This window comes from Corynebacterium nasorum (genome assembly GCF_022347325.1).
In the GTDB taxonomy this organism is placed as follows: Bacteria; Actinomycetota; Actinomycetes; order Mycobacteriales; family Mycobacteriaceae; genus Corynebacterium; species Corynebacterium kefirresidentii.
Genome location: NZ_JAKRDU010000004.1, coordinates 1 through 198,193, shown reverse-complemented (window position 1 = coordinate 198,193; position 198,193 = coordinate 1). Strand labels below are relative to the sequence as shown.

Sequence of the window (198,193 nt, the reverse complement as noted above, 5' to 3'; positions counted from 1 at the left end):
CATGCAACTCAACCGCCGACCCCGCAAAACCCTGGGCTTTCAAACACCAGCCGAGAAAATGGCCGCACTGATAAACTCAACCGAAACATAGGAAGTGTTTCCACGACCACTAGAATCTGCCCCGTGAGCGCGACGGGAGGTACTGTCCCCTTCGCGCTCACTGGGAGAAAGAAAATCCCCGCCAACCTGCGCTGGTGAGCGCGAAGGGCGGCGGGGATGAAAATGAACACGGGACCTAGCTAGGCCGGTTCGGTTTCCTCGACAAGTTGAGGCGTCTTCGGCTGCGAGCGGAAGGTCCACAGCTTGTTAATAACGAAGTTGATAGGCATCGCCACGATGATAGAAATCGCATTTGCCCAGTAATACATAGTGCGCAGGCCGCTGGAGTCATCCAGAATATCGGCCGGCAGGTGCAGCGGCGAGGTGGGATTCATTAAAAAGTGCTGGATAGCAAGGGAAACGAGGAATGCCCCGAGTCCGGTAAGTAGGAACGGGAAGAAACCGCGCAGCCAAGAGACCTTAGTTACGGATTTGAAGGTCCACATGCGGTTGAGCTGGTAATTCCACGTATTCGCTACGAGGAAAGCGATGGTGGAATACAGCATGAACCAACGCAGGTGGAATTGGGTACCAAAGAGATTCAGAAAGGGGTCGTTGGGCATCGCTTCGAAGAACGCCCAGCCGCACTTTTTGGCGATGACTGAGGCAACCAAGTTCACAAGGGTTCCCGAACCGCCAACGATGCCGAATTTGAGAAACTGCCCAAAATTGGACACAAAGCGCGCGACGCTGAGGTCTGCCATGGGCCGCCTTTCTAGCCAGTGATTAAATAACTACTCGATTGTAGTTCTTAAGGCTTGGGAACTAAAAAATTGACGCTCGGAATGTGATAGAGGATCTATAAAAGTTATAGCCTCATGGAGTAGGGCGAGCGGGGCGCGAAAATCATAGAGGTCGAGCTTGCGCGGGGCGGGGTACGTGTCGTCCCCGAGAAGCGGGTGCCCCAGATAATTGAGTAGCACGCGCAGTTGGTGGGTATGGCCGGTGCGCGGCCACATGGTCACCTCTCGGCCGGCGGCGCGCACATACGTAGAGGTGGGCGTGCCATCGGAAGCAACGAGCACCTGGCGTGAGTCGCGGAGCTTGTGCATGTGCAGGGTGATTTCCCGGTCCACATAAAGCGGCCGCTTGACGACGCCCCGATACCTCTTCACCGCACTCCCCTTGCCAAAGATACCCTGGTAAGCGGCGCGAGTGGCGGGATTGCGAGAACAAAGCACAAGGCCGGCGGTCAGACGGTCTAGACGATGGAGGGGCACAATATCGTCTTCACCGAAATCCACGCGCAGCCGGGTTTGCAAAGTTTCGCGTTGTAATCGGCCATTGGTGGTCGTGGGCAGAAAGTGCGGCTTATCGGCCACGATGAGGTCGCGGTCGGCGTAGATGACTGAGTAGTCGAAAGGAATGGGGCGCTCGGCAGGCACAGCCGGGTGATACCAGGCGGGCACGGGACGCGGCAGCTCGGCCCCAGCCGGCAGCAAAGCCCCAGGCGGATAAGGGGAATCGCCGGCGCGAGCGGCGAAGTACTCCCCTTTTTCGGGCACGTAGCCGCGCAGGACCGTCTTGCGCGGGGATATGCCCTCGCGTGCGGGAGGCCTGCCGGAATTAGGCACCGGCGAGGCGGTCTACTGCAGCATCGATGCGCTCATCGGTGCCGTTGAGACCAATGCGCACGTGCTTCTCGCCAGCTGGGCCATAGAAGTCACCAGGGGCGGCGAGGATACCTCGCTCGGCAAGCCAGTCGATGGTCTCGCGGCAATTCTCGCCGCGGGTGGCCCAGAGGTACATGCCGGCATCGGAGTGGTCGATGGTAAAGCCGGCGTCGATAAGCGCGTGCATGAGCACCGCGCGACGGGAGGCGTAGCGGTTGCGCTGAAGCGTCTCGGTGTCGTCGTCGTTAAGCGCGGCGACCATGGCGGCCTGAATGGGCCCTGGAACGATGAGGCCGGCGTGCTTGCGCAGCAGTAGCAGCTCGTCGATGAGGTCGTTATCGCCCGCGAAGAAGCCGGCGCGGTAGGAAGCCATATTCGCGGTCTTGGATAGCGAATGCATGGCAATGAGCCCGGTATTATCGCCATCGGTCACGCGCGGATCGAGGATGGACACCGGCGGATTATCGTCATTCCACCCCAAACTCATATAGCACTCATCGGAGGCGATGATGGCGCCGGTCTCGCGCGCCCACGCCACGATGCGACGCAGCTCCTCCACCCCGAGCACACGGCCCGTGGGATTGGAAGGCGAATTCAAAAAGACTAAAGAGGCGTCTTGGAAATCGGAATCCGCACGCAGCGGAGTGGCTCCGGCGAGTAGTGCGCCTACCTCGTAGGTGGGATAGGCCACCGAGGGGAAGGCGACGGTCTCGCCGCGCATGCCCAAAAGTGTGGGCAGCCAGGCGATGGCTTCCTTGGTACCAACCACCGGCAGTACGCGATCGACCTGCATATTGTAGCGGCGGGTCAGCGCGGCGGCGATGGCCTCGCGCAGCTCCGGGGTGCCGGCGGTCTGCGGGTAGCCGGAGGCCTGCGCGGCTGCGGTCAACGCAAGCTGCACGCCTGGGGCTACTGGGTCAACGGGGTTGCCCACCGAGAGGTCAACGATTCCACCTGGATGGGCCTGGGCCTTCTTCTTGGCGCCGGCCAGCGAATCCCAGGGGAAGTCTGGAAGCGTCTTTCCTAGCGGTGTGCGTGCCATGTCTTACTCCTGATTCTGTGGTGGAAGCGCGGCAATCATCGGGACGTCAAAGTCCTGTGGCCCAAGGGCCGCCGCTCCGCCTGGGGAGCCCAAGTCATCGAAGAAGGCTGCGTTGGCGTCGTTGTAGTCCAGCCACTCATCGGGAACGTCATCCTCGTAGAAGATGGCCTCGACCGGGCAAGCCGGCTCGCAGGCGCCGCAGTCCACGCACTCATCCGGGTGGATGTAGAGCATGCGCTTGCCCTCGTAGATGCAATCAACAGGGCATTCCTCAACGCAGCCGCGGTCCATTACGTCAACGCAAGGCTGTGCGATCGTATAAGTCATGGAGATTCCTTGAAACTTCCTGATGTCTAGGATTTGGGGTGATTAATAGTATGTCACTTCTGCTTGAAAAATGGCCAAACGCCGCCGCCTATTCCCGCCAAAAGAAGGAGCAGACTGAGAATATTATTGGCCAAGAGCATGTCTCCAGTCATTGGCACCATCAGCATGAAGGCGAAAAAGCCCAAGCACCATACGATGAGCGGGATGGCGCTGACTACCGGCGTGCGGCTCCACAAGCGGGCGGTGCGGGTAAGCACGGAGTTGAACCACCACGCGATCACAATCGTAATGGGAAAGGCTACGCTCGCCCCATTGGATAGCGGGATGCGGGCGGTGAGATAAATGACCTCGAGAAATACCGAAAGCAACGCGCCAATAGCCAACCACACCAGGCCGGTTACCTGCTCGCCGCGGCTAAAATCCGTGCGCATCACAGCCCACCGAGCAAATCATCGGCCGGCTCGCCTTGACCCAGTTGGAAGTATTCGGCAGGCAGCAGCGGCATAACTAGCAGATTGGACAGGCCAAAGGCGCCGGGCACGCGCTCAGGTTCATGGAGCGCGGCCACAGCGGACGCGGGATTGGTGCGGGTGGTGGAGCCATCGGCCAACCAAATTTGGGAGGCGTGAGCGCGCATGGCGCGGCCTTTGGCGTCCAAGGCGGCGTCAGAAAGAGCGACAGTGACATCAGCACCCTCGTTGGTGAAATTGTCCAAGTACTCCTGGCTGGGCTTGGTCCATCCAGCTGGGGCATCGAGGGTTTCCAGGCCGCCGTAGTTAGCGGCGCGTTCAAAAATGCCGTACCAAATGCGTGTGCTTGGCGACGCCGCCTTCATTACCGCCTTATGCACCGCAATGTGGTCCGGGTGGCCGTAACCGCCATCAGGCCCGTAGGTCAAGATGACGTGGGGCTTAATCGTCTCGAGCTCGTCGCTCAGGAAATCGGCCGCCTCCTCGATGCGATTGACCAGCGCGCGCGAATCTTCGTGGGAGGGTGAGCCCGCCATGCCGGAGTCACGGAAGTGACCGAAGCCGCCGAGCTGGATTCCCTTTACTCCAAGAGCCTCCAGTGCGTTAGCCAATTCGCGAGCGCGAAAGCCGCCGAGCTGATCATGGTCGGCCAGGCCCTGGTAGGGCTCACCAATAACCTCGCCGTCCTCGCCCAAGGTGAGCGTAATAACGGTGACCTCGGCGCCGCGTGCGGCGAGGCTCGCCAGGGTACCGCCCATAAAAAGGGTTTCATCATCCGGGTGGGCATGGACTGCCACCACGCGATAGCCGGTTAAATCCTTAGTCTTCATCTATCCTCCAGCGGGGCGCGGTGATAAGACCCCCGTCCCAATCATCAATGCTTTGGCCGGGGCCTACAATACCCTTCCCGAGCGCGTGGATACGCGTCTCATCCATCAACGGCACGTAGAGCGCTTCTTTAGAGTTCACTTCTCGAATGCGGCCGAGCGCCTCCTTCGGGCTCATGGTCCCGGACAAGATTTCCTCGCGAATCTCGTCCGCATTCTCCGGACAGATTCCGGACAAATCGCCTGCCAGTGGTTGTTTATTATCGCAGCTAAAGATATTTGCCGCCGCCAACGAGCTCAAGGAGATATCTTCCCAAGTAACCACGGCATCCACATCGCCTTCTGGCAAAAGCTTGGAGGTTATTGTGGTCAGGCGCTCGGAAACCACCTCGGCATCTATCCCGTGGGCTTCCAGAACATCGTAGAGGGTATTTGCCGCGGCCAAGGCAGTGGGGCTAGTAGGATCTACCGCAAAGCGAATCGGTTTTTTGCTGGCGCGTGCGCGCAACGCAGTAAGATCCGTGTCTTTGCTTATAGGGTTATGTCCGGGCTCCAGATTGGAAGCGCGGCCGGTGGCCAAGCGGGCGACCTGATCCGTATCAATCAGTGAGGCCAATCCGCGGCGCTCTGCCCTTTCTTCCAATGCGCCTTCTGCAGTAGACATATGCAGGCGCAATTGGCGTGGGCGAGTAAGTGCTTTTTCAGAGACATGTCCTAAAAGACCCAACGCCTCCTCTGAGGTTTGGTCCGGAGTAAAGTCCGCGAATCCGATCTGTCCGGAGCGCAGCATATTCAGCGCTTGGGTGCTATCGCGCACCTCACTGAGCTGGATGACATCCACTTGGGCCGGATTAGCGCCCCAGAACCGATCATTTCGGTTCAAGGTAATGACTCCGCGGCCGCGGTCCACGCTATCAACAAGGAAGCGTCCGGCCGATGCTGGAATCTTATCCGCTAATGCAGAGCCGAAATTATCATCTTGCAGCAAGTGCGAAGGCAGTAGGTTATGGAAGAGCAGGTGCCAGTCCTTAACTTTCTGGGAAAAATCCACCGTGACTACGCGACCACCATCAGAGGTATTCACGGCCGAGATGGCGTGGTAGCCAGCGGGATCTCGTACACCGGCGGTCGTGGTCATCTGCTTCCACAAGTAGCTAAAGTCCGCGCCAGAGATGGGCGTACCATCTGACCACTGCGCAGGTGAAGCAATAACATAGCGCACCCGCTGCGCCACCCCCTTGGGGGCGTTGACCTCGGCGGCGGACTCCAAGATATCGGCGTCCCTCTGACCGCCGTGGAAGGTTGAAGGCAACACCAGTTCCGCAATCTGGTCCACCAGCTCGGAGTTATTGGCCACCAGGTGAGGGTTTAAGCCCGCGCGCAAGGGATCTACGCCCACTGAGATAGTAGGACGCTTGGCGGAATCGGCGTCTTGGGGTAGCTCTTCTTGCTGTTTTGCAGTGGTGGTGGCCTGATCCTCTTGCAGCGCGGAGGCATTATCCTCCACCACCGGTGGAGGGCCAGGGTTAGCCGCGCAAGCGCTTAAGAAAACAAGGCTAGCGGCGCTCAGCACCGCCGCCATTGCCGACGCCGCGCGCCTTGTTGAAGCCGGATTCTTTTTCATCGCGGACTACTTTAGTCCCTCTACCCCGCCGGAACGAAGATATTCGGCGCTAGACTCAGGCTCAGACCGCAACTTTGAGGGAGGCACCATGCTGATTTGCCAAGAAATGTTCCTGCTATTAACTAAAGACAATGGCAAGAAAGAAGACTGGGTGTCCAATAATGAGGCCGCCCTACGCGCTACCGTCCTCGCGGACCTACTGCTGGGCGGGCACGTCGAACTTGCGGAAAAGAAAAAGGTAGTAACTACCACCCAGCGCCCGAAGAACCCAGTTTTGGCCTGGGCATGGGAGGAGTTACAGCAGCGCGAGACCGCCAGTACGAAGGAGCTCTTGGCAGCTTCTTGGTTTACCCCACGGGAAATCATCGCCTTGGATTTCCACGCGAATGGCCAGCTCGACATAGAAAAAGCCAAGTGGTGGCAATGGGGCGGCGACCGCTACATCATGACGGACTTGGAATTAGAGCACCAACTGCGCGAGCGGCTGGTCGCGGTGCTGGAAGCACAACGTCCAGCCGAGGTCAATGACGTCATCATCCTCGATATCCTCCGCGAAGTCTCCGGTGCCTATACTCTGCTCAAAAATGATGCGGAGGGCATGAAGCGACGGGAAATGCGGGCACGCATTCAGGAGATCAAAAAGGAGGTGACATATGACAAAACCGCCTCCTCAGCGGTTAAGGCCGTAGTAGAGGAGGCGGCAGCAGTAGCGGCGGTGGTTGCCACTTCAGCGGCAATCACTACCACCTAAGGTGGTGCTCACTACTTATTCATCTGCTTCGCGCGGGCGGCGGCACGCTTGCGGTCGGTAGCGGAAAGCTCTACCTTGCGCACGCGCAGGACGTCCGGGGCGACCTCGACGCACTCGTCGTTGCCACAGAATTCCAGTGCTTCTTCCAAGGAAAGGGTGTGTGCCTTGGCCAGGGTGACCGTGGCCTCCGCAGTAGCGGAGCGCATATTGGTCAGCTTCTTTTCCTTGGTGATGTTGATGTCAATATCCTCATCACGGTTATTGGCGCCAACGACCATGCCCTCATAAGCCTCGGCGCCCGGCTCGACGAAGAAGTTGCCGCGGTCAGCCAACTGCGTCAGCGCGTACTGGGTGATCTGGCCGGTGCGGTCAGCCACCAGGGAACCGGTCGGGCGGGACTTGATATCGCCGGCCCAGACATCCAGGCCGTCAGAGATGGAGTTAGCGATACCGGCACCGCGGGTCTCGGTCATGAACTGGGTGCGGAAGCCGATGAGGCCACGGGCAGGAACGCGGAAGATCATGCGTACCCAGTCGCCCTCGCGCACATCCATGGCCTGCATCTGGCCCTTGCGGGCGGCCAGCAGCTGGGTGATAGCACCTTGGTGCTCGGACGGGGAGTCAATGGTGAGGATCTCGTATGGCTCGTAGGTCTTGCCGTCGATTTCCTTGGTCACAACCTGCGGCTTGCCAATCGTCAGCTCGAAGCCTTCGCGGCGCATGGACTCAATAAGCACGGACAGCGCCATCTCGCCACGGCCCTGGACCTCCCAAGCGTCGGGGCGCTCGGTGGGCAGCACGCGCAGGGAAACGTTACCGATGAGCTCTTGCTCCAAGCGGGCCTTGACCATACGCGCGGTGAGCTTATCGCCGCCGCCCTGGCCTGCCATCGGGGAGGTGTTCACGCCGATGGTCATGGAGATGGCCGGCTCGTCTACGGTGATGCGCGGCAAAGCCTCAGGGTGCTCCGGATCGGCGATGGTGTCACCAATCATGACGTCAGAAATGCCGGAGATAGCCACGATGTCACCGGCGATGGCTTCCTCGGCCGGCTGACGCTCGAAGCCGACGGTGCGCAGCAGCTCGGCGACCTTCACGGTCTTGGTGTGCTGGTTGCCATCCTCGTCGTAGTGGATCCAGGCCACCTGCTGGCCCTTCTTAATGCGGCCGGCGTAGATACGCAGCAGCGCGATACGGCCCAGGAAGTCGGAGGCGTCCAGGTTGGTCACGTGCGCCTGCAGTGGGGCGTCGACGGTAGCGGAAGGCTCTGGCAGAACGTTATAGATGACGTCGAAAAGCGGCTGCAGATCCTCGCCCTCAGGGACGTTGCCATCGCCCGGGTTCTCGGTGGAGGCAACGCCGGCGCGGCCGGAAGCGTAGAGAACCGGCAGGTCCAGCAGCTCCTCGGCGGCGGCTGCGGCTTCTTCATCTTCCAGGCCGGCGGCGATTTCCAGCAGCAGGTCCTGGGACTCGGAGACAACCTCGTCAATGCGGGCATCCGGGCGGTCAGTCTTGTTCACGCAGATGATAACCGGCAGCTTGGCTTCCAGCGCCTTGGTGAGCACGAAGCGGGTCTGCGGCAGCGGTCCCTCGGAGGCATCGACGAGCAAGACGACGCCATCCACCATAGAAATACCGCGCTCGACCTCGCCACCGAAGTCGGCGTGGCCTGGGGTGTCGATGACGTTAATAATCAGGTCCTGGCCGTCCTTGCCCAGGCCCTTGCGATGAATGGCCGTGTTCTTGGCCAGAATGGTAATGCCGCGCTCGCGCTCCTGATCATTGGAGTCCATGACGCGGTCCGTGTGTTCACCGTGGTCACCAAAGGCGCCGGACTGCTCCAGCATGCCGTTGACCAGGGTGGTCTTGCCATGGTCAACGTGCGCGACGATGGCAACATTACGGAACTCGGTATTACTCACTAGTGGGGTTCTCCTTCGGAGGATCTACAGCGCTTACGCGCGCGAAATTGATCTTGAACGAGCTCCCACGATACCCCCTTAAAGGGCCAAGTGCAGCATTGGGGTTGGCTTTACCCGGTAACGCGCCGTATAGGGCGAGCGAAGATTCTTATAGATCGCAAACACACTTGACACCTCCCTAGCTATCACTATCGTTACTTTAGGTACTATTGTTACGATTGTGACTAATGGGGTTTGAATGCCCTGACCGAGACCGCACCCAAGGAATTGATAACGTGAGCAACGCCCGCACCACCTGGCGCCTATCCGGCCGCATCGGTTATATTTCCGCCGCCACGGCCGCGCTCATCGGCCTCGCCTCCCCACTCGTCGCCCCAGCGCAAGCATCTGCACCAGACCTTTCTTCCCTGGTGCAGCAGGCTTCTTCCCATAGCCCGCTGGACGAGCTAGGCCGCCCCAATCAGGAAACCCAAGATCGCATCCGCGCCTTCGCGGCTCAACCGTGGATTCCCGAGGATGTTCGCAACGCTATTCTCTCGGGCCTCGCGTTCTTCGCCGGCGGCGGCGATGGCAAGGGCGGCGTGGCTATGCCGGAGGGCAATAACCCGAATTTCCGCCAGTTTTATTGGCCCACGGTCTCCGCGCATTGCATCGGCGGCACCAGCGATGCCATGGGCTCGGCCATTGCCGTACCTGGCCCCACGGAAATGCCGGCACCCGGCGCAAAACCGGGCGAAACCGTCTTCCTCTTTACTGCTCTTGGTACCCCTCCGGCCGCACGCGAGCAGGGCGGAATGAATGTGCAGTGGTTCAACCTGGATACCCTGCGCAGCGGCATCACCCCGCTGAATAACAATGGCATCAACCAGGATGGCCCCACTACCTTGTCCGGCACCGCCCAGACCGGCAAGGGTACCGTCATCGCGCTGCTAACCGGCGGCGTTAATACTCAAGAATCCCACTGCAAATTCGCCCCCACTGCCGCTTTCCTTGAGGTGAAGTAAATGGCGGCGGACCTCCATCCGGTCAAGCGCGAGACCTTTAATACCGCCGATTACACCAATACCGACCCCAAAGGTTTCCTGCGCGAGGTCGATACCTACACCGAAACCGAGTTTGGTCTGTACATGGCCCGCGGCGCCGATCACCCACGCTTTGGTTACCTAGAATCGTGGCTGCTACCCGGCCTTAACCTGCGTGCCAATATCTTTCACTTCCGTCCGGGCGTAGACGTCCACCAGGATTTTTATATCGACGTTGCCGAAATCCAGCGCGATGGTGCGGTCTGGACCACCCGCGATCTTTATGTGGACCTGGTCGCAACGAGCGGCGAGCCCATTTCCGTGCTCGATATTGATGAGCTCTCTGCCGCCACCTCCGCTGGCTTGATTACTGCCGAGGAGGCAGAAAGAGCGATCGACACCACCCTAACCGCCGTAGAAGGCATTACTCGCAGTGGTGACGATGCGATGGCTTGGCTAGCACATCAAGGGATAAACTTGACGTGGTCCGATGACATTACCCTAGCCCCAGAAGGATAATTTATGGCCGGTGGCCTATTTGCACTGCTTGACGACGTCGCCTTGATCGCCCGCTCCGCTGCTTCCAGCGTTGACGATGTGGCCGCCCTCGCGGGCAAAACCTCGGTAAAGGCCGCAGGTGTAGTGGTCGACGATGCTGCCGTAACCCCGCAATACGTGGAAGGTATTAAGCCGCAGCGCGAGCTGCCGATGATTTGGCGCATCACCAAGGGCTCGCTTATCAATAAGCTCGTTATCATCTTGCCCATCGCGATGATCCTCTCCTGGATCGCCCCGTGGGCACTCACGCCTATCTTGATGTGCGGCGGTACCTACCTTTGTTTCGAGGGTGCCGAGAAAATCTTGCACCACCTTCTTCCCCACCGAGAGAAAGAAACCGAGTCGGTGCAAGAAAAGGGTGCCGACGCCGAAGACAGCTTGGTCAAGTCCGCGATTACCACTGACCTCATCTTATCCTCTGAAATCATGGTCATTTCCTTGAACGAGGTCATCGACCAGCCGTTCTGGATGCGCCTCGGGGCCCTCATTTTTGTCGGCATCATATTGACCTTGGGTGTCTACGGCGCCGTGGGCCTATTGGTCAAGATGGACGATATTGGCATGGCTTTAAATGAGCGCCACAACGGCAAGTCCACGGTGGGCAACGCGCTTGTCAAAGGCATGCCCATTGTGCTCGATATTATCGGCATCATCGGCACCGCCGCGATGCTATGGGTCGGCGGCCATATCGTGGTCAAGGGCTTGCACGAATTCGGCATGAATCAGCCGCACGAATTCATCGCTTCCGTGACCGAAAAGATTTCTAATGGCGCCCTGGCTTGGCTGGCAGAGACCGGCATGTCTATGGTTTGCGGCCTGGTTCTCGGCACGGTCATCGCCACCATCGTCATGGCAGTCAAAGCTTCCTTTGGCAAGTCCTCGAGCACCTCTTCCACGCCGGCAGAGGCTTAGGCTTCAAGCACAGTAGGCCTGCTACATAAATAGCATCAGCGAAACCGCCATTACGGCCATGCCGGCGATCAGGCCATAAATGGCGTGGTGATGCTCGCCGGTTTCTTCGGCGGTGGGCAAAAGCTCATCCAGTGAGATAAAGACCATGATGCCGGCGATGGCGGCGAAGCTGATTCCCATCGTGGCCGGCCCAATCACCGGCATGAGAATGCCGAAACCAATGAGTGCGCCAATCGGCTCCGCCAGCCCAGACAAGGTGGCCCACCAAAAGGCCTTCGTGCGTGATCCGGTTGCCTCCCGCAGCGGGACGGCCACCGCGATGCCTTCCGGGATATTGTGAATGGCGATTGCCACCGCCACCGGCACCGCGATTTCCTTAGACTCTAGGCCGGATAAGAAGGTGGCGAATCCTTCCGGAAAATTGTGCAGCCCCAGCGCGCAGGCGGTAAATACGCCAGTTTTCATCAGCTTTTTGCGGCGGGCCTCTTCGGCCGTCGTAGCCGGCTCATGGGGATTGATCTCTTCCGGCACGAGCCGGTCAATGATGGCGATAACGGCAATGCCAGCAAAGAAGGCACCGACGGCGGCCCAGGTGCCAGCGGTTTCTCCCCCGAGGGCGTCGGAAAGCTGGGACATGCCTTCGGGGAGAATCTCCATGAAGGAGACGTAGAGCATCACACCGGCCGAAAGACCTAGAGCTGCAGCCATGAAAGCCGAGCCCGGCTGGCGCTTTCCCACCGCCAAGGCTCCGCCAATCGAGGTCGATAGCCCCGAAAGCAGCACCAAGGCGAAGGCGAAAACAAAGGTACTAAGAGTCATAGCTGGCACCATACCTGATAATAATTATCAGGTATTAACCCTCATCTTTGTCCTCAGGCACAGGAGAGATAAATTCGCCATTCTTGATAGAAGGATCATTATCCACGTACTCGCCTGTCTCGTAGTCATAGCCCACAGCGTGGCCTTCCTCGTCCGTGCGCGCGTACCAATCGGTCACCTCTGCTGCAGTGGAGTTAAAGTGCGCGCCCGTTGCATAGTCCCCCTCCGTCGGTTCAATGGACAAGGCAAAATTATCGCCATAATCGCCCACGCCACGCACAATCGCATTAGAAACCGCCTCATCCTCGTAGAAGTGACGGATAGAGATTGGATCATGGCGCAGCTCGCGCACCAGCGCGATACACATAAGCACAATGATGACCGCAAATGGCAGAGAGGTAATCGTAATAAGATTCTGCAGGCCCTGCAGCGCATTGCGTCCGCCAGCGAGCAAAATGACCACGGCGATGCCGGCCATGCACACCACCCAAAAGACGGTAACAATAGGGTTTGGCTTGGGGTTACCCCGCTGCGTGAGCTGCGAGTTCACAATGGATGCGGAGTCCGCCGTGGTAATGAAGAAGACAACCAGCATGAGAATGACAATGGGTGCCATCCACTCTGCACCTGGGAAATGGTCCAGGACCTTAAAGAAGATATCTTCTGCCGCCGGCATAGAGTCAATAGTGCCGTCCGGGGCGATATCGCCATCGCGGCGCTGCAGCCAAATGGTGGTGCCACCAAGAATGGTAAAGGCAGCAACAATGATGGCCGATGGAATAAGCAGCACGCCAAGCACGAATTGGCGGATGGTACGCCCGCGCGAAATCTTGGCTACGAAAACACCCACAAACGGTGACCACGATACCCACCAAGCCCAGTAGAAGGTGGTCCATGAGGAGAGGAATGCCACCATATCTTCGCCTTCGCCCATATTGGCAGAGAGCATCTGCGGCATCTCATCAAGATACTCAATCACCACTGCCGGCAACATGTTGATCAAGAAAGCGGTGGGACCTACCACGAAGAAGAACAGCGCCAGCGCAAGCGCTAGCACCAGGTTGATATTTGAGAGCCAACGAATGCCCTTAGCCACGCCCGAAACGGCCGAAAAAATCGTGCCGATAGACAGCACCACGATAATGACCAGCGCCGCAGTATTGCCGGTGGTGGACCAGCCGCTAACCAATTCCACGCCGCGGCCGATCTGCAGCGCACCAATGCCCAAGGTCGCGGCGGTACCAAAGAGCGTGGCAATAATGGCCAGGCCGTCGATGATGCGCGCCGGCAGGGAATCCGTAGAACGATTGCCAAAAAGCGGCATCAAAATGGAACTCATCAGGGGAACGCGGCCGCGGCGGAAAGACACATAGGCCACGCACAAGCCCACGATGGCATAGATTGCCCAAGCATTAAATCCCCAGTGCATTGCGGCCTGAGCCATTGCCCCAAGCACGGCTTCATCGCTAGCCGCCTCGTACGCGCCCGGGCGCGGCGAAAGGTAGTAGCTCAGCGGTTCGAAGGGGCCGAAGAAAATAATGCCGATACCAATGCCAGCACCAAAGAGCATCGCAGCCCAGCTCACCGTGGAAAACTCTGGCTTCTCCCCATCGAGCCCCAGTGGAATCTTGCCGTACTTGGAAAAGGCCAAGATGAGGAGCAAAAACATCAGGAACGTAGCCAAGGCAGTAAAACTCCAACCCAAGTTGCGCATTACCCAATCCAGCGCGGCCGAAGAGGCATCAAAGACTTGCTCGGGCGCAACCACACCCCAAATGACGAAGGCCATGACCAGGCCGCCGACCGCCACAAGGATCGGCTTATCCACTCCATATTTAACCTTCTGATCCTCAATGGAAACGCCCGGCACCAGCGCAGGGTGGATATTATGCGGGTACATAATGTCTTTGAGAATGCGCTTGGCGTTACGGGTGCGTTTTTTACTTTCTTCCGAGCTATTTACCCCGCGCACAGGGCGGGATGAAGAAGACGGTGAAGAAGAGATGGTTCTACTCCTATTCTATTTTCAGGCGTCACTTTGAAAGAGCTGTCTACACATTAATAAAAACTCGCTGGATATAAAGCTGGCATCAGCCTTACCCCCATATGCGTAAAATGGGCTCAGCATTGTTTACCGGCCTTTAACCTTGGGAGTGACTTTCTATGGCGCTTTACCCGCTCGCGACTAGTTACTTCGGCGTGGAGCATGTCGCAGTCCTTGAGCACCCCGTGCTGGGCACCGCGTTGAGTATCCCCGGCGTGTCCGAGCACGCAGCGCTTGTCGATGTCTCCCTAGAACCCGATACCTACACCAACGGCTGGCGCATCCGCTCAGACTTCGGCTTCCTAGGTTTTTTGGACGAGGTCGAAGCCGCGGAATATCCCGCCCTAGAGCGTTTGAAAAACTCGTTTGCCCAGCCACAGACTATTGCCACAGTGGAAGTAGTTGACGGCGAGGTGGAGGTTGCCGTGTCCCTTGGCTTGTGGCCTTGGATGGTTCCGGTCAATGACCAGCCCCAAGGAACCGCGCTGCTAGCCGGTGGACGAGGCGTGCTTATCGACGTCGCCGCTGGCGACCTTTCCTCCCCCCAGCTGCAACGCATGGGTACGCAACAATTCTTCGTTACCCTGGAAGACCTTTCCGGTACGGCTGTGGCTACCTGCGACGATATGGTTCTCGGCCCCTGCGGCGATATCGCCTCGCTGCCTGGTCTGCGTGCCGCATTCGAGGCTGCTAGTGCCTCCGGAGCGGGGCTGTCCGCCCGTGCCTACACGAGCCACGGCATGCTTGCAGTCGATATCCCCGCTGATACGGCCACCACCGAGGAAATCTTCTCCCCCGCCGTCCCACCATTGCGCGTGCCTGCTCCCCAACCTGCAATTCCTGCCGCCGCACCTGCATCCATGCCCACACAGCCCGAAGTCTGGGATCACACAGTATCCGGCGAGACCATCGTCACTGCACTTCCCACGGGCTCGCGTCGTCCGCAAGGACCGCACGCGCAGCCAGCCGCACCCGCTGCGCCTTCCCAGACGGCTTCGCCACAACAAACTGCTCACTCGGCCACGCCGCCTAAAGCCAGCGCCAAGCTTGCAGAATTGGTCTCCTCTGTCCCAGGCGAGCAGAGTTTTAGTTGGCGCGTGCTCCCGGTAGCCGAGGAACCAGGCCGTTATTCTTCCGAATCCGCGCGCGTGCGGGCTCGGCGCGTAGCACGCGAGACTTCCCACCACCGCGGAGGAAACCACCGCAAATAGCTACCGGCCCCGCCAAAGTGTCCTTGCTAGCGCAAGGTTCTGCAGCCTCCCTCCCCGCGGCGAGTAATCCGCTGGGCATCTAAATATTCCAGGAGCGGAATGGCTACCCGTCGCGTCGTCCCCAAGGCCCGGCGGGCAGCAGAAAGCGTGAAGGGCTGTTCCAGCTCGGCCAAGTACCGACGCGCTTCCTCTGGTGCCGAGGGCAAAAGCACGATGCTGTGCTGAAGACGCAACAGGCGCCCGGCGCGCTCAGCGGCAGCAAGCTCCTTGGTACCCAGACCCAGCTCCGCTAAATCATCTGCCTCTGGTGCCGCAAAGGGTGACGCTTTAAGTCTCTTCTCGATAACAGCAATGCCCTGCTCAGCCGCGCCGAGATCCACCCGTTGCCCAGGCAGACGAAGCACTCCCTCACTGCTTTCTGCCTTCGCAGCGGCGATCGCAAGCCCTAGCAATCCTTCGTCGCGCATGCCGAGGGCATCCATGGCCGCCTTGCGAGGCATTCCCGGCGCCAAGGGATGTGCGGCAGCGTGGGCATGCAGAGCATCGTTGAGTGCTTCCTTCCACCGTGTTACCTGGGAAGCGGCTATCCACCACTCGCGGAAGGCGATGATGCCTGCGGGTGGCGCGGCAGTATCGAAGCCATCGCGGGCGAGGTCATCCAAGCGGGCGTAGCCGACGCGCCACAGATAGGATGCAGGATCCCTAAATGACTCCTGCGCGCTGAGTTCTTCTGCGCGACGGCGAGCGGCACCGCGACGGTTAAGCTCCGGCGGGCGGAGATCTACTGCTTCTACCCCGGCGACGACGTGGCGACCGCCGGGGCTGCGGACGACGAAGCGGTCGAGGAGCTGAAGGGGCAGCGGATGAGCCAAGCTAAGGCGCGCGAAATCGGGCGAAAGGGGCCGCAAGTGGCCCTCTACCCCGGCGGTACCGGTGTGGACGACGAGGTTATCTGGCAGCCCATCGAGCTCGGCGCCAAAGGTGCGGCGAATATCGAGGTGCTCCACCAGTCGCCATGCGCCTGGGCTCAGCACTACGTCGCCGCGGTGTATCTCGGCGGCATCTACTCCCCGCAGGTTGACGGCAGCGCGGGTGACAGGGCCAAGGGATTCCTGTGCGCTATTTTCGCTGTGCAGTCCCCGAATTTCCACCGTCTTTTCGCCCTCAGCTGTCACCACCTGCAGGCTATCGCCTACGCGCAAGCTGCCCGCGGCGAGTGTTCCGGTGACCACGGTGCCCGCTCCCTTCACGCTAAACGCCCGGTCGACCCACAGGCGCACTGGGGCTGTCGGATCGGGAGCAGGTACTTCAGCAAGCACATCATCCAGCGCCCGCCGCAGCTCTGCGATGCCTTCGCCGGTGGGGGCGGAGACGGGGATAATGGGGGCGTCGGCAAGCGGGGTATCTGCCAGCTCCGCACGGATCTCGGCGGTTCGATCTACGGTGGCGCGGTCGCTGCGGGTAAGTGCGATAATTCCATGCTCTACGCCCAGGGCGCGCAAGGCATCGCGATGATCGGTGGACTGGGCTTGCCACCCCTCATCAGCTGCCACAACGAAAAGGACCACTGGGGCTGGGCCCACGCCGGCAAGCATATTGCCCAAGAATTTTTCATGGCCGGGCACGTCCACGAAAGCCACATCTGCACCAGAGGGCAAGGTGGTCCAGGCAAATCCTAGGTCAATGGTGAGCCCGCGGCGCTTCTCTTCTTCCCACCGGTCCGGGTCCATCTCCGTAAGTGCGCGCACCAAGGTGGACTTGCCATGGTCTACATGGCCGGCGGTAGCAACGACGTACACCTAGCCCACCGCCTTAATCGCGGCAATGACCACGGCGTCTTGGTCTGCGGGAACGCAGCGTATATCCACTAAGCAGTTGCCCTGATGCACCCGGGCTACCACCGGTGGTTCGTGGTGGCGAAGCGCGTCCGCAAAGTGTTCTGGCAGGCTAACCGCATAACCGGGTAGCGGGTATTCGGGCGCCCCGCCACCGCCTACGCGGCCATCGTGGGGCACTACGCGCGCACCGACTGCCTCCGCTATCGCTTCCGTGCGCGCGCGATGGGTCTCCCTGTCCAGATGCAGTGCATCTTGCACCGCATTCGAAGGCGTGGAAATGGCAGCCTCCAAGGCGTTGAGGCGCAGCTTGTCTATACGCACGGCGCGCGCAAGTGGGTGCTTTTTCACCGCAGCAATCGCCTCCTTGGTACCGAGCAAAATTCCTGCCTGCGGGCCGCCGAGTAGCTTATCGCCGGAGGCAATGACGATATCGGCGCCGGCGCGCAGCTGGGCCTGAATATCTGGTTCCTCTGGCAGCGCGGGATCATGATTTAGTAAACCAGAACCCAGGTCCACAATGAGCCGCGCATGGTGCTGCGCTGCTAGGCGGTGCAGCTCATCCACGCCGACTGCGGAGGTAAAGCCCTCAATGCGGAAGTTAGAAGGGTGCACCTTCAAAATGGCGCCGGTATTTTCCCCCAGCGCGCGCTCATAATCGGCCAGATGCGTGCGATTAGTCGCGCCGACTTCCTTGAGGCGCGTGGCCGTAGACTCGATGAGCTCCGGCAAACGAAAGCCCGCACCGATCTCAATAAGTTCGCCGCGCGAAATGATGACGTCTTTGCCCGGGGCGAGTGCGGCAGTGGCCAAGAGCAAGGCACTGGCGCCGTTATTGACCACGAGGGCATCTTCTGCACCGGGACAGGCCGCAAGCAGCGCAGCCGTGGCGCCAGCTCCGCGGTTTTTCGAGCGCTTGCCAGAATCAAGGTCCATTTCCACGTCGGTATAAGAGGCGGCGTCATGAAGGGCCTCTACTGCGGCTCCCGGAAGAGGGGCGCGCCCTAAGTTGGTATGGATGATGACGCCGGTGGCGTTGATGACCGGCCGCAGGGAATGCACCCTCTGCTGCCCCAGGCGTTGCGCAATTTCTGTGGGGATATCGTTGATAGGCAGCTCGCCGCGGCGTGCTTGGGCAACTGTGCGCTGAACAATTGCACGAATGGGGTGCTCGGCAAGGCGCTGTCGCGCGGTTTCTACTTCTGGCAGCTGGAGCAGCTCATCCATGCGGGGAATATTCCGACGGGGATCGGGGCTGGCTGCAGGGGTGGGCGTGGGCACTGTGGCATTCCTCCTTGCGCGCGAATGGCGGAGACGGACAGGAATCGAACCTGCCAGACCGAGATGCTCGGCCTCACCGGTTTTGAAGACCGGGGCGCCCACCAGGACACGTACGCCTCCGTGTGCTCACCTTACACGCGCATTCGCCGGCGCCAATACACCTGTCATCCCTACGTCCACCAAGCCCCTCGAAGGCGAAACCTCGGCGCCCTCTGTCCTATCGCCACACGCCGCCGCAAGCGGGTTCCCGCCCTAGCTTTGCAGCCAGATACTCTCTGGAGATGAGTAAAATGGCGCTATGACCGAAGAAATTAAGCTCACCTCTTTCGCCGCAGGCGGCGGTTGCGCCTGCAAGATTCCCGCTGGCCAGCTTGAGTCTGCCGTCGAGGGCCTGATAGGCAAGGCCGACCCTAATGTACTGGTGGGCCTAGATGATGGCGATGATGCTGCGGCAGTCAAAATCCAGGATGGTCTAGCAGTTATTTCCACCGCGGATTTTTTCACCCCGATGCTCAATGACCCCTACGATTGGGGGCGAGTGGCTGCGGCCAACGCGCTTTCTGATGTCTATGCCATGGGCGGCACCCCCGTTACCGCCATCAACCTCGTAGGCTGGCCCAATGAAAAGCTCGGACTCGACGTGCTGCGCGAGGTCTTGCACGGCGGCATGGACGTAGCCACTGAAGCGGGCATCTCTGTTACCGGCGGCCATTCCATTACCGCCCCTGAACCGATCTATGGCATGGCCGCCACCGGTATCGTCGCGCCCGAAAAGCTCATGCGTAACGACGCCGCCGAGCCCGGCCTGCCCATTACCCTCACCAAGCCCATCGGCGTAGGCATCCTTAACAATAAACACAAGGCCACCGGCGAGGTATCCCAAGCCGCAGTCGATTCCATGACCACCTTGAACCGCGAGGCCGCCCGTGCCGCGGTGGAGGCGGGCGTGCGTGCGGCCACCGATGTCACCGGCTTCGGCCTGCTCGGCCACCTTTATAAGATGTGCCGCGCCTCTGGCATCGCCGCGGAGCTCGACTTTTCCGCTGTGCCCACCATCGACGGCGCGAAAGAGGCCTTGGCGGAAGGATTCATCCCCGGTGGCTCCCGCCGCAACCTCGACTGGGTACGCCCGCACCTAGAAACCTCCTTGAGCGAGGAAGAGCTGGTGCTGCTTGCCGACGCCCAAACTTCCGGCGGCCTCCTCCTTATCGGCGAGGTACCCGGCTACCCCGTCATCGGCCACACCACCGAGCGCTCCGGCGATGCTTATATCAAGGCCTAAAATTTCTCCTTCCCCGGCGCCCCTAGCCGCGCTGGGGTTGATGGGGTGTGCAACCGAGGGGCATCGCCAAGCGCATGTTCCCCTTCCCTTCGGGTCCACCGACCGGCACTTTTATTGCTCCGCAGCCGAGCAACAACGCAGGGAAGATATCGGCGCGGAACTCGCTCCCGGCCTACGGGAGGTGGACTAGTCCGGGCTCACTACATCGTGGTCGAGACCCTGCTCGCGCCGGCGCTTTTCCGCCCGGCGCTTTTGCGGCCCGATGGTAGTCTCCGGATTCTTCACTGCTTCTAGGCCGGCGTTGAGCACACCAAAGCGGGTGCACGCCGATCCCGCCAATAGCGATAGCCCCGCGGCCACCGATACCGCGCGGGACTTTGTGGCCGCAGCCAGCATGCTCCCCACGCCACCGGCCGCAATGAGGTATTCCGAAGCCTTCATCAGCGTGCCCGGCTTTCCCTCGTGCAGTGCTTGGCGCGGTTCAGGCTCCATGCCTTCTTCCAAGACCTTGGTCGCCGCTAGATCGCTGGCCGCAGCGGCCATGCCCAACACGCGGGCAGGACCTGCGTGCTCGACCGGAGTCGTCACCATAGCCATTCCCGATGACGCCGCCGCTGCCGAGGAAACAAAGACATACGGCAGGTGCTTTTTCATGTCATTCCACACCGGGTTCGAGGTATTCGACAGCAATACCGCGGTATACCCCGCCAGCGGACCACCGAGCATTCCCGCGACTGCGCCAGCTGGTCCAGCCGCTTTCTGCAGCGCCGTGCGCACGAACTTAGGCAGGGGCAGCTTATGCACAGTCGCTGCATCCACTTCCGCTGCGGCCGGCAGCGCGGCCGCGCTCGCAAAACCCGACAGGATCCACGATCCCAGAGACATCGGCGAGGTCACCTTGAAGACGCGGAACATATTCAGCGCGCGCTCCGGGCGGCCCAAATCTAGAATCAAAAAGACTGATCCCGCGGCCGCCGCGCCAAAGGCAGAAAGGCGGGTGGTACGACGCAGCGGTGCATTGCCCACGGCCTGTGCGCCGGCGGCCAAAAGCCCCGATCCGCCACTGACGCCGCCCAAGAAGAGATACGCACCGATTGGCCATTCCCACGGCGGCGCCTTAACCACTGGCCGGCCGTAGTAGGACGAGAACTCGAAATCCTGCGCCATGCGCTCTTCTTTGGAACCATCCTGCGCGCCCGCGCCTGGGCGCTTGCGCTTCTTTTTAGGCTTGGTGCCATCAAATTTCCGGTAGCGATTACGACGCTCCGGCTGCGGCGGGCGGTACTCATCAAAGTTGCTCATTTACGTCCCCCAATCAGGAAGGAACCGGCCACGGCCAGCGCCATACCGCCGATAGCCTTCACTGCGGTCTTATACATCTGCGGCAAATCCGCCGTCGGCACGCGTGGATCTGGCGGAAGCCCATAGACCTCTGGCGAATCCAAAAGCAAGAAGATGGAACCGGTTCCGCCGACACCATCGTCTTGGTTAGCGCCATAAAGCCGGGCCTCGGTAATCCCCTGCTCGTGCAGTACCCGCACGCGTTCCTTGGCGGCTGCCACCATCTCCTCATAAGGGCCAAACTGGATGGAATCGGTCGGGCAGGTCTTAGAACACGCTGGCTGCTCGCCCTGCTTCAAGCGGTCATAGCACATAGTGCACTTCTGGGCCACGCCCAAGTTCTTGATCGGCATCGCCTCGCCCGGTGTATGGTCCGGGCCTTGCGGGGCAAGCTGCTTGAGCTTTTTCAACACGTTGACGCCAGCATGGGAATTATCGACGTAATCCACCGTGGCGGTCTTGTCATATTTCAGCGCCACACCGCCATCATCGCGGCGTTCAATGACACCGAACGGGCAACCGGCTACGCATGTCCCGCAGCCATTGCACACGTCATCTTGCACTACCACAGTGCCAAATTCGGTGCGAAACAGTGCGCCGGTAGGACAGACATCAAGGCAACCTGCATGCGTGCAGTGCTTGCAGACATCCGAGGACATCAGCCACCGGAAGGTATCGGTATCTGGCGGAGTGGTATCAACTTCTTGCGGCTGCGCCCCGACCGAAGGCATGCCCAAAGAAATGAGCTTCTTTCCCTCCTCGCGGGCGTGCTCGATACGGTCATTATTTTGTTCCACGAAGGCCACGTGCCGCCAAGTATTAGCTCCCAGCGCACCGGTGTTGTCATAGGAATCGCCGGTGACGTCATAGCCTTCTACCGGATTGCGGTTCCACTCCTTGCACGCCACCTCGCAGGCCTTACAACCAATACAAATGGAGGTATCGGTAAAAAAGGCCATGCGGCGGTACTTATCGTAGCCGTGCCGGCTCGCGTTCTCGGTCAGTAGATTTGTCATTTACTTACCTTCTTCGCTTTCCTCGCCCTTCTCGCCTGGCGTGTCCGCATCCACGGGCTGCTGCGGCTCTGGGTTATAAGTGAAGGAATCATCCACAGTGAGCAGATCATTACCGGAATCCAGATTCAGGTGCGCACGCTTCTGGTACTCCTTGAGCATCTCCACACGGGCCTCACCACGAGGACGACGCCCCGGCTGGATATCGCAGGCGCCAATCTTGGAATTCTGAATGAATACGTTCGGCTCCAGCGTGAGGCCCAGCAAATCATTGGCACCATCGCCAGCTACGGCTGTGGAATCGGACTCGCCATAGTGATACGGCAAACCGATTTGGTGGAACTCCTCACCATTGATCTTCATCATCTGCATGCGGTCAGTGACCAAGACCTGCGCCTCAATCACGCCGCGAGGCGAGACGATCGTGGCCCACTGACCATTTTCTAGCCCACGCTTTTCTGCCAAGGCCTTATCAACCTCGCAGAATAGGCCTGGCTGCAGTTCCGCCAGATACGGCAAACGGCGTGACATCGCACCCGAGGTATACATCTCCGTGAGGCGATACGTAGAAAAGACGAACGGGAAAACCTCCGCGCCCGGCTCGCCCGGTTCTGGACGCGACAGGTTATCTGGACGCTTAATAGTCAGACGCGTCGGCGACTGCTGCTGCTTGTACAGCACATTGTGTACCGGGGACTCGTGCGGCTCATAGTGGGTGGGCAAAGGGCCGTCGGAAAGCCCGGTCGGCGCAAAGAGCCAACCGCGGCCATCAGCCTGCATGATGAAGGCATCGGTACCATCGAGGGCGTCCGGCCCCACGGCGTCGACCGGAGCCTTGTAGTCAGGGGCCTTAGTAACCGGGAAGTCCGGCACGTCATCGCCAACCCACTTTCCTTTGTCAGCATCCCACCACACATACTTCTTGCGCTCCGACCACGGAGTGCCATCCGGCTTCGCCGAAGCGCGGTTGTAGAGCAGGCGGCGGTTTGCCGGCCACACCCAACCCCACTCCGGGGCTACTTCATTCTGTTCCGACCCAGGAACCTTGCGCGCGGACTGATTAATACCGTCCTTGAACACGCCAGTGTAGATCCAGCAGCCACCCGAGGTGCTGCCATCATTTTTCATCTCCACGAAGGCAGGCAAAAGCTCGCCCTTCTTCGGGCCCTCAAGGTAATAACCGTTGATCTCCTTGAGGACGTCCTCAGAATTCGGCTCACCTTCCTCGGTTTCCACATAATCCCACGTGACCTTCTGCAAAGGCAGATCTCGCGGATCAGTGGAATCGCGCAGACGCTCCTTAATCTTCTTGCCCAACTGGTAGAAGAACCACAGGTCACTCTTGGCATCACCTGGCGGCGGTGCCGCCTGGAAACGCCATTGCAACATGCGCTGGGTTTGGGTGAAGGTACCGGCCTTTTCCACGTGGGTTGCCGCCGGCATCAAGAAAACCTCGGTACCGATATCTTCGGTCTTGAGCTCGCCGTTTTTAATCTCCGGCGAATCCTTCCAGAACGAGGCAGTCTCAATCTCCTGGAAATCGCGCACAACCAGCCACTTTAGCGCCGCCAAACCACGGCGCTGCATGCCGCCATTAGACTGCGCCACTGCCGGATTCTGGCCGAAGACAAAATAGCCTTCCACCTGCTCATCCAGCATTGCCATGAGCGTTTCATAGGTCGAATGCGCACCAGAAATACGCGGCATGAGGTCATAACCCCACCCGTTTTCCTTGGTCGCTGCATCGCCCCAGTAGGACTTCATCAGCGAGACCGCATAGTTCTCTCCGATCTGCCAGAAGCCCTTCTGCGACTCATTGCGGATGCCATCTACATACTCAGGCCAGCTTTGCTTGTCGACGCCCGGCATAGGCAAATACCCCGGCAGCGAATGGAACAGCGTCGGAATATCGGTAGACCCCTGAATAGACGCGTGTCCACGCAACGCCATAATGCCCGAGCCGGGTCGGCCCACATTACCGGTCAGCAGCTGCAAAATTGCCGCGGTACGAATGAACTGCGCACCCAGAGTGTGCTGAGTAAAGCCCAAAGCATAAGCAAAGCACGTGGTGCGATCCGGCGTGGAATTTTGCGCAATCGACTCCGCAAGGTAGTAAAAGTCCTCTTGCGCAATACCGCAGGTCTCCTCCACTATCTCAGGCGTATAGCGTGCGTAATGGCGCTTGAGAATCTGGAAAACCGAATTGGGATGCTCCAGCGATTCATCGCGTTCCACATTCCACGACGCACCCTCGAGCTTCTGCACGTACTGCCACGAATCCGTGACGTATTTTCCGGTCTCTGGGTCATAGCCAGAGAACAAACCATCTAGATCCTCGGTGTCTTGGTAGTCCTCCGAGATAATCATCGGCGCATTGGTATACGCCACCACATAGTCATGGAAGTACAGCTCATTTTCCAGCAGATAATTAATCACTGCACCCAATAGCACTACATCCGTGCCACCGCGAATACCAATGTGGCGATTCGCAAACGCGGACGTACGCGTATAGCGCGGATCCACGTGAATGATGCGTGCCCCACGCTTCTTGGCTTCCACCACCCACTGGAATCCCACTGGGTGGCACTCGGCCATATTAGAACCCTCAATGACGATGCAGTCCGCATTCGCCATATCCTGCAGCGGTTGGGTTGCGCCGCCGCGGCCAAACGAAGTTCCTAGACTAGGAACGGTGGCAGAGTGTCATATGCGCGCCTGGTTCTCAAGCTGTATCGCACCAGCGGCGGTAAATAGCTTCTTGATGAGGTAATTTTCCTCATTATCCAAGGTCGCACCGCCCAAACCGGCGATGCCCATCGTGCGATTGAGGGTGCGGCCCTCATCGTCGACATCCTGCCAACCGTTGCGACGCGCCTCCAAGAAACGATCCGCAATCATCTCCATCGCGGTATCTTCATCAAGGTCCTGCCACTGCGAAGAGTAAGGCGCGCGATATTTAATCTTGGTCAGGCGCGTAGCGGAGTTAATTAGCTGCTCCGACGCAGATCCCTTCGGGCACAAGCGCCCACGAGAAATGGGCGAATCCGGATCACCCTCTACCTGGATGACACGGTCATCTTTGACATACACGCGCTGCGAGCAACCGACCGCGCAGTACGGGCACACTGACTGCACCACGCGGTCCGCTTCCACGGTGCGTCCATGTTTATCCTTGCTCTTTTGAGACTGCGTATTGACGTCCCTGCCAAAGGGATCGCCGCTGCGCAGCTGGCGCACAACCGGCCAGTTGAGAGGGCTAAAGCGAGACATATCCATAAATCTATATTTCGCTGGTTCAAAAAGCCACAAAGGCTACCCTAACTAGCCTGCACCGCCCAGAGTGCCCGCTTTATCCCCTCGACTACCTCAGCTAGCGCCATCATGGGCTTATCCGCTTTGTTCTGCTCCTCAATATAGGGAACATGTACAAATCCCGCGCGCACCTCCATCCCTGCGAAGTGATGCAGGAGACCATACAGGAGCTGATTGCACACGAAAGTCCCCGCCGTATTCGACACCCGCGCCGGACAATCATCCATCGCCGCGACCATTTCCTTTACTGGTAGCGTGGAAAAATACGCCGCTGGGCCACCCTCCACGACCGGTACATCCACTGGCTGATAACCCGCGTTATCAGGAATCTCGGCATCCATCACATTAATGGCGACTCGCTCCGGGGTGATATGTTTCCGGCCGCCTGCCTGTCCCAAGCACACAATTGCATCGACTGATGATTCCTCTGCGAGTGCAATTACTCGGCGCAGGGATTCCCCAAACTTGGTCGGAATCACCGTCTTGACAAGCTCCGCTCCCCCAACCTCCTCTGGTAATAGCTCCAGCGCTTGTTCTGTAGGGTTAATGCTTTCTCCGCCGAAGGCGTCAAATGCAGTCACGAGGATTTTCATGCCGCCAGTATTCCAGAAATCGCAGCCCCTCCTCGCTCTGCACCTCGCGCTCCGCCCTTCCCCCCCTCCGCCCTTCGCGCTCACCAGCAGCGTAAAGGTGATGCTTCCACCCCGCTCTGGTGAGCGCCGAGGGCGCACACCGCAATTCCTCCTCCCCCTCGCGCTCAGTGGGAAAAGAACCCCAGGTATTAAGAAGCCACCCGGTGAGCGCGAAGGATGAGGTCGCAGCCACGGGAGAATCCCCACGTCTTGTGCCTAAAGACGTCGAAGGAATAAACTGAGCGAAGTTGAAGTTGAACAGGACAGTATCTGAAAACTAGTCCGATCTGTCCATTTTTATTTTCAAAGGAACCTTTATGTCTCAACAGGAATCTTCGCGCTCTAGGCTCCCAGGCTGGGCCACAGGATTCGGCGCGCAAGTTATTGCCGGCCTTATCATCGGCCTCATCTTGGGTTTCATCGCCTCCGGCATGGATACCGACCCAGACAATCCCGGTTGGTTGACCACCCTGCTCACGGGAGTCGGTAGCGCCTACGTCCAGCTGCTCAAGGTGATGATCCCGCCGCTGATCTTCGCCGCTGTTGTTACCTCTGTCGCCAATTTGCGCAAGGTGGCTAACGCGGCTTCCCTGGCGATTTCCACACTGGTGTGGTTCGCCATTACCGCATTCTTCTCTGTCTTGATGGGCATTTTCGTTGCCGTCATTATGAAGCCGGGCGTCGGCACGAGCGTCGATGCCGCCACTGCGCAGGATCCTTCCCACGTCGGCTCGTGGACCGCGTTCTTTGAGCAGCTTCTGCCACAGAACTTCGTAGGACTTTCTGCCTCGCTTTCCGACGGCGAAGTATCCCTCAGCTTCGGCGCGTTACAACTGCTTGTCATTTCCCTGGCCATTGGTATCGCCGCAGTCAAGACCGGAAAGTCCGCCGAGCCGTTCCTGCGCTTTACCGAGTCCTTCCTCAAGGTCATCCAGGTCATCTTGTGGTGGATCATCCGCCTTGCACCGATTGGCACCGCCGCCCTTATCGGTAAGGCAGTAGCAACCTACGGCTGGGACGCCTTGGGCTCGCTGGGCAAGTTTGTTCTGGCTATGTACGTGGGCCTTGGTCTGGTTTTTGTCGTGGTCTACCCCGCCGTACTGAAGTTCAACAAGATTCCAGTCATGGGCTTTTATAAGCGCGTTTGGCCGGTCACCTCGCTGGGCTTTGTTACCCGTTCTTCCATGGGTGTCATGCCAGCTACCGAGCGCTTTAGCGAAAAGGCCATGGGTGTTCCCTCTGAATACGCTTCCTTTGCCGTTCCGCTAGGAGCAACCACCAAGATGGACGGCTGCGCATCCGTTTACCCGGCCGTTGCAGCCATCTTTGTTGCCCAGTTCTACGACATTAACCTCGACTTCACCCAATACCTGCTCATCATCTTTGTTTCCGTCATTGGTTCCGCTGCTACCGCAGGCACCACGGGCGCAACGGTTATGCTCACGCTGACGCTATCTACACTTGGCCTTCCGCTGGCTGGTGTCGGTCTCCTGCTGGCCATTGAGCCGATTATTGACATGGGACGCACTGCACTCAACGTCACCGGACAGGTACTGTGCGCCACCGTCGTTGCTAAACGTGCCGCCATCCAAGACAGGGCAACCTGGGACGCAGCAGAAAGCGGCGTCAAAGACATTATGGATTCTGACTCGGCCGCAGCCATCGGTGCCAAGGCTTAAATAAGCCCTCAAACATAATAAACGCCCGCAAGGAAAACCTTGCGGGCGTTTAGCTATGCGCTTTTACTTCTTGAGGCCATCAACACCATCGGTGTCGATCTGCTCCTTGCGCAGCTCCTCGGTGTGAGTCTCGGTGTCGCGAACGGTGTCCTTCTTCAGGTTGATCTTCTCAACCGGAACGGTTTCCTTGTTCACGTTAACCTGCTCCTCGTGCAGGGTGACGGAAGCTTCCTCAGCGTCACCGGAGATGGTGCCGTTGTAGTTCTTGGCATCTTCAGCGCTGATCGGAGTGCGCTCAACGCTGACCTCTTCGCGCTCAACCGGGACCTCAACGGTCTCGGTGTCGGTCACAACGTACTTGCGCAGGCGAGCCTCGCCGGTAGCCACGCGCTCCTTGTTGACGTTCAGCTGCTCCTCAGAACGGATGAGCTCACCGTCATTGTTGGTGTGCTCTGCTGCGGTGTTCTTGGTAGCAGCGTTATCAGCAACGCCAGCCTTACGCTCAGCAGCAGCCGCATCAGTGGTGTGGGCAGCTTCCTTCTTCTCGTTAGCGTGTGCACCAGCAACGCCTGCACCAGCGCCAGCAACGCCGGCACCTGCGGCCAAGTTGTGGTCCTTGTCAGCGCCAGCCTGAACGTCGCGCTTGGAGTCCAGGTTGGAGTCCTTGTAATCGGTAACGTCCTGTGCATTATCCAGGCCGTAGTGCTTGAAGATATCGGACTGTGCCTCTGGGGTCAGCGGCTTATCGGAATCGAAGTCTGGGGCGTCCTTGATGCGGTCCTTGGAGAAGCCCAGCTTCAGGTCATCGCCGGAGAAGTCGTGGCCGCGCAGCGGAACGAGGCTGGAGTTCATACCGAACAGGCCGTGGTTAACCTCAACGAAGGTAGGCTGGCCGGACTGGTCATCAACGAATACCTCGTTAACGTTGCCCAGCTTCTCGCCGTCCTTGTCATATGCGGTTGCGTTAAACAGATCCTTAATGTTCTTACCCATTGTCAGTAAATCCTTTCTGCTATTGGTATAGCTCTCTTCAGCCAATCAAAAGGACATATTCTTGCCCCCACATGTGGAATGCGGGGGTGAGAATCGCTATTTGCTTGGTGTGACAACCACCATACGGAGAATTCAAAATTTTTCGACCGCCAGCAAGAAATTTTTGCCGTTTTACTCACCCAGAGAAGACTTCATGCAGCTCAGAGCAATCAATAACATTTTCATAACGTTAAGAATTCTGCACCATAAATGGCCCGAATCTAAAAAATAGATGTCGTTTCACGACCCCGCAGCGCCGTAGTCAACACCCTCGACTTTCTCCAAATCATTCAAGACTTACCCCACCCCCAAAAGGCGGTGCCACTAAACCCACAGAGTCCTTTCAGAAGGGTGTATGCTTTCTGCGAAAAAGCACAGGCTATGTACAGGCCCTATTCACTCGAACGGGTCTACACACATGTCGGTCTAAAAAATCAGCCACAGTGACCGCCCGAAAACTTAGAAAATTAAGGCCTAGCGAAATAGGTACGGGCGGCGGTTTTCCACGCCCGCCGGCTCCACGTGAATGAACGCACTGCAGCTTGGATACAGCTCATCTAGGGCGATTTCCACGACGTCAGCAACCTCGTGGGAATGCATAACGCTCCACTCTCCTGGCACCTCCATGGTCAGGTAGACCAAGCGCTGACGGCCGGAAGCGACAGTACGCCGGTCCGTGAAGGTAACCGATTGCTCCTTTTCCAACCGGGCCAGCAGCTGGCGAATCTGCTGGCGCTCATCCGCGGGAAGTGCTTCAGAAAGCAAACTGCTCACGGAATCGCGCAGGAGGGTGTAACCAGTCCACAAGATATTGATACCCACAGCGAGGGCTACTACAGGGTCTAGCCACATCCAGCCAGTTAAATAAACGGCGGCGATACCGACAAGGACGCCGACGGAAGTCCAGACGTCGGTAAGCAGGTGATGCCCATCCGCATCCAAGGTGGCAGAACGGTAGCGCTTGCCGGCGCGGATGAGCGCGATACCCACCGCCAGGTTAAGCACAGACGAGAGCGTAGATAATGCCAAGCCCCAGCCTGCCTCAACAATCGGCTGCGGAATAAAGAAGCGCTGGATGGCCGTATAGATGATCATGCCGGCCGCAATGAAAATCATCGCGCCCTCCACCAAGGCGGAGACGTACTCCGCTTTGCCATGGCCAAACTGGTGGTTATCATCGGCCGGCTTGGCAGCAATCCGGAGGGCATAAAAACCGGCGACGGCCGCCACGAGGTTCACTACGGATTCGAGAGCATCAGATAGGAAGCCCACCGAGCCGGTAAGCCACGCGGCCAAGGCCTTAAGGATGATGGTAGCCACAGCGGCGGCGATGGATAGCTGCATGAAGCGCTCAAGAATGCGCTGCTCTGAGCCCATGGAGGACATAGTCACTTCTCCCTTCGGTTCGGTTGCGGACCGAAGGTCTCGTTCACGGCCGCGGGCACTGCGGGCGCTGGCTGGCCGGGCTAAACGCCAGTATGTCGACCAGTCATCTCGGAATTAACCGAGGGAACTACTCCCCTTCAAGAAATCCTAACTTTATAGGGCATGTGACACCGGCGCAAGATCGAAAAAAGCCACGGGAAACTCCCGTGGCTTAAATTGTGGAGCCTTAGTGCTGGCCCTCTGCAAACTCTTCTACCAGCTTGGCGTTAAAGGCTGGCAGGTCATCTGGAGTGCGGGAGGAGACCAAGCCCTGGTCACAGTGAACTTCCTCATCTACCCACGTGGCGCCCGCATTGCGCAGGTCGGTCTGCAAGGAGGGGAAGGACGTCAAGGTACGACCCTTAAGAGCTTCAGCATCGGCCAAGATCCATGCACCGTGGCAGATAGCACCAAGCGGGAGATCCTTGCTCATGTGGTTGCGCACGATTTCTACTGCGGCCTTGTCCAAGCGCAACAGGTCGGCATTGTCGGTACCGCCAGGCAAGATAATGCCATCGAAAGACTCGCCGGTTGAGTCAGCGGTAACGGCGTCAACGGAAATCTCCGTGCCCTTCTTGCCGGTGATAGTACCGGCCTTAGGGGCGATGACGCGCACGGTAGCACCAGCGTTCTTCACGGCCTCCAACGGGGAAGTCAGCTCAGAGTCTTCGAAACCATCGGTAGCGATGATTGCAATGGTCTTGTTGTCTAGTTCAGCCATAATGTGACCTCCTATTGTTTGGGTACCTTGCCCACAGTAACGCGGAAGATTCTCAATCGCTACAATTTCTCCGCCTGCGCGGGCAGTGCCTTCTCCGTTAGGAGGCCCAAGACTTAGAAGACGCGGAATTAACCGCCGATCTTAAAGTCGCACACGTCGCCGTCTTGCATGATGTAGTCCTTGCCTTCTTGGCGGACCTTGCCGTGCGCGCGAGCTTCGGCCATAGAGCCAGCGGCTAGTAGGTCATCGTAGGAAACGATTTCGGCCTTGATGAACTTCTTTTCAAAGTCAGTGTGGATAACGCCGGCGGCTTGCGGGGCGGCAGAGCCCTGCTTGATGGTCCACGCGCGGGCTTCCTTCTCACCGGCGGTGAGATAGGTCTGCAGCCCCAGCGTGGCAAAACCCGCCTTGGCCAAAGTAGCCAACCCCGGCTCATCTTGGCCCACGGACTCAAGCAATTCGCGCGCTTCGTCTACTTCCAGCTCAAGCAGCTCAGTTTCTGTCTGGGCGTCAAGGAACACGGCCTCGGCCGGGGCGACGAGCTGGCGAAGCTCTTCCTTCTTTGCGTCGTCGGTAAGCACGGCCTCGTCCGAGTTAAAGACATAGAGGAAAGGCTTTGCCGTCATCAAGTGCAGATCGCGCACGAGCGAGAGGTCAATCTCGCCCTCCTTAGCTGCTGCGAAGAGGGTGCGGTCATCTTCTAGAATCTCCTGCGCCTTCTTGGTGGCTTCCACCTCAGCAGCCAGGTCCTTATTCTTGCGCGCATCTTTTTCAAGGCGCGGCAGAGCCTTTTCGATGGTTTGGAGGTCCGCGAGGATGAGCTCGGTATTAATAACGGAGATGTCATTGCGCGGGTCAACTTTGCCATCAACGTGGATGACATTGTCATCGGAAAAAGCGCGCACCACCTGGCAGATGGCATCTGCCTCACGGATATTGGCTAGGAAGGCGTTACCCATGCCTTCACCCTGCGAAGCGCCAGAGACGATACCGGCAATATCCACGAAGGACACGGTAGCGGGCAGGATACGCTCCGAGTTAAACATTTCCGCCAGGTGGGTCAGGCGGGAGTCCGGCAGCTCCACTAGGCCCACGTTGGGCTCGATGGTGGCAAACGGGTAGTTCGCCGCCAGGATCTCGGAACGGGTCAGGGCATTAAACAATGTGGACTTGCCCACGTTGGGCAGGCCGACGATTCCTAGTGTAAGACTCACGGGGCCAATCCTAACTCACCCACCTTCTTTTAAGGCAAGATGGTGGGGTGAGTTCTGATAACCAACCGCTGCCCGAGGCTCCCAAGACGGGCCTGGGCGATAAGTTTGATGAAAGCTTCGATACCAGCAAGCTGGAGGATGTATCGCCACATCCGCCGGGCGATCAGGTAGATCGCTCTGTCATTGCCGGCGAGGTAGTTAAGTCTGCGTCCCTATGGGCGGTCCGCCTGCTCATCATCTGCGTTTTCCTCTACGCCCTCTACCGCCTGCTCGGCAATTTCTGGCAGGGCATCTTGCCAGTGCTTTTGGCCCTCATCATCTGCACCGTCCTAGCCCCAGTGGCTAAGAAGTTGCGCAGCATTGGCCTCCCCGCCGCGTTGGCGGCTGCCGTAACCATTTTGGTTTCTTTCACGGCAGTGGGTGGACTCATTTCCTTCGTTGCCCCGGACTTCATGCGCCAATCCCGCTCTTTGTACTTGCAGACGGTCTCCGGCATCCAAAGCCTGCAGCTCTGGGCACAGGGCCCACCCCTTAACCTCGATAGCGAGGATATGAGCAGCTACATCGATGAAGCGGCTTCCTGGCTGCAGCAGCGCGCTGGCGCCATCGCGGGTTCCGTCTTTACCGGTATCGGCACCGCTACCTCCATCTTGGTCACCCTCTTCATTGTGTTGGTGCTGACCTTCTTCTTCCTCAAGGACGGCGCCAAGTTCCTCCCCTGGCTGCGCGATGCCACCGGCAAACGCGCCGGCTGGCACCTTACTGAGCTACTCACCCGCGCATGGACCACGCTTGGAGGCTTTATTCGTGCGCAGGCAGTTGTCTCGCTTGTCGACGCCGTCTTTATCGGCATCGGCCTCGCCCTCATCGGCGTCCCCCTGGCCATGGCTTTGGCAATCATCACCTTCATCGCCGGCTTTATCCCCTTCGTCGGTGCAATTGTGGCCGGTGCCCTTTCCGTCACCATCGCACTGGTGTCCCTTGGTATTACCAAGGCCTTGCTCGTTCTTGGACTGGTCTTGCTGGTCCAACAGCTGGAGGGAAATGTCCTTTCCCCTTGGCTGCAGTCCAAGGCCATGGACCTGCACCCCGTCATCGTCTTGGTTTCTGTGACCGTAGGCTCTGCGCTATTTGGCCTGGTGGGAGGTTTCCTCGCGGTTCCGGCAGCCGCGATGTTCGCGGTGGCCTATCGCTACAGCCAAGATATGATGAAGCTCCAGTCGGGCGAAAAGACCGCCGCGGAGCTGGACTTTTCCACCGTAGCTGGCTACCTCATCGGCCGTTATACGGAGGAACAAGGGCGCTATAAGCGCGAGGCGTGGCTTAAAATGCCGGACTACGCAGCCCCAGAAGGCGCAGTGGCGGACGTAGCCGCGGACGGCAACTCCAATTCCCTCGACGCTGCCCTCAACGTGGAATCCACCCCGAAAGAGCATGAGAAGCCCGGCGTGCGCTCCAACCTGCGCCGTGCCCGCGATGCCTTCGAGGGCCTTTTGAACGGAGATTCGAAAAAATAGTGGGCTGTGTCGGCTGTACGTGCCATGCTGGGTTCCATGACTTCCACATTGCCCGTGCTGCTACTTTTTATCGGCCTCACCCTCGGCGCGGTAATGGGTTGGTTGGCCCATTCCTACTCCGCTGCTCGTTCGGCGCCAAGTGCCGAACACCGCGCGCTGCAAGAATCGCAGCGTCGCCAAGCTGAGCTCCAGCCGCTGGAAAAGGCCATGGACCGCTTGGGGTTTCAGCTCCAAGAAATTGAGGAAGACCGCACCGCGCTGCTCGCTTCCCTTTCTAGCCAGGTCCAGGCGGTAACCCTTACCTCCTCTCGTCTGACTGAACGCACTGACAAACTTGTTAGTGCCTTGCGCTCGCCCAATACCCGCGGTCGTTGGGGCGAGGTGCAATTGGAGCGGGTGGTTGAAATAGGCGGCATGACCAAACATGTGGACTTTGACTGCCAGGTTTCTGCTCCGCTGGGTGGTCGCATCGTTCGCCCAGACATGGTTATCAAGTTGGCTGGTGGCCGCCATATCATTGTCGATGCCAAGGTGCCTTTTACTTCTTACCTCGACGCGCTGGAGACCGATGACCCAGAAGAACACGCCGGCTTCTTGCGCCGCCACGCACACTTGATGCGTGGCCACGTCCAAGCACTATCGCACAAAGACTATATTGAAGCGTTTCAACCTACACCCGAATTCGTCATCCTGTTTGTCCCTGCAGATCCTTTCCTCGATGCTGCATTGTCAGTGGACCCAGAACTCATCGAGTATGCCTTTGAACGCAATGTAGTAATTGCCACCCCCAGCTCGCTTTTTGCCCTCCTGCGCACGGTGGCTATGGGGTGGCACCAAGAAGACATCTCAGCCAAGGCAAAGGAGGTTCAGCGCCTAGGGCGCGAACTGTACACGCGCCTGAATACACTTTCTGATCACTATGGCAGGGTGGGCCACAACTTGGAAAAGGCAGTCGAAGCCTACAATGCCACACTGTCCTCGCTAGATTCCCGTGTCGGCGTCACCGCCCGCAAATTGCACGAGATGGATATCCCAGGCCGCACGGACCGCACGCCACGGGAGCCCATAGCCATCGATACGTGGCCGCGCGGGCATTCGCCACTATAAATCCGGCGACTTAGTGCGTGGAAATAGCCATGGGCAGGCACGAACCGGTAGGATCTTCCGACGTGTCACAAGCCAAGCAAAGAAAGTCTTCCGCCGCCCAAAGCTCTGGACTCCCCAGCATCACGCTGGGCACGGGCCTTGGGCTGCTCGCGGCAATTTTGCTCACCGGCGCGTTGATTTCCATCCTGATGGGTACCATCGGGTGGGCTTACCTCGCCTTCCTCGTCATCGGCTCGCTGCTGGTGGCGCTCATCGTAGAAGAACGCGGCCTCTTCCTCACGGTGGCTTCCATCCCCATCTTGTATGCCATCACGGTGGTACTGGCCGGATTCTTTATTACCAAGGCCAACTTGCCAGAGGGAGCATCACCGTTTTCCAAGACGGCTACCGTAACCGCAGCTTTCCCCCTTGTCCAAAGCTTTCTCTGGCTCCTCATCGCTTTAGTAGGCGCAGGAATCATCGGCTGGTTGCGATGGGTCCGCTACCGTAAGACGGCACGTCGCACCGCTAAAATGGAAACTTCCTCCCGCCGTTCCGATGCTGAGCAAGACCGCCGCAATCGCGCTGAGCGTTTATCGGTCGCTGACTTGATGGCGCGCGATAGGCTGGCAAAGGAACCTACTAAAACTCCAGCCACTCCGCAGCGCGCCCGCGCTTCTCACACGTTAAGGAAGTCCCGCCCCACGCCCAAAGATCGCCTGCGTGGGCGCGACCGAGAGGAACGCCGCCGCCTCCAGCAAGAGGAACGCGCAAATCCAATGCGCCCGGATCCAACCCGGCGCGCCGGCGATTCGGTACCGGCGTCTAAGGAGCACAAGCAAGCGCCCAAGCAAGGTTGGGACGATAACCTCTATGACGAGGACTAAAACAAAAGAAAGGCCCGGAAACGGGCCTTTCTTTTTTTAGATGTAGTTTAAGCGCGCGCCTGTTTAAGTGCGTGCTGGGCGCAGGTCGCGCGGCAGGGCGAAGGTAATCGTCTCCGTAGAGGTAGTTACCTGTTCTACGTCGCTATAGCCACGCGCATCGAGAAATTCCAATACCTCGCGTACCAGCAATTCTGGTACAGATGCACCACAGGTGACTCCGACGGTGCGCACGCCTTCCAGCCAGGCATCGTCGATCTCCTTGGCAAAATCTACGAGGTGTGAAGCCTTAGCACCAGCCTCGAGCGCGACTTCGACCAGGCGCACCGAGTTAGAGGAGTTTTTAGACCCCACCACAATCATCAGGTCGCACTTGGGGGCAATGGCTTTGACGGATTCTTGGCGGTTTTGGGTGGCGTAGCAAATATCGTCTGAAGGCGGATTTTCCAGATGCGGGAAACGCTCGCGCAGTTTATTGACGATGGTGATCGTCTCATCCACCGAGAGCGTGGTTTGGGACAGCCAAATAAGCTTCTCGTCCTGCAGGAAATCCGGCAGCTTAGCAACGCCCTCGACGCCATCCACAAGGTGGGTAACCTCCGGTGCTTCGCCGGCGGTTCCTTCCACTTCCTCATGTCCTTCGTGGCCAACCAAGAGGATGTGATAGCCATCGCGCTGGAAGCGCTGGGCTTCCTTATGCACCTTGGTTACCAATGGGCACGTGGCGTCCAACGTTAGTTGCTTGCGCTGCGTTGCCTCTGCCCGAACGGCCGGGGAAATACCATGGGCGGAAAAGACTAGGTGGGCACCTTCTGGGGCTTCAGAGGCCTCGTCAACAAAGATGACGCCGCGTTCTGCCAAAGACTCTACGACGTAGCGGTTGTGCACGATTTGCTTGCGTACATAAATGGGCGCGCCGTACTTTTCCAGCGCCTTTTCTACGGTTTCAACCGCGCGATCTACGCCTGCGCAGTATCCGCGCGGCGCCGCGAGGAGAACATTTTTACCTTCAGTCATGGCTCCCAGAGTATCGAAACAGCACCCAAAACAATAGTGGGGCCCACCGCCACCATTCCGGCTACCCCGAGCGGGGCAATCATCTGCGCTGGCCCCTAAACTAGGCGGAAGAATACGGCAGACTGAAGAAAGGGAGGCTGTGTGAATCAACCGGCAAATACTCCGGATACTCCCTGGCCCGTTGGTAAAGTCAACGACCAAGTCAAGGGCTGGATCGAGCGCCTGGGCTACCTGTGGGTAGAGGGTCAATTAACCCAAATTAATTTCAAACCCACCTGGAAGCTGTCCTATCTCACGCTGCGTGATGTACAGCAGGAAAAGTCCGTGCAGCTGACCTGCCCATCATCAATGTTGCAGTCATTGTCAGCACCGCTAAAAGACGGCGACCGCGTCATTGTCCATGGCAAGCCGGCTTTTTATGCCGGCCGCGGTTCTTTTTCACTGTGGACCACGGAGATTCGTCATGTGGGCATAGGTGATCTACTCGCGCGCATTGAGAAATTGCGCCAGCAGCTTTCGGCAGAGGGACTTTTTGATCCTGCTCGCAAGCGGCCACTGCCTTACCTACCGCACAAAATCGGGCTGATTACCGGCCGCGGTTCGGCCGCGGAGCGAGATGTGATGGCGGTAGCTCATGATCGCTGGCCAGCGGTACAATTCCGAGTTCTCAATACCGCGGTTCAAGGTGCGAATACCGTTCCAGAGGTTATCGATGCCCTCCAGCAGCTAGATGCGGATCCAGAGGTAGACGTCATCATCATCGCCCGCGGTGGTGGCTCTGTAGAAGACCTGCTTCCCTTCTCAGAAGAAGCGCTGCAACGCGCGGTCGCGGCTGCTGGCACTCCGGTGGTCTCCGCCATCGGCCATGAGCCGGATAGCCCGGTGCTCGATAACGTCGCGGATCTGCGCGCTGCCACGCCTACCGACGCCGCAAAGCGCGTCGTCCCCTCCGTGGCCGAGGAGCGTGCCGTTATCGCAGAGGCACGCTCCCGGATGGCTGCCGCCTTGCGCGGCTGGGTGGAAAGGGAGCGACGCGGCCTGGACAATATTCGTTCCCGGCCCGTCATGGCAGACCCCATGACCCCCATTCGTACGCGCCGCGAGGAAATAGAGCGGACTCGTGCCACCATGCGCCGGGAAATTGAGGTCATGGTAGAACGCGAGACCCGCCACGTGGAGTCGCTGCGTGCTCGCGTTTCAGCTTTGGGACCTTCAGCTACTCTCGCCCGCGGGTATTCCATCGTCCAAGTGGTACCCAAAGATGGCTCCGGCCCCGAAGTTGTCACCTCTTATGAGCAATCCCCTCCCGGCGCGCAACTGCGCATCCGCGTGGGCGATGGGTCTATTACCGCTGTTTCTATGGCCTCCCAGGCCGCCGATTAATCACCGAACGAGGAGAAAACAATGTCAGAGGACACCATTGGCACCGGTCAACCAGGCCAGGATGCTTTTACCCCAGTAGAAAAATTGAGTTATGAGCAAGCCCGAGACGAGCTCATTGAAACCGTAAAGATCTTAGAGCTCGGGCAGATGGGCTTGGATGAGTCATTGAAGTATTGGGAGCGCGGCGAGGCCCTTGCCCGAACGTGCGAGGCACATCTCGACGGCGCAGCAAAGCGCGTTGAAGCAGCGCTCGAGAGGGCCAAAAAAGCAGACGCAGAAGGAGACGAGTAGTGCAGATTTATGGGTATCCAGGTGAGCGGGTGGATTTTGTGTCGAGGTCTGCGGCCGCCGGTTCCATCATGGCGGGAGACTCCCGGGAATTCGTAGAGGAATTCTTTGGCCCAGCACATACCCGCGATGATGACGAGGTGAGCTATTTCTCCCAATCCGTGGTGCTGCGCTTTACAGGCGATAAGGTACGCGAAATCGCTATTTATCCGCAGCGTTCCCAGCGTGAGCGCATCGATGTTTTTGTAGGAAAGACGCGCCTTAGCGGCTTAGATGAGGAATCCCTCGCAGAGGTCATTGCCCAGGCCGGCGACGGTCTTAGCGCCACCGCTGCGGCAGAAGGATTGGGCGAGGTTATTTTTCGGCTATAGGTGCGGCGTCGATAAACGCAGCGGTAGCAGCCTCAAAATCGCTATCGTCTGCGGCACCGGAGATAATGAGGCGGGCGTCGCCCAAATCTGTCACCCACAGGCGGCGCACGGAGTCGTCATCACTTTCTAGTACCCGCACTTGGTGCCCTTTGACCTCACGGGCAGATTCGATGCCGCGGTAGTTGGCGTCGTATTCCTTACCCGCATCATCGGCCGCCACCTGTGTCTGAGTAGACTCCACAAACCCTTGGTCAGCGGTCACCCAGCTGACCACGGTGGCGTTTTCTCCTCCCATATCAACGCGGCGGGCAGCATTAGCCTCCCAGCCCTCTGGCATATCAGGATTGCGAATAGCGCCAATTCCTGCGCGAGCTTGGGTTTCAAGGAAGGTTTGTTCATCCACTTCCTGCACCGCTCCCTGTTGAGTTTCGGAATTGATCGAGCATAGGCCGGTCGCTCCTACGGCCAGCAGCATCATGATCACCACGACGGCGAGGGACAGGGAGATATCCTTCGCGCCTTCAAAAATCTTTGGTCTTTCTTCTGCAGCCACGCGCCTTAGTATCGCACGGTGTGCTTCCAAAAAGCCACACGGCCCCTTCTCCCCCGAAAGTTTGATGAATCCCCCACAAATGGGGCGCAAAATCGGACCCATTAGAGCAAAAAAGTGCGAGAATGGAAAGGTAGAGCATCAAGGGGAACACCCCTCGATGAGAAAACTATGGAAGGCAACCACTACACATGTCCGAAAATACGTCTTATCTTCCTGACCGCAACCTGGCGATGGAACTGGTTCGTGTCACCGAGGCAGCAGCGCTCGCTTCCGGCCGTTGGGTAGGCCGCGGCCAGAAGAATGAGGGCGATGGCGCGGCGGTCGACGCCATGCGCAAGCTCATCAATTCCGTAGCCATGAACGGCGTCGTTGTCATTGGTGAGGGCGAAAAGGATGAGGCCCCTATGCTATTTAACGGCGAAGAGGTAGGCACCGGCGAGGGCGCCGCCATGGATATCGCCGTGGACCCCGTTGACGGAACTCGTTTGATGGCAGAAGGCCGCCCCAACGCTATCTCCGTCATCGCGGCCGCAGAGCGCGGAACCATGTATGACCCTTCCGCAGTCTTCTACATGGAAAAGATTGCTGTTGGCCCAGAAGCAGTCGGCGCTATCGACATCAACGAGTCAGTGGAGTGGAACATCAACTCCGTGGCCAAGGCGAAGAATATCCGCCCGGAAGATCTGACCGTCGTGGTCCTTGACCGCCCGCGCCACGAGCAGCTCATCTCTGAAATTCGCGCCGCCGGCGCAAAGGTGCGCCTCATTATGGATGGCGACGTTGCAGGCGCCATCGCCACCTGCCAGGATTCCAATTCCATCGACATGATGATGGGCATCGGCGGCACCCCAGAAGGCATCATCACCGCCTGCGCTATGCGCTGCATGGGCGGCGAAATCCAGGGCAAGCTGTGGCCAAAGGATGAAGAGGAAGCAGAAAAGGCCCGCGCAGCCGGCCACGATTTGGACCGCGTCCTTAAGACCACTGACTTGGTCTCCTCCGAAAACTGCTACTTCGCTGCCACCGGCGTGACCAATGGTGACATGCTGCGCGGTGTTTCCTACCGCAATTCCGGCGCTACTACCCGCTCACTGGTTATGCGTTCCAAGTCCGGCACCATCCGCTACATCGACTCCATCCATAAGCTATCCAAGCTGCAGGAATATTCCGTAGTGGATTACACCACCCCGACCAAAAACTAGGGGGCACCCCCGAAGGCGGCCCTCCTGGTAGATCTCCGCCATACTGGAAAGCACACACTACCCAATTAACTGAGGTGATCTTCACATGACTGAATACCGCATCGAACATGACACCATGGGCGAAGTAAAGGTTCCTGCAGATGCCCTGTGGCGAGCACAGACCCAGCGCGCAGTGGACAACTTCCCTATCTCCGGCCGTGGCCTCGAAAATGCGCAGATTCGCGCACTTGGCCTCCTTAAGGCAGCTTGTGCTCAGGTAAATAAGGATTCCGGCAAGTTGGACGCGGACAAGGCCGATGCCATTATCGCCGCCGCTACTGAAATCGCCGAGGGCAAGCACAATGATGCTTTCCCTATCGACGTTTTCCAGACTGGTTCGGGCACCTCGTCCAATATGAATACCAATGAGGTTATCGCCTCCTTGGCACACCAGAATGGCGTGGAGATTCACCCGAATGACCACGTGAATATGGGCCAGTCCTCTAATGACACTTTCCCCACCGCCACCCACGTTGCCGCTACTGAGGCCGCCGTTAATGACCTCATTCCGGGCTTGAAGGTTCTGCACGAGTCCCTGAGCAAGAAGGCCAAAGAATTCGCCGACGTGGTCAAGGCGGGCCGTACCCACTTGATGGACGCCACCCCGGTTACCCTCGGTCAAGAATTCGGTGGCTACGCCCGCCAGATTGAGCTGGGCATCGAGCGGATCGAGGCCACCCTGCCACGCTTGGGCGAGCTGGCCATCGGCGGTACCGCCACCGGCACCGGCCTGAATACCTCTGCGGACTTTGGCGCTAAGGTCACCGAAGAGCTCAAGAAGCTCACCGGTGTTGCGGAACTAAAGGAAGCAGAGAACCACTTTGAGGCACAGGCCGCACGCGATGGCTTGGTGGAGTTCTCCGGCGCCATGCGCGCGGTTGCTGTGTCCCTTAATAAGATTGCTAATGACCTCCGCATGATGGGCTCTGGCCCACTGACCGGCCTGGCAGAGATTCACCTGAAGGACCTGCAGCCAGGTTCCTCCATCATGCCGGGTAAGGTCAACCCGGTCATTCCGGAGGCCGTCACCATGGTTGCCGGCCAGGTGGTGGGCAATGACGCCGCAGTCGCCTTCGGCGGTGCCCAGGGCCACTTCGAGCTCAATGTCTTCATCCCGATGATGGCACGCAACGTGCTCGAGTCTGCTCGCCTGCTATCCAATGCCTCCCGCGTCTTCGCCGATAAGTGCATCGATCACATCGAGGCCAACGAGGAGCGCATGAAGCACTTTGCGGAGTCTTCCACTTCCATCGTGACCCCGCTCAACTCTGCTATTGGTTACGAGAACGCGGCCAAGGCCGCCAAGCATGCCTTGCATGAGAAGATCACTGTTCGCCAGGCCGTCATTGATTTGGGCTTTGTCGATGGCGAAAACCTCACCGAGGAAGAGCTGGATAAGCGCCTCGATGTGCTGAGCATGACTAACCGCGACCGCGATAACTTCTAAGTATCCGCCGCACCGCTACCCCGCCCGGGCAGGACCCGGGCGGGGTTTCGCATGCCTGGGGTAAGGGGGACGTCGGCAAGAGCAATGGCACATCTCACATAAAGAAGGATGCACCTCTAAAATCACCCTTTTTGCACTTGGTGCAAGTTTGCACCGAGTGTAACGTTACATGACGTGCAAGAAGAACTATCACTACGCGAGCAGAAACGTCTCGAGACGCGCCTGCGCATAGAGGATGCCGCCACAAAACTGGTGGATGAACAGTCCTTTAGCGCAGTCACCATTGAGCGGATCTGCGAAGTAGCCGGTATTTCTCGGCGCACCTTCTTCAATTACTTCGATTCCAAGGAATCCGCCGTTTTGGGCGCTCCAAGCACCGAGTTTACGGAAGAGATGCGGGAACTCTTCCTTAATGAGCCAACGACCAGCATGGTAGACCTCGTCCTTCAGTTGGTCAGACGGCATATGGAAGGCCACCACATCAACCCGACTATCCGGGATCGCCGCAAACGCATCTCCAATGATCCAGATGCAGCTGCGGCGGCAATAAGCCGGAAGCGAGCAAAATCCATTGAGCTCATCGATCTCATTGAAGAGCGCCTTAACAAAGAACCGGAGCTTCGCGTCCTTGACAGCTGCTCTTCTAGCACCGAGGCGATGCTCATCGTCGGCCTCGTCCGTGAGGCACTTTGGTTGGCGATGGCATCCCCGGATGCAGATTGCAGCCTAGACCTCGGCGCGCGTCTCGATACTTCCCTCACGCTAATAACAGACTTTATGAAAGGAATGCGATGGTAGATACGGCTGCTAAGGCCCCCTCACAGGGCCAGTCCCGCGCCGATAACCTCGGGCTTATTTTCTCGGCCCTAATGCTCACCATGCTGATGAGCTCCTTGGGCCAAATGATCTTCTCTTCTGCTCTTCCAACCATCGTTGGTGAGCTCGGCGGCGTCGACCACATGAGTTGGGTCATCTCCGCCTTCCTTGTCACCATGACCATCGCCATGCCTATCTCCGGCAAGCTGGGTGACATGTTGGGCCGCAAGTGGCTCTACATTGGGGGTATCGCCACCTTCGTCGTGGGATCCACCCTCGGTGGCTTTGCCAACTCCATGTCGCTGCTGATTATCGCCCGCGCCGTGCAAGGCTTTGGCGCTGGATTCATGATGATCTCTTCGCAATCCATCATCGCCGAGGTCACCTCCTCCCGTGAGCGCGGCAAGTTCATGGGCATCATGGGCGGCGTCTTTGGCCTGTCTTCCGTCCTCGGCCCCGTCCTCGGCGGCTGGTTCACCGACGGTCCGGGGTGGCGCTGGGGCATGTGGATGAACATCCCGCTTGGCATCCTCGCCATCATCGTGTGCACCTTGGTGCTGCACCTGCGCGTCGGTGAAGCCGACATGAAGCGCTTCGACTGGCTCGGCGCAACCTTCATCGCTATTACCACCGCGTCCCTTATCCTCATGACCACCTGGGGCGGCACCGAGTACGAGTGGGGCTCGTCCATGATCCTCACCTTAGGTGCCATCACCATCATTGGCGCCATCATCACCATCCTGGTGGAGCTGCGCGCCAAGGAACCGCTCATTCCAGTTCGCCTATTCAAAAACCGCAACATGGCCCTTACTACCCTGTCCGGCGTGGTACTGGGCCTGGCAATGTTCGGTGTTCTGGGCTACATGCCTACTTACTTGCAGATGGTGCACACCCTGACCCCAACCAAGGCGGGTCTGATGATGATCCCGATGATGGTGGGCCTTATCGGCACCTCCACTGGCGTGGGCTTCATCATTGCCCGCACCGGCCACTACAAGGTCTACCCCATCATCGGCCTAGCCATTACCGCTGGTGCATTGTTCTGGATGTCTCACCTGACCGTAGAGACTTCCCTGAAGCAGCTGGGCTGCGAGTTCTTGGTCTTCGGCATCGGCCTGGGCATGGTTATCCAGGTCCTCGTGCTCATCGTCCAGAACTCCTTCCCACTGTCCCAGGTGGGTACCGCTACCGCGGCGAATAACTTCTTCCGCCAAATCGGTTCCGCACTGGGTGCTTCCCTGGTTGGCTCCATGTTCATCCACAATATGAAGGATGAGATGGCCACCCGCATGCCAGAAGCCTTCCAAAAGATGGGCCCTGAGGGCGCCGCCTATGCAGAAAAGTTTGGCAATGCCGACGGCGGTGCCAATAGCCTCACCCCAGATTTGGTCGCGTCCTTCCCCAAGCCAATCGAGGAAGCAATCCTCAATTCCTATAATGACGGCCTGACCCCGGTTATCGCTCTGATGGTTCCGTTGGTCATCGTCGCGCTCCTTCTCCTCCTGCCTCTGCGCGAGGAGCGACTGAAGGAAACCATTGACTAATGTCGCTCACACCTGCAGAAACTGTGGCTACAAGCCAAGAGCTGCATGCCTTGCGCGATGCACTCCCGCTTGCCGACGCCCCCATTGAATCCGCCCTCGGCTATGCTCCTGGCGGCCTGCAGGCGGCATTGGATGTTCATGCCAACCCCATCGAGGTATGGCGCACTAGGGACTATCTAGTTTCCTTAGCCCGCGCACACGGTATCCCAATCCCGCGCTTTAGCCGCTTGAGCGATAACATGCGCTCATCGGCGCAGCGCTGGTTCGGCCCCTGGGACGTTCCTACGATGTAGCGCCCCACACGCCCCGCTCTCGGCGGGGTATTTTTTATTGCCAGAAACCCATCTGCCGCAGAACTTGGGACCCAATTCCCAAAATGGCAACGATGGCGGCAATGATGCCGATTGCCGCGCCGGCGCTCGATCCTCCACCAATGCCGCTACCGTCTGGTTCAGTGCTTCTCCAGCCGGGCGAGTTTCCCCGTTGCGCAGCAGGTATGGAGTAATACGCACCTCGGCCGTGCCTTCCTGCAAAGCCTCATATGTGCCGTCAGAATGCACCGCAAGAACCTCCGGATCGGACGAGGTTAGCGATGACCCCGGCACCCCTAACCGGGCACCGTCCCATCCCGCAATGCTTACGCCAATGCTGCCGGAATCGCCCACATGGGTACCGCCGCTAAAACGTAGCCGCGCTTGCCAGAGCGGCTTCCGGTACCGCAATGGGAAATGCGTGCCGTCCTTCGAGGCGCTCTGAGGCGCCCGACGCCGCGTGCTCGGAATAATGGCCGGCCGTCGTGCTTCCAACCTGTGCCTGGGCAAATTAGTGGTTGGCTGGGTTAAGCAAGCTGTAAATATGCCCCGCACCGCCAGAATAGGAACCGTTAGAGCGAATGAGCTGATTCCACTCGCTGCCAGAACCGCCATCAGTAGACCAGTTAGCAATGGCGCGTTCCATCGGTGAAGAAGTGAGGTTTTCTGCGAAAAAGGCGCCGGACTTTACCGTTCACGGCTCCTCCCCGTCTCCACGGCGATGATCAAAATCGTAGTTTTCCTCCGCAGCGCGCTGCATCGCGGAGTGTTCCAATCCCCTGCTCCAGGATATGCCGTTGATATATGCGGTGCGGTCCGGTGCGACGTCGCGAAGCCTAGCACCAGCAAACGGAAGATTGGCATCCCAGGCCTTGGCGCGCAACTCATGCAACTGGCGGGTCACCGTCTCGATATGGGACTGTAGCTCAGGAGTGGCAAACACATAGGCCACACCACCATCAACCTGGGTGATGTCCAACTGGGCAACAGGCACCGAGCCTGCGGAGGGATAGGACAGCTCCCGCTGTAGGAACAGAAAGCGCCCCTGCCGTCATAGCCGCAACGGTGGACAAAGCAAGGGCACGAGTACGCACAGACATTTAAAAGCCTTAGAGAGATAGCGTACGAATACTCTCTTAACTTTATTCCTGTGCGCTGGGAAAAGCTAACGCTTCTTTTCCTCCGGCTTGGGCAAAAGCAGCTCGTATACATCAGTATCGCGCCACTGGCCCGCAAGCTCGCCGTAGGTCATCTTCGCCATGTGAGAGTAAGTGCCCACCTTCACGAATCCACGGGACTTATGCAGCCCCGCAGAACCGGCGTTTTCAGGGAAGATCCACGAGTGGATAGCCCACTTGTGCAGGTCCTTACATACCTCAATCAAGCGATCCAAAAGCGCGCCGCCGATGCCGCGGCCCTGCGCCTCGGAGCCCAAGTAAATAGAATCCTCCACTACTCCGTGGAAGACGGTGCGGGTAGATACCGGCGCCGCAGACACCCATCCCAAGACCTTCGAATCATCATCGGCTTCAACAGCCACATGCACCGAGGGCATGATTTTGCCGGCTTTGAATTCTTCAAAGGTCAGGGAACGGGTCTCGTAGGTGGCGTGCCCAGTATTGAGTCCCTGTTCATAGATCTCTCGCATCTGGGGATAGTCCGCCGCGGTAAAGGGGCGGATGCGGAAATCTTTCTTCTTTTCGTCCGAAGACGTCTGCTTGGCGTTCTCGCTCATATGCAACATTATTACTGGGCAATGCCCAACTTCGCCACGCTGTACACATCACGATCGCCATACGCGAACATGCCTGGCCTAATCGCCGCCTTCCAGCAGGTCGGTGACGAGCTCTGCAATGGCGGAACGCTCAGAGCGCTGCAGCGTAATATGCGCAAAAAGCTCGTGCCCCTTGAGCTTTTCAATCACTGCCTGGACGCCATCGTGACGGCCCACGCGCAGGTTATCGCGCTGCGCTACGTCATGGGTGAGCACCACCCGCGAGCCCTTGCCCAGCCGAGAGAGCACGGTGAGCAAGACATTGCGCTCCAAGGACTGTGCCTCGTCCACAATGACGAAGGCATCATGCAGGGAGCGGCCGCGAATATGCGTCAAGGGCAAGACCTCAATCAGGCCGCGCTCATGGATTTCTTCCATGACGTTTTCAGACACCAAGCCTTCCAAGGTGTCATAGACTGCCTGCGCCCATGGGTTCATCTTGTCCGATTCGGTGCCCGGAAGGTATCCCAACGACTGCCCACCTACCGCATACATCGGGCGGAAGACTACGATACGGCGGTGTTCGCCGCGCTCGAGTACAGCTTCCAATCCGGCGCACAGGGCGAGTGCCGATTTACCAGTGCCGGCGCGTCCGCCAATGGAGACGATTCCGATATTTGGATCCATCAGCAAGTCCAAAGCTATGCGCTGCTCCGCGGAGCGTCCTTGCAGGCCGAAGGCATTGCTATCGCCGCGCACGAGCTCCACCACACCTTCCGCGGTGATGCGCCCCAGCGCGGACTGCGCTCCCGCTACTAGGGTAAGTCCGCAATGGACTGGTAGCTCCTCCACGGCAGTGCCCTTTTCAGTGTGAATGCCGTCTAGCATGACTTCCCCATCACGGTAGAGGGCGTCGATGACATCCGAGCTGGTTTGCACGGTTGCCATTCCGGTATAGCCGGTCAGAACCACATCCTGGGCGTGGTACTCATCCGCCTGTACACCCACTGCGCCGGCTTTCACGCGCAGTGGCACGTCCTTGGTGACTAGCACGGTATCTTTACCTTCGTGTGCAAGGTTGAGGGCGCAGGCCAGGATACGGTGGTCCCCCTCTGGGCCACGGAAGGCAGAGGGCAACAAGGATTGGTCTTGATGGTTCAATTCCACGCGCAGGGTGCCGCCATCTACGTTCACGGGGACAGGCTGGTCTAGCGCCTCATAGGTAGCGCGCAGTTCCTCCAAAAAGCGAAGAGCTTGGCGGGCGAACCAGCCAAGCTCTGGGTGATGACGTTTTCCTTCCAGTTCAGAGATAACCACAACGGGAAGGACCACATCGTGCTCTGCGAATTTGCGCAGAGCCCAAGGGTCAGAAAGCAAGACCGAGGTATCCACTACATAAGTCTTGGTAGCGACGGTGTTATCGGTTGTGGCAAGCGGAGTAGAAAGTACAGAGGGACGAGTCATGGTGGCAGGGTTCTCCCTTGAAATGCGGTAGATCAAACTTCTTCCGTATAGCCCCAAATTCCGGGGTTGCCACCCAACGTAGGCACCGAAGGTTGAAATTACATGGGTGCAAGATGAACTTTAAGAAAACGAAAAATCCCTCCGCAGCAGATGCTGCGAAGGGATTACCTCAAAAAGAGCTTTTTACTTCTCTACGGAAGAGGTGAACTTGCCGCTCTCATCCTGGAGCCAGGAGATAACGCCATTGTCGAACTGCTGGGTCCAGCCCTTGCCCTCAGTAGCCTTCTCCTCGGCAGCCTTAGGCAGGCCTACCTCTGCGTCCAGACCGCCCTGCTCCTTCCAGGTTTCAGCGATCTTGCCGACGATTGGCTGAGCCTCATCGCCATCCTTGGCCATAGCCAGCAGGTTGCCGCCGTCGAAGGTTGCCAAAGAACCCTTATCGGAGGACTCTACGCTCTGTACGTCGCCCCACTCAGCCTTCTTCTCCTCAATGGCAGACGCCAGAGCTGCCGGAACCTCCTGGTCGCCATTGGCGGTGGAGACGGTCTTGGTGTCGCCGTCCTTGGAATCAGCATCCTCAGACTCGGAACCATCAGCATCCTCAGACTCGGAGGATTCCGCGTCCTTATCCTTTTCGGAGGTAGCTTCATCAACGGCGGAGCCAGCAGCGTCGGAAGCATCAGCTGCTACGGAACCGGCGGTGTCCTTAGCGTCGTTAGCTGCATCCTCGGCATCGGAGCAAGCTACGAGAGCAACGGACAGGGTTGCGGCAGCAAAGCCACCTACGATACGACGAGTCATCTTCTGCATTTCTGCATCATCCTTTCATCAAGAAAGTAAGTTAATTCTAATTTTTATTAAATCGCCCTTCATGACGAACGAAGCCCACCATAATGACACCACCCAGCGGGCGCCACCCACACGGACAGGAAGCAGACAGCAAATACTAAAGTACTACCTCCGTTTGCGCTGCTTAAAAGCCTTCTTTTTATTTTGTAACGAATTGTTAACGTTTCTTCGCGCTTGCTTAGCCCTCACCTTTTCCCTGGCGCTTCGCTTCGGTTTCTCCTGCCGTGAGGACCGTGCGGTGCGGCCCTTGGCGACGCCCACGAAGTCCTGAATTGCCTCTCCGTCATCCTCCTTGCGCCATACCAGCGCAATCTCCGTCACCGGCACGGACTCATCCTTTAGCCCGAGTGGCACCACCTGTTTCTTGCTGAGCACCTTGAGCAGGGGGCGCGGTGCAATCGCGATTCCCACATTGGCTGCCACCACTTGGAGGGCATCGCGGACCGCGGGGACATCAACGAGCCCGGAATCGGCGAGGCGGTAGTTGAGGTGTTCATCTGCGACGTCGGCAAGCGTGAGTTCCTCGCCTACTTCGGCATAGACCGAGTCCTTCGGAACCGCAATTCCTGGAGCCTCTTTATAAAGGCGCACCACATGAAAGGACTCATCCACGCGGGCATCCGGCAGACGCGCGAGGGCCACATCCACCTCTCCACCTAGCAGCGGAGCTAGCGCATCGTCTGCATCAACGGTGTATAAACCACCATGAGCAGTATTTTCTTCGAATCGGCGGAACCACTTTCCAGGCTCCGTACCGGTGGCAAAAGCTAAGCGCAGCATAGAGGACAGTCTACTGAAAGTGCTACGGTAATTACGTGACTGAAGAACATAAGCAACCATCCGGCACCGCCATGCGTGCCCAGACCGCAGCGAAGAAGCTTGGCATCTACCTGCCCGCTGCGCCGGACGAGTTTCAAAATAGTGCCATTAGCCACGAAGAGCTGCGCGAATTGCAGCATAACCCGCCCGAGTGGCTGCAGACCTTGCGTCGCGAGGGTCCTCACCCCCGCCCGGAAGTCGCCCATAAGCTGGGCATCTCCGTTACCGCGCTCAAGAAAAACGATATGGATAAGCCGCTAACCACAGCGGAAATCAATCAGCTCCTCCAAGAGCAACCAAAATGGCTCCAGCAGGCCCGCGCCACCATGGCGCAGGCCCGTGGGCATGAGGTAAAGGACTAGACCAGCTTCCAGTCCTCGAGGCCCTCATATAGTGGGTAGTGCTGGGCAATCTTATCCACGCGTGCGCGGAGGGCCTCCACATCGGCGTTCTTGCCCTGTACCAAGGCGGTGCCGATGATATCTGCGACCTCGGTAAAGGCCTCAGCATCCAGACCGCGGGTTGCCAGCGCAGAGGTACCAATGCGCAGGCCAGAGGTGACCATCGGCGGACGAGGGTCATTCGGGACGGCATTGCGGTTAACTGTGATGCCTACTTCATGCAGCAGATCCTCTGCCTGCTGGCCGTCCAACTCGGAATTTCGCAGGTCAGCCAAGACCAAGTGCACGTCGGTGCCGCCGGTGAGCACGTCCACGCCAGCCGCCTTAGCATCCTCCGCGGTAAGGCGCTCCGCCAGAATGCGAGCACCCTCCAAGGTGCGCTCTTGGCGCTCCTTAAACTCCTCGGTCGCGGCAATCTTCATGGCAATGGCCTTTGCAGCGACTACGTGCATCAGCGGTCCGCCCTGCTGCCCTGGGAAGACGTTGGAATTGATCTTCTTGGCATACTCCTGCTTGGCCAAAATCATGCCGGAGCGTGGGCCACCCAGGGTTTTGTGCACGGTGGTGGACACGATATCAGCGTGCGGCACCGGGCTCGGGTGCAGGCCGGCGGCCACGAGGCCAGCGAAGTGAGCCATATCTACCCATAGGTAAGCGCCGACCTCATCAGCAATTTCACGGAAGGCCGCAAAATCCATGGTGCGCGGGTAAGCAGACCAGCCACCAATAATAACCTTTGGCTTCTCTTTCAGCGCTTGCTCCCGCAGCTTATCCATGTCCACGCGCATGGTCTCTGGGTCCACCTCGTAGGCGGCAACATCATAAAGCTTGCCGGAGAAGTTCAACTTCATGCCGTGAGTCAGGTGACCGCCGTGAGCGAGGGACAAGCCCAAAATCTTGTCTCCTGGCTCAGCAATGGTGGACAGCACCGCAGCGTTCGCCTGCGCACCGGAGTGTGGCTGAACATTGGCGAATTCCGCGCCAAAAAGCTCCTTCGCGCGGTTACGAGCCAGGTCCTCCACGACGTCGACATGCTCGCAGCCTCCGTAGTAGCGGCGGCCTGGGTAGCCTTCAGCGTACTTATTGGTGAGCACGGAGCCCTGCGCCTGGAGCACGGCGCGAGGCACAAAGTTCTCAGAAGCGATCATTTCCAGAGTTTCGCGCTGGCGGGAAATCTCTCCCTGGATAGCGCCGAATACGTCCGGGTCAAGGTCGCGGAGGTCAGAGGTAAAAGAAGCCATAAAGTGTGGTCCCCTTCTCAATATCAAGCGGTATGGGCTGCTGCATATCTTATCGTGCCCAGCACCCGAAGGGGGCATACTTTTACCCATGGATTAGGCAAGTGCGACAATAGAGCCATGGCGCGCACATTGGATTCGAGTCCCTACCTAGATTTTGACCGCGAGACCTGGCGTGGTTTGCGTAAATCCATGCCCCAGGTGCTCACGGAGACCGAGGTTGAAAAACTTCGCGGCCTAGGAGACCGCATTGACCTAGATGAGGTGGCTGATGTCTACCTCCCTCTCTCCCGCCTTATCCACATGCAGGTCACAGCGCGCCAGCAGCTCACCTCAGCTACTGAATCCTTCTTAGGAAATCCTCCAACGCACGTTCCGTTTGTCATCGGCGTGGCAGGTTCGGTAGCGGTAGGAAAATCCACCACTGCCCGTCTCCTACAGGTGCTTCTGCAGCGTTGGGATTCTCACCCCGAGGTCGCGCTCGTTACTACCGACGGCTTCCTCTTCCCCACCAAGACCTTAAAAGAACGCGGTCTCATGCAGCGCAAGGGATTTCCGGAATCCTATGACCGGCGCGCATTGCTCCGCTTTGTCACCGACGTAAAATCAGGAAAGCCACTGGTCAAGGCTCCACTGTATTCGCATATCAGCTATGACATCGTGGACGGAAAATACCAGGAAGTCCATCAACCTGACATCCTGATCCTAGAGGGTCTCAATGTGTTGCAAACAAGCCCTACGCTCACCGTGGCGGATCTCTTTGACTTTTCAGTCTACGTTGATGCCCGCACCGATGATATCGAGCAGTGGTATATTAATCGCTTCCTCACCCTGCGCCACACCGCTTTCCGCGAACCTAATGCCCACTTCTCTGCCTTTGCAGATATGGACGATGAGGAAGCGCGCGCCCAAGCCCGTGAAATTTGGCAGTCCATCAACCTGCCCAACCTCGTAGAAAATATCCTGCCCACCCGCATACGAGCCTCCCTCGTACTCAAAAAGGGCTCGCATCACTTGGTGGAACAAGTGCGGATGCGCAAGCTCTAGCGCTTATTTACCAAAGCGGCGCGAACGTTGGGAATAGTCCCGCAGGGCACGGAGAAAATCCACCTTGCGGAATGCCGGCCAGTAGGTATCTGTAAACCAGATCTCCGAGTACGCGGCCTGCCATAGGAGAAAGCCCGAAAGTCGTTGTTCACCAGAGGTACGGATAACCAGGTCTGGGTCCGGAAGCCCCTTAGTGTACAGGTGCTCACCAATAGATTCTGCGGTGACGCGATCCGCCATCTCCGCAGCAGAGGTTCCTTTCTCGGCTTCCGCGCGCACCAAGTTCTGCACTGCGTCTACGATTTCTTGGCGTCCGCCATATCCCACTGCCACATTGACGATGACCCCGGTATTGTCCTTAGTTTCCGCTGCCGCCGCCACCATGCGCTGGCGAATATCATCCGGGAGCAGATCAAGGTGGCCGACAAGGCGGACTTGGCAACCGACATCGCTGTGGGATAGGTGCATAACCACATCCGAGATGATGTCAAAGAGTAGTTCTACTTCTTGTTCGCTGCGCTTTAGATTCTCCGTGGACAGCAAATAGATGGTGACTACTTCGATATCGGTATCGCTGCACCATGAGATCATCTCTCCAATTTTCTTCGCGCCTTGGCGGTGACCGTGGCTGATATCGGTAAAACCAGCCTCGCGCGCCCACCGGCGATTGCCATCGGCCATGATGGCAATGTGTTTGGGCTGCGGCTTGCCTTTAATAAGGCGCGCCAGACGCGCTTCATAAGCCGGGTAAGCCAGCTGTTTGAGAGAACTCACGCTCATTAGTCTATCCGCCTAGAAAATGGACTTTTTGCGGTTATCGTAAATGCCAGCTTCTTTCATCGCCTCATCCACGGCTTCCTCATCAAATGGATCGATACCGTGGTCTTCCGCAAACATCATGCGGCGGCGGAAGCGTGAGTAACGGCGGTGAAAATTCCATCCCGCGATTAACACTGCAACTCCCATTAGGGCCAAGATCAGCAAGCCGATGGGCGAAGCTTTGCCAAATTCAGGACCCATTGGACCGCCTTCGGCGCCCTGGGTGCCTTGAGCAAGTACAAATGCATCATTTGCGGCTAGAACGAAAGAGCCATACACGCTCATGTCTTAAGCCTCCTCTTTTTCTTCGATGCCTGCAAAAAGGTTGTTTTCTGGCAAGGAGGTAGAAACGCGGGTTTTCGCCAGCTCAAACTCCTCGGTGGGCCACAGGCGTTGCTGTACCTCCACCGACGTCGCCAAGAAAGCACCAGCCGGATCAATCTGCGTGGCATGCGCACGCAGAGCCTCCTCACGATTGCTGAAATAGTCTGCGCATTCCACCTGGGTCGTTACACGCGCCATGATATCTCCAAACGCGGTGTCCCAGCGCGCCAGCATCGGCCCATAGGGGCTAGTTTTGCCCTCCTCCAAGAGCAAATCATGGAATATCTTCATGCGCTGATAGACGAAGCCATGCGAGTAGTACAGCTTTAGCGGCGTCCACGCCTCACCTAACTCTGGGTGATACTCGGCATCGCCAGCCTTTTCCCACGCAATCATCGAGGCCCGATGCACCATCAAATGATCTGGGTGCGGATACCCGCCATTTTCGTCATAGGTGATGATGACGTGTGGGCGAAACTCGCGGATCACCTGGACAAATTCCTGCGCAACGGTGTCGTCTCCCTGCAACGCAAAGCAGCCCTCCGGTAGCAGCTCTTCCATAGACTTGCCTTCAACCGGATCCGGCAAACCGGAGTCGACGTAGCCCAGCCAGCGATGGTGCACGCCTAGCGCACGCGCAGCTTTAGCCATTTCTTCCCGACGAACCTCGCCCATATGTTCCTTGATCCCAGGGCGGTCCATGGCGGGGTTAATCACATCGCCGCGCTCGCCGCCGGTACAGGTCAGCACCAAAACCTCGTTGCCTTCTGCGGCATAGCGCGCGGTGGTTGCAGCCCCCTTGGAAGACTCATCGTCCGGGTGCGCGTGGATAGCTAGTAGGCGAAAATCGCTCACTGAAAATCCATCCCCTTATAAATCTAGGTTCTTTGAACAGATGATTATCCTAGTAGATAATTGGAAAACAGTGGTCCTCGGCTAGAGTGGGAAGCATGACTTCCGCCGGAAAATCTCGCTCAGCCGCCCGCTATGGCTCTCGGGGGCCTTCTGAAAAGAACTCAGGTAGCTGGACTAATAAGGCGCTGGTGCTGATCTTTATCGCCATTTTTATCGCGCTCATCTTCTTTGGCTTCCGGTACTTTCAACAAAAGGAGCGCGTGAACGCGCAGGTTTCCATCGTGACCCAAGAGGTTTTGAGCGATGACACCACCCGCGTCTGGGTCGACGTCACCCGTAACCACACCGATGAAGAGGCTTATTGCATTGTCCAAGCCTTTGATTATTCCAAGTCCGAAGTAGGCCGACGCGAGTTTCCTGTTCCCGCTGGCGGAAATGAAACCCAGCGTATCGCTGTTGACGTCCCGACCAACGCCCGCGCCGTCGCTGGCGGCGCTTATGGTTGCTCTGGCAATATCCCCGAATACTTGGATATGGATAACCCTGACTACGCGGAAAGCCGCTAGCCGCGTGTGCTAGGATTTGTAGCGCCTAGAACTGGGCATTTGCCTAGTTCCACTTTTACTTATGGCCCCAGGGACAACTAGGGGCTTTGACCACAATTCCTATCTACGGAAGGTTGCAGAATGGCTGAGCAGCAAAAGCAGTACATCACCCCAGAAACCAAGGCGAAGCTCGAGGCCGAGCTGCAGGAGCTTATCGATCATCGCCCAGTAGTCGCGGCTGAGATCAACGAGCGCCGTGAGGAAGGCGACCTCAAGGAGAACGCCGGTTACGATGCTGCTCGTGAAATGCAGGACCAGGAAGAGGCCCGCATCAAGCAGATCTCTGAGGTCCTCGCGAATGCCACCACCGAGCGCGGTGCTGTTCAGGAGGGTGTAGCCCACACTGGTTCCGTAGTTCACGTTTACTACAACGGTGACAAGGACGATAAGGAGACCTTCCTCATCGGTACCCGCGCCGCTGCTTCTGACAACAAGGATTTGGAAACCTATTCGGAGCAGTCGCCACTGGGCGCTGCCATCCTCGGCGCGCAGGAAGGTGAGACCCGCGAGTACACCGCTCCGAATGGCAAGACCATTTCGGTCACCATCGAATCCGCTGCGCCGTATGATTCTGCTAAGGCCGCTACTCCGCGCGAGTCCTAAACTTTAAGCCAATTACCACTTTGGAGAAAGAGCATATCCCCATGAAGAAGTTCTCCCGTTACGCTGCCGCTGGTCTCGTCTTCACCGCCGGCCTCTCCCTCGCTGCTTGCCACCCACCCAACCAGCAGGACTCTGATTCCAAGGTAGAAAATGCTTCTACCTTCACTGGTGAGGCCCCAATGCAAAAGGACGCTGACACCAGCTCTTCCGCACCTGAGTCCGTTGTTCAAGAGCAGCAGCCTGTAGTTGAGTCCGGTGTCCCTGAGGAGCCAGCACAGCCGCACCTGAATGGTACCGCCACCGAGCTGCCGCAGCAGTAAAAAGACGGAAGGGCCGAGGGTTTCCTCGGCCCTTTTTTCATGTTATTTTTCCACGTTTACTTCCCGCACCCAGTCCCCGATTACGCCGGGCACTACAGCGGGCGGCTCGCCTAATAGGTCGCGTTTATTGGGGTCCCTTTCGACCTGCGTAGTCACGGACTTTACGCGCTTTTTCTCACTATCCTTACCGCGCATCCCCATCATCGGGCCATAAGCCCGCGCCCCGCCAGTAGAACGACCGGCATTGCCCCCGCGCGTTGCCGCGCTGTTTTCGCCGCTTCCGGTTCCAATACCAAGGCTGCCGCCCGCACCGGCACGCATACCGGGTCCTCCTACGGTTCCTGTACTGGCGCCAAGACCTGCGCGCGAACCAACTCCAGCGTAGGGAATTGCCGCGCCAGTTCCGCGTCCAAGGCTTTGGCCCAGTTGCGCACCTCTTCCGGCATGCCTTATATCGGCGCTACTGCTGAAGATTCCCGGGCCGGCTCCGAACCCACCACGCAGTGGCTGTTGCTTACCAAGAGCACCGCGACCGGCATCTGCAGGCCTTCCGGATGCCATCATCGGTGCCATACTCCCGCTCGCGGAATGCGCATTAGCTGGTGGCGCAACCGGGCCGCTACCGTTGAGCGCCCCCGTACTCACTCCAGCACCAACGGGATGTGCTGTGCCACTAGGAACCTGCCCCATCACCCCATTCGCTGCGACAGCCCCCGGCATCGATGCCCCTTGGGTGGATACTTCGTTGCCCCCAATGGTTACTTGTTCTCCCAGCCCCAGCCCTTCCAGCGCATTTCTGCCACTAGTATGCATCTGCTGGTGAAAATCGCTGATTTCCTGCGGGCTCATCCCCACAGCATCCAACCCGTTCACGTTTCCATTGACAACGTCAAAGTTTCCGGGCCCCAAATCGCCTCGCGCAATCGCCTCAGCAATCTTTTTCGGCCACACCACTGCTTCGGTAGTGTAGCGCTGACCATCACCTTCTACTCCGACGAGTCCCGCATCGACGCCTCCGCCTCCCGACGCCGGCGATTGCTCCATCAATGCATGCTGGTAAGGCATGGCCTCTATGGCGAATCGCTGCAGGTCTGGTTGCAGCATGGCCAATGCGGCCTTTTCCGCAACTTCGCGCTCCACTGGTTCTGGGATTGCCATCACTTCCATAGCCATAGCCATCGCCGCCGGCTGCATCCCCATGAGCTTGGCATGGAATCCGGTTAGCTTCTCCCCCATGACCTTTGCATTTGCCACAAAATGGCTTCCCGACGCCGCCACCTCCCGAATCTTCGCCGCAGCCCGCGACGTAGCCTCGCTGTCATTCTCACTTTCCAAAGACCCGGCTGCTTCCTCTAACCCGCTGACAATATCGTCGACTTCCGACGCCAATGAGCTCCACCGCGCATTTGCCTCCGACACATTCCAAATCTGTGTCGACATCAGGTCCGTCGCGAGCTTCACGATGTCGGTGCCAACATTCACCACCGGCATAGAAAACCCGAAGGGACTGTACCCTGGCTCCGGCTGGTTCATAATCGGCATAGTCTCAATGCCTATGTCCCCACCCGCATCCGCAATCTCCATTCCCCTGCTATTCGCGTCCTCCTGCGCCTGAAAGCCACGTGCTTCCCTCCCCAAAGAATCAGAAAGCCAATCAAGCTGTTTAACAAAGCTGGAAATGGAATTCCGAGCAGATCCAGGATCCGAACTCAAAACTCGCTCATGAATTGCACCAACATGATCGATTCCAGTCACCGAAGAAAAGCTGCCGGTTAGAGGGCTTTCAGCAGCAATATTGTTGCCAGCAATGCCTTGATTCAACCGCTCAATTTGATTTATATTTCTGCTTACATTAGCAACATTAATTTTCATTTATTCCCCCGAATTTCAGTTAAATTAAATCTTTCGTCACTTTTCCAGCTTTTTCGCAAGCGCTACTTTCGGTGTTTCCAAAGCTATTCGCTGAAACCGTAACCACTCCTCGCACAGTAGATAGCGTTGCACTGCACGCGAGCTCCGGGAAAATTTCTCCCCGCTGAATTACAACTCCAGACAATTCGCTATCTGTAGTTTCTACCACCAAATTTGGATTTACTTTCGAATCATCAAATGGTTCGTAAGTAGAACTGATGGAAAGAACTGTCTCCTCAGAAATTGCTTTGTAGCTACACCCCTTATAACCAGACTCCGCAATATCCGGGTCCTCATAGCGTTCCAGCCCAAGCTCTTGCAATTTGGTTTCCGAAATCTCTACACATGGATCGAACACTTGGAACCCTGGCTGAGTCGGGTCGAATTCCCCCAGTGGCGGTAGGACACCGGATGATTCTCCCGGCCCCGTGGCGCCGGCCTCCCCCGGTTGGCCGGCGCCTTGCACATTTTCCTCGCCGTCGGTGCGTGCCGATTCCCCCCGATTGCTGTCCGCGTCATCCCCCAGGTCCCCGTTGGTTCCCCCTGCACCGTCGGCCGAACTAATGCCGCCAGTTTCGTCCACATTCGTGGTTTCCTCTGACGCGCTCCTCGTACCGATGTCCGCAACGCAGCTACCCAGCACAACGGAGCTACTGACCATCAACGTTGCTACGGTTACCTGACGCTTCACAACAATCCTTCGCGCACTCACTTTCTGACGAGAGGAACAAGATAGTGAAGAAGAGAACTCTTCACTTCGTTTTCCTGTTCCGGTACACAGCATGCACGGAACTCCACGAATTTTCTACGCAACCAAGAAGGTTAACGGCGATTTAACAAAATTATTCGCCCCATATGTCGCATCCATAACGCCTAAAAGGCGAAGTTTCCTGCTTATTAGCTGTACTACTCCTGAGACCACCCTTCTAGACCAAATAAAGCCTAAACCCTCACTTTATCCCCCGAACTACCCCACTAATTACACGCTTGTAAGCGTTTTATGGCAGCAAAAAGGCCCGCAACACAGTGCGGGCCTACGTGAAAAGCTGATTAGTCTCGCTGGAAATAGCTCAAGAAACGAAGAATCTCAGTGTAGAGCCAGACCAAGGTCACAGCGAGGCCGAGAGCTACGCCCCAAGCATTGCTAGCGGGAGCGCCGGCACGGATCATACGGTCAGCCTGATCAAAGTCAGTCAGGAAGGACAGCGCACCAAGAACGATGCAAACAAGCGAGAAGATGATGGCAATCGGGCCGCCATCACGCAAAGGGTTGAAGTCGAAGAAGATTGCACCCAGGAAGTTAACCAACGCCATGACAGCAACTCCGGCGACCAAGCCGAAGAGGATCTTGGTGAATTTCGGGGTCACCTTAACTGCACCGGTCTTGTACACGATCAACATGCCGATGAATACACCAATGGTTCCAACGATTGCCTGGCCGATGATTGCCATTCCGCCTTCACCTTGGAAGTTCACATTGGCAAACATGAAGGAGAAGCCACCAACGAATAGTCCCTCAAATACGGCGTAAATCAGTGTGACCGCAGCAGAACCCCACTTCTTGCCAAAAGAAGCAACCAGCACAGTAATGAAGCCACCGATGCCACCGACCAGAGTCAAAGCCATGGCAATACCTGGATTTACCATTCCCAGCCCAAAATTGATGGCTGCGGCGACGATAATGACGCCGAGGGTGATGCCTGTCTTGGTGACGACGTCATCCACGGTCATTGGACGAGCAGCTTCGTCCCCGTATCCAGAATTTTGGCGGGTACTATTTTCGGTCAGAGAACTCATTACCGGATTGCTTGAACGCACGGTTGTCCTTTCTAAGAGAGGTGCAATTTAGCTATCTCATCCTGTTCAACGAGACACCGCCCTATAAAGTTCCGCAGTCTTTCCATGTAGCTAAAAGTTTTGCGAACAGTTTCCGCATAAAGGCTGTGGAGACTTACCAAAACAAAATCTCGAGACACCATAGGAACGATGTCTCGAGACTTCACACGGTGCCCCCAGTGGGACTCGAACCCACACTGAATCGATTTTAAGTCGACTGCCTCTGCCGATTGGGCTATGGGGGCAAGGCAAGGAATATTTTAGGCTACCTTACCCCGCAAGAGTTAACGAGGGGTACCCTCTGCAGCGAGACCTGCAATAATGCCGTCGAGAATGTCCTTTTCACTAATGAAGAAACTACGCGCAGCGCAATTTCGCTCGATTAGTTGCATGATACCTTCCACGGCTACTGCCCCACCGCCGATGACATCGGCACGGCCGGGGTGAATGACGGGGTTGAGGGCGCGGACGTCGGAAGGCAGGGCAATAAGCTGCTGCAAGAGCACGCGCAGGGCACCGAAACGGAGCTCAGAGCCGTGAATGGCATCGGCATCGTAACGCTCGAGGCCTTGCGCCAGTGCGGACAGTGTGGTGAAAGTGCCCGCACAGCCGACGATGGTACGAGCCTTAGAAATAGGTACTATGTCCTCGACCTCGGCTGTTCGCTCACCGACGTACTCCGAAGCGATCTCGATCTCCGATTCGGTAGGTGGATCGGTGCGCATGATGCGCTCGGTCAGCCTGACGCACCCCATGCGCGCCGAATGAGTGCCCAAGATTTCGCCATCCGCCGTTCCTACAACGAACTCAGTCGAGCCGCCGCCCAGATCAATCACGCAAAATGGACCGCGGTCCGGCTCTAAATCGGCCACAGCGCCATTAAAGGACAACAGGGCCTCTTCCTCACCCGAAACAACTTCTGCCTGAGCACCTGGCTGGATTTGGCCGAGCAGATCAGCGGTCATATCGAAGAATTCCTGCTGATTCTTGGCATCGCGAGTAGCAGAGGTAGCGACCATCCGCACCCGGGAGACCTTTTCAAACTTCATTTGGCGAACATAGCCCTCCAGGGCCACGCGTGCACGGTCAAGAGCCGCAGGGGCGATTTCACCTGTGGCGTCCACGCCCTCTCCCAGACGGATGATTTCCATCGTACGAGTAATATCGCGGACCTTGCCATCATCTTGAACTTCAGAGATGAGCAGGCGAATCGAATTTGTTCCGCAATCAATCGCAGCAACGCGAGTCATAGCATTCCTCCTATTCCGCGTTAGAAAAATCGAACTGCGCTAGGTCAATTCCCAAATCTTCTACCGTGGGCCAATCCTGGGGGATAGCGCTTCCTCGAAGCTTGCCATGGTCGGCGGCCATAGCTACCGCTTCAGTTCCCAACCGGAAATGCTGCGGCCCCTCAGCCAGGGCGTAGGCAATGAGCACGTGCAGGCACTTCACGCGATCCGGCATACCTCCACCGGAGAAATCGGTGCCGAGATCTTCGATGTCATTGCGCTTGGACAAAAAGTATTCATGTGCACGCTGGTAATCAGCAGCCAAGTCCTCATCCTCACGCAGTCGGGATTCCATCCACTTCATGACGTGGGCAACTTCCAAGCGTGAAGCTTCGGCCGTAAGCCGTGGGTCAGTGAGGTAATAGAGGGTGGGGAATGGAGTGCCGTCGGCAAGCTTGGGCGCTGTCTTAATCACCGCAGGCTGGCCATCTGGCGTGCGATAAGAAATCGCCAGCACTCCGCGCGGAGTGCGGCCCAATTGCTCAGTTACTACAACGATGTCTGCATCAGTGACGGTCATGCGGACAATTATCGCACATCCGCTTTCTCTTCCGGTGCCGGCTCAATCGGAAGATGATTTACCTGCTCGGATGGCGCTTCTTCTTTAGGGGGTTCAGCCACGGAATCCCACAAGACCTCATACCAGTCGCGGGAATCTTCTTCCTTCTGTCCGTCTGTGGTGAGCTGGTCTTCCGGCTTAATCTGCGGGTCAATGATGCGATAGGCAGTTTCGCCCTCATCAACAACCCCGAATCGGCGCCGCGCCTCCTGCTTGATGTACTCATCGGATTTATATTTATCAATCTTTTCCAGCAAAGCAGCTTTTTCATCTTGCTTGGCAGCGATTGACTCATTCAAGCGGGCAATTTCGGACCGGCCATGATAGTAATTGCGCAGGGGAACAGCGATAACCAGCAATACAACCAGCACGATAGCCATGATCACGCCTACTCCGGCGATACTCATCCGGTCTGGCTTTTGCTTCTGCTTTAGTTGTGCGCGCTGAGCTTTACGGACATCTGCAGCACGCGAGGCTACCGGAACCCTAGTGCGGCTCCGGTTTCGCTGCATCTTTCTTTCGCGTGCCATAGGTTTCCAATCCTAGCGTCGTCACTCCTGTAACAGAGACTTGGCACGCGCATTTTGGGTACACTAAAAGAAATTCTCCCTCCCAGTAAGGAATTTTTATGTCCCTCAAGCGCCTCCTACCCGTACTTACCGCAAGCCTATTTCTCGCCAGCTGCAGTCCCTCTGCCCAAGACGGTGAGTATCCCGTCTACGGCGACGATTACGATCTAAGCACCCAAGACGGCATGGCCGACTACCTCAAGGAATATAAGACCCTGCCAGATGATTACATCGACCACGATGCTAAGGAGCTAGACGGGAACGATAAGCCGGAGAGCTTTGAAGCCAACGCAGCGTCCGTCAAGAAGGCCGGCGAAGTTACCTGTAAGAATGACGAACTGCTGCAAATCGCAAAGGACTTCTTCCAAGGCGATACGGACAAGCTAGGTAAAGCTGTAACGTCAGCAGGCGGACCCGATGAAAAATATGGTGACGTTTTTGAGGCCCTCGACATCCCCGATGACGCACCTGATAATGACAAGTATATGGCCGCAGCGATGACCCCGCTGGGGGCTGTTATGTCCTGTGGCGATGAGTTCAGCGATGAAGAACTGGAAAAGGTCGCGGCGTCCATGCACACGAGCTAAAGGCTCGAATCATATTCCCCTCACTTAAGGAATAGTCATGCCCCTCAAGCGCCTTCTTCTACTAGTAGCCGTCGGCACTCTACTGAGCGCCTGCAGCATTTCCGACCAAGAGGAAGAATCTACCGCCCAGACTAAATCCTCCACACCCAACAGCACTACCAGCAGCGAGGTTCCCACCACCACAAGCAGAAGCTACGATCTCAATACCAAGAGCGGCTTCATCTACCACATCAAAGAGCATGGGACGATTCCGGACTACTATTTGAATGTGTTCGCCTCCGGAGCTTCCGAGGCCGAAGAAGGCCCCACCAGCTACGAGGTCAATGCCACGACCCTGAAAAAGGCGGGTGCTGTTGCTTGCAACAATGATCAGATCCTGGACGACGCCAAGTATTTGCTAACCCGTGGCGAAGGTGCACTTGCGGAGCTCGCCGCCAAGCCCGAAGAGTTTGATCAGAAATACGCCCCCGTCTACGAAGCGCTTGATATATCAGCCGATGCCCCTCCTGAAGACAGGCTATTCAGCCTATACATGGCCAGTGTTGGCTCTCTGGCAACATGCGGTGATAAATACACCGATAAAGAACTCGAAGCAGTCACTGACGCTATCTTCAGCCTCTAGCCCTCCCCTGCAATTTCGCACACAATTTCGCTTTTGGCCTTGCAGGACTCGAATGAGTGTTTTAGACTAAGGGACGTAAATTCGATTAGGTGTGCGATTTATTTCAGGGGGACTATTTTGTGACAGCTACCGACACACCGTCAAAGAAGGCCTATTTTTCCACCAATAACCTCGACGACACCGTCTGCCTCCTGGCCTTGCTCCAGCGCATTCAATCTTGGCAGTTGCACCAATCTGTGCTTCCACGATTAGAGGACGATGTCGAATGCACCACCGCTGCTCTATCTAAGCGTGTGGGTCTGAGTTACTGGCGAGTTCTATCCGCGCTCCGCTCCCACCTACGCATGCAGGAATTGCCATTGACCACAGCGGTGCAAACCGAACATTGGATCCTAGACCTCCCGCGGCTGCACGTAATTGATGCCGAACTTGCCCCGCTTGGCGACGACGCAGAAAGCATCCAACTAGTCGATGCCGCCCTCGCGGACTTCCTTACCCCAAAGGAACCTGCTCAGCATGTCCCCACAGAATCCGAAATCCGGAGGTTCTTGCGTGACTATATCGACGGGATACTCATGCCAGATATTGAAAAGGAAATCGAGCGATCCGTTTCCATCTCCTATTCCAAAGGCCAAGCCACCATCACATTAAAAACGGATAAAGCCACCGCCAGCGCTATATCCCGCCATATCGACAAAGCAGCGCGAAAGAAAAACATCACCAAACCAGAGGCTTTGGAGGCGTTAATCTTTAACCGAACCCAGACAAAGGTAGTAATTAATACTTATGCATCTGGCGATGATGCATCTCGGGTGTATATCCCTTCGGCGGGGTGGTGCGTACTTACGGAGCAATTAAATAGTTACTCCATGACTCGTGAGCTGTGCCCGCAAGAAACTTCTTCTTACGTTCCCACCGATCAAATCAGAACATGGGTCCACGGTCGCGATGCCACATGTCGCTGGCCAGGGTGCTCAATGCCAGCGCATTATTGCCAGCTCGATCATCGAGTGGAGTATGCCGACGGTGGACCGACGAGCGTCGATAATTTGGTAACGCTGTGTCAGCACCACCACAACGTGAAGACCGATGGAAGAGCGCAGTACATCATGGATCCGATCACTGGGGACGTCGTCTGGCTCTTTTCGGACGGCACCTTCGAGATTGATCGCGCCCAAGGACCTTTGGCACCGCGCACCGTGAATTGGAAGCAAACTTGGCAACAATATCTGGACATGCGAAAGCGCCCCCGCAGTAATACGAGGGCGCTACACAAGGAGGCGATTAAGCCTTAAAGCGTGGGAATGCGGAGCGGCCAGCATAGACTGCGCCGTCGCCCAGCTCCTGCTCGATGCGCAGCAGCTGGTTGTACTTAGCTACGCGCTCGGAGCGGGCTGGAGCACCGGTCTTGATCTGACCACAATTCAGTGCGACAGCCAGATCAGCGATGGTGGTGTCCTCGGTTTCACCGGAGCGGTGGGACATCATGGTGCGGTAGCCATTGCGGTGAGCCAGCTCGACGGCATCGAAGGTCTCGGTCAGGGTACCGATTTGGTTTACCTTCACCAGCAGTGCGTTGGCAGCCTTCTTCTCAATACCTTCCTGCAGACGGGCAGGGTTGGTAACGAAGAAGTCATCGCCAACAATCTGTACCTTTTCGCCAATGGCGGTGGTAAGGGCGGTGTAGCCGTCCCAATCGTCTTCTTGCAGAGGATCCTCGATGGAGACAATCGGGTACTCATCGATGAGTTCCTCATAAACCTTGGACATTTCTTCAGCGGTATGCTCGCCGCCTTCGAAGTGGTACTTACCGTCCTTGAAGAACTCGGAGGAAGCAACATCGAGCGCGAGGGCTACGTCCTTGCCCGGCTCGTAGCCAGCCTTCTTAATGGCGTCAACGATGACGTCCAGAGCAGCCTTGGTGGAATCAACGGAAGGAGCGAAGCCACCCTCGTCACCCAGACCAGTAGACAGGCCCTTGTCCTTCAGCACTGCCTTCAGTGCGTGGTAGACCTCGGCACCCATGCGCAGAGCTTCAGCGAAGGACTCAGCACCAATCGGGGCAATCATGAATTCCTGGACGTCAACGCCGGAGTCAGCGTGTGCGCCACCGTTGAGGATATTCATCATCGGCACTGGCAGTACGTGAGCATTGGGGCCACCGATGTAGCGGTACAGCGGCAGTGCAGCGGACTCTGCGGCGGCCTTGGCTACGGCGATGGAAACGCCCAGGATAGCGTTAGCGCCCAGCTCAGACTTGTTATCGGTACCGTCCAGCCTAATCAATGCTTGGTCAATGAGGCGCTGATCGTCAGCTTCGAAGCCAGCAATCTCATCGGAAATCTTCTCATTGATATTCTCAACAGCCTTCAAAACACCCTTGCCCAGGTAGCGCTCGCCGCCGTCGCGCAGCTCGTGGGCCTCGTGCACGCCGGTAGAGGCACCGGAAGGAACGCCTGCTACGCCGCGGGCGCCATCGTCAAGGAATACCTCTGCCTCAACGGTTGGGTTGCCACGGGAATCGAGAATCTCGCGGGCGAAAGTGTGGATGATATCAGCCATGCTGTTCTTCACTCCTCATCAAAATGTTCGCTCTGGACCAGCCGGCCCAGCCACGTTCTCAATTGTTGCAGAAAACGTAGCCGTGTGACACTACTTGGCACTTTGTGGAACTGAGTAAGCATTGGCGGCGTGCGCAACCTTATGCAAATAGTCGCTGGACTGATTGTAATTTAGGATTGCTTCCTTCCACTGATCTGGGTTAGAGAGATCTCTGTCACCGAAGCACAAAAGTCCGGCCGCCCCAACAGCGGCGTCATCGATTTGGTTGGGATCAGCCTTCCCATCACCATTGGCATCAGCGCCCACCGCTTCCCACGTGGTGGGGATAAATTGCATTGGGCCTACGGCGCGATCGTATTCGGAATCTCCATCGATTTCGCCGTTATCGGTGTCTGGGGTGTGGGCCGTGTTGTTCAGGCCATCGAGGGCGATGCCGTTGATGGGGGGTTGGGGGTAGCCGGCGTCGTCAAGCTTGGAGTGCTTAAACCAATTGCCGTTATAGGTACCGTGGCGTGTTTCTATGTAGCCCAAGCCGGCAAGGGTATTCCAACGCAGGTGGCAATTGGGCCACTTTTGCTGAGCAATGAGCTCAGCATTGCCATAGGCGCGCAGGGCGGCCGGCGGGATACCAGTGCGATCAGCTAAGTCAGAGGCCCAGTAGGTGAGTTTATCTGCGGTGCGTCCGGGCGCATTGACGTCAATGTGCGCGACCTCTTTGCCTTCAACGGGCGGGATGTTTTCAGGTACGGGCTGCTGAGAAGTACCGTGCCCAGTCAATAGCCATGCTACTAGCGCGATGATCACGACTACGGCTACCCCGCAGCCCCCGAATATCTGCAGCAGCCTCTTCATGGGAAGCTATCCTACATCTCCTTTGCCTGCGCGCCACAGCCGCTCTTGCGTGTCAACATCGACTATCTCAGTGGTGCCATCAAAAAGGTAAGGGGCGCGGGCGCGCATTTTGGTGACGAAGCTCTGGGCGACGTCGTCAAGCGAAAAGGCAGAGATTTCCGCATGGAAAAGGACCTGCAGGAAGATATCGCCCAGTTCCTTGAGAATCTCGCTTTCCGGCTCACGGTTGCGTACGGCCGCGGCGAATTCGGCGGACTCTTCCTCAAGGTAGGGCAAAAGGGAGGCATGGGTTTGTTCACGCTCCCATTCACCAATGCGCCGCGCAGTGGCCATAGTCTGGCGCGCCTGCATGACAGGATCCGCGAGGGATTCGGCCCGAATGACCGACTCCCCAGTAGCTATGCGAGCGCGGGTTTCAGGATCACATTCGTCGGTGCTGACTAAGGTTCCGATGGAATCTTCCCCTACGAGGAGATCGGAAAAGTTCCACCGCACGGAAACCGGAACTTCACCGGTGAAGTAAACGGGGCCGCGTAGCTTCCCGTGTGCTTGCATGGGGATCATCGTGGGCCAACGTTCATCGAGCAACAGCACAGTCATGTGCACAAAGTCTAGCCCGAGTTCCCATTATGGGGCTATTCAAGGTATTTTAGGCCAATGACCTCCAGCCAGAATAAATCCCACTCCGTGACGTTGTGGACCCTCGTCGCGCTCATTATCGGTTCCACCGTTGGCGCGGGTATTTTCTCGCTGCCGCAAAACATTGCCTCCGTTGCCGGCCCAGGCGCGATGCTCATTGGCTGGCTGGTAGCGGGCGTCGGCATGCTCTCTGTGGCTTTTGTGTTCCAGATTTTGGCCCGCCGCAAGCCGCACCTTGATTCTGGTGTCTATTCCTATGTACGCGCCGGCCTCGGCGATTTTATTGGTTTTACCTCAGGCTGGGGTTACTGGCTGGGCTCCGTTATGGCGCAGGTGGGATATGCCACCCTCTTTTTCAATACGCTGGGCCATTACCTGCCGCTTTTCGACGCCGACCATTACTGGTCCTCCGCCATCGCCGTCTCCCTTTTGTCGTGGGGAATTTTCGCGGTACTCGCCCGCGGCATCAAGCAGGCCGCCTTCATGAACCTCATCACCACGATTGCCAAGATCGTGCCCATCTTGGCTTTCGTGGTGCTCATTGCTTTCCTCGGGTTCAGCTGGGATAAATTCACCGTGGATTTCTGGGGACGCGCTTCTGAGGCCAGCGTCTTCGAGCAAGTCCAAGGAATCATGCTCTTTACCGTGTGGGTCTTCATTGGCGTGGAGGGAGCATCCGTGTATTCCAAGCAAGCCTCCAAGCGCACCGATGTCGGCCGCGCGACCGTGATCGGCTTCTTTTCCGTGTTGGCACTGTTGGTCTCTGTGTCCACCTTGAGCTTTGGCGTCATGACCAAGGAAGAATTGGCCGCGCTGCCAGATAATTCTATGGCGTCCGTGCTGACCGAAGTCACCGGCCCCTGGGGCGGCGCCCTCATCTCCATCGGACTGTGCTTGTCCGTTCTGGGCGCCTACGTGTCCTGGCAAATGTTGTGCGCCGAGCCCATCGTGATGATGGCCATCGACGGCCTCATTCCCCGGCGCATCGGCACCATCAACGTAGCCGGTGCGCCGTGGGTAGCGCAGCTGATTTCCACGATGTCTATCCAGCTGTTCATCATCGTCTTCTACCTCAACGAGGCGTCCTATAACGCCATGGTGCAGCTAGCGACCATCATGTATCTGCTGCCGTATATCTTTTCTTCCCTGTACCTATTGCTTCTGACGTTGCGTGGCAAGGGGCTGTCTCACCCGCAGGCGGGCATCAAGTTCGATCTTTCCGGACCAGAGGTAAGCCGCAAGGAAAATCGCAAGCATTTGATGATCTCTTTGCTCGCGTTCATCTATTCCCTGTGGCTGATTTACGCGGCCGACCCCGTCTACGTCCTGCTCGGCGCGCTGGCCGTGGTACCCGGCCTTATCCCCTATGTCGGTACCCGTTTGTGGAAGAAGGAACGCATTTTTAACACGTTCGAGTGGTGCGTGGTGGCCATTGTCTTGGCCGGTGCCGCCGCCGCCATTTGGGGCTTGAGCACCGGCTGGCTCACGCTCTAGCTACTCCCCTACGCTCACCACGTTCGAGGAGCTGGGCTGGGCGCCGCTGACGTTGACGGGAGCGACGTCGAAAAGCGCGCTTAGGAAATCCGCCGCCCACTGAATGAGCTCGGTATCGCGCAGCTTCGGCGAGGTAACATTGCGCCCCGCCTTGGGGAATGGCACGTTGATGGCCTTCGCCGCCGCGCGGAAGCTGGATCCTGGATACAAACGCTTGAGGCGCACCTGCTTGGAATCCGGCAGCTCCACTGGGTGGAACTTGATGCGAGTACCCTGCACAGTAATATCCGATACCCCGGCGCGGCGCGCTTGGTGACGCAGGCGAGCGACGGACAGTAAGCGTAAGACCTCCTGTGGCAGCGGGCCAAAGCGGTCTTCCATTTCCTCAATGACGGCCTTGAGGTCATCGTTATCTTGCGAGGCTGCAAGCTTGCGGTAGACCTCCAGGCGCAGGCGCTCGGAATCGATATAAGCCTCCGGGATATGCGCGTCCACGGGGAGATCGATACGGATTTCTTTCGGCCCCTCATCCGTCACGGTAGGAGCTTCGCCGCGAGCGAGAGATTTGAAGGTTTCTACCGCCTCGCCAACAAGGCGGACGTAAAGGTCGAAGCCAACGCCGGCAATGTGGCCGGACTGCTGGGCACCGAGCACGTTACCGGCACCACGCATCTCCAAATCCTTCATGGCTACTGCCATGCCTGCACCAAGGTCATTATTCTGAGCGATGGTGGCAAGGCGGTCATAAGAGGTTTCCGTAAGCGTAGCGCCCTTCGGATACAGGAAGTAGGCATAGCCGCGCTCACGGGAACGACCCACGCGCCCACGCAACTGGTGTAGCTGGGACAGGCCCATATGGTGGGCGTTTTCCACAATGAGGGTATTGGCATTAGCAATGTCCAGGCCGGTTTCCACGATGGTGGTACACACAAGGACATCATATTCGCGGTCCCAGAAGCCTTGGACGGTCTGCTCCAGCACTTCCTCGTTCATCTGGCCGTGCGCGACGACGACGCGAGCCTCAGGTACCAAGTCACGCAGCTCGCGGGCCTTCTTTTCAATATCAGAGACCTTATTGTGGATGAAGAAGGTTTGACCATCGCGCAGCAGCTCGCGGCGGATGGCCGCGGCGACCTGCTTGTCTTCATAGGCACCGACGTAGGTCAGCACGGGGTGGCGGTCTTCCGGCGGGGTAAGGATGGTAGACATCTCGCGAATGCCCGCCATGGACATCTCCAAGGTGCGCGGAATAGGTGTAGCGGACATGGTGAGCACGTCCACACTGGCTTTAAGAGCCTTGATATGTTCCTTGTGCTCCACACCAAAGCGCTGCTCCTCGTCTACGACGATGAGACCAAGGTTCTTCCAGTGCACACCGGTCTGCAGGAGGCGATGCGTGCCAACGACGATATCGACGCTGCCATCGGCCAAGCCCTTAAAGATGTCTTTGGCTTCTTTCTTCGAGGTAAAGCGCGAGAGCACCTCGATCTTGACAGGGAAGCCGGTCATGCGCTCGCTGAAAGTATCAAAGTGCTGCTGCGCCAACAGCGTGGTAGGCACCAAAACGGCCACCTGCATGCCGTCTTGTACGGCCTTGAAAGCAGCGCGGATGGCCACCTCGGTCTTGCCATAGCCCACATCGCCGACGACGACGCGGTCCATCGGCACCGTAGATTCCATGTCTTGTTTGACGGCGTCGATTGCAAGCATCTGGTCTTCGGTTTCGACGAAGGGGAAATTATCCTCCATCTCCGCCTGCCACGGATTGTCAGGGGCGAATTGGTGGCCGGGTGCTGCTTGTCGCTTGGCATAAAGCTCAACGAGTTCGCCCGCAATTTCGCGTACTGCGGCGCGCGCCTTCTTCTTGGTGTTCTTCCAATCGGAGCCGCCCATCTTAGACAGGTGGGGCGATTCGCCGCCGGTGTACTTGCTCAGCAAATCCAGAGAGTCCATGGGGACCCAGAGCTGGTCGGCGGGCTGGCCACGTTTCGAGGGTGCGTATTCGAGCACGATATATTCGCGGCGGCTGGTCTCATCGCCGGACTGGATGGTGCGTTCGGCCATCTTTAAGAATTTGCCAATGCCGTGGGTTTCGTGCACCACAAAATCGCCCTGTTTTAGGGCAAGCGGATCGACCTTATTGCGGCGCTTGGCGGGGCGCCGCTTCGCTTCGGCGATATCGCCTACGCGGTTGCCGGTCAGATCGGTTTCGGTGACGACAACCAGCGGGAGGGCCTCGGCGTCCTTAGGCTTTTTCACCTTGGGGAACACCAATCCAGCATGGCTTAGCGCCTGATAGAGGGTGACTTCTCCGGCGGTGGGCTCCCAGCCAGGGGTAGCAACCTTAGTGCGGATGCCCTTTTCCGCGAAGCGATCCACCATGCGCTTGATAGCGCCCTGTGCCGGAGCGATGAAGGCCGCACGGCCCCCGGCGTTGGTATGCGCGAGGAGTTGGGCCATCATGGCATCGATTTCTTCGATATTGCCGCGCGGGGTGGGCCCTGGCTCGAATTCGAGTGGGAGGGTCTCTTCTTCTGGGGCGGCAAGCATTCCCGGTGGGGAAAAAGTCCACAGCGGCAGGTCGGACTCGCCGATGGAAACCTCGAGCGATTCATAGGAGCGGTAGCTCGCGGCCTCGGTATCGAGTCCTTCGGTGGCCAATGGGCCATCAGCACCCATGGCCGCGGCTTCCCAGCCAGCGGCGAGGAACTCAGCATCGGTCTTTTCTAAATCCGCGACGCGGCGACGAATCTTTTCCGGGCCGACCATCACCACGTGAGTGGTGGGGCGGAGGAATTCGGGGAGGGTGATCATGGGGGCGTCGGAAAGCACGGGCAAAAGCGCCTCCATGCCTTCGGCCGGAATGTGCTCGCTCACCTTGGTCAAAAGCTCCACCAAGGCGGGATTACCGGGGTGCTTGACGGCAAGGTCGGCCGCGCGTTCAGCGATGGCATCCGTAATAGGAAGCTCGCGGGCCGGGAAAACATCTACACGGCCGACCTCGATTTCCGGGATGGTGCGCTGGTCAGCTACGGAAAATTGGCGAATATCGGTAATCTCATCGCCCCAAAACTCAACGCGGACCGGATAATCCAGCGTGGTGGGGAAAATATCGATAATGCCACCTCGAGTGGCGTACTCGCCGCGCTTGGCCACCATGTCTACGTGTTTATAGGCGCGGAACTCAAGCTCACGGACCACCTCATCGAAGTCATACTCATGGTCTTCTTCGAGGTGAATGGGAGCACGACCTTCCACTTCCTTGAGGATAGGCTGGGACAGCCCGCGGGCAGCGGTGACGATGACCTGCACATTGTCCAAGTTGTGCAAAACCTGGGCGCGGCGGCCGATGATGTCTACGCCAGGGCTCAACCGCTCGTGCGGCAAGGTCTCCCACGCGGGAAACATGGCCACCTTCTCCCCCAGCATCGCCGTAAGCTCTGCGCTAAGGTCTTCCGCCTCGCGGCTGGTGGCGGTCACCACCAGCACCGGGGCGTGATGGGCCAAAGTTCCCAAGGCCCACGGCCGAGACTGATCCAAACCTGTGATGTGGAGGTCTTCCCCCACATGAGAAATCATGCCCTTAAGCTTGGGGTCCGAGGCTGCTACCTTGAGCAAGCCGGCCAGCATTGGGGTCGCCATCTATTTGCCTCCTAGCTTGGGCTTTATTTCCATACCGGACAAACCATTCCAGCATAGATTGACAATATGCGTGGCGACGACTTCCTTGTCCGGGTTGCGCTCATCTAACCACCATTGCGCCGTGGTAGATACCATTCCTACCAGCGCTTGGCCATAAATATCCGCCAAATCCGGCTGGATACCACGGTGTTCAAACGCTTCTCGCAAAATATAAGACACCTGGCCTACCGCGGAATTTAACAGCGTAGAGAAACTGCGTTCATCGCCTGGCTTGGCATCGCGCACCAGAATGAGAAATCCATCGGTTTCTTCCTCAACATAGGTCAAGATGGCCATCACGGCCTGCTCGATGCGCTCGCGCCAGCTGCCGTTTTCCAAAGAATCAGTAATGACCTTTTCCAGTGCCAACATCTCGCGGTCAACAACGACCGCATAGAGGCCTTCCTTACCCCCAAAGTGCTCATAGACAACGGGCTTGGATACCCCGGCGCGAGCCGCGATCTCTTCGACACTGGCCCCTTCAACCCCTAGTTCCGCAAATGCGGTGCGTCCGATGGAAATGAGTTGTTCGCGCCGTTCTCGGCCGGTCATCCTTTGTCGAGCCATACCTTCTACCCTATCCCTCGCCCCGCAATTTGTGATTTACCCGGGTGCGTCAGGTACGCTATGTCTACAGCAATTTGCTGTGTTTCCCCATGGTGTAATCGGCAACACTGCGGTTTTTGGTACCGTCATTCTAGGTTCGAGTCCTGGTGGGGAAGCTTTTTTAGTTTTTCTTCCTGCCGCGTCGAAAGCCTTTGAGCTCGGCTTTCTTCGCAATCGCAGCCACCTGGGCCGCGGTGTAATTAACGGGGGCTACACCAGCGCGGGGCAACACCCAGCCGCGCCAATAAGACAAGATGGCCATGCCGCTTCCGACGATGGGGGAAATGATCATGCCGAGGGCAAAATGCCCGTTGTGGGCGAAGGTCACCATAACGATGCCGGTCAGGATGGACGGCACGGCATAAAGAGGGCTGCCGCCGAAGATAGAGGGGATTTGCCCAGAAGCTACGTCGCGAACCATTCCGCCGCCCACCGCGGTAAGCACGCCAAGGAAAACGCAGGGAATAAGTGGCATGCCGTGCGTGAGTGCTTTGACGCAACCGGTAGTGGACCACACGCCGAGGATGATGGCATCACCATGTTCGCGGAAAAGCTCCCATGCCTTGCCCTTAAGATCGATAAGAAACGCAACGAGGGCTCCTCCACAGGCGAGTCCGAGGTACCACGGATCTGAAATCGCAGCCGCTGCCCCATCTGCGATGAGCATGTCACGAATCATGCCACCGGCCAGCCCAGAAAAGAGGGCGAGGAATACAAAACCCACGATGTCGAATTCGCGTCGGCGGGCAATGGTGCCACCAATGATGCCGTTCAGCACCACGCCAAGGAGGTCAAAGGCTTGATAGAGGGAATTGATGAGGGGATCAACATCATGCATGATTCTTAGGCCTCCTGCCGCGCGGGTAGAATTTCGGCGTGACTGCGGCCGTGTTTTAGTCTCCGGCGTGTCAGCATGGCTTTAATTTAACCAACTCATTTCTCTGAAAGATCGAATTTCTCATGTCTCAATCCAATGCCCGGTATTTCATCTGGTCCAATGGCCTGCAAAATTTGGGCGATCAGATTGTGGCGGCCAAGACGGTGCTGCCAGCGCTTTTTAGTGCAGCCGGCGTGCCTGCCTTCTTCGCCGGTTTGCTCACCCCTATTCGCGAATCTGGTTCGATGCTGCCGCAGGCGGCACTGACCCCGTGGGTGACCACGCATAGGGCCCGTAAGCGCCTGTGGATTATCGGTTCGCTGGGCCAAGCGATATCCGCCGCGGTCATCGCGCTAGCAGCATTCTTCCTTCGTGGGACAGCACTGGGAGTAGTAACACTGGTGGCCCTAGCGGCGCTTTCGCTTTTCCGCGCACTGTGCTCGATTGCGGGCAAGGACGTACAGGCGCGCACGATTTCCAAGGGTGCGCGTGGCCGAGTAACCGGCAGCGCGGCAGCGCTCGGAGGCGGCGCTACCCTGCTGACCGGCGTTATCCTTTACTTTTTGGGCGAGCTCAGTATCCCCATGATGGGCACGGTCCTCGGCGTTGGCGCGGCCACGTGGGCCATCGCCGCGTGGGTATTTTCGGGCGTGGATGAGCCGGTGCCAGAGGAAACCGAAGGGGGCATCGATAAGCAGTGGTGGAAAGATACCTGGCAGCTTTTTACTAGCGACGGACAATTTCGCAACTTTGTCATCGTCCGCGCGCTGCTGTTGGTATCGGCGCTTTCAACTTCTTTTATCGTGCTGCTTAGCACCAACCTGTCCGGGCTCTACGGATTCGTGCTTGCCTCGGGGCTAGCCTCGCTGGTGGGCGGGCGAATCTCCGGGGTGTATTCCGATAAGTCCTCCAAAAACACCATGGCGGTGGGAGCGGCCGTGGCTTCCATCGTGCTGGTGCTCTTGGTCGCCAGCTCACATTGGGCCCCAGATGGGGTCAATGCCTGGGTCATGCCCATTGGCTTTTTCGCCGTGAATCTGGCGCACACGGCCATTCGAGTGGCGCGAAAGACCTACGTGGTGGATATGGCCGGTGGCGATAAGCGCACCCAGTACGTAGGTGCGGCTAATACGATGATGGGCATCATCTTGCTCGTCGTCGGTGGCATTTCCTCCGTGGTGGCGCTGGCCGGGCCAGAGGCGGCCCTGCTATTCCTCGCCCTCATCGGCTTTCTCGGGGTGTGGCGCGCCCGCAGCCTGAAAGAGGTTTCTCACACATAAATCGCACTCGGGCTATAGGATGTAGTCCGAATAAGAATTAGACTCGACCCCCAGGAGCTCAAAAACCCGTGGTAGCAACAACCCCGTGTGCCGTAGTCGTCCTTGCGGCTGGTGCCGGCACCCGCATGAAATCCACCAAGCAAAAGACCTTGCACGAGATTGGCGGGCGCAGCTTGCTCGGCCACGCTCTGCATGCCGCGGCCGGGATTAATCCGGAACGCATTGTCACGGTGGTAGGCCACCAACGCGACCAGGTCTCCCCCGCTGTGGATGCCATCTCCCAGGAGCTGGACTGCGAGGTGCTGCAGGCAGTACAGGAAGAACAGCTGGGCACCGGCCACGCAGTGGCCTGCGGCTTGGAGCCGATTCCGGAGTTTGAGGGCACCATCATCGTCACTAATGGCGACGTACCGCTACTTACCCCAGAGACCATCGAGGGCCTGCGCGCTACCCACACCGAGCAGGGCAATGCGGTAACGGTGCTATCCATGCGCTTAGAGGATCCCACCGGCTACGGCCGTATCATCCGCGCTGAGGACGGCAGCGTGTCCGCCATTGTCGAGCAAAAGGACGCCTCCGAAGAGCAGCGCCGAGTCGATGAGGTCAACTCCGGCGTCTTCGCTTTTGACGGCCGCGTGCTTGCCGACGCCCTCCAGAAGCTCGACTCCAATAACGCCCAAGGCGAGCTATACATCACCGATGTGCTCGAGATCGCCCGCACCGCTGGACACGGCGTCGGCGCGCATGTGGCAGCGGATCCGGCCGAACTGGCGGGCGTCAATGACCGCGTGCAGCTCGCCGCTGCCGGCCGCGAGCTCAACCGACGCATGGTGGAAAAGGCGATGCGCGGCGGAGCCACCATCGTAGATCCGGAGACCACCTGGATTGGTGTCAATGTCACCGTGGGCTCCGATGTCATCATTCACCCCGGCACCCAGCTGTGGGAAGCGACCAGCATCGCCGATAATGCCGAGATTGGCCCCGATACCACCCTGACCAATATGCAAGTGGGCGAAGGTGCTTCCGTCGTGCGCACTCATGGCAGCGATTCTGTCATCGGCACCAACGCTCAGGTCGGCCCGTTTACCTATATCCGCCCGAAGACCGTGGTGGGCGAGGACGGAAAGCTCGGCGGCTTCGTAGAGGCAAAGAATGCGCAAATTGGTCGCGGCTCCAAGGTGCCGCACCTGACCTATATCGGCGATGCCACCGTGGGCGAGCAGTCCAATATTGGCGCCTCTTCCGTCTTTGTAAACTACGACGGAGTAAACAAGCACCACACCACCATCGGCAGCCACGTGCGCACCGGTTCTGACACAATGTTTATCGCTCCGGTCAATGTCGGTGATGGCGCGTACTCCGGTGCGGGTACAGTAATTAAGGACGATGTTCCTGCGGGAGCACTCGCAGTCTCCGGTGGCAAACAGCGCAACATCGAGGGCTGGGTTCAAAAGAAGCGTCCGGGTACTCCCGCGGCTGAGGCCGCAGCCCGTGCGCAGGACAACGAAAAGTAAGGGGCATATTCTCCCATGACTGGCAAGGTAACTGGTAGCAGCAAAAACATGAAGCTCTTCTCTGGGCGTGCACACCCAGAGCTGGCGGAGGCTGTGGCTAAGGAGCTGAAGACGGATCTGGTTCCTACTACCGCCCGCGATTTCGCTAACGGCGAAATCTTCATCCGCTTTGAAGAGTCCGTGCGTGGTGCAGACTGTTTCGTAATGCAGTCGCACACTCAGCCGCTCAATAAGTGGCTGGTGGAGCAGCTCATCATGATTGACGCTCTCAAGCGCGGCTCCGCGAAGCGCATCACTGCCATCCTGCCCTTCTACCCATATGCACGCCAGGATAAGAAGCACTTGGGCCGCGAGCCGATTTCCGCTCGCCTAGTGGCAGACCTACTGCAGGCAGCCGGCGCGGACCGCATCGTCTCCGTGGACCTGCACACCGATCAGATTCAGGGCTTCTTCGATGGCCCGGTTGATCACATGCATGCTCAGCCCATCCTGACCGATTACATCAAGTCCAAGTACGCCACCGATAACATCACGGTTGTCTCCCCGGATGCCGGCCGCGTAAAGGTTGCGGAAAAGTGGGCCCATGACTTGGGCGATGCCCCGCTGGCCTTCGTACACAAGACCCGCTCCAATACCGAGGCCAATAAGACGGTATCCAACCGCGTAGTAGGCGATGTTGAGGGCAAGGATTGCGTGCTTCTCGACGACATGATTGACACCGGCGGCACCATTGCCGGCGCCGTGCGCGTGCTGAAGGACGCCGGTGCCAAGAAGGTCATCATTGCCTGCACCCACGGCGTCTTTTCCGATCCCGCCCGCGAGCGCCTGTCTGAGTGCGGTGCAGAGGAAGTTATCACCACCGATACTCTGCCGCAGTCCACCGAGGGCTGGTCCAACCTCACGGTGCTGTCCATTGCACCGCTTTTGGCACAGACCATCCACGAGATCTTCGAGAATGGTTCTGTAACCACCCTGTTTGACCGCGCCTAAACATGATCTACTATCACTAGCCGCCGAGAATTTACTTCGGCGGCTTTTGATTTGCTAACGGTACGCGTGCTAATCTAACCCAGTCTCGGCGAGGGCGACCTCAGGATGAGGAAGCCGTTATCGACGCGATTGAAGTTAGAGCACGTTGCTTTTATATACGCCTGCGATGACTCGTCCAAGACGTCCATCGGCAGGCTTTCGTCGTTTTATCGCGTTGGCCGCGCCGCACTACTTTGACTAAGGAGAATGAAGCATGGCACAGCGCCCAGTAATCAAGGCTGAAGCACGTACCGAGTTTGGCAAGGGTGTCGCACGCCGCCTGCGCCGCGACTGGAAGGTCCCAGGCGTCATCTACGGTGCCCACCAGGAGCCGGTTCACTTCGCAGTTCCGCTGCTGGACATTCAGTCCCTCGTCCGCAACAACGGTGTCAACGCCGTTTTGGAGCTGGAGATCGACGGTGAGCAGTACCTGACCATGGTTAAGCACGTTGATCAGAACGTCCTGACCTTCGATATCGACCACGTTGACCTGCTTGCTATTAAGCGTGGCGAGAAGGTTGAGGTTGAGGTTCCGGTTACCTTGACCGGCGAGCCAGCCCCAGGCACTATGCACATCCAGGATGCTGACGTACTGCTGGTTGAGGCAGACGTACTGAACATTCCGGAGGAGCTCGAGGTTTCCATCGAGGGCCTCGAGGAGGGCGCGGTTATCACCGCCGCCGATGTCACCATGCCGGAAGACACCACCCTGGTGGCAGAGGAAGACACCGTTATCGTCTCCATCTCCCTGCCTGAGGTTGATGAGGAGCTCGAGGAAGCAGCCGAGGCTGCTGAGGAAGGCGGCGCTGACGCTGGTGCCGAGTCCGCAGATGAGGACGAAAAGTCCTCTGACTCTGAAGAGGAGTAGTCCCTTCCCCTTCCTGTACGTAAACCGCCGTGAGAAATACACCTCGCGGCGGTTTCGCCGTTTTCCTTTCGCTGTATGAGACAATTGAGCGCGTGACTCCACTTCTCGTAGTAGGCCTTGGTAACCCTGGCCCCAGGTACGCAGGAACCCGCCACAATATCGGCTTCGATGTAGCTGTAGAACTCGCTGGCGAGCTCAAGAGCAGCTTTTCGGTGCACAAGAAGACCAATACCGAGGTCGCCGAGGGCATGACAGGTGGCCGCAAGATTATCTGTGCTAAGCCACGGTCTTTCATGAACCTCTCCGGCGGGCCGATCAAAGCCCTAAGCCAATATTTTCATCTCTCCGCCGCCGATATCATCGTCGTCCACGATGAACTGGAGCTCGATTTCGGCACCATTAAACTCCGCGACGGCGGCGGCGACCACGGCCATAATGGTTTGCGCTCCACCACCAAGTCCCTGGGGACAAAGGACTATAAGCGCCTTTCGATTGGCATTGGGCGCCCACCAGGCCGTATGGATCCAGCGTCGTTTGTGCTCAAGCCGTGGACAAAGCAGGAAAAGGTGGAGATCCCCATTATCTGCGCGAACTCGGTGGATGAGATCCTGCGCGTAGGATAGTCGCCATGAAACTGGCTACCCTCCGCACCGGCTTTGGCACTTCCGCTATCCGCATCGACGGCGATAACGTGGGTGTCGAATTGGATTATGAGGATGTGGGCCAGCTGCTACGCAGCGAGGACTGGCGAAAAGCCGCACAGCTTTCCGGCGAACCCGTGGTCTTCGACCACGCCGACTTGGAGGCCGTAGTCCCGAATCCCGGCAAGATTATCTGCGTCGGGCTTAATTACGCCAAACACATCCGCGAAATGGGCCGCGAATTCCCCGAACACCCCACCTTGTTCATCAAGTTCGCCGATGCCCTCACCGGCCCCTATGATGATGTCTTCATTCCAGAATATGCCACACAGAAGCTGGATTATGAAGGAGAATTGGCGGTCATCATCGGCGAGCGCGCCCACCGCGTGAACCGGAATGAGGCGCTCGACTATGTCGCCGGCTATGCCATCATGAATGACTACACGCTGCGCGATTTCCAGCGTCAGACGAGCCAGTTCCATGCCGGTAAGTCCTTCTATCGCACCGCAGGCTTCGGCCCGTGGCTCACCACCGCGGAGGAATGGGCACCTGGTTCTGGTGCTTTACTTACTACTACCGTGGGCGGCGAAGAAAGGCAGCGCGATAACACCGATGACCTTATCTTTTCAGTTGCTGAGCTGATCGAGTTTTGCTCGCAGCTTTACCCGCTCAATCCGGGAGACGTCATCGTTACCGGTACCCCAGAGGGCGTTGGATTTGCACGGGAGCCGCAGCAGTTTATTCAAGATGGTCAAAATGTCACCATTGCTATTGAGGGCTTGGGGCATATTTCCAATACAACTTTTTTCGGCGAACCAGGCTGCGGTCCAGGCTGTACCTGCTCTTAGACTGTGCCCAGATTCTCACTCCAACGAGGGCGGTGCAGTTTTCTCCCCTGCTATCAACGGCGGTTAAGCTGAGACAATGAGCACAAAGAGCAGTAAAGCCCCTAAGAAACTCAACAAGAAGGCCTACGAGAAGGAACTCGAGCGCCTTCAGGCAGAACTCGTGGACATGCAGCAGTGGGTCGTTGAAACCGGGGCCCGCGTCGTCATCATCATGGAAGGCCGCGACGCCGCCGGCAAAGGCTCTGCTATCAAGCGCATCACCCAGTACCTCAACCCACGTACGTGCCGCGTCGAGGCGCTGCCCGCCCCGAACTCCCGTGAGCAGGGCCAGTGGTACTTCCAGCGCTATGTGGAAAAGCTGCCAACGAAGGGCGAAATTGTCATCTTTGACCGCTCCTGGTACAACCGCGCCGGCGTCGAACGCGTCATGGGCTTTTGCACCGATCAGGAATACGTCCGCTTCCTGCACCAAGCACCTACCTTTGAGCAGATGCTGGTAGAAGACGGCATCATGCTGCGCAAATACTGGTTCTCTGTCTCCGATGAGGAGCAGATTAAGCGCTTTGAGTCCCGCCGCAATGATCCGCTACGCCGCTGGAAGCTCTCCCCTATGGACCTGCAATCCATTACCCGCTGGGAGGACTATTCCCGCGCGAAGGATGCCATGTTCATTCACACCGATACCCCAACCGCCCCGTGGTACACCGTGGAATCGGAAGACAAGAAGCGCTCGCGTATCAATGTCATCTCGCACCTTCTCAGCACCATTCCCTACGAGAAGATCGAGCGCAAGATGCCTGAAATCCCGCAGCGCCCTGAATCTGATGGCGAGACCTACGAGCGCCCCGCCCGCGAAGAGTTCCGCTATGTGCCTGATGTAGCAGCCAAGCTGGAGCGCAAGTCCGAGCAGAAGACGGCGAAGAAAACCTCAAAGAAGGGCAAGAAGAAGGATAAGAAGAAGTAGCAGCACCGGCCGTATTACTATCTTCAATCATGAGCACTGACACCGTCGCGGAAGCGCGTTTAGGAGATAAAATCCTCACTGCGGTGGCGGTGCTCATTGCGCTATTTTATGTCATTTCTGCCGCGAAGAATCCCAGCATAATTGAGATTATTCAGGCAGGTCTATCGTTGCTATTCCTGCCATTTATGTGGGTCTGGCGGAGCCGTCCCGTGCTCAGCGCCACGGGCTTTATCGTGCTTCTCGCAGCTTGGGCGATGGCTTGGATGAGCCAGCTTCCCACTAACCTGGGAATTACCCCGTGGGCCCTGACTGCACCCATGGCGGTGTATGCCACCTCCCGCTATGTCACACGCCGCGCCATTCCCCGCACGGTACTGGCTCTAACTATTCTTGGCTCCTTCATTTCGCCATTCATGTGGCGCATAGATCCGGAGTCTTTCTTTTTGCATTACCAACTGGACCGCCGCTACTTGGCCATGTTGGTCGTGCACTGGGCGGTTCTAGGCAGCACATATTTTATAGCTGCGCGCTACTTCGATTTAGCACGCCAGCGCGAGCAGCTAGCGCAAGAGCGATTTCGCCAAGCCCAAGAAGAAGAACGCCTGCTCATCGCACGGGAGCTGCATGATGTACTCGCTCATTCCCTCACGTTGATCAAGGTTCAGGCAAACGCCGGGATCATTGCCGCTCGTGCAAACACTGAGGCTGCCCACGATGCGCTGGCCAGTATTCGTGATGGCGCGGATTCTGCTTTGGAAGAGGTCCGCGGCATCGTCACTGCACTGCGAAGCACCGGACCTACCTCACTGGAGCCCACCACGCAGCTAGAGCACATCGAGGGCATTATCGATGGCTTCCGGGCGGCGGGCTTGGACATTAACGCGCATATACCTGAGGCCTACGAGGCTCCAGCACTTACGCAATTGGCGTTGGTGCGCATCATTTCTGAGGGTTTGACCAACGCGTTGCGCCACCAGGGCCCAGGAACCCAGGTGGATGTGGAGCTTGCGCTTGCCGACGTCGCCCGACTCACCCTAATTTCTTCCACGCCCTCCCCGACTCCCAGCGAAGTCCCAGGTAGCGGCGTGGGCCTGATCGGTGTGGAAGAACGTGCCAACGCATTGGGTGGAAAGCTAGAGAGCTGGGGCGATGCCACAAAATTCACCCTGCTCGCCGAACTTCCGTTGCAGAAGGAAAACCGTGTCTAAGATTCGTGTACTGCTTGCCGATGACCAAGCGCTGCTCGTCGCGGCTTTGTCCACGATCCTCAATGCTCAGGAGGATATTGAGGTCGTTACCACCGCGCACACCGGCAACGAAGCCGTTACCGCGGCGATAAGCCACCGCATTGACGTCGCGATTCTAGATATCCGAATGCCCGGAATGGACGGCATTGCCGCGACTCAAGCCATCCTTTCTCGGGTGCCTGACTGCCGAATCATCATGCTCACTACATTTAATGAAGATGATTTGGTGGCTCAATCTATCGCCGCTGGCGCGCATGGGTTTCTCCTCAAAGACGCCGACCCAGATGTACTGGTGGGGGCTGTGCAGGACGTCGCCAAGGGCGAATCGGTCCTAGCTGCTAAGGTAACCGGCCCAGTCTTGCAGACCTACCGCGCCGCAATTGCGCGCGGACAGCTGAGCGCGCGAGAGCGCCAAGGCTTAAGCCTTGTCACCCGTCGCGAACGAGAAGTCTTAGCCCTCATCGCCCGCGGTGCCACCAACGCGGAAATTGCCCGTGAAATGGTCATCGCGGATACGACTGTCAAGACACATATTTCCTCTCTGCTTTCCAAACTGGCTGCACGCGACCGCGTAGCTCTAGTGCTCTTGGCGCAAAAGGCTGGCATCGCCTAAGCCTCCTACCGTGGTAGGAGAACTTCGCGCTAAGGTCCATAGCCTAGGCGGAGGTTATTGCGGCGCTCTGCCGCGAGACTGGGCGGTATGAGTTTTGAGATCTCCTTTGAACACGTCACCAAATCCTTTGGTTCCCACGTGGTGCTGCGGGATGTGGACTTTCGCATTGCCCCTGGCCGCGTCCACGCCTTGCTTGGACGCAACGGGGCCGGAAAATCCACTCTCTTTTCCATCTTCCTTGGCCTGCTGCCGGCAGATTCCGGAATAGTACGCGCGGCTGGTGCCCCGTGGTCACGTGAAGTACTCGACCATGTGGGGGCATCCGTGAATGGCCCCGCCTTCTACGGGCATCTTTCCGCCGCTGCCAACCTGCGCGTACATACCCGCTTGCTAGGTCTGCCGGAGTCTGAGGTAGAGCGTGTTTTAGCCATTGCGGGGCTCACCGAGGTCGGTTCCAAGAAGGCCAAGTCCTTTTCCACTGGTATGAAGGCCCGCTTGGCATTGGCGCAGGCTTTGCTAGGTGATCCGGAAATCTTGTTACTGGATGAACCTCAAAATGGTCTTGATCCACAGGGCATAGTGGAGCTGCGTACTTTGCTGCGAGACTTGGCAGCAGCCGGCCACACTGTTGTGGTCAGCTCTCATCAGCTTGGCGAGGTCCTTCATTTGGCCGACGACATCACCATTTTGTCTCAGGGCACCATTCGCTACTCCGGGTCCTTGCAGGAGCTTGCCCCCAGCGGACAATTGGAGTCCGAGTTCTTCCGCCTCACCTCTCCGGGTGGTGAGGCCGATGTTTAAGCGCTACCTTTCGGCAGAGCTGATACGCAGCCGCGGCAGCGCTGTGCAGTGGCTACCTCTTCTCGCCTTACCGCTTGCGCTAATGACCATAGTCTTTTCTGCTTTCGCTTCCCCGGCTAAGGATGCTACCGGTGTTCTCGGCTGGCAATCTATGTTTGTCACCGGCATGTACGCGCCGCTCATTGCGGTATTTGCCGCAGTTACAGAGCGCCGAGAGGTTCTCGCCCGTGGCGGCGGCACCTGGTGGCGCCGCCTCACTACTCGCTACGAACACACTGCACGCTTGGTGGTAGTGCTCGCCAGCTTGGCCGCGTTCCATCTCCTCAACTTTGGGGTGTCCTGGGCAGTAGTGTTCGCACAAGGCCGCGAACAGCACCACCTTGTGGCACTCGCCGGGCTCTATTCTTTCCTCGGTGCTGTTGGCATTGCTGGCCTTGCCTCTGCCTGCTCGCGGCGCTATGGCCTTGGCGCGACACTAATACTCAGCGTTATCTGGCAGGTTTTAAGCGTGACTTCCAAGGTCGTCGAAGGCCCTACGTGGTGGGTTTTTCCACCAGCTTGGCCCATGCGACTCTTGCTTCATTCACTGCGCATTCATCAAAATTCCGTGCCCTTGGATCCAGGCGATCCGCTCCTGCAAGAAAATCCGCTGCCGGCCCTCGCTCTGACGCTACTTCTCGCAGTAATGGGCATCTATGCGGCCATCGTCACTCCGCGCCGCCTGCGCCGCCTCGCCTTACCTCGCCGCGGCCAGACGACCCCTGCCTTTAGCGGCGCCACTGCCACGTGGCGCCCGGCCACAGCACCGCGTGCCACCGCCCGCCCCCGCTTTGCAGGCGCGCTAGTTGGTCTCCACCGGGCGGCGTGCAGCCCAGCGGTTATCGCCTGCTTGGCGTTAAGTGCCTTGGCATTGCTATTTCTTGCCCTTTTCTATCCTCCGACTTACGTCCAGGGCTTCTTTGTTTTTCTGCTTCTCCCCGTAGGGGCAGGTGTGCTGCCGGTTGTGGTGTGGCCATTACTCGCGCCGGTATGGCCGCTCAGTCACATTGAATCCCGCCATTGTTCCAGCGCCCTCCTCTGGTGGTTTTTCGGGATAGTATCCACAGTATGCATGGGCGCTTCGCTCGCGCTTAGTGCTTCTGGCAGCCCGGCTTCGGCGACCGCCATCCAACTCCCCCTAGCCATTGGGGTGGGGTATGTGATTTCGGTATTCTCTCTTCTCATCGTGATTCGTCTGGGCATCATGAGTGGCCTGGCACTGTGCATCGTCTGCACTATCGTCTCCGTGACCCTGGGCGGAGACATCCTCGCTAGAACCCCGCTGTGGTTGATCGCCTTCCCCGCATGGCCCATGAACGCGGATTCCCCTGCCCGCTATTTTCTTGCGGTGGTGCTGACAGGAATCTTCGCCACGGCTGGTACGTGGATGGTCATCCGGCTGCTTAAGACTAAAGCGCTGCGACCGGCAAACTAAGCCGAGTGGTGCTCGGTGCTCAAACCTTTTACGCTTTGCTGAAAATGCCCCGGAAAACGACTAAAGCCCGCGGGTAACCGCGGGCTATAGTTCATTGAGCTTTATAGCTCAGCAGGAGATACGCGCTTCGGCAGAACTACCGGGCGGGTACCCGCCAGCTCTTCTACGATGCGTACTACCTGGTTGGAGTAACCGAACTCGTTGTCGTACCACACATAAAGCACGAGGTGCTTGCCGGAGGCGATGGTGGCAACACCGTCGACAATGCCAGCGTGGGTATTGCCGATGAAGTCAGAGGAAACAACCTCTGGGGAGGCGATATAGGAAATCTGCTGACGCAAGTCAGAGTGCAGCGAAACGTTGCGCAGGAAGTCGTTGACCTCTTCGCGGTCTACTTCCTTTTCCAGTTCAAGGTTAAGCACGGCCATAGACACGTCCGGGGTAGGAACGCGGATGGCGTTGCCGGTGAGCTTGCCTTCGAACTCCGGCAGGGCCTTAGACACAGCCTTAGCTGCACCGGTGGCGGTAAGCACCATGTTCAGGCCCGCGGCGCGGCCACGGCGATCACCCTTGTGGTAGTTATCGATGAGGTTCTGGTCATTGGTAAACGAGTGCGCCGTTTCCACGTGGCCGTGGGTTACGCCGTAGCGGTCATTGATGACCTTGAGTACTGGGGTGATGCCGTTGGTGGTGCAGGACGCGGCGGAGAGGATCTGATCCTCATCGGTGATCTTTTCGTTATTGATGCCGTAGACGATGTTCTTGATATCGCCCTTGCCCGGTGCAGTCAAAAGCACACGAGAGATGCCCTTGGCCTTGAGGTGCTGGGACAAGCCCTCGCGGTCGCGCCACGCGCCAGTGTTATCTACCAAGATGGCGTTGTTGATGCCATAAGAGGTGTAGTCAATCTCGGAGGGATCGTTAGCGTAGATCATCTGGATCTTGGTGCCATTGGCCCAGATGACCTCGTTTTCCTCATCCACGGAGATGGTGCCGTTGAAGGCGCCGTGGACGGAATCGCGGCGCAGCAAGGAGGCGCGCTTGAGGATGTCCCCATCGCCCTTCTTGCGCAGGACGATGCCGCGCAGGCGGACTCCACCATAGGCTGCCTCGCGGGCGACGAGCAGGCGGGCAAGCAGTCGGCCAATGCGACCAAAGCCATAGAGGACGACGTCGGTGGTTTCCAAATCCACGCCTGCACCGACGATCTCGCATAGCTCGCCTTCCAGGTACATGCGGAGGTTTTCCTCGTTGGACTCCTCCCAGCCCAGTACCAAGCGGCCGAGGTCAACGCTGGCGGCGCCTAGGTTCATGTCCGCCAATTCCACCAGGATTGGCAGGGTCTCCGCCGTGGACAGGTGGCGCTGCGCAATGCGGCGGCCGTAGCGGTGGGACTTGATGATGTCGATATCCGTCTGGCCCACCAGCGGGCGGCCGAAGATGGTGGTGACAACGTTATTGTTGCGGTGCAGCTGGTGGATGAGTGGAATCATCTGCTGCGCCAGCTCGAGGCGCTCGTTCCAATCATCATGGCCAACATGTGCGTTCGCAGTCACGAAATTCATTCCTTTTCTGTCACGGGGGTGGCATTAAATCTTCAAACCTAAATATTAGCGCCTACTAGTGTGGGTTTTGGCATAGTCGGTTAAGGATGTCGGCCACAGTACCCCCGTTTATTTTGCCTACCTCTGTACCTACGAGGCAGTAGGATACGGCATCATCGTGCTGCGCACGGCGTTTCTTTAGGACCGGATTCAAAAGTGGGTAGACCGGGGGCAAGTCAGGGTGTCTCTGGGTGTACTCGGTCTCCAAACCGCGGGCGAAGCGGCCTGAGAATGCACGGGTGGACACGGTTTTCCCACCACGGCGAAGAAGCTGCCGGTTATAGTCGCTCGTGCCAGCCTCGGCAGCGAGCAAAAAGGCGGACCCGCAAGAGCAGGCGGCAACTCCGCTCCAGGACATAGCGTTGGCTACATCAGCCGCGGTGCGCAGGCCACCGGCTGCGATAAGGGGAAGTTCTGGAGAAGCGGCGCGCACATCGGCTACTAGCTCTTCTAAGTCCCGGGAATCCGGGGTTGCGGAAAGCTCCCAGGTTCCACGGTGTCCACCAGCCGCCGGACCTTGGACGCAGAGCACGTCGACGCCGCCACGTGCGGCCGCAATTGCCTCCGTAGGGGTGGTAACGGTGGTCCACGCCTCTGCGCCCGCAGCGTGGATTCGCTCTATCTGTTCGGGTGTGAAGGTTCCAAACATGGACCACACCACCCGGGCGCCGCCGCGCAGGGCTAGCTCCAGCTTTTCTTCATAGCCAAAGGAATAGTCGGGCTCGGATAGCGGCTGGTTTTCTGCTTGAGCCAGCTCGCGTGCGGCTGCCAAGTACGGCTCGGTAAGTGGTTCCTGTGGGCAAAAGAGATTCACCCCGAACGGAATTCCGGCGCACTGTTCTATCTGTGTGCGAGCAGAGTCGATGCTGGCAGAGCCCAAACCTAGGGTGCCGAAAGACCCAGCCGCATAAGCTGCGTGCACCAGTTCCGGGGTGGTGGGGCCACCGGCCATTGGCGCGGGAATTACGCTACGGGAAAGGGAGCTAATAACCTGACTCATACCACCCCACCCTACCGAGAGAGGAAGCTAGCGCAGTGGCAGCTTTAGGAGATTTTTTCGCGCGGATCTTTGGCTCGAAGGATAAGCCGCAACTAGGACTCACACCGTCCGAGCTTGAGGCGGAGTGGCTTGTCGTAGGCTTGGGCAACCCCGGCGCGAAGTATGCCGCTACCCGCCACAATGTGGGCTATATGGCCATCGATGATCTCCTCGCAGCCGGTGGAGATGTCCTCGAACCGGTGCGCGGGATGGATGTCCAGGTAGCTTCACTTAATTGGGAGGGCCACAAAGTACTTGCCGTGCGTTCGGGCACCTTTATGAACCTGTCGGGGGATCCTGTGGCACCGCTAGCGCAGCAATTAGGAATCGCTCCAGACCATGTGATTGTCCTCCACGATGAGCTCGATCTGCCGGCCAATAAGGTCCGGCTCAAGCAGGGTGGCAATGAAAACGGGCACAACGGACTCAAGTACCTCACCGAGCGCTTAGGCACGCGCGACTACTTGCGTGTACGAATTGGCATTGCACGGCCGCCCAAGGGCTCGTCGATTCCAGACTATGTATTAGGCCCGGTGGATACCGGCGCGGACTTTGACGACGCCATTGCCACTGCAGCTAAGGCGGCTCGGCTCATCGTGACCGAAGGGCTAAGCAAAGCCCAAAACCAGATCCACTCGCGTTAACCACTCGCGCTAGCACTGGGAGAATTTCTCTAGGGCCTGCGGGCTGCCGGCGGCGACGATGAAATCGGTGGGGGCAAGTTCGGTGGCGTCGGCAAGCGGGGCCCACTGCCCTTCCGCACAACGCACCGAAACCAATTGCACGCGGTGGGTGCGCCAGATGGCGGAAAGGTCGAGCGGTCGGCCCACCAATGAGCTAGGAACGGCCATTTGGGTCACGCCATAGTCGGTGGCAATCTCCGCAAAATCCCGGAAACGCCCGCCCAAAAGGTAGGCCACGCGGCGGCCCGTATCTCGCTCTGGACGGATGACATGGTGGGTGCCAATCTGGCTCAAAATGCGCGCATGCGCCTCCGAATCTGCCTTGGCCCAGATATCTTTCACCCCCAGCTCCACCAGGTTAGATGCGGTAAGAATGGAGTCTTCTAGGTGGGAGCCGATAGCGACGATGACGCGCTCGACTTCCTCCACGCCCAGCTGACGTAAGGCTTCCGGGTCAGTAGTATCTGCCGCAATGGTCTCAGTGAGGTAAGGCGCTTCCTCGCGCACGCGCTTTTCGCTGGAATCGATGCCAAGGACCTCAACGCCATTGGCCATCAACTCATGGGCTAGCGAGGAGCCAAAGCGCCCCAGTCCGATGACGACGACGGGTGGAATATCGATGCCGGCGCGGGTGCGGCCCAGCGCCTTGAGAATATTAGCCAAGGAACGGCCTTTCTTCGGGATAGCTAAAACGTCGACTTACGGTTTTTGCAGCCAGCGCCGCTACCAAGGTGGTTGGGCCAACACGGCCCAGGTACATGATGAGGCACAGCACTATCTGCGAGGGTGCAGATAGGCTGGCGGTAATTCCGGTGGACAAACCCACCGTAGCGAATGCGGAGAGTACTTCGAAAGAGACTTGGTCACCACTGAATTCCGGATCAAAAAAGCGCAGGGCCGCCACGCCGAGTGTGACCACCATGACTCCGGCAAAGCTCAAAGCCAGGGCCTGGCGGGTTACCGAGCGCGGAAGGCTGCGGTGCCCGATGGTCGTGGTTTCGCGCCCAGTGAACTCAGCCGCCATCGCCGCCAAGAGCACGCACGCGGTGGTGACCTTGATGCCGCCGGCGGTACCGGCAGACCCGCCGCCGATAAACATCAAAATATCGGTGCCCATCAGGGTAATGGGGTGAGCCTGCCCGTAATCGATGGCATTAAAGCCGGCCGTGCGCGGAGATGCACTGGCAAAGAAAGAGTTGAGCAGTTTTTCTCCCAGCGACATGGACGACATCAGCCCGGTCCATTCCATGCAGGCGAAAAAGACCGCACCAGCGACCAAGAGCACGGCCGTAGCAACCAAAGTCATGCGCGCGGTAATGGAGATGCGGTGGACCACGTAACGGTTGCGGCGCACGAGGCGCACCAGCTCCGCCCATACCGGAAATCCCAAGCCGCCACCGATCAGCGCGGCGGCTAAGGGCAGCAGAATCCAGGCATCGGCAACAAAGGGCACTAGATTATCGCTATTGGTGCTAAATCCCGCGTTATTGAATGCAGAAATGGCGTGAAAGATGCCTTCCCATACCGCGCGCGGAAAGGAATGACCATAGCCAATCATCAACCGCGCAGCCACGATGAGAGCGATGATGATCTCTGCCACGGCGGTAAAGGCAAAGGTAAAAATCAGCGTCTTGCGAATTCCGCCAGAAGCAATGGGGCGCCCCTCATAGGCGCCCGTTTTGCGTGCTTTGAAGCTAATCCGGCCGGTAAAAAGCAGACCGGATAGCGAGGCCAGGGACATGATGCCCAAACCACCCAGTTGGATGAGTGCCAAGATGATCACTTGGCCGGCCGGGCTCCAAAAACTACCGGTATCCACCACGATAAGTCCGGTTAGCGATACCGCAGACGTAGCGGTAAAAAGCGCAGACAGAAAAGAAGCGCGGGCGGTGCCGGCCTCGGCGAACGGTAGCATGAGCAAAACCGTTCCCAGCAAAATGAGCAAAAGAAAGCCGGCGGCGGTTAAGCGCGCCGGTCCCCACTGCCGTATGGAAAGCAGATGTTTCACGAGCGGAAGTATAGACCTGCTTGGGGTGCAAGGAAACTGCTAGCAGGCACCACCCCCGCCGCGAAGTTAAGATTGGGGCTATGACTTCGCCACATAGCACTGCCAAGACGATTGTGATTACGGGCGCATCGGGCGGGCTGGGCGCCGCGGCCGCACGCCAGTTGCACCGCACCCGCCCGCAAGACAACCTGGTTATTATTGGCCGCAACCCGGAAAAGACTCGCGCGGTGGCACAGGAAGTGGGCGGCCAGTACTTCCTTGCCGATTTCGAGTCTTTGGGGCAGGTGCGCCGCCTGGCTGGAGAGTTGAGCGAGCTGGAGCATATCCATGCGCTAGGCAATAATGCTGGCGGCATTTTCGATGGCCCCTCCACCACTGCTGATGGATTTGAGCGCACCTGGCAAGTCAACGTGGTTGCGCCCTTTCTGCTGACTTCCCTGCTTCGGGACAAACTGCGCGAGGATAACGCGAACGTGGTCCAGACCGCTTCGCTGGCCAATTTTCTCATGTCCAACTTTGTCCCAGACAATCCCAATACCGTGGAGCACTTTAGCCCCGAGCGTGCTTATGGCAACGCCAAGTTGGGAGATATCCTGCTTACCCGCTATTTCGATGCCCACGGGCTTAATGCAGTCTCTTTCCACCCGGGCGTGCTGGCCACGGACTTTTCCAAGTCCTCGACGGGCATGATGTCCAAGATTTATTCAGGGGTTCTAGGCAAAACCTTTGGCAAGCCTGCCGAAGGCGGCGATAACCTCGCCTACTACCTGACCGGCACTGAGGGAGTCCATTTTGAGTCCGGCGAATACTACAACGACAAGCGCAAACCCGGGCTGCAGCGCCCCATTGCGAAGAAGCTATCGGTGGCCCGCCGCGTCTTTGATGATTTGGGGCGCCGCCTCAATGTGGAGTGGTAGCGCAAACCCACTAGACTATGCCGCATGAGTTCTGTCGTTTCTGAGGCCTCACGCCGCCGCACGTTTGCCGTCATCGCCCACCCGGATGCTGGTAAGTCCACGCTGACGGAGGCGCTGGCGCTACACGCACACGTTATTAATGAGGCCGGCGCGGTCCACGGCAAGGGCAACCGCAAGTCCACCGTGTCTGACTGGATGGACATGGAGAAGGACCGCGGTATCTCCGTGGCTTCCTCAGCGCTGCAGTTCGAGTATGCGCCCGAGGGACACGAGGGCGAGCCCTACATGATCAACCTGGTTGATACCCCAGGCCACGCGGATTTTTCTGAAGATACCTACCGCGTACTCACCGCGGTAGATGCGGCAGTCATGCTTATCGACGCCGCCAAGGGCCTCGAGCCCCAGACCCTCAAGCTCTTCCGCGTCTGCAAGGCCCGCGGCTTGCCCATCGTCACCGTGATCAATAAGTGGGACCGCGTGGGCCGCGAGCCCTTGGAGCTCGTTGATGAGATCGTCAACGAAATCCAGCTGCAGCCCACCCCGCTGTACTGGCCGGTGGGCATCGCCGGTGACTTCCGCGGTCTGGCGCATATCAATGATGACGGCGAGGCGGATGAGTATATTCACTTCATCCGCACCGCAGGTGGTTCCACCATCGCACCGGAGGAACACTTCGACCCGGATTCCGCCGGTGAGAAGGAAGAAGATGTGTGGGAAACCGCGGTCGAAGAGGCCGAGCTCCTCGCCGCCGATGGTGCCCTGCATGATCGGGAGCTTTTTGAGCAATGCGTGACCTCCCCACTCATTTTTGCCTCTGCGATGCTGAACTTTGGTGTGCACCAAATCCTGGATACGCTGTGTGCCATTGCCCCGGCCCCGCACTCGCGCGAATCTGATCCTAAGGCGGTTGAGGCTGCCACCAGTGCTATCGACGAGGTCCGCGAAGTAAGCGATGAATTCTCCGGCGTCGTCTTTAAGGTTCAGGCAGGCATGGACCAAAAGCATCGCGATAACTTGGCCTTCATGCGCGTGGTCTCCGGCGAATTTGAGCGCGGCATGCAGGTGCACCACGCCCAGTCTGGCCGCAGCTTTTCCACCAAGTATGCGCTGACCGTCTTCGGCCGCACGCGCGATACCGTGGATACCGCCTATCCGGGCGATATCGTAGGTTTGGTCAACGCCGGCTCACTCGCGCCTGGTGACACCATCTACTCCGGCAAAAAGGTCCAATTCAAGCCGATGCCTCAGTTCGCCCCTGAGGCTTTCCAGATTCTGCGCGCGAAGTCGCTGGGCAAGTACAAGGCCTTCCGCAAGGGCCTGGATCAGCTAGCAGCCGAGGGCGTGGTTCAGATTCTCAAGAACGAGGCCCGTGGCGATGCCTCGCCGGTCATGGCGGCGGTTGGCCCCATGCAGTTCGAGGTCATGCAGGCCCGCATGGAATTCGAATACAACGTAGAAACCGCCACCGAACCCATCCCCTATTCCGTGGCCCGGCGCACCGATGCTGAATCCGCCCCGGAACTAGGCCGTCAGCGCGGAGTGGAGATCTTTACTCGCCAAGATGGCGAGCTCATCGCGCTCTTTGGTGATAAGTGGAAGCTCGCCTTCATTGAGAAAGAACACCCAGAGCTGACCATGGAAACGCTGGTGGCGGATTAAAGCAGCACTGCTTTCTTTTCTCTACAAGACAAGCAAAAGGCCGCTTCCCATTCTTGGGAAGCAGCCTTTTTCGGTTGCCCGGTTAAAGCATCAACATCACTGGGACAACGGCGATTTTGACCACCTGTGCCACCACAATCGTGGCGGCGTAGCCGATCATAATACGCGAGTCGGAGCTAAGCCCCGTGGCGTAATTGACTACGGCTGGCTGGGCAAAAATGCCGGAGAGTCCGCCGACGGTGCGAGTTTCAGATTGCCCCATGAAGCGATTCGCCACGGCGAACAACACAGCAGCCACCGAGGTAACAATGGCAGCAAGGATCATGCACTTCAGCCCCATCCAGGAGAATGCGGTGGACAGGAATGCCTCACCAGAAGATAGGCCCACGGATGCCAAGAAGATGACGAGGCCCCACTGCTGGAAGGCGGTATTAATGGAGGCCGGAACCTGCCACGGGATGCGGCGGGTGCGGTGCAGCGCGCCGAGGATCAGGCCGGTAATCAGCGGTCCGAGTGCAAAGCCCAGTTCGAAGGAAGCGCCTCCCGGCATCGGTACTACGACCTGGCCGAGCAGGTAGCCCAAGAAAAGACCGCCGCCTAGTGCCACCCAGTTCAACTCGGAGTAGGACTTAACGGAGTCACCGAAGTAATCCCGGATATCGCCCAAACGGTCAAACTTCACGATGAGCTCCAGCGTATCGCCAGAGGCCAAGTGGGTTTCATTATTGGCTAGGAACTCCTCGTCGCCACGCTGTACGCGCACGATGCGGCCGCCATAGCGAGAAAACAGGTTCAACTCCTCTACGGTGCGACCGGCAATATCCTGGTTAGATACAGCCACGGTTTCGATGACCAGGCGCTTATCCACGAACGGAGTCTGCGGCTGGCGCTTGCCCAGCATTTGGGTGAGCTCACGGGCCTTAGCCTTGGTGACCATCACGCGCAGGATATCGCCCTTGTGCAATTCGGGGCGATCGCCGGCAACCCGGACCTTATTACCGCGGCGAATGGTAGCGATAACAAAGTGATCCTTGAACTGTTCTTCCAAATCATCGTAGTTCACGTCTTTGGTAACGCGAATGGTGCGGGAACGGAAGATCTTGGAGGCAGAATTGTCCTTATCGTGCTTGGCGGGCCAATTCTGCTTGAGCAGGAATGCCACGACCAAAATGGCCACCGCCACGCCCACGGGATAGCCCAGCGAGTAGCCCACGGCGGGTAGCTCTTCACCGGTTTGTTGCTGGGCAACTGCCAGCGACGGCGTCGAGGTCGTGGCGCCGGCAAATACACCAACGGAAGCCAAGGTATCCAGCCCCAGCATGCCACCAAAGAGGAGGGCTGCGCCCGCAGCCACCACAATCGCAATGGCCGCCGTGAGCATGTGCTTCATCTGCTTGGAAAAGCCCTTGAAGAAGCGCTCACCAGCGGAGAGCCCCTGCATATAAATAAAGAGTCCCAAGCCCAGCTCTTGCAGGGAGCTTAGGATGTCTTTGTCCAGGTCAATAAACGAGCCGAAGGCCAAACCCACAAAAAGCGTGCCGGCCGCGCCAAAGCGCAGCGGCCCGAAAGGAATCATGCCAAATAACGTGCCGAGCAGCACTATGAAAAAGATGCTCAGCCATATATTTCCATCAAAAATTGCTAACACGCTGGAATAGTTTAGGCATTTTCCAGCAAAGTGCCACGTGAAAGACACTTTCTTCAAAGCCTGCACTCGGCATCGCTACTGCTTAGACCAGTTTCACCGTCGACCGACCACCCCCAGCAGCGGTACATCTCACAGCAACTATCCAAAGTAAACTAGTCGAGGAGGAATTCCTTCCACCGCGGCCACTCCGTATAGGTCTGGGCTTTACCCGCTTGATAATTCGCGCTCAGCTTGTGCACATTGCGCTCGGTAGAGGCCACTTGCATGTCCTCCGGAAAAAATAGTTGGGCTTTACCTTGGCGTTCCAATTCCACAAGGCGGTCCTTGGCGGCATTGTAGATAGCGGGGCGGGATATAAGGGCGTCGGCAATAGCGGGGTACCTGCGGAAGATGCGGCGGATTAAGGCCGGGCGCGCCACCTCAGGACGTACATACCCACGCGGCTTAGTACCGATGAAAAGGAACTTCTCGTAGCCGGCCTCCTCCGCTTGCGCGATGGTGATGCCGCCGGAAGAGCCCAATGCGCCATCTACATATGGTGCACCGTCGATAAAGCGCATCGGCATAATCAGTGGCAATGTGGACGAGGCTCGCACCCGCACAAAAAGATCCTCCGGGGTGTGAACATCCTCGCGCGTCCAATAAACGGACTCGCCGGTATCCGCACGCGCTGCCGCCAGCACCATATCGGCTGGGTGCTCGCGGTAAGCCTTCCAATCAAAGGGCAAATCCTTATCCGCAGCGCGCTCGTAGATATATTCCGCATTAAAATAGCCGGATCCACGCACCAGCGAGCCCACGCCGCCAAAGCTGGGATTCTTGGCAAAGTCCGTAAACGACTCTTCCGCACGCCGGGCATCGCGCGATAAATAATTAACGGTGTGAGATGCCCCGGCTGAAACACCGCCTACCCAACCAAAGTCCACGCCTTCTTCGATGAGCTTAACCATGCAGGCGGCGGTATAGGAATTGCGCATGCCGCCGCCTTCGATAACGAGTGCGGTGTTCTTAGCGTCAATCATGATGCCCCATACTACGCTGGACCCAATGAAGCGCATTTTCCGGCAATTACTCGCGGACGAGGAAGGCACCTTCGATATCGAAACCGGCCAGCAACCCCGCACCGGGTTTGCCTACGCCCCTACCGCAACGGCGCTACTGAAAGCAGATGAGCCCACTCCGGACGCGATACGCACAGCCCTCGCACGAGCCAGGCGAGAGGGCGCACGCTATTTCAGTACCTGGCGCCACCCAGGCGGCCCTTTAGTATTTTTTGCTACGTCGGTTACCCAAGACGAATCTCTCGCTCGCGAGCACGTTGCCGCCACGGGACAACGCACCTACTTCGATCTAGAGCGCGGCCACACCGTTACCGTGCGCGCTCACTAGGCTAGAGGCTTATGGGATTAAAAGATGCACTTGCTCGGCTCACCGGCACGCAGTCCCCGCGCTTAGCGCACCCCGATTCCACTGCCCCCACTGCCCAGGTGGAAAGGCTGGAAATCCACACCGCCGGCTCATTGATCATAGTGGTCACCAATCAGCCCGGCGCGGAGGTTCTGCGCGAGGTAGCCCGCTCCCGCGAGTCGGCCACCCTGGTTTCTCCCACCGCAACGGTTCATTTCCCGGCTGCGAAGAAGGATGCCCTGCCCATCAAGGATCCCCGGCGCGGCTGGGTTATTCCGCTTACGCCCGCGCTTGCCGACGCCCTCTTAGACCACCTTCCCCGCCCCGGCGAATATGAGCTCTCCTCCGCCTTGGCTTTAGTAGTCGAATAACTTTTGAAAGGAATCCGCACATGCTCCTGTTGCCCTTTGCTGGAAAGAAGCCACGCATCCATCGCAGCGCGTGGATTGCCCCTAATGCCACCATCATTGGAGACGTTGAAATCGGCCCGGAATCCTCCGTGTTTTATGGCAGCGTGCTGCGCGGTGATGTTGGGGAAATTCGGATCGGTGCGCGGTGCAATATTCAGGACAACTGTGTCTTCCACGTGGAAGAAGATACCCCCTGCGTACTGGAAGATGATGTCACGGTGGGGCACATGGCAATGGTCCACGCCGCACACGTGGAGGTAGGTTCTTTAGTTGGGATGTCCTCCTCGCTACTTTCGCGCTGCACTATAGGTGCGGGCTCGCTTATCGCCGCCGGTGCCGTGGTACTGGAGGGCACAGAAATCCCGCCGCGCAGCCTCGCCGTCGGCGTGCCGGCCAAGGTCCGCCGCGAACTCAGCCCAGAGGAGTCGGAAGCTTTCATCCCACATGCGGCGCGCTACGTGGAGTGCGCCCAGCGCCAATCTAATGAGGCATTAAGCCTGGATGAAGTCCTCTTCGATTAGAGCGACAATACGCCCATGAGGATAAGAAAGATCGCCACGAGGTAACCACCAAAGAGCGCCACTTGGGTGCTATTGGCACGGGCAGCGGCAAAAAGCCTGCCCGCCGCCGAATCGGGATGTGCGCGCACCACAGCGATAAATAGGCCGCAGATGGTAGGCAAGGATAGAGCTAGGCTGGCATACCACACTAGGCCTCCATATTGTGCTGCTGGAGAGATATCTTCTGTGGCCAAGTGCATGAGCCCGTAATAAAAAGGCACCGAGGTCAGTGATTGCACCACACCCATCACAAAGCCGATGAGTGCCGTAATCAGCGACGGCGTGCGCAACGGCTCTAATAGCCGGTTGACCAGGGCATTGGGTTGCCCTTTGGAACGCCACGAGCCGATAGCCACTGCAATACCAACTGCGACCAGCACCCAGCCGGCAATGGGCGAGCTCAAAATGGCCTCAATTTGATCTTTTACCCCAAGCAGCAAAAACATGACCACGGCCGCTGCAACGAGCACCCCGACCCAATCTCCTACCACCACCAATGCGGCGATGCGCCGGTACTTACCGCGGGGCAAAATGATGCCGACGGCCACAAGGATGCCAATAAGCAAGGCATTAACGGAATCCAAAAGGGCGAAACTAACGGCATGGAGCATGCCGGATAGTCTACCGCTCCACGCCGAAATCTCCGACGCTGCAGAGATTGAATGTTTTATCTCTCGAGAGCGTCAATTTATGATGCACCACACGTACCTTTGCGTACACTCAGTAATTTTGCATAGACTGTGCAATGTTTCTTATGAAATGCAATCTTTGCTCGCGGATCGCATATCCGCGCTTATCCGCGCGCATAACATTGCCCGTTCACTCGACTAGAAAGCACGCATATGTCTAAATTTCTCTACCGACTAGGAAGTTGGTCATACCGCAAGGTATGGCCCTTCCTGGCCTTTTGGCTTATCGTCTTGGTGGCCATGGTGGGCCTAACCGCCGGCTTTGCCAAGTCGCCGAACCCCAACTTCTCCATGCCGGAGATGGATTCGACCACCACCCAAGACAAGATGATGGAACGCTTTGGCCAAGACACCGATGCCATGAGCGCTCCCGAGGGCACAGTGGTTATCCAAGCACCGGAGGGCAAAGACCTCACCGATAAGCAGGTGGCCGGCGAGGTGGATAACCTCCTCGGTGACCTCAAGGACACCGGTGCGCTCAAGGACCAAGACAAGCTGGTCAGCCCGGTTATGGCCGCCGCTGGCATGGAAAAGCAAATGGGCGAAAAAATGAAGGCCCAGCACATGCCGGAGGAGCAGGTGAAGAAGAACCTGCAACAGCTCTCCCCTCTCAGCGAGGATAAAACTACCGGTACCGTCACTATTACCTTCAACGCCGACAATGTCATGGACATCCCGGAAGAGGATATGACTGCGGTAACGGATGCGTTGAACAAGTACGACGAGGGCGAGCTCACGGTCAAGTACCAGGGCAATGCTTTTAACTCCGCTGGTCAAGAGATGGGTGGCAGCGCCGAAGTTATCGGCATTATCGTTGCCGCAATCGTGCTGCTGATTACCTTCGGTTCCTTCGTCGCCGCCGGCATGCCGCTTATTTCCGCCATCATTGGTGTGGGCATCGGCATCCTTGGCGTGCAGGTTTCCACCGTATTCACGGATACCATTTCCGATATGACCCCGACCTTGGCCTCCATGATCGGCCTGGCGGTCGGCATCGATTACGCACTATTTATTGTTAATCGTTTCCGCAATGAGCTCATTACCTCTTCTGGCCTCAATGATCTTTCGTCTAAGGAACTAGCCGCAGAGCTCAAGAAGATGGATAAGGCCACCCGTTCTCACGCCATGGGCATGGCGCTGGGTACCGCGGGCGGTTCCGTCGTCTTCGCCGGCACCACCGTGGTCATTGCCTTGGCCGCTCTGACCATCATCGGCATCCCGTTCCTGGGCACCATGGCGATCGCCGCGGCAGCAACGGTCATCATCGCAGTGCTCGTTGCCAATACCTTTATCCCTGCCCTCCTGGGACTTTTGGGCACCAAGATTTTTGCCGGCCGCGTCCCCGGCCCCAAGGTGCCGGACCCAGAGGACGAAAAGCCCACCATGGGTCTGCGTTGGGTGCGCCGTGTGCGCGCCCATCCGTGGCTGCATCTTATCGCCGGCGTCATCTTGCTGGGCATCCTGGCTGTACCATTCGCCCAGCTGCGCTTGGCCATGCCCACCGATGGCACCGCGAAGCCGGGTACCCCGCAGCGCGAGGCCTATGAGATTACGGCAGATGCCTTTGGCCCAGGCCGCAATGCGCCAATGATCGCCTTCGTTGACGTAGCTAACGTGTCCGAACAGGATCGCATGCCGGCGTTCCAGGACCTGCTGCAGGAATTCAATGGCACTTCGGGTGTAGAAAACGCCCAGATCGTGCAGACCACTGACAACGGTGATGCTGCACAGATCATGATCACGCCAACCACTGGCGCCACCGATGAAGAAACCACCGAGACCCTCAACCACCTGCGCGATTACCAGGGTGAGTTTGAAAAGACCGGTGGCTCCTACGGCATCACCGGCATCACCCCCATCTTCGATGACATTTCTGAGCGCCTCAATAACGTACTCATTCCTTATGTAGCCATCGTGCTGGGCTTGGCCTTTATCGTCTTGATGCTGGTCTTCCGCTCCATCTGGGTGCCGCTTATCGCCGCAGCCGGCTTCGCGCTCTCCATGGCCGCCACCTTCGGCATCACCGTAGCCATTTGGCAGGAGGGTATGTTCGGCATCGTCGATGACCCGCAGCCGCTTCTTTCCTTCCTACCCATCATGCTCATCGGCCTTACCTTCGGCCTGGCCATGGACTATCAGGTTTTCTTGGTCACCCGCATGCGCGAGGGATTTGTCAATGGCAAGACGGCTGGCAACGCTACCTCCAATGGCTTTAAGCATGGCGCCCGCGTGGTAACCGCTGCGGCCCTAATCATGATTTCGGTCTTCGCCGCCTTCATTTTGATGGATGAGCCGTTTATTAAGACCATGGGCTTTGCCCTGGCTGCTGGCGTGCTTATCGACGCCTTCGTGGTCCGCATGATGATCATCCCGGCCACCATGTTCGTGCTGGATAAGAAGGCATGGTGGTTCCCACGTTGGTTGGATAAGATCACCCCAAACATGGATATTGAGGGAGAGGCTTTGCACTCTGAGCGCGAGGAGCTCTTGCGCACCCAACGGGAGAAGGTAGGCGAAACACACCGTGACTAGTCTGCGCGAAGAAAAGAAGCGAGCTACTCGTCAGGCCATGGCCGATGCGGCAGCGCGCCTCGTCCTCGACGGTGGCGCTGAAGCTGCCACGGTTTCAGGCATAACTGCCGCCGTCGGGGTTTCCCCGCGCACCTTCCATAACTACTTCTCCTCGGTTTCTGATGCGCTACTGTCCTTTGGCACCAATGTGCTTGCCGAGTTTTCTAAGGAAGTGCCCACTGTCTTTCCTAACTCATCTATTTCTGAATTCTTCGAACAGGTAACGCTCGATGCCACCGAAAATGAGGGAAAAGAGCTGCATTCCATCACCTCTCTTTTCACTATCGGCGAGGCTTTAGAAAACTTGAGCCATACCACAGAAGAGCGCCAACAATTCCAGGTCGTATCCGAGCAAGTTTTGGAAGCTTTCCACCAACGCGTTCCGGATAAATCGCGCTTTGAGGTCGCGGTCATCCTCCAGGCCTGTGCGGGCGCCGCCGCGGTGAGCATGAAAGAAATCCACCGCCGCTCCCAGGCCGAAGAATCACTGAGTGCTCACGCCAAGCATGAGATAGTACGCACGGCCTTTGCTACCGTGCGCGCCATCGACTAGCTAGCCTAATGGGCGCTTTAATCCGTATGCTCGGCAGTAGTTATGGATAAGAAAGCCCCTATATCGAGCACCGCGCATAATGCCCGCTTCATTCAGGCGGGCGTTAATGCCGCATTTCAAGACCGCATTGGGAAGGCGACCGACGTGGAATTTAATTTCCTCGGCCCCTCCACGGACGATAAAGGCAACTTTGTCACCGATCAGCTAGTGGAGGCGAGAATAAGTTCCACGCGGCAGGTTTCTGATTTCCGTGGCGTGCGGCTAGCCGTCATTTCTGCCGGCACCTGGCACTGGACCACCACGGCCACCGAGAATTATGCTGATTTGCCACAGAGTATCTCGATGACGAGAGACCCTGAAAGCATGATTGCTTTAGCTTCCCTCATCGTGGGCAATATGCCGATACTTCGCGCCCAGCAGGGTGAGCACGTGGCTATCGTTGCGGTAGATTTTCACCCTCGCCTGGAGTTTCGCCAGGCCCTGCTGCACGGCCTGCGGCACAGCAGAGCGGACGAGGATGAAAAGGTCCCTACCCTCACCCTTGCTCGTTACTTGGACATGGACTCCACCGAGGAAGAGCCGTACGTGCATTTTTCCGATGGCACCACGGTGTGTTTCGAACCAGCCGACCACGGCGTGCACAAGATTTCCAGCATCACCCCGGGTTTTAGCGCCACCAGCATCCTCGAGGATGCCTTTTATCTCGGTGTGGAGAACCAACTCTATTTCCAGGGCCGTTTCCCCGCCGCCACAATTGACCTCGATGTAGACAAGGCCACCGCTACCGTGTCCTATCGCGGTGGGCAGTTTGCGGCGAAGGCGGTGCTTATAGCCACCATATCCGCTGAGGAATTCACCTGGGCTTGGGCCGATCCTTCGCTTAAGGACTCTGCGGCCGCCCGGTGGGCAGGCAGTTTGGCACGCTTTGGCATGAACGAGGTCGTCCCCGAGTTGGTTCGCCCACACCTTCCGCTCCAGCTGGCGCGCAGGCAACAACTGCCCCACCTGGCTTTGCCTATCCTTGGCATCTGGACGCTGGCTGGCACTACGCTTTCCGACGGCCGCGTGGGCCTCGTCCTCCTCGATGCGCCGGAGCTGCACTTGCCCAAGCCTACGCCCACCGCCACAGCGGCAACGTTAGAAGTTAGCCCTCCCGATTGGCTCGATGCAGATCGTGCCCGCGCCGCCTACGCGTCATTTCGCGGGGTGGACGTGTAGGGCGCTGCGGATGGCGTCCACGTCGACGTCGTCAAGCGCGGCAGGCGTAAATGCCGCATCGTTAGTTTTATCCACCAAAACCGCACGCACTCCCTCGGCGAAGTCCGCCCGCCGATACATAAAGGCGCCCAGATTGGTTTCCATGTCCAGCGCCTCCCGCACGCTGCTGCACTCCTGCTCGGCGCGGAATAGCTCCATGGCTGCGACGATAGAGGTGGGGCAGGCCTGCGCAGTCAGCTCCCCTACCAGCTGCTTGAGCTCTGGGTGACTATCCAAGGCCGCGGTGATATCCTGCCAGGTCTCGTGGGAGAAGGCGTCTTCGATGGAATCAATAAGCTCAATCAAAGCGGGCTCACCCGCGGGTTCGGTGGCGTGCTGGGCTAGCGCTGCGGCCATGCCCTGCTCAATTACCGCGTGAGCAAAAGCCTCTGCGTCTGCCACGTAGTGAGTGGCCAACCCACTCCACAGGAGGTCTGCGGCGTACATGCGATACCCGGTAATACCCCAGAACTTCGCTAGCTCGGGCGAGGCCTTTCCGCGCGTTCCCACCGCGCGCTGGGCGGCATAGGCCATGCCTACGTCGGTGACGTAGCCGATATTCATCTCTGGCATAGAAGCAAAGGTCTTATCCGTAACTACTCGATGGGATCCATGGGCGGAGATACCCAGGCCACCTCCCATAGCGATGCCATCGATGAGCGCGATAACTGGCTTGGGATACTCCGCGATATCGCCGTTTAAGGTGTATTCATCCGCAAAGAACGTGTCGACTTCGCCTAATTTTCCTTCCTGGACCCTTTCGCGGGCATAGCGGACGTCACCACCGGCGCAATATGCCTTTGGGCTGGCCGAGAGAAAAAGCACCTGCTCCACCTCATCGTTTTCACGCCACTGCGCTAGCGACGCCGCGATGAGTTCTACCAACTCCGGGGTGAGGGAATTGAGAGCCTTGGGACGGTTGAGTTCAATCACTCCGGTATGGTTACGGATTGAGGACACGATGGGTGAAGCGTTGGTCATACCCCCTAGTGTGACACACAGCTCACCCCCTTAGCCACCATTGATTGATTCACAGATAGGTTCGGATTTTGCTCCCACAGCTCATCGCCCTGGATATGGACGGCACCCTACTGGACGGCAACGGCCAGCTTCCACCAGATTTTTCCGCGATCAGCACCCGCGCCCGCCAGCTCGGCGTCACCCTTGTCCCTGCCTCGGGCCGCCAGCTTGCCACCCTGCAAGAAATGTTTCCGCATGAAGATACCTTCATTGCAGAAAATGGCTCCGTCGTCGTGCACGATAATCGGGTCATTAGCGCTACTACCCTGCCCACCGCGGCAGTCCGCGCCGTCGTTGCCGCTCTCCGCACTGTCGACGCCGCGCATACCGTCGTGCTGTGTACCCCAGATACCGCTTTTGTCCACAAGGGCGCCGATGAGCAGGCCCGCGCAGAAATTTCCAAGTACTACAGGTCAGTGGAATGGGTAGATGACCTCGGTGCCCTTCTCGACGCGGACATCATCAAAATCGCGGCTTACTGCGCCGACGGCAGCGAAAAGCACCTCCACCAGCCTCTCCTCGCGGCCGTTCCGGAGCACAATATCGCCATTTCCGGCGCCGTCTGGCTCGACGTCATGGCCGCGGGCGTCAATAAAGGCGAAGCGCTACACACCATGGCCGAGCTCCTCGCGGTTCCCATGTCTCGCACCGCCGCCTTCGGCGATTTCCTGAATGACTACGAGCTCCTCCGCGAGGCCGGCACTGCTATCGCAATGGAAAATGCGCACCCAAAATTGAAAGAAATCGCCGATCTCATAGCCCCACCCAATACCGAATTTGGTGTCATGACAGTCCTGCGTCAGCTTTTTGACAGCGAAGAGTCCTAGAATCGAATTTTCGTCTCCGGCCCGCGTGCCGCTTCTTTACTTCACCCTCATGGGAGAAAACCTCGTACGCAGGCTAAAATAGTCCGTTTAGAAAATATACGTAGTGCTTTGGGAGTTTTTGTGAAGCAGATTTTGCGCTCACTGCTGGGCAAGAAGAAACCTGGGCGTTCAGATGAACCACGCCCATCGGTCTATCAGGCAGTAAAGCCCAAAGCTGGCTCCACCAGTACATCTCGCCCTTCTGAGAACAAGGCCTCCGCGCCCCAAAAATCAGACAACACCGAGTCCACCACCGGTGCAAAGCCCACGACGCCGCAAGGCAAGTCCAAGGACCAAGCCAAGGAGAAGCCTACAAAGGCCCCCGAGGCCAAACCCGCGGCTGAGGGCACCCCCCGCCCCAGCACCGCGAAACCGCACGCTTCTCAGACCATTTCCGCTCAACCGCAACAGGTTAAGCGGTCCGCGCAGACACCTGCAGCCAAGGAGCCAAAGGCCAAGCCTGCCACTCAAAAGTCTGCGCCTAAGCCTGCCGGCGCCAAGCAAGACGCGCCAGGGGTTTCTCCTAAAGCAGCTACAAAGAAGCAGGCAGAATCGCGCGCGCCGGAAAAGAAGCCACAGCGCAACGCACATGAGCCGGTTCAGCGTCCACGCCGCGGTGCGAATTTTAGTACCCCGCCATCCCAGGCCGCCTCAAAAGACGACTCTGCCCGTGGTGCTTCCCCTAAACCTGCCGCAAAGCCTTCTCGGCAAGAGACCGGAAGGCCCTCACAGCAGGCTCGGCCTGCCACGCAAAAGCCAGCGCAGCCTCCCAAGCCATCCACTCCGCCTAGCGCAAAAAAGGCTTCCCAGGAAGCGGCGGCACCGCGCTCGTCCGCAACTGAAGCAAAGACGGTTTCTAAACCGGCCGCACAACAAAAATCCCAGCCGCAACAGCCCAAGCCTGCCACCACCAAACCGTCCCCAAGTAAACAGCAAACGCACAAGCCAGGCCCACAGAAACGCGTACAGGCACACCCGACAAAGGAACAGTCCAAGCCACAGCCATCATCACCTAAGAAGAAGGCTCAGCCTTCTAATCGTTCCCAGCCATCTCAAGGCAAAAGTTCATCGCGCACGCCTACGGCACCACAGCAGAAGTCTGCCCCAGCAGCATCATCGAACGCCCCAGCGCCGAAGAAGGGCACCACTGCCCCAAAGCCACAGGAAAACACCCCAAAGGGCCCAGCGAACGCTCCCCAAAAGCAAACTAAGCCGGCTCAGAATAAATCCGCCGCCAAGGAGGAGAAGGCAGCGCCAGCAAAGCCTCAGCAAGGCAGCCCTTCACAAACCAACCTCCACAAGCAGCAGCCGCAGGGACAGCAGCCACGGCCCAAGGAGTCTATGCCACAGGACAAGGCCAAGAAGGCTACAAAGCTGCGTCCACAGGTAAAGCCAACCGATATCAGCCGCGGATTGGCCCGAAAGTCACAACAGGTAGGCACTCCCACCCCGGCTCAGCAAAATCCAGCACGCGCTGCCCAGAAGTCAAAGGATAAGCAACAGCCTGAACAGCCTCAGCCGAAGCAGGCAAAGCCCCAAGCTGCTTCTAAGGGAGCATCTGCCAAGGCAGGCAAGTCCGCGGCTGAGGGCGCCATCGCGGGCTCGGGTGCGGTAGCCGCTACCGCCGCAGAGAAGAAGCGCGAAAACGCGCAGTCGCCCCAGTCACAGCAACCAGCGTCCGATAAGAAAAAGGCCCAAGCTGTGGCGACGCAGGCACCAGCGGCTGCGAATAAACCTGCACCTCAGAAGGCTCCGGCTGGGCAGTCAGAAGGCAAGTCCAAATATCCGCTTCAAAAACAGACCAAGGACCCTGAGGCGCTGGCGACACCGCCGGAGAGCAAGGTAGTCAAGAAGAAGCGCCATGCCCGCCTCCGCCAGGTCAAGGGGCTTGACGGACTGCGCGGCCTCGCGGTCATTGCCGTGGTGCTCTATCACTTCTTCCCTGCCCTCCTTCCCGGAGGTTACTTGGGCGTTGACCTCTTTTTCGTCCTTTCCGGATTCCTCATCACCTCGTTGCTGGTGCGTGAATTCCGTACCTCCGGCAGGATTAGCTTGAAGGACTTCTGGGTGCGACGATTCCGGCGTATCCTCCCAGCCGCAGTATCAGTTCTCGTCATGTGCACCACACTGGTGGCATGGATCGGCGGGGACTTAGCGGTGGGCTTGCGCCAACAGTTCTTGGGCACTTTGTTCTTTGTCAATAACTGGACACAGATTGCGACCTCCCAGTCCTACTTCGCGGACAATGAGATTCAGGTCTTTGCCCACTATTGGTCGCTGGCCGTGGAAGAGCAGTTCTATGTAATTTGGCCGCTCCTTATCACGGGCATTTTCCTCATTTCTCGCCATAAGCCGCGCCGACTTCCTATCCTCGTGTCCACGCTTTTAGCCCTCGGATCCGCCGTGGCCATGGCGCTTATCTTCGTGCCCGGTGAGGACCCGACGCGTGTCTACTACGGCACAGACACCCACGCTTTTGGCCTGCTCACTGGCGCCGTGCTGTCTCTCCTGATGACTTCTACCCAATCGAATCCACAGGCCGATTCTTGGGCCGCGGCGGGCAAGGCTGAATCCCGCATCGCTGGAGTCATCGGCACTTTGGCTCTCATCGGCTACGGTGCGCAGCTATTCCTCATGCCGGATGACGCGGAGTTCACCTACCGCGGTGGGCTCTTCCTCACCAGCGTGCTCGGTGTCCTTATGGTGTGGGGCGTGGTCCGCGAATACGGTCCTATGACCCCGCTATTTAGGACCAAGGTCATGCGCTGGTTTGGTCAGCGGTCCTTTTCGCTATATCTCTGGCATTGGCCGGTCATCATGATGCTCAAGGCGCTTTTCGAGGGCAACCAGAATTCCGATAAATCGTGGATTCTGGGCCTGGTGGCCGTACCTATTTCGCTGCTACTGTCCGAGATTTCCTACCAGTTCATTGAGAATCCTTTCCGCCGCGGCGGCTATAAGAAGACATGGAACACCTACTGGTCGTCCCGCCCAGGTTTTAGCGAATTGCGCGACGGATTTGGCAAAACCATGTGGCCGGTAGTCCCGTTCCTCGTCATCGCCTCGGTGGCCGGGGTAGTCTACGGCGTAATTAACTCCAGCGATAAGACCGAGTTGGAGCAGCAATTAGAGCAGCTTCAGCAGCAGAACCAGAGCAGCAACAATGCTCCGGCTCAACCTAATGATGCTGCCCCGCAGCCGCCTGTCGCGGGCGACGCCGACAAGGATGACTCGAAGAATACGAAGACCCGCCCCATGCCGCAGGGCAAGGACATTACCGCCATCGGTGACTCAGTGATGCTGGCTTCTAGCGGCGCCCTCAAACAACGCTTCCCGCAGATTTACGTCGACGCAGACGTATCCCGCCACTACACTGCAGGCATTCAGATTCTGCAGCAACTCAAGGATTCCGGAAAGCTGCGCAATACCGTCTTCCTCGGGTTCGGTACCAATGGCCCTGCCTTCCCGGATCAGATCAAGGAAGCTCTCGATATCATCGGCAAAGACCGCACCGTTGTCATGGCTGTACCCTATGGTGACCGTGAATGGATGTCCCAGTCCCAGCAGGATGTCCTCGACGCAGCCAAAGAATACGACAATGTATACGTCGCTGACTGGTGCGGACACGCTCAGAGCGACCCCGCAATCCTCTATTCCGATGGTGTTCACCCAATGCCAGAGCGCACCGGCGAGTACTCGAACGCATTCTACGATGCTCTGCAGCAGTACTCGAAATACGACAAGACCGTGTCCTCGCAGTGCGTGCCGCAGTAAGGCAAAGGCAATATGGGGAGGTAACGGCGTCGGCAAGCGCCTAGCCCCTCCCCCGCCCTTCGCGCTCACGGAGGGCTCGTGCTCCACGGATAGCAACGACCACAGTGAGCGCGAAGGGTAGTGAGCTAAAGGAAAAGGCTCGTCTTCTACCACGTGGTAGAGGACGAGCCTTTTCCTTTAGGATTAGTCGACGGAAAATTCGCCCATCTTGTCCCAGCCGGTGCGGCCGTCAATATGGACGTTAATGATGTCTGGGGTTTCCACGAGGTACTTCGGGAACTCCTCGGTCGAGCGCTGGAAGTGCTCGCTCTGGACGTGCTCGACATCCTTGCCGTCGGCGTAGGACTCCAAAAGCAAGAAACGCTGACGATCTTCTGGATCGCGGAACCACTTGAAGTCGATGCAGCCCGGCTCTGCATTGCAGGCCTCGGTGTACCAGTTGATTTCATCGAGGAAGGTCTCTGCGTATTCGGGCTTGACGTGGAACTGTACGTTGATCAAAATCATGCCCCGATTCTACCGGCGCCGTGCGGCTTCGTCATCGTTGCAGATGAATGCTAAGAACGCGGCGGAATCGAGGCTTGGGGAAAAGTTTAGTTGAGGAAGAACTCCGCAACATAGATGTAGATCCCGTCGTAGGCGGTTGCCACGCCAAAGCCGTGCTGGGGAGCAGCGTTGACCGGGACATCGCGGTTGAACCAGTTCAGGCGATCTTGCGCCTGCTGTTCGCTAAGGCGACGAACTGTGCCCTGGCCCTCGTCCTTGTGATTCAAACCGTGAGCAATGCCGCCCTTGTACTCAAGCTTGCCGGCAGCACCTTGATTGGCCCATTCCTGGGCGATAGCCGCTGCACGCGCATCTTTATGGTGCCCAGCCTTTTCGAGGTGGGCGGTGGTGGCGGCGCCTAGCTGGCCGGCAACCTTGGGCGCCTGGCCCACCGGTTTGGCGAGGAATTCTGGCAGCGGGATATTGTACTTCTCAGCCAGCTCATAGGCCTGCGGCGGCAGGGTGAGGCGGAAATCTTCTAAAGCGGCGAAAGGATCAGAAGAAAGCTGCTGAGCCTGCGAAGAAGCCTGCTGGATCTGTGGCGGCAAGGCCGGCTGAGCAGAGGCCACGGTGGAAGTACCGGTGACGACAAGAGCGGTGGATACGGTGGCTACGATTGCGCGGTGAGAAAGCTTCATGCCCTCCACCGTGCCATAAAGCACAAGCAGTGTGGAAGGCGTTTCCGTGGTGCTCAGGCATTTCGATACAACTTTGTTATGGTCCCCCGTGTCTTATGACCGACAGAGATAATGGGACAATTGCCCACAGCGAATTTTTCTTTAGTACTGCGAAAGGTTGTTGACTGTTGCTGGACGTATTGACCGGTTTTGCAATCATTTTCGTAGTCATCGGTGTGGGATTTGTGCTGGCGCACAGGGGCGTTATTGGCAAAGGCGAGGCACGATTGCAATTCAATCGAACGGCCTTTTGGGCGGCCACGCCGGCACTCATTTTCTCCAGCGTGGCTAAATCCGATACCTCTGCCTTCGTGTCCCCAGTGGTGGCTGTTATAGCTGCTGCATCCATCGCCACCATGGCGTTGTATTGGCTGTGTAGCCAGCTATTCTTTTCCCGCAGCGGTGCCGAAACCATGGCCGGTGCCGCAGCGGCAAGCTATTACAACTCAGTCAATATCGGTCTGCCCATCGCTACCTATGTCATTGGTGATGCCACGTATGCTATCCCGGCCTTAGTTCTGCAAATGGCGGTGCTTTCTCCGTTTATCATCGCGGGGCTCAATGCGCAGGGTACAAGCCTGCAATCTATATGGCGCTCCGTAGTCTCAGGGGTTACCGCGCCCGTAGTGTTGGCAGCGGTGGCGGGATTCATAGTCTCCGCGGCAAGGTGGCAGGTACCGGAAGTAATAATGAAGCCACTGGAGATTCTGGGCGGCGCCTCTATCCCCATGATTCTCATGAGCTTTGGTGCCTCTTTAAAGGGCGACGCGCTGCTGGAGGAAGACCGCCTGCCCACCATTACCGCGACGGTATTGAAGTTGGTGGGAATGCCCGCTATCGCGCTGGCCGTTGGTGCAGCGCTAGGTCTTGACGGCGCGGAGTTGTATGCTGCGTTAATTCTGGCTGCCTTGCCCACGGCACAGAACGTGTACAACTATGCCGCCACCTATGAGGTAGGAGAAACCGTAGCCCGGGATACGGTTTTTCTCACGACCTTCCTCTCGCTGCCGGCGATGTTGGCGATCGCGGCCCTGTTTGGCTAAACACCTAGTAAACGCCGACGTCGAGCGCGGCGAATTCGTGCTGTAGCTCATCGGGGTCGATGGCTCCTGCCACGTCTGGACCTGCGATGGCGGCAAAGCCATCAAGTACCGATGCTCCATAGTTGTGACCGTGCCCATCGGAAACGTCTTTTGCACCGGGCAGATCGGCCGCCACTTGGAGAGAGGAGATGATGGGCATCCATCGCATCACGCGCTCGGCAGAATACGGCGTCCGTTCGCGCATCCAATCCGGCTCTTTGAAAGCCATCTGTGGAGACCACCAGGCCACTGGGTCCGAGGGATGTTGGATATAGAGCATGCGGGTGCGTCCCCACTCTTCTTCCGGCACCGGTCCCCACTGGCGTACCTGCGCGTCATCGTTAGCAAAACGCACCACGAGGCCTCCGGCGTATTCGGGGGAAATTTCGGAGGATCCGGGATCACGCCTTTCCACAAATTGCGTGCGCAGGCGATTGAAGTGCGGCGGGCCGGTAAGGAGGATTCCGTCCACAGAATTGGCAATATCACGCACTCCAGAAAACGCTGCTTCGATGCCCGTAGTACCCAAGGATTCGCCGTATAAGTAGAGCTTCGGGCGCTTGCGTTCTGGCAGACCGTTCCACCAGTCCACGATGGGGTTGATGAACTCTTCCCCGGCGCGCTCTACCTGGCCACCGCCCGATAGGAAGTGCAGGGCGGAAGGCATAGCGGAGTATTGGGCAGCCGCAATGGCGGTATCGCCACCGTAGAGTAGTTCGAAGGCTTGAGCAGAATAGGAAGACACCCAGCCCGTACCGGTGGTCATAATGAGAAGCAGGGCTTTGCGGTCTTGGGCGTGGGTGCGCTCGAGTTCGTCGATGAGCAGCTGCGCTCGCTCCTCATTCGAGTCACGATTGCCCAATCCGGCATAGGCGCGGATGGGTTCCTTGGCAGGCTTTCCGCTTACCTTCTCCAATTCCGCGCGGTGCGCACCGGAAGAAAGGAAACGCGAGCCCTGCAGGCCCACGCCGTTCCAGTCCACACGGGACTGCGGGGAACCACTGCGCTCTGCGGACATGGGCCGCTTCATGGCGGGATCGGGGTCGGCGTTTTGAGCGGTAAAGATCCTCTCGCCCACGCCAACGATGGCGCCAGGGATGAGGTTTTCCACGGTATACGTGCCCACTAGGGCAACGATGAGCACCGCACCCACGACGCGGTAGGCGGCGCGAAAGCGGTGGGGAAAGTGGCTGGAGAGCCAACGCACACAAAAGCGCAGCACGCGCAGAATAAAAAGGAAAGCAGTGAATACTGCAAGAGCGAGCGGAACCACAAGAAGATAGCTGGCAATGGTCGGCGCTGGGGCGGCTAGGGCATCTGCAAGTTGACGCTGCCAGCGCACGGCGAAGACCGCAAAGCCCACCATCCACAGCACAAAAACTCCGGTGGCGATGCGAGAAGCAAGGCGGTAGCGCCGGGGCGGCCACGTGGTGGCATCGAGCCAGGAATACCGTGGTGCCGCATAACGCACTACGAGGCGGTACCACACGTGTTTGAGGGCAATACCCAGCGTATAACCAAGTCCTGCGGCAATGCCGGAGACCAGCCCTTGGTAGAGCCAGTCACGCGGCAGGAGGGATGGGGTAAGGCCTAGGGTAAAAAGCGCCGCAGCGCCGATAATGCCCCACAGGTCAAGGTGGCCGACGATATCGGCGATGCGGGCTTCTACCCTTCGAGCTTCTCCCCCAACTCTAGCCATTCCATCTCCAGTTCCTCGTAGGCGCTACGGTTGTCCTTTAGTTCTCCGTCTAGCTCGGTCAAGGCTTGAGTGTCGACCTTTTCCGCGGCAGTCGCCATCTTCTCATTAATCTGCGCGGCCGCCTTCTCGAGCTTGTGCATCTTGCGCTCCAGCGCGTTCATTTTCTTGGTGATTTCGCGCTCTTGCTGGGAAGAGAGCTTCTTTTCCGGCTTAGGAGCAGAGCTGTCTGGCTTCTTTTCGCCCAAGTTGAGCACGCCGGAGTTGTGTTGCGCCTCAAGTGCGGCGCGCTTGCGCAGGTACTCATCGATGCCGCCGGGAAGGTTGGTGAGTTTGCCATCGCCAAAGAGCGCATAGGTATTGTCCGCGATGCGCTCAATGAGGTAGCGATCGTGCGAGATAACCACCATCGTGCCCGGCCAAGAGTCAAGGAGAGACTCCAGTTCCTGTAGGGTATCGATGTCGAGGTCGTTGGTGGGCTCATCGAGCAACAGCACATTGGGCTCGGCCATCAGTACGCGGGTGAGCTGCAAGCGGCGGCGCTCGCCGCCGGAGAGATCCCCCACCGGGGTGCGCTGGCGCTTGGCGGAAAACCCTAGGCGCTCAGCAAGTTGGGAGGCAGAAAGTTCCTTTTTGCCGAGCTGGACATAGGTGGCAACGTCCTCGACGGCGTCGATAAGCCGACGCTGCGGATCCAAGTCATCGAGCTCTTGGCGCAACCAGCCAAGGCGCACGGTTTGGCCCTCGATGCGCTTGCCGGCCGCCAGCTCGTATTCGCCGGCCAGGGTGCGCAGCAGCGTGGTCTTGCCGGAGCCATTGACGCCTACCAAACCAATGCGCTCGCCGGGGGCTAGGCGCCAGGTAAGGTGATCCGCCAAGGTGCGACCGTCTGGGGACTTCACGGTGGCATCCTCAAGCTCGATGACCACGCGGCCTTGGCGCTGCTTAGAAAAGGCCATGAGCTCGACCTTATTGCGCGGCTCCGGCACGTCTGCGATGAGCGCCTCGGCAGCTTCAATCCGGTAGCGCGGCTTGGACGTGCGGGCAGGCGCGCCACGACGCAACCATGCCAGCTCTTTGCGGGCGAGGTTCTTGCGTCGCTGTTCCATGGCATCGGCCTGGCGGGCGCGCTCGGCGCGGGCGAAGGTCCAATCGTTGTAGCCGCCCTCGTAGGTATCAACCACGCCATCGTGGACTTCCCAGGTCCACGTGGCTACGGTGTCGAGGAACCAGCGATCGTGGGTGACCACGACTACGGCCAAGTTGCGCTTAAGGAGGTGATCTGCGAGCCACTGCACTCCCTCCACGTCAAGGTGGTTGGTGGGCTCATCGAGCACCACGAGATCCAAGTCCTGTACCAGCGCGGCGGCTAGGTTCACGCGGCGGCGCTCGCCACCGGAGAGTGAGCCAACTGGGGTATCCAATCCCAAATCCACAATGCCCAGGCCGCCCAAGACATCGCGCACCTTGGCATTTGATGCCCACTCATAGGTTTCCAGTTCGAGGGGTTCGATAATGACTTGGGCGATGGTCAGTTCATCGGGTAGATCGAAGCGCTGGGTGACCACGGCCATGCGTAGATCAGAGGTATGGGATACGCGGCCGGCATCGGGTGGTTCGATGCCGGTAAGTACCTCCAGCAAGGTGGTTTTGCCACCGCCATTAACGCCGACGATGCCGATGCGATCGCCGCTTTGCACACCTAGGGACACCCCGTCTAAAAGGGTTTTTAATCCATAAGTTTTGCTGACTTGCTCGAGGTTAATCAGGTTTGCCATAACGAGTGTCCATCTTAATACCTCCCTGCCTGTACCCCCGCATTTCTGCAACCTATTGCTATTGATTTTCAAGTCCAATACTCTGCCAATGTATGAAACGCTACACACTTTCTCTCTGCGCCGTGCTTTCCACTGCGGCGATAGCCATCGCTTCCTGCTCTGCCCCCACCGAGGAAGAAAAGGACTCACTGCACTCCCACGACCACGCACATAGCGAGGCCAAGCATGCCCATGAACACGACCATGACCATGACCACGAGCACGGCCATGACCACGCCGGACACTCACACGAAGGCTTTGAAGCCGAAGAGGGAGAAACCGAGGTAGCCCAGCTGCCCACCCGCATCGTTATCTCCCATGCGGATGGTCTAACCGCCTATGACGCCAAAACGGGCAAAGTAATCGGCGAGGACAAGATGAATGCCTTCCTTCGTCTCAGCGATGCCGGCGATAATCGCCACGTCATGGTGACTAAGGGCGATAGCTTCCTCACCTACGACACTGGGCGCATCACCAAGGGCCATGGCGATCACAACCACTACTACACCGCTGAGCCCGCGCTTGGCGACGCCCCCATTAAGGCACCGCATGCCGGCCACGTGGTCCACCACGATGGCTTTACCGCACTATTTTCCGATGGTGATGGCGTGGCAAAGATTTATAAGACCGAAGACATTGGCAAAAAGGACGCCCAGCCAGTCAATACCGTTGACACCGGGGCCGCACACCACGGCGTGGCCGTACCGCTGAAGGATGGCTCGGTGGTCATCACTAAGGGCACCGAGGACGAGCGCCACACCATCCAGCATCTGGATAAGGAGGGCAAAGTTCTTACTGAGACCACCAAATGCCCTGGTGTCCACGGCGAGGCTGCCGCTGGAAACGGCAATATTTTCTTTGGCTGCGAGGACGGCCCGGTGGTCTTTGATGGCAAGGAGTTTCACAAGGTAGACGCCTCTGCTTATGCCGGTGCAGGCGACTACCAGCGCTCTGGCAATGCCGCCGGTTCGGAAGAATCCGATGTCATCCTGGCCGATAATAAGACCGACAAAGACGCAGAGCTCGAACGCCCTACCTCCGTAACCTTGGTAGATACCAAGGATTTTTCGGCCAAGAAGGTAGACCTCGATGCTTCTTATTGGTTCCGCTCCCTAGCCCGCGGCCCGCTGGGCGAGGCACTTGTGCTGACCACCGACGGCAAACTCAACGTCATCGACCCAGATTCCGGTGAAATCACCAAGCAGATTGATGCCATCTCCCGGTGGAAGGAAAACAAGGAATGGCAGCAACCAGGACCTATCCTTCAGGCTGCCGATGGCTATGCCTTTATCACTGACGCCCAGAAGAAGCAGCTCGTAGTCATTGACCTCCTGCAGGAAAAGGAAGTCAACCGCTTCGACCTCGACATCGAGCCCACCGAAATGACGGTGCTCTAGCTACAGCACCACGGCGCCGCTAGCTGGCCCCTTGGTAGCCACTCCCTTGGTTCCGGGAATCTCCACCGTCACTTGGGACACTACTTCCTGAGCTTCTTCTGCCCCAGCGCAAAGGAAGGCACAGGTCGGACCACTGCCGGAGACAATCCCTGCTAGGGCTCCGGCGGCCACACCGGCCTCCAGGGTCTTGCGCAGGTCTGGGCGCAACGACAGCGCTGCCGGCTGCAAATCGTTATGCAAGTGCTGCGCCACTCGGTGCGGATCGCCCGAGATGAGCGCCTGCGATACCGCCGCGGTGTCCATGTGTGGCTCACCTCCGCGGCCCTTTTCCCGCATCTCATCGAGCTTATGAAAGACCTGCGGGGTAGAAAGCCCACGGTCCGAGGCGATGAGCGCCCAATCGTAGGTACCGCGCGTCATCATCGGGGTCAGCTGCTCGCCGCGCCCCGTGCCGAGCGCGGTGCCTCCCAGCAAGGTGAAGGGAACATCCGAGCCCAATGCCGCGCCCAGCGCGTCTAGGATTGGCTCCCCCACCAAATCGATGCCGTAATAGCCGCCATAGCAGCGCTCGGCCAATCGCAGCGCGGCCGCCGCATCCGCCGAACCACCTGCCATGCCACCGGCGGTAGGAATGGCTTTGTGAATTTCCAGCGCTACCTCCGGCAGCGCCTTCGGCCCATGGGTGCTGTACAGGTACTGCATGATACGGTTTACCGCGGTCCACGCTAGGTTCGTATAGTCTTCTGGCACGCCCTGCGCGTGAGGGCCTGTAACCTTCAGGCCCTGAATGCGTGGCTTATCTACCTCGGGGTTCCCCAAGTCAGTCAGCGTTACTGTGTCATGTAGCTCTAAGGACTGAAAAACACTGGCAAGCTCATGAAACCCATCCTCTCGCGGTTCCTCCACTCCCAGGTGAATATTGACCTTGGAGTGAGCCCGCGCCGTGTAGACGAATGGTTCGCTATCGATGGGGGCGGTCATTAGATTCCTGCCAATCGTACGAAGTCCTCCACGGCGAGCTTTTCGCCGCGTTGCTTCGGATCGATGTCCGCAGCTCGCAATGCTTCCTCGGCGGCTGCTCCCGAACCAAAGTGACCCGACAATGCCGCACGCAGGGTCTTGCGGCGTTGGGCAAAGGCGGCGTCGATAACCGGCCAGACCTTAGCACGCGACTCGTCAGTGACGGGCCAAGGAGCAGAGTCGAAGACGTCAATACGCACCAGCCCAGACTCAATATTGGGCGCAGGCCAAAAGACGTTCTTACCAATAGTGCCCGCCTTGGAGACCTTGCCATAAAATCCCGCTTTGACCGAAGGCACGCCGTACACCTTGCTGCCCGGCTGCGCAGCTAGGCGGTCCGCCACCTCTAGCTGGACCATAACCAGCACGCGACGAATGGAAGGGAAAGTCTCCAATAGGTGCAGCAGCACCGGGACGGCGACGTTATACGGCAAGTTGGCTACCAGAGCGGTCGGCTCAGTGACGTCAGCTTCTGTTACCCGCAGTGCATCCTTTTCCACCACCCGAAGGCGCTGGGCATATTCCGGGGCGCGCTCAGCCACGGTATCGGGCAGCTGTGCAGCCAGGCGTGAGTCGATTTCTACCGCGGTAACTTCTTCCACAGCCTCTACCAGGCCGAGGGTTAGCGAGCCCAAGCCCGGCCCCACCTCGAGGACGCGGTCTGCGGGATCCAACTCGGCCGCAGCGACGATGCGCCGAATGGTATTCGGATCATGCAGAAAGTTCTGCCCTAGCTTCTTCGTGGGCGCAATGTTGAGCTTCTCCGCGAGGGCGCGGATCTCTACGGGGCCCAAAAGCGCGGCGCCGGTGGAATCAGTCATGCCTTCTAACTTAGTAGAAGAGATGAAAAAGCCGCACACCACTTAGGTGTGCGGCGATAAAGCGCTTCAGTCTAGCGCAGGCCCAGCTTGGAAGTACATGCCGGCCAAGCGCCCCACCCCTGCGCCGCCTGCACCTTCTGTGCCACGGCAATCTGTTGCTCACGGGAAGCCTGCCATGCCTCCGGTGCGTACTCGGTGCCACCGAATGCGGCCCAAGTGGATGGAGTGAACTGCAGGCCACCGGAGAAGCCATTGCCGGTATTGATAGCCCAGTTACCGGTAGCCTCGCACTGTGCGATGGAATCCCAGACGGAGCCATCGGCGACAGCCGGAGCAGCAGCACCAGAGTTACCGCCCTCCTCTGGCTTTTCTTCTTCGGCCTTCTTGGTGCCGCGGGCGATGGTGGCAGCCTTAGGCTCTACGGTCACCTTTTCTTTGATGACGTCATTAGATTCCTTGGCGCCGTCCTTCATCACCAGCTTGCGAGTGATAACGCGCTTGCCCTTAACGCCTTCCTCGCGGACCTCTTCGGTGCCCTCTTCCAGCTCCGGGTCATCAACAAAGTTAGGCTCGGCTTCGAACTCTTCCTCAGAGTCATAGGTCGTAGTGGAAACCTGATCCACCTTGATGGACATGCCATCGGTAACCTTGGTGTCCTTGGACGGGAAGACACGATCATCGTCATCAACGTCGATATTGCGCGCCTTAAGAACGTCCTCGACGGTCTTAGCAGCAATCTTGGTATAAGTTACCTTGCCACCATCATTAATCTTGACGATCTTCGGGGAAACGACCTCTAGGTCCATGCCCTCTTCCAGCTGGGCATCCTGGTCCACGTCAGCGTCACCGGACTTGACGGAAGCGCCCTTGGCCACGCCGCTCAAGTTACCCAATAGGTCAGAAACGGTGAGGTCGGTGGTGGACAACTGCTGCTGCACGCCGTCGATAGTCACGGCCACCGGCTTGGCGGTGCGAACGGAGATCTCATCGCCATCGCCCACAGACTCGGACGGTGCCGGGTAGACGATGTCTTCCTCGCTCACCTGAACGCCAGCTGCCTCCAGCGCGCCGTCAACGTCTTTGGCAAAGGTAGCCAGTTCCACCTTGTCGCCGTTAACGTCCACGGTGACATCCTTTTGTGCCGCAACGGCAACGACGCCGCCCACGGCCAAGGTTCCCAAGACGCCACCCGTTGCCAGGCGCAGTGGCAGCGAGCGGGAGTTATTGATGCGCTTGATTTGATGAGGTGACATGCCGAATAAATCTCCGATAGTGCAGGTTTCAACAATTATTAGAGTTTAGGCCAGCAAGAATTTCCGCGCAGGCAATTGCATTGCTCAGATCTGCTGCTGCCGCACCGTGGGCGGCGCTGCGGATCCCTAAAACCTAAACGAACGATTAATAACAATACGATAACAGCAACATAAAGTCGAGAACCAATCCGCCACATGCCTCACTGAGCACACAACCGCCACACCAAACACCCACGCCACCCCTGGCCAGCGGGTTTTGAAATTGTGAAAACCATCACCCAGGAGTTAGCCCAGGCCGTAGACGCGGTCAAAGGTTTCGTTAACCTCCGCCGCTAGCGCCTGCACCGTCTGGTGGCGTACACGGGCGATGCATTCATATGTGTGCCCGATAAGAGCCGGTTCATTGCGTTGGCCGCGGAAGGGTTCTGGCGTCATATACGGTGCATCAGTTTCCACCAGCAGCTGGCCGGCCGGCGCCTTGGCAGCCGCCCGCCGCAGCTCGGCGTTGCGCTTAAAGGTTACGTTGCCGGCAAAGGACAACACGTAGCCGCGCTCCAAGGCCTCCTCTGCTACCTTCAGCGGCGAGGAGAAGCAGTGCAGCATGACGGTGTGGGGAGCGGGGGCGTCGGCAAGGATGCGCAGCAAGTCCGCATCCGCTTCGCGGTTGTGGATCATCAGCGTCTTGCCATGGCGCACTGCAAGGTCAATATGCCACCGCAGGGATTCCTCTTGCTGGGCCATGGTCGCGGTGGTCTCTGGCTCATGCTGCACCCAGTACGCATCCAGTCCGGTCTCCCCCACCGCGACGCAGCGCGGATCCGCCACCATCTCTTCCAGCGCTGCCTTGGTCGGCGCATCCAACTCATTAGCGCGCACTGGGTGGATGGCACAGGCAGCATAAACATCCGGGAAGGCATGTGCAGTCGCCAGAGCCGCTGCCGATTCGCGGCGGTCATCACCAACCGTCACCATGCGGCTGATACCGGCGGTGCGTGCGCGATTCACCAGCACTTCATCGGTGTCCTTGTGCGAGAAAAGATGCGTGTGCGCATCAATAAGGCCACTGAGGCCCGGTGCCGGAACGGGAGTGGGTCGTCGCTTCTTTTTAGCCATGCACGCAATTGTAATATTGGCTGCCATGTTGATCAGACCCGCCGGCCTTGCGGATGTGCCCGCCATGACCGAAACCCTCAACTGGGCCATCGCACACACCGACGTCATCTTCCGCGCTACCCCGGCCAGCATCGCAGAGCGCGAAGACTACCTACGCGAGCTGTGGGAAAAGGACTGCCCATGCCTCGTCGCGGAGTCCGATTCTGGCGACTACCTGGGGTGGGCGCTCTACCACCCCTACCGCGATCCGCAGGTATGGACAGGCTGTTATGAAACCACCATCTATCTTTCCCCCACCGCTCAGGGCCAAGGCGTAGGCACTGCTTTACTTGGCGCCTTGGTAAAGGCGGCGCGCGCCGATAAAAAGGTTCATTCGCTGCTCGCCCTCATCGTCTCCACCAATGCGGCATCACTTAAGTTGCATGAAAAGTTTGGGTTTGAAAACGTGGGTATTCTTAAAGAGGTTTGCTACAAGTTCGATCGTTGGCTGAGCCTCACCCACCTACAACTTCTGGTGTAAAGGAATTTCTATGCATATCCGCCCTGCCGAGCTTGCCGACGCCCCCGCGCTCACCGCCATCTACAACGCCGGCTCCGCAGCGAAACCCGCCGCCAACCTGGTCACCTGGCAAGAAGATGTGGCTGACCGTGAAAAGTGGCTCAAGGAGATGTTTGAGGCCGGCTCCCCGGTCTTCGTAGCCGTACACGATGATGAAATCATTGGTTGGGCCGCCTATTTCCAGTTCGTGACCCCTGCCATCTATTACGGCACCGTCGAAGATTCCGTCTACATTGCTCCCTCCGCCCAGGGCAAGGGCGTAGGCTCCGAGCTTCTCGACGCCCTCATGGACTACGCCGCTGATGACAGCTACGTACAGACGATGATCACCTATATCGTCGATACCAACGAAGGCTCTATCGCCTTGCATAAAAAGTTCGGCTTTACCGAGACCGGCCGTATGCCGAATATCCATACCAAAGACGGCGTCCGCCTCGGCCTGGTACACCTCCAGCGCGATTTCCAGCGCTAACCGCCAGGTTTTTCCCCGCCGCTCCGCGCCCCTCAGCACTGGAGCACACAAATAGCCGCGTTATGCCCTTAACTTCCTAAAAATCGGGCGATAACGCGGCTATTTATATGGTGTTACTTGGAGACAGGCGCCCACTCTGGACCGGTTTCACCCAGCTCTGGGTCCAGCTTGGAGACGAGCGGCTTAGGCTTTGCCAAAGCGGTGCCCGGCTCTACTTGGATGCGCTCCCACTTCGCCTGCTGCTGGGTGTAGTCACCCATGATAATCGGATATTCGTGGCCCTCTGGCGGTAAACCAGCGCCCACGAGTTCTACCGGAATATCGTCCTTGACGTCGTGTACCTCCGGCTGGGCTGCCCACACGCCGCTGCGGCCCAAGGTTTCGTGCACCTTCTGCGCGGTAAACGGCAGGTAGGGCGTGAGCATGACATTGCAGTCAGAAACGACTTGGAGGGCGGTCCACAGCACGGTGGCTAGACGCTCGCGCTGGGACTCATCCTTGGCTAGTTTCCACGGCTCCTGGTCTGCAATATAGGCATTGGCCTCGCCGACGACGTGCATGATAGCGGTAATCGCCTGCTTAAATTTGGACTGCTCCAGCAAACCACCGGCAGTGTCGAAGGTCTCCTCCGCCAGCTGCAGGATTTCTTTGTCCTTTTCTTCTAATGCTGCTGGTGCGGGAACCTCTCCGAAGTTCTTAAAGGCCATAGATACGGTGCGGTTGACCAAGTTACCCCAGCCATTTGCCAGCTCATTATTGATACGGCGAACGAACTCATCCCAGGTAAAGTCCGTGTCATTGTTTTCAGGGCCAGCCACGGCAATGAAGTAGCGCAGGGCGTCAGGGCCGAACTCCGCCAAGAAGTCCTTGACATAGATGACAACACCCTTGGACGAGGAGAACTTGGATCCAGACATGGTCAAGTACTCGGAGGAGACGATTTCCGTAGGCAAGTTGAGCTCGCCGTACTTGTGGAGTTCCCCGCCCTTGTTGCCCTTACCGGCATAGCCCAATAGCTCGGCCGGCCAGATCTGGGAGTGGAAGGTGATATTGTCCTTGCCTTGGAAGTAATAGTGGCGGGCGTCTGGGTTCTGCCAAAAGTCCTTCCAGGCCTCGGGCTGACCGGTGCGGTACGCCCATTCGATGGAGGAAGACAGATAGCCGATGACCGCATCGAACCACACGTAGAGTTTCTTGGCGTTATTGTCCTGCCAGCCCTCGACGGGGATAGGAATTCCCCAGTCAATATCGCGCGTCATGGTGCGCGGGCGCATATCTTCAAGCAGGTTCAGGGAAAACTTCAGTACGTTCGGGCGCCAATCTTCGCGGGTAGAAAGCCACTTTTGCAGCTCATCCTTGATGGCTGGCAGATCCAGTAGGAAGTGTTCGGTTTCGATGAATTTCGGGGTCTCACCGTTGATCTTAGATACGGGGTTGATAAGGTCCACGGGGTCGAGCTGATTGCCGCACTCATCGCATTGGTCACCGCGGGCGCCATCCGCACCGCAAATTGGGCAGGTGCCCTCGATATAGCGGTCCGGCAGGGTACGTCCGGTAGACGGCGAAATAGCGCCCTTGGTGGTCTCTTTGAGCATGTAACCGTTGGCATACAGGCCTTTGAACAGCTCCTGCACCACGGAGTAGTGGTTACGGGTGGTGGTGCGAGTAAAGAGATCATAGGACAGGCCAAGGTTGGCCAAGTCAGTAACGATCTGACGGTTATAGCGGTCTGCGAGCTCACGAACGGAAACGCCCTCTTTATCCGCCTGTACCAATAGCGGAGTGCCGTGCTCATCCGTACCCGAGACCATGAGTACGTTGCGGCCACGCATTCGCTGGAAACGTGCAAAGACGTCGGAAGGAACACCAAAACCGGCCACGTGTCCGATGTGGCGCGGGCCGTTGGCGTAGGGCCAAGCAACATTAACTACTACAGACTCAGTCATGGGTTCTACTTTATCGAAGCCGACTCCTATACACACGATTAGGGCAGACATTTCTCCCGCAGGTGAACTGCATTTTCAGCAGAAAGCGCCCACCGCTTCCCTACCACTAAGGAAACAATGGGCGCTTTAGAGCAGCCGCGAAGAAAGCGATTTACTTCCGCTTCATCGGGTGCTTCAGGCGTTCGTTGCGGCGCTTCTTCAGAACCTGCGTGCGCTGGTACTCGCGGTGCAGGCGGCGCTCGCGGGCCATCTTGCGCTGGAACTGCTGTGCCTCGCGGTATTCGAGGTAGATAACATCCTCGCTCAACGCCTTGTAGATGGCGAACATCAGTCCAACCACGATGAACAGGAATGGCAGTGCAGCAACGATGGTGACGTTCTGCAGGTTAGACAGTGCATCCTCATTGGCCAAGAGCAGGGTCAGGCCTACCAAGGCAGTCAATCCACCCCACGCGGCGGAAAGCCACGGCTTAGCAGTAGCGGCACCATTTTGGGACATGGAGCCCATCACCGTGGACGCGGAGTCTGCCGAGGTAACGAAGAAGGTAGCCAACAGGATTGCTGCAACGATGCCGGCAACGAAACCGCCAGGCATGGACTGCAGGAGGTTAAACAGCTCTTCCTCGGCAGATTCGCCGGTGATGGATTCGCCGTTTTGCTCCATGTGGATGGCGGTGCCACCGAAGATAGCGAACCACAGGGTGGATACGCCGGCTGGGATGAGCAGGACGCCCAAGCAGAATTCGCGGACGGAACGGCCGCGGGAAATACGAGCCAGGAACATGCCCACGAACGGGGACCAGGAAACCCACCAAGCCCAGTAGAAGATCGTGTAACCGGAAAGCCACTCAGCGGCGGCGCCGTTTTCGGACTCGGCGGTGCGGCCGATCATCTCGGTGAAGTAGTTGAGGTAGTTACCAATGGAGCCAGGAATCTGGTTCAGGATGGTAACGGTCGGGCCCAAGATGAACACGAAGATCGCCAACACTGCGGCGAGGACCATATTCGCATTGGAGATATACTGAATGCCCTTGCCCACGCCGGACATCGCAGACAGGATGAACGCGAGGGTCAGAACCAACACAATGCCGATAACCACGGAGTTGGTGGGATTATCAATGATTCCGGATGCCTTCAGTCCGGCCTGAATCTGCAGGGCACCCAGGCCCAGGGAGCAGGCGGTGCCGAAGACGGTGGCGAAGATAGACAGGATGTCAATGAGCTTGCCCACTGCACCATTAGCATTACGCTCGCCAATCAGCGGCACGAAAGCCTGGCTCAACAACTGCTTACGGCCGATGCGGAAAGTGGAGTATGCAATGGCCAAGCCAACGATGGCATAGACCGCCCAAGGGTGCAATGTCCAGTGGAACATTGCATAGGCCATGGAAGATCCAACGTTGCCGGTTCCCTCGCCTGGGGTGCCGTCACGGTAGTTAGCTAGCGGCTCGGAGGCGCCATAGAACATCAGGCCGATGCCCATACCGGCGGCAAACATCATTGCGATCCATGAGGGCGTGGAAAATTCCGGCTCCTCATTAATGCGGCCCAGCTTGATGGAGCCGAACTTGGAGGCGGCAATGAAGACAACGAACACCACAAAGACGGTGCCGAAGAGAATATATGCCCAACCAAAGTTGTCGACTACCCAGGTCAGGGCCGAAGCGGAGAAGTTGGCAAAGTTATCCGGGGCAGCCAAACCCCAGACAACGATCGCGGCAACAAGCACGCCGGCGATGCCGACGATGGACCAATCGATTGGCATATTGTCACGATCGGCCGCAATTTCTACCTCAGGATCGTCGTAGCGCTCCGGGTGGAAACCGTCGGAGTGAATCATATCCTGCAGCTGGCCGGTGGCAGATTGTGCGTCCAGCTGTTCGTCTACAGTCTGATAATTCTCAATAGGCTGCTCGCTCGAAGAAGCCGAAGCCGGCTGCGCATGTGCGCCGACCGGTTCCTTTCCTTCTTCTGGCACGCCTGTGCCCATATTTTCCGAGTTTGTCATGAACTATACAGTGGTGCGGAACTACTCAATTATCAAACGAAGCACGCATAAACTTCGCTGCTCAACGCCGTTTGCCAGGGATTTTCCACGAAAATCTGAGGGGTTTTTACGCTTCATTTCCCCATGTAGATAGCGCTTTAAGTCGCTCACACGCCCAAAAACTATAACAATTCAGTTACAAAGGGGTCATTAGTGAGGCTGTCTACCGGTGCTACAAGGTGTGTCGTAGTCGAAAAGACACTGCCGGTTAAGACTTGCGGACTTGCAAAGCGGCGTCGTAAAGCTCGCGGTTGGAAACCTCGGTGCCTTTCGCTACCTGCTTACACGCATCCTTAAGCCGCATTCCTCCTGCCGCCAATTCGAGCGCTTGGGGAACCAAATCTGCGGCGGTGACAGCCGCGGCAGTACCGCCTTCAATTACCACGGTGATCTCTCCCCGGGCTCCTTCTGCCGCCCACTCGGCCAGCTCACCCAAGCTGCCACGGCGAACTTCCTCATAGGTTTTAGTAAGCTCCCTGCACACCGCGGCTGGACGCTCGGCGCCGAGAACCTCCGCGGCCTCTGCCAGTGTTTCGGCCACGCGGTGAGGCGATTCGAAGAAGACAATGGCGCGCTTTTCATTCTGCAATGACTCCAGCCAGGCTCTGCGGGGGCCGGGCTTGCGGGGAGGAAAGGCGTCGAAGAGGAAATGCCCTACGCCTAGGCCAGACAGTGCCAGGGCTGTCGGCACGGCAGAAGGCCCGGGAAAGCAGGTCACGGGGATATCGCGCTCGGCCGCCGCAGCCACAATGGACAAGCCCGGATCAGAAATAATCGGCATACCGGCATCGGTGACAACAAGGACGGTGCCGGCCGCGGCGGCGTCGATAAGCTGCTGGGCGCGGTCTTTTTCATTGTGATCAAAGTTGGACACCACCCGCCCAGAAATCTCGATGCCCAAAGCTTGCGCCAAGTTCCGCACGCGCCGCGTATCCTCAGCCGCAATGACGTCCGCATGCTGCAAGGCATGCATTAAACGCGCGGAGGCATCTCCCACGTTTCCCAGCGGCGTGGCGGCGAGGATGACCCCGCGCGGTAGTGGATCCAGACCTGAAACAGACATATCTCTAGCATTCCATACTCTCTAATGCGCGGGCGCGGTGCCTTGTCGCCTAGACTCAACCAGGTGACTATTGCTACCGCTGCCCCATCGCGCACCACGCACGACACTGTGGCCCCGCCAGCGCCCCGTACCTATCAGTGGGGCAAGGCTGACTGGATAAGCACTAGCGTCGTTGGCGTACTCGCGCTCATCACCCGCTTTGCCGGATTGACCGCGCCCGTATCAAAGGGCACTCCTGTCTTTGATGAAAAGCACTACGTTCCGCAAGCCTGGGACATGGTGCGAAGCTGGGATAACCTCTTCATCGGAGGTATAGAATCCAACCCCGGTTATGGCCTGGTGGTTCACCCACCGCTGGGCAAGCAGATTGTGGCGCTGTCCGAATGGGTCGCTGGCTATTCCCCACTGGGCTGGCGTTTTATGACTGCCCTCTTCGGCGCAGCCACCGTGCTCTTGACGATGTCCCTGGCCCGCCGCGTCTCTTTATCCTGGCAGGTAGCAACCCTGGCTGGCCTCATCGCCGTCTTTGATGGTGTGCTTTTGGTCTCTTCCAAGTTCGGCATGTTGGACATTTTCCAGGTCTTCTTTGTTGTCTCGGCCGCCTGGGCACTTGCTCGCGATCATAATCAGATGCGCCAGCGCCTCCACACCGCTTTCCTTAAAAATCGTTTGGGCTCCTCCGCCTTCGGACCACGCTTTGGATTCCGCTGGTGGCGACTCCTCGCGGGCGTCTGCCTTGGCCTTTCCCTGGGGGTGAAGTGGTCCGGCCTGTACTTCATCATGTTCTTTGGCCTCATGTCCGTCTTTAGCGATCTTGCCCTGCGCAAGCGCTATGGCGTACGCCGCTACATAGTGGGCACTCTCGTGCGCGATACCCCTGCTGCCCTAGCCTCCCTCGTACTGGTGCCGGTGCTGCTCTACGCCTGGACCTGGCGAGCCTGGTTTTCCTCCGAAACCGCCGTGTACCGCCACGCCAAAGTAGATGGAACGATTGAGGACGGATCGTGGCTGATGCACCTGCCCGAATCCCTGGCAGGCTGGTTCTACTACCATTCCTCTGTCCTAGAATTCCACGCCAGCCTGACTTCCTCCGGTGGCCACCACCACCCGTGGGACTCTAAGCCTTGGGCGTGGCTGGTAGCCGCCCGCCCCATCTTGTACTACTCCTCCACCGACCTGCAATGCGGTGATGGCAGCAACGAGTGCCGCAAGATGCTCTACCTCTTTGGCACACCGGCTATCTGGTGGCTGGTCATCCCGGCCGTCCTGTGGGGCCTGTGGTCACTTATCATTCGCCGCAATCGCAGCTTCCTCATCCCCTTGGTGGGCTTTGGGGCAGGTTTCTTGCCCTGGCTTGCAGCCTTTGACCGCCAGATGTACTTCTTTTATGCCACTGCGTTTATCCCCTTTGTCATCGTGCTCATTGCCTTAGCGCTCGGCCAGCTCATCGGCCGTGGCAGGCCAGTGCAGTGGGGATGGCTCAAGAGTTTGGCAGGCGGCCCCGTACGCTGGGGAACAATCGCCGCCGTGTTCTACCTAGCCCTGGTAGTGGCGATGTTCTTCTATTTCTCTCCCATTTTGTACGGCTACAAGATTCCAGATTCTTGGTACCACTCCATGATGTGGCTGCCTAGCTGGACCTAGCCGCACGAAAGCGGGGCTTATTGAGGTTGCGCGTTGAGGGACCTCCACCAGGCGCGCACTAAGTAGCCCTTTTCTGCCGCCCAAGCCCACGCCAAGCTGAAGGTCGCCAGCGCGGTAGCGATAAGAAAATATACCTGTTCCATGGTTACGGTGCCCAGCGCAATATCGCGCATGCCGAACCCGAAGAGGAAAGCAAACATCGTGGCCGAGACTGGGAGCAGGCCAGTCACCGCCGCGGGGCGCCGGGCACAGAAAAATAGGCCGCAGGCCATGCCGAAGCGCACGGCTGCGCCTTCCATCAGCAGGTTGGCCCGCTCAGGATCCGCCGTGGGATCTAGTACCTTTCCTTCCTCACCCAACGGTACGAGCCCAGAGGAATGGACGATGAGCACTACTGCCCAGATCGCAAAGATGGCACCCATCAGCACCATGGCGGCACGCGCAACCGTCAGGTTGGCTTGGCGAGCGCTCGAGGTGCGCCGCCATTCCGGCTCCACGCCGGCCAAGATGACATCGGAGAGATCCGTTGGTGGCGCCATACCGGATTCCGCAGGCTCCACAAAACGCAATGATCGCGAAAGCGCGGCCGCCTTATCGCGAAAGGCGCGGCATTCGGCGCAGCTTTCCAAGTGCGCATCGATTACGTCCTCTGCTAAATCTGAGTGCTCACCATCCAGCTGCGCAGAAATCGCCGCTTGGACTTGGCTATGCGTCAACATTGCTGAGCACCCCGTCCATGCTGGCTCGACCGGAGCCAAAAATCACGATCATCAATAAGGACATCAGCAAAACCAGTGGGTATTCGATTCCGCCTTCGGCAGCAAAAAGACCATGTCCCAAATGCACAAAGTACAGTGCGCACCCCATCAGCAGGGCAAGCGCGCCGGCCACAAAAGTGGTGAGCAAACCGACGACGAGGAAGGCGCCCCCAACCATCTCCCCGATGGCGGCGATATAGCCGGAAAGCTGTGGCTGCGGCACCCCAAGGGCGGAAAATTGCCCCACGGTTTCGTCCATGCCGGTCATAAACATCTTATCCACGCCGTGTGCGACAAAGATTAATCCGAGGACCGCTCGAAAAATAAGCAAAGCAGCATCGCGTACGGCAGGTCTATTCATGCTGAACAGATTACCCTGAACCCCTCACCCGATGCGAAGGCAATGGCCTACGCCCATACTGCTGGGGATTTCGCCCTTTGCCGGGGAAGGAACGGCATATAGTGACGCGGACTGTTTCAATGGGAACCACGCAGAAAGATTAAAGGAGAACACCATGAGCAAACCAGCTACGCAGTCCGCAGAGCGCACCGCCTTAGTCTATGACGATGATGGACTTGGCCGCCCGCCTTGGGCAATGTCCTCGCCGATGTTGAAGGAGTATTACGACACCGAATGGGGCCTGCCTATTTTTGATGAAGCAGCTCTTTACGAGCGTTTGAGCCTCGAGTCTTTCCAGTCCGGGCTTTCCTGGGCGGTGGTTTTGAAAAAGCGCGAGGCCTTCCGTGCGGCCTTTTGCGACTTCGATCCTGAAAAAGTCGCTCAATTTACCGAAACGGATGTTGAGCGATTGCTTGGCGACGCCTCCATTATTCGCAACGAGACCAAAATCCGCGCCGCCATCACTAACGCCAAAGCCACTATCGCCTTACGCGAAGAAGGCGGGCTGGCGGAATTCATTTGGTCCTTCCAACCGCCGGAGAACCTCTACCCCACCGCAATGGAAGATATTCCGAAAAAGAGCGACGAATCCAAGTTGATGTCACGCGAGCTCAAGAAGAAGGGCTTCCGCTTTGTTGGCCCCGTCACCTGTTTCGCACTCATGGAGGCGATCGGCATGATTGATACCCATCTCATCGGCTCTCACCGCCGCGGAACCTCCGGGGTATGGCACGACAGCGGTGTGCCGCATTATGGCCTAGCGCAGGAATACAACGCGCTCACGAACCCGCGGTCAGCGCCTTCCACTGAACTCCGGAACGCGGCCTGCTAAGCCGGCTTCAGTTCTTATCCAGCGCGACGGGCTGCTAGGTCATCGCGCCGGCTATAGCCGTCGGGCCCGGCGTGGGGGCCATCAAAATCGCCGTCTTCCCCATCGTTATAGCGCAGCGGAAGGTGCACAAAGTCAGGGCTTTCGTCATCGATCTCCACGATCACAGCGCCTGGGCGGCGCAAGTTGCGCGGAATCTTCAAAGCTTCATCCTCGGCGTTGCGCACGCCCAAACGGGCGCGGCGCAAGTGGCGCACACGGCGGCGCATCAGGGCTCGCTCCTGACGAACCTGAGCGCGAAGAGCCATCAGATAGACAACTGTGAGCACACCGGCCACCGCAGCCAACCACCAGGTCCAGCCGCCGGCCACGATCCCCAGTGCCACCGTGAGTACCACGGCCACGGCTAGGCCCAGCAGGGTGCGCTGACGGCGCTGGTAACGAGTAACAGACTTTTCCTTTTCTGCTACCGGGTCCCAGCCGCCACGGCCCATGCGACGCTGCGCGAATTCCACCTCATCCTCGGACAGGTTGGTATCCATACCGGCGTCCTCTGCTACAGCGGTTTCCATGAGTTCGCCAGAGTCCTCGGCCTCTGCCTTGTCCACGGATACCGGCTCAGCGTTAGCCGTGCCTTCCAAATCGGCAGAATCCTTCTCAGCGACCTCGGCCTTATCTACGGCACCGGGGTACATAAGGTCCACCGGCGAGGTATAAGTCTCGTCGTAGTCATAGGCATCACTTGCCACGGTAGAGACCGCGGGAGCGCTAAAGACCTCTGACTCGGCGGCAGCAATATCGGAAGAGTCATCTTTTGCGGCCTGGTCTGCGGCGTCTTCCTCGTCCTCAAGAAGTACGTCATCGGCATCATCGAATTCGGTGTCGTCACCAACCGCCGCCGTATCAGCCTGCTGGGAAGCCGGGACCGCGACTGCTTGGGGCTCAACTGCAGAATCGTCGCCTTCTACAGTCGCTTCCTCGACCAGTTCGCCGTCGATAGTATCTGCTTCTGTCTGAGTGTCCTCACCAGCTGCGGGGGCAGAGGCTGCAGAAAACGCACGGCTGCCGGTACCGAAAGGCTGGGACTTCGCGCGGCGGGCAGCACCGGCAATAGTCACGGAGCGCGAAGAGGACTTAGTAGCCTCGGCATCCGACTCATCCACACCGGTGTCTGCGGCCTCTACGACTTCATAGTCCGCCTCGTCCTGGTCCTCGCGGCGGTGCACATCATCGGCACGCAGGCGTGGACGCCGGCGGCCAGCGACCTTGCCAGAATCTCCTTCAAAAAGGACGCGAGTATCTTCAAAGGCCTCACCAGTATGGCTCATTGGGCGGTTATTCCTGCCCAGAATCCATGGCGCGAGGACGAAGAGCCACACCACGATGATCGCGATAACCGGTACAGCTGTCGACACGAAAAGGACCTTCCCCTTGAATACAGATGATTACTCCACTCTAAACGGTGAAACCGCACCATAGCACCCCAAATTCCCACAAATTACAATGTTGTGACTTCTGTGAAAATTGAGGTTGAAATCCCAGCAACTGTGGAGCTATTTCACGCCAGCCGGCCAGCCTGGCGCAGGCGCTCGACAGCCGTGGAGGCATAGTCTTCTTTGACTAAAGCCACGTAATGGTGGTCTTGCCAGGCACCGTCTATATGCAGATTGCGACGCAAGTATCCCTCGTGTCGAAAGCCATTGGCGGCTAAGACGCGACCAGAGGCAGGATTACTCTCTAGATAGGTAGCGGTCACCCGGTGTAGGCCCACCCGTCCAAAGGCGTGGTCCACGCCTAAGGCGGTGGCAGCCGTAGCCACCCCGGCGCCGTGGATCGCGGAATAAACCCAGTAACCAATCCAGCAATCGCGAATGCTGCCATGCTGAATATTCCCCAAGGTAATTTGGCCTACGAATTGACCCTCCACTTCAATGACGAGTGGGACCACCAGTGCCTCACGGGCGGCGGTACGCAGGTACATCAGATGATTCCACCACGCCTGCTGGCTATGCGCCGCCGCCCAAGGTGCTGCTTGGGTCGGCTCGACCGAGCGGAGGAAGCTTTCATCTTCGATACGTTGGCGCCGCCACTCATGCCCATCAGATCGCAGCAGCGGCCGCAGGCGCATCCGCGCCCCAGAAGGGAAGACAGCAGAAGCGGGAAGCCTAACAAAAGGAGTAGATTCCGGCCATCCCGGATGCATGTCATCCGTGGGGCCGGTAGCGGGAAGGCGGAACCTATCCGCCGCAGTACCGAAGGGATCGAGCATTAGCTACGCTGGGTCAAAAACAACACATCGACCACATCGCCCGGGCGGATTTCCGTTACCTCTTCCGGCACGCGAATCATGGCATTGGCCTCTGAAAGACCGGCCAATAGGTGCGCTGGGGCACCCGCGGCACCGCCCAGCCCTTCCACCAGATAATCCGCGGTTTCCGCATCGCGCATCAAACGAGCGCGGATGAAGCCGCGCCGGCCGGGGCGGGAATCGATGTGGTTCAGCGCGCGGGCACGCACCACACGGCGGTGCGCATTGCGTTTGCCCAGTGCCAAACGAATGAGCGGGCGGATATATACCTCGAAGACCACGAGCGCGGATACGGGATTAGACGGCAGCAAGAAGGTAGGAATGCGTTCCTCGCCCACCAGACCAAAACCCTGGACGGAGCCGGGATGCATGGCAACACGAGAGGTATCGATATCACCAAGGTCATCAAGGATCTCACGGATGGCCTCGGCGCCGGCTCCACCAACCGCACCGGAGATGACCAAGACCTCGCTGCGAGCGATGTGCTTTTCCAGCGCTTCGCGGATGCGGCGCGGTTCACCCTCGGCGATGCCAACGCGATGCACCTCTGCCCCAGCCTCGCGAGCCGCGGCGGCGAGGGAATAAGAGTTGACGTCAAAGACTTGGCCCAGTGCCGGTTCTTGGTCCAAATCAACCAGTTCGCGGCCAAAGGAGATGATGGTGATGCGCGGGCGCGGATAGACCAATACCTTAGAGCGGCCAACTGCGGCCAGCAGGCCGATCTGGGCGGGGCCCAAAACGGTGCCGGAAGATACAGCCACATCGCCAGGTTGGATATCGTCGCCTACCCGGCGAACAAAGTCACCGGAGCGCACCGGGCGATGGGCGGTGACGCGCTTGCGGCCGCGGTCGGTCCACTCGAGGGGAAGGACGGCGTCGGCAAGCGTGGGCAAAGGCGCACCCGTATACACACGCACGGCTTGCTTGGGCTGCAGGCGTAACGGCTGCTTGGAGCCGGCCGGAACCTCGCCCACCACGGGCAAGGAACGCTCGACCTCCGGTTGCTGGGGTGCCTTCTCTTCTTCCCCCTCCGCAGCCTGCTCCTCCTGCTCCTTGGGACGGCGTAGCCTTAGGCCGCGCTCGCCTCCAATATCAACGGCGCGCACCGCATAGCCGTCAATGGCTGCCTGCGGAAAGCCCGGCAGGGGCTGGTTTGCTTGCACCTCCTCGGCGCACATTAACCCCAACGCGTTGGAAATACCGATGCGCACCGGCTCCGGCGTGTTCGCCGCATCCGTTACCAGCGCCAACTGGTCATCAACTGAACGCATAAGGTCTATGCCAGCCCTTTCTTCGCTTTCATGTCCTCTGCCCTTGGGAAATCTCCCTAGTTTAGGCCGTGCTCATCCTCATAATCGGCCACAATCTGCTTAATCGCTTTATACAGCGTGGGGCCATACTTTTCATCGCGCAGACCAAAATCCACATTGGCGGGGATATACCCACCAGGATTTCCCAAATCATGACGCTTTCCTTGGTGGACTACCACGTGCACGGGCTCGCCTTCCTCGATGAGGAGCTCGATGGCGTCGGTAAGCTGCAGCTCGCCACCCTTGCCTGGCTTAATACGGCGGAGGGCATCAAAAATCTTGCGATCCAATAGGTAGCGACCGGTGGCCACGAGATTAGACGGGGCATCTTCCACCGCCGGCTTTTCTACCATGCCCACGACCTTCTTAACGCGTGGGGCATTTGTATCTTCTACGTCAAAGACGCCATAGTTATAGGTCTGCTCGCGCGGGACCTCGAAGGCGCACAGCACGCTGCCGCCCAAAGCCGCGCGCACGCGAGCCATGTCTGCCATGACGGTGGCAGGCAGCACGATGTCATCTGGAAGCATGACGGCAAAGGAGTCCTCATCCTCGCCCAGCACCTCCTCTGCAAGGCCCACCGCGTGGCCCAAACCCAGGGGCTTTTCCTGCTCCACCGCAACTGGGTGAATGAGCTGATTAGCGCGCTTAACCTTGGCAACCTGCTCGTCCTTGCCGCGGGATTCAAGGGTGTCTACCAGTTCTGGGAAAGCTTCGAAGTGGCGCATGACTTCTTGCTTATCGGGCGCGGTAATCACCGCAAGGCGGCGGGCGCCTACAGAGGCCGCCTCCTCTGCGATGAGTTCGATGCCGGGAGTATCAACAACGGGAAGCAGTTCTTTGGGAACCGTCTTGGTGGCGGGCAAAAATCGGGTGCCCATACCTGCCGCTGGAACTACAACCGTGGTGATTCCGCGGGCGGAATCTTCGCGTTCTATAGCCATGCGTAATAGCGTACAACGCCACATTATTTTCCCGTGCACCGCTACGCCGCGGGGTTATGATTAATTTATGACCCCTTCCATGACTGCTAAAAACGAGCTGCGGGCCCGCTTGGTCCAGGCCCGCCGCGAACTTTCCGCCGAAGACCACGATGCCTTTACCGCTGGCGTGCGTAAGCATCTCGAGTCCGAACTCACCGAGTCCATGACCGTGGCCGCCTACTGGCCTTTGGGTTCGGAGCCGGGCGGCGCCGATTTTGTGCCGTGGCTCAAGGATCATGTCTCCCGCGTCCTCCTGCCAATTTCCGGGGAGAATGGCACGTTGACCTTTGCCGAATACCGTGGCAAAGAGGCCATGCACGAAAGCCCACTGGGCTTGAATGAGCCCCAGGGCCCGAGCTTTGATAGCAGCGTACTAGCCGAGTGCGATCTGGTACTCGCCCCAGCCATGGCCGTAGATGCCAAGGGCAACCGCATGGGCAAGGGCGGCGGATACTATGACCGCGCACTAGAGCCGCTTCCCCACGGCAAGCCACCGGTCTTCGCCATGGTCTACCCCGCCGAGTTGGTAGATGAGCTACCTACCGAAGACCATGACCGCAAGGTCGATGCCGTCGTCACCGGCCACGGCATCACCCGCTTCTAGTTTCCGGGGTACGGGAACCATGAGCGGTTTTGGGAAGTCTAAAAAAGTATGCCCACTTCTCATTTTCCCCGCCTCGTTTATACCCTCCGCACCCCTGGCCATCGCCGCGGCGTATTAGTGCGCCGCGCCATTGCGGTGGCCCTCCTTATCGCCGCGCTGGCCTCGGCCCTTTCGGCGGCCAAGGAGCTACCGCGCGTGCCCGTTTTTAGCCGCGATCTGCCGGCGGGAGCGGAGCTTGCGCTTGCCGACGTCGACCTAGCCCGACTTCCGGCCTCCTCCATCCCCGATTCTGCGCTAGCGGCAAAGCCAGAAGACCTCAGTGGCCGCGTTATTACCGCCGCCGCCAACAAGGGCGAAGTGATTACCGATGCGCGCCTTTTGGGAGAAGACCTCGTCTCCAGCTTGGTCGGTGGCTCGGAAGCCGCGGCTGCGCGGATGATCCCAGTCAAGCTCGCCGAGCCAGACATCATCCCCCACCTACACCATGGCGATACCGTGGACGTGGTGACCGCCGTCGATGCCTCGCCCTCCCCTGCTGGAGAGGGCGAGGCGCCCACAACGCCCACCGCGCGCGTTATCGCCACCGGCGGGCGCGTGGTGTCGACCTCTAGCGCCGAAGGCGAGGCCTCTTCCTCTACTGTTTTGCTCGCGCTGCCCCATGACCACGCCAATGATGTAGCCGCGGCGTCACTGAGCCAGCCGCTGACCGTGGTTATTGTGGGCGATAGGGCTCACCCACAAAATAAAAGCTGAATGCTAGGAACCTCTTAGGCGGTGTGTAAAGTGAGCTCCATGGAAGGATCGCTGTTTGAAAGAATGTCAGTCCTCACTGAGTTGACGGCAGCGGATCACTCGCTGGCCAACTATTTCTCCAAATCATTTCCTAATTTGGCGTTTCAGAACTTAGAGGCAATCGGAAAGGGTGCTGGAGTTAGCGTAGCATCCGTGACCCGCTTTGTTCGCAAATTAGGGTATTCAGATTTTAAAGATTTTTCTACCCACCTTAAAGCTGAAGTTTCTGCTAATTTCGATCGGCCTCTCACGCGACTGACTTCGCGTGAGAAGGCGATCGACGCCGATGAATTAGCACAACACTTTTCTCAAGTCGCCCGAGAGCTTGAACGCTCTTTACCCAAGCTTTCATCCACTGAATTCCGGCAAATAGCTGACCTTATGGCAGATGAATCTCGCCCACTTTACCTCACCGCAGTAGCCTCAACGCGAGCTCTCATGGAATATTTTTACATGCTACTGAAGTATCATCGCCCTCAGGTATTTCTCCTACCCCATGTCGAAGCGCATCCTCACGTATTGGCAGATATTGATTCCTCAGGGGTACTTTTCACCGCCAATTTTGACCGCCACCCGCGCCCAGTCGAGATTGCTTTGCAATATGCACGATCGCAATCTGCGACCACTATCCTGTTAAGCAACCGGACTGTGACCCCACTTCAGACCTATGCAGACCATGTACTTGTGCTTGATAGCAATCCGAACCCACGTTTCAAGAGTCGAGTGGGCATGTTAGCGGTTTTGGAAGCACTGCTAACCGCCATTCAACACCGCCGACCCGAACGCGTAGAAGAACGCATCAAAACAATAGAAAAGCTAATCGATGAGGAAGGCAATTTTATTGCCCCGCGCATTTCCAGTTCAGTGGAATGAATTAATCCCTGGCCGACTCCGAAATTTCGACAGCACGGCCAAGATAGTTTTGAGGATCAGTGAGTGCATCCAAATCAAGCTTGCCTTCCAAAGCAGCAAGCTGAGGGCGCGTACGGCAGAATTCGCTCAAAGTCATTCGCTTTTCTCGATATTCCTTAGCAAATTCCTGCAATATATCATGAGCAGTTCCGTGCCCAATATGCGGAGCAAGTGCCATCATTATTCCTTCCGACATAAGGACAGGGCCGCCCTTGCGAATTCCAGCTTTCAGCTTATCCGTGTCAAAAATCAAACGGTCAAATAGAAAGTTTAATTTAGCCGCCGCGCCGTCGACTGCGACAAAAATCTGCGGAATCAGGTCTCGGTGGACTTCGGATTGCCGGTGATCTCGCTCGAAGGTTGCTGGGGGTTGTGTAAGCAACGTAGCTGCCATGCCACTCGCCAATCGTGCCGCCACAGATATTTTCATGGTGGTGAACGGATTTAGCTTCTGAGGCATTGTGGATGATCCCGAAAGATGCGCATCCATTTCCTCCCGTACTTCCACAAGGTCAGACCCCTGCATAGCGAATAAATCTTCGGCAATCTTGGCCAAGCTTTGTCCAAGCACCGCAACATTTAGCGCTAGTTCCATAATAGTATCGGAGCTTGCATGCCATGAAATAGTTTGTTCTACTAGGTCAAGTCTTTTCGCGAGCCGCTTATTTAATTCTGGCCCTTGCTCGCCTAATGAGGCGAAGGTACCTACAGCACCGGTAAACTGAATTTGTTCAGTACGTGAGCGCATTTCCTGTAACCGTGCACGACTGCGCCTCAACTCGGCATTCCACCGCGCAAACCGAGTGCCCAAAGTCGTGGGAAGCGCATATTGACCATTCGTGCGCGCCACCATCATCGTGTAAGCATACTCATGCGCATTGTCGGCGGTTATCTTAACAAGATTATCGAGTCGGCTCTGCAAAAGCGCGCTTGCCTCTTTTATCTGAAGTGCCCTAGCAGTGTCCAAGATATCCTGTGTTGTGGCACCAAAATGCACCCATCCCCGAGCTTTTTCAGGAATAACTTCACGTAATGCATCTAAAACTGCGACTAGTGGATTTCCTACGCCTCCCTTTCCTGCCTTGAGCAACAGCTCTTCATTAGGCTCAGCGTTTTCCAAAATCAAATCCGCAGCCTCACGCGGAATAATGCCCAGTTCAGCCTGTACTTTTGCCATTTCAGCTTCAACCTGAAAGATTCGGTTGATCAGCGATTTCTCATTCCAGACCCTTTCCATATCCTCAGATACATATCCATTTTTTTGGAATGAAGAATTTAGTGCTCCGATTCCCATGATTTCCCCTTCTCCAAAAATCAAATACAGACGTAAAGAATGTTTTACAGCAGTAAAAGACTCGAACCAGTCATAACAATGAATCCAACTGCGACTGGCAGAAGTGTGCGCCGTACAAGTTCAGTAGCCGAAATACCAACGCCTCCAGCTACTGAAATGATGACGCCTGAGACTGGCGAAACAGAACGAAAAAGCCCACTGGCGAACTCCATCGGAGTGATAATTGCCGCAGCAGAGCTACCGAGTTCCCGGCTAACCTGCGGCACAAGGCTAGAAAAAGCAGAGAAAGCGCCCACTCCAGAACCGGTAAGCAAAGTTACGATACCAACTATAATGGTGAAAAGAATTGTAATGACAATTGCACCAGCACCCAATTTCTGACCACCGTCAATGAGCATCTGAATTGCACCAGTGGCCGTTAGACCGTTGGCAAAAATTTGTGCAGCAATAATTAGGGCTACAACTCCCCCAAACATCTTACCCATCCCTGCAAAGAAATCCGTGGCATCCTGTGTCGCAGCGATAAAGGAACGGTGCCGTATGCATTCGCACACCATCGCTAGAAGCCAGACTATTAAAAAGGCTCCCACGGTTGTTAACTCAACACTGTCATTTACCAACGGGCTAAAGAAAACTAACAGGACAATTGGAAGTGCCAAAAACAGTCCATAGAAACGCGGTCCTGCTTCACCGGAACCACCACCTAAAACATTGGAGTCCTGATATTTCTCAAGGCCGCGCTTATCGTAGTATCGCTGCACAAAGTAGTGCGTAACAGCAATTGCAATCGCTGTAGGGATAGCAACTACAAGTTGGTTTTGCACAAAATATACAACTGGCGAGAGCTCAATCGTCTTTGCTGCCAAGACCGAAGTACCTGAGGCCGGCCCCATTGGTAATGCAGAAGCTGTAGCAATTACCGCGCCCGCGGCAGCTGGACTCACCCCAGCTGTTTTTAGCACCGGTAGCAAAAGCACCATTAGAAGAATAGCTAGGCCAGCGGCGCTAGGAATAAACATGAAAAGAACAACACCCAAGAAATACGTGCCAATCAAAATCACATAAGGGTGCTGAAACCTTGAAATGGGCGCGGCCAATGCTTCTACCAACGCTTGGGAAGCCCCAATCTTGTTCATATACGCAGAGAAACCACCAGCTGCCATAATAATCAGGCCAACGCTCGTAAGCTGGCTTCCTGCCACACTTTCAAAGATTCCAATAACATCTAACCAGCGGGAGCCTGTCGTTTCTTCCGGCTTCAATACGTCAAAATCCGGCTGGCAAGCCGTTGAAACTGCTATCAATAAGAAACCAGCAAGCAGCAAAATAATAACTGGTTTATGCCCCCTAAGCAGTAAATACCCTGCCCCAACGGTCACCACCAGAGCCAATAATGCAAGAAAGACACTCATTTAAATCCTTTCGCCTCACACCCGAAACATTGTTACTTTTCCATCACCGGGAAGCACTTTTCGTTACTATACTATCACTCCTGGTGTGACGCATTCCCGCGCCCTAGAAATATTTGACATATCTCACCAGCGGTCAGTGGAACAGTTGTGGTTAATTTTCCCCTTAACTAGAGTTTCCGATGTCCATGGTTTTTACCTACCGTTAGTTATTCCCAGAAAGGTTTGTGCTTATCACCATGCTCAAGGGCTTCAAAGACTTCATTATGCGTGGCAACGTCATCGAACTTGCCACCGCGGTCATCATCGGTTCTGCCTTTACCGCAATCGTCAAATCCGTGACGGACTCTATTATCCAGCCGATCATTAACTCCCTTGGATCCGCCGAGGTTGGGGCCGTTGGCTTCCAGATCACGGATGCAAAGAACACCTTTGTGGACTTCGGCGCCGTCATCTCCGCGGCGATCAACTTCCTCATTATCGCCGCAGTAGTCTACTTCCTTATCGTGATGCCAATCAATAAGCTCATCGAGGCCGCTAAGCGCCGTCACGGTGTCGACCCTGAGGCTCCCGCTCCAACCTCCGAGGAACTGCTTGCAGAAATCCGCGATCTGCTCGAAGCCCAGAATGTCTCTGATACGAACATCCCGGGAACCGGCACTAGCCGTTCCTCGCACGCCGCGGAGGACGCCGACTACGGTTCCACCGGCGGCGGCCGCCACCAGGCCAAGTAGCCCTTCGCTGGACGCAGCGCAAAGCCCGCGGTTTCTGCTTCCTCGAAGGTAAAACCGCGGGCTTTTGTCTACTCCTTTACGGGGTGCGTGATTGCGCGCTTCTCTACGCTCTAGCCGCCATAGTGTGGGGGCTGGTTATCTCGGTAGAACTGCTCATCGCGCTGACCAGACTCCCCCTCTGCTGCGGTGGCCGATTCCGCGTCATCAACATTTACAATCCGATCCTCATCGACCCCGTGGGCAGCGGATGTGCCGGGCTTATCAGCACTACGGTCATAATCGGCAGCTTCCGATTGCCGGAAGACTCGCCGGCGATTTTTCCGGAACGTCATAGTCAATGCCTTGTAATTACTGAACGCTGGATTGTTGCAGCTGCTCAATGAGGTGATGCACCAGCGGTGCCAAGGTAGCCATGCCATCGCGAACCGCAGCGCGCGACGAGGCAAGGTTGACCACTACAGTCGAACCAGAAACGCCCGACAAGCCGCGGGACGTGCAAGCATCCACCGCGCCACAGGCTTGACCGGAAGAACGCAGCGCCTGGGCCACGCCCGGAACCATCTTGTCAATGACGGAGCGGGTAGCCTCCGGGGTCTTGTCGCGCGGGCCTACACCGGTACCACCCACGGTCAGCACCAAGTCCACGCCACCGACCACGGCGGTCTCAATGGCCTGGCGAATCTTGGACTTCTTGGAACGCACCACGATGGCGCCATCGACACGGAAATTAGCCTCCGCGAGCAACTCATTGACCAACTGCGAGGTGCTATCGGATTGCTCCCCAGGGTGATCGGTGACTATAACGATGAGAGCGCGGCGCGGGGCGGCTAGGCTATCCTCCTGCTCGCTCGCTAGCAGGAAGGCATCATCGGGTTCGGCAACATCCATCAAGGAATCGTGCTTGCCTTCGCCTTCCGGTTGCCCGGAGTCGGTCAAGTCCTGCTGCAAATCTGGCATTATTCTCCTTAAATTAAGGCAGTAGGGCCTTTCGGCGGTGTGAGGTACGGTGCATTCAGCACCTAATGAGGTCTTGCACAGTAATTTACTCGCCTGAGAGGGTTACCTCTACCTGACGAGACTCATCCGAGTCTTCGCGGGTAACCTCCAAGGTCACTGTCGCGCCAAAATCTTGCGACCGCGCCGCCGCAATCAAAGCATCGGCGTTTTCAATCAAGCGATCATTGACGCGGGTGACGATGTCACCTTCCTTCAGGCCCGCCTTATCTGCTGGGCCACCTGGCTCAACCCCGGCGATACGGGCACCATTGCCGTCGTCACGCGCCAGCACCTTCACGCCTAGGGTCGGGTGAGTGACCTTACCATCATTAATGAGCTCGTCGGCCATGCGCTTGGCAAAGTTCGACGGGATGGCAAAGCCCAGTCCGATGGATCCGCCCTCCCCGGTGGAATTACTGGACAGCGAAGCAATCATGGAGTTCATGCCCACGATATTTCCGTCCCGGTCCACCAGTGGACCGCCGGAGTTGCCCGGGTTGACCGCGGCATCAGTCTGAATGGCGTCAATCAAGGAAGACTCGCCGCCTTCTTGAGAGGCGCGCACCGGGCGGTTTTTGGCAGAAACGATACCGGAAGTCACGGTCGCATTAAGGCCCAGAGGAGAGCCCACGGCCACAACCTCTTGCCCCACGGCGACGGAATCAGAATCACCGAACTGCAAGAACGGCAGGTCTTTGACATCCTTTATCTTCACAATGGCAACGTCAGTATTCGCATCGGAAGCCACCACGTCAGCGTCATGCTTGCTGCCGTCGTTCATGGTCACCTGCATCATGCCGCCGTGCTCGGCACCTGCGACAACGTGGTGATTAGTCAACACGTAGCCGTCCGGGGAGATAACGGAACCGGAGCCTTCTGCCCCGCCCGTCCGGGTCATCGTCTGGATAGAAACCACCGCCGGCAAAACCTTGGAGGCTACCTCTTCAACGGAGCCCTTTTCTGGTTCTTTGCCGGTGCTGTTATTGGCCGGCTGGGCCTTGAGCGCCTCATTGACCACTGACGTATCGTTGTTGCCTCCCCCAGAATTCATACCGACCACGGCTCCAGCGATTGAACCCGCGGCGATTGCGGCTACGGCAGCCAAGGCAGTTGCGGCGCCGAGGCCAATCTTTTTCTTTTGTTCCGGTTGCGGGGGCAGCGGGGTGACCATCGGACCTTCCTGACCCTGAGTATTAAAGTTTTGGGTCTGCGGGCCCTGCGGGTACGGCGCCTGTGAACCTAGCGCGCTGGGATCAGCTCCTTCTGCACCGCCGCGCGGCTGGTTCCAGCCTTGTGAATACGAGCCAGTCCCATATTCCTGCGCGCCGGCGTCGCTGCTATAGGGGCCGGCGGTGCCAGCGTTTGCGTTTGACTGCCCGGTGTCTCCAAAATTCGGACCACCGTGTACCGGCTCGGCCTTACCCGGCCCTTCTTGGGACGTTCCCTCCGGGAAGGAACCATCAAGGCCGCGGTAATCGTCATTCCTCATGTTCATGAGAAAACTATGCCTCACTTCGCTTAGTCAAGACTGTTACTGATCTGCCAACCTACTAGGAATTCCTGAAAGGTAGCTGTACGCGATTACCAGTATAAAGGGCCGCAGCCTACCCTTGGTTAAACCAGCGTTGAGCAAAGATTTCACCGCGATCGGTGGGATCTTCATTGCCTCCCGGCTGCCCCTCATGCGGCTCTGCCAAACCATCGACAAAGATTTCTCCGGACACGGGCTTGCCCGGCAGGACTACTTCCATGCGCGTGCCACCATCATTGGACTCACGGATCTTAATGGTACCGTCGTGGCGCTCAATCACCGATTTCACGATAGCCAGGCCCAAACCAGAGCCAGGCATAGAACGCGCCTCTACCGAACGGTAGAAGCGCTCGAAAACCTTCTCCCGCTCCTCCGGCGCAATGCCCGGACCGGAGTCATCAAAGCGCAGGCGCACCTCGTGGGAAGATAGCTGTTCCATGGACACGCGTACCGTGCCAGTAGCCGGCGACCACTTAGCCGCATTGTCCATCAGATTCAACGTAGCGCGGCCCAATGCGAAGGGGTCACCATCCAGCTCCCACGGGATAAAGCGCACCAGAAATTCCACGTCTGGGCGGCGGCGACGGGCACGCTCTAAGGAAGACATCATGACCTCGCACAGGTCCACCGGTTCCGGTTCTCGTTCGTTGCCATCCTCGCGTGCCAAGTCAACGAGGTCACCAATCAAGGTGGAGAGTTCGTTCATCTGGGACATGACGTCATCTTCAAGGTCCTTGCGGTCCTCATCGCTCATGCCAAAGCCGCCACCGGCGCGATTAAGCATCATCAAAAGCTCAATATTGGTACGCATTGAGGTCAACGGCGTCTTCAGCTCGTGCCCGGCATCGGCGACGAACTGGGCCTGCTGCGACCGAGATTCTTGCAAAGCTTCCAGCATCTGGTTAAAGGATGTGGTCAGCTGAGCCATCTCATCATTATTGGATACTTCAATAGGGCGCAGATCATTGGTCTGCGTCACGTAATCCACTGCGCGTTTCAAGCGCGCAATGGGTTGCATGCCGGTTTTGGACACGATGAGACCAGCAAAGATGGCGAGCAAAATGCCAAGCGCAACAATAATCAGCAAAACCGTGCCGAGGATGGCGATGAATTCTTGGGTCGGAGCCAGAGATTGCGCAACGATAACGGTAGAGCCTAGATCGTGGCGTTTGGCCAGAATACGCTCGCCGCCGACCGTACGCACGGAGGTATCTGTATAGTCTTCCGTCCGATGGAAGTCTCCACCGAGGGGAATAGTATCGCCATAGGACAAGCTCGTTGAGGGCGGCGATAAGGAAACGCGCGTATCAGGGTTATAGGACTTAAATTCTTCAATTCCCTGATCCACGTTGTCGATAAACCGCGGGTCCTGGCTCTTGCGCAACAAGGCATCCGCTTTGGCCTCCAAGCGGTCATCTACGGAGGCAGTCAGGGACATAGATACTACCCAGTACGTTGCCAAGGTCATTAAGGCAACGGCTACGGCCACCACAAGGCCAGTAACAGTAGCAAGGCGCCACCGCAGTGGCGCCCGTGAAGCCCAGCTCCCTTGACTTTCAGAGAACTCAGTAAGAGGTGTGGGCTGTGCTTTCCCGGAAGCCACTGCAGGGGAAGCGGGCTTCCTTAAGATCACGGATGAGACTCCCTCAAGACATAACCAACGCCACGGACAGTGTGGATAAGACGCGAGTCGCCGTCTCCCTCCGTCTTCTTACGCAGGTAGCCAATATAGACCTCGAGCGCATTGCCAGAGGTAGGGAAATCATAGCCCCATACCTCCTCCAGAATCTTGCTACGAGAAAGCACCTTGCGGGGATTTTCCATAAGGAGCTGCAGTAGGGAAAATTCGGTACGCGTCAAAGAAATTGCGCGGCCGCCGCGGCTTACCTCACGGGTATCGGCATCGAGTTCTAGGTCTTCGAAGCTAAGCTTGCTCTCCACCGGAGCCTCAGCAGCGATGGAATCTGCGGAAGCGCGGCGAACCAGGGAACGCACGCGCGCCAAGAGTTCTTCCAGTGCGAATGGCTTTGGCAAGTAATCATCGGCGCCAGCATCGAGACCAGCTACGCGGTCCGATACGCCATCGCGGGCAGTCAGCACGAGAATCGGACGGTCCCAGCCTTCGCTACGCAGGGTGCGGCACACCTCAAGTCCATCCATGTTTGGCATCATGACGTCCAGAATCAGCAATTCTGGATTCTCAGAGCGCACCGTCTCTACTGCCTCTAAGCCGTCGTTAGCAGTCAGCACATCGTAGCCGTTGAAACGTAGGGAACGGCGTAGCGATTCACGGACGGGTTGTTCATCATCCACCACAAGGATTTTCATGATCCTAATTATTACTGATGAAAGGCAACTTCATGAAGTTATGGAGAATATTTACCCCCATAGCCCCCCAAATAAGGTCGAAACATGCTTAAGATAGCAAAAATCCCCGCTCAACCCTCCTACAGAGAGCGAACGGGGAAAGTGCGAAACGAGCTTAGAACTGCTCTACGTCAACCAGGCCCAGCTTGGCAGCCTTGACCAAGCGGCGCGGGATGCGGACGGTCTGACCGTCGATGGTGACTTCCTGGAGGGCCACGTTGTCAGCCTTCCACTGGGAACGACGTGCGTGAGTGTTCGCACGGGACTTCTTAAACTTAGGAGTTGCCATTTTCTATTCTCCTCCTTACGCGTTCTTCTTCTTGCGGCGAGCCATGCCACCGAAGCGCTGGTTGAAGCGCTCGACGCGGCCGGCGGTATCCATAACGCGCTGTGCACCAGTCCAGAACGGGTGGGACTCAGCGGTAACGTCAACAACGATCAGTGGGTACTCGTTGCCATCTTCCCACTCCACGGTGCGGTCGGAGGAAGCGGTGGACTTAGTCAAAAAGGAGTGACCGGTACCAGCATCACGGAAGACTACCGGGTGGTAATCCGGGTGAATATCTTTCTTCATATATATTCCCTCAGGGTTGGACTACGGGTCGGTTCCACCCACTTATGGAGCGGATCGTGCCCGAGTTGGGACGTACAAATTTCACTCTGCTAACCGCGTGCCGTGCGGCACGGGTCAACAACCTGAATTATCCTACAGTCAACTACCCCAGATGCGAAATCCCCTCCCCGCTCCGACCACTCACTTCACACCAGTTTCTTGTATTACGCATGGCGGCACACCACAGCCAAATGCCCCCCCACAACCACTAACAGCCCCACTAACCACAGCAAGGTAGCGATTAGGTAATTCGCGCCCAAGGCTGTAAGATTTTCCCTTGCTGTTGTCAAAATATACGTTTTACGCCCCGTCTACTGGCGTTCGACGATGGCGCCGCACCCGCTCACACCTCACTTTTGAGCACTGCCACCCTCACTCGGCAGTCGGCGTTTCATTGTCCATAGCCATGATGTGGGCGGCTAGGAGAAAGAAGACCCATGTCGGCTATTTGCCAGGTAACGGGCCGCAAGCCGGAATTCGGCAAGCAGGTCTCGCACTCGCACCGCCGCACTTCGCGCCGTTGGAACCCCAACGTGCAGCGTCGTCGCTACTACCTGCCCTCTGAGGGCCGTACCATCACCCTGAATGTTTCCACCAAGGGCATGAAGATCATCGACCGCGATGGCATCGAGTCCGTTGTGGCTAAGATTCGCGCACGTGGGGAGAAGATTTAAGTATGGCACGTAACGATATCCGCCCAATCATTAAGCTGAAGTCCACTGCGGGCACCGGTTACACCTACGTGACCCGTAAGAACAAGCGCAACAACCCGGATCGCATCACCCTGAAGAAGTTCGATCCGATTGCCCGCAAGCACGTCGAATTCCGCGAGGAGCGATAATCAATGGCTAAAAAGTCCAAGATCGCTAAGAACGAGCAGCGCAAGGAAATCGTCGCCCGCTATGCGGAGCGTCGCGCTGAGCTCAAGAAGATCATCAAGAACCCGAACACCCCGGATGAGGAGCGCTTGGAGGCTCAGTTCGAGCTGAACCGCCAGCCTCGTGACGCTTCCCCAGCCCGCGTACGTAACCGTGACGCTGCCGATGGCCGCCCACGCGGTTACCTCCGCAAGTTCGGCCTGTCCCGTGTCCGTATGCGCGGCATGGCTCACCGTGGTGAGCTGCCGGGCGTTCGTAAGTCCAGCTGGTAAAGGGGTAATTGCACAATGGCTAATAAGCGCAATAACCAAAAGAAGTTCCGTATGGAGCAGAGCCGTCGCCCGAAGAAGAACCCTTTGAAGGCTGAGGGCATCGAGAAGGTGGACTACAAGGACACCAAGACTCTGCGTCTGTTCATCTCGGATCGTCACAAGATCCGTTCCCGTCGCGTCACCGGTCTGACCCCGCAGCAGCAGCGTCAGGTTGCTACCGCAGTCAAGAACGCACGCGAAATGGCTCTCCTGCCGTTCACCACCCGCTAAACAGTAGCTGGGTATCAACAGCGCACTTTTGCCGCTGGCAAGTGTGACACGGTAAAAGATCCATAAGCTTTCGCCGCCTCCCTCCTCGAGGGCAGGCGGCGAAAGTCGTTTTCTCCCTCTTACTCCGCCTTTAGACCCACATATTCAGCCCACGCAGCCAAGGTGTTAGATTTATAGCATTCGTGCGCCCCGCAACCGCTGGGGGAAGCACCGGCTTCGCACTAGTGAAAGGCAGTGAGCAATGGCCCTACACCAATCCCTACTCGATCTCTCCAAGCTTGCCCCGCACTGCCAGTCCCGCGCTACAGCCCGCGGGCTGCTCGCAGAGGCCCAAGATATCTTGCGCAATGCGGTCGCTCACCAAGACAATGAGGTTGAATTGGCTCACTGGTATTCCCACTTGTTGGTAGATATCGTTCGCTCCCCTGGGGTCAACTCACCGGTACGCCTTACCGGTGCTGCCGCTCGGGGCGACCAGCTGCCATCTATGCCCGTGGAGTGGATTGGCCAGGATTCCGATCTCCAGGAAGTCTTTTCTGATGTCGGCCTCCAGGCTCACGAGGCCGCCGATTCGATTGCCGCGCGCGTCGATGCCGGCCTTCCCTTGGGAAACGGCGGAGAACAAGCACTCCTGGAAGAAGCTTTGACCAAGCGCCCGCCTACTCTGAAAATGGTGGACGGCCTGCCGGACCGAGATGCTGCTGTGGACATCAAGGCGACACTGCTCTCCCCCATTGCAGCTATCGCTCGCTGGGCGGCGCCGGGGCCTCGCCCGACGGTAGATCGCCTGGCGATTGGCGTTGAGCGCGCTGTCCTCACCGCCACCGACGCAGAGTCTTTGGATCTAGCGTGGCGTACCGGCTATGCATTAGAGTTGCGCCGTTGGTACGAGCGCGTCAGCGACCGTCCAGCCACGCTGCGAGATCTTCCGCCGTTGGACCGCACTGCTTATGGCTCGGCATGCCGTATTGTCTCGGCCGTATTTGAGTCCATTACCCAGCAGACAGAAGAATATAAATAGTCCCTAAGGTGCGGATTCGGAAGCAGTACCTAGTCGGGCATAAGATTGTACAGTTGGTAATTAAAAGCAATTTCTTCTTGTGAAAGGAGGCGTCCCACCGCATGGCAGGCACTGTCGGTAGGCCGCGTAAACACAGCCCGCGGCGCAGGGGAAACAGCGCCCGAGAGGAGATCTTGGACGCCTCCTCCGAGCTTTTCACTACTCAAGGGTTTGCTACTACATCCACGCACCAGATTGCAGATGCGGTTGGCATCCGCCAGGCCTCGCTGTATTACCATTTCCCGTCCAAGACGGAGATTTTCCTTACGCTGCTCAATTCCACCATCGAACCATCCTTGGAGTTGGCCGATGAGTTGGCCTGCACTGATGCCGATCCGGCTCAACGCCTGTGGTCTTTGGTCGCCGCGGAATCACGTCTACTGCTCACCAGCGGCTGGAACGTGGGACGCCTATATCAGCTGCCGGTGGCTAATTCTCCGGAGTTTTCCGAATACCACGAATCGCGCGACCGCCTGCAGAATCATTTCCGCTCTACCGCCGCCGCCATTGTGGGCGAGGAGGATCCCCGCGTGGAGCTTCCCTTCCACATTGCGCTATCCGTCATCGAAATGCGGCCCAATAACGGCACCCCGCCGTTCGACGCTTCCCAATCGGTGCCGAAGACGGCCGCTATGCTTGCCGACGCCGCCTTAGCCGTCCTCGGCGCCTCCGTTCCCGATAACGCCGAGGAAACTACCCTCGAGCTATTGAAGAATCGCAACGACTCCATCTCCGCAGCCGCCGCCGCAGCGGCCGACCGCAAGAAGAAGTCGCGCTAACCCCTCATCAGCGCTGCCACGACTCCGTGAACTCTCCCGTGGCGGCCAATCCGCCTCCTTCGCGCACGCTGACGCCACTCGGGGTCACCACGATAATCGAGGGATCCGCATTGACGTAGTAGTTATTCCCGTCTTGGGTAACGTCGCTCGTTTGGAACTGTCCGTCAAACATCGACGAGCGATAGAATTTGACTCCACCGCCGGTTTCACAAATGATGACCCTGCCGTCGGGACCAGAGCCGGCGAATAAGGCACGCTCAAAGCGCTGACAGTCGGCGTAGCCGCCATCCAGCCATCCGTACTCGTTGAAGTTGGAAATGTAGTTACCCACACCACTCTTCTGACCCCCGCCGGAAGAGGAAGGTAACTCCTGCTTTTCTGTCTGCGTGACCGTAACTACCGGTGGCTCCTCGGGGGTTTCCTCATCTTTCGTTGCGGTCTCTTGCGCAGCCGTGGTTTCCTCGCCACTCTTCTCTTCTTTATCGGCGTTGTCGACCGTGGTCATTCCACTACCCTGGCCTTTAAAGCTAGGGGCAGCTTCATCCTTGGCGTTGCTGCAGCCGCTGAGCGCGAGGCTGGCGGCCACGAGTGGGACGAACCCCGCGGCGATAAGCGGGCGGAGGCGAGAGCGAGAATTCATGAGTTTTCCTTCCTTATGACAGGCCTAGCAGGCGGGGCTGGGCCACTGCGTATCGGCTTGAGCGAGGTCTTCGGCAACGGATGTAAGAACCGCCTGAGCGGAGGCGTACTGCCCATCAGGGGACGAGGCAATTTATGCTACGGCGACGTCATGCCCGCCCAACCGGACGATACCCATCTGGCGCACATCGTAGGAACCGGCAGGGTTCGGTCCCCAGCCGCCCTTCATCAAGGCGCCCGGCTGGGTGCGTAGGCCATAGTTTTGTGCGGGATCGGCGACTCCCATGGCGTCGATTGTCGGCTGAGCTCCGTCCACGCAGCGCAACCCAGCCATAAACTTAGCCTGGTTGCCCACGCTCCACATGGTTTGACCAACGGCAGTAAATTCCGGGCGGGTGACCTGGGATTGGACTTGGGTGGCGGTATCGCCTGCCTCCGCAATAACGCTTTGGGCGGCGTGTGCGGCCACGGTCGGCTCCCCTAATGCTGCCCACGCGGCCTTGGCGGCCTCGTTATCGGAGTAAGTAATTGCAGAGGACACCAGCTGGCTATCGGCAACACCCGTACGATGCGCCGCAATAAGCACGGGCACCTTGGAGGTTGACCACGCGGCTTCGGGAGCGGTGCGCCCAGCCTCGACGGTAGAGGTGCCATCGGAGACCGCAATGCCCACATTTCCATGCTGCGCCACAATGCGATCAAGTACGGCTTGAACGTCATCGGCAGGGGCTGCGGCCGGAGGTTCCGTGGAGTCGGACGGGGCGCGCTCGGCAGCAGGGGCTGTGGATGAGGCCGCAGATGTTGCAGCCGTGGTCTCCCCGTAGAGGGGATCGGCTGTGCCGCGTGCCTCGGTATTGACAAAAGTAGGGGAATTATCCGCCGCATCCTCAGCGCCTGCGCACGCGCCCAAGGAGAGTGCGCAGGCGATGAGGGCAGCTGCCGGGCCCCAGGCCCGGCGGATAGGGAACGTCATGAAAACTAGCTTAGGCTAGTGCGCGAAGTGGCGGGTGCCAGTCAGGTACAGCGTAACGCCTGCTTCCTTGGCCGCTGCAATGACTTCCTCGTCACGGATGGAGCCGCCAGGCTGGACTACGGCCTTCACGCCGGCGTCGAGAAGCACCTGCAAGCCATCGGCGAATGGGAAGAAGGCATCGGAAGCAGCGAAAGAGCCCTCGGTGCGGTTGGCGCCATCCGCCAGGGTATTGGCGCGCTCGACGGCGAGCTTGGCAGAGTCAACGCGGTTGACCTGGCCCATGCCCACGCCCACGGTGGCATTGTCCTTAGCCAGCAAGATCGCATTGGATTTCACCGCGCGCACGGCGCGCCATGCGAACTCGAGCTCGGCCATATCGGACTCGTTGAGAGCATCACCTGCGGCCAGGGTCCAGTTTGCTGGGTCATCGCCCTCGGCCTGGTAGGTGTCTGGTTCCTGGGTGAGCACACCGCCAGAGATGTACTTGCGCTCTTCGTGCTGGTTCTCGTGTTCTGCTTGCAGCACGCGCAGGTTCTTCTTGGCCTTGAGGACCTCGATAGCCCCGTCCTCATAGGAAGGAGCGACGATGACCTCGGTAAAGATTTCCTTGACCTGCTCGGCCATCTCTACGGTGACCTCGCGGTTGACGGCGATGACGCCGCCGAAGGCGGACATCGGGTCACAGGCATGCGCCGCGCGGTGGGCGGCGGCGATGGACTCTTCAGAAACGGCAATGCCACAAGGATTGGTGTGCTTAATAATTGCAACGCAGGGGCGCTCGTGGTCCCACGCGGCGCGCCAGGCGGCATCCGCATCCTGGTAGTTGTTGTAGCTCATCTCCTTGCCATTGAACTGAGTGGCATTAGCAAGGCCTTTGGAGCCGATGCGGGTAACGGTGGCCGCCTGGTGAGAGTTCTCGCCGTAGCGCAGCGGGGTGGTTTGCCCCTCCTCGCTGAGCTGATCTACGAACCACGCGGAGACGGCCGCATCATAATCCGCGGTGTGCAGGAAAGCATCGCGGGCAAGGCCGCGGCGCTGCTCCAAGGTGAAGCCACCGTTCTTGACGGCCTCCACGGCCTCACCGTAGCGGGAAGGATCTACCACAACGGCAACAGACGGGTGGTTCTTGGCGGCCGCGCGCACCATGGATGGGCCGCCGATATCAATCTGTTCCACACAGCCATCGAAGTCCGTGCCCGAAGCCACGGTCTCGCGGAAGGGGTACAGGTTGACCACGACGAGCTGGAAAGGTTCTACCTTGAGCTCGGAGAGCTGGTTGAGGTGGTCGTCCTTGCGGGTATCGGCCAGGATGCCGGCGTGTACGCGCGGGTGCAGCGTCTTGACGCGGCCTTCCAAGCACTCTGGGAAGCCGGTGAGCTTTTCTACCGGAGTGACCTCGATACCTAGGTCCGCGATCTTCTTCGCGGTGGAGCCGGTGGAGACGATTTCCACGCCTGCCTTATCGAGGGCGCGGGCCAGATCCTCCAGCCCGGTCTTGTCGTACACGCTGATAAGAGCGCGCTTTACCTGCTTGCGGTCTTCGCTCATGAGGAGGATTAAGCCTTTCGAAAAGTCTTAGTCTGCGAGTTGAATAGTAAGTTCCTCATTGTGGACGTCTGCTGCGCGCAGCACCTCCACGATGAGATCGCGCTCTACTTGTTTGATGCGCTCGTGGAGAGTGGACTCATCATCGTCCGCTATGATGGCTACGGATCGCTGCGCGATGATGGGTCCGGTATCCACTCCCGAATCCACAAAATGGACGGTAGAGCCGGTGATCTTCACGCCATAGTCTAGGGCGTCGCGCACGGCGTGCGCTCCCTTGAAAGCTGGCAGCAGCGCCGGGTGGGTATTGATGGTGCGGCCTTCGAAGCGGTCAAGAAATTCCTTTCCCAGGATCTTCATAAAGCCCGCAGAAACAACAACGTCTGGCTGCGCAGCATCTACTGCGTCAACCAGACGTTGATTCCATTCGGCGCGATCGGCACCTAGCGCCACGACCTCGGTATCGATCCCGTGGTCCTGTGCGCGCGAAATACCGTGGCATTCCTTATCCGCCACCACCTTTACCACTTGGTAGTGCCCTGCTTGGGCATCCACGATGGCTTGAAGCAGTGATCCCGTTCCAGAAACGAGCACCACCACTCGGAGGCGTTCAGGGTCAGCGGTATAGCGCGGAGGCATCGGTGAAGTCACGCGCTATAGCCTAGTCTCTCTCCCCTTCCGCGGAGGAATTTTCGCTCGAGGAAGCCTGCTCGCTCTCCCCCGTTTGGTCCTTGAGCTGTTGGCTAACCGGCTTGGCGACGCCCCTTTTCTCCTCCTCAGCGTCCTCAGGTTCGTCCGATTCCTCGTGTTTCTCAGATTCCTCCGGTTCCTCCTGCTGCTTCGCCGCATCCTCAGCTGGGGTGCCTTCTTCCCCATCCGCGGCTGCGTCAGGGGCGGAGTCATCGGGCTCGTCCTCAACTACTTCGGCGTCAACGATCTCCGGATCGGTGATGGGCTCGCGCTCCGGTTCAACTGGGGTCTCGTCGGTTTCAGCGGCGGCCTCAGGGGCGTCGTCTTCAGCGGCATCCGAATCGGGAGTATCAGGGGCCGTGACACGTGCCGTGCGCGCCGCGCGCCATGCCACAAAGGCAAAACCTGCGGCAACGGCGCTGCCGAAAACGGCCATCCACAGGGCGGTTAGGCCTGCGGCGGTCCATAGATTCGGGCCGGCGGCGCCGTAGTAGCCAAGGTCGCCGCTGACAAGGTAGCAGGCAATAAACATGACTACCGCGGAGGCCACCGTGGCTACTAGTACGTCCTGGAAGCTTGGCCTCTTTTTATATAGGGCGTAGATTGCGGCGCCGAGCGGGACAAGTAGAAGCACTACGGCCCAGCTAGGCGCGGAGGCCGGGATTCCACCGGTAATCGGCAACGGTGGCAGCGGCACGAGGTGGGCACTAAAGAGGCTGACCGAACCTTCGCCGATGGAAAACTCTGAGCCCACCACCACCGCAGCGGTGCTGACGATGGCATTGGGAATGTATAGCAGGCTCACTAGCACTAGTCCGGCCACACCTAGACCGGAGACCGTGGGATATTCATCCATCATCTCGCCCTGGCGAGAAATATTGAGGAAGAAAACCACCGCAAAGACTACGGCGGCACCAATGGCTAGGTAGCCGAGGTAGCGAAGGGCGATCTGAGTGGCGTCGATAATCTGGCGCGGCACCCCATAACGCTTGGCCAATGCCCGCCACAAGCGCGAGCCCATGCCGGCTGCCATGGCCGCAAGATGTAGGACGATAACCCGCAGCAACGCCTGTGCCAGGTTTGGCGGGGAGACATCATAGACCTTGCCCGCGTCCCACAGCATCAGCCAGGCGATGATGGTAAATACCACTGGCACGCCAAGGACGCAGCAGAGAAGAATAAGCAAGTCTTTGACGCTGACCTTGTGCTTAACCGCGTTGCGCACGCGGACTGCCACCACCGCAGCCAAGATGAGCGCGGGTAACGCGGGCAAGAAAGACATGTGCACTTCGGCCGCCGAGACTGGCGCGAGGTTAAAGACCATCCATGACTCCGCCACGATGGTGTACCACCACGCCATGGGTGAGCCGGCCAGCATAAGACCACCGAGGGCAATGGCCATAATGATAAGGACAATGACCACGTTGGGCACTGCCGCCGTGATAAGCATGCGTCGGATGCGGCCGGCCCTAGTCAGCGGCGCGGGAGTACGGCGCGCTTTGGCTTTAGATCCGGCCTTTCGGGCGACACGTTGCGCCGATCCAGAGGGCTGGCGGGCCCCGCTGGGATGGGGCGCGCGTGGGGTACGCTCCGTGCGCACCGTCCTGCCCCGCGCCTGGCTACGCGGGCGGGGCGTTGACCGAGAATGGGGGCTGGTGTTTTTGTTCATCGGCGTCCACTTTGCCACTTTCCGGCAGCAGATCTGGGGTGGCGCGACGAGGTAGCCATAAAATCACCGGCGACACCCCTGCACCTTGACCACACATATATATTAGGAGTATAAAATCTACCCTGGTTTCACACCTTTAACTCTGGCTGCAGTAACATGAATGAAAAGTCATCGGTTTTATATGACCCGCACGCAGCCCGAGTGGGATCTTGGTCGCAATAATAATATGCCATTCGGATTATGTTGCCTGCTCGTGGGCAATTCCCTCGAGCAACGTCTAAAAATTTCTTAATTTGGGTTGCTGTTATCTTTTCGAGACGCTACTGTTACATCTCGTTGGTAACAAGAAGGTCACAATCTCGTAACTAAATCGGTGGGGACGTAACACTCAGATTGCGCAGATTGTGAAAATGACGAAAGAAGACCTAATGCGAAGCAAAGTTCAGCGTGGCGCCGGTCGCCATCGCAAGATTGTCACCTCGCAGACCGCGAAGGGCCGCATCGCCGTCATGACGGTCGCGGCAGGTGCCGTATCCACCGCCGGCGTAGGTGGCGCAGCCGCTGCAAACATCCAGTCTGATGACACGGCCACTACCAAGACGCAGTCCGTTGACTTCGAGCTCGCTTCTGATTCCACCCAGGTTGAGGACGCTGCTGAGGCCCCCGTTGATACCACTCCGCAGATCCTCAATGTAGCTGAAGCAAAGCCGGTTGCAGATCTATCCGATCAGCTCAACAAGGCCATCCAGGCTTCCGAGGAGCGCGCAGCCGCTGACGAAGCCGCTCGCGCACCGTCCGTAGCCCGCCCAGCCGAGGGCGCATTCACATCCCCATTCGCTATGCGCTGGGGCACCTTCCACAAGGGCGTCGACATCGCCAACTCTCCCGGCACCCCAATCCTTGCCGTCATGGATGGTACGGTCATCGACTCCGGTCCAGCTTCCGGCTTTGGCCAGTGGATCCGCATCATGCACGACGACGGCACCATGACCGTTTATGGTCACATGCAAACTCTTGACGTGGCCGTTGGCGAGCACGTGCATGCCGGCCAGAAGATCGCCGGCATGGGCTCGATGGGCTTTTCCACCGGCTCCCACCTCCACTTCGAAGTTCACCCGAACGGTGGCGAGGCAATCGATCCGCAGCCTTGGCTGGCTGAGCGAGGCATCGACCTCTAAGGCCCCCACCCCAACACCTTCTTGTTAAACGCCGCAGTGGCTTTCCTGCGGCGCTTTTTCATGTCCACAATTGCCCCTAAAGACACCAGCGCCGGCTCCCGACCACCGCGGCTGCAGCCAACCTTCCCCAAGACGACTCAAATGCGTCCCAGCCTTCCCATTGCGCCTCCAGCAAAAGGCAAGCCCCGTCAAGACAAGCGCTCCACCACCGGACCCTAGACACAAATTGCGCCGCACAGCCAAGTCCAGTACGCAGCCTTGTCGCAGGCAAATACACATTTACGCTAATCACTGGGCTTGAACGCAACACGCCATTTCCAGAGCGGCACACCCACCCCCAAAGTCTACCCCCAGACCCTAAACCAACACTTCACACACGCCACTCTAGCCACATTCGTAACACGCGCAACAAGCTGGCATGTTCGAATAATTTCGAACTATTTCCGCCGCTACCAGCGATTTTTAAGATTGCGCGGGCCGTTCGGGCGGGTTAACTTTTAACTCGTTGCCACGAGCGATTTCGGACGCAAGCATTTCAGCTTTCGGCGTGTCGCGGTTGGCAGTTGAAAGACGCCGCCTCCTCCAGGGTGCGGGCGTCCTAAGACCATGCACAGCCATGAAAAGGACTTTAACTATGAAGCGCATGAACCGCGCACGCAAGAACGTGGCGCTGAGCATCGTTACGCTCGGCACCGTACTTGCTACCGGCACCACCGCTTTTGCTGCAGAGCCAGTGGCTAGCGTGGACGTATCGGACGGCTCTTCCGAGCCCACCGCTACGAACGTAGATAACGCCGGTGTGGTCGACGCCCTCGTTGGCTTGGCCACCACTACCGTAGGCGTTCTCAACGGCGAGGCTACCCCGCAGGTAGATGGAAACGAATCCGGCGGAGTAAATATAGTCTTGGATCCGGGTTCTGTACCGGGATTGAAAGAAGCATTCGCTCCCCAGGGAAATCACTCCGGACTCACCACGAAGCGCGGCAAGGACTCCGCGGGCAATACAGTGGTCTTTCCTACCTCCGGCACCCTTACTTCTGGCTTCGGCCAGCGTTGGGGCACGATGCACAACGGCATCGATGTGGCCAACTCCGTGGGTACCCCGATTCACGCGGTCATGGATGGCACCGTCATCAACTCCGGGCCAGCACAGGGTTTTGGCAACTGGATCCGCATCCAGCACGATGACGGCACCATCTCCGTCTACGGCCACATGTCTGCAGACCAGCTCAAGGTAAATGTGGGCGACCACGTGACCGCAGGCCAAGAAATCGCCGGCATTGGCAACGACGGACACTCCACCGGCCCACACCTCCACTTTGAGATTCACCCAGGTGGAGGAGCACCCGTTGACCCAGTCTCCTGGTTCAACGAGCGCGGCATTTCGGTCTAGAGCTTTTCCATCGGCACTCCGCCGATGAGCATCAGCCGGACCTTACCGGAAGAGCCAAAGTCCACGGTGACCGTGGCACGCTTACCGGAGCCGGACGTCTCAATGACGGTACCGAGCCCGTACTTAGCGTGGTTGACACGGTCACCCACGGCCAGGTTGAGGTTATTGTTCTTAGGCATTGAGGTTGCCGCCGACTTGCTAGTGCGTTGCGATGGGGAAGACGCAGCGCGCTGGCTACCGCGGGATCCACCTCTGCCCCACCCAGACCAGTCGCGGCCGTAGGAACGACCATATTGGTAATCGTCCTCACCCCACGCACCGGTTAAGGAACTATCGGAGTCTTCGCGCTGCCAGTTGATGAGGTCTGCAGGGACCTCGCCGAGGAAGCGGCTGGCAGGATTAGTCACCGGGTTGCCCCAAGCCGAGCGCAAGATGGCACGGGTGAGATACAACTGTTCACGGGCACGAGTAATACCCACATAGGCTAAGCGGCGCTCCTCGCTCAACTCCTTCGGGTCACCGAGAGAGCGCATATGCGGGAATTGGCCATCCTCCCAGCCGGTCAAAAAGACCACGGGGAACTCGAGGCCCTTTGCGGTGTGCAGAGTCATCATAGTGACCACGCCGGTCTCAGAATCCGGAATTTGATCAGCATCAGCCACCAGCGACACCTTTTCCAAAAAGGCCTGCAGCGAGCCCGGCGCGGCCTCACCCTCCTCCACTAACTCGGAAGGATCCACTGCATCCGCGCCCGAAGCAGCCAGCTGGTTCGCGGCCTCTGAGGTAAATTCGCGTGCCACCGATACCAGCTCGTTTAAGTTGTCGAGGCGAGCGCCATCTTGCGGGTCGTTGGAGTTTTCCAATTCCGCCTTGTATCCCGTGGCATCCAAAATGGCGGTGAGCAGCTCACCCAAATCCGGCTGGCCAGTAACCTCATCGCGCATGGACGGGATCTGATTGCGGATGCCCTCCATCATCTCGTTGAATTTGGTGACCGCGTTAATGGCCCGGGTGGCTAGGCCAGGAACTTCGCCACGAGGGACATCGGCAAGCGCCTTGCCAAAGCTAAGGCCGTGGTTTTCTGCATGGAGGGCAATGTGCCCTTGTGCTTTATCCCCAATGGCGCGCTTGGGCACATTGATAATGCGGCGCAGGCTCACTGTATCGTCCGGGTTATCCAGGATGCGCAGGTAGGCCACCATATCGCGGATTTCGCGCCGCTCATAAAAGCGCGTTCCACCGACCACCTTGTAGGGAATTCCGGAGCGGATGAAGATATCTTCCAGCGCGCGGGAGGCGTTATTGGTGCGGTACATGACCGCAATATCGGAATAGCTGCGCCCCTTATCCGCCAAGGAATCAATCTCGGAGGCGATGAACCGTGCCTCATCGTGCTCATTATCGGCAACGTAGCCCACGATCTGCTCGCCCTCACCATGGGCGGTCCACAGGTTCTTCTCGCGTCGGTTCTCATTTTTAGCAATAACGGCGTTGGCCGCATTGAGAATGGTCTGGGTGGAGCGATAGTTCTGCTCCAGCAAGATGGTATGTGCTTGCGGGTAGTCGCGCTCGAATTCCTGGATATTGCGGATGGTCGCACCACGGAAGGCATAAATGGACTGGTCGGAATCGCCCACCACACACAGCTCGGGCGCGTCAGGGCCGAGCTCTCCCCTGCCCACGAGCGCGGCAACCAGCGCATACTGGGCGTGGTTAGTGTCCTGGTACTCGTCGATAAGCACGTGCTTAAAGCGCCGCCGATAAAACTCCACCACCTGCTGGTGCTGGGTGAAGATCCGCACCACCTCACCGATGAGGTCATCAAAGTCCACCGCATTAGCTGCGCGCAGGCGGCGCTGGTACTCGGCATAGACCTGGGCCACGGTGGTCTCAAACGGGTTCTTAGTCTGCTGCGCCTTCTCCAGCGCAGATTCAGGACCAATGAGTTCGTTTTTGTGGTTAGAAATCTGATTGGCAAGCACGCGCGGGGTGTATTTTTTCAGATCCAGCTGCATGTCCTTGGCAATCATGGACAAAAGCCGGCGCGCATCATCGCCATCGTAGATGGTGAAATTGCTATTAAGGCCTGGCACAAGCTGCGCGTTTTGGCGCAGGATGCGCACACAGATGGAGTGGAAGGTAGATACCCACATGCGCTCGGCCACAGGGCCCACTAGCCCGCCCACGCGCTCCTTCATTTCCGCGGCGGCCTTATTAGTAAAGGTAATGGCGAGGATCTCCCACGGATTCACCCCGCGGTGGCGCATGAGATAAGCAATACGCCGGGTAAGCACGGCGGTTTTTCCGGAACCGGCGCCGGCCACAATGAGCAGTGGGCTGCCAGAGTGGGTTACGGCCTCAAGCTGCTGTGGGTTAAGGCCCTCGGTCAAAGCATCAGAGGATTCGGGTTGCGGGCTCGCCCCGCGCGGTGCGCCGAAGCCACCGAAGGGGCTGGGGGCGGGTGCACCGCCGGTAGACGGGGATGGACTAAAAGGAGAGTTTTCGTTCATAATGCCTACCAACCTACTAGCCCCATCGGACACGCCCCGTATCCGCCGTGCGAGCTGCTATTTCCTTTTGCACGAGCGGGTGGCACAATATGGTTTTATGACCGCAGAAGATAAAAAGGACATCGTCAATAATGGCTTGGATATCCGCACGCCTTCAGGCACGGATGATCCCCTTTCTGATGCGGAGATCCAACAATATCGCGAAGAAATCAACCGCATGGACCGCATCATTTTGGACGCCGCCAAGCGCCGCACGGAAGTCTCCCAGGCCATCGGCCGCACCCGCATGAGCTCCGGCGGCACCCGCCTCGTCCACACGCGCGAGATCGCAATTTTGAATCAGTTCCGCGATGAACTCGGCGAGGAAGGCCCCACTATTGCCTCGGCGCTGCTGCGCATGGGCCGCGGGCGGTTGGGCTAGCCGAATAATTACTGGCCAGCCGATACTATGCAGTATCCTGGCTAAGCATGAATGCAGTTCTCATCGCCGTCATAGTCATGCTCGTGCTCGCCCTTTTGCGCGTGCACGTGGTGGTGGCTCTCTTCTTGGGTGCCATCGTCGGCGGGCTCATGTCCGGCATGGGACTCGATGCCACCATGGTTGCCTTCCAAGATGGCTTGGGCGGCGGCGCCAAGATTGCGCTGAGCTATGCCCTCTTGGGCGCTTTTGCGATGGGCGTGGCCTCAGCCGGGCTGCCGCAAATCCTGGCGAACTTCCTCATTCGCAAGCTCGGCGGCAGCGGCGAAGCGGATCCCAAGGCGGCCCTAGCCACAAAGTGGATGCTCATCCTCGGCCTCATCGCCATGTCCGTGATGAGCCAAAACCTCATCCCGGTTCACATTGCTTTCATTCCACTTATCGTTCCGCCGCTGCTTAAGGTGATGAATAAGCTGCGCCTAGACCGCCGGCTCATTACCACCTGCCTGACCTTTGGTCTTATTACCACCTACATGTTCATCCCGGTGGGCTTTGGCTCCATCTACTTAAACGACATCCTGTTATTTAATATCCAGCAGGCAGGGTTGGATACCTCGGATATCAATATCATGCAGGTTATGGGTGTGCCGGCGCTCGGTATGCTCGCAGGCCTGCTCATCGCTATTTTCTTTAGCTACCGCAAGCCGCGTAACTATAAGGACCTACCCATCGCCGCTGCGGAGCACCAAGAGACCCCTTCTACCTATAAGGTCTGGGTTTCCGTCGTGGCCATCATTGCCACCTTTGCGGTGCAGATTGTCATGCAGGCGCTCGACTTCGAATCCGATGGCCTCATGGTCGGCGCACTGACCGGCCTGGGTATTTTGCTGCTGACCGGCGCGGTGGATTGGAAGCATGCCGATGACGTTTTCACCAATGGCATGAAGATGATGGCGCTCATCGGCTTCATCATGATCACCGCCCAGGGCTTTGCCTCGGTCATGACGGCCACCAATGAGGTCGGCCCACTGGTGGATGCCACCGCTAACCTCTTTGGCACCAATAAGGTCCTTTCCGCCGGTGCCATGCTGGTGGTGGGCTTGGTAGTCACCATGGGCATCGGCTCGTCGTTTTCCACGCTGCCCATTATTTCCGTTATCTACGTGCCGCTGTGCATGTCGCTGGGTTTTAGTCCCGCGGCCACCGTTGCGCTCATTGGCACTGCAGGCGCGCTTGGCGACGCCGGCTCTCCCGCCTCCGATTCCACCCTCGGCCCCACCGCGGGCCTCGGCGCGGACGGCCAGCACGACCACATCCGTGACTCGGTCATTCCCACCTTTATCCACTTCAATATTCCGCTGCTCATCGCCGGCTGGGCAGGCGCGCTCATCCTCTAGAAGGGCCCGACGCGGTTGCCCTTTCTGGACTACGGTGGGAGAGGTAAATGTTGCCAATGCGCTAGTTGCCAGAAAGGCCAAACATCATGGATATCACCGCATCTGCCCAGTGGAGCGAGCTCGCGAAAGTATATGAGGATAAAAAGGACCTCAACCTCCGCGAGCTTTTCTCCGCCGATGCAGACCGCGCCCGCAACTTCACCTTCGACGCCGCCGGCCTGCACGTCGATCTATCGAAGAATCTGATCGACGGGGACGTCGTCAAGCAGCTGGTGGAAGTAGCCAAGGCCGCCGACCTAGAGTCCCGCCGCGATGCCATGTTCGCCGGCGAGCACATCAATAACACCGAGGATCGCGCTGTATTGCACACCGCGCTGCGCATCCCGGTCGAAGATGACTTAAGTGTCGATGGCCAAGACGTCGCCGCCGATGTCCACGAGGTCCTAGGCCGCATGCGCGACTTCGCCACTGCACTGCGCTCCGGCTCGTGGCTGGGGCACACCGGTCACACCATCAAAAAGGTGGTCAACATCGGCATCGGTGGCTCCGACCTTGGTCCGGCCATGGCAGCTAAGGCATTGCGCTCCTACGAGGTCGCTGGCATCTCCGCAGAGTTCGTTTCCAACGTGGACCCCGCCGATATGGCCGCCACCCTCGATGGCCTGGATGCAGAATCCACCCTATTTATCATCGCCTCCAAGACCTTCACTACCCAAGAGACGCTGACCAACGCACACGCCGCGCGCCGCTGGCTCATCGAGCAATTCGATGGCGATGAATCCGCCGTAGCAAAGCACTTTGTCGCCGTATCCACCAATGCGGAAAAGGTAGCCGAATTCGGCATCGATACCGAGAATATGTTCCCGTTTTGGAATTGGGTTGGCGGCCGCTACTCCGTGGATTGCGCCATTGGCTTATCCCTTATGTGCACCATTGGTCCGATGGACTTCATGCGCTTCCTCGAGGGCTTCCACGCCATGGACGAGCACTTCCGCACCGCTCCGCTGGAAGAAAACGTCCCCGCGCTCATGGGGCTCCTTGGTGTCTGGTACACCAACTTCTTCGGCGCCCAGACTCACGCCGTGCTGCCCTATTCGCAGGACCTCGGCCGTTTCCCGGCCTACCTGCAGCAGCTGACCATGGAATCCAACGGTAAGTCCGTGCGCCGCGACGGCACCGCGGTCACCGTCCCGTCCACCGGAGAAATCTACTGGGGAGAGCCAGGAACCAATGGCCAGCACGCCTTCTTCCAGCTCATGCACCAAGGCACCCGCCTCATCCCAGCGGACTTTATTGGGTTTGCCCGCCCGAAGCAGGACTTCCCCACCGCCGATGGCTCCGGCTCCATGCATGATCTGCTCATGGGCAATTTCTTTGCCCAGACCAAGGTACTAGCCTTTGGCAAGACCGCGGAAGAAATCGCGGCAGAGGGCGTCGATGAGGCCGTCGTGCCGCACAAGGTCATGCCAGGCAACCGCCCAACCACCACCATCCTGGCTGAGGAGCTCACCCCGCAAACCCTCGGCGCGCTCATCGCACTCTACGAGCACATCGTGTTCACCCAGGGCGTTATCTGGGATATCAACTCCTTCGACCAGTGGGGCGTGGAGCTGGGCAAGCAGCAAGCTAATGACCTGGCACTGGCAGTCTCCGGCAAGGAAGAAGCCGCATCCGGCGACCAATCCACCGATGAGCTCATCGGTTGGTACCGCTCCAACCGCTAAACGCCCACTTTTAGCCGCGTTAACCCGCTTTCGAACCTTCCGCGGGCGGATAGCGCGGCTGCTTTATGGTCTTTCTCCCCAAGGCGTTATAAAACAAGCACGTTCTGCCCATAATCAGCACGAAATTAGGCAGAACGTGCTTGTTTTGTCTGCGGTCCGGCGCTTAAAGTTTGACCATCGGCTCCCAGCCGAAGGGGATCTCCTCCGAGTTCACAATTCGGCGGCCAAATGGGAAGCAGGTCACCGGGATCATCTTCAGGTTGGCCAGCGCGGCCGGAATGCCCACGATGGTCACTACCTGTGCCGCCGCGGTGGTTACGTGACCAATGGCCAGCCACAGGCCGGCGACGACGAACCAGACGACATTGGAGAAGGTGGACATGGAGCCGCTGCCCTTGACTGGCTGCACTACCGAACGGCCAAATGGCCACAGGGCGAAATTAGCCATGCGGAACGACGCCACGCCCGCGGGGATGGTGACGATGAAGATGCAGGCAATGATGCCAAAGAGGAAATAGGCAAGGGCTAGGAGGAACCCGCCGGTGATAAACCAAACGATGTTAAGAAAGGTACGCATGTCCCCCACACTAGCGCGGGAGTCTTAGTGCGCGGGGTGAAGTGGCTGACAATGTGGGCACCACCAGATGATGCGCTCGAGTTCGCCTTCATCGCCGCCGGCATCCACACCGCCGAGTGCGCCCTTGGTAATGAAGGTGCCGCAGCGGCGGCAGCGCTTGCGATTGCGCCCGAAGACATAGGTCGTCTCCCCGGCGCGGCGCACGCCGGTGGTCACGCGCACCGGGGAGGTGCGATTAGCCCACATGATGCGCCGAGAGATGTCGAGGATGCGGGCGGTATCCACCTCGGATACTGGTGTGGCCGGGTGCACCCCTGCTAGGAAACAGGCCTCGGCGCGGTATTCATTGCCGATGCCAGCGACGACCTTTTGGTCGAGCAGCGCCGCGCCAATGGCGCGTTGGGGACGGTTATTTAGCCGCCGCAGGGCTTCTTCGCGGTCCCAGTCGGGGTCGAGAATATCCGGTCCGAGGTGGGCGATGCGTTGGTGGTATTGGTCGGCGGGATAGATATCCACGAGGCCTAGCTGGTGACCAACGACCTCAATATCGCGCGGGGCGTTGGCTAGCTGCAGGACGATGCGCGCGGTATGTCCGGGCTTGCGCCAGCGGTCGCCTGCGTAATGGATGGCCCAGGTACCTTCCATCTTGAGGTGAGTGTGCACGATAGTCTGGTCGAATTGCATGAAGAGGTGCTTGCCATAGGGCCAGACGCGCTCGCACACCATGCCGTCTAGGTGCACGGTGGCATAGCGCGGCACGCGCACGGAACAGCCAGTGACCTCGCGTCCGGCCATGAACTGCAGGCGGTTGGATAGCTGCAGGACGGAATCGCCTTCGGGCATAACACCTCCAGTGGATCTTTAGCGACGGTACCCGCCGCGCAGGCGGAAGCCACCATTATTGCGCGGTGCAGGTGGCGGATCATCAAAGCTGAGTTCTTCGATGGCCTCGCTCGCGCGGCGTCCGGCGCGTGGGGTGCGCGGAGCGGCGGCACGAGCGGAGATGCGCACGCCCTTGGGAGTAATTCCGGCACCAGCTTCGCGCAGGTGGGCGGCGGCATCGGTCTTATGAATGGGATTGCCATTGCACTTTTCGATAACCAACGGCGACAGCGCTCCCCTTGCCACCATGTCTGTAAGCGCGCTTACCAGGCGGGGATATACCTCCGCCGGGTCGATGCCACCCGGCAGCGATTCCAGGAAGGTGGTGAGGGTTTTCCCGCCGCGCGTGAGGTGGGCGATGGGTAGGCCGTCGATAAGCACTACCAAAGCGCCGGCCGAGCGGGGGGGCCCGCCGGTGGCTTTGCCGTCAGCGTCGTCGCGCTGCGGCCAGGGCAGGGCCGCACCGTAGGGATTGGCCGGGTCGCAGGCGGCGAGGACAAAGGTCTCGGGCTCGGTGGTACCAGACGGCCATCCGGTGACATCCGGGGAATCGGCCAGGCCGCGCAGGCGGTCGATGATGGCAGGCGTAGAAAACTGGGCAGCACCCAGCCCGTCGATCACGTAGCCGCGCATGGCCTCGCCGGATTCCTCAAAACCGGAGAGCACCTTATAGGCCAGCGCAAAACCACCGAGCACGTCTTCGGCCACGACGGAACCGCGGGTGAGCACGCCATAACGGTCGAGCCAGGCCTCGCCGTGTGCCACGGAGCGGGAGGTGGCATCGGTGGCGGCGGGCACGGCAAGGGACCACCTGCCCATCACATCGGGTGGGGTCTGCGCGGCCGCGGCGTTCTGAGCTTGGGCGAAGGAGGTGCGCCCCATTCGCAGGCGAGAGCGGGTGGGTCGCCGCTTCGAACGATGCGCGGTGCGACCTGAGCGCGAGCCGCCGGAAGAAAGCCGGGTGCGGATCGGTGCGAAGGAATCGGGGCTTACCAGGCCCATCTCCACCAGTCCCCACAGGGCCTCGCGGGTTTCCTCGGTGGTGCCGGGGACCTCGGCGGCGATATCGGCAAAGAGGAAACCGCCGCCGCGGCCCAGGACTTCGAGGATGGCACGTTGCAGCATGCTCACGCCCTCGGCACCGGTTTCCGGGGCTAGCTGGGCCGCGTAATCCGAGGGCAGCAGCATGATCCAGGGGTCTGCCGCGCCGGCCTTGCCGGCGCCGAGGATGAGCACCTCGCCATTAGAGGTAAGTTCATCGAGCATGGTGGGCGAATAATCTCCCACCCGCGCGGGCAGGATGAGCGATTCCCACGCGGAGGCCGGCAGGCGCACCCCGGCTAGCTGCTCGATGACGGAAAAGACACCATCGGCCCCGCGCAGGGCCGGACGCTTTCCAGCTGGTGCGATGCTATGCCACTCCGGCAAAAAGCGGGCAAAAGTGGCACCCGAAACCGGCTCGGTAGCGGCACGCGCAGCGGCGAGCGAACGCGAGCGGATGGTCTTGAGCACCGCTGCGGCGCAGTATTCCTGCTCGTCGACGCCCTGGCGGTAGCGGCCTTCTACTACCCCATCAAGCGCGCCGAGGACGGTATGCGCGGCAGAGACGGAAATGCCGAAAGCCGCGGTGAGATCGCGCAACACGAAGGGGCCGCGGGTGCGCGCCCAGCGCGAGACCAGCTGCGGCAAGGCATCAGAAATGGTGGCCACTTGGGCGGGGATGCCGGGAGGAATGGGGATGCCGAGGGCGTCGCGAAGCAGGGGTGCATCCGGGGCCTGGGCTAGGTGCTCGCGCCCGCCAATGCGCACGCGCATAATCCGCGTGCCCAGCTGGTCCAGGGCGGAAAGCGGCACGTCGGTGTGCTCGCCCAGCTCGTCTACGGGAATCGGCCCGAGCACGCGCAGCAGATCCGCTACCTCTTCGGTGGTGCGGGCCCGGCGCGAGGGCTCGGTGCGTTGGAGCTGTGCGTGGACCTCAGCGATAATCTCTGGATCGAGCAGCTCGCGCAGCTCCACCGTGCCGAGCAATTTGGCTAAAAGCGCGGGGTCAAGGGCCAGGGCAGCCGCGCGCTTTTCTGCCAACGGGGAATCTCCCTCGTACATAAACGCGCCGGTGTAGTTAAACAGCAGCGAAGAGGCAAAAGGCGAGGGCTGTTCGGTGGTGACCTCCGCAATGCGAATGCGGCGGTGGCCTAACTCTCGCATGACCTCCGTAAGCGCGGGAACATCGTAGACGTCCTGCACGCACTCGCGCACCGTCTCCAAGATGATGGGAAAGGACGGGTACTTGCGAGCGACGTCCAAAAGCTGCTCGGCGCGCTGGCGCTGTTGCCACAGCGGCGCGCGCTTGCCTGGGTTGCGCCGAGGCAAGAGCAGCGCACGCGCCGCGCACTCGCGGAAGCGGGAGGCAAAGAGCGCGGAATTGCCCACTTGCTCGGCCACGATATCGGCAATCTCATCGGCGTCGAAGGCGAAGATGGACCCATCAGGTTCGGATTCTGCTTCCGGCAGGCGCAGCACGATGCCGTCATCGCCGGCTACTGCCTGCGGATCCATGCCGGTGCGCTCGCCTACCCTGGCCCCCACCGCCAACGCCCATGCGGAGTTGACCGGCCGGCCAAACGGGGTATGCAGCACCACCCGCCAATCGCCTAGCTCATCGCGGAAGCGTTCCAGCACCAACGTCTTTTCATCCGGGATGACACCCGTGGCCTCGTTCTGTTCCTGCAGGTAAGCCACGATATTGGAGCGCGCATTATCGTCGGCGTCCGCGATTGTCTCCGGCGAGGAAAAGACCTCGCGGCGATACTCACCTAGCGCCTTGCCCAACTCATAGGGGCGGCCCGCGCCATCGCCATTCCAAAACGGCAGGCGGCCGGTATGCCCCGGCGCGGGTGTGACCAACACCTGGTCGCGCGTGATGTCCTCGATGCGCCAACTGGTAGCGCCCAAGGTGAATACATCGCCCACCCGGGACTCATAAACCATCTCCTCATCCAGCTCGCCCACCCGGCGCGGAGGGCCACCGGAGCCCTCGCCCGAGCCGGTATAGAGGAATACTCCAAACATGCCCCGATCCGGAATCGTGCCACCGCTGGTGACAGCTACCCGCTGGGCACCAGGCCGCGCGGTCATCACTCCCGCCACACGGTCATAGACCACGCGGGGTTTAAGCTCTGCAAAGTCCGTGGACGGGTAGACGCCGCTTACCAGGTCCAGCACGGAGTCATAGACCTCGCGCGCCAGATCGCGGTAGGGCCAGGCCCGGCGGACCATCTCGTACCACTCATCGGCATCAAGCCCGTCCTCACCAGCCGCGGACACCGCCGCCACCGTCTGCTGCGCCAGCACATCCAACGGGTTGCGCGGGGTATGCATCTCTTCAATGAGCCCGGCGCGCATGCGCGATACCGTCAGCGTGGACTGCACTAGATCCGCGCGGTGCTTGGGGTAAAAGGAGCCATGCGAGACCGCGCCCACAAAGTGGCCGGCGCGGCCCACGCGCTGCAGGCCGGAGGCCACGGAGGGCGGCGATTCCACCTGTACGACTAGCTCCACTGCACCCATGTCGATGCCCAGCTCCAACGAGCTTGTGGCCACCACGGCCTTGAGCGTTCCTTCTTTCAGCATGGTTTCAGTCATCGCGCGCTCATCCTTAGACACCGAGCCGTGGTGGGCGCGGGCGATAACCGCCGGGGCCTTGCCGGCGACGTCGACCTGCTTCATCAGCTGGGCTGGGTCCCGGCGGGTTTCGGGCGACAGCGAATCCGGATCATGCTCTTGCGCATAGAGCTCATTGAGCCGGCTGGTCAGCCGCTCGGCCGTGCGCCGAGAGTTGACAAATACCAGTGTGGAGCGATGCGCCATGATTTCCGCATAGAGGTCATCTTCAATAAACGGCCAGATGGACTTGGCCGTGGGCAGCGCGGACTCATCCACGGAAGGAGAGCTGATGCCAATCGCATCATCCACCGTCATCTCCCCGATGGTGGAGCCTTGCTCCGGTGTGGGCAAATCGGACATATCCTCTACCGGCACATGCACGTCCAGCTGCCACTTCTTCTCCGCGGCCGGCGCGACAATTTCTACTGGGCGGTTGCCGCCTAAGAAATTCGATACCGCAGACAGCGGACGCACGGTGGCGGAAAGTCCAATGCGCTGGAAGTCCCCTGCCACCTGCTGTAGGCGCTCCAAGGTCAGCGCCAGGTGCACGCCGCGCTTGGTGCCAGCCAGGGCATGAATCTCATCGATAATGACGGTATCCACCGTCTTTAAAATCCCCGCCGCCTTAGAGGTAAGCATCAAATAGGCTGACTCCGGGGTGGTAATCAAGATATCCGGCGGCTTGCGCACCTGCCGCGCACGCTCCGCCGAGGGCGTATCTCCCGAGCGCACGCCTACCGAGATATCCGGTACATCCAGCCCAAGGTTCTCCGCGGTGCGCGCGATACCGGTCAGCGGGGCGCGCAGGTTATTTTCCACGTCCACGCCGAGTGCCTTCAGCGGGGAGATATACAGCACCTTCACCCCAGCAGCGGAACCCGAGGCGCCAGAGCCTACCGGCAGCGCCAGCTGGCCTTCGCGTTCAACCAAATTATTCAGCGCCCACAAGAACGCGGCGAGGGTCTTACCGGAGCCGGTAGGAGCCACTACAAGGGCATGCTCACCGCGGGAAATCTTCTCCCAGGCCTGCGCCTGCACTGCGGTGGGGGCGGCAAATACATCCCGAAACCACTGCGCTACTTGGGGCCGGAAGCGGTCGAGGATGTTTTCTGGCATGCCCACACTCTAGTCCGCGTTGTAATGTGGGCACCATGACCGTCGAAATTTCTGATTCCCGCCTGACCAATTCCCTCGCCCAGGGCTGCGGCGAGATCCTGAAAGGCGTGCGCAACGGGGGCCTGCTACGGGGCCTTTCGCTTGGCGACGCCGGCGATGAAGCCGCCCAAGAATGGATCGCTCGCGTGCTTGAACAGCACCGCCCCCAGGACGGCATGCTCTCTGAGGAAGCCTCCGATGACCTGGCCCGTTTGAAGAAGGACCGCGTGTGGATCGTGGATCCGCTCGACGGCACCAAGGAATTTGCCACCGGCCGCCAAGACTGGGCCGTACACATCGCCCTGGTAGAAAACGGTATCCCCATCCACGCGGCGGTGGGCCTGCCGGATCTCGGCGTTACCTTCAAGTCCTCGGACGTTCGGGCGGTCACCGGCCCGCTGTCTAAGAAGTTCGTCGTCTCCCGCAATCGCCCGCCCAAGGTAGCCGACTATATTGCGGAGAAAATGGGCTATGAAATCGTGGGCGTCGGCTCCGCGGGTGCCAAGGCCATGCACGTGCTGCTCGGCGATTATGACGGTTATATCCACGCCGGTGGCCAGTACGAGTGGGATCAGGCCGCCCCGGTGGGCGTCGCACAAGCTTCCGGTCTGCACTGCTGCCGCCTCGACGGCTCCGAAATCCGGTTCAATAATGAGGACACCTTCATCCCGGATATCCTCATCTGCCGCCCCGAGCTCAAAGATGAAATCTTGGAGCACGCCCAGGCCTTTGCCGAGGAGAACGGCGGCTTCTAAACTAATGCCCATGATTGAGACCCCGTACGAGGATCTGCTGAAAAAGGTCCTAGAGACCGGCACGCCCAAAGGCGACCGCACCGGCACCGGCACGCGCTCCATTTTTGGTGCGCAGCTGCGCTATAACCTGGCCGAGTCCTTCCCGCTGCTGACCACCAAGAAGGTCTATTTCCACGCGGTATTGGGCGAGCTTTTGTGGTTCCTCAAAGGCGAGTCCAATATCAAGTTCCTGCAGGACAACAAGGTCCGCATCTGGAATGAGTGGGCGGATGACAATGGCGAGCTAGGGCCGGTCTACGGCGTGCAGTGGCGCTCCTGGCCTACCCCGGATGGCCAGCACATTGACCAGATCCAGCAGGCGCTCGACACCCTGAAGAAGAACCCGGACTCTCGCCGCAATCTGGTCTCCGCATGGAACGTCGCGGAGCTAGACCAAATGGCGCTGATGCCCTGCCACCTGCTCTTCCAGCTCTACGTGGCCGATGGCACCCTGTCCATGCAGGTCTATCAACGCTCGGCCGATATGTTCCTGGGCGTGCCCTTCAATATCGCCTCTTACGCGGCGCTGACCCACATGTTTGCCCAGCAAGCCGGGCTCAAGGTGGGCGAGCTTATCTGGACCGGCGGCGATTGCCATATCTATAACGACCACGTAGAGCAGGTCAAAGAGCAGCTCTCCCGCGAGCCACGCCCGTACCCGCAGCTCAACCTGCACAAGGCGAAAGACATGTTCTCCTATGACTTCGCCGACTTTGAGATTGAGGGCTACGACCCCCACCCCACCATCAAGGCGCAGGTATCCGTCTAATGTTGGGCGCAATCTGGGCACAGTCCCTCGATGGAATCATTGGCGATGGCGAGCAAATGCCCTGGCACGTGCCGGAAGACCTCAAGCACTTTAAGGACGTGACCATGGGCGCGCCGGTCATCATGGGCCGAAAAACCTGGGAGTCACTCAATCCTAAATTCCGTCCACTTCCCGGCCGGGAGAATTACGTGCTCTCCTCCCGCACACCCGGCCAGTGGTCCGCCGGCGCCCAGGTCATCACCGCTATGCCCCCGCTTTCCGACGCCTGGGTCATCGGCGGCGGCCAAATCTACTCCGCCACCTTGGATCAGGTTGACCGCATTGAGGTCACCCTCATGGGCGTCAATATCGGGGATACATACGGCGATAAATCCATCTATGCCCCCGAAATCCCCGAGGAATTCGGCCTCGCCCACAGCACCGACTGGCTCACCTCCGCCAAGGGCCATCTCGCTCTGCCAGACCAAGAGGCCAGCGATCTTCCCATCAAGTACCGCTTTTTAACCTACGACCGAAAGGATGCAGCCTAATGTCTGTTGCTACCCCAGAAACCAACTCCGACGTCACCATCTTCTACGCCGACTGGTGCCCCTTCTGCGCCAAGCTCATCAAAAACCTAGACCGCACCGAAACCCCGTACGAGCTTGTCGACGTCGAGGCCGACAACACCGAGGACATCAACGCCTGGATTGAATCCGTCAACGACGGCAACCGCATCATTCCCACCGTCCTTTACTCCGACGGCACCCACGAAACCAACCCACCAGCTTCCTCCGTGCGCAATAAGCAGAAGGAATTGGCCGAGAGCTAAGCCAAGCCCCAGCCATTTCGGGGCACCCCTGCCCCACTGCTATGATTAGCCAAGTTGCACACGCAACCCCGCCCCAGTAGCTCAGGGGATAGAGCACGGCTCTCCTAAAGCCGGTGTCGGTGGTTCGAATCCACTCTGGGGCACCATGTGAAGTCTCGAGACATCGTTCCGATCGGCGTCTCGAGACTTTTCCGATTATTCAATACTCCGATATTGCTGCCCCAAGCATATAAGGCGCTCACGTAGACTAAACCTATGCACTTACTCCTCGCCTCATACCTACACCCAGAAATCAGCAAATACATTTCGGGTCGAGTGCTGTACATCGATGATGCTGCCGCGGGAATGAGCCAAGCCCCGTTCGCCCAAACAGAGTTGACAACCATTCGCAATGCGGCAGAGGAACTAATCCCCTTAACCGTGGCGCAGGCGCAACCGAGCGACATACGCAATGAAATCAACTTAGCCGACTGCATCTATGTTGCGAGCGGCGAGGCATTCCGTCTCCTTGATGCGCTGAGACTCACTGGTACCGACCACCTGCTAGTTGAAGCGGTCCAGAACGGCACGCTTTACGCTGGAAGTTCTGCCGGCGCAATGGTTGCAGGACCTTCAATCGAACCGGCATCAATCATGGACGATCCGCGGACGGCACCGCAGCTCACCGACCACACAGGACTAAATCTCACTCCGTATGTCATTATTCCCCACGCCCAAGGAACAACTGGTCCTTATTCTATAAACGTCATCAGTGAAACTGTTGCGCAGTACGGACAAGATTGGAATCTCCTACTGCTGAGGGATGGGCAAGCCCTCGTAGTTGAAGGTGGAAAAACTATGCTCATCTAATCCGCCCAGGAAAACAACAGACTTACACTAACTTTCTGGCAATAAATCAGTTCGATTGCTCCATGGAACTGCTTTCGTTCGCAGCACGGCGAACCCGCATCGCACTAATAAAGCCCAGCACCAGGAATGCCGTTGCAGCAAGAATCGAGTATCGAACGGCTTCGGTCATGCCATCGCTAAGCGCCTGCACCACAACGCTGGTCTGCTCGCCAAAGGGGGACTATGCCCACCTTGAGCGCGCAGTACTGCAATAGCGAAACCGGCTGATTGGCGCGTTGCTTCTGCTATGCCATCGGCCCCCAGCCCCATGATGCCGGCCGCCTCCAGCGTCTTGGGCAGCGTTAGCCGAAGTGCCATGGAAAATACCGACCCAGAAACCGCGGTGCCCAGTGCGGAACCGACCTGGCGGACCGTACTCTGGGTGGTCGAAGCCTGACCGGAGCTATTCACCGGAATCTCGCTGAGCAGTATGCCTACCAACCGCACAGGCACAAAGCCCAAGCCGTAGAGCGTCAATGGCAAGGCAATGATCCGACCGCAGCCACGCCAGAAATGAACGCTTGCGACCCCAACTATCAGCAATCATTCCTGCGGCCTACAACTGCGCTGCAGGCAGGACGATAAACGAACTCCTGCCCCATCGCGCCTTAGCTAGATCCAGTCTCGCCGTGGAGACACTGCGCCTATTTAGTAACCATCTCGCTCATCATTAGTCACCTGCTACGGGTTGGGCCTAAGCCTCTTGAGCCTCGCTGATGGCGTTGCCTAGTGCTGCAATGAATGCAATCAGGCCAATCGTAATGAGGATATGACCAAGACCAGCGATCCCGGAGATCATTGCAGTGGACTCCTCCCCCAATACGGTCAAGCACCCGTGCCAGATCATGACGCCGACGGTGACGACCACGCCGACGTTATACAGCCAAAAGAACGCATTGAACTGACCACGATTTCGTGACAGACCAAAGACCTTCTCCAATACCAAGAAGATAAGGCTCATCATGAAACCGAGCGCCAGCAAGTGAGTATGCGCCACGCTTAGCTGAGTGAACTCCCCCGCGGGGAAATCATTGGCACGCGTGAATTCTCGGTAGAACACACCAGCGCCCAATCCCAATACGAGGTAGAAAATGGATGCTCAATACAGAGCTTTCATGGTCATTCTCCTTCCCAACCGCTGCCACGGCCGGATTAGCGATGAATCAAATACTCTAAGGACTTATACTTCTACATTCGTCATCGTTTTGAATCACAGGGCTGGTTGAAGTTGCGGTTAACTAGTTGGTTGACTATTAGGTCCGGTAGCTTAATATTCAAAGGCCTGCGCCGAGAAATACAAGCGCTGAATGCCAGGCCGCTTTTGTTTCAACAAGAACCCGAATCGTTGAAGTGGTCTTCGGTAACTCCAGCTAGTTTGAACAGGCCCACGCCTGAACCATATTCATATGTTCAACGAAGGCCGCTTCTGTTCTTTGCTCATGCAATTGAATCCAAGCGTCCACGACATCATCTGGGTAAACGCCCGCCGCGCGCAATACCGCCGCGGTGAAAGACGCTGGAGCCAAGCCTGATGCTGTTATCACTCCACCATCAAAAACTGCATCTTCTTCTTTATAGCCATCGATATTGGCGTAGTTCACTGAGGCAAGAAAGCCTTGCGCATTTGAAGTGTGTTCGCAGTGGTCCAGCACCCCAGCACGAGCAAAAGCCAAAGTTCCACCACAGATTGCTGCCAAGAGCACATGGTTCTCATTTAAGACCTTAATCGTCTCCAACAGCTGTTCGTGCCCGTCAAAGTATGTATCTGCTCCTGGCACCACGAACGCCGCAATATCAGTCCTATTCTGGATGTCCTGCAAGGTCAGGACTGGAACTATCTCGATTCCGCCCTTGGAGCGAACGGCTTCTAGCGATTCGCCAACAAACAAGACCTTGAAGCGATCCGGTACTTGGGCCTCAGCTTCAGCTACCTGCGTTGTGAGGTAGGCATACTCCCAATCAGACATGGTTTCCGTCGCGTAAATAGCAATGACCTTCATGGAATTCACAATACGCAGACTTTCTAAATCACTACTAAACACGCGGATATTCCGATAAGTGTGTCCTTGGACCACTCGAATGACCTAATCCCTCGCCTTAAACTGGCCACATGTCTGAAGTAGTAAAGCAGTACACCGTAGACCTCACCCGCCTCGACACCGCCGTATACCGCGCTACCAATTCCGCCGGAGCCAGCATTGAGTTTGGCAGTGGTGAGGGACTCCTCTCCCCCGTTGAACTTTTGCTTGCAGCCGTTGCGGGGTGCTCCGCGGTAGACGTGGATGTGGTGACGTCCCGGCGCGCGGAGCCGGAATCTTTTGATGTGCATGTGGAAGGCGACCGCGTAAATGAGGACGGGGCATCGCGCCTGTCAGAGGTTCGTGTGGGGTTCGATCTATCGTTCCCGGATACGCCAGAGGGTAACCAAGCTCGCAGGCTCGTGGACAACCTGATTCGCATCTCCCATGAGAAGGACTGCACGGTATCGCGCACGGTTGAGAATCCCACACGAGTGTTGTTTAGCAACGACTCAAAATAGTTTCCCAAAGTAAAAGCGCGACATGCGATTTCGTTCCGGCTGGGACCCTAGACCTCCTGCTATGGTGCAATTGTTAACTACTGTGACAAATGTGATTACTGCAGGAGCTCAACATGTCACCATCTTTCTCCCGTCGCGGCCTCTTTAAGGTCGGCGCTCTCGCACTGACTGCAGGCGCCATCGGTGCTGCCGCTCCCCATGCGGCGGCGCTCGGACCGGTGCGCGGCACCATCATCGATTACTCTGCCGGTGTCCCTTCCCCGCAGGCGATTAAAAAGGCCGGCCATATGGGTGCGATTCGGTACGTCTCCGACAAACGCCCAGACGCAGCGTGGATGGCCGGCAAGCCGGTAACCCTGAAAGAGACCAAGGCCAATGCGGCAGCAGGCCTGCCTACCGCTTCCGTTTACCAGTTTGGCCGCGCGGAGACCGCGGATTGGAAACAGGGCGCAGCAGGTGCAGCAGTCCATGCACCGAAGGCGATTGCGCTGCACAAGAAGGCAGGCGGCCCAACCAACCGCCCTATCTACATTGCTATCGACGATAACCCCACCCGCGAGCAGTACACCCGCCAAATCCGCCCATACCTGCAGGCGTTTTCCAAGACGCTGGAGCTGGCCGGCTACCAGACAGGTGTCTACGGTAATTACAACACCATCGAGTGGGCAATCCAGGATGGCATCGGCAAGTATTTCTGGATGCATGACTGGGGCTCTAACGGCAAGATTCACCCGCGCACCACTATTCACCAGCTGCCGCACGGCAAACAGCAGACCATTGGTGGCGTCATCGTAGACGTTAACGAGGTCTACGCCGATGACTGGGGCCAGTGGACACCGGGCAAGTCCGCAGCACCTGCACCGGCGAAGAAGCCAACCACTAAGAAAACACAGCCAAAGACTCAGCCGCAGGCCACGGCGCCGAGCAATGGCTCGTCCGACCTGGTAAATCAGCTGAGCTCGCAGCTACAGAGCAAACATCCAGAGCTGCCAGACCTACCGCAGGTAACTGCGGATGGCGTCACTTTCAATGGTAAAACGTTGAGCAACGATCAAATTCGCCAGCTAGCGAAGATCGTCGCAGAAACGGTTGCTAAGGCGCGGTAGTACTACTTTTTAGAGGGCTCGGAGGTTTTCTCTGAGCCTTTCTTTTTATCTGTGGACTTCTTATCGGAGCTGCCTTTATCCTTCTTTTCGGACGTAGTGGATTCGCTGGTAGGTTCCTTCGACGCGGATTTATCCTTCTTCCCTGTGCCGGGTTTTTCGTCCTTATCCTTCTTGCTAGACGACGTCGTGGAGGTCTCCGAGGTAGTGGTTTCAATCGGCGGCACGTCCTCGCCGTCTTTGTACTTGAGGAAACGCTCGGTAGCCTTGCCCAAGCTCTTTCCGGTGACCTCATCTTTTACGTAATCAGTAAGCTCATCGGATGAGCCATTGATGGAGGCAGCGGCTACGAAGTTCTCACCAAAGGAGACGGAAGAGTTGATGGACTTATCATTGGACCAGCCCCACTTGCTGCCCACCACGTTAGAGAGCTTGGCGGTGCCATAGTCCTGGCGGTAGCCATCCTCAGAGATGGGATCGGCATGTGCCATAGCTACGAGCACTGGGTGGGTTTCATCGCGCTCGATGAGCTGCGAAATGAAGCTGGCGACGTCATACGTAGAGGTCTGCGAGTAACCCCATTTCTCGCCGGCTTTGGTGGATTCCAACTTGAATTCATCGGCAATGGTGTCGATGGATTCTGGGTATTTTTCAAAGAGGTCTTCGGCGGACTTATCGGAGGAGCTAGCGATCATATCCAGCGCCTCATACTTATCTTCGTACTCGCCCTTTTCCATGACGTAGGTGGCGATATAGAGTTTGATGAGGCTGAGCGCCGGGCGAGCCTCGTGCTCCGAGGCAGAACCCATATGCATGCCATCATGCAGCCGAATATAGGTAACAGAGCGCCCCTCATCGCCTTCTAGAAACTCATTGACTTCTGGTGGGACGTCGCGGTTGGTGTCTGTTGCGCCCGAGGGGGCATCGGCAAGCGCGCCGCTTTCGCGTTCATCGTTGCTGCATGCAGTAGTGGTCAGGGCGAGCATGCATACGGCCAAAGCGGCACCAGCCTTGGCTGATGCCGCCTTGCGAGTCAACGACGTTTTAAACACGTCGATACATGTTACCGGTTGAGTGCACTATCTAGGCAATTAATGCTGGACGGGTGCCTCCACGCCCACGCCGGTAAGCGAGCGGACTTCCATTTCTGCAGAAAGCTCCTCCAAGTCGTCTGGCTTGGTCATGATGGAGACCAACCAGCCGACGAAGAAGGACTGCGGAATGGATACCAGCCCCGGCGAGGAGAGCGGGAAGACAGCCCAGTCCGCACCGGGGAACATGGAGGTCTCAGAACCGGAGACTGCTGGGGAGAAGAAGATGAGCACCAGGCAGGACACCACACCGGTGTACATGGAGGCCACCGCGCCTGCGGTATTGAAGCGGCGCCAGTACAGGGAGTACAGGATCGTCGGCAGGTTGGCAGAAGCCGCAACCGCGAAGGCCAAGGAGACCAAAAATGCCACGTTCTGGGTCATGGCCAGGATGCCCAGGATGATGGAGACGATGCCGAGGACCACCACGGTGGCCTGGGAAATGCGAACCTGCTCGGCCTCGGTGGACTTACCGTTGCGGATGACCGCATGGTAAATATCGTGGGCGATGGATGCCGAGGCGGTAATGGCCAGGCCAGCAACCACGGCAAGCACGGTGGCGAAGGCCACTGCGGAAATAACCGCCATGAAGATAGAGCCGCCAATCTCCAGCGCAAGCAGTGGTGCCGCGGCATTAGCCCCGCCCGGCGCGGCGAGGATGCGGTCCGGACCGACCAAGGCGGCGGCGCCGTACCCCAGGACCAAGGTCATGAGATAGAAGGCGCCGATGATAACGATCGCCCAGGTAACAGAACGGCGGGCTTCAGTAGCGGTAGGCACGGTGTAGAAGCGCATCAACACGTGCGGCAGACCGCCCACACCAAGCACCAGCGAAATGCCTAGGGAGATGAAATCCAGCTTGGTGGCGGTGGTGGCGCCGTATTTCAGGCCAGGGGCCATGATGTCTTTAGCTTCATAGCCCTTCTCCTTAATCTGTTCAGAGGCGGCGTGCATATCAATGGCGTTATTGAACAGGGTGCTAAAACCGCCGCGCAGTGCAATGAATACCAAGAAGCACATGATGACCACACCGGCTACCAGCAGTACGGCCTTGATCATCTGCACGTAGGTGGTGCCCTTCATGCCGCCGACCAGAACATAGACAATCATGAGCACACCAACGACGCCCACGACGACCGCCTGCCACTTAAAATCGTGGATATCCAGCAGCACGGCCACTAGAGATCCTGCGCCTGCCATCTGTGCGATGAGGTAGAAGAGCGTGACAAAGAGGGTGGCGATGGACGCTGCTACGCGCACGGGCTTCTGCTTCAAACGGAAAGACAAGACATCCGCCATGGTGAAGCGTCCAACGTTACGCATAGGCTCGGCAACGAGCATGAGTGCTACCAGCCAGGCAACAAAGAAGCCGACTGAGTACAAAAAGCCGTCGTAGCCATTGAGCGCCACAGCGCCAACGATGCCCAGGAACGATGCAGCGGAGAGGTAGTCACCAGAGATGGCGAGGCCGTTTTGTCGGCCGGAGAAGGTGCCGCCACCGGTATAAAAGTCCGAGGCTTTCTTCGTGGTCTTTCCGGCGCGCAGCACCACCGCCATGGTGATGAAAAGGAAGATGCCGAAAATGGAGATGTTCAAGATGGGATTGCCAGCGGAAGATTCGGCGGCGAGGGTGGTGGTAATCATTACATGCCCTCCAACTTTTCACGGATGGCGGCCGACTTAGGCTCGATATTCTTATTGGCGTACTTCACATAGATCCACGTGATAATGAAGGTGGTGAGGAACTGGGCTAGGCCGAAAACCAGTCCGATATTCCAGCCGCCACCAAGCTCGATTGCCATAAAGCTAGGGGCAAACACGGCAGCTAAAACGTAGACCACGTACCACACAAAGAAGGCCACGGTCATGGGAAAAGTAAAACTCCGGTAAGTACGGCGCAGCTCGCCGAATTCGGCGGAGTCGCGCATCGCGATGAACTCGCTACCGGTGGGTTCGCGGCGCGAGACAGGAGTTGCAGCTACGTCACTCATAGAGCTTCGTCTCCTTGGGTGAGAGGAACTTAGGTCACACGAGATAATGTGTCATTAATCACTATCCGCGTTGACATGTAAGTTACCGAACATTTTCTGCAAGGTTGTGAACTCTGCCAAGAAAACACCTCACCTCTCCACCCTTTCAAGCTCATAGGTTCCGCCGAGCTGGATCAACGTCTTTAGCCAACTACCCCCATCGGTGGAAACAACCCCCTTTTTGCGAAGATTGTTAACAGTCGCTTGACAAAAGAAAAGCCCCCGGTGAGGGGGCTTAAACTGCGGGTGAGACTATTCCTCGTCGCCAGGGAACTCGCGCGGGTCGTTAAACATGCGACCAAAGCCCTCCTGGCCTTCCAGGGCATCGATGGCGGATACTTCCTCCGCCGTAAGCTCCAGCTCGGTGGCGGCGAGGTTTTCCTTTAGCCGCTCGGTGCGCGCGGACTTCGGAATCACGGACATACCCTTGGACATGAGGTAGGACAGAACTACCTGGCCCTCGGTGGCCTCGTGGTCAGCGGCAGCTTGCTCAATCACTGGGTTATTGAGCACTACCCCGCGTGCCAACGGGGCCCATGCCTCGGTGACGATGTCGTTATCGTGATGGAAGGCGCGCAAGCCGGACTGAGTAAAACCCGGGTGAATCTCCACCTGGTTAAGCACCGGAGAAATACCGGTGGTGGAAATCAAGTCCTTGAGCACGTCCTCGTAGAAGTTGGCCACGCCGATAGACGCAATCTGGCCCATACCTTGCAAGCGAGCGATAGCCTCAAAGGTCTCGTAGTATAGGCCACCCTGCGGCCACGGCCAGTGGATGAGATACAGGTCAAGATAGTCCAGCTGCAGATCCTTCAGCGACTGCTGGAAAGCTTCTTCTACCTTGTGCGCGCCCTGGTGAGAATGCCAGACCTTGGAAGTAACAAAGAGCTCATCGCGGGTGACATCGCCGGCATCCATTGCCTGCTTGAGGGCGGTGCCTACCGCCTCTTCGTTCTTGTACAGCGTAGCGGTATCGAAGTGGCGGTAGCCCAAGTCGATGGCCTCACGAATAATGCGGATACATTCCTCGTCATAGAGCTTGTACGTACCTAGGCCCAGTTGGGGCATTTCGCGGTCATCATTAAAAGTTACGGTTGGCACAGTCATGCCCTCCATTGTGCCGCAGTTTTTAAAGCCGCGCCGAAAACGACGAAACCCCAGGGCGAACCTGGGGTTAAGCGCTTCTAGTCGGCGCGGATGAGGTCAATGATAAAGACCAAGGTGCGGCCGGATAGCGGGTGCGCACCGCCGGCAGGACCATAGGCCTTTTCCGGCGGAATGATGAGCTTGCGACGGCCGCCCACCTTCGTTCCCGGAATGCCCTCCTGCCAGCCGGCAATGAGACCGGTCAGTGGGAACTCGATGGACTGGCCACGGTCCCACGAGGAATCGAACTCTTGGTTGGTCTCGTATTCAGCGCCGACGTAGTGGACCTCCACTACGGCACCAGGCTGTGCCTCAGCACCGTCGCCGACGACGATGTCTTCTACGACAAGGTCCGTCGGCGCTGGGCCAGACTGGGCTTCAATAACAGGCTTATCCATGGGGATTATTCTCCTTGGGAAATCTAGTTTGTTCGTGCGGTCGCATTAAAAACCGAACCGAGCTGCACCTATTATAGGTGCTACCACCCGATTCGGCTTAATTCGGCGAACCCGCGGGGCGCTTTAGCGCTCGTTACGTGGGGTAACCTTACGCAGGGACTCGCCGGTGTAGATCTGGCGCGGACGGTTGATCTTGGTGTTGATCTCCAGCTGCTCGCGGTACTGAGCAATCCAGCCCGGCAGGCGGCCGATAGCAAAGAGGACGGTGAAGAAGTCCGTCGGGAAGCCCATGGCGCGGTAGATCAGGCCGGTGTAGAAGTCCACGTTCGGGTAGAGCTTGCGGGAGACAAAGTAGTCATCGTTCAGCGCAATCTCTTCCAGCTTCATGGCCAGATCCAGCATCGGGTCGCCACCCAAGTGATCGATGATCTCGTGTGCGGTCTCCTTGACGATGGCAGCGCGTGGGTCGTAGTTCTTGTACACGCGGTGGCCGAAGCCCATGAGGCGAACGCCCTTTTCCTTATTCTTCACGCGGTTCATGAAGTCGGTAGCGTCACCATCGTGGTTGTTCTGGATATCTTCCAACATCTCCAGAACGGCTTGGTTTGCACCACCGTGCAGTGGGCCGGACAGAGCGTTAATGCCGCCAGCAATAGAGACGAACATGTTCGCCTGCGCGGAACCAATCATGCGCACGGTGGAAGTAGAGCAGTTCTGCTCGTGGTCAGCGTGCAGAATGAGTAGCTTATCCAGGGCCTTAGCTACGACCGGGTCAACCTCGTATTCCTCGGTTGGGTAGCCAAACATCATGCGCAAGAAGTTCTCGCGGGCGTTCAGGCTATTATCCGGGTACATATAAGGCTTACCCTGGGAAGCTCGGTAGGCATAGGCGGCCAGCATTGGCACCTTAGCCAGCAGGCGAACGGTTGCCTTATCCAGCTGCTCTGGGTCCAGCGGGTTGAGCTGGTCCTGGTAGTAAGCGGAGAGAATGTTAAGGGAGGAAGCTAGCACCGCCATCGGGTGTGCGTTGCGCGGGAAGATGTTGAACGCGGCCTTGAAATCCTCATCCAGCAGGGTGTGGTGGCGAATTTCCTTATTAAAGTGGCTGAGCTCTTCCTCGTTGGGCAGGTGACCCTTGATCAGGAGGTAAGAAACTTCGTTGAAGGAAGCATTTTCTGCAAGGTCTGCAATGTCGTAGCCACGGTGGCGCAGGATGCCCTCTTCACCATTAATGAAGGTGATCTTGGACTCGGTGGAACCGGTGGAGGTGTAACCAGGGTCGAAGGTAACAAGTCCGGTTTCGTTACGGAGCTTGGAGATGTCAAAGCCGGAGTCACCCTCGGTGGACTGCTTGATGTCCATCTCGTACTCGCCGCCTGGGTACTGGAGCACTACTTTGTTGTCTTCAGAAGCCACGGAAGTTCCTTTCTCTTTGTGAGAGTCATTATTAGGCACTAACTTAAAGAAGCTAGTTGGATAGCTCTTCACAGTCTAGCAAACTTTGTGACGCCGCCTACAAGTTTCGGTCGACTAAAATAACTGCCGTTCGACCGGAACTGTCCTACACTGACACTCATGAGCACTCCAGAACTTTCGCTGCCCGCCCATCTCCTGCCTGCCGACGGCCGCTTTGGTTGCGGCCCCTCCAAGATTCGTCCCGACCAACTTGCGGCCATAGACCCCGAGGTTATGGGCACCTCCCATCGCAAGCCTGCGGTCAAAAACCTCGTAGGTTCGGTACGGGAAGGATTAAGCACTCTCTTCTCGTTGCCAGAAGGCTACGAAATTGTCCTCTCTGTGGGCGGCGCCACCGCTTTCTGGGATGCCGCCACTTTCGGACTCATTGAACGCCACTCCGCGCACCTTACCTTTGGCGAGTTTTCCACTAAGTTTGCAAAGTCTGCCGCGGGTGCCCCTTGGCTTGATGCCCCGTCCATCGTGGAGGCTCCCGCGGGCACCGTGCCCGACGTAGGCGATCTCTCCGCGGAGGCGGACGTGGTTGCTTGGGCGCATAATGAAACCTCCACCGGTGCGATGGCAGAGGTCACCCGCCCACACCCGCGCAACGACCAACAATTAGTGGTTGTAGACGCCACCTCTGGTGCAGGCGGCCTGCCCGTAAATATCGCCGACACGGACGTCTACTACTTCTCGCCGCAGAAATGCTTTGCCTCTGACGGCGGCCTGTGGCTAGCCGCCATGTCCCCCGCCGCCCTAGAGCGGATTGAAAGGATCAACGCCTCTGAGCGCTATATCCCTAACTTCCTCAACCTTCAAACAGCAGTGGATAACTCGCGCAAGAACCAGACTTATAACACCCCGGCGATTGCCACCCTGCTCATGCTGGATAACCAAATCCAATGGATGAATGAGAACGGAGGCTTGGACGACATGGTAAAGCGCACCACGCAATCCTCTACCACCCTGTATCGCTGGGCCGAATCTCGCCCGGAGGCCACTCCATTCGTCGCACATCCTGCTTCTCGTTCGCTCGTGGTGGGCACTATCGACTTTGCAGACTCCGTCGATGCCGCAGCGCTCGCCGCCACCCTGCGCGCCAACGGCATCGTGGACGTGGAACCGTACCGCAAGCTGGGCCGCAACCAACTGCGCATCGGTATGTTCCCGGCCATTGATCCGGAGGATATCGCTAGGCTCACCCAGTGTATTGACTACGTCTTGGATGCAAAGTAACGCATCACTCTCTCAACATGCCCCACCACCTCGCAGGCTGTGGGGCTTTTTCACGTTATAGTTGAATGCATCACAGAATTGTCCGCCGTCGATAGGCAAAAGGAGCGCCCTATTATGCGCGAGCTGTTCCCAGTTGACAGCGAATCGACTGAAACCTCTTTGGTGCTGCGCACCGAAGACGGCGAAGAGTTTTTCCTCTCCATCACCGATGAACTGCGCGAGGTCCTGCAGGGTGAGCAGCAGGAAACCCCGGAAGAAGAGCCGGCGGCTCCCGCCATCAGCCTTGCCAAGCCCGCCAAACCGGAGCCGGTTGAAGAGGCAAAGATTCGCCCGGCGGAGATCCAAAACCGCATCCGCGCCGGTGCCTCCGCGGCGGAAGTGGCGGAAGAAATGGGCGTGCCCGAGTCCCGCATTGAACCCTTCGCCTACCCGGTCATGCTGGAGCGCAACCGCATCGCGGAGATTGCCAAGCAGGCTCACCCGGTACGCGAGGACGGCCCAGCCAAGCTCACCCTGTGGGAGGTTCTTGCTACCGCCTTTGCCGCTCGCGGACACTCACTGTCCGAGTCCACCTGGGACGCCTACCGCCACCAGGGCGAGGCCTGGATCGTGCGCGTGACGTGGAAGGCCGGCCTGTCCGAGAACGAAGCCGAGTGGTACTTCAAGCAGTCCATGTCCTCGCCCGCCACGGTGGAGGCCCGCAACTCGGTGGCCGCAGACCTAACGGACCCGGACTTCGTACAGCCGGTGCGCTCGCTGACCTCGTTGGGCAGTGGCCGCTACGACGAAGCTATCGACGGCGATCAGCCCAGCAACGTCACTGACCTCACTGCGCCAACCACCCCGCCGGAAGAGCCCGAGGAAGAGGAGTTCCTACAGAACCCCTCCCCGGAAGAAAAGCCCGCCAAGCGCCGCCGCAAGGCCGTCACTCCGCATTGGGAGGACGTACTCCTCGGCGTTCGCTCCAATACCAAGCGCCCTAGGGACTAATCGTGGACATCTCTCACGCAGTACTCACTCTCTGGTACATCTCTAAGCCCAACGCAGAAGAGGTGCTAAAGACCGAACCCAAGGCGGATCGCGGCTTTGGGCGAAAATTCCTCGCCCAATTAGACCCGACCTTCCCGGTCACCCCGATTGGGCAATTCCCGCTTAACCGCTCCGCGCAGACGGATCCACATGAGTACTATATCGGCGGCTACCCCGGCATCACCGTGGTACAGACGGTGTGCGAAGGTGACTCCGTCCTCCTCTCTCAGCTGCCGGAAACCCTACTCAATGCGGTCCCCGCCCAGCGCGTCATTGCGCTGGCGAGTAATGAAAAGGAAGGCTATGCGGGCTTCGCCCTGTGGGAGGGCGGCCAGCTCAAGCGCTGCCTGTGCGCTACGCGCGAGCACCTTTATGAAGACACCGGCCTGCCAGAGCCTTTCGAGGCGCCCTACTGGGCAGGAGAAAAGTACGAACCGATCGGTGGCATTTCCCTGCCCTTCGAGCCGCAGGGCATCATGGAGGCGGCCCAGGAGTATTGGCTCGGCATCGAGGTAGGACACGATGGCCCGGATCTGGACGTCGTAGGCTACGCGGTTGACGGCCGCCCAGAGCCGAAGATCGACCCGCCGAAGCCGAAGCGGACCGTAGGCGAGTTAGCTGCGCAGTCGGCCAATAAGCTGGGTCTGAACGATTATGATGACTACGAGGACCACAGCGCCGAGCCGGAATCCACGGGCGAGGAGATCATCTCCACTGCGAAGCATCTGGGTTCCCTCATCGGCAATTGGGGCGCTCAGACGTTTAGGTCGCTCAAGGAGCGCTGGCGTTCATAAAAGGAAATGGCGGCGGCCGTTGCCACATTGAGGGAATCCGTACCAGGGGCCATCGGTATGCGTGCGCGCACGTCGGTGGCCTTCATTGCGTGTTCGGTAAGGCCAGGGCCTTCCGCACCGACGAGCATGGCCACCTTATCCAAGCCATGCATGGCCTCGGCCAAATGCACCGCGTGGGGGTTGGGGGTTAAGGAAATGAGGGTGAAGGAGGCGTCGGCAAGCGCCTGCAAGGAACGCTGCCACGTGGTGAACCCGCCTTCCAAATGGGCAAAGGGCAAGCGCAGCACGTGCCCCATGGATACGCGCACCGAGCGTCGATAGAGCGGATCTGCGGCCCCTGAGCCGAGCAGCACCGCGTCCACCCCCATGCCGGCGGCGTGGCGGAAGATTGCGCCAATATTCTCGTGATCGCCCACGCCCTCCAGCACTGCGATGGTTTTCGCGGTCTTCAAAATCTCTCCCAGATCCGGCTCTGGGGCGCGGTCCGCGGCGGCGACAAGCCCGCGGTGCATATCAAAGCCCGCTACCTCTGCGAGGGTCTCGCGGGAGACCTCGTAGATGGGACACTCAGGCTCGCCATACTCGGAAACGTATGCTTCCAGCTTCTTAGGAAAGCCCACGAGGCAGCGCATGGGAAACCGGGATTCGGCCAGCCGGGAGACCACCAGTGGGCCCTCAGCAATGACGAGACCCTCGCCGGATTTATCGGATTTGTTGAGGTTCCGAATATCGTCCAGGCGAGGGTCTGCGGGGTCAGTAATCAGCATGCCTTTAGGCTAGCCGATAGCATTGGAAATCGGATCCATGCCAAAGAAAATCACGAAGAGGCCGGCCAAGAGCCACATGATCCAGTGCACTTCCTTGGCCTTACCGGCAAAGGTGGACATGAGCGCGAAGGAGATAAAGCCTACGCCAATACCGTTGGCAATGGAATAGGTAAAGGGCATGGTCACAATGGTCAGGAAGGCCGGAATGGCGATTTCCATCTTGGTCCAGCGAATCTCGGTCAACTGCGCGGCCATCATCACGCCGACGATGACCAGCACTGGGGAGGCGGCCTCGATGGGCACGATTTCATAAAGCGGGGTCAAAAACATCGCGGCGAGGAACAGAACACCGGTCATGAGGTTGGCCAGGCCGGTGCGGGCGCCATCGGCAATGCCGGCGGAGGAATCCGCGAAGACGGTATTGGAAGAAGCAGAGCCCAGGCCACCGGCCACTGCGCCAAAGCCTTCTACGACGAGGGCCTTTTTCATATCGGGGAGGTTGCCGTCGGCGTCGACAAGCTTGCCTTGCTTGCCCAAGCCGGTCATGGTGCCCATCGCATCAAAGAAGTTGGTAAGCAACAGGGTGAAAATGAGCAAGACGGTGGAAACCACGCCGATCTTGGTAAAGGCGCCTACCAGGTTCACATCGCCCACAATGGACAAGTCCGGAATCCCGCCCAGCGCTTCTGGTTTGACGGGCGCGGCCATGCCCCAGTCCTCGGAGCCGGTAAATGCCTGCACGATAAAAGCGATGATGGTGGTGAGCACGATGGCGATAAAAAGCCCGCCCGGCACATTCCGGATAACCATGAAGGAACAGATAATAAGGCCGATGACAAAGACCAGCGCCGGCCAAGTGGAAATCGATCCATTAATGCCCAAGCCCACCGGCACGGTGGTATGCGCAGCGTCCGGCACGCGGGTGACAAAACCACCGTCCACAAGGCCGATCATGGCGATGAACATGCCGATGCCTACGCCCATCGCCGCCTTCATGGACTGCGGTATGGCGTCAAAGACGGCGGTGCGGAAACCGGAAATGGCCAGCAGAACGATGATGATGCCCTCGATAACCACCAGGCCCATCGATTCTTGCCAGGTCAGCCCACTGGTGGCAACCATGCTCACGCCCACGAAGGTATTCATGCCCAGGCCGGCGGCCATGGCGAAGGGGTATTTGGCAATAGCGCCGAAGAGGATAGACATTACGCCCGCGACCAGCGCGGTGGCGGCAGCAACCTGCGGCACGCCCAGCGCGTAGCCGTCTGCATCCTCGGTGGTGCCGAGGATCAGCGGGTTCAAGAGAATGATATAGGCCATGGCGAAGAACGAGACCGTTCCCGCGCGTAGCTCGGTTCCAATGGAGGAACCACGTTCAGAGATATGGAAGTAGCGATCGAGAGTGGCTTTCAACGCCTGCGCCTTTCACGTACAGCGAGTCTTACGCCATAAGTGTGCTGCCTTAATCCTCGAAATCAAAATCCTGGAAGATGGGTTTTTCATCATCGAAGGCAACTTCGGGGTTCTTTTCTTCCCGCACCCGTGTCTGGGAATGCGCGCCACAACCATAACGCGAGTGCACTACCCGTCCGTCCGCGGAATACTCATTGGCACAGACGCCGTAGTTTTCCATCAGCTCTACATAAAACGCACAGGTGCGGCATTGCAGGCGCGCCTTGGCCGCCATATCCGTATTCGGGCCACGCTCGGTGCGCCAGCGCTTCTTGGCGTCGTCCAAGCCGGACTTGGAAAGTTTGTCGCCGTCCAGGCGGGAATCATCTACGGCCGGTGGCATCAAATCACCCGGCCCAAGGTCGCCCGGCCGCACGCGATCCTCATAGGGCACCCATTCCGGCGGCTGCAGAGCCTCCCCGCCCGGCACCAGCGCCACTTCATTGACGGTGACGTAGCGCGATCCCTCCGCACATGCGAGCACCGCCTGCCATTCCCAGCCGGGGTAGCCAGGCATCTCTGCTTCAAATCGGTGGGTAGCAACGTTTCGGCCCATCCCAGCGACGCCGATATGCTTGCCGACGCCCCCTTCCCCCACCTCATCCAGCGCCTCGCGCGCAATGCGCACGGCGCGGGAATCGATCAACGGATTTGCTTTTCGCTTACTCACGCCCCTCATTATTCATTATGGGGCGTACACGGTGGTACATATGGTGCATGTCGTTTCTTTCCCGCGCCGCCTGCATTCTCCTGCCCTGCACCCTCGTTGCCTGTTCCTCTACCCCTGCAGAACCCGAAGTTGAGCACCTCTCCGTCGAGGTCTTAGGCACCGCTTCCCTGCCGGCCAATTCCTTTACTCAAGGCCTCGAAACCGATCCGGACGGCAACCTGCTCCTTGGCACCGGCCAATGGGGCGAATCTCGCCTGGAACGCTTCTCCCCCGAAACCGGCGAAACTTTAGCCGAAACGCGCCTGGAAAACCGCTACTTTGGCGAAGGCATCACTCAGGCCGGAGATTCCATCTGGCAGCTAACCTGGAAGTCCGGCCAGGCCCTGAAATACGACCAGGACCTGCGCCAGGTCGATACCGCCTCCTACACCGGTGAAGGGTGGGGGCTGTGTAATAACGGCGAAGATCTTCTCATGTCCGATGGCTCCGCTACCCTGCGGCATATGGATCCGGAAACTTTTGCGGAGCGCTCGACCACCGACGTCAGCCTGGAAGGAAAACCCCTCGAGGACATCAATGAACTGGAGTGCGTGGGCGATTCCGTCTATGCCAATGTGTGGATGGATGACAATATCTACCGCATCGATCCTTCCACCGGCCGAGTAACCGCCGTCATTTCCACCGACGCCATAGATAAATCCCGCTATACCGACCCCGATGACGTTCTCAACGGCATCGCGCACATCAAAGACGATGAGTTCTGGCTTACCGGCAAGCGGTGGAAAGAACTCTTCCATGTTCGAGTAAGGTAAAGGCCCATGGCAACCCGTAAGGAAGCAAGGAAAAAGTCGCTGCTGCAGATCTTGGCCCTCATCGTGGTCGTGGCAGTCATCGTCGCGGCCGTAGTGATCTTCCAGAACTGGTGGAACCAGCGTCCAGGCCCAGATCCGCGCGACATCAAGGTGACCGCCACCGTGGGCGATAATTCCCTCGAGGTCAGCCCCTATATCGCGTGCGAGCCCGGCGCCGATTGCCCGGAGGGCGAGGTCCCGAACCTCACCGTAGGGGAAGACGACACCCTCAAGCTGGAAATCCCCGAAGAGATTTCTGATCATGAATGGAAGATTCTCTCCATCTACGATGACCCCGCCGCCAATGATGAAACCGCGCACGGCGCGAACGAGACTACTGAAGTATCAATCCCCGGATCGGTAGAGCCCATCAAGGCCTCCACCGACAAACGCCCCCGCCTCAAGGTGGTAGAGATTTCCTCCATGATGATCGGCACCGATGACAACGGTGACGAAACCCCCTTGGCCACCGTGTGGTCGCTCACCACGATGACCGATAAAGAACGAGAAGCCTCCGCGGAGGAATCCACGAAGGCTTCTGATTAGCTATCCAAATCCTTCGCAATTGCGCGAAGGATTTCTGCTACCTGGCGGCCGGTCTTGCGCTCCGGGTAGCGGCCGGAATTGAGCACCGGCTGAATCTGTGACTCCAGCAAAGTCATTACATCAGAGACCATGCTGCCGAGTTCCTCGGGCTTGCGGGCCGGCGTGCGGCGACGCGGCCTATCCAATACCTTGACGCGCAGCGCCTGCGGGCCGCGGCGCCCAGCCGCGAAATCGAAATCGATGCGCTGGCCTGGGAACAGTTCCTCTACTCCCTTAGGCAACACGTTGCGGCCGACATAGACGTCTTCATCGCCCGGGTTGCTGACGAAACCGAAACCTTTCTCGGCGTCATACCACTTCACTTTGCCAATAGGCATAGGTACCCACCTCTTCTCTAGGGGAAAATCTTTATTTTAGCTGCCTGGTCAAAACAACAGAAGTCGCGCACGCTAACGCGACACACCTCTGCCATGTGCCACAGATCACATATTGCCATTCACCTGCACAAATGTCCTCGCACGCGCCACATTCGCCCCATTCCTTTCCCATTTAGTGTCCATAACGTGACACTTTCGTTATAAACCGCTACGCTGTCCCCCAGACATTTAAGAGCCGTTAAGAAAGTTGCCCTCGCCCGCCCTTTCTTTTTGGTACATATTCTTTGCACTTAATGCGGGCACACAGAGAGGACTAACTACATGGGACGCCACTCCGCTAAGAACCGTATGGCCGCTAAGTTCACCGCCGGCACCGTCGCCTTCGGCGCCGCTGCTGCCATCATGGCACCAACCGCATCTGCTGCCCCAGATTCCGACTGGGACCGCCTGGCACAGTGCGAGGCCGGCGGCAACTGGCACATCAACACCGGCAACGGCTTCTACGGCGGACTGCAGTTCAACCAGCAGACCTGGCAGGCTAATGGCGGCGGCGAGTTCGCAGCTACCGCTGACCAGGCTTCCCGCGAGCAGCAGATCGTTGTTGCTGAGCGCGTACTTGCTTCCCAGGGCTGGGGCGCATGGCCGGCTTGCTCCGCTTCCCTTGGCCTGAACTCCGCTCCTACCCAGCGCACCGCTCCGTCCGCTGCACCTAAGGCTCCGACCCAGGCACCGGCTCCGGTTAAGCAGGCTGCTGCCCAGAAGTCCGACGAACTGGCCGTTGATGCCCTGTACAACACCATCAAGAACGCCGCTAACTCCTACGGCCTGGCTCTGCCTCCGCAGTTCACCGAGCTGTACAAGGCTAACCGCCACGACTTCAACAACTTCTACTCTGCCAACCGCAACGTCATCGACCCGATTGCGCAGATGATTGAGAACATCACCCGCTAAGACACAGCGAAGAAAGGCCCCTTGCTCATGCAAGGGGCCTTTTCTGCGTGAGGGAACGCTAGATACAAAACTTCCCCCGCACCGAGGCGGGGGAATGCTTTAGCGGTTGATGCGAGTATAAGGGTGAACGTAGTTCAGCTTCTCTGCCGGCATCGGCAAAATCAGATCATCGCCGTAGGGGCTGGATGCACCAGCAAAAGGCGCAGAGATTTCCGTGATTGCGTGCTCGCGATTTTCGTTCTTCGGCCAAGCCGGGGAAACGTGACCCTTCTTCTCATTCGACATAGTCCCTATTATTTCAAACCTTGCGCAAAAACGTAACTCAATCGATAGCTAAACTGGGAAGTCATCATGACTCAGTCTTCCCATCTTCCGCATTTCCGCACGTGGCTTGCCTCCCTTGACGAAGAAGAGCTGGCAACAGTCCTCCGCAACCGACCGGATGTGCTCAATCCACTACCCCCAAGTATCGCCGCTCTTGCCACTCGGCTACTTTTGCGCACCTCTATCGCGCGAGCCCTTATGGACTGTTCTGCGGAGCTGCTCGCGGAAATCGAGGACATCGCGCGCCGTGGTGGAGAGCTCGAGGAGGTAGAAGACCTGCATCCAGAGATCACCCGCCAGCTCAAGGAGCGCGGACTAGCGTACGGCAACGTCCTCATTCCGCCTGAGGTCATGCCTGCCTTACCTACGGGCTGGTCCCTCCTCGAACAAATCCGAGTAAGCTCGGAAGACATCGCCGAACTGCCAGCTGAAGAGCGCAAGGTCCTCGAGACCCTGTCCCGGTCCAATGGCCTCGGCACCACGCGGGACGCAGCCGTTGATGCGGATCCGACGCGGCCTATCCCGCGGCTCATCGCCAAGCAGCTGCTCCACCGCGTTGACTCAACCACCGTCCGCCTGCCACGCGCCGTGCACCTTGCGCTGAACGGCAAAGCCACCGCGCCTATCCCAGTGGAGGGAATCACCGAATCCCCCGCTCCTGATTCCAAGGCCGATGATGCTGGCACTGCAGCCGGGTTATCCGTCGTGCGCGGAATGCAGCGTGTCATTGACTCCCTAGGCGCACGGCCGATAGAACTCCTCAAAGACAAGACCGTCGGCGTTCGCCAGCTCACCGGATTAACCAAGACCCTTAACATTGGCGAGGAGGAGTTGCGGCGCCTCATCGAACTCGGCATGAGTGGCCGCCTGCTAAGCCGCGGCGAGCCGAAAAACATGGAGGGCAATTTCCTCGCCCCGACAGAACTCGCCCAAACCTGGCTCGATGCGAACCTCGCCGAAAAATGGCAGCTCCTGCTCGAGTCATGGACAACCTCCACGTGGACCAGCGAAGGCCGCACACTGGCGCAAACCAATGACCGCCTGCCAAGTTTTAGGGAAAAGGTCCTGCAGGTCTATCTGCGCGGGGCGAAACCCACCTTCGAAGAAGCCCTCCGCTTCCACTTCCCGCTCTTTGCCACGCATACCGCGGACGAGACTATCGCCGATCTCCGCGCGGAAGCCGAGTGGATCGGCGCAATCGCCCTCGAGCGCCCCACCAGCGTGCTGATTGAGGGCCCCGAGGCCGCCGCCCGCCTGACCCCAGATACGGTTGACTATTTCCTAATTCAGGCAGATATGACCGTATTGGTTCCTGGCCCGCTCGATCCAGAAACACACCAACGACTCGAATCCGTCGCGGACCTTGAATCCCCCGGCTTGGCCAGTGTCTACCGCATCTCGGACGCTTCCCTGCGCCGCGGCCTTGATCGCGGAATGACTGGGGAGGAAATCCACGCCTTCTTCGCGGCCCATGGAGAGGTGCCGCAGACGCTGGAGTTCCATATTGGGGACGTCGCCAAGCGCCATGGCACCCTGCGCTCCGGCCCGGCACTGTCCTACCTGCGCAGCGAGGACCCAGCCCTCCTGCAGATTGCGCTCAAGGCCGCGCCTTTGCGACTGCTCGCGCCCACCGTCGCGGTGTCCCAATTGCCGGTACACGACCTGCTGGAGCGGCTGCGCGATCACGGTCTTTCTCCCGCGGCCGAGGACCACAACGGCGCGAGCCTCACGGTTGCGCCGGAACCAGCCACCCTGCCGACCCCCACCGCGCGTCGAGCTACCGCTTCCCCGGACATTGCGAAAGCCATGCGCAATCTGCGCGATGACTCCGCGCCTGCCACTCCCAGCCTCGATATAGTCCACGCCGCCGCACGCACTGCCCGGCCGATCACCATTGGTTATGCGGATAAGAACGGCAACGAAAAGCACCGCACCGTCACCCCGCTGACGGTCGCGGGTGGGCAAATCGACGCCCGCGCGGCCGATGGCTCCACTATCCGATTTCCCTTGCACCGGATCACCTCCGTTACGCTGGAGCCATGAATGGACCATTAATTGTGCAGTCGGATAAGACCGTCCTGCTCGAGGTGGATCACGCCCAAGCCGCCGAGGCCCGCGCCGCGCTCGCTCCCTTTGCGGAGCTGGAGCGCGCCCCCGAGCACGTGCACACCTACCGCATCACCCCGCTCGCGTTGTGGAATGCCCGCGCGGCCGGCCACGATGCCGAGCAGGTCGTCGACGTCCTCGAAAACTACTCGCGCTTTCCGGTCCCCCAAGCCCTGCTTATCGACGTCGCCGAGACCATGTCCCGCTACGGCCGCGTCCGCCTGCACGCCCACCCGGCCCACGGCCTCATTCTCGAGTCCGAAGAGCCACCTATCCTGGAAGAACTCTCCCGTGGCGCAACCGGAAAGCTCCTTGGTGCTCGCATCGACGAGCATTCCATCGCCGTCCCGCCCTCCGAGCGCGGCCGCCTCAAGCAGGCCCTCCTCAAGGCAGGCTGGCCGGCAGAGGATCTCGCCGGCTACGTCGATGGCGAGTCCCACCCCATCGCCCTGAATCATGACGGCTGGCAGCTGCGCGATTATCAGCAGTACGCCACCGAGGCCTTTTGGTCCGGCGGCTCCGGCGTCGTAGTACTTCCCTGCGGTGCTGGCAAAACCATCGTCGGTGCGGCGGCCATGGCCAAAGCAGAATCCACCACGCTCATCTTGGTCACCAATACCGTCGCCGGCCGCCAATGGCGCGATGAACTCCTGCGCCGTACCACCCTGACCGAGAATGAAATCGGCGAATACTCCGGCGAAAAGAAGGAAATCAAGCCGATCACCATTGCCACCTACCAGGTGGTCACGCGCAAAACCAAAGGCGAATACCGCGCCCTCGAGCTCTTCGACTCCCGCGATTGGGGCCTCATCATCTACGACGAGGTCCACCTCCTGCCCGCGCCGGTGTTCCGTATGACTTCGGACCTCCAATCGCGGCGTCGACTAGGGCTCACCGCCACCCTCGTGCGCGAGGACGGCCGCGAGGGCGACGTCTTTTCACTCATCGGACCTAAGCGCTACGACGCCCCATGGAAAGAGCTCGAGATGGCCGGCTATATCGCCACCGCCGAGTGCATCGAGGTCCGCGTAGACATGGACGCCGAGGAGCGCATGCTCTATGCCACCGCCCAACCTCGCGACCGCTACCGCATCGCTGCCCAGGCTGCCGCCAAGCTACGCGCGGTCGACAAAATCCTGGCCCACCACCCGCAGCAGGCGCTTATCATCGGCGGCTACGTCGACCAGCTCAAAGAACTTGGCGCGCATCTCGACGCCCCCGTAATCGATGGCTCCACCTCCACTGCTAAGCGCGAACGCCTCTTCCAGCAATTCCGGGATGGCAGCCTTCCCGTTCTGGTGGTGTCCAAGGTCGCCAATTTCTCCATCGATCTCCCCGAAGCCGCCCTAGCCATCCAGGTCTCCGGCACCTTCGGTTCCCGCCAGGAAGAGGCTCAGCGCCTTGGCCGGCTACTCCGCCCCAAGGAAGAAGAGGCGCTCTTTTATTCGCTGGTCACCCGCGATAGCCTCGATGCTGACTACGCCGTGCACCGCCAGCGTTTCCTCGCCGAGCAGGGATATGCCTACCGGCTTATCGACGCACTAGACTTAGAACAATGAAAATCTTCAAGTTCGACGTAGACGAGTCCTTTGCCAAGGCCAATAATGAGCTCTTGCGTGATTCCAACCGCCTTCGCCTCTCCGGCCTCGTGCTGGGCATCCTGCTCATCATCGGCGGCGCGGCCATCTGGTGGGGATTTTCCTGGGGCATCACTATCGGCCTGGGCATGATTCTATTCGGAATCATGGTGGCCATCGTCGGCTTTGCCGCCGCTCGTAAAGTTGGCACCGCCCAGCAACTCTATGACTCCTATCCCCTTGCTCCGGCCGTCATCGCCGAAGTAAATGAGCGCGATATGGTCTTGCTCGCATTGGTTAATACCAACGTGGATCCCTCCTTGCCTCCCCGCTGGGCTGCGTGCCTGCGCACTGTGACCGCCATCCCCGGCACCCAACGGACCGTAGGCACCAAGGTTCCCGTTGCGGCTGTTTCTGGCCGCGCGGACAACAACCACTGGCAGCAAATCACCCCGATGCCCATCGCTTGGGGCACCCCCGACGCCGAGACCGTCACCATCGCTCGCAAATCCATCCCCCAAGACCAGTGGCAGCGCCTCGAGCGCGCCCGCAAGCGCCTTTCCGACGTGAAGGCTACTAAGTTCGACCTGCTGGTTCTCTAAAGCTCCAAAAGCCTTTCTGGATACAGCACTGCTTCAAGGAATGGCCACGTACTAAGCACCTGCTTTGCGACGTCCTCCTCGCGCTCGGGATACCATTTCCTCGCTAAATCCACCCAGTATTGTCCGCAGGACCGCGCTTGCCAGTCTGAACCAGATTCGGTTCCACGCTTCGCGTACTCCCACGCGGCATCATACTCACCGATTTCTTCCAAGGCTCTAGCTAACCCTTCGAAAAAGACCACGTAGCCGTCCTCAGCCAAGTGTGTACGGACGATTGCTTCGACGTTCTGATCTAAAACCGCAAAACGCTTCTCCATATACTTGCGTCGGAAAGCATCTGCGTTTTCCGCCCAAGCTCGGACACGAGCCAGTCCATCTTCTCCGAGGACCTTTGAATAAGCAACGGGGTCGAGAGCGAAATAATCAACCTCAGTGGTCTCGTGGAAAGCGATAAACCATTCCGCCAGCACGAGCGGATCAGGCTTCGCTCGCTGTGCGCTCTTAGCGTGCAGCTCAATGAGCTCTTCAACCACCTCACTCAGCATGCCAAGTGAGTCATCCGCGTTAGCGATCACACCGACAGCAATCTCCAGCGCCTCTTGCACAATCGAGAATACTTCGGCTGAGTCCTCCGATGAGTCCTCTACGGCAAAATCGAGCACGCAAATTCCATCTTGCATCTTCAGCGCGCGCCTAGCTGCCCGATCCTCATCGAGAAAGGATCGGGTCCGACTCCGAAAAGATGGCAAGACGATTATCAGCCAATGAGCTCATGTGTGCAGCCTCCTCGCTACGCTATTAGTCCACTTTAACGAGACTCTCTGCCCTCCGGCACTCTTCTTTTTGTTCTTTGGTGTTGTAGCACGAGGTATTGCGCCCAGGTGTGGTTCCAGTGTGTTTGGTGTGTGGCTAGGGGCCCGGTGGGGTGGTCTAGTTGGTAGGTGCCGTCTTGGTGAAGCCAGGCGATGGTGCCGGTGATGTGGTCGAGGATGTAGTGGACGCGGCGGTCGGTTTTGATGTTGTGGTGGTGTTGGCAGAGGTTTACTAGGTTGTCTGGGCTGGTCGGCCCGCCTTGGTGGTATTCGATGCGGTGGTCTAGTTGGCATCGTGTGGCGGGGATGGTGCAGCCGGGCCAGCGGCAGGTGGCGTCTCTGCCTTGGGTGTAGGCGCGGATGTCAGCATTTGGGGTGTATCCGTCAATTTCGTCGGCATTAAGCCGGCGGATGAAGGTGTTGTCTGTGGGCGCGTGGCCTATGCTTATCCATCCGGCGCCTGGGATGTAGACGCTGTTTGTTTCTGGGTTGGTGGTAAATGTGTTGATCGCGACGCTGGTGTGGGTGTCTTCCAAGATGAGGTCGATAAGTCCTTGTGCTGCGGTGGTTTTCGCTTTATTGACGTAGGCGTCGATGTGGTGGGCGATGATGGCGGCTGTGGCGCGGTGGCAGGTCAGTGACAGGGTGGTGGTGTGGTCTGGATTGATATGAATTCGAAGGCGGGGTTCGGGGTGTTGTTCTTTGTCTTCCGGGCAAAGGTGGGTGTCGATGAAGGTGCGGATAAACCGGCGTAGGTCGGCGTCGGTGGGTACTGTTTCGTTTGGTGTGGTGGGGGTGAGGAAGTCTGCGAGTGCTGCGTCGATAGCTTCGAGATGGTCGGGGTTGCTATCTAGGCGGTGTAGTTCACGGTCGATGATGCGCAATTTGGTCAGATCGAGTATCCAGTGCTGGCCTTGCACTTCGGTAACGAGGGGTAGTTGTCGCATGCGATAGTGGGCACGGATATACCTGAGGAGTTTGCTATAAGAGATGCCGAGGTCTTTGGCCAGGCTGGTGAGGCTTAAGTCGACGTCGTCGTCTAGTTGGGGGAGGATTGCGCGGTAGAGGAACCAGGAGGTTTTACGCGTATAGGTACCGGCTTTACCGATGTGGTTTCCGGGTGCGTTGGTGGTGTAGAACGCTTCCGGTACATCATCTTCGCCTAGAAGATCAGTATCGGGGTGGCTGGAAATGAGGAGAGTCTCGGGATAGTCGAGGGCAGTATCAGGTTCGGGTGGGGATAGTGTGGCAGTCACGGGGTGTACTCCAACAGGAAGCAGTGGTTCGTACGTGTTTTCTAACCAGTGGTCTTATAGTATCCCGGCTTCCGGACATATGCGCGCGATGGGGGTGTTTTTGTTCGAATAGGGTGACCTAAACCCGCAGGGATCCCCAGAGTCGAGCGCCAATGGGCAACGGGGGTAAAAGGAAAGGTTTAGAGTTCGTCGACGCCGGCAAGCAGGGAGCGAATTTCGGGGCAGTTAGCAAACTTCCGCTTTAGCCGACCCAAGAATTCTTCAAAGGAAGTTGGTTCAGCAACCTTTTGGATTTTCCCGAGCAACTCATACGCTTGGTCGCAACCGTACTTGTTTTCCAACTGCTCCTCGACTTTTCGCATCAGAATGGGAATGGTCTCGTCCGGCAAGTCCGGAAGAAGCTGCTCTGCCAAGCTCCATTCAATTGCGGCGTCCGAGGCTGTTGCCCAAGCACGCTCCGGATCATTTAGGCACACGTACTGAAACATCGCTAGGTCCCATGGTTTATCCCGCAGGCGAGTCTGGATGAGTACTGACGCGGTGTCCCCTACGGCCGCAAAAAGCCCACGCGCAGTCGATAGCATTGGAAAACTATCGAAGGCTATCCGGTGCACGGCGGGGCTGCGGTGGGGAAAGTGGGCGTCGCAAAGCGCGGCCCAAAAAGTAACGATATGGAAAGTATCCTCCGTGGGCAACGCCAGCATGGCCTTCTCTGAGTACCTATAGGCGAGGTCAAACTGACCTATCTCCGAAAGGCCGCGAATCAGCTGCTCGTATCCGTCCGTATGAGTACGATATACGTCCTCGACAGAGCCAGAAAGCACCGCGAGCCGACGCCTCGCATACGCGCCATGCACCCGCTCGCGAAGTTCCTTCACGCCCTCTACGCCTAAAGATTCCTCGTACTGCAACGGGTCAATATCTATTAGTTCCGCATACGGCGACTCAAGAATGCCCAAGAGCCACTGGGCCAAGTACAGCGCGTCAATCTTTGATAGATGAGCTGCATGAGGTAGTTCCTCTGCCAAGCGCTCGGCACTCCAACGCACGGCGTCGTTGAAATCCTCATTATGCGGCAACAGTTGCAGAACTTCGTCAACTGCGCGTTGTGCCACTAGGAAGATATCGTGAACCTCTATTGGCTCAATTCCATAGCCGGCTAGAAGATGAGGTTCAAACATGGCGGTCTGGAGCAGCTCGCCGGCCTTCCACACCTGGTCGGCGTACTGGCTAGAATCGTCGGGGTCAGCCAAGTTTAGTCCGGTGGGCTTTACAAAGTTAATGGTTGCTTCGGCAAGCGTCTGCCTTACTTCTGGCATTCCTTTAAATCCGCGAGGAATTCCTTGAGAGATTCCGTCAGATCCCATATTTGGTGTAGAAATCTGCCTTTGGTCCATGCGTTTGAGACTAGCAAAACGATGAAAGAAGAGGGCGGTGGTATACCGTCCTCTTCTTCTTGTTTGTATTTTGTTGTGTTTTTGTTGTTTGGTGTCGGCGGTGACTTACTCTCCCACAACCTCCCGGTTGCAGTACCATCAGCGTGTGCAGGCTTAGCTTCCGGGTTCGGAATGGGACCGGGCGTTTCCCTGCAGCTATTGA

At 58.3% G+C, this 198,193-nt stretch carries 190 protein-coding genes, 3 tRNA genes and 1 rRNA gene; 87 read left to right on the top strand and 107 right to left on the bottom strand.

Annotated elements, in window-relative coordinates:
- Nucleotides 1-239 precede the first annotated feature (239 nt).
- Genes MHK05_RS05670 through MHK05_RS05640 form a run of 7 tightly spaced genes read right to left on the bottom strand, consistent with a single transcriptional unit; the run spans nucleotide 240 to nucleotide 6,002 of the window.
- Nucleotides 240-803 carry a GtrA family protein gene (locus MHK05_RS05670; protein WP_239205376.1) on the bottom strand — a complete coding sequence of 188 codons (564 nt, stop codon included), beginning with the start codon at nucleotides 801-803 and terminating at the stop codon, nucleotides 240-242.
- 30 nt (nucleotides 804-833) lie between these two features.
- Nucleotides 834-1,673: a pseudouridine synthase gene (locus MHK05_RS05665; protein ID WP_239205374.1), complete on the bottom strand. Its 840-nt coding sequence runs from the start codon at nucleotides 1,671-1,673 to the stop codon at nucleotides 834-836.
- Complete coding sequence (dapC, locus tag MHK05_RS05660) at nucleotides 1,666-2,754, bottom strand: succinyldiaminopimelate transaminase (RefSeq protein WP_239205372.1); 1,089 nt, start codon at nucleotides 2,752-2,754, stop codon at nucleotides 1,666-1,668. The genes MHK05_RS05665 and dapC overlap by 8 nt, the downstream gene beginning before the upstream one ends.
- Before the next feature lie 3 nt (nucleotides 2,755-2,757).
- Nucleotides 2,758-3,081, bottom strand: coding sequence for a ferredoxin (gene fdxA, locus MHK05_RS05655; protein WP_005327491.1), 324 nt, complete (start codon nucleotides 3,079-3,081; stop codon nucleotides 2,758-2,760).
- Between the two features lie 53 nt (nucleotides 3,082-3,134).
- Nucleotides 3,135-3,512, bottom strand: a complete 378-nt coding sequence (locus tag MHK05_RS05650; RefSeq protein ID WP_049361462.1) for a hypothetical protein — start codon at nucleotides 3,510-3,512, stop codon at nucleotides 3,135-3,137.
- Entirely contained in the window at nucleotides 3,512-4,381 is an 870-nt protein-coding gene (locus tag MHK05_RS05645; protein WP_200287786.1) for a PIG-L family deacetylase, read from the bottom strand. Before MHK05_RS05645 ends, MHK05_RS05650 begins: the two co-directional genes overlap by 1 nt.
- The gene (locus tag MHK05_RS05640) at nucleotides 4,371-6,002 is read right to left on the bottom strand and encodes an ABC transporter family substrate-binding protein (protein WP_239205370.1); all 1,632 of its coding nucleotides are present in this window, start codon (nucleotides 6,000-6,002) and stop codon (nucleotides 4,371-4,373) included. The genes MHK05_RS05645 and MHK05_RS05640 overlap by 11 nt, the downstream gene beginning before the upstream one ends.
- Before the next feature lie 88 nt (nucleotides 6,003-6,090).
- On the opposite strand from MHK05_RS05640, the gene MHK05_RS05635 reads away from it, so the two are divergent.
- Nucleotides 6,091-6,753, top strand: coding sequence for a GOLPH3/VPS74 family protein (locus tag MHK05_RS05635; RefSeq protein WP_239205368.1), 663 nt, complete (start codon nucleotides 6,091-6,093; stop codon nucleotides 6,751-6,753).
- An 11-nt stretch (nucleotides 6,754-6,764) separates the two neighbouring features.
- Here MHK05_RS05635 and typA read toward each other — a convergent pair whose 3' ends face one another.
- Nucleotides 6,765-8,675, bottom strand: a complete 1,911-nt coding sequence (typA, locus tag MHK05_RS05630; protein WP_239205366.1) for a translational GTPase TypA — start codon at nucleotides 8,673-8,675, stop codon at nucleotides 6,765-6,767.
- Nucleotides 8,676-8,902: 227 nt separating this feature from the next.
- On the opposite strand from typA, the gene MHK05_RS05625 reads away from it, so the two are divergent.
- The 3 genes from MHK05_RS05625 to MHK05_RS05615 are packed head-to-tail and all read left to right on the top strand — an operon-like array spanning nucleotide 8,903 to nucleotide 11,167.
- Entirely contained in the window at nucleotides 8,903-9,679 is a 777-nt protein-coding gene (locus tag MHK05_RS05625; protein WP_239205364.1) for an Rv1157c family protein, read from the top strand.
- The gene (locus MHK05_RS05620) at nucleotides 9,680-10,216 is read left to right on the top strand and encodes a ribonuclease FAU-1 family protein (RefSeq protein ID WP_239205362.1); all 537 of its coding nucleotides are present in this window, start codon (nucleotides 9,680-9,682) and stop codon (nucleotides 10,214-10,216) included.
- A gap of 3 nt (nucleotides 10,217-10,219) precedes the next feature.
- Nucleotides 10,220-11,167 carry a DUF808 domain-containing protein gene (locus tag MHK05_RS05615; protein WP_239205360.1) on the top strand — a complete coding sequence of 316 codons (948 nt, stop codon included), beginning with the start codon at nucleotides 10,220-10,222 and terminating at the stop codon, nucleotides 11,165-11,167.
- Between the two features lie 21 nt (nucleotides 11,168-11,188).
- On the opposite strand, the gene zupT is transcribed toward MHK05_RS05615, so the two are convergent.
- Together zupT and MHK05_RS05605 are read right to left on the bottom strand one after the other, a co-directional pair.
- Nucleotides 11,189-11,986 (bottom strand): zinc transporter ZupT, encoded by a 798-nt coding sequence (gene zupT, locus MHK05_RS05610; RefSeq protein WP_239205358.1) that lies wholly within the window; start codon nucleotides 11,984-11,986, stop codon nucleotides 11,189-11,191.
- 34 nt (nucleotides 11,987-12,020) lie between these two features.
- Nucleotides 12,021-13,958 (bottom strand): BCCT family transporter, encoded by a 1,938-nt coding sequence (locus tag MHK05_RS05605; RefSeq protein ID WP_411338595.1) that lies wholly within the window; start codon nucleotides 13,956-13,958, stop codon nucleotides 12,021-12,023.
- 191 nt (nucleotides 13,959-14,149) lie between these two features.
- On the opposite strand from MHK05_RS05605, the gene MHK05_RS05600 reads away from it, so the two are divergent.
- A complete protein-coding gene (locus MHK05_RS05600) occupies nucleotides 14,150-15,241 on the top strand; it encodes a hypothetical protein (RefSeq protein WP_239205354.1) in 1,092 nt (363 codons plus the stop codon).
- A 26-nt stretch (nucleotides 15,242-15,267) separates the two neighbouring features.
- Here MHK05_RS05600 and selB read toward each other — a convergent pair whose 3' ends face one another.
- The 3 genes from selB to MHK05_RS05585 all read right to left on the bottom strand — a co-directional run bounded on the left by selB (nucleotide 15,268) and on the right by MHK05_RS05585 (nucleotide 18,477).
- Nucleotides 15,268-17,040, bottom strand: a complete 1,773-nt coding sequence (gene selB / locus MHK05_RS05595; RefSeq protein WP_239205352.1) for a selenocysteine-specific translation elongation factor — start codon at nucleotides 17,038-17,040, stop codon at nucleotides 15,268-15,270.
- Nucleotides 17,041-18,303, bottom strand: coding sequence for an L-seryl-tRNA(Sec) selenium transferase (gene selA / locus MHK05_RS05590; RefSeq protein WP_239205392.1), 1,263 nt, complete (start codon nucleotides 18,301-18,303; stop codon nucleotides 17,041-17,043). It lies immediately after the preceding gene.
- 79 nt (nucleotides 18,304-18,382) lie between these two features.
- Nucleotides 18,383-18,477, bottom strand: a tRNA-Sec gene (locus MHK05_RS05585).
- Between the two features lie 178 nt (nucleotides 18,478-18,655).
- Between MHK05_RS05585 and selD the strand changes: the two genes are divergently transcribed.
- Nucleotides 18,656-19,639, top strand: a complete 984-nt coding sequence (gene selD / locus MHK05_RS05580) for a selenide, water dikinase SelD (RefSeq protein WP_239205350.1) — start codon at nucleotides 18,656-18,658, stop codon at nucleotides 19,637-19,639.
- A gap of 186 nt (nucleotides 19,640-19,825) precedes the next feature.
- On the opposite strand, the gene nrfD is transcribed toward selD, so the two are convergent.
- Genes nrfD through pcp form a run of 4 tightly spaced genes read right to left on the bottom strand, consistent with a single transcriptional unit; the run spans nucleotide 19,826 to nucleotide 25,898 of the window.
- Nucleotides 19,826-20,941 carry an NrfD/PsrC family molybdoenzyme membrane anchor subunit gene (gene nrfD / locus MHK05_RS05575; protein ID WP_239205348.1) on the bottom strand — a complete coding sequence of 372 codons (1,116 nt, stop codon included), beginning with the start codon at nucleotides 20,939-20,941 and terminating at the stop codon, nucleotides 19,826-19,828.
- The gene (locus MHK05_RS05570; RefSeq protein ID WP_023021864.1) at nucleotides 20,938-21,996 is read right to left on the bottom strand and encodes a 4Fe-4S dicluster domain-containing protein; all 1,059 of its coding nucleotides are present in this window, start codon (nucleotides 21,994-21,996) and stop codon (nucleotides 20,938-20,940) included. The genes nrfD and MHK05_RS05570 overlap by 4 nt, the downstream gene beginning before the upstream one ends.
- Nucleotides 21,997-25,263, bottom strand: coding sequence for a formate dehydrogenase-N subunit alpha (fdnG, locus tag MHK05_RS05565; protein WP_239205346.1), 3,267 nt, complete (start codon nucleotides 25,261-25,263; stop codon nucleotides 21,997-21,999).
- A gap of 47 nt (nucleotides 25,264-25,310) precedes the next feature.
- A complete protein-coding gene (gene pcp / locus MHK05_RS05560) occupies nucleotides 25,311-25,898 on the bottom strand; it encodes a pyroglutamyl-peptidase I (RefSeq protein ID WP_239205344.1) in 588 nt (195 codons plus the stop codon).
- 356 nt (nucleotides 25,899-26,254) lie between these two features.
- Here pcp and MHK05_RS05555 point away from each other — a divergent pair, with 356 nt between their 5' ends.
- A complete protein-coding gene (locus MHK05_RS05555) occupies nucleotides 26,255-27,616 on the top strand; it encodes a dicarboxylate/amino acid:cation symporter (RefSeq protein WP_239205342.1) in 1,362 nt (453 codons plus the stop codon).
- A 63-nt stretch (nucleotides 27,617-27,679) separates the two neighbouring features.
- Here the strand turns inward: MHK05_RS05555 and MHK05_RS05550 are convergent, their stop codons facing one another.
- The 4 genes from MHK05_RS05550 to ychF all read right to left on the bottom strand — a co-directional run bounded on the left by MHK05_RS05550 (nucleotide 27,680) and on the right by ychF (nucleotide 32,008).
- Nucleotides 27,680-28,609 carry a PRC and DUF2382 domain-containing protein gene (locus tag MHK05_RS05550; protein WP_239205340.1) on the bottom strand — a complete coding sequence of 310 codons (930 nt, stop codon included), beginning with the start codon at nucleotides 28,607-28,609 and terminating at the stop codon, nucleotides 27,680-27,682.
- A gap of 513 nt (nucleotides 28,610-29,122) precedes the next feature.
- Nucleotides 29,123-30,034, bottom strand: a complete 912-nt coding sequence (locus tag MHK05_RS05545) for a cation diffusion facilitator family transporter (RefSeq protein WP_239205390.1) — start codon at nucleotides 30,032-30,034, stop codon at nucleotides 29,123-29,125.
- A gap of 226 nt (nucleotides 30,035-30,260) precedes the next feature.
- Nucleotides 30,261-30,794, bottom strand: coding sequence for a type 1 glutamine amidotransferase domain-containing protein (locus MHK05_RS05540; protein WP_239205338.1), 534 nt, complete (start codon nucleotides 30,792-30,794; stop codon nucleotides 30,261-30,263).
- 128 nt (nucleotides 30,795-30,922) lie between these two features.
- A complete protein-coding gene (ychF, locus tag MHK05_RS05535; RefSeq protein ID WP_239205336.1) occupies nucleotides 30,923-32,008 on the bottom strand; it encodes a redox-regulated ATPase YchF in 1,086 nt (361 codons plus the stop codon).
- A gap of 47 nt (nucleotides 32,009-32,055) precedes the next feature.
- On the opposite strand from ychF, the gene MHK05_RS05530 reads away from it, so the two are divergent.
- From MHK05_RS05530 to MHK05_RS05520, 3 genes are all read left to right on the top strand, one after another.
- A complete protein-coding gene (locus MHK05_RS05530) occupies nucleotides 32,056-33,525 on the top strand; it encodes an AI-2E family transporter (protein ID WP_023021873.1) in 1,470 nt (489 codons plus the stop codon).
- Nucleotides 33,526-33,561: 36 nt separating this feature from the next.
- On the top strand, nucleotides 33,562-34,632 hold the full coding sequence (locus MHK05_RS05525) for a DNA recombination protein RmuC (protein ID WP_239205388.1): 1,071 nt from the start codon (nucleotides 33,562-33,564) through the stop codon (nucleotides 34,630-34,632).
- Between the two features lie 62 nt (nucleotides 34,633-34,694).
- The gene (locus MHK05_RS05520; RefSeq protein ID WP_051138352.1) at nucleotides 34,695-35,498 is read left to right on the top strand and encodes a Yip1 family protein; all 804 of its coding nucleotides are present in this window, start codon (nucleotides 34,695-34,697) and stop codon (nucleotides 35,496-35,498) included.
- A 63-nt stretch (nucleotides 35,499-35,561) separates the two neighbouring features.
- Here MHK05_RS05520 and MHK05_RS05515 read toward each other — a convergent pair whose 3' ends face one another.
- Nucleotides 35,562-36,512: a 4-hydroxy-3-methylbut-2-enyl diphosphate reductase gene (locus tag MHK05_RS05515; protein ID WP_023021876.1), complete on the bottom strand. Its 951-nt coding sequence runs from the start codon at nucleotides 36,510-36,512 to the stop codon at nucleotides 35,562-35,564.
- Nucleotides 36,513-36,653: 141 nt separating this feature from the next.
- Between MHK05_RS05515 and xseA the strand changes: the two genes are divergently transcribed.
- The 3 genes from xseA to MHK05_RS05500 are packed head-to-tail and all read left to right on the top strand — an operon-like array spanning nucleotide 36,654 to nucleotide 38,554.
- A complete protein-coding gene (xseA, locus tag MHK05_RS05510) occupies nucleotides 36,654-37,895 on the top strand; it encodes an exodeoxyribonuclease VII large subunit (RefSeq protein ID WP_023021877.1) in 1,242 nt (413 codons plus the stop codon).
- 21 nt (nucleotides 37,896-37,916) lie between these two features.
- A complete protein-coding gene (locus MHK05_RS05505; protein WP_239205334.1) occupies nucleotides 37,917-38,186 on the top strand; it encodes an exodeoxyribonuclease VII small subunit in 270 nt (89 codons plus the stop codon).
- A complete protein-coding gene (locus MHK05_RS05500; protein ID WP_023021879.1) occupies nucleotides 38,186-38,554 on the top strand; it encodes a hypothetical protein in 369 nt (122 codons plus the stop codon). Before MHK05_RS05505 ends, MHK05_RS05500 begins: the two co-directional genes overlap by 1 nt.
- Here MHK05_RS05500 and MHK05_RS05495 read toward each other — a convergent pair.
- Entirely contained in the window at nucleotides 38,538-39,107 is a 570-nt protein-coding gene (locus MHK05_RS05495; RefSeq protein ID WP_034656435.1) for a DUF4245 domain-containing protein, read from the bottom strand. The genes MHK05_RS05500 and MHK05_RS05495 overlap by 17 nt on opposite strands.
- 188 nt (nucleotides 39,108-39,295) lie before the next feature.
- Between MHK05_RS05495 and glpX the strand changes: the two genes are divergently transcribed.
- From glpX to MHK05_RS05470, 5 genes are all read left to right on the top strand, one after another.
- Entirely contained in the window at nucleotides 39,296-40,309 is a 1,014-nt protein-coding gene (glpX, locus tag MHK05_RS05490) for a class II fructose-bisphosphatase (protein ID WP_023021881.1), read from the top strand.
- Nucleotides 40,310-40,394: 85 nt separating this feature from the next.
- Nucleotides 40,395-41,795, top strand: a complete 1,401-nt coding sequence (locus tag MHK05_RS05485) for a class II fumarate hydratase (RefSeq protein WP_239205332.1) — start codon at nucleotides 40,395-40,397, stop codon at nucleotides 41,793-41,795.
- A gap of 174 nt (nucleotides 41,796-41,969) precedes the next feature.
- Nucleotides 41,970-42,593, top strand: a complete 624-nt coding sequence (locus MHK05_RS05480; RefSeq protein ID WP_239205330.1) for a TetR/AcrR family transcriptional regulator — start codon at nucleotides 41,970-41,972, stop codon at nucleotides 42,591-42,593.
- On the top strand, nucleotides 42,587-44,155 hold the full coding sequence (locus MHK05_RS05475) for an MDR family MFS transporter (RefSeq protein ID WP_023021884.1): 1,569 nt from the start codon (nucleotides 42,587-42,589) through the stop codon (nucleotides 44,153-44,155). Before MHK05_RS05480 ends, MHK05_RS05475 begins: the two co-directional genes overlap by 7 nt.
- Nucleotides 44,155-44,448 carry a DUF2316 family protein gene (locus tag MHK05_RS05470; protein WP_239205328.1) on the top strand — a complete coding sequence of 98 codons (294 nt, stop codon included), beginning with the start codon at nucleotides 44,155-44,157 and terminating at the stop codon, nucleotides 44,446-44,448. The genes MHK05_RS05475 and MHK05_RS05470 overlap by 1 nt, the downstream gene beginning before the upstream one ends.
- Before the next feature lie 529 nt (nucleotides 44,449-44,977).
- Here the strand turns inward: MHK05_RS05470 and MHK05_RS11840 are convergent.
- The 6 genes from MHK05_RS11840 to MHK05_RS05445 form a co-directional block, all read right to left on the bottom strand.
- On the bottom strand, nucleotides 44,978-45,112 hold the full coding sequence (locus MHK05_RS11840; protein WP_259824423.1) for a hypothetical protein: 135 nt from the start codon (nucleotides 45,110-45,112) through the stop codon (nucleotides 44,978-44,980).
- Between the two features lie 48 nt (nucleotides 45,113-45,160).
- Nucleotides 45,161-45,460, bottom strand: a complete 300-nt coding sequence (locus MHK05_RS05465) for an SAUR-like auxin-responsive family protein (protein ID WP_239205326.1) — start codon at nucleotides 45,458-45,460, stop codon at nucleotides 45,161-45,163.
- A gap of 171 nt (nucleotides 45,461-45,631) precedes the next feature.
- On the bottom strand, nucleotides 45,632-46,210 hold the full coding sequence (locus MHK05_RS05460; protein ID WP_200287829.1) for a GNAT family N-acetyltransferase: 579 nt from the start codon (nucleotides 46,208-46,210) through the stop codon (nucleotides 45,632-45,634).
- Nucleotides 46,211-46,279: 69 nt separating this feature from the next.
- Nucleotides 46,280-47,644, bottom strand: a complete 1,365-nt coding sequence (phoH2, locus tag MHK05_RS05455) for an RNA 5'-3' helicase PhoH2 (protein WP_200287831.1) — start codon at nucleotides 47,642-47,644, stop codon at nucleotides 46,280-46,282.
- Nucleotides 47,645-47,827: 183 nt separating this feature from the next.
- Entirely contained in the window at nucleotides 47,828-48,454 is a 627-nt protein-coding gene (locus MHK05_RS05450; RefSeq protein ID WP_023021889.1) for an LGFP repeat-containing protein, read from the bottom strand.
- 144 nt (nucleotides 48,455-48,598) lie between these two features.
- On the bottom strand, nucleotides 48,599-49,273 hold the full coding sequence (locus MHK05_RS05445) for a LysR family transcriptional regulator substrate-binding protein (protein ID WP_239205324.1): 675 nt from the start codon (nucleotides 49,271-49,273) through the stop codon (nucleotides 48,599-48,601).
- Nucleotides 49,274-49,344: 71 nt separating this feature from the next.
- Between MHK05_RS05445 and MHK05_RS05440 the strand changes: the two genes are divergently transcribed.
- On the top strand, nucleotides 49,345-49,674 hold the full coding sequence (locus MHK05_RS05440) for a DUF5997 family protein (protein ID WP_275436430.1): 330 nt from the start codon (nucleotides 49,345-49,347) through the stop codon (nucleotides 49,672-49,674).
- Here the strand turns inward: MHK05_RS05440 and glyA are convergent.
- Nucleotides 49,671-50,954, bottom strand: a complete 1,284-nt coding sequence (gene glyA / locus MHK05_RS05435; protein ID WP_023021892.1) for a serine hydroxymethyltransferase — start codon at nucleotides 50,952-50,954, stop codon at nucleotides 49,671-49,673. The two genes, MHK05_RS05440 and glyA, sit on opposite strands and share 4 nt — an antisense overlap.
- Nucleotides 50,955-51,071: 117 nt before the next feature.
- Between glyA and coaA the strand changes: the two genes are divergently transcribed.
- Nucleotides 51,072-51,998 (top strand): type I pantothenate kinase, encoded by a 927-nt coding sequence (gene coaA / locus MHK05_RS05430; RefSeq protein ID WP_023021893.1) that lies wholly within the window; start codon nucleotides 51,072-51,074, stop codon nucleotides 51,996-51,998.
- A 3-nt stretch (nucleotides 51,999-52,001) separates the two neighbouring features.
- Here the strand turns inward: coaA and MHK05_RS05425 are convergent, their stop codons facing one another.
- Genes MHK05_RS05425 through mca form a run of 3 tightly spaced genes read right to left on the bottom strand, consistent with a single transcriptional unit; the run spans nucleotide 52,002 to nucleotide 53,996 of the window.
- Nucleotides 52,002-52,778 carry an isoprenyl transferase gene (locus tag MHK05_RS05425; RefSeq protein ID WP_239205320.1) on the bottom strand — a complete coding sequence of 259 codons (777 nt, stop codon included), beginning with the start codon at nucleotides 52,776-52,778 and terminating at the stop codon, nucleotides 52,002-52,004.
- Between the two features lie 12 nt (nucleotides 52,779-52,790).
- Nucleotides 52,791-53,102 (bottom strand): hypothetical protein, encoded by a 312-nt coding sequence (locus tag MHK05_RS05420; RefSeq protein WP_023021895.1) that lies wholly within the window; start codon nucleotides 53,100-53,102, stop codon nucleotides 52,791-52,793.
- A 3-nt stretch (nucleotides 53,103-53,105) separates the two neighbouring features.
- Entirely contained in the window at nucleotides 53,106-53,996 is an 891-nt protein-coding gene (gene mca / locus MHK05_RS05415) for a mycothiol conjugate amidase Mca (protein WP_239205318.1), read from the bottom strand.
- 95 nt (nucleotides 53,997-54,091) lie between these two features.
- Between mca and MHK05_RS05410 the strand changes: the two genes are divergently transcribed.
- The 3 genes from MHK05_RS05410 (at nucleotide 54,092) to MHK05_RS05400 (ending at nucleotide 55,524) form a co-directional block, all read left to right on the top strand.
- On the top strand, nucleotides 54,092-54,562 hold the full coding sequence (locus MHK05_RS05410; protein WP_023021897.1) for a DUF4307 domain-containing protein: 471 nt from the start codon (nucleotides 54,092-54,094) through the stop codon (nucleotides 54,560-54,562).
- A gap of 120 nt (nucleotides 54,563-54,682) precedes the next feature.
- On the top strand, nucleotides 54,683-55,204 hold the full coding sequence (gene greA / locus MHK05_RS05405) for a transcription elongation factor GreA (RefSeq protein ID WP_023021898.1): 522 nt from the start codon (nucleotides 54,683-54,685) through the stop codon (nucleotides 55,202-55,204).
- Between the two features lie 41 nt (nucleotides 55,205-55,245).
- The gene (locus tag MHK05_RS05400) at nucleotides 55,246-55,524 is read left to right on the top strand and encodes a hypothetical protein (protein WP_023021899.1); all 279 of its coding nucleotides are present in this window, start codon (nucleotides 55,246-55,248) and stop codon (nucleotides 55,522-55,524) included.
- Nucleotides 55,525-55,566: 42 nt separating this feature from the next.
- On the opposite strand, the gene MHK05_RS05395 is transcribed toward MHK05_RS05400, so the two are convergent.
- The 7 genes from MHK05_RS05395 to MHK05_RS05365 form a co-directional block, all read right to left on the bottom strand.
- Nucleotides 55,567-57,396: a hypothetical protein gene (locus tag MHK05_RS05395; RefSeq protein WP_324291862.1), complete on the bottom strand. Its 1,830-nt coding sequence runs from the start codon at nucleotides 57,394-57,396 to the stop codon at nucleotides 55,567-55,569.
- A 19-nt stretch (nucleotides 57,397-57,415) separates the two neighbouring features.
- Entirely contained in the window at nucleotides 57,416-58,126 is a 711-nt protein-coding gene (locus MHK05_RS05390; RefSeq protein ID WP_239205317.1) for a DUF3558 family protein, read from the bottom strand.
- Nucleotides 58,127-58,485: 359 nt separating this feature from the next.
- Nucleotides 58,486-59,253: a Bax inhibitor-1/YccA family protein gene (locus MHK05_RS05385; protein WP_200287838.1), complete on the bottom strand. Its 768-nt coding sequence runs from the start codon at nucleotides 59,251-59,253 to the stop codon at nucleotides 58,486-58,488.
- Between the two features lie 189 nt (nucleotides 59,254-59,442).
- Nucleotides 59,443-59,516, bottom strand: a tRNA-Leu gene (locus tag MHK05_RS05380).
- Between the two features lie 39 nt (nucleotides 59,517-59,555).
- Nucleotides 59,556-60,521 (bottom strand): Ppx/GppA phosphatase family protein, encoded by a 966-nt coding sequence (locus MHK05_RS05375; protein WP_239205316.1) that lies wholly within the window; start codon nucleotides 60,519-60,521, stop codon nucleotides 59,556-59,558.
- Between the two features lie 10 nt (nucleotides 60,522-60,531).
- On the bottom strand, nucleotides 60,532-61,080 hold the full coding sequence (locus tag MHK05_RS05370; protein ID WP_239205315.1) for a DUF501 domain-containing protein: 549 nt from the start codon (nucleotides 61,078-61,080) through the stop codon (nucleotides 60,532-60,534).
- 8 nt (nucleotides 61,081-61,088) lie between these two features.
- On the bottom strand, nucleotides 61,089-61,649 hold the full coding sequence (locus MHK05_RS05365; protein WP_239205314.1) for a septum formation initiator family protein: 561 nt from the start codon (nucleotides 61,647-61,649) through the stop codon (nucleotides 61,089-61,091).
- 98 nt (nucleotides 61,650-61,747) lie between these two features.
- Between MHK05_RS05365 and MHK05_RS05360 the strand changes: the two genes are divergently transcribed.
- The 3 genes from MHK05_RS05360 to MHK05_RS05350 all read left to right on the top strand — a co-directional run bounded on the left by MHK05_RS05360 (nucleotide 61,748) and on the right by MHK05_RS05350 (nucleotide 64,192).
- Nucleotides 61,748-62,275: a hypothetical protein gene (locus tag MHK05_RS05360; protein ID WP_023021906.1), complete on the top strand. Its 528-nt coding sequence runs from the start codon at nucleotides 61,748-61,750 to the stop codon at nucleotides 62,273-62,275.
- 37 nt (nucleotides 62,276-62,312) lie between these two features.
- A complete protein-coding gene (locus MHK05_RS05355; protein WP_239205313.1) occupies nucleotides 62,313-62,897 on the top strand; it encodes a hypothetical protein in 585 nt (194 codons plus the stop codon).
- Between the two features lie 119 nt (nucleotides 62,898-63,016).
- A complete protein-coding gene (locus MHK05_RS05350) occupies nucleotides 63,017-64,192 on the top strand; it encodes an HNH endonuclease signature motif containing protein (RefSeq protein ID WP_239205312.1) in 1,176 nt (391 codons plus the stop codon).
- Here the strand turns inward: MHK05_RS05350 and eno are convergent.
- The 3 genes from eno to MHK05_RS05335 form a co-directional block, all read right to left on the bottom strand.
- Complete coding sequence (gene eno, locus MHK05_RS05345) at nucleotides 64,182-65,459, bottom strand: phosphopyruvate hydratase (RefSeq protein ID WP_239205311.1); 1,278 nt, start codon at nucleotides 65,457-65,459, stop codon at nucleotides 64,182-64,184. The two genes, MHK05_RS05350 and eno, sit on opposite strands and share 11 nt — an antisense overlap.
- Before the next feature lie 90 nt (nucleotides 65,460-65,549).
- Nucleotides 65,550-66,311, bottom strand: a complete 762-nt coding sequence (locus MHK05_RS05340; RefSeq protein ID WP_239205310.1) for a lytic transglycosylase domain-containing protein — start codon at nucleotides 66,309-66,311, stop codon at nucleotides 65,550-65,552.
- Nucleotides 66,312-66,317: 6 nt separating this feature from the next.
- Nucleotides 66,318-66,911 carry a MazG nucleotide pyrophosphohydrolase domain-containing protein gene (locus MHK05_RS05335; protein ID WP_239205309.1) on the bottom strand — a complete coding sequence of 198 codons (594 nt, stop codon included), beginning with the start codon at nucleotides 66,909-66,911 and terminating at the stop codon, nucleotides 66,318-66,320.
- A 57-nt stretch (nucleotides 66,912-66,968) separates the two neighbouring features.
- On the opposite strand from MHK05_RS05335, the gene MHK05_RS05330 reads away from it, so the two are divergent.
- Nucleotides 66,969-68,444: an amino acid permease gene (locus MHK05_RS05330; RefSeq protein ID WP_239205308.1), complete on the top strand. Its 1,476-nt coding sequence runs from the start codon at nucleotides 66,969-66,971 to the stop codon at nucleotides 68,442-68,444.
- Here the strand turns inward: MHK05_RS05330 and mfd are convergent, their stop codons facing one another.
- The 3 genes from mfd to MHK05_RS05315 all read right to left on the bottom strand — a co-directional run bounded on the left by mfd (nucleotide 68,445) and on the right by MHK05_RS05315 (nucleotide 73,569).
- Nucleotides 68,445-72,086: a transcription-repair coupling factor gene (gene mfd, locus MHK05_RS05325; protein ID WP_239205307.1), complete on the bottom strand. Its 3,642-nt coding sequence runs from the start codon at nucleotides 72,084-72,086 to the stop codon at nucleotides 68,445-68,447. It lies immediately after the preceding gene.
- Nucleotides 72,087-72,692: a TetR/AcrR family transcriptional regulator gene (locus MHK05_RS05320; RefSeq protein WP_239205306.1), complete on the bottom strand. Its 606-nt coding sequence runs from the start codon at nucleotides 72,690-72,692 to the stop codon at nucleotides 72,087-72,089.
- Nucleotides 72,693-72,852: 160 nt separating this feature from the next.
- Nucleotides 72,853-73,569, bottom strand: coding sequence for a trimeric intracellular cation channel family protein (locus tag MHK05_RS05315; RefSeq protein WP_239205305.1), 717 nt, complete (start codon nucleotides 73,567-73,569; stop codon nucleotides 72,853-72,855).
- A 122-nt stretch (nucleotides 73,570-73,691) separates the two neighbouring features.
- Here MHK05_RS05315 and MHK05_RS05310 point away from each other — a divergent pair, with 122 nt between their 5' ends.
- The 11 genes from MHK05_RS05310 (at nucleotide 73,692) to MHK05_RS05260 (ending at nucleotide 84,887) form a co-directional block, all read left to right on the top strand.
- Nucleotides 73,692-74,888, top strand: a complete 1,197-nt coding sequence (locus MHK05_RS05310; RefSeq protein WP_239205304.1) for an MFS transporter — start codon at nucleotides 73,692-73,694, stop codon at nucleotides 74,886-74,888.
- Nucleotides 74,889-74,956: 68 nt separating this feature from the next.
- Nucleotides 74,957-76,402 (top strand): bifunctional UDP-N-acetylglucosamine diphosphorylase/glucosamine-1-phosphate N-acetyltransferase GlmU, encoded by a 1,446-nt coding sequence (glmU, locus tag MHK05_RS05305; protein ID WP_324291861.1) that lies wholly within the window; start codon nucleotides 74,957-74,959, stop codon nucleotides 76,400-76,402.
- A gap of 15 nt (nucleotides 76,403-76,417) precedes the next feature.
- Nucleotides 76,418-77,392, top strand: a complete 975-nt coding sequence (locus MHK05_RS05300) for a ribose-phosphate diphosphokinase (RefSeq protein ID WP_005323655.1) — start codon at nucleotides 76,418-76,420, stop codon at nucleotides 77,390-77,392.
- Nucleotides 77,393-77,645: 253 nt separating this feature from the next.
- Complete coding sequence (locus MHK05_RS05295) at nucleotides 77,646-78,299, top strand: 50S ribosomal protein L25/general stress protein Ctc (protein ID WP_239205303.1); 654 nt, start codon at nucleotides 77,646-77,648, stop codon at nucleotides 78,297-78,299.
- Nucleotides 78,300-78,391: 92 nt separating this feature from the next.
- On the top strand, nucleotides 78,392-78,922 hold the full coding sequence (pth, locus tag MHK05_RS05290; protein ID WP_239205302.1) for an aminoacyl-tRNA hydrolase: 531 nt from the start codon (nucleotides 78,392-78,394) through the stop codon (nucleotides 78,920-78,922).
- A 5-nt stretch (nucleotides 78,923-78,927) separates the two neighbouring features.
- Nucleotides 78,928-79,788, top strand: coding sequence for a fumarylacetoacetate hydrolase family protein (locus MHK05_RS05285; RefSeq protein ID WP_239205301.1), 861 nt, complete (start codon nucleotides 78,928-78,930; stop codon nucleotides 79,786-79,788).
- A gap of 76 nt (nucleotides 79,789-79,864) precedes the next feature.
- Nucleotides 79,865-80,752 (top strand): polyphosphate kinase 2, encoded by an 888-nt coding sequence (gene ppk2, locus MHK05_RS05280; RefSeq protein ID WP_086588148.1) that lies wholly within the window; start codon nucleotides 79,865-79,867, stop codon nucleotides 80,750-80,752.
- Nucleotides 80,753-80,781: 29 nt separating this feature from the next.
- Nucleotides 80,782-81,960: a sensor histidine kinase gene (locus MHK05_RS05275; RefSeq protein ID WP_200287868.1), complete on the top strand. Its 1,179-nt coding sequence runs from the start codon at nucleotides 80,782-80,784 to the stop codon at nucleotides 81,958-81,960.
- Nucleotides 81,953-82,612 (top strand): response regulator, encoded by a 660-nt coding sequence (locus MHK05_RS05270; protein WP_239205300.1) that lies wholly within the window; start codon nucleotides 81,953-81,955, stop codon nucleotides 82,610-82,612. The genes MHK05_RS05275 and MHK05_RS05270 overlap by 8 nt, the downstream gene beginning before the upstream one ends.
- An 87-nt stretch (nucleotides 82,613-82,699) precedes the next feature.
- Nucleotides 82,700-83,413, top strand: coding sequence for an ATP-binding cassette domain-containing protein (locus MHK05_RS05265; protein ID WP_239205299.1), 714 nt, complete (start codon nucleotides 82,700-82,702; stop codon nucleotides 83,411-83,413).
- A gap of 82 nt (nucleotides 83,414-83,495) precedes the next feature.
- Complete coding sequence (locus tag MHK05_RS05260; RefSeq protein ID WP_239205298.1) at nucleotides 83,496-84,887, top strand: ABC-2 family transporter permease; 1,392 nt, start codon at nucleotides 83,496-83,498, stop codon at nucleotides 84,885-84,887.
- A 101-nt stretch (nucleotides 84,888-84,988) separates the two neighbouring features.
- Here the strand turns inward: MHK05_RS05260 and MHK05_RS05255 are convergent, their stop codons facing one another.
- Both MHK05_RS05255 and MHK05_RS05250 read right to left on the bottom strand, forming a co-directional pair.
- Nucleotides 84,989-86,443, bottom strand: a complete 1,455-nt coding sequence (locus MHK05_RS05255; protein WP_023021928.1) for a glyceraldehyde-3-phosphate dehydrogenase — start codon at nucleotides 86,441-86,443, stop codon at nucleotides 84,989-84,991.
- 64 nt (nucleotides 86,444-86,507) lie between these two features.
- Nucleotides 86,508-87,491: a nitronate monooxygenase gene (locus MHK05_RS05250; protein WP_239205297.1), complete on the bottom strand. Its 984-nt coding sequence runs from the start codon at nucleotides 87,489-87,491 to the stop codon at nucleotides 86,508-86,510.
- Between the two features lie 35 nt (nucleotides 87,492-87,526).
- Here MHK05_RS05250 and pth (MHK05_RS05245) point away from each other — a divergent pair, with 35 nt between their 5' ends.
- Nucleotides 87,527-88,174 carry an aminoacyl-tRNA hydrolase gene (gene pth, locus MHK05_RS05245; RefSeq protein WP_239205296.1) on the top strand — a complete coding sequence of 216 codons (648 nt, stop codon included), beginning with the start codon at nucleotides 87,527-87,529 and terminating at the stop codon, nucleotides 88,172-88,174.
- Between the two features lie 9 nt (nucleotides 88,175-88,183).
- On the opposite strand, the gene MHK05_RS05240 is transcribed toward pth (MHK05_RS05245), so the two are convergent.
- Both MHK05_RS05240 and MHK05_RS05235 read right to left on the bottom strand, forming a co-directional pair.
- Complete coding sequence (locus tag MHK05_RS05240; protein ID WP_023021931.1) at nucleotides 88,184-88,876, bottom strand: potassium channel family protein; 693 nt, start codon at nucleotides 88,874-88,876, stop codon at nucleotides 88,184-88,186.
- Nucleotides 88,869-90,221 (bottom strand): TrkH family potassium uptake protein, encoded by a 1,353-nt coding sequence (locus MHK05_RS05235; protein WP_239205294.1) that lies wholly within the window; start codon nucleotides 90,219-90,221, stop codon nucleotides 88,869-88,871. Before MHK05_RS05235 ends, MHK05_RS05240 begins: the two co-directional genes overlap by 8 nt.
- Nucleotides 90,222-90,301: 80 nt before the next feature.
- On the opposite strand from MHK05_RS05235, the gene MHK05_RS05230 reads away from it, so the two are divergent.
- Both MHK05_RS05230 and MHK05_RS05225 read left to right on the top strand, forming a co-directional pair.
- Nucleotides 90,302-91,138 (top strand): SDR family NAD(P)-dependent oxidoreductase, encoded by an 837-nt coding sequence (locus MHK05_RS05230; RefSeq protein ID WP_239205292.1) that lies wholly within the window; start codon nucleotides 90,302-90,304, stop codon nucleotides 91,136-91,138.
- 24 nt (nucleotides 91,139-91,162) lie between these two features.
- Nucleotides 91,163-92,797 carry a peptide chain release factor 3 gene (locus tag MHK05_RS05225; protein WP_239205290.1) on the top strand — a complete coding sequence of 545 codons (1,635 nt, stop codon included), beginning with the start codon at nucleotides 91,163-91,165 and terminating at the stop codon, nucleotides 92,795-92,797.
- A gap of 82 nt (nucleotides 92,798-92,879) precedes the next feature.
- Here MHK05_RS05225 and MHK05_RS05220 read toward each other — a convergent pair whose 3' ends face one another.
- Together MHK05_RS05220 and MHK05_RS05215 are read right to left on the bottom strand one after the other, a co-directional pair.
- The gene (locus tag MHK05_RS05220; RefSeq protein WP_034660315.1) at nucleotides 92,880-94,445 is read right to left on the bottom strand and encodes an aspartate-alanine antiporter-like transporter; all 1,566 of its coding nucleotides are present in this window, start codon (nucleotides 94,443-94,445) and stop codon (nucleotides 92,880-92,882) included.
- A gap of 152 nt (nucleotides 94,446-94,597) precedes the next feature.
- On the bottom strand, nucleotides 94,598-95,467 hold the full coding sequence (locus MHK05_RS05215) for a patatin-like phospholipase family protein (RefSeq protein WP_239205288.1): 870 nt from the start codon (nucleotides 95,465-95,467) through the stop codon (nucleotides 94,598-94,600).
- Nucleotides 95,468-95,492: 25 nt separating this feature from the next.
- Here MHK05_RS05215 and MHK05_RS05210 point away from each other — a divergent pair, with 25 nt between their 5' ends.
- The 3 genes from MHK05_RS05210 to MHK05_RS05200 are packed head-to-tail and all read left to right on the top strand — an operon-like array spanning nucleotide 95,493 to nucleotide 96,783.
- Nucleotides 95,493-95,834 carry a hypothetical protein gene (locus tag MHK05_RS05210; RefSeq protein WP_234288113.1) on the top strand — a complete coding sequence of 114 codons (342 nt, stop codon included), beginning with the start codon at nucleotides 95,493-95,495 and terminating at the stop codon, nucleotides 95,832-95,834.
- Between the two features lie 11 nt (nucleotides 95,835-95,845).
- Nucleotides 95,846-96,223: a hypothetical protein gene (locus MHK05_RS05205; protein WP_239205286.1), complete on the top strand. Its 378-nt coding sequence runs from the start codon at nucleotides 95,846-95,848 to the stop codon at nucleotides 96,221-96,223.
- 20 nt (nucleotides 96,224-96,243) lie between these two features.
- A complete protein-coding gene (locus MHK05_RS05200) occupies nucleotides 96,244-96,783 on the top strand; it encodes a gamma carbonic anhydrase family protein (protein WP_200287904.1) in 540 nt (179 codons plus the stop codon).
- On the opposite strand, the gene MHK05_RS05195 is transcribed toward MHK05_RS05200, so the two are convergent.
- A complete protein-coding gene (locus MHK05_RS05195) occupies nucleotides 96,780-97,433 on the bottom strand; it encodes a hypothetical protein (protein ID WP_239205284.1) in 654 nt (217 codons plus the stop codon). The two genes, MHK05_RS05200 and MHK05_RS05195, sit on opposite strands and share 4 nt — an antisense overlap.
- Before the next feature lie 231 nt (nucleotides 97,434-97,664).
- Between MHK05_RS05195 and MHK05_RS05190 the strand changes: the two genes are divergently transcribed.
- From MHK05_RS05190 to MHK05_RS05180, 3 genes are read left to right on the top strand one after another with little or no spacing between them, the layout of a single operon-like run.
- Nucleotides 97,665-100,043: an MMPL family transporter gene (locus MHK05_RS05190; protein WP_239205282.1), complete on the top strand. Its 2,379-nt coding sequence runs from the start codon at nucleotides 97,665-97,667 to the stop codon at nucleotides 100,041-100,043.
- On the top strand, nucleotides 100,036-100,635 hold the full coding sequence (locus MHK05_RS05185) for a TetR/AcrR family transcriptional regulator (protein ID WP_239205280.1): 600 nt from the start codon (nucleotides 100,036-100,038) through the stop codon (nucleotides 100,633-100,635). The genes MHK05_RS05190 and MHK05_RS05185 overlap by 8 nt, the downstream gene beginning before the upstream one ends.
- Nucleotides 100,636-100,677: 42 nt before the next feature.
- Nucleotides 100,678-101,853: a DUF6882 domain-containing protein gene (locus tag MHK05_RS05180; protein ID WP_239205278.1), complete on the top strand. Its 1,176-nt coding sequence runs from the start codon at nucleotides 100,678-100,680 to the stop codon at nucleotides 101,851-101,853.
- On the opposite strand, the gene MHK05_RS05175 is transcribed toward MHK05_RS05180, so the two are convergent.
- Nucleotides 101,830-102,873, bottom strand: a complete 1,044-nt coding sequence (locus MHK05_RS05175) for a 3-hydroxyisobutyryl-CoA hydrolase (protein ID WP_239205276.1) — start codon at nucleotides 102,871-102,873, stop codon at nucleotides 101,830-101,832. The two genes, MHK05_RS05180 and MHK05_RS05175, sit on opposite strands and share 24 nt — an antisense overlap.
- A 68-nt stretch (nucleotides 102,874-102,941) precedes the next feature.
- Between MHK05_RS05175 and MHK05_RS05170 the strand changes: the two genes are divergently transcribed.
- Together MHK05_RS05170 and MHK05_RS05165 are read left to right on the top strand one after the other, a co-directional pair.
- Nucleotides 102,942-103,739, top strand: coding sequence for an HAD family hydrolase (locus tag MHK05_RS05170; RefSeq protein ID WP_239205274.1), 798 nt, complete (start codon nucleotides 102,942-102,944; stop codon nucleotides 103,737-103,739).
- Nucleotides 103,740-103,859: 120 nt separating this feature from the next.
- Nucleotides 103,860-107,552 carry an acyltransferase family protein gene (locus tag MHK05_RS05165; RefSeq protein ID WP_239205272.1) on the top strand — a complete coding sequence of 1,231 codons (3,693 nt, stop codon included), beginning with the start codon at nucleotides 103,860-103,862 and terminating at the stop codon, nucleotides 107,550-107,552.
- Nucleotides 107,553-107,735: 183 nt separating this feature from the next.
- On the opposite strand, the gene MHK05_RS05160 is transcribed toward MHK05_RS05165, so the two are convergent.
- Together MHK05_RS05160 and MHK05_RS05155 are read right to left on the bottom strand one after the other, a co-directional pair.
- Complete coding sequence (locus MHK05_RS05160; RefSeq protein WP_023021947.1) at nucleotides 107,736-108,059, bottom strand: putative quinol monooxygenase; 324 nt, start codon at nucleotides 108,057-108,059, stop codon at nucleotides 107,736-107,738.
- A gap of 86 nt (nucleotides 108,060-108,145) precedes the next feature.
- Nucleotides 108,146-108,736, bottom strand: a complete 591-nt coding sequence (locus tag MHK05_RS05155) for a hypothetical protein (RefSeq protein ID WP_239205270.1) — start codon at nucleotides 108,734-108,736, stop codon at nucleotides 108,146-108,148.
- 167 nt (nucleotides 108,737-108,903) lie between these two features.
- Here MHK05_RS05155 and MHK05_RS05150 point away from each other — a divergent pair, with 167 nt between their 5' ends.
- Nucleotides 108,904-109,818 carry an AEC family transporter gene (locus MHK05_RS05150; RefSeq protein WP_239205268.1) on the top strand — a complete coding sequence of 305 codons (915 nt, stop codon included), beginning with the start codon at nucleotides 108,904-108,906 and terminating at the stop codon, nucleotides 109,816-109,818.
- A 4-nt stretch (nucleotides 109,819-109,822) separates the two neighbouring features.
- Here the strand turns inward: MHK05_RS05150 and MHK05_RS05145 are convergent, their stop codons facing one another.
- Nucleotides 109,823-111,556, bottom strand: coding sequence for an alpha/beta-hydrolase family protein (locus MHK05_RS05145; protein ID WP_200287920.1), 1,734 nt, complete (start codon nucleotides 111,554-111,556; stop codon nucleotides 109,823-109,825).
- On the bottom strand, nucleotides 111,523-113,331 hold the full coding sequence (locus tag MHK05_RS05140; protein WP_023021951.1) for an ABC-F family ATP-binding cassette domain-containing protein: 1,809 nt from the start codon (nucleotides 113,329-113,331) through the stop codon (nucleotides 111,523-111,525). The genes MHK05_RS05145 and MHK05_RS05140 overlap by 34 nt, the downstream gene beginning before the upstream one ends.
- Nucleotides 113,332-113,423: 92 nt before the next feature.
- Here MHK05_RS05140 and MHK05_RS05135 point away from each other — a divergent pair, with 92 nt between their 5' ends.
- A complete protein-coding gene (locus MHK05_RS05135) occupies nucleotides 113,424-114,767 on the top strand; it encodes a hypothetical protein (RefSeq protein ID WP_239205266.1) in 1,344 nt (447 codons plus the stop codon).
- Here MHK05_RS05135 and MHK05_RS05130 read toward each other — a convergent pair whose 3' ends face one another.
- From MHK05_RS05130 to MHK05_RS05115, 4 genes are all read right to left on the bottom strand, one after another.
- A complete protein-coding gene (locus MHK05_RS05130; protein WP_239205264.1) occupies nucleotides 114,768-115,748 on the bottom strand; it encodes a 4-(cytidine 5'-diphospho)-2-C-methyl-D-erythritol kinase in 981 nt (326 codons plus the stop codon).
- The gene (rsmA, locus tag MHK05_RS05125) at nucleotides 115,748-116,608 is read right to left on the bottom strand and encodes a 16S rRNA (adenine(1518)-N(6)/adenine(1519)-N(6))-dimethyltransferase RsmA (RefSeq protein ID WP_200287930.1); all 861 of its coding nucleotides are present in this window, start codon (nucleotides 116,606-116,608) and stop codon (nucleotides 115,748-115,750) included. The genes MHK05_RS05130 and rsmA overlap by 1 nt, the downstream gene beginning before the upstream one ends.
- Before the next feature lie 71 nt (nucleotides 116,609-116,679).
- Nucleotides 116,680-117,861 carry a resuscitation-promoting factor gene (locus tag MHK05_RS05120; RefSeq protein ID WP_023021955.1) on the bottom strand — a complete coding sequence of 394 codons (1,182 nt, stop codon included), beginning with the start codon at nucleotides 117,859-117,861 and terminating at the stop codon, nucleotides 116,680-116,682.
- Between the two features lie 285 nt (nucleotides 117,862-118,146).
- Nucleotides 118,147-118,974: a TatD family hydrolase gene (locus tag MHK05_RS05115; RefSeq protein WP_232212582.1), complete on the bottom strand. Its 828-nt coding sequence runs from the start codon at nucleotides 118,972-118,974 to the stop codon at nucleotides 118,147-118,149.
- Between the two features lie 25 nt (nucleotides 118,975-118,999).
- Here MHK05_RS05115 and MHK05_RS05110 point away from each other — a divergent pair, with 25 nt between their 5' ends.
- Together MHK05_RS05110 and MHK05_RS05105 are read left to right on the top strand one after the other, a co-directional pair.
- A complete protein-coding gene (locus tag MHK05_RS05110; protein WP_239205262.1) occupies nucleotides 119,000-119,494 on the top strand; it encodes a GNAT family N-acetyltransferase in 495 nt (164 codons plus the stop codon).
- A gap of 10 nt (nucleotides 119,495-119,504) precedes the next feature.
- Nucleotides 119,505-120,005 (top strand): GNAT family N-acetyltransferase, encoded by a 501-nt coding sequence (locus tag MHK05_RS05105; RefSeq protein WP_023021958.1) that lies wholly within the window; start codon nucleotides 119,505-119,507, stop codon nucleotides 120,003-120,005.
- 113 nt (nucleotides 120,006-120,118) lie between these two features.
- On the opposite strand, the gene metG is transcribed toward MHK05_RS05105, so the two are convergent.
- The 3 genes from metG to rsmI form a co-directional block, all read right to left on the bottom strand.
- Complete coding sequence (gene metG / locus MHK05_RS05100) at nucleotides 120,119-121,951, bottom strand: methionine--tRNA ligase (protein WP_239205260.1); 1,833 nt, start codon at nucleotides 121,949-121,951, stop codon at nucleotides 120,119-120,121.
- A 151-nt stretch (nucleotides 121,952-122,102) separates the two neighbouring features.
- Nucleotides 122,103-123,959: a BCCT family transporter gene (locus MHK05_RS05095; protein WP_023021960.1), complete on the bottom strand. Its 1,857-nt coding sequence runs from the start codon at nucleotides 123,957-123,959 to the stop codon at nucleotides 122,103-122,105.
- Between the two features lie 247 nt (nucleotides 123,960-124,206).
- A complete protein-coding gene (gene rsmI / locus MHK05_RS05090; RefSeq protein ID WP_239205258.1) occupies nucleotides 124,207-125,061 on the bottom strand; it encodes a 16S rRNA (cytidine(1402)-2'-O)-methyltransferase in 855 nt (284 codons plus the stop codon).
- Between the two features lie 24 nt (nucleotides 125,062-125,085).
- On the opposite strand from rsmI, the gene pmt reads away from it, so the two are divergent.
- Nucleotides 125,086-126,705 (top strand): protein O-mannosyltransferase, encoded by a 1,620-nt coding sequence (gene pmt, locus MHK05_RS05085; RefSeq protein ID WP_239205256.1) that lies wholly within the window; start codon nucleotides 125,086-125,088, stop codon nucleotides 126,703-126,705.
- Between the two features lie 17 nt (nucleotides 126,706-126,722).
- On the opposite strand, the gene MHK05_RS05080 is transcribed toward pmt, so the two are convergent.
- Nucleotides 126,723-127,424, bottom strand: coding sequence for a zf-HC2 domain-containing protein (locus tag MHK05_RS05080; protein ID WP_239205254.1), 702 nt, complete (start codon nucleotides 127,422-127,424; stop codon nucleotides 126,723-126,725).
- On the bottom strand, nucleotides 127,411-127,824 hold the full coding sequence (locus MHK05_RS05075; RefSeq protein ID WP_239205252.1) for a DoxX family protein: 414 nt from the start codon (nucleotides 127,822-127,824) through the stop codon (nucleotides 127,411-127,413). The genes MHK05_RS05080 and MHK05_RS05075 overlap by 14 nt, the downstream gene beginning before the upstream one ends.
- A 154-nt stretch (nucleotides 127,825-127,978) precedes the next feature.
- On the opposite strand from MHK05_RS05075, the gene MHK05_RS05070 reads away from it, so the two are divergent.
- A complete protein-coding gene (locus MHK05_RS05070) occupies nucleotides 127,979-128,695 on the top strand; it encodes a DNA-3-methyladenine glycosylase I (protein ID WP_239205250.1) in 717 nt (238 codons plus the stop codon).
- Between the two features lie 14 nt (nucleotides 128,696-128,709).
- Here MHK05_RS05070 and sepX read toward each other — a convergent pair whose 3' ends face one another.
- The 4 genes from sepX to MHK05_RS05050 form a co-directional block, all read right to left on the bottom strand.
- Entirely contained in the window at nucleotides 128,710-130,107 is a 1,398-nt protein-coding gene (gene sepX / locus MHK05_RS05065) for a divisome protein SepX/GlpR (protein WP_239205249.1), read from the bottom strand.
- A 143-nt stretch (nucleotides 130,108-130,250) separates the two neighbouring features.
- The gene (locus MHK05_RS05060) at nucleotides 130,251-130,961 is read right to left on the bottom strand and encodes a GNAT family N-acetyltransferase (protein ID WP_023021967.1); all 711 of its coding nucleotides are present in this window, start codon (nucleotides 130,959-130,961) and stop codon (nucleotides 130,251-130,253) included.
- Entirely contained in the window at nucleotides 130,961-132,271 is a 1,311-nt protein-coding gene (gene glp / locus MHK05_RS05055; RefSeq protein WP_023021968.1) for a molybdotransferase-like divisome protein Glp, read from the bottom strand. Before glp ends, MHK05_RS05060 begins: the two co-directional genes overlap by 1 nt.
- A gap of 56 nt (nucleotides 132,272-132,327) precedes the next feature.
- On the bottom strand, nucleotides 132,328-133,254 hold the full coding sequence (locus MHK05_RS05050; RefSeq protein ID WP_239205247.1) for a UTP--glucose-1-phosphate uridylyltransferase: 927 nt from the start codon (nucleotides 133,252-133,254) through the stop codon (nucleotides 132,328-132,330).
- A 79-nt stretch (nucleotides 133,255-133,333) separates the two neighbouring features.
- Here MHK05_RS05050 and MHK05_RS05045 point away from each other — a divergent pair, with 79 nt between their 5' ends.
- Genes MHK05_RS05045 through MHK05_RS05035 form a run of 3 tightly spaced genes read left to right on the top strand, consistent with a single transcriptional unit; the run spans nucleotide 133,334 to nucleotide 135,562 of the window.
- Nucleotides 133,334-133,897, top strand: a complete 564-nt coding sequence (locus MHK05_RS05045; protein ID WP_239205245.1) for a 5-formyltetrahydrofolate cyclo-ligase — start codon at nucleotides 133,334-133,336, stop codon at nucleotides 133,895-133,897.
- Between the two features lie 48 nt (nucleotides 133,898-133,945).
- Nucleotides 133,946-134,650 carry an SAF domain-containing protein gene (locus tag MHK05_RS05040; RefSeq protein ID WP_239205243.1) on the top strand — a complete coding sequence of 235 codons (705 nt, stop codon included), beginning with the start codon at nucleotides 133,946-133,948 and terminating at the stop codon, nucleotides 134,648-134,650.
- 39 nt (nucleotides 134,651-134,689) lie between these two features.
- The gene (locus MHK05_RS05035; protein WP_239205241.1) at nucleotides 134,690-135,562 is read left to right on the top strand and encodes a MurR/RpiR family transcriptional regulator; all 873 of its coding nucleotides are present in this window, start codon (nucleotides 134,690-134,692) and stop codon (nucleotides 135,560-135,562) included.
- A gap of 1 nt (nucleotide 135,563) precedes the next feature.
- Here MHK05_RS05035 and MHK05_RS05030 read toward each other — a convergent pair whose 3' ends face one another.
- Both MHK05_RS05030 and dcuC read right to left on the bottom strand, forming a co-directional pair.
- Nucleotides 135,564-136,895 (bottom strand): lyase family protein, encoded by a 1,332-nt coding sequence (locus MHK05_RS05030; protein ID WP_239205239.1) that lies wholly within the window; start codon nucleotides 136,893-136,895, stop codon nucleotides 135,564-135,566.
- A gap of 44 nt (nucleotides 136,896-136,939) precedes the next feature.
- Complete coding sequence (gene dcuC, locus MHK05_RS05025; RefSeq protein WP_239205237.1) at nucleotides 136,940-138,307, bottom strand: C4-dicarboxylate transporter DcuC; 1,368 nt, start codon at nucleotides 138,305-138,307, stop codon at nucleotides 136,940-136,942.
- Nucleotides 138,308-138,543: 236 nt separating this feature from the next.
- Here dcuC and mscL point away from each other — a divergent pair, with 236 nt between their 5' ends.
- Complete coding sequence (gene mscL / locus MHK05_RS05020) at nucleotides 138,544-139,038, top strand: large-conductance mechanosensitive channel protein MscL (protein WP_239205382.1); 495 nt, start codon at nucleotides 138,544-138,546, stop codon at nucleotides 139,036-139,038.
- A gap of 110 nt (nucleotides 139,039-139,148) precedes the next feature.
- On the opposite strand, the gene MHK05_RS05015 is transcribed toward mscL, so the two are convergent.
- The 7 genes from MHK05_RS05015 to MHK05_RS04985 form a co-directional block, all read right to left on the bottom strand.
- Nucleotides 139,149-139,370, bottom strand: a complete 222-nt coding sequence (locus MHK05_RS05015) for a hypothetical protein (RefSeq protein WP_239205235.1) — start codon at nucleotides 139,368-139,370, stop codon at nucleotides 139,149-139,151.
- A 16-nt stretch (nucleotides 139,371-139,386) separates the two neighbouring features.
- Complete coding sequence (locus MHK05_RS05010) at nucleotides 139,387-139,995, bottom strand: MogA/MoaB family molybdenum cofactor biosynthesis protein (protein ID WP_394286582.1); 609 nt, start codon at nucleotides 139,993-139,995, stop codon at nucleotides 139,387-139,389.
- An 85-nt stretch (nucleotides 139,996-140,080) separates the two neighbouring features.
- Nucleotides 140,081-141,529, bottom strand: a complete 1,449-nt coding sequence (locus MHK05_RS05005) for a S1C family serine protease (RefSeq protein ID WP_239205233.1) — start codon at nucleotides 141,527-141,529, stop codon at nucleotides 140,081-140,083.
- Nucleotides 141,530-141,638: 109 nt separating this feature from the next.
- On the bottom strand, nucleotides 141,639-143,033 hold the full coding sequence (locus tag MHK05_RS05000; protein WP_239205231.1) for a HAMP domain-containing sensor histidine kinase: 1,395 nt from the start codon (nucleotides 143,031-143,033) through the stop codon (nucleotides 141,639-141,641).
- 161 nt (nucleotides 143,034-143,194) lie between these two features.
- On the bottom strand, nucleotides 143,195-143,893 hold the full coding sequence (locus MHK05_RS04995) for a response regulator transcription factor (protein WP_239205229.1): 699 nt from the start codon (nucleotides 143,891-143,893) through the stop codon (nucleotides 143,195-143,197).
- 154 nt (nucleotides 143,894-144,047) lie between these two features.
- The gene (gene rpmF, locus MHK05_RS04990) at nucleotides 144,048-144,221 is read right to left on the bottom strand and encodes a 50S ribosomal protein L32 (protein WP_005279913.1); all 174 of its coding nucleotides are present in this window, start codon (nucleotides 144,219-144,221) and stop codon (nucleotides 144,048-144,050) included.
- Between the two features lie 15 nt (nucleotides 144,222-144,236).
- Complete coding sequence (locus MHK05_RS04985) at nucleotides 144,237-144,506, bottom strand: type B 50S ribosomal protein L31 (RefSeq protein ID WP_005323793.1); 270 nt, start codon at nucleotides 144,504-144,506, stop codon at nucleotides 144,237-144,239.
- A 476-nt stretch (nucleotides 144,507-144,982) separates the two neighbouring features.
- Between MHK05_RS04985 and rpmB the strand changes: the two genes are divergently transcribed.
- The 6 genes from rpmB (at nucleotide 144,983) to MHK05_RS04955 (ending at nucleotide 147,804) form a co-directional block, all read left to right on the top strand.
- Complete coding sequence (gene rpmB / locus MHK05_RS04980) at nucleotides 144,983-145,219, top strand: 50S ribosomal protein L28 (protein ID WP_005279911.1); 237 nt, start codon at nucleotides 144,983-144,985, stop codon at nucleotides 145,217-145,219.
- Nucleotides 145,220-145,221: 2 nt separating this feature from the next.
- On the top strand, nucleotides 145,222-145,386 hold the full coding sequence (gene rpmG / locus MHK05_RS04975) for a 50S ribosomal protein L33 (protein WP_005279910.1): 165 nt from the start codon (nucleotides 145,222-145,224) through the stop codon (nucleotides 145,384-145,386).
- Between the two features lie 3 nt (nucleotides 145,387-145,389).
- Nucleotides 145,390-145,695 carry a 30S ribosomal protein S14 gene (rpsN, locus tag MHK05_RS04970; protein ID WP_005279906.1) on the top strand — a complete coding sequence of 102 codons (306 nt, stop codon included), beginning with the start codon at nucleotides 145,390-145,392 and terminating at the stop codon, nucleotides 145,693-145,695.
- A gap of 15 nt (nucleotides 145,696-145,710) precedes the next feature.
- Entirely contained in the window at nucleotides 145,711-145,965 is a 255-nt protein-coding gene (gene rpsR, locus MHK05_RS04965) for a 30S ribosomal protein S18 (protein WP_005279904.1), read from the top strand.
- A 241-nt stretch (nucleotides 145,966-146,206) separates the two neighbouring features.
- A complete protein-coding gene (locus MHK05_RS04960) occupies nucleotides 146,207-146,986 on the top strand; it encodes a putative nucleotidyltransferase substrate binding domain-containing protein (protein ID WP_239205227.1) in 780 nt (259 codons plus the stop codon).
- A gap of 101 nt (nucleotides 146,987-147,087) precedes the next feature.
- Entirely contained in the window at nucleotides 147,088-147,804 is a 717-nt protein-coding gene (locus MHK05_RS04955; protein ID WP_239205225.1) for a TetR/AcrR family transcriptional regulator, read from the top strand.
- Between the two features lie 7 nt (nucleotides 147,805-147,811).
- Here the strand turns inward: MHK05_RS04955 and MHK05_RS04950 are convergent, their stop codons facing one another.
- From MHK05_RS04950 to MHK05_RS04930, 5 genes are all read right to left on the bottom strand, one after another.
- Nucleotides 147,812-148,444: a hypothetical protein gene (locus tag MHK05_RS04950; protein WP_239205223.1), complete on the bottom strand. Its 633-nt coding sequence runs from the start codon at nucleotides 148,442-148,444 to the stop codon at nucleotides 147,812-147,814.
- Nucleotides 148,445-148,576: 132 nt separating this feature from the next.
- Entirely contained in the window at nucleotides 148,577-149,416 is an 840-nt protein-coding gene (locus MHK05_RS04945) for a hypothetical protein (protein ID WP_239205221.1), read from the bottom strand.
- Nucleotides 149,417-149,431: 15 nt separating this feature from the next.
- On the bottom strand, nucleotides 149,432-150,964 hold the full coding sequence (gene purH, locus MHK05_RS04940) for a bifunctional phosphoribosylaminoimidazolecarboxamide formyltransferase/IMP cyclohydrolase (protein WP_239205219.1): 1,533 nt from the start codon (nucleotides 150,962-150,964) through the stop codon (nucleotides 149,432-149,434).
- Nucleotides 150,965-150,991: 27 nt separating this feature from the next.
- The gene (gene purN, locus MHK05_RS04935; protein WP_239205380.1) at nucleotides 150,992-151,600 is read right to left on the bottom strand and encodes a phosphoribosylglycinamide formyltransferase; all 609 of its coding nucleotides are present in this window, start codon (nucleotides 151,598-151,600) and stop codon (nucleotides 150,992-150,994) included.
- A 22-nt stretch (nucleotides 151,601-151,622) separates the two neighbouring features.
- Nucleotides 151,623-153,101 carry a cell division protein PerM gene (locus tag MHK05_RS04930; protein ID WP_239205217.1) on the bottom strand — a complete coding sequence of 493 codons (1,479 nt, stop codon included), beginning with the start codon at nucleotides 153,099-153,101 and terminating at the stop codon, nucleotides 151,623-151,625.
- A 647-nt stretch (nucleotides 153,102-153,748) separates the two neighbouring features.
- Between MHK05_RS04930 and MHK05_RS04925 the strand changes: the two genes are divergently transcribed.
- Nucleotides 153,749-154,498 (top strand): M23 family metallopeptidase, encoded by a 750-nt coding sequence (locus MHK05_RS04925; protein ID WP_239205215.1) that lies wholly within the window; start codon nucleotides 153,749-153,751, stop codon nucleotides 154,496-154,498.
- A 634-nt stretch (nucleotides 154,499-155,132) separates the two neighbouring features.
- The gene (locus tag MHK05_RS04920) at nucleotides 155,133-155,891 is read left to right on the top strand and encodes a M23 family metallopeptidase (protein WP_239205213.1); all 759 of its coding nucleotides are present in this window, start codon (nucleotides 155,133-155,135) and stop codon (nucleotides 155,889-155,891) included.
- Here MHK05_RS04920 and pcrA read toward each other — a convergent pair.
- A complete protein-coding gene (gene pcrA / locus MHK05_RS04915; protein WP_239205211.1) occupies nucleotides 155,888-158,401 on the bottom strand; it encodes a DNA helicase PcrA in 2,514 nt (837 codons plus the stop codon). The genes MHK05_RS04920 and pcrA overlap by 4 nt on opposite strands.
- Nucleotides 158,402-158,498: 97 nt before the next feature.
- Between pcrA and MHK05_RS04910 the strand changes: the two genes are divergently transcribed.
- The 3 genes from MHK05_RS04910 (at nucleotide 158,499) to pgi (ending at nucleotide 161,940) form a co-directional block, all read left to right on the top strand.
- Nucleotides 158,499-158,822 carry a chorismate mutase gene (locus MHK05_RS04910; RefSeq protein ID WP_086588683.1) on the top strand — a complete coding sequence of 108 codons (324 nt, stop codon included), beginning with the start codon at nucleotides 158,499-158,501 and terminating at the stop codon, nucleotides 158,820-158,822.
- A 47-nt stretch (nucleotides 158,823-158,869) separates the two neighbouring features.
- On the top strand, nucleotides 158,870-160,216 hold the full coding sequence (locus MHK05_RS04905; protein WP_239205209.1) for a Na+/H+ antiporter family protein: 1,347 nt from the start codon (nucleotides 158,870-158,872) through the stop codon (nucleotides 160,214-160,216).
- A gap of 86 nt (nucleotides 160,217-160,302) precedes the next feature.
- On the top strand, nucleotides 160,303-161,940 hold the full coding sequence (pgi, locus tag MHK05_RS04900) for a glucose-6-phosphate isomerase (protein ID WP_239205207.1): 1,638 nt from the start codon (nucleotides 160,303-160,305) through the stop codon (nucleotides 161,938-161,940).
- Nucleotides 161,941-162,103: 163 nt separating this feature from the next.
- Here the strand turns inward: pgi and MHK05_RS04895 are convergent, their stop codons facing one another.
- Genes MHK05_RS04895 through MHK05_RS04885 form a run of 3 tightly spaced genes read right to left on the bottom strand, consistent with a single transcriptional unit; the run spans nucleotide 162,104 to nucleotide 168,178 of the window.
- A complete protein-coding gene (locus MHK05_RS04895; protein ID WP_023021991.1) occupies nucleotides 162,104-162,517 on the bottom strand; it encodes a YccF domain-containing protein in 414 nt (137 codons plus the stop codon).
- 24 nt (nucleotides 162,518-162,541) lie between these two features.
- Complete coding sequence (locus MHK05_RS04890; protein ID WP_239205205.1) at nucleotides 162,542-163,360, bottom strand: DNA-formamidopyrimidine glycosylase family protein; 819 nt, start codon at nucleotides 163,358-163,360, stop codon at nucleotides 162,542-162,544.
- Nucleotides 163,361-163,378: 18 nt separating this feature from the next.
- Nucleotides 163,379-168,178 carry an ATP-dependent helicase gene (locus MHK05_RS04885; RefSeq protein ID WP_239205203.1) on the bottom strand — a complete coding sequence of 1,600 codons (4,800 nt, stop codon included), beginning with the start codon at nucleotides 168,176-168,178 and terminating at the stop codon, nucleotides 163,379-163,381.
- A gap of 35 nt (nucleotides 168,179-168,213) precedes the next feature.
- Between MHK05_RS04885 and MHK05_RS04880 the strand changes: the two genes are divergently transcribed.
- From MHK05_RS04880 to MHK05_RS04855, 6 genes are all read left to right on the top strand, one after another.
- The gene (locus MHK05_RS04880; protein ID WP_239205201.1) at nucleotides 168,214-168,972 is read left to right on the top strand and encodes a 3'(2'),5'-bisphosphate nucleotidase CysQ; all 759 of its coding nucleotides are present in this window, start codon (nucleotides 168,214-168,216) and stop codon (nucleotides 168,970-168,972) included.
- A gap of 4 nt (nucleotides 168,973-168,976) precedes the next feature.
- Entirely contained in the window at nucleotides 168,977-169,780 is an 804-nt protein-coding gene (locus MHK05_RS04875) for a thymidylate synthase (RefSeq protein WP_239205199.1), read from the top strand.
- Nucleotides 169,780-170,310, top strand: a complete 531-nt coding sequence (locus tag MHK05_RS04870) for a dihydrofolate reductase (RefSeq protein ID WP_239205197.1) — start codon at nucleotides 169,780-169,782, stop codon at nucleotides 170,308-170,310. Before MHK05_RS04875 ends, MHK05_RS04870 begins: the two co-directional genes overlap by 1 nt.
- Nucleotides 170,310-170,591 (top strand): glutaredoxin domain-containing protein, encoded by a 282-nt coding sequence (locus MHK05_RS04865; protein WP_086588986.1) that lies wholly within the window; start codon nucleotides 170,310-170,312, stop codon nucleotides 170,589-170,591. The genes MHK05_RS04870 and MHK05_RS04865 overlap by 1 nt, the downstream gene beginning before the upstream one ends.
- A gap of 70 nt (nucleotides 170,592-170,661) precedes the next feature.
- Nucleotides 170,662-170,737, top strand: a tRNA-Arg gene (locus MHK05_RS04860).
- 109 nt (nucleotides 170,738-170,846) lie between these two features.
- Nucleotides 170,847-171,440: a Type 1 glutamine amidotransferase-like domain-containing protein gene (locus MHK05_RS04855; protein WP_239205195.1), complete on the top strand. Its 594-nt coding sequence runs from the start codon at nucleotides 170,847-170,849 to the stop codon at nucleotides 171,438-171,440.
- A 165-nt stretch (nucleotides 171,441-171,605) separates the two neighbouring features.
- On the opposite strand, the gene MHK05_RS04850 is transcribed toward MHK05_RS04855, so the two are convergent.
- The 3 genes from MHK05_RS04850 to MHK05_RS04840 all read right to left on the bottom strand — a co-directional run bounded on the left by MHK05_RS04850 (nucleotide 171,606) and on the right by MHK05_RS04840 (nucleotide 173,479).
- Complete coding sequence (locus tag MHK05_RS04850; RefSeq protein ID WP_239205193.1) at nucleotides 171,606-171,962, bottom strand: MFS transporter; 357 nt, start codon at nucleotides 171,960-171,962, stop codon at nucleotides 171,606-171,608.
- A gap of 211 nt (nucleotides 171,963-172,173) precedes the next feature.
- Complete coding sequence (locus tag MHK05_RS04845; protein WP_411338607.1) at nucleotides 172,174-172,572, bottom strand: DUF2871 domain-containing protein; 399 nt, start codon at nucleotides 172,570-172,572, stop codon at nucleotides 172,174-172,176.
- 277 nt (nucleotides 172,573-172,849) lie between these two features.
- On the bottom strand, nucleotides 172,850-173,479 hold the full coding sequence (locus tag MHK05_RS04840) for a DJ-1/PfpI family protein (RefSeq protein ID WP_239205189.1): 630 nt from the start codon (nucleotides 173,477-173,479) through the stop codon (nucleotides 172,850-172,852).
- Between the two features lie 110 nt (nucleotides 173,480-173,589).
- On the opposite strand from MHK05_RS04840, the gene MHK05_RS04835 reads away from it, so the two are divergent.
- The gene (locus MHK05_RS04835; protein ID WP_239205187.1) at nucleotides 173,590-174,018 is read left to right on the top strand and encodes an OsmC family protein; all 429 of its coding nucleotides are present in this window, start codon (nucleotides 173,590-173,592) and stop codon (nucleotides 174,016-174,018) included.
- A gap of 113 nt (nucleotides 174,019-174,131) precedes the next feature.
- Nucleotides 174,132-175,124, top strand: coding sequence for a DUF1906 domain-containing protein (locus tag MHK05_RS04830; protein WP_239205185.1), 993 nt, complete (start codon nucleotides 174,132-174,134; stop codon nucleotides 175,122-175,124).
- Between the two features lie 2 nt (nucleotides 175,125-175,126).
- Here the strand turns inward: MHK05_RS04830 and MHK05_RS04825 are convergent, their stop codons facing one another.
- The 6 genes from MHK05_RS04825 to MHK05_RS04800 form a co-directional block, all read right to left on the bottom strand.
- The gene (locus MHK05_RS04825; protein ID WP_275436420.1) at nucleotides 175,127-176,119 is read right to left on the bottom strand and encodes a hypothetical protein; all 993 of its coding nucleotides are present in this window, start codon (nucleotides 176,117-176,119) and stop codon (nucleotides 175,127-175,129) included.
- A 93-nt stretch (nucleotides 176,120-176,212) separates the two neighbouring features.
- Complete coding sequence (locus tag MHK05_RS04820) at nucleotides 176,213-177,856, bottom strand: monocarboxylic acid transporter (protein ID WP_239205181.1); 1,644 nt, start codon at nucleotides 177,854-177,856, stop codon at nucleotides 176,213-176,215.
- Nucleotides 177,856-178,203 (bottom strand): DUF485 domain-containing protein, encoded by a 348-nt coding sequence (locus tag MHK05_RS04815; protein WP_239205179.1) that lies wholly within the window; start codon nucleotides 178,201-178,203, stop codon nucleotides 177,856-177,858. The genes MHK05_RS04820 and MHK05_RS04815 overlap by 1 nt, the downstream gene beginning before the upstream one ends.
- A gap of 291 nt (nucleotides 178,204-178,494) precedes the next feature.
- Nucleotides 178,495-179,358 (bottom strand): aldo/keto reductase, encoded by an 864-nt coding sequence (locus MHK05_RS04810; RefSeq protein WP_239205177.1) that lies wholly within the window; start codon nucleotides 179,356-179,358, stop codon nucleotides 178,495-178,497.
- Nucleotides 179,359-179,426: 68 nt separating this feature from the next.
- On the bottom strand, nucleotides 179,427-179,786 hold the full coding sequence (locus MHK05_RS04805; RefSeq protein ID WP_239205175.1) for an FKBP-type peptidyl-prolyl cis-trans isomerase: 360 nt from the start codon (nucleotides 179,784-179,786) through the stop codon (nucleotides 179,427-179,429).
- A gap of 123 nt (nucleotides 179,787-179,909) precedes the next feature.
- The gene (locus tag MHK05_RS04800; RefSeq protein WP_023022010.1) at nucleotides 179,910-181,202 is read right to left on the bottom strand and encodes a citrate synthase; all 1,293 of its coding nucleotides are present in this window, start codon (nucleotides 181,200-181,202) and stop codon (nucleotides 179,910-179,912) included.
- Between the two features lie 159 nt (nucleotides 181,203-181,361).
- Here MHK05_RS04800 and serC point away from each other — a divergent pair, with 159 nt between their 5' ends.
- From serC to MHK05_RS04785, 3 genes are all read left to right on the top strand, one after another.
- Nucleotides 181,362-182,480: a phosphoserine transaminase gene (gene serC / locus MHK05_RS04795; RefSeq protein ID WP_239205173.1), complete on the top strand. Its 1,119-nt coding sequence runs from the start codon at nucleotides 181,362-181,364 to the stop codon at nucleotides 182,478-182,480.
- 114 nt (nucleotides 182,481-182,594) lie between these two features.
- Entirely contained in the window at nucleotides 182,595-183,470 is an 876-nt protein-coding gene (sepH, locus tag MHK05_RS04790; RefSeq protein WP_023022012.1) for a septation protein SepH, read from the top strand.
- Nucleotides 183,471-183,472: 2 nt separating this feature from the next.
- Entirely contained in the window at nucleotides 183,473-184,303 is an 831-nt protein-coding gene (locus MHK05_RS04785) for a DUF6928 family protein (protein WP_023022013.1), read from the top strand.
- On the opposite strand, the gene MHK05_RS04780 is transcribed toward MHK05_RS04785, so the two are convergent.
- From MHK05_RS04780 to MHK05_RS04770, 3 genes are read right to left on the bottom strand one after another with little or no spacing between them, the layout of a single operon-like run.
- Nucleotides 184,264-185,070 (bottom strand): TrmH family RNA methyltransferase, encoded by an 807-nt coding sequence (locus tag MHK05_RS04780; RefSeq protein WP_239205171.1) that lies wholly within the window; start codon nucleotides 185,068-185,070, stop codon nucleotides 184,264-184,266. The genes MHK05_RS04785 and MHK05_RS04780 overlap by 40 nt on opposite strands.
- 9 nt (nucleotides 185,071-185,079) lie before the next feature.
- The gene (locus tag MHK05_RS04775; protein ID WP_023022015.1) at nucleotides 185,080-186,483 is read right to left on the bottom strand and encodes an NCS2 family permease; all 1,404 of its coding nucleotides are present in this window, start codon (nucleotides 186,481-186,483) and stop codon (nucleotides 185,080-185,082) included.
- 49 nt (nucleotides 186,484-186,532) lie between these two features.
- Nucleotides 186,533-187,201: a DUF3027 domain-containing protein gene (locus tag MHK05_RS04770; protein ID WP_086588971.1), complete on the bottom strand. Its 669-nt coding sequence runs from the start codon at nucleotides 187,199-187,201 to the stop codon at nucleotides 186,533-186,535.
- Nucleotides 187,202-187,239: 38 nt separating this feature from the next.
- Between MHK05_RS04770 and MHK05_RS04765 the strand changes: the two genes are divergently transcribed.
- Together MHK05_RS04765 and MHK05_RS04760 are read left to right on the top strand one after the other, a co-directional pair.
- Nucleotides 187,240-188,004, top strand: coding sequence for a glutaminyl-peptide cyclotransferase (locus MHK05_RS04765; RefSeq protein ID WP_208612481.1), 765 nt, complete (start codon nucleotides 187,240-187,242; stop codon nucleotides 188,002-188,004).
- 6 nt (nucleotides 188,005-188,010) lie between these two features.
- The gene (locus tag MHK05_RS04760; RefSeq protein ID WP_239205169.1) at nucleotides 188,011-188,589 is read left to right on the top strand and encodes a DUF2771 domain-containing protein; all 579 of its coding nucleotides are present in this window, start codon (nucleotides 188,011-188,013) and stop codon (nucleotides 188,587-188,589) included.
- Here MHK05_RS04760 and MHK05_RS04755 read toward each other — a convergent pair.
- Nucleotides 188,586-188,966, bottom strand: coding sequence for a cold-shock protein (locus MHK05_RS04755; protein ID WP_239205167.1), 381 nt, complete (start codon nucleotides 188,964-188,966; stop codon nucleotides 188,586-188,588). The genes MHK05_RS04760 and MHK05_RS04755 overlap by 4 nt on opposite strands.
- A 321-nt stretch (nucleotides 188,967-189,287) precedes the next feature.
- Between MHK05_RS04755 and MHK05_RS04750 the strand changes: the two genes are divergently transcribed.
- Nucleotides 189,288-189,917, top strand: a complete 630-nt coding sequence (locus MHK05_RS04750; protein WP_275436396.1) for a resuscitation-promoting factor Rpf1 domain-containing protein — start codon at nucleotides 189,288-189,290, stop codon at nucleotides 189,915-189,917.
- A gap of 99 nt (nucleotides 189,918-190,016) precedes the next feature.
- Here the strand turns inward: MHK05_RS04750 and MHK05_RS04745 are convergent, their stop codons facing one another.
- On the bottom strand, nucleotides 190,017-190,202 hold the full coding sequence (locus tag MHK05_RS04745) for a hypothetical protein (RefSeq protein WP_023022020.1): 186 nt from the start codon (nucleotides 190,200-190,202) through the stop codon (nucleotides 190,017-190,019).
- A gap of 66 nt (nucleotides 190,203-190,268) precedes the next feature.
- On the opposite strand from MHK05_RS04745, the gene MHK05_RS04740 reads away from it, so the two are divergent.
- The 3 genes from MHK05_RS04740 to MHK05_RS04730 are packed head-to-tail and all read left to right on the top strand — an operon-like array spanning nucleotide 190,269 to nucleotide 194,526.
- Nucleotides 190,269-192,284 carry a helicase-associated domain-containing protein gene (locus tag MHK05_RS04740; RefSeq protein ID WP_239205165.1) on the top strand — a complete coding sequence of 672 codons (2,016 nt, stop codon included), beginning with the start codon at nucleotides 190,269-190,271 and terminating at the stop codon, nucleotides 192,282-192,284.
- Nucleotides 192,281-193,906 carry a DNA repair helicase XPB gene (locus MHK05_RS04735; RefSeq protein ID WP_239205163.1) on the top strand — a complete coding sequence of 542 codons (1,626 nt, stop codon included), beginning with the start codon at nucleotides 192,281-192,283 and terminating at the stop codon, nucleotides 193,904-193,906. Before MHK05_RS04740 ends, MHK05_RS04735 begins: the two co-directional genes overlap by 4 nt.
- Nucleotides 193,903-194,526 carry a DUF3239 domain-containing protein gene (locus tag MHK05_RS04730; protein WP_023022023.1) on the top strand — a complete coding sequence of 208 codons (624 nt, stop codon included), beginning with the start codon at nucleotides 193,903-193,905 and terminating at the stop codon, nucleotides 194,524-194,526. Before MHK05_RS04735 ends, MHK05_RS04730 begins: the two co-directional genes overlap by 4 nt.
- Here the strand turns inward: MHK05_RS04730 and MHK05_RS04725 are convergent.
- From MHK05_RS04725 to rrf, 4 genes are all read right to left on the bottom strand, one after another.
- Nucleotides 194,523-195,206 (bottom strand): hypothetical protein, encoded by a 684-nt coding sequence (locus MHK05_RS04725; RefSeq protein WP_239205161.1) that lies wholly within the window; start codon nucleotides 195,204-195,206, stop codon nucleotides 194,523-194,525. The two genes, MHK05_RS04730 and MHK05_RS04725, sit on opposite strands and share 4 nt — an antisense overlap.
- 128 nt (nucleotides 195,207-195,334) lie before the next feature.
- Nucleotides 195,335-196,594, bottom strand: a complete 1,260-nt coding sequence (locus MHK05_RS04720) for an HNH endonuclease signature motif containing protein (RefSeq protein WP_239205159.1) — start codon at nucleotides 196,592-196,594, stop codon at nucleotides 195,335-195,337.
- Between the two features lie 179 nt (nucleotides 196,595-196,773).
- Nucleotides 196,774-197,991: a hypothetical protein gene (locus MHK05_RS04715; RefSeq protein WP_239205157.1), complete on the bottom strand. Its 1,218-nt coding sequence runs from the start codon at nucleotides 197,989-197,991 to the stop codon at nucleotides 196,774-196,776.
- A 92-nt stretch (nucleotides 197,992-198,083) separates the two neighbouring features.
- A 5S ribosomal RNA gene (rrf, locus tag MHK05_RS04710) occupies nucleotides 198,084-198,193 on the bottom strand; the annotation flags it as partial.

Coding starts and splice junctions, on each gene's coding strand:
- MHK05_RS05010 (WP_394286582.1), bottom strand. CDS start 139,995: ATGCCAGATTTGCAGCAGGACTTGACCGACTCCGGGCAACCGGAAGGC.
- MHK05_RS05135 (WP_239205266.1), top strand. CDS start 113,424: ATGAAACGCTACACACTTTCTCTCTGCGCCGTGCTTTCCACTGCGGCG.
- MHK05_RS04840 (WP_239205189.1), bottom strand. CDS start 173,479: ATGAAGGTCATTGCTATTTACGCGACGGAAACCATGTCTGATTGGGAG.
- dapC (WP_239205372.1), bottom strand. CDS start 2,754: ATGGCACGCACACCGCTAGGAAAGACGCTTCCAGACTTCCCCTGGGAT.
- MHK05_RS05070 (WP_239205250.1), top strand. CDS start 127,979: ATGAGCAAACCAGCTACGCAGTCCGCAGAGCGCACCGCCTTAGTCTAT.
- MHK05_RS05540 (WP_239205338.1), bottom strand. CDS start 30,794: ATGGCTGAACTAGACAACAAGACCATTGCAATCATCGCTACCGATGGT.
- MHK05_RS05130 (WP_239205264.1), bottom strand. CDS start 115,748: ATGACCGCCCCCATCGATAGCGAACCATTCGTCTACACGGCGCGGGCT.
- MHK05_RS05440 (WP_275436430.1), top strand. CDS start 49,345: ATGCGTGCCCAGACCGCAGCGAAGAAGCTTGGCATCTACCTGCCCGCT.
- MHK05_RS04770 (WP_086588971.1), bottom strand. CDS start 187,201: ATGAGGGGCGTGAGTAAGCGAAAAGCAAATCCGTTGATCGATTCCCGC.
- MHK05_RS04910 (WP_086588683.1), top strand. CDS start 158,499: ATGACCGCAGAAGATAAAAAGGACATCGTCAATAATGGCTTGGATATC.
- rsmI (WP_239205258.1), bottom strand. CDS start 125,061: ATGTCTGTTTCAGGTCTGGATCCACTACCGCGCGGGGTCATCCTCGCC.
- MHK05_RS05310 (WP_239205304.1), top strand. CDS start 73,692: ATGTCTCAATCCAATGCCCGGTATTTCATCTGGTCCAATGGCCTGCAA.
- MHK05_RS05670 (WP_239205376.1), bottom strand. CDS start 803: ATGGCAGACCTCAGCGTCGCGCGCTTTGTGTCCAATTTTGGGCAGTTT.
- MHK05_RS05140 (WP_023021951.1), bottom strand. CDS start 113,331: ATGGCAAACCTGATTAACCTCGAGCAAGTCAGCAAAACTTATGGATTA.
- MHK05_RS05120 (WP_023021955.1), bottom strand. CDS start 117,861: ATGTCACCTCATCAAATCAAGCGCATCAATAACTCCCGCTCGCTGCCA.
- pcrA (WP_239205211.1), bottom strand. CDS start 158,401: ATGAACGAAAACTCTCCTTTTAGTCCATCCCCGTCTACCGGCGGTGCA.
- MHK05_RS05190 (WP_239205282.1), top strand. CDS start 97,665: ATGTCTAAATTTCTCTACCGACTAGGAAGTTGGTCATACCGCAAGGTA.
- glp (WP_023021968.1), bottom strand. CDS start 132,271: ATGCGTTCAGTTGATGACCAGTTGGCGCTGGTAACGGATGCGGCGAAC.
- MHK05_RS04905 (WP_239205209.1), top strand. CDS start 158,870: ATGAATGCAGTTCTCATCGCCGTCATAGTCATGCTCGTGCTCGCCCTT.
- MHK05_RS05635 (WP_239205368.1), top strand. CDS start 6,091: ATGCTGATTTGCCAAGAAATGTTCCTGCTATTAACTAAAGACAATGGC.
- MHK05_RS05515 (WP_023021876.1), bottom strand. CDS start 36,512: ATGACTGAAGGTAAAAATGTTCTCCTCGCGGCGCCGCGCGGATACTGC.
- MHK05_RS05645 (WP_200287786.1), bottom strand. CDS start 4,381: ATGAAGACTAAGGATTTAACCGGCTATCGCGTGGTGGCAGTCCATGCC.
- MHK05_RS05570 (WP_023021864.1), bottom strand. CDS start 21,996: ATGACAAATCTACTGACCGAGAACGCGAGCCGGCACGGCTACGATAAG.
- MHK05_RS04870 (WP_239205197.1), top strand. CDS start 169,780: ATGTTGGGCGCAATCTGGGCACAGTCCCTCGATGGAATCATTGGCGAT.
- MHK05_RS05335 (WP_239205309.1), bottom strand. CDS start 66,911: ATGACTGTGCTGTTGCTCGATGAACGTTGGCCCACGATGATCCCCATG.
- MHK05_RS05015 (WP_239205235.1), bottom strand. CDS start 139,370: ATGACGTTCCGGAAAAATCGCCGGCGAGTCTTCCGGCAATCGGAAGCT.
- MHK05_RS05040 (WP_239205243.1), top strand. CDS start 133,946: ATGCCCACTTCTCATTTTCCCCGCCTCGTTTATACCCTCCGCACCCCT.
- MHK05_RS05205 (WP_239205286.1), top strand. CDS start 95,846: ATGGGATTAAAAGATGCACTTGCTCGGCTCACCGGCACGCAGTCCCCG.
- MHK05_RS05375 (WP_239205316.1), bottom strand. CDS start 60,521: ATGACTCGCGTTGCTGCGATTGATTGCGGAACAAATTCGATTCGCCTG.
- MHK05_RS04920 (WP_239205213.1), top strand. CDS start 155,133: ATGAAGCGCATGAACCGCGCACGCAAGAACGTGGCGCTGAGCATCGTT.
- MHK05_RS04805 (WP_239205175.1), bottom strand. CDS start 179,786: ATGGATAAGCCTGTTATTGAAGCCCAGTCTGGCCCAGCGCCGACGGAC.
- MHK05_RS05450 (WP_023021889.1), bottom strand. CDS start 48,454: ATGCAGAAGATGACTCGTCGTATCGTAGGTGGCTTTGCTGCCGCAACC.
- rpsN (WP_005279906.1), top strand. CDS start 145,390: ATGGCTAAAAAGTCCAAGATCGCTAAGAACGAGCAGCGCAAGGAAATC.
- MHK05_RS05180 (WP_239205278.1), top strand. CDS start 100,678: ATGGATAAGAAAGCCCCTATATCGAGCACCGCGCATAATGCCCGCTTC.
- MHK05_RS04895 (WP_023021991.1), bottom strand. CDS start 162,517: ATGCGTACCTTTCTTAACATCGTTTGGTTTATCACCGGCGGGTTCCTC.
- MHK05_RS04810 (WP_239205177.1), bottom strand. CDS start 179,358: ATGGAGGGCATGACTGTGCCAACCGTAACTTTTAATGATGACCGCGAA.
- MHK05_RS04880 (WP_239205201.1), top strand. CDS start 168,214: ATGACCGTCGAAATTTCTGATTCCCGCCTGACCAATTCCCTCGCCCAG.
- MHK05_RS05210 (WP_234288113.1), top strand. CDS start 95,493: ATGAAGCGCATTTTCCGGCAATTACTCGCGGACGAGGAAGGCACCTTC.
- MHK05_RS05340 (WP_239205310.1), bottom strand. CDS start 66,311: ATGAAGAGGCTGCTGCAGATATTCGGGGGCTGCGGGGTAGCCGTAGTC.
- MHK05_RS05000 (WP_239205231.1), bottom strand. CDS start 143,033: ATGACCTTGGCAACGTACTGGGTAGTATCTATGTCCCTGACTGCCTCC.
- dcuC (WP_239205237.1), bottom strand. CDS start 138,307: ATGAGTGTCTTTCTTGCATTATTGGCTCTGGTGGTGACCGTTGGGGCA.
- MHK05_RS05105 (WP_023021958.1), top strand. CDS start 119,505: ATGCATATCCGCCCTGCCGAGCTTGCCGACGCCCCCGCGCTCACCGCC.
- MHK05_RS04875 (WP_239205199.1), top strand. CDS start 168,977: ATGCCCATGATTGAGACCCCGTACGAGGATCTGCTGAAAAAGGTCCTA.
- glyA (WP_023021892.1), bottom strand. CDS start 50,954: ATGGCTTCTTTTACCTCTGACCTCCGCGACCTTGACCCGGACGTATTC.
- MHK05_RS05365 (WP_239205314.1), bottom strand. CDS start 61,649: ATGGCACGCGAAAGAAAGATGCAGCGAAACCGGAGCCGCACTAGGGTT.
- MHK05_RS05300 (WP_005323655.1), top strand. CDS start 76,418: ATGACTGGCAAGGTAACTGGTAGCAGCAAAAACATGAAGCTCTTCTCT.
- MHK05_RS05230 (WP_239205292.1), top strand. CDS start 90,302: ATGACTTCGCCACATAGCACTGCCAAGACGATTGTGATTACGGGCGCA.
- rpmG (WP_005279910.1), top strand. CDS start 145,222: ATGGCACGTAACGATATCCGCCCAATCATTAAGCTGAAGTCCACTGCG.
- MHK05_RS05445 (WP_239205324.1), bottom strand. CDS start 49,273: ATGCTGCGCTTAGCTTTTGCCACCGGTACGGAGCCTGGAAAGTGGTTC.
- MHK05_RS04765 (WP_208612481.1), top strand. CDS start 187,240: ATGTCGTTTCTTTCCCGCGCCGCCTGCATTCTCCTGCCCTGCACCCTC.
- sepH (WP_023022012.1), top strand. CDS start 182,595: ATGCGCGAGCTGTTCCCAGTTGACAGCGAATCGACTGAAACCTCTTTG.
- greA (WP_023021898.1), top strand. CDS start 54,683: ATGGCTGAGCAGCAAAAGCAGTACATCACCCCAGAAACCAAGGCGAAG.
- nrfD (WP_239205348.1), bottom strand. CDS start 20,941: ATGAGCAACTTTGATGAGTACCGCCCGCCGCAGCCGGAGCGTCGTAAT.
- ppk2 (WP_086588148.1), top strand. CDS start 79,865: ATGAGCACAAAGAGCAGTAAAGCCCCTAAGAAACTCAACAAGAAGGCC.
- MHK05_RS05400 (WP_023021899.1), top strand. CDS start 55,246: ATGAAGAAGTTCTCCCGTTACGCTGCCGCTGGTCTCGTCTTCACCGCC.
- MHK05_RS05260 (WP_239205298.1), top strand. CDS start 83,496: ATGACCATAGTCTTTTCTGCTTTCGCTTCCCCGGCTAAGGATGCTACC.
- MHK05_RS04750 (WP_275436396.1), top strand. CDS start 189,288: ATGGGACGCCACTCCGCTAAGAACCGTATGGCCGCTAAGTTCACCGCC.
- MHK05_RS05360 (WP_023021906.1), top strand. CDS start 61,748: ATGTCCCTCAAGCGCCTCCTACCCGTACTTACCGCAAGCCTATTTCTC.
- MHK05_RS04865 (WP_086588986.1), top strand. CDS start 170,310: ATGTCTGTTGCTACCCCAGAAACCAACTCCGACGTCACCATCTTCTAC.
- MHK05_RS05370 (WP_239205315.1), bottom strand. CDS start 61,080: ATGACCGTCACTGATGCAGACATCGTTGTAGTAACTGAGCAATTGGGC.
- MHK05_RS05115 (WP_232212582.1), bottom strand. CDS start 118,974: ATGGCTAAAAAGAAGCGACGACCCACTCCCGTTCCGGCACCGGGCCTC.
- MHK05_RS04950 (WP_239205223.1), bottom strand. CDS start 148,444: ATGAATTCTCGCTCTCGCCTCCGCCCGCTTATCGCCGCGGGGTTCGTC.
- MHK05_RS05035 (WP_239205241.1), top strand. CDS start 134,690: ATGGAAGGATCGCTGTTTGAAAGAATGTCAGTCCTCACTGAGTTGACG.
- MHK05_RS05550 (WP_239205340.1), bottom strand. CDS start 28,609: ATGGGTAAGAACATTAAGGATCTGTTTAACGCAACCGCATATGACAAG.
- MHK05_RS04715 (WP_239205157.1), bottom strand. CDS start 197,991: ATGGACCAAAGGCAGATTTCTACACCAAATATGGGATCTGACGGAATC.
- MHK05_RS04780 (WP_239205171.1), bottom strand. CDS start 185,070: ATGCTGATTACTGACCCCGCAGACCCTCGCCTGGACGATATTCGGAAC.
- MHK05_RS05505 (WP_239205334.1), top strand. CDS start 37,917: ATGTCAGAGGACACCATTGGCACCGGTCAACCAGGCCAGGATGCTTTT.
- MHK05_RS05475 (WP_023021884.1), top strand. CDS start 42,587: ATGGTAGATACGGCTGCTAAGGCCCCCTCACAGGGCCAGTCCCGCGCC.
- selA (WP_239205392.1), bottom strand. CDS start 18,303: ATGGATGAGCTGCTCCAGCTGCCAGAAGTAGAAACCGCGCGACAGCGC.
- MHK05_RS05060 (WP_023021967.1), bottom strand. CDS start 130,961: ATGCTCGATCCCTTCGGTACTGCGGCGGATAGGTTCCGCCTTCCCGCT.
- pmt (WP_239205256.1), top strand. CDS start 125,086: ATGCGCGGGCGCGGTGCCTTGTCGCCTAGACTCAACCAGGTGACTATT.
- pgi (WP_239205207.1), top strand. CDS start 160,303: ATGGATATCACCGCATCTGCCCAGTGGAGCGAGCTCGCGAAAGTATAT.
- zupT (WP_239205358.1), bottom strand. CDS start 11,986: ATGACTCTTAGTACCTTTGTTTTCGCCTTCGCCTTGGTGCTGCTTTCG.
- eno (WP_239205311.1), bottom strand. CDS start 65,459: ATGGCTGATATCATCCACACTTTCGCCCGCGAGATTCTCGATTCCCGT.
- MHK05_RS04960 (WP_239205227.1), top strand. CDS start 146,207: ATGGCCCTACACCAATCCCTACTCGATCTCTCCAAGCTTGCCCCGCAC.
- MHK05_RS05080 (WP_239205254.1), bottom strand. CDS start 127,424: ATGTTGACGCATAGCCAAGTCCAAGCGGCGATTTCTGCGCAGCTGGAT.
- MHK05_RS05200 (WP_200287904.1), top strand. CDS start 96,244: ATGCTCCTGTTGCCCTTTGCTGGAAAGAAGCCACGCATCCATCGCAGC.
- rpmB (WP_005279911.1), top strand. CDS start 144,983: ATGTCGGCTATTTGCCAGGTAACGGGCCGCAAGCCGGAATTCGGCAAG.
- MHK05_RS04725 (WP_239205161.1), bottom strand. CDS start 195,206: ATGCAAGATGGAATTTGCGTGCTCGATTTTGCCGTAGAGGACTCATCG.
- MHK05_RS05295 (WP_239205303.1), top strand. CDS start 77,646: ATGGCACAGCGCCCAGTAATCAAGGCTGAAGCACGTACCGAGTTTGGC.
- MHK05_RS05215 (WP_239205288.1), bottom strand. CDS start 95,467: ATGATTGACGCTAAGAACACCGCACTCGTTATCGAAGGCGGCGGCATG.
- MHK05_RS11840 (WP_259824423.1), bottom strand. CDS start 45,112: ATGGAACGCGCCATTGCTAACTGGTCTACTGATGGCGGTTCTGGCAGC.
- MHK05_RS05330 (WP_239205308.1), top strand. CDS start 66,969: ATGACCTCCAGCCAGAATAAATCCCACTCCGTGACGTTGTGGACCCTC.
- MHK05_RS05275 (WP_200287868.1), top strand. CDS start 80,782: ATGAGCACTGACACCGTCGCGGAAGCGCGTTTAGGAGATAAAATCCTC.
- MHK05_RS05075 (WP_239205252.1), bottom strand. CDS start 127,824: ATGAATAGACCTGCCGTACGCGATGCTGCTTTGCTTATTTTTCGAGCG.
- fdxA (WP_005327491.1), bottom strand. CDS start 3,081: ATGACTTATACGATCGCACAGCCTTGCGTTGACGTAATGGACCGCGGC.
- MHK05_RS05625 (WP_239205364.1), top strand. CDS start 8,903: ATGGGGTTTGAATGCCCTGACCGAGACCGCACCCAAGGAATTGATAAC.
- coaA (WP_023021893.1), top strand. CDS start 51,072: ATGGCGCGCACATTGGATTCGAGTCCCTACCTAGATTTTGACCGCGAG.
- MHK05_RS05030 (WP_239205239.1), bottom strand. CDS start 136,895: ATGGGAATCGGAGCACTAAATTCTTCATTCCAAAAAAATGGATATGTA.
- MHK05_RS05425 (WP_239205320.1), bottom strand. CDS start 52,778: ATGAGCGTGAGTTCTCTCAAACAGCTGGCTTACCCGGCTTATGAAGCG.
- MHK05_RS04740 (WP_239205165.1), top strand. CDS start 190,269: ATGACTCAGTCTTCCCATCTTCCGCATTTCCGCACGTGGCTTGCCTCC.
- MHK05_RS05005 (WP_239205233.1), bottom strand. CDS start 141,529: ATGAACATGAGGAATGACGATTACCGCGGCCTTGATGGTTCCTTCCCG.
- MHK05_RS05195 (WP_239205284.1), bottom strand. CDS start 97,433: ATGCTCCATGCCGTTAGTTTCGCCCTTTTGGATTCCGTTAATGCCTTG.
- MHK05_RS05620 (WP_239205362.1), top strand. CDS start 9,680: ATGGCGGCGGACCTCCATCCGGTCAAGCGCGAGACCTTTAATACCGCC.
- MHK05_RS05315 (WP_239205305.1), bottom strand. CDS start 73,569: ATGCATGATGTTGATCCCCTCATCAATTCCCTCTATCAAGCCTTTGAC.
- mscL (WP_239205382.1), top strand. CDS start 138,544: ATGCTCAAGGGCTTCAAAGACTTCATTATGCGTGGCAACGTCATCGAA.
- rpmF (WP_005279913.1), bottom strand. CDS start 144,221: ATGGCAACTCCTAAGTTTAAGAAGTCCCGTGCGAACACTCACGCACGT.
- MHK05_RS05355 (WP_239205313.1), top strand. CDS start 62,313: ATGCCCCTCAAGCGCCTTCTTCTACTAGTAGCCGTCGGCACTCTACTG.
- MHK05_RS05250 (WP_239205297.1), bottom strand. CDS start 87,491: ATGAGTCAGGTTATTAGCTCCCTTTCCCGTAGCGTAATTCCCGCGCCA.
- MHK05_RS04820 (WP_239205181.1), bottom strand. CDS start 177,856: ATGATTACCACCACCCTCGCCGCCGAATCTTCCGCTGGCAATCCCATC.
- MHK05_RS04745 (WP_023022020.1), bottom strand. CDS start 190,202: ATGTCGAATGAGAAGAAGGGTCACGTTTCCCCGGCTTGGCCGAAGAAC.
- purN (WP_239205380.1), bottom strand. CDS start 151,600: ATGCCTCCGCGCTATACCGCTGACCCTGAACGCCTCCGAGTGGTGGTG.
- MHK05_RS05175 (WP_239205276.1), bottom strand. CDS start 102,873: ATGACCAACGCTTCACCCATCGTGTCCTCAATCCGTAACCATACCGGA.
- MHK05_RS04755 (WP_239205167.1), bottom strand. CDS start 188,966: ATGCCTATTGGCAAAGTGAAGTGGTATGACGCCGAGAAAGGTTTCGGT.
- MHK05_RS05265 (WP_239205299.1), top strand. CDS start 82,700: ATGAGTTTTGAGATCTCCTTTGAACACGTCACCAAATCCTTTGGTTCC.
- MHK05_RS05395 (WP_324291862.1), bottom strand. CDS start 57,396: ATGAAAATTAATGTTGCTAATGTAAGCAGAAATATAAATCAAATTGAG.
- MHK05_RS05045 (WP_239205245.1), top strand. CDS start 133,334: ATGACTGCTAAAAACGAGCTGCGGGCCCGCTTGGTCCAGGCCCGCCGC.
- MHK05_RS04815 (WP_239205179.1), bottom strand. CDS start 178,203: ATGAGTGACGTAGCTGCAACTCCTGTCTCGCGCCGCGAACCCACCGGT.
- MHK05_RS05285 (WP_239205301.1), top strand. CDS start 78,928: ATGAAACTGGCTACCCTCCGCACCGGCTTTGGCACTTCCGCTATCCGC.
- MHK05_RS04855 (WP_239205195.1), top strand. CDS start 170,847: ATGCACTTACTCCTCGCCTCATACCTACACCCAGAAATCAGCAAATAC.
- glpX (WP_023021881.1), top strand. CDS start 39,296: ATGTCCGAAAATACGTCTTATCTTCCTGACCGCAACCTGGCGATGGAA.
- metG (WP_239205260.1), bottom strand. CDS start 121,951: ATGACTGAGTCTGTAGTAGTTAATGTTGCTTGGCCCTACGCCAACGGC.
- MHK05_RS04885 (WP_239205203.1), bottom strand. CDS start 168,178: ATGCCAGAAAACATCCTCGACCGCTTCCGGCCCCAAGTAGCGCAGTGG.
- MHK05_RS05145 (WP_200287920.1), bottom strand. CDS start 111,556: ATGGCTAGAGTTGGGGGAGAAGCTCGAAGGGTAGAAGCCCGCATCGCC.
- MHK05_RS05555 (WP_239205342.1), top strand. CDS start 26,255: ATGTCTCAACAGGAATCTTCGCGCTCTAGGCTCCCAGGCTGGGCCACA.
- MHK05_RS05410 (WP_023021897.1), top strand. CDS start 54,092: ATGACTTCCGCCGGAAAATCTCGCTCAGCCGCCCGCTATGGCTCTCGG.
- mfd (WP_239205307.1), bottom strand. CDS start 72,086: ATGGCGACCCCAATGCTGGCCGGCTTGCTCAAGGTAGCAGCCTCGGAC.
- rsmA (WP_200287930.1), bottom strand. CDS start 116,608: ATGACTGATTCCACCGGCGCCGCGCTTTTGGGCCCCGTAGAGATCCGC.
- MHK05_RS04930 (WP_239205217.1), bottom strand. CDS start 153,101: ATGCTTATCACGGCGGCAGTGCCCAACGTGGTCATTGTCCTTATCATT.
- MHK05_RS05095 (WP_023021960.1), bottom strand. CDS start 123,959: ATGACAAACTCGGAAAATATGGGCACAGGCGTGCCAGAAGAAGGAAAG.
- MHK05_RS04985 (WP_005323793.1), bottom strand. CDS start 144,506: ATGAAGAAAGATATTCACCCGGATTACCACCCGGTAGTCTTCCGTGAT.
- serC (WP_239205173.1), top strand. CDS start 181,362: ATGAGCACTCCAGAACTTTCGCTGCCCGCCCATCTCCTGCCTGCCGAC.
- rpsR (WP_005279904.1), top strand. CDS start 145,711: ATGGCTAATAAGCGCAATAACCAAAAGAAGTTCCGTATGGAGCAGAGC.
- MHK05_RS05525 (WP_239205388.1), top strand. CDS start 33,562: ATGACTTCCACATTGCCCGTGCTGCTACTTTTTATCGGCCTCACCCTC.
- MHK05_RS05050 (WP_239205247.1), bottom strand. CDS start 133,254: ATGGCTATAGAACGCGAAGATTCCGCCCGCGGAATCACCACGGTTGTA.
- MHK05_RS05460 (WP_200287829.1), bottom strand. CDS start 46,210: ATGTTGCATATGAGCGAGAACGCCAAGCAGACGTCTTCGGACGAAAAG.
- MHK05_RS04995 (WP_239205229.1), bottom strand. CDS start 143,893: ATGAAAATCCTTGTGGTGGATGATGAACAACCCGTCCGTGAATCGCTA.
- MHK05_RS04735 (WP_239205163.1), top strand. CDS start 192,281: ATGAATGGACCATTAATTGTGCAGTCGGATAAGACCGTCCTGCTCGAG.
- MHK05_RS04925 (WP_239205215.1), top strand. CDS start 153,749: ATGCGAAGCAAAGTTCAGCGTGGCGCCGGTCGCCATCGCAAGATTGTC.
- MHK05_RS05160 (WP_023021947.1), bottom strand. CDS start 108,059: ATGATTTTGATCAACGTACAGTTCCACGTCAAGCCCGAATACGCAGAG.
- purH (WP_239205219.1), bottom strand. CDS start 150,964: ATGAGCGAAGACCGCAAGCAGGTAAAGCGCGCTCTTATCAGCGTGTAC.
- selD (WP_239205350.1), top strand. CDS start 18,656: ATGACCGAAGAAATTAAGCTCACCTCTTTCGCCGCAGGCGGCGGTTGC.
- MHK05_RS04830 (WP_239205185.1), top strand. CDS start 174,132: ATGTCACCATCTTTCTCCCGTCGCGGCCTCTTTAAGGTCGGCGCTCTC.
- MHK05_RS05320 (WP_239205306.1), bottom strand. CDS start 72,692: ATGGCTCGACAAAGGATGACCGGCCGAGAACGGCGCGAACAACTCATT.
- MHK05_RS05640 (WP_239205370.1), bottom strand. CDS start 6,002: ATGAAAAAGAATCCGGCTTCAACAAGGCGCGCGGCGTCGGCAATGGCG.
- MHK05_RS05545 (WP_239205390.1), bottom strand. CDS start 30,034: ATGTCCTCCATGGGCTCAGAGCAGCGCATTCTTGAGCGCTTCATGCAG.
- MHK05_RS05155 (WP_239205270.1), bottom strand. CDS start 108,736: ATGAAGCTTTCTCACCGCGCAATCGTAGCCACCGTATCCACCGCTCTT.
- pcp (WP_239205344.1), bottom strand. CDS start 25,898: ATGAAAATCCTCGTGACTGCATTTGACGCCTTCGGCGGAGAAAGCATT.
- MHK05_RS04730 (WP_023022023.1), top strand. CDS start 193,903: ATGAAAATCTTCAAGTTCGACGTAGACGAGTCCTTTGCCAAGGCCAAT.
- MHK05_RS05600 (WP_239205354.1), top strand. CDS start 14,150: ATGGCGCTTTACCCGCTCGCGACTAGTTACTTCGGCGTGGAGCATGTC.
- MHK05_RS04890 (WP_239205205.1), bottom strand. CDS start 163,360: ATGCCCGAAGGCGATTCCGTCCTGCAGCTATCCAACCGCCTGCAGTTC.
- MHK05_RS05650 (WP_049361462.1), bottom strand. CDS start 3,512: ATGCGCACGGATTTTAGCCGCGGCGAGCAGGTAACCGGCCTGGTGTGG.
- MHK05_RS05470 (WP_239205328.1), top strand. CDS start 44,155: ATGTCGCTCACACCTGCAGAAACTGTGGCTACAAGCCAAGAGCTGCAT.
- MHK05_RS04955 (WP_239205225.1), top strand. CDS start 147,088: ATGGCAGGCACTGTCGGTAGGCCGCGTAAACACAGCCCGCGGCGCAGG.
- MHK05_RS05420 (WP_023021895.1), bottom strand. CDS start 53,102: ATGAGCGTGTATGGCTCTTTCGTTCTAGCCGCAAATGATGCATTTGTA.
- phoH2 (WP_200287831.1), bottom strand. CDS start 47,644: ATGACTCGTCCCTCTGTACTTTCTACTCCGCTTGCCACAACCGATAAC.
- MHK05_RS05615 (WP_239205360.1), top strand. CDS start 10,220: ATGGCCGGTGGCCTATTTGCACTGCTTGACGACGTCGCCTTGATCGCC.
- MHK05_RS04945 (WP_239205221.1), bottom strand. CDS start 149,416: ATGACGTTCCCTATCCGCCGGGCCTGGGGCCCGGCAGCTGCCCTCATC.
- MHK05_RS05225 (WP_239205290.1), top strand. CDS start 91,163: ATGAGTTCTGTCGTTTCTGAGGCCTCACGCCGCCGCACGTTTGCCGTC.
- MHK05_RS05110 (WP_239205262.1), top strand. CDS start 119,000: ATGTTGATCAGACCCGCCGGCCTTGCGGATGTGCCCGCCATGACCGAA.
- MHK05_RS04760 (WP_239205169.1), top strand. CDS start 188,011: ATGGCAACCCGTAAGGAAGCAAGGAAAAAGTCGCTGCTGCAGATCTTG.
- MHK05_RS04835 (WP_239205187.1), top strand. CDS start 173,590: ATGTCTGAAGTAGTAAAGCAGTACACCGTAGACCTCACCCGCCTCGAC.
- MHK05_RS05485 (WP_239205332.1), top strand. CDS start 40,395: ATGACTGAATACCGCATCGAACATGACACCATGGGCGAAGTAAAGGTT.